The sequence below is a fragment of the Paenibacillus jepli genome (genome assembly GCF_047238105.1).
In the GTDB taxonomy this organism is placed as follows: domain Bacteria; phylum Bacillota; class Bacilli; order Paenibacillales; family Paenibacillaceae; genus Paenibacillus_D.
In genome coordinates this window covers 3,073,015-3,290,000 of record NZ_JBDFMD010000001.1, presented here as the reverse complement: position 1 = coordinate 3,290,000, position 216,986 = coordinate 3,073,015, and the positions used below count along the sequence as shown (strand labels likewise).

The window sequence follows — 216,986 nt, the reverse complement described above, 5'->3', positions numbered from 1 at the left end:
AGTGTGTGTTAAGTGGGAAAGGATGTGGAGTTGCCCAGACAACCAGGATGTTGGCTTAGAAGCAGCCACCATTTAAAGAGTGCGTAATAGCTCACTGGTCGAGTGACTCTGCGCCGAAAATGTAACGGGGCTAAACACACCACCGAAGCTATGGCATGTACCTTAGGGTACTTGGGTAGGGGAGCGTTGTGTATAGGTTGAAGTCAGACCGTAAGGACTGGTGGACGGTACACAAGTGAGAATGCCGGTATGAGTAACGAAAAGATCAGTGAGAATCTGATCCGCCGAAAGCCTAAGGGTTCCTGAGGAAGGCTCGTCCGCTCAGGGTAAGTCGGGACCTAACGCGAGGCCGAAAGGCGTAGTGGATGGACAACAGGTGGATATTCCTGTACCACCGTAGCCGTTATGAGCAATGGAGTGACGCAGAAGGGTAGTGACGCGGACTGATGGATGTCCGTCCAAGCAGTGAGGCTGATGAGTAGGCAAATCCGCTCATCGTAAGGCTGGGCTGTGATGGGGAGCGAAAATTACAGTAGCGAAGGTCATGAGCTCCAGCTGCCAAGAAAAGCTTCTAGCCAGGTGAAGGTGCCCGTACCGTAAACCGACACAGGTAGGCGAGCAGAGCATGCTAAGGCGCGCGGAAGAACTCTCGTTAAGGAACTCGGCAAAATGACCCCGTAACTTCGGGAGAAGGGGTGCCTCGGTAGGGTGAATAGCCCGAGGGGGCCGCAGTGAAAAGGCCCAAGCGACTGTTTAGCAAAAACACAGGTCTGTGCGAAGCCGTAAGGCGAAGTATACGGGCTGACGCCTGCCCGGTGCTGGAAGGTTAAGGGGAGCGGTTAGGGGTAACCCGAAGCTGTGAACCGAAGCCCCAGTAAACGGCGGCCGTAACTATAACGGTCCTAAGGTAGCGAAATTCCTTGTCAGGTAAATTCTGACCCGCACGAATGGCGTAACGACTTGGGCGCTGTCTCAACGAGAGATCCGGTGAAATTTTAATACCTGTGAAGATGCAGGTTACCCGCGACAAGACGGAAAGACCCCATGGAGCTTTACTGCAGCTTGATATTGGACTTTGGTACGATCTGTACAGGATAGGTGGGAGCCTTGGAAGCCGGAGCGCCAGCTTCGGTGGAGGCGCCGTTGGGATACCACCCTGATCGTATCGGAGTTCTAACCCGCTACCGTGAATCCGGTAGGGGGACCGTGTCAGGCGGGCAGTTTGACTGGGGCGGTCGCCTCCTAAAGTGTAACGGAGGCGCCCCAAGGTTCCCTCAGAATGGTTGGAAATCATTCGTAGAGTGCAAAGGCATAAGGGAGCTTGACTGCGAGACCTACAAGTCGAGCAGGGACGAAAGTCGGGCTTAGTGATCCGGTGGTACCGCATGGAAGGGCCATCGCTCAACGGATAAAAGCTACCCTGGGGATAACAGGCTTATCTCCCCCAAGAGTCCACATCGACGGGGAGGTTTGGCACCTCGATGTCGGCTCATCGCATCCTGGGGCTGAAGTAGGTCCCAAGGGTTGGGCTGTTCGCCCATTAAAGCGGTACGCGAGCTGGGTTCAGAACGTCGTGAGACAGTTCGGTCCCTATCTGTCGTGGGCGCAGGAAATTTGAGAGGAGCTGTCCTTAGTACGAGAGGACCGGGATGGACGTACCGCTGGTGTACCAGTTGTTCCGCCAGGAGCACCGCTGGGTAGCTATGTACGGACGGGATAAACGCTGAAAGCATCTAAGCGTGAAGCCCCCCTCAAGATGAGATTTCCCAGTATGTAAGACCCCTGGTAGACGACCAGGTTGATAGGTCCGGGGTGGAAGTGCAGCAATGCATGCAGCTGACGGATACTAATCGGTCGAGGGCTTATCCTAAATATCTCAGCTAAGACTTACCTTGCTTTGATTCGCATCCAGTTTTCAGTGTGCAACGACACACTGCGGCAGACGCACGCGTCGCAAGACGAGAGGCGCCGCCCACGTTTGGTGATAATGGCGAAGGGGAACCACGCGTACCCATCCCGAACACGGCCGTTAAGCCCTTCAGCGCCGATGGTACTTGGACCGCAGGGTCCTGGGAGAGTAGGACGTCGCCAAGCACAACGAACCCACGATACTCGGATCGTGGGTTTTTTGTTGTGCGCGGAAGGTAGGAGGGACGAGCTCCGGCATAAGTGCAAAAGTACCTCTAACCTGGCACGGAATAGAGAATTGAGTGAGCACAAATGCAATAGTACACTTAAAGCGCGTGAAAATGGTACAACCTGGATATTTTTGCTGCGATAGGTGCACTTTTGCTCTTATGAACGGAGATTTGAGCAAATTGAGGGAGAATAGATGTACTTTTCAGGCTGTTGAAAAATGGCCGGAGAGGCACGGAATCGAATCTGGAGAAGCGCAGCTTATGCTTACGAAGTCGCTTTCTTGCAGAAAGCGTGTGAGTCCCCGGATTTCACCGCTAAAAGGGGTAAAAATCAAAGAAATCTGGGGACAACAGCGATCGGAAGATCGATCCGTGACTGTAGGCTTTCTTTTGAGGGCAGCCTGACTTTTGCACTTAGCAGTGGGCAGAGACGCGTGAGACGAAAGGGTAAAGCGGTTGCCACACACCGGTAGAGAGGTTGAGCGGCGGACCCTGGCCCATCATGCGGCGGATGCAGCTGACCTCAAGTGGGTTGGGTTTTGGCGATAAGAGGCTGGGGAGTGGCCCCATTCGCTTGACTAAGGGAGGTCCTTCCGTTAGCGTGGGAAGCAGAGAAGACATTAGAGAAGGAGGCGGGGATCTTTGAGGCACTTTCTCCCGCTGCAGGCCCCGGTGGTTGAAGAGACGAACAGGAGGAAGGGATATCGGTACCGCGAGTTTTCGCCGCATCCCAAGCTCGCCGATTGCATCGCATGCTACTGGTCACTGGAAGTTAGTCGCCAAAGGAACCAGCCGATCCTGCACCGGATCCTGCCCGACGGTTGCGTGGATCTGATCTTCGATCTGACTCAGGCTCCCGTCAGCGCCGGGGCGTTCACGGCCGGTCTGATGGCCAGCTATCGTTCGATTCCGCTTAGCGAGCCGTCGCTGACGGTTGGCATTCGGATGTTTATCCCGGCTGTCCGGTTGGTAACCGGGGCTCCGGTGGCCGCATTCGGGGAGGCGCGTGTCCCAGTGGAAGCGCTATGGGGACGGGGGGCGACAGACGAGTTGCTGGAGAAGCTGGCGGATGTTCTCGCCGCCGCATCCCCGCGACCGGATCATTCCGTGCTGCAGGGGATACTTGCTGTCCTTGAGATGAAACTGATGAAGCTGTTTGCGCACCGTGAGCAGACGGTAAGACGTGCTGATGGCAGACAGAGCCTGCTGCTAAGCGGGCTGCAGCAGATGTACGTCAGCAGCGGGATGTTGCCCGTCAGTGAAGTGGCGGCACAGTTAGGCTATAGCGAGCGCTCGTTGCGCAGACTGTACCAGGATGAGCTGAGCATGGGACCCAAGGAGCTCTCCGGTATCATCCGATTCCAGAGTCTGCTGCGGCAGCTTCACCGCACGGCTGCGATGGCTGAAGCCGCTTACGACCACGGCTTTTATGACCAGCCGCATATGATTCGCCTTTTCAAGCGTTATTACGGACTCCCGCCAGGCCAGATCTTCCCTTCCACCAGTGTACCCGTACGTTCGTTGTCACACGGTAAGGATGACCGTTAAATACAAGACGGTACGAATCAGGGGATAGGATAATGGGACAAAGGAGCGATGACGAATGACGAACTTCGATAAGGCGCGCAGGATGATGGCAGAGCAGTATATGAGTGAGAAAGCAAGGCCGCTGGAGCGGACAATGTATAAGTTTGAATTTGAATGCGGTTCGTCAGACGCTGTCATAGCGGAGCTGTCGGCATTCCAGAACAGCGACGGCGGCTTCGGCCACGGGCTGGAACCGGATCTTCGTACCCCTGTCTCTTCGGCGTTGGCAACGACGCAGGCGCTGGCCATTCTGGAGCGGCTGCCTGACAATGAGACCAAACGACACATGGTGGAGCGGACCTTGGCCTACCTTGCGGATCATTACCTGGAAGATCGCGGAGGGTGGGAGATCATCCCCAGGGCAGCTGAGGACGCGCCCCGCGCTATCTGGTGGAGATATGGCGGGTTTGACGCGTATTGGGGCAATCCCAACGCAGACATCGCAGCCTATTTTATCGACTACAGCACGGTCTATCCGTACACCCGGCTGGAGGAACTGCAGGCACGCACGATCCGCTATCTGCTGCAGGAATGCGATCTGACTGAGATGCACGAGATGCTGTGCTACCTCCGGTTCTGCGAACGGCTGGATGCTGCTGCACAAGCCGAAGTGGACGAGCGGATGCAGCAGTTCCTGGACAACTGCATCATCACTGAAGCCAATGAAGGGTATGGGGCTCGGCCTCTTCAAGCGGCGGACTCCCCCGAGGCACGGTACTATGCCAAGTATGCCTCCCGGATCCCGGCTGAGCTTGATAGTCTGATCGCGGAGCAAGGCGAGGACGGCGCCTGGGCTCCGAATTGGAGCTGGCAGCAGTATGAGGAGGAGTGGCTGCGGGCCAAGGAAGAGTGGAAGGGCATCTTGACGCTGCAAGCGCTGCGGACGCTCCGCAATTACGACCGGTTATAAGCGCTTGTCAAACGTCCTAGCAGGCACCCTATACCCAGGGTATTCCTATCCTTCCAGACGCCTTTGTTACCCACTCCCACGATGGCATGAAAATGAAATGAAAGCTTGCCGGAGAATGCTTGACAGCCCCATACCCCTCTGCTAATATTGCAATAATATCGATCTGGGCGGGGGAGAAGGAAGCTCCATAATCGTTGCCCGGGCAGTGCTGTGCGGCAGATGAGCGACAAGCAGGAATGGCATGTCAGAGCTGCTTGCCTGCCCTTGGAAGGCCAGGCAAGCAGGGACCTCCTACAGCCAACAGCATAGAATAGACGGTTATACAATGGACAAGGAGGAAATTTACTCGTGTGGGAAACCAAGTTCGCCAAAGAAGGTTTGACGTTTGACGATGTGCTGCTCGTTCCTCGTAAATCTGAAGTGCTGCCTCGTGATGTAAGTCTGTCAACTAGCTTAAGTCCGACCGTGAAGCTCAACATGCCGCTGCTCAGTGCAGGCATGGATACGGTCACGGAGTCGGCTTTGGCGATTGCGATGGCCAGAGAAGGCGGGATCGGAATTATTCATAAGAATATGTCTGTGGCCGAGCAGGCCGAGGAGGTAGACCGGGTCAAGCGCTCGGAGAGCGGCGTCATCACCAATCCGTTCTCGCTGACGCCGGATCATCATGTCTATGATGCCGAGGAGCTCATGGGCAAGTATCGGATCTCCGGGGTGCCGATTGTGGACGATGCGGACAAATTGGTCGGTATCCTCACCAATCGCGATCTGCGGTTCGTACATGACTACTCGATGAAGATCAGCGAAGTGATGACGCATGACGCGCTTGTGACTGCGCCGGTCGGCACGACGCTGCAGGAAGCGGAAGGGCTGCTGCAGAAGCACAAGATTGAGAAGCTGCCGCTGGTCGACGAGAACAATGTACTCAAGGGCCTGATTACCATCAAGGATATCGAGAAGGCCATCCAGTTTCCCAACGCGGCCAAGGATCAGCAAGGCAGGCTGCTGTGCGGCGCGGCGGTAGGGATCTCCAAAGACACGTTTGAGCGCGCTGAGGCGCTTACCCAGGCAGGCGTTGATGTCCTGGTCGTGGACTCGGCGCACGGGCATCATATCAATATCATCGAGACGGTGCGCAAGCTGAGAGGCATCTACCCTGACTTGACGATCGTCGCGGGCAATGTAGCGACCGGCGAGGCGACCCGCGACCTGATCGAAGCCGGCGCCTCAGTCGTCAAGGTTGGTATCGGGCCGGGCTCGATCTGTACCACCCGGGTGATCGCTGGAATCGGCGTGCCGCAGATCACAGCTATCTACGATTGTGCTACGGTGGCACGCGAATACGGCATCCCGGTTATCGCGGACGGCGGCATCAAGTACTCCGGCGACATCACCAAAGCAATCGCCTCCGGAGCCAGCGCGATCATGGTCGGCAGCTTGTTTGCCGGCACCGAGGAAAGTCCGGGAGAGTCGGAGATCTATCAGGGACGCCGCTTCAAGGTCTACCGCGGCATGGGCTCGCTGGGCGCCATGAAAGAAGGCAGCAAGGACCGCTATTTCCAGGAGAATGAGAACAAGCTCGTGCCGGAAGGCATCGAGGGTCGGGTGCCTTACAAAGGGCCGCTGGCGGATACGGTGCATCAGCTGATGGGCGGCTTGCGCTCCGGTATGGGTTATTGCGGCACGAAGTCGATCGAAGAGCTCAAGAACGATACGCAGTTCGTCCGGATTACCGGGGCGGGCTTGCGCGAGAGCCATCCGCATGATGTGCAGATCACCAAAGAGGCACCAAATTACTCACTTTAAAAGGTATCGAATAGCCCGCTTTTGATCAAGGACGATCACTGTAAGAAACCGCTCGGATATAGTCAGACAGCAGACAGGGGGAGGGTGAATCAATCACCGGATATTCCTGTCTGTTTTCTTATTTCTATGTATAACGCTCCTACTCTTTCTTGTGGTACAATGATAGACGGATTAAGTTCAGGGAGAGGGAGAGGAGTGCTGTGGTAAACAGCCGAAAGGCGAAGCCCTGGAAGCAGGCATTGGCCGCTTTTATGGCCATCTGGATGACATTGCTGGCAACGGCAACCCATGTAAACGCAGAAGTGCAAACAGCCAATGAATTGGGATTGCAGGTGAATTCGGCTTTCCTGATGGATGTCGCTACCGGACAAGTCCTGGTGGATATCGATGCGGATGTCGCGTTGCCCCCTGCAAGTATGTCGAAGATGATGACAGAGTATATCGTATTGGAAGAGATTGCGAATGGTAACCTGCGTTGGGACGAGGTCATCACGGTCGGCGAGAATGCAGCGACCACGACCCGCCAAGGCTCCCATGTCTTCCTGGCGCAGGGTGACAAACATACAGTTGAAGAATTGTTTATCGCCATGGCGGTGGGCTCGGCCAACGATGCATCGATTGCGCTAGCCGAGCGGGTCTCCGGTACGGAAGAAGCTTTTGCGCAGCGGATGAATGAGACGGCCAAGCGACTCGGTCTGACGACCGCGCATTTTATTAATGCGACCGGCCTTGGACGGGATGACATGAGCGCCAAGTATCAACCGGCATCCATCAGCGGCGAGACAGTGATGTCAGCCCGGGATTCGGCGATGCTGGCCTATCATATCCTGAATGAGCATGATGAGTTCCTGAAGTACTCCAGTATGCCGTCTTATCAGTTCCGCGAGCGGGATCAGAACCCTCTGATCAACTACAATTGGATGCTCGAAGGCAACAAGGAGGTCCAGGCATTCCGCAGGTATGCTTATGACGGTCTGGATGGCATGAAGACGGGACATACCTCGGCGGCGGGATATTGCTTCACCGGTACGGCTGAACGCGACGGCATGCGGCTCATCGGTGTCGTCATGGGCGCGAACGGCCAGGGAGCACGCTTCCTGGAGACCGCCAAGCTGCTGGACTACGGCTTCAACAACTTCGAGATGAAGACGGCCGTACAGCCCAAGAGCGTCGTCGAGACCGCCGAGACCGTCAAGGTCAAGAAGGGCGTACAGACCAACGTCCCGGTCGTGACGCAGAGCGATGTCAGCTTCCTCGTGAAGCGCAACGTCGAACCGCAGATCGAGCTGGTGGCGACCGATTTCAAGGAGCCTGACGAGCTGGTGGCGCCGCTGGAGGCCTCAACGGTTGTCGGTACGGCGACCTACGAGTATACCGACCCTGAGGGCGACAAGATCCAGAAGACAGTCAATCTGGTAACGAATGAGGAAGTGAAAAAAGGCAGCTGGTGGCGTCTGATGTTCCGGGCCATCAAAGATTTTTTCGTTGATTTGTTCAACGGAATCGTCGGATTGTTCTGATATGCCGTCCCATTCATGGATTCATTTATCATAAAAGGTTAGATTAACAGATAGGTACTATATGATCTGGGAGGAAGAAAAGGAATGGAAACAGGTACTTCACGTGTAAAACGCGGTATGGCCGAGATGCAAAAAGGCGGCGTCATCATGGACGTCATGAATGCAGAGCAAGCAAAAATCGCTGAAGCGGCAGGCGCTACAGCCGTTATGGCGCTGGAGCGGGTGCCCTCCGATATCCGGGCAGCGGGCGGTGTAGCGCGTATGGCGGATCCTACAGTTACCGAGCAGGTGCTGCAGGCCGTCTCGATCCCTGTCATGGCCAAAGCCAGAATCGGTCACTTCGTCGAAGCGAAGGTGCTGGAGTCCATGGGCGTGGACTATATCGATGAGAGCGAAGTGCTGACGCCTGCGGACGAAGTGTTCCATATCGACAAGAGTGGCTTCACCGTTCCTTTCGTCTGCGGCGCCAAGGACCTGGGCGAAGCGCTGCGCCGGATCGGCGAGGGCGCATCGATGCTGCGGACCAAAGGCGAGCCGGGTACAGGCAACATCGTCGAGGCTGTGCGCCACCTGCGTCTGATCAACGGTCAGATCCGCAAGGTGCAGAATCTGTCCAAGGACGAGCTCTACCACGAGGCCAAGACATTGGGCGTGCCGTATGATCTGCTGCTCGCGGTACATGAGAGCGGCAAGCTGCCGGTCGTCAACTTTGCAGCAGGCGGCGTAGCTACGCCTTCGGATGCCGCATTGATGATGCATCTGGGCGCAGACGGCGTATTCGTCGGCTCCGGTATCTTCAAATCCGATAGCCCGGAGAAGTTTGCCCGTGCAATCGTAGAAGCGACTACTCATTACGAAGACTACAAGCTCATCGCTGAAGTGTCGAAGAACTTGGGCACGCCGATGAAAGGCATCGAGATCTCCAAACTGACCGGCGCAGACCGGATGCAGGACCGCAGCTTGTAATCGCTGATCCGATCAGCTGATCAAGGAAAGAAGGATTCGCATGAAGATAGGAGTACTGGCGCTGCAAGGCGCCGTTGCTGAACATATGAAGAGCATCACGCTGGCCGGCGGCGAGCCGGTAGCTGTCAAGCGGACAGAACAGCTGCAGGAGCTGGACGGCCTGATCATCCCCGGCGGTGAGAGTACCGTGATCGGCCGGCTGATGCGCAAGTACGAGTTTGTCGATGCGCTTCATGACTTCGCGGCACAGCGCAAGCCGATGTTTGGCACCTGTGCCGGCATGATCGTGCTTGCAGAGCGGATCGAAGGGCAGGAGGAAGCGCATCTGAAGCTGATGGATATGACGGTTGCCCGCAATGCATTTGGCCGGCAGCGGGAGAGCTTCGAGACCGATCTGAGCGTCCAGGGCATAGACGAGACCGTGCGTGCCGTATTTATCCGTGCGCCGCTGGTGACGGCAGTAGGCCCTGAGGTAGAGGTCTTATCGACCTACAAGGACGAGATCGTCACGGTGCGGCAAGAACATCTGCTGGCCTGTTCGTACCATCCCGAGCTGACCCATGACTACCGGATGCACAGCTACTTCCTGGACATGGCCCGAGAGGCGCGCGGGTAGCTTGCAGAAGAGCGCCCTAAGCAAGTATTGAATCAAAGGTTGCAGAGAGGATGACTTCCACTCGTGTTAGATATCAAACGACTCAGAGCGGACTTTGACGGGGTCAAGAAGATCCTGACCAAGCGGGGCGGCGCTGCCGCCGATATCTTGGCTGGATTCACTGACCTCGATACGAAGCGCCGTGATATGCTGCAAGAAACCGAACAGCTCAAAAGCCGCCGGAACACCGTCTCCCAGGAAGTGGCCCAGCTCAAAAAGTCCGGGGGCGACGCCGAATCACTGATCCTGGAGATGCGTCAGGTCGGCGATCGGATCAAGACGCTGGACGAAGAGATCCGTACGCTGGAGGCTCAGATTGACGAGCTGATGCTCTCGGTTCCCAATCTGCCTCACGAGAGTGTACCGGCAGGCAGCTCCGAGGAAGACAATGTCGAGATACGGCGGGTCGGCGAGCCGCCGACCTTTGATTTCGAGCCGCAAGCGCACTGGGATATCGCGCAAGGCCTCGGCATCCTCGACTTCGAGGCGGCTGGCAAAGTAACCGGCTCGCGATTCGTCTTCTACAAGGGGCTCGGCGCCCGTCTGGAGCGGGCGCTGATCAACTTTATGATGGATCTGCACAGCGACCGACATGGGTATGAGGAGCTGCTCCCGCCCCAGATCGTCAACCGCGACAGTCTGATCGGGACGGGTCAACTGCCCAAGTTTGAAGAGGATCTCTTCAAGCTGGCGGAGACCGAGTACTATATGATCCCGACCGCAGAGGTGCCGGTGACCAACATCCACCGGGACGAGATTCTCGCGGGAGAGGAGCTGCCGAAGCACTATGTCGCTTACTCCGCCTGCTTCCGTTCGGAAGCGGGATCGGCGGGCAGAGACACCCGCGGTCTGATCCGCCAGCATCAGTTCAACAAGGTCGAGTTGATCAAGGTCGTCAAGCCCGAGGAATCTTATCGCGAGCTGGAAGCGATGACGGCGGATGCCGAGCGGGTGCTGCAGCTGCTGGGCTTGCCCTACCGGGTGCTGACGCTTTGTACGGGAGACATGGGTTTCACAGCTGCCAAGACGTACGATCTCGAAGTCTGGCTGCCGGAGAGCGGCATGTACCGGGAGATCTCCTCCTGTTCGAACTGTGAGGACTTCCAGGCGCGGCGGGCGGCGATCCGTTATCGCTCGGAGCCCAAGGCCAAGCCGGAGTTTGTCCACACGCTCAACGGCTCCGGTCTTGCAGTTGGACGTACCGTGGCAGCCATCCTGGAGAACGGGCAACAGGCCGACGGCTCGGTGGTGATCCCGGAGGCGCTCAGACCTTACATGGGCAACCTGGAAGTTATCAGAGCCAGATAATTATACTTACAGCCGTCGTACGCACTTCGTACGACGGCTTTTCGTTGAATTCAGAATTTATAGGATCCCTGGGAGTCAGGCTGCAAAAATTGTTGCATAACGGCAGGAAGGGACGTTGCAGTACCTTGATTCGGCAAAAGTTGGGGCGACAGCTGAAGTTGAGCGGAATGTCATGGTTTGTTCATTGACAAAATCGCCTAGTCGGGATATATTTTTAGATGATTGTGATAATCATTATCACTATATATCTGAAAAAGATGAGGGGTTTATACTTATGAAGAAATGCATACTTAACACAGGGCTGCTCCTGCTGCTGATGGTGCTGACCGCTTGCGGCAGCAATGCCGTCAATGAGGAGCCGGCACCAGTGCCAACAGGGAACAACGCGCAAGAGTCGTCTGCCGCAACTGAGGAAGGGACGGCAACGAACGGCACGGTGACCTATCCATCCGAGACCGGTCCGATTGAGATTCCGGCGAACCCGCAGCGCATCGTAGCGTTGACCAATGGGCCGAATGTCCTGGCTCTGGATGGAAAGCTCGTGGGCGTGGATCAATGGACCCAGGCTAACCCGCTGTTCGCGGATCGGCTTGATGGCGTGCAGGTTGTATCCGAAGGCGATTTCGAAGAGATTCTGGAGCTTGATCCGGATCTGATCATCGCTGGCGCCCACATGGAGACCATCGGGGAGCTGCAGAAGATCGCACCCACCGTAGTCTACACATGGGGCAAGCTTGATTACCTGCAGCAGCAGCTGGAGATCGGCAAGCTGTTAAATAAAGAGCAGGAGGCGCAGGCGTGGATCGACGATTTCTCTTCTAGAGCGGCGGAGATCGGTAAGCAGGTAAAGGCTCGCTACGGCGATGACGTCAGCGTATCCGTGTTCGAGACGGACAGCAAGAACTTCTATGTCTTCGGCGACGCCTGGGCGCGCGGGACCGAGATCCTCTATCAGGCGATGGAGCTGAACATGCCGGAGCAAGCCAGAGCCGACACGCAAGCTGACGGTTACTACCCGATCTCGTTGGAAGTGATCCCGGATTATGCGGGTGACTTCGTCGTGCTCAGCCGGGCGGCGCTCGGAGAGACGGATTACATGGATACCGAAGTATGGAAGAGCATACCCGCTGTCCAAAACAACCAGGTCATTGTTATTGATCTGGAAGCCTCCACCTACAGTGATCCGATCTCGCTGGAGTCGATGCTGGAGATCTTTGAAGAGGGCTTGCTGGGCAGCAACTAACGTCTTACCGGAAGAGTTTGGGATCTCGACAAATAGCTTGTTTTGACGCGGGGCATATGGTAAAATACATTCTGTTATATGATTTTTGTGCAGTATCCAGGAGAGATACCGAAGCGGTCATAACGGGGCGGTCTTGAAAACCGTTAGGGTGCAAGCCCACGTGGGTTCGAATCCCACTCTCTCCGCCAACTTACAACCATTGCAGCTTATCGAACTGCCGAGTTATTCTCGGCGGTTTTTTTGACTTTGAATTTATATGTTTCCGGGGCCCCCCGCAAAGTACCTGAGTATGCTTCGAAGCCAAGCCGCACTTTGTGGGGGTTATTTTGTTGTGCCGCGATTCTATCGGCCGCATAAAATAAACAGTCTCGTGCCATAGTAAGCATGGAGGTGGGAAAGCCGATGAGCCAAAAGGATGAACTGCAGCTCGATCAGCAGCGTTTGGTACAAGCATGGGAAACTGCGCTGCCGGAGCGGATCAAGCACGGGGATCAAGCTGTTGTCAGAGCAGATGAAGCGGATGCCAAGTCGCTTCGCATTACGATACGGACGGCAGGTCACCAGGAGTATGAATTTGACTTCATCGTTACTTATGTGGACAGCCGAGAGGTCCACGTCAGCTTGGTCGATGTGGAGAAGGCAGGAGTGTCCGTCGATGAACGGACGGATATGATCCAGCAGCTGATCCAGGACTATAAAAGACATCTGCACGAATGCGCCCAAGCGCTGCATCATCTGACACACGCTTGATGCGCCCAAGGAGGATACGAGGATGACACTGGAATCTAATACAGACAAAAACCTGGAAAGCGTCGTGCAAGACCTGGCTCACCCGGCGGTGAATAGCCATCAGGCCCAGCAGCTGCAGCAGGACAAGAACGACCGTCGTCACCAGGATGCCTTGAATCATGATGAACCGACTGATCTGGAGCACCAGCGGAGCTAGCCCATATCCCAAGCAGGAGGCGACATACGCCATGAGCAAGCCGAAAAGCCAGCCCGTGCCGGAAGCCACGCCGCAGCGGCAGCAGAAGCGCCGTGAGGACGGTCTGCAGGAGCCGCATTCGGGATCCAAGGACACCAAGCAGGCCAACCATGTGGACCACAATAATCCGCAAGGGTAACCCAGGACATTTCGTAAATACTCCCTGATTTGAGACCGCTAGTCTCAAATTCTGGGAGTTTTTTAATGTTACATAGCTTTCCTCAAGGGTTAAGTTGTAATAGAATGGGTATGTTGTGCGACTGAAAACACAGATAGAGGAGGGAACCCATTTGTACAACAAGAAAACAGTCAAAATGCTGCTGGTCATGGTGGCGATGACACTGGCCTTGCTCGGTTGCAGCAACCAGGAGCCCAAAGAGGCCGTGCAAAATGCCTTTGCCAATTCGATGTTAATGAAATCCTACACCTTCAGCGGCTCCATGGCGCTGGATGAACTGACCGTACCGCCGGAAGCGATGGGATCGAACGGCCCGGAGGCCGCCGCAATCATTAATACGCTCAAAGGTGCACAGATCACAGTCGATGGTGCTTATCAGGAAAATCCGATGCGTATGGAGATGACCATGAAGCTGGCGCTGCAGGGCGATTTCTCCATGACGATCGAAGTGCCGATGATCATGACTGAGGACAAGATGTATATCCGCATCCCGACCATCCCGATGATTCCAATGGAGGGCCTGTCGGGCCGCTTTATCGAGATCGACATGAACCAGCTCGCTGAGGAAGAAGGCGGAGTCGCGTTCCAGGATATCAACATGGATACGGCACGCAAGATGATTCAGGATTTCTCTGCCATCCTGCTTAAGCATTATGAAGAAGGCGACTATTTTGCTGAAGTGAACGCTGATGAGTTGCGTGCGATGCCGGAAGGAGTGCCTGCCGACCAGATCGTCAAATTTGCCGTGACTCAGGACAATATCGATGATTTCGTGACCAAGCTTGTACAGCATGTGGTGCCGGAGATTCTCGACGTGATCGCTAACAACGAAGAATATAAGACAACCTTGCAGTTGACCGATGCGGAGATCGAAGAAGCCAGAACAGAACTCCAAGTGGACAACGAAGAGCTCCAGTCCGGTCTGAACGAGATGAAGGAGTCGCTCGTGATCAATGAGATCAATACCGTCGCTGCAATCGAGGACGAGTATATCCGTTATCAGGAAGTGAACTTCAACGTCGATATCATGAACGAAGGCCAGACGATGACGCTCGGTTTCTTTACAACCAGCCAATACAACAATATTAACGAAGAGATCGAGTTCCAGCTGGAGATTCCGACGGATGCGATTCCGCTGGAAGAGCTGGAAAACATGGGCCCTGCCATGCAAGGACTGTAAGGCGGGGAATCAATAGCGGACTGTAGCCAACGGGGCTGCCCGAGCGTTTCATCTTTGAGATGAGCGCGGGGCAGCCCCTTGATGCGGGAGGCTTAATCTAAAGATAGCTTAAAGAAACGACAAACTTTGCGACATCCTGGTTTACGTCACGTAGAAATAGGGTAAGAAGTTCTGGATTTACAGAAGAAACCAATTGAAGAATAAAGGGAGAGGGCATTAATGAACACAAAAACATCCATTCAGAAGCTGGCTGCAGTCGGGCTGGTTGCCAGCATGATCCTGGCAGGCTGCTCCAGCAACGACAACAACGGAGGCAATGATCTGCCGCCTCCGCCGGCCAATAATAACAACACGAATGCCGAGCAGGTTGTCGATAATAATGCGGGCAGCGACACACCGGTACTTGAGGGTACGGCGCTGCTCAGCGCCACAGAAGACATGCAGATCACGCTGCCGGACGGCTGGCGTGAAGACCAGGAGCTCAATCCCGTAGCGCGGCTGAGCGCCTCCGACCGTGCACAGGAGAAGTACGTCATGGTCATCGCTACTTCCAAGCAGGATCTGGCGGAAGAGGCATCGTTGGATGATTACATCAACATTTTCAAAGAAAACACCACTCCGTCTGTCGACAATTTCGAGGCGACGGCTGCCACGGATACGACAGTCGACGGGTCACCGGCCAAACAGATCGAAATCACCGGTGAAGTTCAGAAGATCAAGGTTCATTACCTGGCTACATTTGTGGAGAAAGACGATGCTTTCTATCAGGTGATTACCTGGTCGACGCAGAACCAATTCCCGGATCACAAAGAGGAGTTTGATGCTGTAAGCCACTCACTTCAGGTGCTGAAGCCGCTGGAGGCGACAACTACACCGGATGGCGGATCTGCTGATCTCGAAGTATATGAGGGGACTAGCGGCAACTTCCAGATCATGCTGCCAGGGGACTGGACTGAGGAGACGACGCTGACGCCGGGTGCGGACATCCAGGCTGCCCGGATGGCCCAGGAGGATTACTTGGCTGTCATCACGGAGCCCAAATCGACCTTCTCAGGCGATACCACCCTGGAAGACTACCTGGATCTGGTCCTGCAGAACGGGATGCTCGAGGCGATCGAAGGGGCGCAGATGTCCGATCCCGAGGCAGTAGATGTAGGCGGCAAGCCTGGCCTGCAGTTTATGCTTACCGGATCGGTAGAAAAAGGTGAAAGTGGGCTATCTGCTCACTGTTGTGGAGACGGAAGGCCACTTCTCCCAGGTTATCTTCTGGACACTGGAGCAGATGCTGGAGCAGAAGATTCCGCAATATAGCCAGTACCTGCAGACATTCGAAGAAACGTCTGGTGCAGGTTCGGCGCTTTAATCCCAAAGACCTTTAAAAGAAACACCCTTGAGAGGAGCAGCGGACGATCCGCTGTTCCTTTTTTTTTGATATAGGATCACAAAAAAAAGCTGCCCCGCAGAAGGGAGGCCACTGAAAAAGTCCTTACTGAATCAAATAAGGTACTGCAACCGAAATAATTAAAGGAGCAGTACCTTTTTTGTTGTAAAATAAGGCTAACGCAAAAAGATGGTGTATCCGCCAACGAAGGCGTGGTCGCTGCGGGAAGAGGGGGCTTCCGATCGCTGTTGTCCCCAGATTTCTTGTTCATACCGCTTCAGCGGATGAAATCCGGGGACAAAGGCGAGCGCTCCGCTTCTCCAGCCTCCCTCTTCCCTCCGCTCCTGTGCCGGTGGCTGCCCTTGCAAAAAATACATTTCTAATCGAGACCTCGAAAGGATGGAAGCCCATTGTTCCAGAACCAACCTTCGTTTTCATTCAGCCCGTACACGTCCTTGTATGACCTGATCGTTCCGAAAGACAACATGCTCCGCCAGTTGAACGAACAGGTGGATTTTTCGTTTGTGTACGAAGAGCTACGAGCGAACTACTGTCTGGACAATGGACGTCATGCCATTGACCCCGTGCGGATGTTTAAATATCTGCTCTTAAAAGCGATTTTTGACCTATCCGACGTGGACATTGTCGAGCGCTCACGCTACGACATGTCCTTTAAGTACTTCCTGCAGATGGCACCGGAGGAGCCGGTCATCGACCCGAGCTCGCTGACCAAGTTTCGCAAATTGCGGCTGAAAGATCTCAATCTGCTTGACATGCTGATCGGAAAATCGGTTGAACTTGCGATTCAAAAGGGCGTTCTGAAGAGCACGTCCATCATCGTCGATGCGACGCATACGAAGGCGCGGTACAACCACAAATCCCCGCGAGAGACCCTGCAAGATCGCTCCCGCAAATTGCGCAAAGCGATCTATGCCATCGACGAGTCACTCAAAGCAAAACTCCCAGCGAAGAATACCGTAGATACCTTGGAGGCTGAAATTGCGTACTGCCAGCAACTCATTGCAGTGACAGAGACCAAGCTGCCCATCGCTCATACGCCTAAGATTACGGAGCCTCTGAACGTGCTAAAAGAGTGCGTTGATGATGACGTAGAGCAGCTTCGTCTCTCGAGCAATCCGGATGCGCGAATCGGTCATAAGAGTGCCGACTCGTCGTTCTTTGGATTCAAAACCCATTACGCCATGAGCGAGGAACGGATCATTACCGCCGCGACCATAACGACGGGAGAGAAGAGTGATGGGAAACAACTGCAGCCACTCATTGAAAAAAGCATCGCGGCTGGTGTAACCGTAAAGACCGTGATTGGCGACACGGCGTATTCGGAGAAAGACAACCTGATCTATACCAAGAAGAATCATATGGAACTGGTCTCCCGGTTAAACCCGCAGATTACGCAAGGGGGACGCAAGAAAGAAGACGAGTTTGAGTTTAATAAAGATGCGGGCATGTATGTGTGCAAGGCAGGACACATGGCAATTCGCAAAGCGCGTCAAGGCAAGAAGGACACGGGCAAGAACCAAACCGACACCTACTACTTCGATGTAGAACAATGCAAGAGGTGTCCCTTGAAAGCGGGTTGTTACAAGGAGGGCGCCAAAAGCAAAACGTACTCCGTCACCATTAAATCCGGGGCGCACGCCGAACAAATGGCATTTCAGGAAAGTGAGGCTTTCAAAGAAAAAGCCAAAGAGCGCTACAAAATTGAAGCGAAGAACAGCGAGCTCAAGCACAGGCACGGGTATGATGTGGCCACATCCTCGGGTCTATCCGGCATGCATATGCAAGGAGCCATGGCTATATTCGTGGTGAATCTGAAACGAATCTTTACATTAGGAAGCTGAAAAGACCCCGAAAAAGGGCACTGGACTCGCTTTTGTTGCGAGTCCAGTGCCCCTTTTTTGTTTAGTAAATTCATTTGAGACTTAAATATGATAGTTCTTCAGTGGCCTCGCAGAAGGGCAGCTGTCATTGGTTATAGGATTCGGGTGGCGGCCCCGAGATGAATCGAACATCCGACACCACGTTTAGGAAACGTGTGCTCTATCCGCTGAGCTACGGGGCCACAGCAATAATTATTATATCACAATCTATAGGGAGCTGCCATCTGAACCGTGGGCGAACAGACCTGTCTGCAGATTGAGTCCATAGCATGGTGATTACGCCCCAAGTCCTATAATTATAATTAGGTAAATGGTAGGATGTGCAGAAAACTGGTATACTTGTCCATAGAGAGTCTAATGTGGGGAAGGTGCTGAGTCGCTGATGAATCAACATACGAGGAATATCCAGAAGCTTTCCCTCTACGGCAGCAAGGAGGGTAATGATGTAGGCGTCCTGGTAGACGCCAAGGTAGCAGTGGAGAAGCGAAACTTCGTTGCAACCGGTATAATCACTTATGTGCTGGGAGAGATCATTGAAGTCGAGTTGCCCCAATATGATACCTTCGTACTGGGCGAGCAGGTGAAGCTGATCATTTATTCCCGAAGCGGGATGTTCGTCTTTGAATCGTCAGTCATCGCCAAGCACAGGGGGGCTCTCATGGTCATCAATCCCCCGGAGAACAGACGGCGCTTCAATGACAAGCGGGAGTACCCGCGGGTAGAGGTTGATTGCTCGGGGACGCTGCATGCGATGAAGAATCCTTCCAGCCGGCAGGAGTGGGCGATGCCGTCACCGGTCGATTTCGTCATCGACAACATGAGCATGGGCGGCCTGGGGCTGAAATTGACCGTTGACCTGGGGATCAGCAGGACCTGGCTGCTCGAGGTCAGACTGGATCTCGGGTTTGATCTGCCTTGTGGATTGGAGATCATCCGTTCCGACCGGTCGGCAGACGGCTTCTATTATGGCGCCTCCTTTACCGGGCTGCCCCAAGATCATGCTGGTCGGCTCAGAAGCTTCATTTTGAGACGACAGATCGAGACGTACTATGAAGAGAAGCACCGGGTTGCAGACGTAGCGGAAGTCGAGCCTGTCCTCACAGGAGGACAGGAGAGTCCGGGAGCAACCAAAGGAGCGGGTATGCACATACACAAAGGCGACGCAGATTGACCCCGTGAAGCATGTAGATTTTTGTAGAATGATGTCGATTATTACGTAAAAAAGCCTTCGGGTTGTCGACAGGTTTTTACAAATTCCTTATCCTAGAGCGCGTATACTATACATACAGCTAGTAATGTCTAGGATAGGGGCGAGCTTCTTGGGGCGAGTATCCGATAAATCCAAACTTCTTGATCAGCTTCAACGGCTTCGCCTCCAACTGCATGAACTGGCCGAGGAGAGAGGAAGCCTGACAGATCCCGATGTTATAGCCATCAGTGAAGAAGCGGACCGTTTGATCGTCGTCCTGCAGCTGCTGCAGCGATCGGAGATGGAGGATAGTGCCGCCGCTCGCGAATGACGATCAGATCGGTCTGCCGCGCAGTCGGCGGAAGAACTGGGTAAGCAGTGCGGCGCACTCCTCCTGATGCACTCCGCTGATCAGCTCGGCGGTATGGTTGAACCGGACATCCTGCAGCAGATTCATTAATGTTCCGGCACACCCGGCCTTCGGGTCGGGTGTGCCATAGATGACTCGGGCAATCCGGGATTGGACGATGGCGCCTGCGCACATCGGGCAAGGCTCGAGCGTCACATACAACGAACAATCGAGCAGCCTCCAGGCGTCCAAGCGATGGCTGGCTTCACGGATGGCGATCATCTCGGCATGGGCTGTCGGATCGTGGCTGGTCTCCCGCAAGTTATATCCTCTCCCAATAATCTCACCGTCCTTGACGACGATTGCCCCGATCGGCACTTCCATGATAGCTTCAGCCTTTCGCGCCTCCGCGATGGCCTCTCGCATCCAGTATTCATCATTTGTTTGTTCATTCATCATCTAAGGTGCCTCCAGATCAGATTAATGTCGGTTACAGCTGTCGATAAAGCGCGAATTATGCCGCGAACAGGCATTCGTTGTTAACAGCGTGTGGATATAATTGTGGATAAACTTTTTGTTGTACACATTATTATACACAAATTATTCGATTTCACTGTGTGTAACTAGGATAACTTGTGTATAACTCTGTGAATTACGTAAAGTTAACTTACGTCTAGTACTTTTAACGCTAGAATTTTATGGGAGTTGTGATATCATCGGAAGTAAGCAAGCAACACTAGACAAAGGGTGTGTCAGCGGTTGTCGGTAAAAACCAAGCTCGCATTCATCCTATCCCTTATTGTGTTTATTCTGCTCAGTCTCAACGTTCTCCTGCATGACTACGTGACACGACTCGATCTGAGACAGCAGGCCGAGCAGGACGTGGCGATTGTCGCCAGACAATTTATGCATGCGATTGCAAGTTACCGCTACGGATCAGGGGTAGTCGATCAGGAGTGGGAAAAACGGCTGCAGCTTGCCACGATCATCGCAGCAGACAGACTCGGCTCAGTCAGGAAGGATATCACCACACGCCAATTGAATGAGACTGCGCTAAGTCTTGGACTGGATCGATTGGTCATCCTGGCTGAGGTACAGGGCGAACCGACGCCGGTCGCCTTCTCGGATGTCCAACAGACTGAACTGGAGAATGCTAGGTGGGAGACGAGGATGTCCTGGCTTACTGCGGCTATGGCGGGCAGCAGGGAGGGGTTCTGGTCGCCCCCGTATGAGATGGCAGCTTCGGGCGGGATCGAATCGGACAAATGGGGTTACTATACCCGGGAAGGGCTGGATTATATCCTGGCGGCATCCCTGGACAATAAAACGCTGCAGGAGGCTCTGAGTGTATTGGGCCCGCAGCCGATCTATAACAAGTCTATCCAATCGATCGAAGCGCTGCTGGAGATCATGATGTTCGATATGAGCCCGGAGGAGGAGAGCGATCAGGAGAAGACAGCCTTGAGGCAGCTGGATCACATGTGGTTTACCCGTTATGGGGAGCCGCATGTGTTTGGGACGAGCCGCTATGCCGAGCCAAGCTCGGACTATATGCGGGCACAGGCTGCCCTTGGCAGCGGTCTGCAATACGACGATGTTGTGTTGGATGACAAGCCGTTGATCAAAGTGTATGTGCCTTTTAACGACGGCAGCTCGTATGTGCTGGGGTTGGTCCTGGATAAGCAGATTGCCATCTTTGACAAGTTGAGCGCAGAAAGAAACCAGCGGCTGTTGATTTCGGGCATTGCCTGGCTGATCGTACTGATCATCAGTTACTGGATATCGGGTATCATCCTGCGCCCGATTCGGGCGATCCTCTGGAAAGTAAGCGAGGTGTCTTCCGGCCGCTTCGACGAAGCGCTTCAGGTGAGACGCAAGGACGAATTTGGCCAGTTGGCGATTCGTATTAATGCCATGTCCAAAAATCTGGCCATCTATACGGCGAAGCTCAAGCAGGCCTTTGAGGAGAACCGTTCCATGAAGGAATACCTGGAATCGTTCATCAATCACACGACAGATGCTATCCATGTGGTTGATCTGGATGGTCGCATCACCCAGGTCAACCGGGCCTTCGAGAAAATGTTCGGCTGGAGCGCCGAGGAAGCGGTCGGCAAGGTACTACCCCTCATCCCGGCTTCAGAGCAGAAGGAAGAGCATGCGGCGATGGAAGCGCTGCGGAGCGGCAGGCTGCTCGATACGCGTGAAGTGCTGAGGAGAACCAAGCAGGGCGAGGAGATCGCGGTCAGCGTGACGACCTCGCCGATCCGCGACCGCAACGGGGCGATCTGGGCCATCGCCAGCATCACGCGCGATATGACCAGCCGCAATAAGATGGAAGAGCTGCTGCGCCAGTCCGAGAAACTGACGACGGTGGGACAACTGGCGGCAGGCGTCGCCCATGAGATCCGCAATCCGTTGACGACGCTGCGGGGATTCCTGCAGCTGCAGCAGCAGACAGGAACGCTCAATATCCGGCACAACGATCTGATGCTCTCCGAGCTGGAGCGGATCAATCTGATCGTCAGCGAATTCCTGATCCTTGCCAAGCCTCAGGCCATCAAGTTCCATATCAAGGACGTCCGTTATGTGCTCGGAGACGTCATCTCGCTCCTGGACAGTCAGGCGCATCTGTTCAACGTTGTATTCCTGCAACAGTTTGCCGAGGAGGCGTGCGAGGTGTCCTGTGAGGAGAATCAGCTCAAGCAGGTGTTTATCAATCTGCTGAAGAACGCGATGGAATCGATGCCCAGCGGCGGGGAGATCGCCATCCGTGTGGCGCGGGAGCCCGCGCATTACATTACAATTGCCATCGAAGACCAGGGCACGGGCATCCCTGAGGAGATGATCCCGAAGCTGGGTGATCCTTTCTTCACCGGCAAAGAGACCGGTACTGGTCTGGGCATCATGGTCAGTCAGCGGATCATCCATGCCCATCACGGCACGATGCATATATCCAGTACCGTCGGTGAAGGCACTACGGTGCGGCTGATGCTGCCAGCCTGGGAGGGAAGGGCAGGCGAAGAGGAGGAAAATGAGGTACAATAATGGCATATATGCAAAGGGGAAGGCCGCTGCGCAAGTGCGTGCCGATCCCGGGTGCCGAGGCAGTGCGCGCGATGCGGGCTGCGGCCTAGGGGGGCAATCCGCCGGTACGCTGCCACAGCACCGGGGGCTGCCGGCGGTCCGCCGCTACGCGTCGGATGAGATCGCCGATCTGGCGCGCAGACATCAAGAGCAGGAGGAACAGCAATATGCGGATTAACAAATTTATCAGCGAGAGCGGGTACTGTTCGCGCCGGGAAGCGGATAAGCTGGTGGAAGGCGGCAGAGTGACAATCAATGGGAAGCTGGCGGAGCTGGGCAGTCAGGCGGAGAGCGGCGACGATGTTCGGATCGACGGCAATCCGCTGGGCGCCCACAAGCAGCATGTCTACCTGGCGCTGCACAAGCCGGTGGGCATCACTAGTACGACCGAGCAGCATGTCGCCGGCAATATCGTCGATTATGTCGGCCATCCGGAGCGGATCTTCCCGATCGGACGGCTCGACAAGGATTCGGAAGGCCTCATCCTGATGACCAATGACGGCGATATCGTCAACCGCATCCTGCGGGCCGAAGGAGAGCATGAGAAGGAGTATATCGTCACCGTCGACCGCCCGCTATCGCCGGCCTTCGTCAAGGGCATGAGTGAGGGCGTGCGGGTACTCGGCAGTATGACGCTGCCATGCCGGGTCGAGACAGTGTCCCAACGAACCTTCCGCATCACGCTGACCGAAGGCCGGAACCGCCAGATCCGGCGGATGTGTGCAGCCTTCGGTTATCAGGTGCGGCGGCTCCAACGGGTGCGGATCATGAATATCCGGCTGGGCGAGCTGCCGCGCGGAGAGTGGCGGGATCTGACCCGAGAGGAGCTCGGAGAGCTGTTCCGCACCCTGGATTACCAGCCGCAGTAATCCCCGCCCATTGGTCTGGGAGTGGTTGTTGTGCGTTAACGAGCTTGCTCCAGACCGACGAAGTACCAGCTCCCTTCCCGGATGACCGGATGCTTCTCCTTGACCCGGAAGCCGTGCTCGCCGGCAATGCGCTCAAGCTCGTCTTCCGTCGGGAAGCCGTACAAGTTGTCGTGAGAGGACATGAAGTTATTGAAGGCGGCAGAGAACGCTTTGCCGCTGTTGGTCATATACAGGGGCGTGATCATCGAGACAGACCCCTGCTGACTGAGCAGCTGCCGCGCCCGCTCCAGCAGCGTGCCGCGCTGCTCGGGGCTGAAGTAATGCAGGATGTTGTTCATCATGATCAGATCTACCGGCTCAGCAGGCCCCTCCCATTGACGGAAGTCGCCATGGACGAATTCGATGCGTGTCTGTGGATTGCTGCTCGTTTCTTTGCGGGCTTGCAGGACGACGTCTTCATTCTGCTCGATGCCGATCAGCTTTAGACCGTCGATCTTGGTTGCGAGCTTCAACAGATACCCGCCGTGACCGCAGCCGATATCGAGGATGGACTGGGCTTGGCTCGTTTTGACCCAATGCGAGACCTTGGGAAAGGCGAGCTTCTCCAGCAGCGACGATGTGGCCGCGACCGTCGAACCGAACCTCTCGTTCTCAAAGGACGGTTTCTGCTCCCCCTGGAGCAGCTCGGGGAAACGCAGCAGCGTCGGGATGTGCAGCTCCATCATCTCGTGGAGCAGGGCGCCGACTGACTGCGAACTGGATTTGGACACATACTGCAGCATCGACGGCGCCGGACGGATCCGCCCTTTATCTTGGGTGAGATGACCCAGCACAAGCCCCGTGTCCACCCAGTTTTGCAGCAGCTGCGGGTCCAAGCCGCGTTCGGCGGCGACCACCGCCGCCTCTTCTCCCTCCGCAAAGGCGTCGAACAAATCCGTTTCATACCCTACATAGGCATGCCACGCCGGAAGAAAGGAAGCGTTTTGTTTCATCCATTTGCGGGCCTGCAGCAGCCTTTTCCACTCTTTGATCGTCTCAAGCATCCTTTATTCCTCCATTCGTCTGTCCGGGCGCGGCAAGGCTGGCGGCCTTGGAGAGCCAGGGGTAGTCATCATCCTCCCGGAACCGGCGGGCGAGCCGTTCTGCTGCCGAGAGTGTCGTGCCTGCGGGCAGCAGTCCCAACTGCCGAAAGCGGTCGAAAAGCGTCTCCGGCCATTCACCCAAACCGGAGATGTTCAGCATATATTTGAAATGAAGATAATCCGATTGCTCGATGCGCTTCAGGACATGGCTGCGCGCCCGCTGGATGACCTGTTGGTCAAAAGAATACGCAAGCGCCGAGAGGTGACTGAGCTCAGAGATGAACTGGGCCCGTTCGCGCCGCACCCGCTCGTACCACGGCAGACAATCCTCGACCCGGTGCTGCTCGCGATAGCTCCAGCTCACCAGATGGCCGAGAATATCGGCATCCTGGATCGCCATATTCATCCCCTCGCCGGCCATCGGATGGACATTGTGCGCGGCGTCGCCCATGATGGCGATGTTGTCCTTGATATAGTGGTCGGCATTGTGACGGAACGGGATCATCAGCTGGATGTCCTTCCACCGCTGGATCTGGTCGACGTACCCTTCCAGATCCGGCCGCAGCTCCCGGTATTCCTGATAGAAGCGCTCCAGTCCTTCCCGGCGCATCGCCTTGAACTCCTCTGGCCGGATGAGGAAGACAGTCCGCACCTGACTGTCTGGAAGCGGGAACAGCCCGAGGAAGCGTGCGCCTTGAGAGATGATCGTCGCCTCGCCCAGCGTATCCGGACGACCGAAGGAGACGGTCAGGAAGTGATGATTGTAGTCCGTCCGCTCGGCGGTAGCCCCCATCTCTTCCCGCATCCGCGACACCCGTCCTTCAGCGCCGACGAAGAGATCGGCAGTGACGGTGATCGGACCGTCTGGCGTATCGACAGTGGCGGCGGTCGCACGTCCATCAGCATCCCGGCTGAGTCCGGTGAACGAACCGGGCTGGATCCAGTGGAAGGACGGCAGCGCCTGCGCTTCGTCCAGCAGCAGCTGCTTAAGCGACTCATGGGGATGCATCAGGGCGTAATCGTACGGTGAGGCAAGCTTGCCATAATCGAAGACGATGTCCCGATGCTTCTTGCCGCGAGCCCCGGTGCCTGGAGGAGGGTCGACAGGCTGCTCCTGCATCCGGATCGTCCGGACGATGAAGCTCTCCCGCCGCAGGTGTGCAAGCAGGCCCAGATTCTCCAGGATTTGCAGACTCTTGGGCTGCAAGAGCTCGCCTTTGTACATCAAGCCTGTACCTTGACTTCGCTCAGCGACTACGGTGTCGATGCCTTGACGGGCCAGGATCAGGCCCAGGGTCAAGCCGGCAATCCCGCCGCCGGATATGAACACTTGGCAGCGCATGTCATCTCCTCCTCTCCCGATTGCTCTGTTACGACATACATAACGCATTCCGGCCTGCTTGAAACCTGGACGTTGTAGAACAATATCAATCTCAAATCTACCTAGTGAAAATGTATTAGAGAAAGTAATGGATAGCTTCGTGAGGACGTTTTTGGAGGAAACCCGCAGCGGCAATTTCGGGGAATGTCCCGATTGCGGACAAAAAAAGCACCCCCGGCGCTATACTGCCAAGGCAGTACAGCGCCGGGGGTGCTTCGTCGCGAAATAGATTATTGTGTGGAGACTGTAGCAGGAATCTCCTGGATATTGTCGGTGTCGACATATTTGCGGATGATCGACACCTCGACCCGGCGGTTCTTGGCACGTCCTTCGACCGTCCCGTTGCTCGCAACCGGCTGGGTCTCGCCATGTCCGACGGCGCTGAACCGTTCCGGATCCAGTCCATCGACAGTCAGGATGACGCCGAGGAAGCGGCTCGCCCGGACCCCGCTGAGGTCCCAGTTGGACTCGAACTGATAAGTGGCGATCGGCTCGGTATCTGTGTGTCCGGAGACGACGACTTCATAATCGGGGTACTGGCTCAGCATCTTGCCGATGGCCAGGCCCAGTTCCCGGGACTCGCTCTTGACCGTGGCGCTGCCCGATGCGAACAGGGCGTTGTCGCTGATGACGAGCATCAGCTGCGCCAGATTGAGCTGGGTCTCGAGTTGGGTAGTCAGCCCGTGATCGCGGATGTACTCGTCGAGCTGCCGCTTGAGCTCCTCCAGATCTTGCTGTTCCTTCTGCATGAGCGCTTTGCGCTGCTCCTCGATGGTCCTGTCCAACGGCCCGTCCGAGGGGGCCTTCCCTACGGGGAGCTCCGTCTGCGGCCCCGTGCGGATAACGGCCGGCGAATCGAGTACGCCGCTGCCGGTATTGAAGGCCAGCGTGAACGCTTCGCTCATCTCTTCGAATTTCTTGGCGTCGACCGCGCTCATCGAATAAAGGACGATGAAGAGCGCCAGCAGCAGCGTCATCAAGTCGGCGTACGGGATCAGCCAGGATTCGTCGGCGTGCTCTTCGTGATCGTTATGCTTGTGCCGTTTGCTCACTTACCGCACCTTCTTTCTCACTCAGCTGCAGCCGCTCGGTCGGCGTGAGGAAGACGGAGAGCTTCTGGCTGATTGCGATCGTCGAGACGCCGGATTGAATCGACAGCAGGCCTTCGACCATCATCAACCGGATCTCCATCTCGCGCTTGGACAACCGCTTGAGCTTGTTGGCGATCGGATGCCAGAGCACATAGCCTGTGAAGATCCCGAGCAGCGTCGCGATAAAGGCGGCGGCGATCGCATTGGCCAGCTGGTTCATGTCGCTCATGTCGCCCAATGCGGCGATCAGACCGATAACGGCGCCGAGTACCCCGAGCGTCGGCGCGTACATGCCCGCCTGGGAGAAGATCAAGGCCCCGGCCTTGTGACGTTCCTCGGTGGCGGAGATATCCTCGAGCAGGACGTCGCGCACGAAGTCCTGGTCATTGCCGTCGATGATCATCCGCATGCCGTTGCGCAGGAACGGGTCCTGGATGTCGTCGACCTGGGTTTCCAGCGCCAGCAGACCTTCGCGGCGGGTGATCGTCGCCCAATCCATGAACAGCCGGATCAGCTCGCCGCGCGGCACCAACTGCTGTGCGCTGAACACCAGCTTGAGCAGCTGGGGGAATTTCTTCACCTCCGACATAGGGAAACCGACGAACAGGGAGGCCGCCGTGCCGACAAGAATGATGACGAATGCAGCAGGATTGTATAAGTTGGCCAGCGGCGCATGCTTCAAGAACATCCCGCCTACGACTGCCACGATTCCAAGTACGATACCGATAAGCGTTGATTTTTCCATAAGACACCCCGTCCAGAGAATATGTAGGAGAGCGAACAAACAGCCAAACCAGCCTGGTGATCATCGTATTCGAAAACTCTCTCTACCTATATATCGACAGAAACTGAAATGAGATTAGAGATAAACGTCTGTTTTGTGAGCGAAAGGTGCATAAATGAACTATAATGGCTGTATAGAGCTGTTATTGACGAAAGGTGGCGGAGCATGATGGGTGTAAAGCATGGCAGAGAATATGAAGAGATCCTTGCGGAGCTGACAGAAGCAGTCGGCGCAATCGACAATAGCTACGAGTTCTTCGAAATGTCGCAGGAGGACTGGGTGGCGCTGGGTGAGGGCGAGCGCAAGGAAGTGATGGAGGCGCTGGCCGACGATGTGTTCTACGGGCTCGGCGAGCAGGAAGTGATCCAGGTCGGATCGGGCGTCATCACACACCGGCCCAAGTTCCATGTCATCGAGGTGGCGGTAGACGGCACTGAGGTTCGAATCGTCCGATTGGTGTAAAGATAGGTAGGCGGACCTGTGGTCTGTCTACCTATTATTATGTAAGGAGGCGGCAGGACATATGGCACCAGAGAAGCTGAAGGAAGCAGAGATTGAGGCAGGACTGTCAGAACTCGGGGATTGGCGGCGCGCGGGGGAATGGATGGAGCGGACCTATGAACGGCCCTCCTTCCCGGAGGCGGTAGACAGCGCAGGCAGGGTTGCGGGCATCGCTGAAGAGCTGCAGCACCATCCGCAGATCATCATCGATCATAAACGTCTGACGCTGCGGCTGACCACCAAAGACGCAGGCGGGCTGACCGCGCTGGATCTGCAAGCGGCGGCGCGCTTCGATGCGGTGCTGGATTAGGAGTTTCTAGATTTGGCTTACAACCCTTTACAATATCGGCTGCCTCCCTTACAATCAAATCATAGTAAATGTCAAATTATATGACATGGAAGTGATCGAGGGAGAGCGCATGACCAACAACGACGACAATCAACCGATGCCTGTCACTCCATCCGTGCAGGAGGCTGTCGCTTGCTATCAGCCCGTGCTGGCTCTCGATACCCGGCGTATCATCGGCTATGAGGTACTGGGCCGATCCCGCAAGGGAGAGCGTCTGGAGACGCTAGGCCCGTTCTTCAGCGATCCTCGCGTAGCGACAGAAGACCAACTGCGGATCGACCGGCATATCCGCGAGCAAGCACTGGCCAGGCTGGGCGGAGCGGGGGATACCCCACTCCTGTTCCTCAACCTGAAGCCGACCTGGATGTACCAGTCTTACCAGGAGCATGGTGAACTGCTGACGCTCCGTCTGCTGGAACAGTACGGCGTCGATCCCTCGCGCATCGTCATCGAAGTGACGGAGGAGACGTTTGACGGCTCGGTCAGCACACTCGGCGAGATCATCGATATCTACCGGCAGGCCGGCTGCGGGATCGCGATCGATGATGTCGGCACTGGCTTCAACAACGCTGACCGGATCGCCCAGATCGGTCCCAGTCTGCTCAAGGTCGATATCCACGTCATGAAGCGCAGCGCCAGCCATAGCGGCTACTTTGGCGTGCTGCGCTCCTTCTCCACACTTGCAGAGCAGATCGGCGCCTCGCTGCTCATCGAGGGCGTGGAGACGCGCGAGGATCTCCAACGGGCGGTAGAGATCGGTGCCCGCTACGTCCAGGGCTATCTGTTCGCACCGGCCGAACCCGACTTCCGCCCGGCAGACTGCTTCTCGCCGCTCATCGAGGAAGGGCTTGAGGCCCATCGTCAGCGGCTGTACGCGGTAGAGCAATATTGGCAGGAGAAGAGCAGCCGCCTGGAGCGGCTGATCCGGCGCACACCCGAACTGGCCGATGGGGCTGCTGACGAAGACGCCGGTATCGAGCGATTACTGGACGGGCTCGATTCCGGCTGTATCCGGGTCTATATGTGCCGCGAGGACGGCTTGCAGCTCTCGTCCAACTACCAGCGCGAGTCTGCCGGCTGGATAAGGCAGGTCAATTACAAAGGCGCCAACTGGAGCTGGCGGCCGTACTTCTTTGCCAGTCTGCTGGCCCTCAAGCGGAGCGGTGAAGCGGGCGTCTCGCTGACGTACACCGATCTGGAGACCAAATCCCGGATCCGTTCGATCTCGTTGCAGCTCAGCGAGGAACGGGTGCTGTTCGCCGATATGCTGGACCCGACAGCCGTCCATGGCGGCTGAGCGTCGATTCCGACGATCCAGTCAGGTCAGTTGGGCCGGAGCCGAGACTGCGGATGAGCGGCTAGGGGCTCTTAGACGACACCCTGTGCGATCATCGCATCCGCTACGTGGAGGAAGGCCGCGATATTGGCGCCTGCCACAAGATTGCCCGAGCAGCCGTATTCCTCCGAGGCGACGACGGCGCGCTCGTAGATATTTTTCATAATCTGGTGCAGCTTGCCGTCGACTTCCTCGAAGGTCCAGGACTGACGCATGCTGTTCTGCGACATCTCCAGCGCCGATACGGCTACCCCGCCGGCATTGGCCGCTTTGGCCGGGCCGAACAATACGCCGTGCTCCAGGAAGATATCGATCGCCTCCAGCGTGGACGGCATATTGGCTCCTTCACCGACGGCCTTGACGCCGTTGCGCACCAGTGTGGCAGCGGCTTCGCCGTCGATCTCGTTCTGCGTGGCGCAAGGCAGCGCGATCTCGCAAGGAATCGTCCAGATGCCCTCCCAGCCGGCTGTGTAAGTCGCTTGCGGCCGAACGGTGACGTATTCGCTGATCCGCTTGCGGTCCTTCTCCTTGAGCTGCTTCAGCAGCGCCAGATCGATCCCTTCCGGATCGTAGATATATCCCGCCGAATCACTGCACGCGACGACGTGCGCACCGAGTTGCTGCGCCTTCTCGATCGCATAGATCGCGACATTGCCCGACCCAGAGACGACGACTCGGCTGCCTTCGAAGCTCAGACCGGCGAACTTCAGCATCTCCTGGACGAAATAGACGCAGCCGTAGCCTGTCGCTTCTGTGCGGCCAAGGCTTCCTCCGTAGCGGACGCCCTTGCCCGTCAGCACGCCCGATTCATTGCCTCCGCGGATCCGCTTGTACTGGCCGAACATATAGCCGATCTCCCGCGCACCTACACCGATATCCCCTGCAGGCACATCCGTGTCCTCTCCCAGGTACTTATACAGCTCCGTCATGAAGCTTTGCGTGAACCGCATAATTTCCATATCCGATTTGCCTTTGGGGTCAAAATCCGAACCGCCCTTGCCGCCGCCGATAGGCTGTCCGGTGAGCGCGTTTTTGTAGATCTGCTCGAAGCCGAGGAATTTCACAATATTGGCATTGACGGAGGGGTGGAAACGCAGACCGCCTTTATAGGGGCCAAGCGTACTGTTGAACTGAACGCGGAAGCCGCGATTGACCTGAATCTGGCCCTGGTCGTCTACCCAAGGCACACGGAACGTTACCAGCCGCTCAGGCTCTACCATGCGCTCGAGGACAGCTTGATCGATATAGTGAGGATGCTTGGCGAGAACGGGAAGCAGAGTATCCGTAAACTCCTTTACGGCCTGATGGAATTCAGGCTCATAGGGATTGCGCCGCACGACGCCCTCGTATACGGACCGGATATACTCCGCTGCCCGAGTTTCATGTTCGGTAATCACCGCTGTCATGTATTAAAACACTCCTTCAAGATGTGATTTGCATTATCTGACGTTTCTTTGCACTTAATCATGGATTCTATCGAACCTGACATGGAAATGCTAATAAAAATATTTTATCACCGGACAAAGAAAATTAAATGAATGCGCCAAAAAGCCCTATCATCAAGAGATGACAAGGCTTGTTAAATTTTGACTCGAGGGGATTAGAGCAGATCGCGACGCAGAATCTCTGGCGATTTGGGGGACAGATAGCCGAGTGGAATGTCGAATACTGTCCGGGCTCCCGTCTGTCCTTCGCGGTGGAGACGGTAAGCTGCCCGGGTATAAGCGACGAGCACGCTGGCAGTGAACTCGGGATTGCTGTCGAGCTTCAGACCGAACTCGATGATCTGACGGCTGTTCTCTCCCGTCACGCCGCTGCGGATGACGAAGCCGCCATGCGGCATGCCGCTGTGCTCAGCCTGGAGCTGGGCCTCTGAGATGAACTCGACGGTCGTGTCATAGTCGGCAAAGTAGTTCGGCATATTCACGATCGTCTCGCGGATCTGCGCCTGGTCTGCGCCTTCCTCGGCGACGACATAGCAGGCGCGCAGATGCTTGGCCCTAGTAGGCAGGTCAGGCGTCTCGCCGGAGCGGATCCGCTCGATGACTTCCTGCTGGGGAACCGTATACTGGACGCCCGCTTTGACGCCGGGTACGCGGCGGATCGCATCGGAGTGGCCTTGGCTGACGCCTTTGCCCCAGAAGGTGTACTCCTTGCCTTCAGGCAGGATCGACTCGGCCAGCAGGCGGTTCATGGAGAACAGGCCCGGGTCCCAGCCCGTGGAGATGACGCTGATCGTATCTGCCCGTTTGGCGACAGCGTCGACGCTGTCATAGAACTCGGGGATGTTGGCATGGGTATCGAAGCTGTCTACGGTGTTGAACATGGCCGCGATGGCCGGGGTCTGCTCGGGGAGATCCGTTGCCGAACCGCCGCACAGTATCATGACGTCGATCTGCCCTTTATACTGCTCGGCAGCCGCGATGGATTCGAATTTGATGGTGCTATCCTGGCCGACCTGTGAGGGTTCGCGGCGGGTGAAGACAGCCACAAGCTCCATATCGGGATTTTGCGCGATGGCTTTTTGGACACCTTTTCCGAGATTGCCGTAGCCTACGATACCGACTTTGATAGTGGTGTGCATGATCGTCCTCCTTGGGGGTGAGATAGGTACAAGCCCTCCCCTTAGTATAAGGATGTTACATGAAATGTAAACTATAAATCTCTCGCAGCGCTGTTAGAATCCACCATACAGTGGAATTCAGCGGGTCCCGAAGGGGTCTCGCGCACGTACGAATCCGTGATGCAAAACCCGGCTTTCTCATAGGCCCGGATGGCCCGGCGGTTCCAGGTGAGCACCTCGAGGTCGATCTCATCGCCAGGGGCGCGCCGGATCGCTTCGTCCGCGATCAGGCGGGTCAAAGCACTGCCCAAGCCGTTGCCGCAGAGCCGGGGATGGAGCCCGAGCCCGAGCCGGGTGACGCCGAGCAGCGGGAAGAACTGGGCGAAGCCGAGCAGAGATCCGGCCTCATCCACGACCGCGGTGAATTGCCTGCTGCGGATATCCGGATCGGCCGCTTCGGAGCTGCTGGCGAGCAATGCATCCCAGGCGGGCCAGTCGAATAGATCATAGGGCGGCGCATAACGCCAGCTGCAGATCTCTTCGGCATGCGCGGCGGTCATCGGAACGATCCGCATGGCTGCCGGAACCGGCGGATCGGCGTGCTGCGGATGGGCTTCGGCTCGTCCGGCTGCAGACGGTCGTTGATCTTTCATGAGTGGACCTCCTGTCGGTAGGGTCTTCGTAATCTGTTGTATTCAGTATACCAAATCCGATTCGACTCATGATATGATGGGGGACGGAACGATACACACCATGTGTTACAGCATGAGAAAGAGGCGTATAAATGCGTGCATTAATATGGTTGAGCTGCCTGTCCTATATGGTCATCGGCATGGCTCACGTCGTAGCTGGAGCGGTGCTGGAGCCGATGATGGCATCCTATGGTCTGAGCTATGGCGAAGGCGGACAATTCATTATGAACCAGTTCCTGGGCTTCTTGGGCGGCGTGTTGATCACGCCGTGGGTGACGAGGAGGATCGGCAAGCGGCAGGCGCTGCTGATCTCGTTCGGGATGCTTGCAGCGGTGCAGGGCGCCTATAGTATGCTGCTGCCCTGGGAGTGGATGCTGGCGATCGCGCCGCTGGCCGGGTTTGGCTTCGGGATGACGGAGACGGTGATCGGGGCGCTGGTCATCGATGCGATCCAGGAGAAAAAAGCGTCGGCGATGACGCGGATCGAAGCGTTTTTCGGCATCGGGGCTCTGGCGATGCCGGCGCTGGCGGCGCTGCTGATCACCAGGGGGCTGTGGCAATGGTCCTTTCCGATCGTGATGATCCTGTCCGCCGTGGCTGGGCTGCTCTGGCTGCTGCCGCTCGGCAAGGCGGATGCGCTGCTCACACGCAGACGGGAGAGGATGCAGGAGGCCGCCGCTCATCAGCCCGGCTACCGGAGGGCGATGCTGCCGTTTCTGCTGCTGGGCGTCGCCTACTTCCTGTTCTACGTCGGCATGGAGATGGGCTTCTCCAACTATCTGCCTTCAATCATGATCAATCAGACCGGCATGGATCAGGCGAACGCCGCGATGACGATGAGTCTCTTCTGGGGCCTCATGGTCGTCGGCCGCCTGTTCGTCGGCCGGTTCGCCGATGCGATCGGACATGGACGCTATCTGATCCTGGCTACTGCCGGAGGGGCGGTCGTCTTCGGCTTCCTGCTGTTCTCGACCAGTGTGGCCTGGAGTCTGCTGTTCATCGCGCTCAGCGGGCTGATCTGGTCGGGGGTGTTCGCTATCGGTCTGGTCTACGTCAACGGGCAGCTGCCGGGCATGACCGAGCGCACGACGAGCCTGCTCGTCGCGTGCGGCGGTCTGGGCGGCGCCCTGTTCCCGCGGTTCTCGGGCTATCTGATGGACACGTCGGGCCCCCGCTGGACGCTAGGGATGTATACGGCGATGTCGGCGCTCATGTTCATCCTGATCGCCGCCATGCTGGTCATGGCGAGTCGGCGCAGGGCGACGGCTTAGCGGGCCGGCGGCAATGGGCTGGCATGCTCCGGCCCAGTGGCGCGCCCCAAGTAACAATGTGCACCTTATCGGGCCGCATCCGGCCCGGTGGCGCGATTCAAGTAAAAATATCAGACTGTTGAAAAATAAAGCCTCAAGGTAACGGATCGTTCTTCCGATCGCTGTTGTTCCCAGATTTCTTGAATTTTGGACCCCTTTTAAGGGGGGAAATCCGGGAACAAAGGCGAACGCTGCGCTTCTCCAGAATCGATTCCGCACCCATCGGCGCTTTTTCAACAAGCTGAAATATGCACCATTATCGGGCCGCATCCGGCCCGGTGGTGCGATTCAAGTAACAAACTGCCCCTCGTCGGACCGAAACTGGCACAGTGAGCCAAGTAACGCATCCTGCCAGCCGCTAGCCCGCATTCTGCTCCGGCGGTGCCGTGGGGGCTTTGCTTCCAGTGATCCGGTAGCCGGTGCCGCCTGCCTGCTCGTGCCACATCCGGCGCTGGTGGTTGAACAGGCAGAGCATCACATGGATAAAGACAGCGATGGCCAGCCCCAGGCTAGCCAACGACAGGATCAGCCGGAAGGGCGGCGGGGGCTCGAGATAGGGCACCAGCACCGTGTTCAGTCCCAGGAATCCGTACAGCAGCGTCTGCCGGATGGTGATCTCGCGCAGCTGCAGGTGATCATGCGATCCTACGACGGCGATTCTTACGATGGCTCGGCCGACGGTCCGACCGTTGAACCAGTATGGGACCAGGATGTGATAAGCCAGCACCGCCAAGAAGCCGAGCAGCGGATTGAACAGGATGACAGCGATGATGTAGACTGGCAGCAACAGCAGGTTGTCGATGCCAAAGGCCAGTGCGCGCCGGGTATAGCTGACCCGCTTGGCTGTCAGGTCGAGCGTATCGTCGAGTCGATCCATCCGAGGCAGTCGCTTGGAGAGCCGCTCGGCAATCAGATAACCGACCATCCCGCCAAACGTATTGGTCAGCAGGTCGTCGACGTCGAAGAGCCGGTACGGATGATCGAAATACCCGTAGATGCCGGTCACCTGCGTCACCTCGAAGAAGAGCGAGAGCGCAAAGGCCGCGGCAAGACAACTGAACCAGCGCAAGCGGAAGTAGTAACGCATGAACATCCCAAAGGGGATGGTCAGCATCACGTTAAAGAGGTTCTGAAGAACAGCCCTCTCCCGCAGTAAGTTTATATACTCGAGTGGATTGCGCAGGTTCACATTGGTCTCGCGCAGGATATCGTCGATGAAGAGAAATGGAATCAGCTGCAAGATCTGACCGTCCGGCGGATCATTATGCCGCGTGGGAGGCATCGGAAGCAAGACCAGGTAGATGGCATTCATCAGATAGAGCAGGAACAAATAGAGCAAAAATCCACGCCATTTATTAACGTAGCCATGCCGCCGGTATTGAATGATCAAAAACGGCAACGTAAATAGGAGTGCAGCGACAGGGAACGTCAGAAACGCGTATCCTACCGGGGATAGATAAGGCTCAAGCATGAAGCGCCTCCTTCTGTATGTTATATTATGCAATTTACATAAGTGGGACGTGGCTCAGCTTCTTAGACATTCCGTAAGTGCAAAAGTACCTCTATTCAGATACAACTAGCGTTAAAGAGCTTGGGTAAGTGCAAAAATACACGTATCCACTAACTTATATCCATAATTATCCAATTCCGTGGTGAATAAAGGTACTTTTGCATTTAAACACGCGAGTTAGAGCCAGCAGGGCTAAAATAAGTGCACTTTTGCCTTTACGGTCAAGAGTGGCTGCTGGCGGCAATGATCGTATTTAGACCTGGCTGCGATTTACTGCCCATGTAACTCGGCTTCTGGCGTATCGCTGGTTATAACTCAGCTTACCCTACCTATTCAAGAATGAAAACACGTCGTACGGAGGGATGCACGGGTGGCAGCGGGAGTGGTCTAGATAACTCACTAGGCGATCTGCAGGCATACAAGAAGCTCATCGCAGACGTAGTATTGAAGTGTGTGGGACAAGGATAAATGGGGAGGGCGGCCCTGCGCGATTCCCGCTTTATACGCGGGCGTAAATTCCGTATAATAGGACGCATGAATGTAAGAGAGGCGGGGTACCCGAATGAATAACATTGTATCGTTGAAATGGCTGCTGGCCCGGATGTATGAGCCGGACATCGTCATCGTGGACTGCCGCTTCCTGATGGGCAAGCCGGATGCAGGACGCGAGTTATACGAGACGTCGCACATCCCCGGAGCCGTATATATGGACCTGGAGAAGGATCTGTCCGCACCCGTCGAGGCGGACGGACATGGCGGACGGCATCCATTGCCGGATATTTTTGACCTGACAGTGGCGCTGAGCCGGGTCGGCATCAGCAACGAATCGCGCGTCGTCGCTTACGACGATCAAGGCGGAGCGATGGCTTCGCGGCTCTGGTGGCTGTTGAAGCATCTCGGTCACGAGCAGGTGTACGTCCTTGATGAAGGCTACACGGCGTGGGTCAATGCCGGATTCCCGGTCTCCTCCGAGCAGAGGGTGCTGATCCCCGCGAGGTTCCTGGCAGAGGTCCGGCATACGATGCTGATGGAGATGCCAGAACTGCAGGAACGCCTGGGGGACGGATCGCTGATACTCATCGACTCCCGCGAAGCGCCGCGCTACCGGGGCGAGGTCGAGCCGCTCGACAAGGTAGCTGGCCATATCCCCGGCGCGATCAACCGCTTCTGGAAGGACGGTCTGTCGGAGGACGGCTCCTGGAAGGACGCCGCCGCGCAGACAGAGCGGTTCGCCGAACTGGATAGCGAGAGCGAAGTTGTCGTGTACTGCGGCTCCGGCGTCACCGCCACGCCGAACGTCATCGCGCTGCAGGAAGCGGGATTTACCAAGGTGCGGCTGTACGCCGGGAGCTGGAGTGATTGGATTAGTTATGAGGGGAATCCGATTGCGACAGGAGAAGAGTAAGTGCCGAGAATCCGCTCCTGACGCGGGTTTGGGGGCTGTGACAGGTTGCGAGCAAGCAACCTGTTGCAGCCCTCTTTGGGCTTTTCTGTCAACAGCTTGCAAACAAGAAGCCGAGGAAAGCAGTTGCAAGAACCCCCGGGCCAGTCACGGTGAGGCGGTCGAGTCAGGTGGCTGTTGAGTGAGTGGAAAGATTAAAAGCTTTATTCAGCCACAACCCCTATAAGGTCAAAAGCAAAGCGCTAAGCTTCAAGAGGATTAATTATTTATTATTATGTTTCTCTTGTTGTCACTTCACTGCCACCAGTTGCTACCTTCTGTCACTGTGGTGGCAGTTCCGCGCACTCCTTCTCTGCGGCTCCGAACTTTACTTTTGTCACGCTGTCACCTGTTGCCTCCTGTTCCGGGCTACAAGTTGTTGTGCTACCTTGTTCATCGGTTCGCATCGGTTCCTTCGGGTGACAATGTGACAGAACTTGCTCCGCTGCACCTTCTCTACGGCTCCCGCCCACTGCCACCGCTGTGACAGCAAGTGGCAGTCAACCGGGGCAACGGTACACACAAGTGACTGCCACGAATTTTGGTGGTGATCGGTTCATGGTGACAAATCGAATACTTCTAGAATAAGCAATCAGTCGTTGTCTTCGTCCGATTCAAATTCTTTTTCACCAGTTTCTTCACTTGCTTTTTGGGGGTTTCTATGAAGCCATACAAATTGCTGCGCTGTTTTAAGTTCCGAAGGAGTATCGTTAAATTCCGGATATTGCTCAACAAATATCAAATCACTATAAATTATTTCAAGGGCAACAATAATTGTATCTGGATTGACTACTTGTGTTACTGCCTTGTATTGATCATGTTCAAAGTCATCTTTATGAGACAAACCACTTTCCATTCCCCATGCAGTCGGCAAGTAGCATAATAGTAATTTAATTGCATTTTCTGGATTCTCTTCCAACCATTCTTGAAACCTTGCGTTAACATCCGCTTTATCTCCATATGCACTCCAAGTATAGAGAAGAGGAGTAACGTCTGAGTTGAACTCAGAAATTAATGCGGCTGGACCACCTTCATAACCACTAATCCGTCTAGCCAGGCATTTTCCAATTGTGTCCAGATCCTCTGAGCTAAATCCCCTCTCATTCGGACGGTCATCTTTATCTCGCTTAAACCATCTTAAACATTGGAATCCGAAAGTAACTGGTTCTGCTAATAGTACAAGTTCAGATGCGATTGCTAGACGTTCTTCTTTTGTTGGGATATTAGCAACAAGATCCCCCACGAGCATAGCAGAGCGTGAAAAAGGTGTTGAGAAGCTAAACAAAATATCTGGATTTGGAAATAGCCTTGCTGAGACAACCAAAGCATGTGCTAGTTTTTTAGAAACCTCCGCTGATATATTCGTCGCAAGTTGACGAAGCTTGGATATCACAACTTCAGCGTTTCTCTGATTTATTAATTGAGAGATGCCACGAGTGACTTCATCTATGTTCATCTCACTTATCTTTACAATAAAGTCTTCTAGTTGCTGATCTGAAATATCATCAGGTGGAACTGTATAAGAGAAGTACCGATTAGTATATGAACTCGAACATATTCTCTTTTCTTCTGCCCATGACTTATCCCAATCTGAACCATAATGCGTATTATCGTAAACTGACTGTAGTCGTGGAAATAAGTACGTAAGCACGTCGTGTGCCGATTTTATATTATCATTGGATAGACCCTCTAACGAGTTTGAAATAAGTTGTTTAACCCGTTCCTTCTGTTCGTCATTCCTATGGCCATAACTTTCACTACCGTTACCAAGAAAGAGCGTAGTATATCGACGAATAACATCGTACAGTGTAGGATAAAAAACTCTCACGCCTTCAATTATCATTAAATCTACATTGTTGACTTCACCTTTTAATATCGGTAGGGAGAATGTCAGAATGTTGCTGTACAATTTAGCCTGTCTTGGAGTACTTAATCTTGTCTCTAATCCATTTATAAAGTTACGCACAAACAGTTGGACATCTGCTTCTTTTAGAATAATGCCTGCTTGCGATAACGCTTCTTCAACACCAGAGAAACAATATTTTCGCAACGAAACTTTATCCACTGCTGGTAGCCGCAAGGGAACTTGTATTATCTTCTCTAAGAATGCTTTCCCAGCATGCTGTTGTCCAGACCCGTAGCGATCTTGCAGTGCTGCAGCCACCATTTCATGATCAAATGAGAGAACATATGCCGTATTCTTAAAGTCCGCAGTAAGTTTAACCAAACGGAATATTGCATGAATTTCACTTTTCTCAAGTCTGTCAATATCATCAACGAGGATTACTACTCGGCGATCTTGCTCATCCAATATCCTCTCAATTCTCTCGCGCAAATTTTCTAAGTCAGCGGAACTTAACATATTCCCCAAATTCTCGGCAGCTTCGCCTTGTCCAGCTAACGAAGCTAGTGGTTTTCCAAATCGCTTTATCAGGTCGCCGACTTTTTCAGCGGATGTTGATAATGATCGGTCAATACTGCTGGCTAAATCGAAAAAGAACCCTTTCAGCAGTTGTTCTTCGTCTCCAAATCGCCAAGGGTTAAACTTCATACACACAACATGGGAATGTTGACTTAGTTCATGTTGAATAAAATTTAATACAGATGTCTTCCCTTCACCCCATGCGCCATTAATACCAATGACAATACTGCTTTTGTCTCTTCGTGTAGCAATAACTTGTGCTACCCGCTGTGAGAACGGCCACCGTTTAAATTCATCATTAGCTGGATTTTTTATTGGAGCATCTGATGAATATACATCCACTAAATCGGGCATCTTACCCCCACCTTCAAATAGTTTTGTGAACAAAAACCTACACTAAATATAATAACGCATTTTTATGAAACAATTGGTATTACCACTGTTTCTTAGGGTTAGATAATAATTCGTCAAGCTTCTCCGCTGCTTCCTGCTGTAGGGTCGGGAACAGATGAGAATACCTGTCGAGCGTTATCATAATCGACGAGTGTCCTAGCCGCTCACTGACGGCTTTCGGATGTATCCCAGCTTTAAGCAACAGGCTGGCGTGCGTGTGCCGAAGATCGTGCAGCCTGATCTTTGACAAGCTGACTTTCGTAACAAATCCAGCCATCGAGATTCTACGAAGTACGGGCTGACCGGAAAGCCATTCCGTGTTTGCACAACCAATCGGTAGTCGTTGTGCTCTGTCACGTTCTTCTCTGCCTTCTTCCGGTCTTTTTCAAGAACCAAGCGATGCTTCTTGAGAGCATCCACCACCTGCTGCGGCAAAACAATCGTTCGAATACCAGCGGCAGTCTTCGGCTCTTGCATGATATGACCTACAACCCTGCGAGATCGTCGAACCGACCTCCTACCAGTCACTAGGTCGATATCCTCCCACTTCAAGCCGAGAACCTCGCCTCGCCGCATCCCGGTTGTAGCCGCCAGCAAAAAGATGATGTGAAATCGACTGTTCTTAGTGAACTCCAAAAATTGCATCAATTCCTCGTCCGTCCAAGTCTTCGTTTCACTCTTAGGTATCTGTGGTGGCTTCACCAGTCGAGCAACATTCTTGACTAATAGCTCCCATTTCACAGTTTCGAGCGCATTGTGCAAGACCTTATGGACATGGTTGATTGTTTGTGGAGACAATCGCTTTTCGCCGCTTGCAAGCCGCTCGCACATGCTGCCAAATGTTGCGGCGACAGGTTTACCATCTTGATCTGACCAAGCTGCGGAATGATATGATAGTTGACCAGCCACCGATACGTCTTATACGTTCCGGGACGAATATTCATCTGCTTCTGTGCCAACCACGACGTAAAGAATGTCGCTTTGTCATCCTTGGTCGGCTCGATATAGGTATCCGGGTTTAGCTCGTGGAGAACCTTTTGGAGCGCCTTCTCCGCATCTACTTTGGACTCATACCCTCCCTTGCTCTTTTGCCGACGCTTCCCTTCTCTGTTCTTGCCCATTTCTACCACCCACGACCATCTGTTGCCTCGCTTACTTACGCAACCACGCATCTTACTACCTCCTACGTATACTCAAATTTAGCCGCAAAAAAGAGCCTTCCGCTTCGTGAAAAGCGAGAAGACTCATATCATGTGTTGGACGTACTGGCGAACGTGGTCGGCGGTCAGTTCTTCCAGTTTGAGCGTCAGATATTGTTCGATCAGCCAGCGTTGTAGATAACGGAAGTGGCTTTCGTGATCGTTCAGCGTCCGAGGCTTCAAGCATTCCGTTTTCTTGGCTCGGAGAAACAGTGCAAAGTAATAATCAAGCGGATGGTGCAAGGTGATTGCAGCATAAGTTTACCGTTCGCGTGTTGCCGTTTCCGATGGCATATGAATCGCTCCTCTCAAAATGGGTGCAAAAAAGCCGCCAAAGCTCGGGCGGCGGTGATTGGTTCCTATACTATATGAAAATTATAAAATCATTGAATCCAAGCGGACAATAGATTTACAATTGGTTCGCTTGCAATTAGTCATGGTAGTTGGTATAGTTTATTCATAGAATTAAAGGGGAGTATATACTCATATCTAAATTCTATATGAAATACAAATTTCAAACAAAAGGATGGTTTTATGAAACAAAAATGGTTAGTTGAGTTTGAAGAACATCTGATTTCAAAGAGGGGGTTGAAGCAATCGTCAAAAGATAATTATATGAAGTATATCAAGCGGTTTTTGGATGTAGCGGATTCGGTGGGAGCACATATTGATGCACGCCATCTTTTTGAGGAATCGAACATAGCGACTTATTACGATGTTAAATCAGGTCCTATCGCAAGTGCTGTTCTAACAGCTTTTACAGAATACTTATTAAGCAAGAAAGAGATCAATAAGCAAGAACACCTAATTATTAAAGACAGAATAATTGAATTAAAAAAGCCTTCTGAAAATAAGAATGAAATAGATGTTTTATCCGAAAAAGAAATTGATTTTATTTTAGGGAATAAGGTGAATTACCGATTTATTAATAATCCTGATCGATCTGATCTAGAAATATCCATTGTGGGTCCAGCCATTTGTTCACTTGCGTTATTGGGGCTGGAGCAGAAGGAACTTATGGATTTATTAATTAGTGATTTGGATGTAACATATAACCATTTTCGGATTCGTAACCCTTACAAAGGTAATGATGAACTCTTAGCAGACTGGATAACGCTGGATGAGATCACAAAATCAAAGATTACACGTTACCTTGAATATAGATCAAAGTTAAATGTCGAATCCAATAGATTGCTTTTATTTAAGGGAAAGCCATTGGATACTGACTCTATAAATGAAACCTTTAGAATTTTTCAACGAATAGGGAACTGCGACATCTTTAAGAATGGTGGATATATCAGCGCTCAGTTGCTCGTTCGATCAAAGATTATTCATGCACTCTATAAAACAAATGGAACTTGTTTGATGGACATATTCAGGGTGTTTGGATTGAATAACGCTCAAGTGGCATTTTGTATACGATTGTATTTATCAAAAACAAAGTTAACTTAGAAATACTGCCAACAACCTGCAAACAACGGCTATCCGTCCATAACCCAAATCATCCATCCTTCCGGGTACTACCTTGCCTCAGTAAGGACACCATCGGCGTCACGCAATACCGGATCTATCAAATCGGGGTTCTGCTGGACACCGTCAGTGGCGGAATCACCACCTACGACACCGCACCGCTGGCAACAGGCAACACGTACCACTTCCAGGTGACTGCGCTGGATGCGGCAGGTAATGAAAGTTATTCCGCGCTGGGTGCGAAGACGGATGGCAATTAACGGACGGTTTGATGCCCCAAGCAGAAGCTCCGTATCGTCCGATCGAGGAGCTCGCTGCGAGGGGTATCATTCATGGCACAGCCGAGGATACGTTTACGCTACATGCTCTGGTCAAGAGAGCGGACTTTGTTCTGATGCTTATGCGTCTGCTGGAGCCTGCTGGCGAGGCAGGTGAGCCATTTATGGATGATCCTGACACTTGATAGGCCTCAATTACCGACAATGGCTCCGGCCAGGCCTCAGCATGCGTGGCGGTGTCGTTGTGCTCTATATGCTGTATACGCATTATCCAATCTCACAAAAGTTACACACTTAGCCCACCGTCTACAGGCAGCACGACCCCTGTAACGAAAGAAGCATAATCACTAAGCAACCATGCAGCTGCGTTAGCGATTTCGACAGGCTCAGCTGGCCTTCGGAGGGGTGTCTTTGAACTAATTTGTTCAATAATTTCTGGGTTGATAGAGACCCACTGCTGTATCATATCCGTCATCGTGGTTCCTGGAGCAATGGCATTGACGCGGATACCCGCTGGCCCATATTCGACTGCAGCCGTCTGAGTCAGGCTGTTGACCGCTCGTTTAGATGCCCCGTACGCTCCCAATCCCGGATTTCCCTTGAGGCTTCCCACGCTGCTTGTGTTAACAATCGATCCCGATCCGGCAGTCTCCAGCATTGTCTTAATTTGAGCTTTCATGCACAACCAGACGCCTTTATAGTTAACGGACTGAATTAAGTCGAAATCCTCTTCTCTCTCATCCGCAAGCGGGGATACCGTTACTCCGAGCCCTGCATTATTAAAAGCAGCATCAAGACGACCGAATCTTTCTACCGTAGCTTTAACAGCCTCTTCCGCACTGCTTGCGTACGACAGATCGGCTGTAACATAGGCTGCCTCACCGCCAGACATCGTAATTTCATCACTAACTTTGCTGAGCTCAGACTCTGTTCTTGCGACGAGCATCACTGAAGCTCCTTGTTCGGCAAACAGCCTTGCTGCCTCAGCCCCAATGCCTCGCCCCGCACCTGTAATCATCACGATCTTACCCGCCAACAGCTGTCCTGCCATCGTTGCCATATTCATTCTCCTTACCCTTGGAATTGTTGATCTCATCAACTGCCTTGAGTATACTTTGACTATGAAATGATTACGATAACCTGCTTTATGGTGGGATTGTGAGTGATAGGATAAGGGGGATTCAAAAGGTGAATGACAGTGAGCGCCGGGCAGCACTGGGTAATTTCTTGCGGGATCTGCGGTCCTCTCTTTCTCCCCTGGATGTCGGCCTTCTGCCCAGCAATCGTCGCCGCACACGAGGCCTGAGGCGGGAAGAAGTCGCCGGGATAGCCAACATTGGACTATCCTGGTATACAAGGCTGGAGCAAGGTCGCGATATTCGTCCGTCGGTAGGTGTATTGGAAAGCTTGGCTTCCGCGCTCAAACTGACTCCAAATGAGCGCCGACATCTCTTTGTGCTTGCTGGAGAATCGCCGCCTCCTTCATCGACGATTGTGGAAGAGAGGATCAGCTCTTCTATCCAGGACATGCTACATGCATTAGATCCGAATCCAGCCTATGTCATCGGAAAGAAATGGGACTTTCTAGCTTGGAACAAGGCGGCAGCGGCTGTTTTTACCATTCATAAGTTGTCGCCCCCGCACGATTATAATCTCATGTGGCGTCAATTTACCGATCCGGTGTGGAAAGAAGGCACAGAGGATTGGGAGCATGTCTCGCGGAGAATGTTGGCCGAGTTTCGAACAGCTAGAGCGCGTTATCTGAACGACGCTTCATTTGATATATTAATCGAGGATCTAAAGAGAACGAGTGCCGATTTTATGATGATGTGGCAGGATCACGAAGTGCCAAGCTCCCTTGACGGCTACAAGAAGCTTATTCACCCCGCTCTAGGAGCAATTGAATTTGAGCATATCACGCTGCAATTTCCGAATGAACCCGATCAGCGGATCATGGTTTATATGCCTCTTTCAGAAACAAAAGTTCGTTTAGAACGTTACCTTACGCATCCTCACACAGAAAAATAAAGTAAAATCGTGTATGCAGCCGTACACAGCCTGTTCGGAAAAAGAGCGGTACTCGACACAGTTCGCGGATCAGTGAGCGGTATGGTGGTTGACGCAAAACCGGATCATGCCGTGATTCAAGAAAGGGATTCTACCTTCTTCGTTCGTTTGCGCGAGGTCGTCTGGATGATGCCAGAAACCGGCAAATAAGATAAAGCGGCTGCACCGGATGGCGCTTTTGCCAGGACGGCAGCCGCTTTCTTCTTTTTTACATACGTATATAGTACACTAAGGAAAAATTGGAGATCGGAAAGAGGGTTGGCGCAATGATCCAATGGTTCCGTCGCAGACGCCGCCAGAAACAATTAAACAAGGTCAAACCCGGCGACGGGTCTGCGCTTAAACCGTTCCGCATATGGGAGTTATTGACGCGTTCTTTGTTTTACGCGAAATTGAAGGAAGAGGATGGCGAGGTTCATCTTTACGCGGTAAATGTGGACTTCCTCAGCGATAATTCCCCCGCCGAGCTGTATCGGGACGGCAAGCTAATCGCCATGTCGGGGCTCCCTGTCGCCTACCGCGTTCCCGGAGGCGTGATCGAAGTAGCGATAACGCTCTTCGGTCTTAAGAGGATGCACTATGTCATGGAGAATGAAGAGGAGCATGTGCTCTATCCGGATCGAAAAACGGCGGAAGGGTTGCGCCTCGCGTTAGACAAGCATTTTCCGCGTACGAGCAAAGGGATCGGTGTGGCGGCCGTCGTCATCTTGTTGCTTTTGCTTGTGCTGGGGCTCCCGCAGCTTGCGGCATCCATCTCGCAAATTCCCTTTGTTTCCGACAACATCGGTTCGTTTGAACTTCCTTTTGTTATGCCGGATTGGGTAAATGTTACGTTGACAACGGCTGGAGTATTGGCGGCCGTGGAGCGTGCGTTGATGCTCAAAAACCATTGGCTCGTCGATATGGACTCGAACTGGTGGGGAGCCTGAGGAGGTTTTGAAAGAACCATTGGCATAACCCGATCTACAGCTGAGCGACTGGATCAGTTACGAGGAGAGTCCAGTCTCGACGGGCGACGAGTAGAAGCGGAGCAAGGCTATACAGTAGCTCAAAGACGAATACACCGCCACACAAGCTGTCGCTTGGAGCGGTGTATTTTGCTATGCCGCCATTGACGCCTCCATCACCACATGATATATTGTGAATATACAACATACACAATTTTATGAGGAGGTTTGGCATGCTTGCATTAGACGTTCGGAATGTAACCAAATCCTATCCCAACTTTCAAATACAGAACGTTTCGTTCCAATTGGAGCAGGGGTACATTATGGGCTTCATCGGGGGCAATGGCGCAGGAAAAACTACGACGATAAAATCGATCTTGAAGATGATTGACATCGATAGCGGCGAAATCTTCGTCAGGGGAAAGAACATGGCCGACCACGAGATCGCCTTGAAGCAGGAGATTGGATGCGCCTTTGGCGATATTGACTTCTACACGCGCAGCAAGATCAAAACGCTGACCTCCATCACCAAGCGGTTCTATACCAACTGGGATGATGCCACTTACTACAAGTATCTAAAACGATTCAAATTGGATGAAAACAAAAAAATCGCCGAACTCTCTACCGGTATGAAAGTAAAGTACAGTTTGGCTCTGGCGTTGTCCCATGGCGCGAAGCTGCTCGTGCTGGATGAACCGACGAGCGGGCTCGACCCCGTCTCGCGGGACGATCTGCTTCATCTCTTCCAGGAGCTTATCGCGGGCGGCGAGTTAAGCATCCTGTTCTCCACGCATATTACCTCCGATCTGGAGAAATGCGCCGATTTTATCACCTTTATTGATAACGGACGTATCGTCGCCAGTTCGGAAAAACATGATTTTGTGGAATCTTACCGCCTGCTCAGCGGCAGTGTGGACCAATTGCATCAAGTAAAGGATCGGTTAATTGCCTGCAGAACCAATGCTTTCGGCTTTACCGGCTTGATTCATGCTAGAGATTTCGATCCGTCCTTCGATCTGAAGGCGGCCACGCCAAGTATGGAGGAGATCATGGTGTATTACGCAAAGAAGGAGGAGACCCATGTTTAATCTGGTCATAAAGGATATGAAGCTTGGCGTGAATCCCTGGTTTTTTGTTTTGCCTCTATTGACGGGCGCCTTAATGCTCGTTCCCGGCTGGGTCTATTTTTTCGTCCCGTTTTATTTTTGCTGCATCACGGTGCCGAATACGCTGGGCGGATTTAAAAGCCAGAACGATCTGATGTTTAGCTCGATGATGCCCGTGACCAAACAAGATATCGTGCGGGCACGGATCACAGTGATTGTCATTCTGGAGCTGATGCATCTTCTTGTGGCCATGCTATTCAGTGTATTTACGTTCCGTTTGTACCCGGACATATCGTATTTTTTCTTCTCGCCACACTTGGGGTTCTGGGGACTATGCTTCATGATGCTCGCCATCTTCAATCTGGTGCTGTTACCCATGTACTATAAGACAGCGTATAAATACGGGGCTGCCACGACAGCATCCAATGCGGCCGCTCTTCTATTTGCAGGCATAGCGCAATGGATCGGCATTCAGAGTTCGTGGGCCAATGACATGTTCTATGGTCCGGGGGTAGAGAATACAGCGCTGCAACTCTCGATCCTGATGGCAGGCGTGCTTATATTCGTCGCATTCACCCTGTTGGCTTACCGCATGTCGGTGAAGCGATTTTTAAAAGTGGAGCTCCTATGAACGTCACGATTTCGAATCGCTCCGAGAAACCGATCTACCAACAGCTCTATGAGCAGATCAGCGCCCAGATTCTGAAAGGCGAGCTCGAAAGCGGCTATGGCTTGCCCCCTATTCGTCAAGCGGCCCTGGAGCTCTCGGTCAGTGTCATCACCGTCAAGAAAGCCTGGGAAGAGCTCGAACGAAGCGGGTTAATCCACACTGTCACAGGCAAAGGCTGCTTTGTCGCCGATTTCACCCCCGAGGAAATGCTGCAAATACGCAATGAAACCGTCCGGAAGCAAATGGAAAACGACATCGCCTACTACAAGTCGTATGGTCTCACGCTGGATGAAGCCATGGCGATGATGAAAGCGATGTATTAACTTCTCCGGCTGGTGGTTGCAATCCTCGCAGCAAAGAATAGACGGAAGCACGAGCAATCCGGCATCCCCTCCATACACTGGAGTGAGGAGGCCTGGTCACTATGGGTTATCAGAGTACAACCATCAAGAGCAAATGGGTAAAAACAAAGTGGCTGCTGAAGAAAAAAGAGGTGGGGAACTATGTTCCGCATACCCTGCTTTTTAACCGCGGCAATCTGGACCGCATGCTGTCCAGGCATGCAACCGTCTACTTCAAACCTACCGGCGGCTCCGGCGGCTTCCATATTCATCGTATAAAAAAACGGGAGCATGGCTACCAAGTTCAACATAATGCAAAGCATAATCATTACTCGACTGTGAAGGGGCTCTACGGCTATCTCAATCAACGCCGCCGCGGCCGCTCCTACTTGCTGCAGAAGGGCATTCAACTGGCCACGGTGAACGGCAGACCTTTCGATATCCGGGTAATGGTGCAAAAATCTCGCGCGGGCGTGTGGAAGAGCACAGCGATGTTCACGAAGATCGGGAAGCCCGGCAAAGTCGCAACGAATTACAACCAAGGCGGGGCGATCGGGTATTTCGGAGAGACGCTGTCGAGAGCCAACTTCAGCAAGGAGATGATCCTGCGCAAAGAACGGGAACTCAAGAACCTCGGCAGATCGGTCGGACACATATTTGATAAACATAGCAGCGGATTCCGGGAGCTGGGCCTTGATGTGGCGCTGGACCGTACAGGGAGAGCCTGGATCCTCGAGGTAAACACGAGGCCGCAGTTCTACCCGCTCAAGCAAATGAAGGATAAAACCATGTATCGCCGTATTCTGGCACACGGGAAACATTACGGAAGGAAAAAGTAAATAAAAACAAAAAAACACCGCCATCCAGGCTCATGCCTGAGGCGGTGTAGTTGCTGTGCCTGGAGGGAGAACGGCGCATCAGCACTCAACTAGGCCGAACGATCCCATCAGATCGTACAGAACGCTTGCTGGTATGCCGGTCCTCATCACTCCCGCGATGAAGGAACCCACGGTCCATCGTTACAGAAGCTCAAACAGACGGTGAATCAGCACGGCGGCTTGCGCACGGCTAGTGGATTGCAGGGGCTGAAGCTGCCCGCTGCTGCCCTGCACAAGGCCGAGGCGCAGGAGCGCCGCCATGTCTTCCCTTGCGTACGAGGCTACACTGCCGCTGTCAGTAAATGCTGCCCATACTTCTCCATCTTCAGAGGTTCCGACGGCATCCCCGGATGATAGCAGACCCGCCTTCCGCAACGCTCTTGCCGTCATGGTCATCATGTCTTGCCTCGTAATCTCGTCGTGCGGACGGAAGCGGTTGTTGTCCCCTCCGTTCACAATGCCGTAAGCCCGGGCCTTGCCGACCGCCTCGTAGTAATAGCTGTCCGGGTCGATATCCAGGAACGGCTCGCCCGCTTCGCCATCAGGCTCCAGCAAACGCATCAGCATGAGGACAAAGTCTGCCCTTCGGACCGGAGCGTGCGGCGTAAACGTATCTTCAGATGTCCCCTTCACGATTCCCCTTGCAGCCAGTGCCTCGATCGGACGGTTGGCCCAATCCAGTCGTTCGGTATCGGCAAAGCGTTTCGCCTCGAAACCGATCGCGTATGTCCCGGCGTCTGCCGCTTTAAAGATGACCTTTTCGCTCGCAGCGTCATACCGTCCGTTGATCACTGCACGGCCGGAGTCCCCTTCTATTTTCCATATCGTAATATTGCCTGGCTTGGCCAGCTCCGCCTCGTACGGCTCGTACGGGATCCCTATCGTCAGCCGGTCATCGCCCCGCCGCCCGTCCAGAGGCGATCCGCCAGTGGACAAGCTTACTTCGAGCGCCGGTCTCGAACCGATACGCATCGTGTAGGACGGAGACCATCCGGCACGGTCTGCGGCGGCGATCGTTAACCGCACGGAGCCTGTGCCGCTGTCCGCTCCCGCGAGCAAGGCTGTGCATGGAACCTGGACATTGGCATGGGGCGTCTGCACCTCGAACAGCACACTTCCTCCGCCTGAGGTATGGCTCTCGCACACATTGCCCATCGGCCAGTCAATGGCATATCCGGATGCCTCGGCATCCGCCTCCAACGGGATGCGTATCATCTTCTCGCCGCGCTCATCGGATTGGGCCAGTTCGAGCGCCTCATCCAGCAATGTCTGCGTTAGAGCCGATACGGATAAGCCTGTGGCTGCCTCCCTTGCAGGCGTAACCCCTATTGAAACGGAACCATCCTGCTGCGCCTGCACATGCCGGGCTTCCTCAGGTGGTGCGGTGATGGCTCCCCATCCCCATCCCGAACCCGAGCCCGAACCCGAGCCCGAACCCGAGCCAGGCCCCGGACCCGGGCCGGGATCCGGATTGCCCGGCGTTACGACAGTCGCTTCTAGCGCGGTGTAGCTTTCATTGCCCGCTGCATCCAGCGCCGTCACCTGGAATCGATAGGTCGTGCCTGCTTGGAGCGTCGCGGTTTCGTAGGTCGTTATACCGCCACCCACAGTGTCCAGTTGAACCCCATTTTGATAGATCCGATATTGTGTCACGCCGACGATATCTGCAGCTGGATCCCAGCTCAACTCGGCTGTGTCGTTGGCACTCAGCTCGGCATGCATCTTGCTCCATGTCGGCCAATAAGGCGCTCTCTTATCCGTGAATGCTCCCGGAAGCTGCAGCAAACGTGACGTGCCTTGCCCGTAGAACTCATGCAGCTCTCGTACAACATCGGTGAAATGATTGCCTCGGGCGGTGTGGCCGTACAGACCGCTCATCATGACCAGGCCGTCAGCCATATGCTCAAGCCGGTTGTTCGCGATAATCACATTCAGATTGTCGCGATCCTCCAGTGTAAACACCGGATTGCTGTCACTGGAATGCGTAGCCGCCGAGGAAACGATGCCTGAGAACTTTTGGTGACGCGGCGTCGAGATCGGCTCCTGGCTGCCATATAAATAATTGTCGTTGATTTCAATGCCGTAAACGCCCGTCGCATAAAACCGCACTCCCAAGCCTCTGCGATTCGACACCGTAATAATGCCCGACGCATGTCCTGTTCCCGGCGTCCCGATTAATTGATTTCCCTTCACATTGACAAAAAACGTTGGCGTATACCGGCTATTTTGCACATTGCTAGATGAATAGATATAAATACCGTCCGTATTAACAAGCTTGTTATCCGCAACAACAACATCGATGGCATTGCCGTACAGCCAGATGCCGCGTTGTCCGTCTATCGCCTCATTGTTGTAAACCGTCATATTGTCATTCGGAGCGATTAATGCGAATTTACTTGTCCGGTCCGGAATCACATCCCACACTTCCATTAACGAATAGGTGGTTCCCGACATATATTGCACCTCGCGATATTGCCCCAATCCCGTACCGTCCACGATGACCACAGTTAATCTGCCTGTGCGCAAACTAATCGGTTCCGGTAACGGTTGCGATGGTGCCAACGAAATGGTGTCAGCAGTCGCCCCAAGCACTTCACCCACTGCGTAATAAGCGTTCGGCATCTCTGCGAAAATCGATTCTCCGTCGTTATTATACGTAGTCTTCAGATGGGCCCCGGTCGTGCGTACGAAATTGTTCTCCACATGGCTGTTCGACTTCATACCAATTCCGTGCACTTCGACATCCGCTTCTCCACGCATCACAAATTCATTATCGCGAATAAAGGTATAATCCGCAGTGATCGGCATTGCGCTAGAGCTGTACTCAGCGTAATTCCCAATGGAGTTCACATAGCGATTCATAAAAACACGATTGTATTGGGCCACCCAGCCAACCATGCGGTTATCTTTGATCATAAGTCTTTCGTCGCCTACGAGAACCATCCCTTGTCCGCGGCCGCCTCCCCTCGATCTGTCCACGGGATCAAGCACCGGGTATTCGATGCTGGTTTCGATGACGAATATCTCGCTGGCCGTTCGCAGCGTCAAATCTTCAACGGCAGCGCCCCAATCGTGGCCCAGCCAGATAAAGGCATCGGGGTACATCGTATCGTCCGTTGCGCGAATCCCGATTCGTGCAATCCCCATGCGCCCCTCCGTCTTGCCGTCGCCAATAGCCTGAATAAAGTTGTGATTGCCGCCGTTATGATAGAGGAATGTGCTTTCAGGCCCATCTCCCATCAATACGATACGGCTTGGCAATTGTACGACTGACGCATGGAAAGTACCAGCAGGCAAATAAACAACGCCCCCTCCGTCATTTTTGGCAGCCGCAACTGCCGCAGCGATCGCGGCCGTATCGTCGTCACCATCGTCCGCAATGGCGCCGTAATCGGTCACGTCAAACACATTGTCCCAATCAAAATGATCGGCCCACGCCACGCCCAGTCCCAGCGGATCTTCGCCCGGGGAAACAACAGTCAGCGTCTGATCGCTTTGCAGGCTCTTCCATGAGTGTCCGCCATCGTTGGAAACTTGAACATCGTATTCGCCAAGCGGCACGTTCTCCACCAGGAAACGCAATGAGTACGGTGTCAAGTCAGTAATCGCTACCTCATATGCGGCATCCGAGCCATTACGCAGCCTGACTTTCGTGTCCGTATTCGCATCGAATTCCCGAGCCAGAAAATTCCGTCCTGATATATCGATGGACAATCCGTCGAATGCTTCATACTCGGACATAAACAACGGACGCGGCGAATTCAATTCGATAGGCTCGCTCCAGCCTTGCTCATTGCTTACCCATAGCCGATAGGCCCCCGGCAAGTTGGAGGCAGGGAAGAGCATTTGCATAAATTGACCGCGCTGCTCATCTTTGTGCACGATGTCAAGCTCGACCGCTGATGCAGACGGCGTCATGCCGGAGGAAGCCAGAGGCTCGATCACTGCTTTGACGTCATCCCAATCGTCGGCCTGCATGGCGTGCCCGCTCACCTGAAATAACATGCCGGGTTTCACAGCGTCCGTTACGCGCATCAGCAGCGGCGGCAATTCCCACTGCGGCTGCTGGACGTCCAAAACGACGAACGCTTCGGATCCATCCAGCAGATCCTCATCATTTGGCCCGGTCCATGCCCGAACGTCAAATTGACCGGCATAAGGCGGCGTATAACTTACGGAAGCAACCCCATCGGCATCGGTCACCGCTGCGCCAATTTCCGAATCGATGTAGGTCCCTACATAATCCCCTTGCAGTTCAAAGGTCACGGTATACCCTTCAATCGGTTCATCGTCCTCATCGGTCAGCACCGCTGCCAGCTCCACTGGCAGTCCCGGTGCTTCGACGGAATAGGGGCTTTGTGAGAAGGCAAGGCTGGTTGCATCATAGCTCTCCGCCAGATAGGAGACCGGATCGGAGGGCAGCGGCGCCACATCGGGAGCGGGCGGATCATCCCGCCCCTCGGCTCGATTATAGCCATCGGACCCGTAAGCGCCAACCCAGTTGCCTGACGTAGTCGAATCCGTACTCACAACCTGTGCTTCCTCCGCAAGCGCCACTGCGGCAAGGCCGGGCAGCAAACCAACCGCCAGTGAAATAATTAGCAGCAGCAGCCCCGACTTCCTTAACAACTTCTGTTGTCTTGACATTTGTAACTTCCCTCTTTTCCTTAAGTAATGTTGGATCTATGTACGAAGTCTTTCGACTTAATACCGAACCAGTGAGGAGTAGGGGGGGGGATTAGTAAACGCTTTCATAATACTCGGCTCCAATATACCCATCCCAGCGTTCCCAATCTATTAACACTTTTTGCGCACGCAACGCAGGCGAGGATCGCGCTTGCAATAAATGTTCATCCATGTGGAATCGTCCGCAAATCTCGTGCGGGCGTGTGGAGCCAATGCGGATATCGAAATGTGGTAAATGGGGGGCGTGTAATGAAATGAAGTCACTAAGTCCAGGGGCATTAATCGCGGCCAAATGGCTATGAGGTTGAAGGGCCGCTACAGGAGCGTTGCGGCCCATCGTGGCAAACTCGCTTACATGATCGCTCCGATATCATGCTGGCCGACGATAAGCTTCAGCGGCTCGAGGTAAACCCGCGTGAGCGTCGGTCGCGCGACAAGATCGATTTCAATATCCGCGATTTTATAACGAGCGATTTTGCCCTCCCTTGTATCGTAAACGACATTGAATTCCTTCAATCCTACTTGTTGAATCAGAACGGAGGACCCGAGCGACAAGGCAGCCGTTTCGAACTCCCCATGATCGAACAACACTTCCGAAAGAATCTCTTCGTCCATATCCACAATCGTGACCTGTTGGCAAAACTGGTATTTCATTCACAGACATCTCCTTTAGGTGGGATTCATGCAGAATGAGAAGATTGGATGTCCCATACCGCTCTCCTTCCTTTATCGGATCAATCGGGCTGTCTCTGTAGCGATGACCGCGCAATCTTGCGAATCCAATAAGCCATGACAGTCCTTCTACAAATAAGCAATAAGAAAAGCAACCGTTAACCGAAAACTCTATCATTGATCGGAGCACTTACTCTCCGTTGTCTTCTTTGCAGATGTTGACATTAATCGAACGATCGTTTAATATATGCCGCATGAGACATAAAGATGAACATAAGAATCAAGCCATCTTCGATGCCACGATCCAATTGATCAATGAGGTTGGCTTCGCCGACGTCTCGATGTCGAAGATTGCCAAGCGAGCCGGACTATCATCAGCCACCATTTATGTTTATTACGAGAGCAAGGAGGACTTGCTGTTAAAGCTCTATCTGAATGTGAAGGAAAAGATGAGTAGGACGTTGGTTGCCACGATTCATGAAGGGATGGATTCCAAACAGGTTTGCTATACGTTCATGAAGAATGCGCTGGATTTTATGATTCAGAACAAGGACTGGTTCTTGTTTATTGAACAATTCTCCGCCTCGCCTTTCGTGCATAAATTATGCCTGGATGACACCAAGCCGATGTTTGAACCATTGCTCGCCTACTTTCAATCGGGTACGGAGAAGGGGGAGTTGAAACAGGCAAGGAGTGAGCTGTTGGCCTCCTATTGTTATCTGCCCCTGGTGCAAATAGCGAAAAGCTATTATGAAGATCCGTCTATGGCTTATGAAGAAGAGCGGAATACCGTGTTTTTGCTTAGCTGGGATGCCATTAGATCATAATGGCAGTTCTTTATCCAATATAATAAACGATCATTCGTTTAATTATAAATGTCATTATAAAAATGATGGGAGTGTTGAACATGTTGAATATGAACAAGCTTTACATTGGTGGAAGATGGGTGGAGCCTGCCTCGGCCGATACGATCGAAGTGCGCTCTCCCCACAATCAGACGCTTATAGGTGTAGCCCCCCAAGCATCGCCAGCCGATGTGGACCGCGCAGTTGCCGCAGCCAAGCAGGCTTTTGTCAGTGGACCTTGGTCCAAGATGATGCCGGAAGAACGTCAGGGAATCGTAAGCCGGTTTAATGAGCTGCATGCTGCCCGGGCTGATGAATTGGCTGCCTTGGTTACCTCGGAGAACGGATCGCCGATCTGGTTTACCCGTTCCTTGCAATCTGCGCTGTTCGAACAGACGAAAGCCTATCTGCGCGCGGCGGCAGATTTTTGTTGGGAGGAGCTGTTGCCCTCAGGCGAGGTCGTGCGAAGAGAACCTGCTGGCGTGGTAGCGGCGGTTATTCCGTGGAACGCCCCGCAGCAATCTGCCCTTGTGAAAGTGATCCCTGCCCTGCTGGCAGGCTGTACCGTGATCCTGAAAGCTTCACCGGAAACCGCCCTGGATGCTTTGCTGTTGGGAGACTTGTTTAGCGAGGCCGGGTTGCCTGAGGGGGTGTTGAGCATTCTTCCTGCCCATCGGGAGACGAGTGAATATCTGATCTCCCATCCTGACGTAGACAAAATTGCCTTCACAGGCTCAACCGCTGCCGGACAGACTATAGCCTCGATAGCAGGCAAGCAGCTCAAGCGGGTCAGTCTGGAGCTGGGTGGGAAGTCTGCGGTCATCCTCCTGGAAGATGCGGATCTAAAAGCGGCGGTTGGCGCTTTGAAATACAGTTCGTTTGCCAATAACGCCGAGGCATGTATCGCATATACCCGTGTGCTTGCTCCTCGAAGCCGCTATGAAGAGGTTGTCGCGGAAATGGCTAAGATGGTGCAGGAGATCACCGTCGGAGACCCCTCCGATCCAGCGAATTTCATGGGACCTATGGTCCGGGGAGACCAGCAGGAGCGGGTGAAAGCTTACATTGAGCTTGGCATTCAGGAGGGCGCGCGTTTGGTTGTTGGGGGTACCGAGGTGCCGGAGGGCCTGGAAGACGGCTATCATGTCCGGCCGACGCTGTTTGCTGATGTGGACAATAAGATGCGCATTGCGCAGGAGGAGATTTTTGGTCCGGTAATTGTGGTCATTCCTTATGATGAGGAGGCAGAGGCCATCGCCATCGCCAATGATTCACCATTCGGCTTGGCAGGCGGCGTCTGGGCAGGCGATCCCCAACATGGACTCGCAGTGGCTCGGCAGATCCGCACGGGCACGCTGTCAGTGAATGGTGCGCAAGGCGGATTCGATGCGCCATTCGGAGGCTTCAAGTCCAGTGGCATCGGCCGTGAGTTCGGCAGTGTGGGCTTGGGTCAATATACGGAATATAAATCGATCACGATCTAAGGAAGAGAGTCTGAAAATTCAAAAATATGGAACCCTATCTGAATCCTTTACGTCAAACCGGGGGATGAGAAGAACCGCTATTACGCTGTAAATGCGTGGGAGTTCGGCACCTACCTGGTTGATCGAGAGGAAGGGAAGGCGAATCGGATCGGCTCCGGAGCGTTGATCGGTTGGACGCCGCAGGGTCAGGTAGTGGTATGGCATTCGACAGAGGGCAAGTCTGTCCCTTATCTTGGTTTGGACTATTCCAACCGATGATCAGTCAGCAGCCAGCCTGGATTTCAAATAGTCCAGGCTGGCTTGTATGCTTTGGAGAGGATGCGGGCTCTCGTCCTGCTCGACGAAATAGTATCGGACGCCAGCCTCCCCGAAGCTTCCAAACAAAGAAGTCCAGTCCAGCGTACCTCGCCCGATCTCCGTGAATTGCCCATCCTGATCGATATCCTTCACGTGAATGAGGGGAGAGAGGCCCTTGTAAGACAACAAGGCGGAGCGCGGGTCGATGCCGGCCTTCTTCAGCCAATACGTATCCAGAGCGAGCTTCATCACGTCGGTGCCCACGCCCGCCAGCAGCCGGTCGATCGTGCGGCAGCCGTTCCGAATGTCGAACTCCTCCCCGTGGGGATGGTACAGCAGCTGCATGCCGCGGCGGCGAATGGCGAGGCCGAGCTTGCGCAGCATGGCAATGGAAGCTTGCAGAGCTTGCTCCTCCGCATAGCTTTCCTCGGTCAGCGATGTGACGATGTAATGGGCGCCGATCGTCTCGGCATAGGCGAGATGGCTCTCCAGGGTGTCCGGTGTGAGGGGATAGACGAAGGTCGATATCGCCCTCAGCCCCAGACGGCGAAGCTCCGCTTTCAGCTGTTCGGCAGGGATTTGTTCATAGCCCCAGCTGAAAGGCTCGACGAGCTTATAGCCCATATCCGCCACTTTCTCCAATGTTCCGAAGAAATCCTGCTCCAGCTCGTTGCGGAGCGTGAACAATTGAACGCCCGGAGGGATGACTGTCAGTTCCCTCATCATGTCGCCGCACCTGACAAATCTCATCACTCATCCCCCGATTCTCTCAAGATTGCAGTCTTCTGACGATCGCGTCAGCCGTGCGGAAAGCAAGCGCCACGGTGGTCAGCGTCGGGTTAGCCGTCCCGCTTGTCGGGATGACGCTGTTATCCGCTACGTACAGTCCGGCAATGCCGTGGACCTGGCCATAGGGGTCTGTCACCGACGTCTGCGGGTCGATACCCATCCGGCACGTTCCCATTTCGTGGATATCCGATCCCAATGGGAGCCGGCACAGAGCGGGACCCTCGGCAGAGGTCAAGGATACATCCATGGCCGCTGCGGCCTGTACGACGCCTTCTCCCATCTGCTGGATGACGTCTTCATCCCGGGTGCTGTAACGAAAATGAATGTTAAGCTCGGGCACGCCGTCCTCATCCCGTCTGATGGGATCAAGCGAGACGTAATTTTCATAACGTGCTTCCACCTTGCCGAGCGTGGCGAGGAGAATGTCCAGTTGCTCCTGCAGAGGCTGCACGGCATATTGGACCCAGGGGTAATCGCGAGGTCCGATGATCTGGATCTGGTACGGGCGGTCTATCCGCCCCGGCACCAGAATGCGAAGTGGGCCAAGCATCTCGGGAAAACGATGGCGTTCGAGGTGTGCTATGCCTAGCACTCTGGAATGGTTCGTCATGTAGTGCCCGATGGCGTTTCCTGGGATGCCGGAATTCAAGAGGATGTGGGCGCTTCCGAACGTGCTGGCGGACAGCACGACATTTTTGGCGGTCAGCTGGAAGGTTTGCTTTGTTGGCGTCATGACCTCGACGCCGGCGCAGCGGCTGCCGTCCGTCAGCACCTTTATCACTCTGGCATGGACGGCGAGGTCGTAAGGTCGGTTCAGAGCCTCCGCGAGGAATTGGATCGAGCTGAAGAAAGGATTCGAGTTCAAGACACCGAATTGGCTCGGCGGAGCGAGATTGACAGCAAGCGGCTCATCGGCGGCATCGGGAAACCCGTGACACTGCAACCGATGAAGCAGCTGCTGCGTGAGTGGAGCGTCCCTGGCAAAGCTGCGAGTGACGCTTAGCGCGTTCTCCGCCATCGCGTAATAATCCGCCATTTCGGCTAGCGGCACCGGCCACTGCAGCAGTTCGGAGTCCGTCATGCGTGGACTTGTCGTGCTCCAGAATAAGGTTCTGCCGCCCAGGGCATAGATTTGACCAGACAAGTAACCGTCGATATAATCAGCCTCTGTGGCATAATAATCGAATGCCCGTCTCGGTGTCATCGTATGAATATTTTGCGCATGCGTAGGAATGAGCAGGCCGCCCCGCTCGACAACCCCGATCCGCAGCTTGGCGCCGGGCATCTGCTGCATGACTCGCTTCAACACGGCGCTCCCGCCGGCTCCCGTCCCCACGATCAGCAGGTCGTATTCCGTCCTCTCCATCTCTTCGAGCGAGGTTAACGGCATCCACGACTCCCGTGCACTCGGGTTAATAAGCTGGAAGGTGCAGGCCGGGAGTGCACATACTCGCTCTTCTTCCGCCGGGGGAAGCTTGACCTGAAGGCCCGGAATAGGCAGGGATGGATCGTTGTACTGCGGGTTGAGAGCCATCAGCTTCCGGACGTCGGTCCCGCATTGCCTCGCGATGGTTTGCAGGCTATCGCTTTCTCCGGCGATGTAGAGCCTCATCGGTCGCCTCCTCCCCTTTTGTTTCTTACACAGTATATGCGGGGGGCAGCGTCAGAACGACAGCTTTCTAATCCGCTTGCGATCGTCGCATGCCGTTGAAAGGCATTGCGCGCTTCATGATGTCTTCTAATCTTTTTTGTCGTTTAAGGCTTTGACAAAAAAAGCCGCCGGCAGGAGCAAGCCCAGACTCGCTTGGATGACCGCAAAAAATCTTGTGCTCCCTACAGGAACCAAGTCGCCATACCCGATCGCCAGGATGGTCACGCCGCTAAAATAGAGATATGTCCAAAAGTCAGACTCGGCTTCTTCCCCCATGTGATCGGTAACTCTCAGTGTAACTTCATGAAATGACAAGAGATAATAAATGACAGCGAAACCAAACGTAATGCTGAGCAGTACAAAAAACAATTTGTAGAATAGATCCAGGTTAACATAGCTTTTCTTATATCCTTTGCTGGCCAGAAAGTAGATCAAGGTGCCAGTCATATACAAGCATGTCAAGACGATGAGCAATGTATTAATCATGACGATGAACTCCTCCCTCAATGGCAATGTTCATCTTGTTATGAATGCTCTATTCTTATATACCCACTTCCTATGCGGCGTAATACCAAGCGCCAGCAGCGTATGACACTGACTCTTCTCCTTGCGCGGCGGGCGCCTCTGGCTGCTGCTTGAAAAGGAAACGGCTTTGTGCTACATTTTAATAAACACCGTTCATTATATGGAGGCGACATGACAGAACCTACCAACGACAACAACCCATCTTCCAGACGATTCGGCCGCCGAAGGAGGGGGGAGGAGAAGGAACAACTGAAGGGACTCATCTTGAAAGTGGCCAGTGAACTGTTCATTGAGCATGGATACAGCGCTTTTTCAATGCGCAAGCTGGCTGCGACGCTTGGGTATTCGCCGGCTACGTTGTACCTGTATTATCACGATAAGGATCACTTGCTCTTCAGTGTCGTCGACGACGCGTTTACCCGCTTCCGCACAGAGCTGGCTCAGGCTGCAGGCAGCACCTCGGATCCGTGGGAGCGGCTGGACCGGATCGGCGAGGCATACGTTCAATTCGGGTTCACCTATTCCACGTATTATCAGTTGATGTTCATGTGGAGGGTCGACTATCTGTTCGAGGCCAGGCAGGGGGAAGAAGTGCCGCGGCTGGAGGCTTTTCAGGTGTTGTTCGATTCGGTCAAGTATGCCCAGGATCATCACGCTGTCAAACCGGGAGATACCTATGTGTACAGCGATATGCTGTGGGCTGCCCTGCACGGCGTCGTAGCGCTTGCTATGCAAATGCCGATGTTTACGCCGGAACGTACGGCCAACCTGGTGGATCAAACGAAGAAAATGCTTTATATGACCTTACGGTCATAATTTTTTTGGTTTTTAGTGAACACTGTTAATTAAAAATCGGGAGGAATGACGAGTGAGTCTGTTCTTGTTTATTCACATACTGGGGGTCATTTTTTTGTTGGGCAATGCGTTTACGGTGATCTGGAAGCTGCGGGCGGATTACAGCAAGGACGTGGCATTGAAGTTTCAAACGGCCCAAAACATCATGATTCTGGATTACCTATTCACGCTGCCTTCGATCGTCATGATCCTGGTCTCGGGCCATGTGTTGGCCCATCAAGCGGGGTATTCGGTATTCTCGTGGAATTGGCTTGGGATTTCCTATGGGCTGTTTGTCATGTCGGGGGTACTATGGATGGTCGCGCTGCTTCCTCTGCAGACGAAGATGATCAAGCAGGGCAAGCTCTCTTTTGAACAAAAGACGCTGACTCCTGAGTTCGTTAAGGCTTCCCGTCAGTGGAATCTATATGGGGTGCTGGCGACCGTAACGCCAATCGCGGCGATGATCTTGATGGTGTGGAAGCCTGGTGTGTAGAGCAATTATGGAAACCCTCACGTCACCTCGACGCTTATGTTAAGCTAGAGAAGAATCCATTAGATCGACATACGCAGTCGCAGAGGAGGTCCTCGTGTACGCGCAGATATTTCTAGGCGTTTGGATGCTAGCCATAGGGGTTGGTCATTTGTTTTCTGCCCCATTTATGATTCGCCAGTCCTATCGCGAACGGTTCAGCAAAGAGGAGCTGGCCTCTTATCAAAGAGGCTTGGTCCTACCCCAGTTCATTTTGGGCGTGACCTTTATCAGCATGGGCATTGTTGAATCAAAGGATCTGCTTTCACTGCCTGTATTTCTGGGTATCTATCTGCTGATTGTGTCCTTTGCATTGGGCATGATCTTGATCAACAACAAAAAGCATACCGGCTATTATTTCTGGTAACCGGTATGCCCGACCTTGGGCCTTGGACTTCGGGCAGCTTATTGCGGCAGCAAGGCTTCGCGGATCACTTCGAGGGACTTCAATTTGATATGCGGGTAGTCGCTGATGACCCACTGCGGAACCTCATAAAGGCGATCATGCTGCACCGCTTTGAGCCCCTGCCAGATCTGCAGATCCTGCAGATTTTTTAGGTTGTCCCGTGCTTCGTTATCACCTTCCGCCGCTGGCGCGCCGACCTCCATGAAGATGTAGTCTGCGTCGAAGTCAGGTAGCGACTCTGCCGAGATCGCTTCGATCCGCTGCACGTTCTCCAGACCTGCCACCGGCTGCAAGCCCAGCTCGCCGAATAACGTCTGCGCGAGCGCTTGGTCTGGGCCGTGCACCCGGATCTCCTTGGCCATCACACGCAAGTACAGAAATGTAGCGTCTGGCTCGATATGTTCATGGATCTCCTTGGCTAATTGAGTTGCTTGTTGATCAAAATCGGCGAGCCAGGCCTTCGCTTCAGCCTCCCGATCCAAATAAACTCCCATTTCCCGCAAGCCTTCCCGCCAGTCATCCGGTTTGGGAGCAATGATGGTCGAGGCAATCTTCTGCAGATCCTCCATCGAGTCGGTCGCGCGGCCGATGATCAGATCCGGATCGGACTCGATAAGCGCCTCCAGGTTGACCGTGTCGCCAAGCGGGATCACGTCGGCAAAAGGTTCCCCGTCGATATAGGGGAGATCGGTGCTCCCTCGATATGTTCCCATGGCATGCGGCATAATGCCAAGCGCCAGCAACGTATCCGACAACCGATAGTCGAGCACGGCAATGTTCTGCGGTTCTCCGACAATGGTTGTCATGCCGCCGGCGTGCTCAACCTCGCGCGTCACCGGTTCTTCTACGGGCGTGGCGGACGCCTCTGGCTGCTGCTCGAGCGTAGCGTCTTCATTAATCCGGTCATTCATGCCATCGTTGGTTCCGCCGACAGAAGAACAGGCCGCCGTCAGCGACACCATCCATAGCAGCAGAAGCAGGAATCCTCCTCTACGTATCTGCCTGAGCGTTAACCCCGTGGTGAATTTCATCTCTGCAACGTCCTTTCCATTAATAATGATAATCTTTCTCAATAAGTGCAATTGTATAGAAACCTTTGCAGAGAGTCAATGACACCTGCAAGATTTATGCTGGGGAAAGAATGGGGAGCGGCAGAAAGGGTCGCTGGAGGTGGCGATCCTTTCTGCCGCCGCCACTCCAGCGGCAGAAAGGGTTGCTGGAGGCGGCGATTCGGACGCCGCCGCCGCTCCAGCGGCAGAAAGGGTCGCTGGAGGTGGCGATCCGGACGACGCCGCCGCTCCAGCGGCAGAAAGGGTCGCTGGAGGTGGCGATCCGGACGCCGCCGCCGCTCCAGCGGCAAAAAGGGTCGCTGGAGGTGGCGATCCGGACGCCGCCGCCGCTCCAGCGGCAAAAAGGGTCGCTGGAGGTGGCGATCCGGACGCCGCCGCCACTCCAGCGGCAGAAAGGGTCGCTGGAGGTGGCGATCCGGACGCCGCCGCCGCTCCAGCGTCAGAAAGGGTTGCTGGAGGTGGCGATCCGGACGCCGCCGCCACTCCAGCGGCAGAAAGGGTTGCTGGAGGTGGCCATCCGCGCGAGGCCGCCGCTCCAGCGGCAGAAAGGGTCGCTGGAGGTGGCCATCCGCGCGAGGCCGCTGCGCTCACACTACCGCTCCGCCCCAACCAACGGCGAGCCATCCTTGCCGCACAGCAGCGCCAGCCGGTGCAGCGCTCTCGTGCAGGCCACGTAGAGCAGCTTGGCGTCCTCGGGGGTATCGGTGTACCGGGTGCTGTCGACGCCGCATACCACTACCGCATCGAACTCCAGCCCTTTGGCCAGATGCGCGGGAAGGATGGTGATGCCGCCGGCATAGCTGCGCTGCCCCTCGCTGACCAGATGCAGCTCCAAGGCCTCATCCCGGACGTGCAGCGCCTCGTAGAGCTGCCCGCAATCCTGCGGTGTCCGGCCGATCAGGGCGATCGTCTCCATCCCCGCTTCGCGGCACTCACGGATATAGGCGAGCAGCCAGTCCGCTTCCGCCCCTGCCTCCGGCACCTCGAGCCGCACCGGCTCGCCGCTGCGGAATACCGGCTCCGCCTCCTGCAGCCCGGTGGCCGTGTGCGGGATGAAGCGGTTGGCGAAGGCGATGATCTCCATCGTTGATCGGTAGCTGAGCCTTAGCTCGTGATAGGATTGGCGTTCCTGCGGGAAGACGGTATTCAGCTCATCCCAATGCTGCAGCCCGCGGTAAGCGTGGATGCCCTGCGCCAGATCGCCCAGGATCGTGAACGAAGACTCGGCCATGCAGTCGTTCAGCAGCGCGATCTGAAACGGGGAGACGTCCTGTGCCTCGTCGATGACGACATGGTCGAAGCGCGGGCCGACCCAGCCATGCAGCAGGATATGCAGCATCGCCAGCGGCGGCAGATCCTCGGGCGCGGCGAGCTTCTTCTTCAGCAGGCCCAGCGTCGCCCGCTGCAGCTCAGCCGGCATGGCGAACGCGCGGCGCTCGTCGTGCGCCCCAGCCGCTCGTTCTCCCGTCTGCCCCGTATCGCCATCCCCGCCTGGCCGCTGCCGCGGCGCAAGCTCGCCAGTCGACTCCGCACCGGCTATCACCGCCCGCTCCCCAGCCTGCCCCTTACTGCCATCCCCGCCAGCCCCTGATGTCACCGCCGCCCGCTCGACGATCCACCTGTACACCGTCAACGCGTCCGCGCCGGGCAGCTTCTTGGCATAGGCGCGGTGCCGGGCGCGGGCCGTCTTGGCGAGCGCCTTGCGGCGCTTGGGATCGGCCACCTCGTTCAGTGCCATCTCCAGCCACCGGTTCATCCGGGCCAGCAGCCGCTCGCGCCGGGGAGCCAGCGGATCGTAGCGGTATTCCACCTCGAACCACGCCTTGATCTCCCGATGCGGGAGCGACATGCCGTCCCACGCTTCGAAATTTCCCGCCGGCAAGAACGCCGCCTCATACACCTGCAGTTGCTCCGCCAGCCACGCCTTGAACGCCAGCGATCCTTTGAGGCGTCCGGGCGTGAAGTCGTTCATGGGCGGCCGCTGTCCCGCCAGCGCGAACCAGTCAGCCTTCCCGCCGCCGCTGCTGACCGCCAGCTGAACATCGCCATCCAGCAACCCCAGCGCCCAATCGGCAAATGTCGTCTGCTTGACATCGCCGACCCCGAGCTCAGGAAGCACGCCCGAGATATAATCCAGGAACATGGCATTGGGGGCAAATACGATCATCCGCTCGGCCCGGATCTGGCCCTGATAGCGGTAGAGCAGGAAGGCGAGCCGGTGCAGCGCTACCGTCGTCTTGCCGGAGCCGGCGGCCCCTTGGATGATCAGGGCGAGGTTCCGTTCGGCACGGATGATGCGATCCTGCTCGGACTGAATGGTCGAGACGATGTCCCGCAGCCGGTTGTCCTTGCGCTCGCCCAGCCGGTAGAGCAGGAACTCGTCGCTCAGGCCGAGGTTATCGCCGCCCCGCTCGTAGCTGTCGACGACCCGCTGCAGCTGCCTGCCGCGGATGGAGAGATTGCGCTTGCGGTGGACCTCGCCATGGATCTCGCCTTCCGGGGCTTCGTAGGAGACGGGCTGTTCGCCGCCGCTGAAGGAGTAGAAGAGACTGGCGACCGGTGCCCGCCAATCGATGACATACGGCTGCTGACTGCCGTCCTGCTCCATGCCCCGCTTGCCGATATACAGCACCGCCGCTTCGTCCGCGCCGTCCTCCAGGAAGTCTAGTCTTCCGAAATAAGGCTCCTGCTGGAGCCGCTCCAGCGTATCCCGCTGTTCGAGGCGGCGCGCATCCAGCACCTGCTCCAGGAAATCGTCGCCATAATACCGTCCTCCGATGCGCGCGAGCTGCCGTCCGATCTCATGCTGGGTTTCCTCCAGTCTCTCTGACTCTTCCCGATACGCCTGACTTTGTTCCATGTATAACAACCTCCTTATAGCTGCCATTTCCCTTAGATTGAATCTGATGCTCATATGGAAACCAGGACTTTATTTTGGCATATTCGGCGAAAAAAGAGTAGACTTATAATTTTGATTTTGTTATGATGTTGAGTACAGTCATACCTATTTTAAATGGAACGTTCGTTCGCATCCAGGCGAGTGGAATAAACATAATAAAGCACCGCTTCAAGCTGCCAGAGCTTGGGCGGTGCTTTTTCTTTTATATCCAACTTACATTTTTATCGAGCCGCTGGAGATCCCCTCCACAAAATTGCGCATCAGGAACGCGAACAGCAGCAATAGCGGGATGGAGGCAATGAGGTAGGCAGCCATCATGCCGCCGTAATCGCTGAGGCCGTAATTGCCGGTCGACGCCTCAAAGGACACGAGCGCCATCGTAACGGTCTGGTTGGAGCGGTTCAGCAGCAGCGAAGGCAGCAAGTAATCGTTCCACAGGCTCGTAATATTCATAATGGCCACCGTCGTACAGATCGGGATCGACAGCGGCAGCACGACATTGCCGAAGATCCGGAAGTTTCCGGCGCCGTCGATCCGGGCCGCTTCGAAGATCTCGCCCGGCAGCTGATCAAAAAACGTCTTCAGGACAAAGATGGTGAACGCTTGCCCTCCAGCGATGTAGGGCAGGATAATGGCCAGGTAATTGTCGGAGAAGCCCAATGACTTGATCTGCAGGTACAGGGGGATCAGCGTGAGAAACCCCGGGATCAACAGCAGGCCAAACACCGCGAGAAACAACGTGTTTTGCAGCGGGAAGCGCAGCTTGGAGAACGCGTAGGCGCTCATGGCGGAGAGCCCCACGATGGCGATGACGCTGACCCCGATAATAACCGTTGTATTGTACAGCGACAGATGGACTCTCTCCCAAGCCACAGCATAATTGCTCCATTGCAAGACTTGGGGGAAGGTGAGTGTGCTTGTAGCGAACTCGATCGGTGTTTTTAACGAGTTGGCTACAATGAAGTAGATCGGAAGCAGGTTGAACACCAGCAGCACCAGCAGAATGCCTTGCCCGATCCCTAACCGGCGTTTTTTTCGCATCTTGTAAACCCCCTTCATCAGGAATCGGACCGGACCAGCTTCATATTGAGAATCGTCAGGAACAGAATAGCGACGAACATGATGAGCGCGACCGCCATGCCATACCCGAACTCGCCGTTCGCGGTCGAGACATTGTACATGTAGAGAATCGGCACATAGGTGGAATAGCCCGGCCCGCCGTTCGTCATGATCAGCGGCGGGATGACATTCTGCAGGCTGCCGATCAGCGTCAGCACCAGGATAAGCCTGAGCTGCGGAAAGGATAACGGAATATCGATCAATCGCACCCGTTTCCAGCCCGTGGCGCCATCCAGTCGTCCCGCCTCGATGACTTCAGAGGGAATGCTCTGCAAGCCGGCATAGAAGATCAGCAGGTTGAATGCGCTGATCCACGGGAACCCCATGAAGATGATGGAATACAGCGCAATGTTCGGATCGCTCAGCCACATCTGCTGTAGGAAACCGAGCCCGATCAGCTCCAGCACTTGATTGATGGCGCCATCTCCCTGATAGAGAAACCGCCAGAGCAGGATGATGACGATGCCCGGGATGACGATGGGCAGCACAAACAACGTACGGTACACATACTGCGCGCGGGTGCGTTTCAGATGAAAAATAAGCTCAGCTACAAAATAAGGGGGCACTACCGCCAAGACAATGGCGAACGCCACCCAAATCAAGGCATTGATGGTGGATTGACGCAGCACTTCATCGCTGAACAAGCGAGTAAAGTTGTCGAAGCCGATGTACCGGGGCGCATTAAAGCCGTCCCAGTCCGTGAACGCTCCGATAAATGCCTGATAGACAGGATAGTACATGAACCAGGCTAAAAAGATAAAGGTGGGTAGAAGAAACACATAGCCAGTCAGCGCAGTACGCCATTTTGTTCTGCTGCTCATCGGGTGGATCATCCTTTCTGCGCAGGCTAGAATAGAAGAAGGGAGCGCCGCCAGCCGGCCGCTCCCTTCTCGAACTGCTGCATCGTGCAGCCAGCGCTAGTATTGCGTCCAATCGACATTATTTTTGGACTCGTAATCCTTCAAGGCAGCATCCAGTTCCTTCTGCATATCTGCTTTTGCGCGTTCCAGATCAATATTCCCGCTCAGGTAAAGGTTGAAAATCCGCTGAATGTTTTTGGTCAGGTTCGGCGAGGTGCCGCCTACGCCAATCGCTTGCAGCTTGTTAGAAGCCTGACTGGCCAGTTCAACCATACTTTCCGATGGCGTCGTATCGGGCCAAGTCGGAACGAAGCGGCCATGCTCATTGACAACGGTCTCTACATGGACAGGCGTACCGACAAATTGCAGCCAGTCGACTACCGCTTCCCGCTTGCCGGGCTCCTTCATCGTCGCGTTCGCTTCCGGTGTAGAGATGGCGAACTGGAAGGCGGCGTTCGGTCCGCCAACGGCGCCGGAGACATCGGTCCCGGTCGTATAAGGCGAGTCTTCCGGTGTCAGCACCGGGAAGTTGAACGAGCCGAGCTCAAAATCAATGTTGGCGTCGCTCGCCGTCTCCGGCAGCCAGCTGCCGTCATAAAAAATCGCGGTTCTGCCAGCCAGGAAGTCATTTCTGGCGCTTTCTCCTACCACTGCAGGGTCCAATGAAAGGTGATCGGCTTTCCAGTTGTCGGTCAGCGACTTGAACATCGGCCACCAGCCCATGAAGCGCTCGTCCTCTGTGCTGAGCATCCCCTTGGCAATCGCTACGCTCTGATCGAGCGAAGACACCCCGGGGTTCCCGTCGTAGCCGGCGATTTCTTCGAACTGCTCTGCGTAGAAGTCGGAGAGGAAATGGCGTTGGAACCAATCATAATCCGGCGATTGCGACATCGCGGTAATCCCGGCCGCGTTCAGCTGCTGCGTCACTTCGATCAACTCGCTCCAGCTTTGGGGCGGCTCGCTGATGCCGGCTTGCTCGAACAGACTTTGGTTGTAGAAAAATGCAGTGGCGACATAGTCTCCGTTGATGTTGTAGCTCTTGCCGTCCGCCGAGGTCGTCTCGCTGATGACGGTCTGATTCATCGCTTCGCGCCAAGTAGGCGCGCCCTCAATATATGGGTTAGGCTGGTCGAAATAGACGGTTAAATCTTCGGCGATGCCTTTAGGGAAAATGTTATTCAATTCCGCCCATTGTCCCCAGAACACGTCGAACATTTCGCCTGCAGCTGCTTTTACGCGTACGGTCTGCGTATAATCCTTGAATTCTTCATCGATGAATTCGATCTTGATGCCAGGATTGGCCGCTTCGTATGCGTCGGCAATGTCCTGCAGCCCCGTTAAAGCTTTCAAGCCGGCGATATTTTGGGCGTTGGGCGTGTACGATTGGGCGTACATGGTAATCGTGCCCTGCCAGCCGGAAGCCTCTCCAGGCTCCGTTTCAGATGGGGCAGGTGCGGATGGTTCGTTATTGCCGCCGTTACTGCTGCAGCCGCTTAGCACCAGACCCAGCGAGAGCAGGGCTGCAGCCGCAGGTTGGACATACTTTTTAGCCGTCATATAGAAATCCCCCTCAAGATTTATTGAAAGCGTATCCTCTATTTCATCTTAATGCAGCACGCGAAGCGCCGGCAGGGGGGTAGATTTTACATGGGGATGTTTTTTTTTACCGATCGGGCTATCGGTTATGCATTTTTTTGTAGTCGGATGGAGAATAGCCGGTATGCTCTTTGAATACGCGATAAAAATGCTTGCTGTCGGCGTATCCGACCTGCTGGCTGATCTCCTGGACGGTGAACCCTCCCTGCTCCATAAGCGTCTTGGCACGGGCAATCCGCATCTCGCGGAGGAAGACGACAAAGTTCTGTCCGGTTTCGAACTTGAACCAGCGGCTGAAATAGCTGGCATTCATGCCGAAACGGTCGGCGACTGATTGCAGACTGACGCCATCGGCCAAATATTCCATGACGTAAGGTTTGATCTTGTCAATCAAAGGTCTATCTATAGCGTCTCGCTCCCGCTTGACCTTAAGCGCAATCCTCTGCATCAGCGTTCGCATCCTGGTCATCATCGAAGAGCGGGTGAGAGCGGACTCCAGCTCGGCCAGCCAATCCTCCAGCGGCTTGCCGCTGATCTCGCGAACGTCCAGGTCCATCAATCGCAGCTGGGCGCCCAGTCTGAGCAGATAGTGGATGACGATCCGGTGCAGCTCCACGGGCATGATCTGATCCGCTTGGGTCAATTGATCGAGGATGACGAAGGCCTCCTGTTGGTTGCCCGCAAGCAATTGGTCCAGCGACCGCTCCAATTGCTCATAAATGGCAGCGGACATGGTTCTCTCCGACTGAAGCACGGGCAGCGTCACCACCTGGCCCTCGCCGTAGATCATTCTGTAGGTGACGGCCAGCGATGCATCCTGATAAGCCTGCGGTGCTTCGGTCAAGCGGCGAATGCCGCTGATGCCGATCGTCACGGTCCGTTGGAAGCAGCGGGCGATCTCTTCTTTCAAGCGGCGTGCCGATTCATGGATGCCGAGGGCGGTCACTTGCGCCTCCGAGGGATAGCTCATAATGACAATGACTTGTCCGATATGATCCTGGAGCACATAAGCATGCTTATCCTCGGCGTACCATTCCTGGACGAATTTGGTCAGCGCATAACAGAATAGCTCGACGTCAAAGGGGCTGAACTGCCCCTTCTCGATCCAGTCCGGGCTGATCGCCTGGATGACGAGGATGTCGTTGTCGCGGGTATGGGGGAGCGGATAACCGGCCTCGATAATGAACTGCTCCAGGTCGTGATAGTCTTGACCAAATATAAAATGCTGGTAATACAGCTTCTCTGCCATCGGTGCCGCTTGTTTGACAGCTTGCTGCAGAGACATCAGCTTGGCCTGCTGGCTGCGCTCTTGCTGCACAAGGTGCTCTACGCGCTGGAGGGTCTGCAGCAGCTCATGGCGATCCAGCGGCTTGGTGATGAATGCCGTGACCCCGTGGCGGATCGCCTGCTTCGCCAGCTCGAACTCCTGGTAGGCGGTGAGCAGGATGCGGTGGACGCGGGGCGCTTCGCTGGCGATACGCTCGCAGCATTCGATCCCGTTCAGCCCCGGCATGCGGAAGTCGAGTATGACGAGGTCCGGCTGCAGGCGCAGCACCTGGCGCAGCCCGGACTCGCCGTCCTCCGCTTCTCCGACCAGCTCCCAGTCGGGAGCGAAGCGTTGGATGATTTTGCGCAGGCCTTGCCGGATATAGGCTTCATCATCCACGATGATAACGCGATACATAACGATCAACCTCACTTTCACTGGTTATGCTGGGGAGCAGCAGCGTAATCTCCGTGCCGTCGCCGGGCCGGCTCTCGATCTGCATCGCATACGCGGGGCCAAAATACAGCTCGATGCGCGCCGACACATTGACCAGACCAATATTCTTGTCCTCATAGGACGGCTTAAGCGTCCCGCCTTCCAGCTTGGAGCGGATCTGCTGCAGCTGCTCCGGCGAGATGCCGAGTCCGTCATCGACAATGACAACCTTTACGGCATCGTCCTCTTTGCTTGCGGCGACCGACAGTCTGCCCTTGCCCTGCTTCATCTCCAGCCCGTGATAGAAAGCATTCTCCACCAGCGGTTGGATGAGCATCTTGGGGATATAGTGATCCATGAGCTCCTCATCTACCTGAATCGACATCTCAAAGCGCGAGCCGTAACGATTCTGTTGTATAGAAGTAGTTGAGCAGGTAAGCCTGCTCTTCCCGCAGCGTAATAAAGTCATTGCCTGGCTGCAAGGAGGCCTTGACCAGCTTGCCGAGGGCCGTAATCATATCCACGGTGGCGTCGGCTTCATCGATCTCCGCCTTCATCTTGATCGTCTCCAGCGTGTTGAACAGGAAGTGAGGATTGATCTGCGACTTGAGCGTACGCAATTCGCTGTCCTTGCGCACGATCTCCGCCTGATACAGATTGCGGATCGTCTCATCCAATCTGCCGCTCATACGAATGAAGCTGCGGATGAGCTGGCCGATCTCATTGCGCGGCGGGTTGTCGTATTGAATCTGGAAATCCTCGGTCTCCACGCGTTTGATCAACGCGATGAGCTTGTAGATCGGGATTGTCATCCGATGCGAGATGGTAATCGTAATGATGATAGCAAGCACGATACAGACGAGTCCGATCAGAATCATGGAATTGCGCACATTGGCAATGCCCGATACAATCTGCGAGACCGGCACATAGCCGACGACGATCCAGTCCATCTTGCCGACAGGGTGATGGACCAGAATCGTATTTTGCTGATGCAGCCTGACGATCTGCGGCGGGGAGGCGGGCTCCTGAAGCCCGACGGCATGTTCCAATATCCCTTCGTCGAGGGGCTGGCTGGCGAATACGACTCGCCGATCCTGATCGAGGAGGAAGAAGGAGCCGTTTTCCTCGTGATTGATCCGGTTCATAATACGACCGATGTCCTCGAGCGTGAAGTCGACTTGAAAATAGCCGGCCGTCTCCATCACCGTTGAGGAATAGTAGATCTTTCGGATCAAAGAAAAGACTTGAATCGGTTCCATCCGTTGGGCGTACCCCGAGCTGGCAAGCTGATGAAGACTGAGATGGGTCACGATCCGATCGGAGGATCCGAAAGCTCTCTCATCCCAACGCGCTTCCTCCACCTTGAGGCTGTCGTAGGGATACCCGGTGCTGTAGACACGCCGCTCGCCGGCGCCAGGCTTGCTGAAGTAGGTGATGTTCTCTACGCTTTCCCGTTGCGACTGCCAGAAGCTGAAGGTCTTCTCGATCTCTTCCTTCATCTCAATCGTCTGCAGTGGATCAGACGGCTGGCCATCGGTCAGCATGTCCTGAAATTCTTTATTGTAATAGGGCATGAGAGTAAACTGCTCCAGTTCACGGATGTACATCTCGATGTTGGAGGCTGTGCTGATGGCGACCTGTTGAACAAAGTCGCTGACCTTCTTCTCCATCGCGTCGCTGTATAGGCGATAGGCGCCCATGCCTAGCACGGACATCGGCAATACGATGAGCACGATGTAAGTCAGGACAAGCTTTTGTTTGAAGGTCAAGATCCTTTTCATCGCGGGCACCTCGTTTCGTATAGATATCGGTCAGTCATACAAAGTCTGTCGGGCCTCCGTACAGTGTACGGAGGCCCAGGGGCGCAGTCAACGGCGGCTTAAGGGGCTGTTCAAAAAGTCCGCTTTTGATCACGAAGTGACTCAGGATGCGAATTCGACATCGAATCTTGAACGCAGTCGAAACTTCCGGTGCTCACGTAGCTTCCAGCTACGCTCCGCTCCTCAGTTCCTTCCTGCCTTCAACCTTCTCGGTGCTGAAAATCGACCTTTTTGAACACGTATCTAAGGGGTCAAGAGATAAAGCTCGACGTCGCCCAGCAAACCATAATCAAGCAGATCGTAGTCGCTCGCCGGCGGCGGACCGGCGAGCGGCGAGCGCTTCCAGGCGCCTGGCCACGCCGTATTTCTCAGCTTCTCATGATCCAGATGAGGACCCATCAGGTTGCGCCAGGTGCCGCTGACGCGATAGTCCACCATGTGATGCACCCCAGGACGGATATGGGGTGTGATCTCTAATTCATGTCCATGATCGACCCCGATTAACCCCGCCTGCACGCCATCTACGGACACGGAGATGACAGCGCCTTGCCAGCTCGGGATCGAGACGACGATGCAAGCATCTGCATCCGGGGCCTGGAAGGTGTGACGATACCGCATCGCATCGGAGTAAAAGGGGTATCCGCACTCGCGCCAAGAGCCAAGGGCAGCTGCACGTTCCCTTGCAAGCTGCCAGCCTTGCTCGCCGGGGATGACCGAGAAAGCACCAAAGATGTAGATCGGCTCCAGCTCCATGAAGATCGAGAAGGGCCGGCCTTCCAGCCGGATGGTGTTGCGCCCGCTTTGCAGTGCGTCGCGGATATCCAGACTGCCCATATGGTGATCCAGCCGGGAGCCTTCGGCAGCCGCCGGACACGCGATGCCGTTCACCGAGATCCGGTACAGCTCGGGTCGCTCCAGCTCCAAGCGCACCGGTCCGACGCCTTCCAGTTCTGCGATCTCCAAATGATACTCCGCCACGATGCCGCTGCGCGCGTCCCAGGCGCGGTTGCGATCCAGGAGCCGGCTCTTGAATTGCACCGCATTGTCCCAGGGGTTCGTCTCGAAGCCGTGATGCTCAAAGGCATATCTGGAGGCATGGACGGTGAAGAGGCCCTCGTAACGCTTGGTGCCGGCGGTCAGATCGCAATGGAGCAGAGGCAGCACATTATCCCGCTCCGGCAGGATGGACCAGTCGGATGTAGCGAGCGGCTGGCGCATTAAGTCGGTTGCGGGAGGCAGGACGATCTCCTCCTGCGGCTCTATTGGCAGGCCGGTGCCAGCCTGCACGGCCGCAGGGGCGAGCGGCTCGGCATGCACCAGGACGCGCAGCAGTACAGAACCGGATCCTTCCAGCTTCATGTCAAGGCTGACTGTGCCACCCTCTCCTGGCCGCTGCTCAGGATAGGTGACTGTGCCGTCGAAAGGATGCCATTGCTCCACCTGCTCCCCGGCTATCGTCAGCGTTCCCGTCGATCGCCGTTTGCCGGAATTCACAACAAAGTAGAAGGCCGAGCCATCCCCGAGGTCCCGACGCAGATGAGCCATGCCGCCAGGCGCATCCCCTCGCGCCGCTGTCCAGACAAGGCGCGGCGTCCAGGTATCGGACAGACGGTCCAGCAGCTGCGCCGTATCGGATGCCTTGTGCCATCCGCTCTGCCGCTGGAGCCGGGCGGCTTCTCCGCTGCGGCAGCCTTCCACGAGCTCCGGCGGGTCGGCAGCCGCGAGGACGGTGCCCCCTGCGTCCAGGAAGCGGGAGAGCAGGTCGACTGTCGAGCGCTTCAGGTGGGTGACGGCAGCAGGGATGACCAGCACTTCGTACCGGGCTTGACCTACCCGCAGTGCAGCGTCCTCCACCGACCCGTGCCGCTCCATGATGAATTCATCGCATAGATCGAAGTCCCACTGGCCCTCGGAGAGTGCCTGTATCAGCTCCAGCGTGGCGTCAATGCCGGCCCGGTAGACGGGACAGCTCGCTACCGTCTCTGCGGTTACCAGGAAGCTGGAGGTGGTCGGGTTCAGTACCGCAATCCGGTTGATCGATCGCCCTTGCGACAGTGCATAGGACAGCCGGGCATAATAATGATTCAATTCAGTATACTCGTCCCACCAAGGCTGACGCCAGTCAAAGGACTGGGGATGATCGCGTTTGCGGGCGCCGGCGATCGTCCCGTAGGTCAGGTGCTGGTTCATAAAGTTGATGCCGTGCACGTAGAGCCAATCGCCGATCCGCTTGTAATCCTCAAAGGTCGAATCCCAGCCGCCGGCGCCGTAAGACTCGCACAGCACACGCTCGCGGCCGAACTGGTTGGCGGCGCTCTGCGCCTCGCGTACCGTCAGCATGGCGACAGGGTCATGGTTCAGTTGATCATAACTCGTCGGCTCAGGAGCTTCCGGGGAGGCGGGCTTCGGTCGCAGCAGCTTCGTCTCCAGGAAATCAATAGCCGGCCAATGCATATATTCGTACAACGACATGACCGCCGGCGAGGTACGGTGGAACGGATGCGGCCACTGATGCTCCAGGTAGTGTCCTGTGAAGGCAATACCCTGCTGCTCACACCATTCGGAGATCGGCCGGATCGAGTTGTTGACCCAGAGCGAGCGGATCGTGCAAAAATAATCGTAGCGGACCTTCTCCGGCTCCACCGGATAATCGGATGGCATCACCACGTCGTGGAACAAGCACGGCAGATAGTCGCGCAGGTCATAGCCATTCAGGCGCTCGAATTCGCCGGCGAACCAATACGTATACGGCAGCGGTGTGCCCGCCTCGAACAGGTTGCCGGGGGAGATCTCGGGCTCGTCGGTGAAGAGTGCGGGGATCTGCGAGCCGAACCGGTCGCCGAAGTGCCGGCGGTACTGCTCATGCGTCGTCTCCAGGAAGCGCTGGGTGACCTCGGGCCGTAGCAGATCGGCGTAGGCAAAACCGCCCAGCCAATTGTTGGTCTCCGGCGTGCCCAGCTCGAAGACCCAGAAGCGCTCACCATAGGAAGGCCATTCTGAAACGGGGAGCCGCGTCACCTCCTGGACGACCTCCCAGGGTGAATGGCCATCTTCGCCTGCGCGGACGGCAAACGCCTTGATCGGATGCCCGGGCCGGTTAAGCATGATCGACGAAGGCCCCCGCTTACGCTTCAGTTGCTCGACATCGTAATCGTGGAACAGGACAGAATTCGCCAGACAGTCCGGCAGCTCCGACGGCACATGCCCGCCGGCAAAGCCGGAAGGGTAAGAATTTTCATCATAGATGTAGAGCTTCAATCCGAGCCGCGACGCTTCTTCCAGCGCCTCTTCCCAGCGTGCGAACCACGCTTCGGACAAGTAAGGGGTAACCAGTCCGGGCCGCGGGTGAACGAAGGCACCGCCAAATCCGTGACTGGCCAGCTCCTGCAGCTGGAACCGGATCTGCTGCGGCTGCATATCGTCATTCCATACCCAGAGCGGTGCGGGACGGTAGATGGCGGAAGGATTCGCGAACGCGGCCAGGCGCTCGTTATATTCAATAGTGGACATCAGGCTCAGCCTCCTTTGATTGACTAGCCCAAGTCTAGCAGTCGGATGAGGCGGATGTCTTGGCACAGGCGGCAGAAGGCAGGTGCACTTTTGCAAGATGTTGCACTATAATACGCTTAGAGAGATGTGGGGAGGGGGCTGTGTAATGACGACACGGGACAGAACGAGGAGGATCGACATGCTGGCGGCGCAGCCGGTCGTTCATTTCGCCGAACGTGCCGTCTCCGAGCCGGATGATGTGTGGGGGCCGCGCATCAACCCGGATTGCCAGCTGCTCTATGTGCTCTCCGGACAGATCCAGCTGGAGCTTGGCGCCGAGAGCTATACGCTAACACGGGGAACCTGTGCTTTCTATGGCAGCGGCAGTCCGCACCGGATTGCGACGCTGCCCGGGGGGCCGGCTGTGCTGTACAGTGTCCATTTTGAATGGGAGGCCGCAAGCCCGGTGCCAGTCCATCCATCGCCGGGCATCCTGCCGTGCCGGCCCGGTGAGCAGCGGCTGCCGCCCCGCGAATATCAGATCGCCTGGGGGCCAAGCCACGCTAGCAGGATGTCGCATGTGCTGCACGCACCAGAGCTGGAAGTGTTGTTCCGGCCGATTGTGGAGGAATACATGGAGCAGGGCGAAGGGTACGAGACGGCTCTGCGCGGGCACATGACGACGCTCTTGATCGGATATCTCCGCAGCCAGAGACAGGAGCGGCCGGACCCTGCCCTGAAGAGAATCGCACCGGCACTGGATGCGATCGCGCTGGAGCCCGGCCGCGTCTGGTCGAGTAGGGAGCTGGCCGGGTTGTGCGGTTATCATCCGGTCTACTTTGCCGATCTCTTCAAGACGGCGACCGGCTTGAGCCCCAAGGCTTACACCGTGCAGAAACGGATCGCGCGGGCGAAGCGGCTGCTGCTGACCGGCGAGAGCATCACGGATATTGCCAAAGCGCTCGGCTACGACAGCGTCCACTACTTCTCCAGGAATTTCCGGGAGGTCACCGGGCTGACGCCGTCCGAATTCCGGCTGCGGCCGGAAGAGTGAGCCGACACGTTAACCGAGATCGCCGCGGACCCGATCCTTCCACAACGCTATGTTGGCTATGGCATGCTGCTCGCCGCCCAGGTAGATATCTTCGATCGTCATGGACCACTGTCTAAACTTGCGGACGCGATCCTGGTCAGGGATCGGGCTGGTGATTTTGCCGATCCGCCCGACCAGCTCCCGATTGCGCCTCAGAATGTAGGGCGTGTCCCACTTATGATCGTACGCGTCTTTGAACAGTTGGATCATATGGCGGTAGCCCTCTTCCGTATAGTACGATGGATGTTGAATCATATAACAGGACACCAGCCAAAAATGCAAAGCGTACAAGGCCGGATCCTCGTGCTCCCAAGCAAGCGGGTATCCGAATAAATCATAACAGGTCAGTCCGCCCGGTTCCTTGGCGCCACACTCGCTGCATCGCCTGGGCGCCGCCAGGGTATTGGTGTAGTCGACCATTCGACATCGCTCCTTTCTAGAAGTATACACGTATCGCCAATGTTCCACAGGAAGTGTCAATGTTCCACATGGAACATTTTAAAGGATGACGTAACGTTAATGTCAATATACGACTTAGGGAGGAATCATCATGCGTGAACCCGAGAACATGACTGGGGAATATGAACAGGTTCCCTATATACTCCGTACACAAAATGCCGAATACAGCAGTCCATCCATCTCCGGATCGCATATCTCGGATATCATCACCAATCTCGAGTTACATGAGTTTATCGTCATCGAGCCGGCGAAGCCTATTAAAGACAGCATTTATATGCAAGCCGCCATGTTTGGATCCTCCGAGGAAAGTGTCACGGTAGAGGTCCGATTGAGTTACGACGAAGAATCTTTTAAACATTACAGCTACGAGACAACGGACAAGCAGAAAGTGGTCCGATTGTTTCTGGATTATTGGGGCTTGCAGCAGATGCCGGACTTGGCGGAGTGGGCAGATATTAGCGACCAATTTTAATCGGCTTATTGCTTCCGTTACCCGGTCTGGCGGCCAAGCCGATTATCGACATTCTGTTCGGGATCGAAACCTGGTGGCGGCGTCGCCCCTCCCCCAAGTGATTGAAATCATAGGTCAGCCTGGTGCTTCTGGGGAAGCAGCGGGCTATGTGCCTTGAGTAGGATATCGAATGGTTATATTGACTTCTTACAAATCCGATTGGAAATGTCTATGGAGCGATTCGGGTAACGCTAATATACTTTTTGAAAGCGCTACAATATCAATCATGTTAAAGGAAGGGGTTATCTTATGGCGGCTCGTAAATGGTGGATGGTGGTGTGTATATTTGTCCTGGTATTCGTGACGGCTTGCAGCAGTGGAGAGGGTACATCGGGCAACCGGGTCGGCGATAACAATGAAGGAACGAACAGCGGAGTCAATGAACCGTCCGGTACCAATAACGGCGAAGAGACAGCGGCTGCAAATCCCAACGTGACGCCGGAGATGGACTTCGATCTGGGCGGACGCACCATCAAGCTGGTCTCCTGGTATGATGAGGCCATCCAAACGGACAGCCCGGACAGTATCCAGCGCAAGGAGAACCTGGATGCGTTGATGGAGAAGCACAACTTTAATGTGGAGTATGTCGTAGTCGATTATGGGGAATACCGCGACAAGATCGCGGCATCCCTGCTCGCGGGAGAGCCGCTCGGCGACATCATCCGTCTGGCCAGACCGTGGATGATGCCGGCACTGGTCAAGCAGGACTTGTTCTGGCCGCTGGATGATTACGTGATCAACGATAACGCGTTCGTCCTGCAGTATACGACCGACCACTCTCAGTTCGAAGGCAACGGTTATGGCTTCCGGATCGGCGTTACCGGTGCGGCGTCAGGTATCTTTTACAACCGCAGTCTGATGAATGAGTTCGGCATGAAGCCGCTCCAGGAGTACGTAGACGAGGATAACTGGAACTGGGATACGCTCATCCAGGTTGCCAAAGAAGCGAATAAGGATACCGACAATGACGGCAAGCTCGATCGCTGGGGCCTGGCGACGGCTTCCATGCTCATCCAGGCGTTGTCCTCGAATGAAACGGGACTGGTCGAAGGCAATAAACAGATACTGGATGACCCCAAAACGCAGGAATCCTTTAACTTCATCTCCCGCCTGGCTACGGAAAATGTAGCCCGCCCTACGGAGGGCGGAGACTGGACGGAGCCCAAACAGTTTTTCCTGCAGGGGAACACGCTGCTCTATCCGGGGATGGACTATGAAGCCAATGACTTCAAAGCCGATATGGCGGAATTCGACGTGGGCTTCCTGCCCTTCCCGAAAGGTCCCAGCGCAACCAACTATCATACGCATGTGACCATTCCGAACTACTATACCATCCCCAGAGCAGTCGAGAATCCGGAGCAGATCGTCTACCTGTGGGAGAAGATCTATGATATCGAATCCATCTACGATTATCCCAAACAAGCCGATCTGGAGAAGTTTTTCAGCAATGAAGACGATATCAACAATGCCAAAAACGCGGCAGAGAGTATCAAAGTCATCGAGCAGGGCGATTACTATCCGTCCATGCCGTATTACGAGCTGGTCGATGAACTGGTAGAGGGCATATCTGTGTCGACGGTCATCGAGAAGTATAAAGTGCCGTTCCAGGCTGCCATCGATGAAGTATGGGAAGCGGTGCCGGCCGAGTAACGAGTAGACAACCGTATAGCTTCACACCGGAGGGTATTGGGAAACCAATGCCTTTTTGGTGTCTTCCAGTATCTTCTTGGCCATGGATGGCGGATACCCCTTTATCTGCTTGAACAGGTTGCTGAAATAATAAATGTCCTGGAAGCCGCAGCGTGCAGCGGTCTCCGTCACATTGAAATCCCCGGCCAGCAGCATCATCTCGGCGCTGTTGATGCGGATGCGATTGAGATATTCTTTATACGATGACCCGGTGTGCTGCTTGAACAGCTTGCCCAGATACACCGGATGCAACTGCACCATATCGGCCATATCACTCAGCTGGAGCGGCTCGGCATAATGGTCCGTGATATAGTCGATCACTTTTTTGATGCGCGGGTCGGTGCGGCTAGCGCCTTGCATGTATAAGTTTGTCAGCAAACTATGCAGGATCAGCTCGAACAGCGCCCGCGCCCGCATCATATAGAAAGGTTGCTTGTCCATCCAGACCTGTTTGAATTCTCGAATGTAGGCGAGTACTTCTTTGGTAATCATCTTCTTGGTGACCACGCCGAACGGCAGCGCAATATGATTGTGCGGTCCGGCCCAGTGAAAGTTGAAGGGATAAGCATGCATGGGTGTCTTTTCAAAGGTATGCGCTTCCCTGGTGCTGCCGCCGGGGATGTACAACAGATCACCCGCTTCGACGAGATAGGCCTCGCCATTGACGAGGTAACGGGCCTTGCCGGCGATGACGAAGGTCAGATCATGAAAACTGATTGTCCGCTTCTCTATTGTCCAGTCAGGAAAGCACTTGCGGTCAACAAACAAAAATATATTCGGCACCAGATGATGGAATAAAGGGTTGTCGATGACCGATCACCTCCTACTTTGAAATATAACGACTTTCGTGTTAAATTACAAATGCTGGCCCAGCCTGAGATACCGACTGATTCTTTTGGGACTTCAGGGTTAAGATATAATCAGAGAAGTGAAGAGGCGAGGAGTTGGTCGGGTTGGAACATTATCGGCGCAGTACAGAAGAGACGCTGCAAGAAGTCGGGAGCTCCCGGCAGGGTCTTGCGGCGGCTGAGGTCGAGAAACGGCGGGAAGAGCACGGGTACAATGAGCTCAAAGCGAAAAAGGCGACCCCGGTGTGGAAGCTGCTGGTAGAGAATATCAAGGATCCGATGGTCATCGTGCTGCTCGTCGTGGTTGCCGTACAAGTCGTTCTCGGTCATCTGATCGAGTCGCTCATCATCTTCCTGGTCATCGTACTCAACGCGATCCTCAGTGTGGTCCAGACTAAGAAGGCCGAGAGCTCGCTCGATGCGCTGCGGCAGATGTCGGCGCCCACGGCCAAAGTGATCCGGGACGGCGCCAATATGGCGATCGCAGCCCGGGAGTTAGTGCCGGGCGATATCGTCATCCTGGAAGCTGGAGACTTCGTCCCCGCGGACGGCCGAATCCTCAGCTCGGAGAGTCTCAAGATCAATGAAGGTATGTTGACGGGGGAATCCGAGGCAGCCGAGAAGCATGCCGAGATCATCGAAGGTGAAGCGTCGATCGGCGACCGGCGCAATATGGCGTTCAGCGGCTCGCTGGTCGTGTATGGGCGGGGCCAATTCGTCGTGACCGGCACAGCGCTGAAGAGCGAGATCGGCAAGATCGCGGAGATGTTGGAGAGTGCCGAGACCAAGCATACGCCGCTGCAGCGCAAGCTTGAGGCGTTCAGCAAGAAGCTCGGCCTGTTCATCCTGGGCTTGTCGATCGTTATCTTCGGCATCGAGGCCGGACGCGTCTGGTTCACGGCAGGAGGCGAGGAGATCGGCCCTTCCCTGATCAATGCGCTGATGTTCGCCGTGGCGGTGGCCGTCGCCGCGATCCCGGAGGCGCTGTCGTCGATCGTCACGATCGTACTGTCGCTGGGGACCAACAAGATGGCGAAGCAGCATGCCATCATCCGGCGCTTGCCGGCAGTGGAGGCATTGGGCTCGGCAGGCGTCATCTGTACGGATAAGACCGGCACGCTGACGCAGAACAAGATGACTGTCGTCGATTATTACATCCCGCACGGCACGCGTGACGAATTCCCTGATGACCCGGAGGTCTGGAACGAGGAGGAGCGCCGGCTTCTGCATATCGCCGTGCTCTGCAACGATTCGCATATCAACGAAGAAGGTCAGGCGCTCGGTGATCCGACCGAGGTGGCGCTGATCGACTTTAGCAACCGCAAGAACAAGGACTACAACGAGATCCGCGACCGCTTCCCCCGGGAAGCGGAGCTGCCCTTCGATTCGGACCGCAAGCTGATGAGTACGGTGCACCAGTTCGAAGGCGGGTACGCGCTGCTCACCAAAGGCGGACCGGATGTGCTGATCAGCCGCTGCGACCGGGTGTTCATCCATGGCGAGGTGCAGCCGCTCACCGAAGCACACCGGGAGCAGTTCCGGGAGCAGATCGAAGCGTTCTCGGAGCGGGCGCTGCGGGTGCTGGCCTATGCCTACAAGCCGATCGAGGATCGCAGTCCCTTGGGGCATGAGGATGAGCATGAGCTGATCCTGGTCGGCCTGACCGCGATGATCGACCCGCCGCGCGAAGCGGTCTATGAAGCGATCGAGCAATCCAAGCGGGCGGGCATCCGGACGGTCATGATCACCGGCGACCACAAGACGACGGCGCAAGCGATCGGCCGCGACATCGGCCTGATGGGCGAGCAGGATATGGCGCTGACCGGCAGCGAACTCGACAAGCTCTCCGACGAGGAGCTGGACGAGAAGCTGGAGCGGATCAGCGTCTATGCCCGGGTCTCGCCGGAGAACAAGATCCGGATCGTCCGGGCTTGGCAGCGAAAGGGCAAGGTGTCGGCGATGACCGGGGATGGCGTCAATGACGCGCCGGCGCTCAAGCAGGCGGATATCGGCGTAGCGATGGGCAGCGGCACCGACGTAGCGAAGGATGCATCGGCGATGATCCTGACGGATGACAATTTCGTCTCGATCGTGAATGCGGTCAGTGTCGGGCGGATGGTGTTCGATAATATCAAGAAGGCGATCGCCTATCTGTTTGCAGGCAATCTGGGCGCCATCACGGCAATCCTGTTCGCACTCGTCGTGGGCTGGGTCAATCCGTTCACGGCGCTGCAGCTGCTCTTCATCAATCTGGTCAACGATTCGCTGCCGGCGATTGCCCTTGGCACGGAGAAGGCGGAGCCGGACGTCATGGACCGCAAGCCGCGGGATATCCGCGAGGGGATCTTCGCGGGCGGTACGCTGCAGGTCGTTATCCTGCGCGGCCTGTTGATCGGCGCGGCGGTTATCGTCTCGCAGTTCATCGGACTGGGCGAGTCGCCGGAGGTCAGCGTGGCGATGGCCTTCACCACGCTCATCCTGGCGCGGACGCTGCAGACGTTCCCGGCGCGCTCCAACTCCCAGACCACGCTGCAGGTCGGCTTCTTCACCAACAAGTATGTCCTGGGCGCCGTTGTGGTCTGCTTTTGCCTCTACGGCGTGACGCTGCTGCCTGGCGTTCGCGAGATCTTCGCGATCCCGGCGGCATTCGGCACCGACGATTTCCTGGTTGCCGCCGGCCTGGCTCTTGCGGCAGTGGTCCTGATGGATGTCATCAAGTGGCTGCGGATGATGGCCGGACCTTCGCGGGCATAACTTCATGTGACATCATAAACGCCTGCCGGTCCCCCAGAGGGAGCCGGCAGGCGTTGTATTGGGCGGGCTATAAGGCGAAGATTCCTCACAGCAGCTGGGGATCGGCTAGGAGAGCAGATTATTCAGAACCAGTGCCACGATAGCCAGCACCACCGCTACGCCGAGGAAGACGCTGCCGAGGATGACGAAGATCAGGCCGCTCTGGACCATCGAGTCGATCGAGGCCCGCTCGGGCTGGTACGGATCGTACTTCACGGTGACGGTGCTGCCTGGCCAGAATCCCGGCGTCTGCGAGATGGCAGACGTCTTGCGATATACCTCCCCGTTCACGACATACTCGAAGGTCGGATACTTGTCGGGAAGGTTAGGGAACAGGCTGCCCGCTTTGATGATGATGCCTCGCGTGACATCCCAGTCTCTCATGCGCTGTCTGAAGAACATGCCGATCGAGAAGAATACCGCGCCGAGCAGGAGTAAAACGCCGGCTGGAATGAGCACGCCGAGCATGTAAGGGGGGATTTCAGACATCGATAGCCACCTCTTTCGGTATGATGATTGCGCCACGTTGCTCCGAACGGGGGGTTCGGGCTTTTTCCGTAGTATACGTGACGGGAACGCTGTTGAACAGTCTTCCTGACATTCAGTTGTCAGGCTGCCCCGTTTATACTATAGTCAAATCAACGCCTGTCAACCTGGGATTCAGACGCATCATGCGGGTTGTGGCGTCAAAGGGGAGAGGCTGGATGAAGCTGGACCGCTTGCTCGCGATTACGATGGAGCTGATGATGCGCAGGAGGGTCAAAGCGACCGACCTGGCGGAGCGGTTTGAAGTATCGGTCCGCACCGTCTATCGGGATATCGACGTCATCAATCAGGCAGGCATCCCGGTCGCCTCCTTTACAGGCGCCGACGGCGGCTTCGAGCTGATGGAAGGATTCTTCCTTACCAAGCAGTACTTCTCGCTCGAGGATTTCACCATGATCTATCAGCTGCTGAGCCAGATGGACGATGCGGCAGGCGGCAGTCTGGTGGCCCTGCGGCACAAGCTGGGCACGCTTCATCCCGCTGTCGCGAAAGGGGATGTGCAGGAGCGGGTCGTCTTCGACCTGAGTACGCGCTCGGAGGACCAGGCCGCGATCCGGCCGCTCTACCAGGCGATCAAGCAGCGCAAGCGGGTCGCTTTTACGTATATGGACGCTCAAGGGGCCGGATCGGACCGCAAGGTGGAGCCGTTGCGGCTGTATTGGGAGCGGGGCAGCTGGTATATGGAGGCCTACTGTCTCACCAGACAGGCGCTCCGTCTGTTCCGGGTGTCCCGGCTGACGCAGGTACATCTGACGGAAGAGAGCTGCACGATGCGGGAGGGCTTGGTCGATCCGAGGTCCGACGAGCCGGAGGGTCTGCAGGTGCATCTGAGGTTCGGACTGGACGCGCAGCCGCGGGTCGGGGAGCAGTTCGGCGAGGCATGCAAGTATCAGGAGACACATATCGATGTGCACACCGTATTCTACAGCTACGAGTATGCGCTATCTGTCGTCCTGAGCTATGGCACCATGGTCCGCATCATGGAGCCGCCACAGCTCAAGGAAGATCTGCTGGGCATGCTCGGTAGGATCGGCGCGATGTATGACGAGGAATGCTAAGGGAGAGGGGATACGCTCAATGCCACACGAAGCCTACCTGATGCCGGACCAGTTGATCCGGCGATTGGAGCACCCGGGCCGGAAAGTTCGGATGATCCTGGATACGGATACGTATAATGAGATCGACGACCAGTTTGCCGTCATCTACGCCCTGCAGTCAGAAGACCACGTCCAGGTCGAGGCGATGTATGCCGCGCCGTTCTTCAACAGCCTCTCTGACGGCCCCAAGGATGGCATGGAGAAGAGCTACCGGGAGCTGCACAAGATCCGCAGCCTGATGAAGCGGGAGGAAGTCCCGTTGTACCGGGGGGCGGAAGCCTATCTGCCCGGACCGGAGCAGCCGGCGGACAGTGAAGCGGCCCGGGATCTGGTGCGCCGCGCGATGGCTTCAGATCCGGAGGATCCCTTGTACGTCGTGGCGATCGCCGCGATTACCAATATTGCCTCGGCGATCCTGATCGAGCCGCGCATCGTCGAGCGGATCGTCGTCGTCTGGCTTGGCGGACATGCGCTGCATTGGCCGGATACCAAGGAATTCAACCTGGCGCAGGATCTCTATGCATCCAGGCTGGTGCTGGATTGCGGCGTGCCGCTCATCCTGGCCCCCTGCATGGGGGTAGCGTCCCACCTGAAGACGACCTTGTCCGAGCTGGGGGAGCACATCCGGGAGCAAGGCGAAGCGGGAGCTTATCTGTACAAGACCTTCGAGGCATGCCACGACGATCATTATGGCTATTCCCGGGTCATCTGGGATATCGCCGTCATCGCCTGGCTGGTCGAGCCGGACTGGTGCCCGAGCTATCTCACGGCGAGTCCCCGCATATCGGACGATTACCGGTGGATCCCCGACCCGACCCGTCATCCGATCCGCTATATGTACCATATCCAACGCGATGCCGTGTTCCGGGACCTGTTCCGCAAGATTGGGTTTGAAGCCCGTACCGTGTAGCGTTTATAATAGAGCAAGGATCTTTAAATAAACGTTCAAAAGTTCGGTTGCGGACTTTTTGGACTACTTCTACTAGAAAAGGTGTCATGCATGAGTATATTGAACGTAGAACGGCTAAGTCACGGCTTTGGAGACCGCGCGATCTTCAATGACGTATCGTTTCGCTTGCTGAAGGGCGAGCATATCGGGCTGATCGGCGCCAACGGCGAGGGCAAGTCCACATTTATGAACATCATCACCGGCAAGCTGCAGCCGGACGACGGCAAGGTGGAGTGGTCCAAGCGGGTACGTGTCGGCTATCTCGACCAGCATGCTGTGCTGAGCAAGGGCAACAGCATCCGCGATATCCTCAAGGGCGCATTCCAGTATCTGCTGGACATGGAGCAAGAGATGAACGACATGTATGCCCGGATGGGGGATGTCACGCCGGAGGAGCTGGAGCAGCTGCTCGAGGAAGTCGGTACGCTCCAGGATACGCTGACGAACCAGGATTTCTACCTGATCGATGCCAAGGTCGAAGAGACCGCTCGCGGGTTGGGCCTCACCGATATCGGTCTGGACAAGGACGTCACCGATCTCAGTGGCGGGCAGCGCACCAAGGTGCTGCTGGCCAAGCTGCTGCTGGAGAAGCCGGATATCCTGCTCCTCGACGAGCCGACCAACTACCTCGACGAACAGCATATCGAGTGGCTGAAGCGGTACCTGCAGGAGTATGAGAACGCCTTTATCCTCATCTCCCATGATATCCCGTTCTTGAACAGTGTCATCAACCTGATCTACCATATGGAGAATCAACAGCTGACCCGTTATGTGGGCGACTATGACCATTTCCAGCAGGTATACGAGATGAAGAAGCAGCAGCTGGAGTCGGCATTCAAGCGCCAGCAGCAGGAGATCGCCGATCTCAAGGACTTCGTCGCCCGCAACAAGGCGAGCGTCGCGACGCGCAACATGGCGATGTCCCGCCAGAAGAAGCTCGACAAGATGGACGTCATCGAGCTGGCCAAGGAGAAGCCAAAGCCGCAGTTCAACTTCAAGGTTGGCCGGACCTCGGGCAAGCTGATCTTCGAGACCGGCGAGCTCGTCATCGGCTACGACAGCCCGCTGTCGCGGCCTCTCGACCTGCGGATGGAGCGGGGGCAGAAGATCGCGCTCGTCGGCGCCAACGGCATCGGCAAGACGACGCTTCTGCGCAGCATTCTCGGCGAGATCCCGGCGCTCTCGGGCACGGTGCAGCGCGGCGAGCATCTGCAGATCGGCTACTTCGAGCAGGAGTCCAAGGGCGACAATTATAAGACCTGCATCGAGGAGATCTGGAGCGAGTTCCCGTCGCTCTCCCAGTTCGAAGTGCGGGCGGCACTGGCCAAGTGCGGCCTGACGACCAAGCATATCGAGAGCAAGATCGCGGTGCTGAGCGGCGGCGAGAAGGCCAAGGTGCGGCTGTGCAAGCTGATCAACAACGAGACCAACCTGCTGGTGCTCGATGAGCCGACCAACCATCTCGACGTCGATGCCAAGGACGAGCTGAAGCGTGCGCTGCAGGCGTACAAGGGCAGCATCCTGTTGATCTCTCACGAGCCGGAGTTTTATCGCGACGTCGTCACCGAGACCTGGAACTGCGAGTCTTGGACGACGAAGGTGTTTTAATAGGGAGACAGAAGGCACGCATCCTGCGGAAACGTAGGCGGCGTGCCTTTTTTGCTGTTTAGGAGTTCAGGAAATGATGAAACACTTTAACATGTGGATCTGCAGGTCGACGGAGTATGAAAGAAGACCGCTGAGGGTAGTGCTCGCTCACGAACGGACACAGTAGCTCTTATTTCGAGCATGGGCGTGTTTTTAGAGCTGCTTGCGGACAGAGGATCCGTTATCGGTCTGTAAACGGGGGCTAACGGGCATAGAAACCAGCACTTAACGGATCGTGTGTCCGCAGGGCCTGTTCCTGGCGGGTTTTTGTGCAAAATAGACCCTATTGTGTCCGTATCGCAGTGCAACCTGCGTGAGCAGGTTTTGTTGCTGGATGAGACCTATGCTGTGGGAGAATGGCACGCGCTGCATCGTCAGCAAGGGCGGCGGAAGTCGTCAGCAGGGTTGCGTTTTGCGCGTACGCGAAGTGGTTGTCTCTATGTATATGAGATTTCGACCTTAAATATGAAAAATCGAGTTCATAGACAGGTTACCGAATGTTTGAGCTTCCTCTGAAGCTATGGATGCCGACATCCCCGACCGGAGTCCAGTTGACGGGGAAGAGTAATCCGACTAAACTGAAGTCACTACAAAAGATGACACAGTGTCATTTTTGGAGAGGTGATGACGATTCCCAAGGTTAGCGATGGATACGCCGAGCAGAAGCGGCATCAGATTCTGGACGCCGCCCTTGAGGTGAGCAAGAGTAAGCCGCTGCACAAGATTACGATGAAAGACATTGTCCGCGCGTCGGGCCTAAGTCAGGGCGGCGTGTATCTGTACTTTTCACAAATTGAAGAGGTGTGGCTGGCGCTGGCGACCCGGTTTGATACCGCGATCGATTTCCGGCAACGATTCGAAGAATTGCGCAGCAGCGAGCTTGGGCCGTCGGACGGGATGCGCGAGATCTTCCGCTTCACCGCGGAGGAGCTGGCACGGTCGCTGGAGAGCGGCTACAGCAAGCTGGCCTTTGAATTCAATGCTATCTACGCCAGCCAGGCCGCCTGGTTCATCGAGCAGATCGAGTCGCGCCAGGCGGTCCATCCGTCTTACGGGTACAACTATATGTTCGCCGAGATGCTGAGCATGTGGCAAGAGTGGGTGAAGGCAGGAGAGCTGCAGCCGCTGCGGCCGCTGGAGGAGATCCTGATGCTGGTCCAGGTGACGCTGGCGGGGATGATCCGCGAAGCGACGATGGAGCAATACCTTGCCGAGGCCGAGGTCGAGATCGCTCCCGAGCTGGAGATCAGCAGGCATATCGGTCCGTTGATGGAGGGCTTGCATCTCTCCGTCATGACGCTGCTTGGCCTGCCTGGCCAAGATCATAAACAAGGAGTGAGGGATGAACATGAGAGTTAAGCAAGCGGTACAGGCGTGGCTCATGCTGTTATCTGCATGTCCGAAAGGGATCGTGACCTTCGTTATCGCCGTGGCCGGCGTGAGCATCGGGGTCTCGCTGCTCGTGCTGTGGGTGGGTATCCCGATCCTGGTGGCCACCCTGTTAACCTGCCGGGCCTTGATGGAGCGGGAGCGGCAGCTGGGCGCGGCCTGGCTGGGACAGCAGGACGACTTCACCGGGCGGCTGCGCGCGGGTCTGGCACCGGCCGGTTATACCCCGGGCTATCCCCGGGGCGGCTGGCGGGAGCTAAAGGCGCTGCTGGGCGAACGCCGGACGTACACAGCATTGCTCTACTGTCTGGCCCAGCTGCCGGTCGGGATCGCGGGCTTCACGATTGCCCTGGCTGTGCCGCTCGCCGCGCTGGGCGCTGCGCTGGCGCCGTTCAGCTATCTGATGAATGGCTGGCTGCCGTTCGAGCTGAATAGCCTGGACTGGATCATGCTCCCCTGGCTATCGCCGCTGCAGCGCGCGCTGGCGGCGGGCGGAGCGGGACTGCTGCTCCTGGGGCTGCAGCCGCTGCTGTTCCGCAGCCTCGGACGTCTGTATGCGGGCTGGCTGTCCGCCTCTCTCGAGACGGCTCCGTTACGAGCATCAGCGGCGAAGCCTCTCTGATCACACCGGAGGAGAATCGGGGGCCGCAGACGGCGCAGAGGTCGCTGCTGGCTGCGCTCAGGATGAGCAGCGGCACGTCCGGAGCTCATTTCATAGTCACGCCCTTGATTGGTCCTCGTCTGAACCTCTTATTGACTGGAGGATCGTTGGAATAGTACTATTATGATGTTGTTATATATGAAACTTGGTTTAATATAAAGAACCATTCTTGCTTTTACCAGAAGAAAGCATAGGGAAAGCAAACCCCATGCCTACTAATCTAGCAAAAGGCGGGATAATCATGGCAGGAGATATCCAGGCAGGAGCCGACGCACTGGTCGTCGATGTCCGGGATCATGTGGCCACCGCGCTGCGGGACCTGACGGCTGCTGAAACCGCATCCATCCGGAGCGGCGAGGCATGGCTGCGCGTCACCGTTCGCGAGCCTATCGCTTTTGGACACAAGCTAGCGATTGCAGACATCGCGGCAGGCGATGAGGTGCGCAAGTACGGCGAGGTGATCGGCAGGGCGGTGACATCGATCCAAGCCGGAGAGCATGTCCATGTGCACAATATGGAAGGCATCCGCGGACGCGGAGATCAGGCTGTCAAGGAGGGACCGGGATGAATACGATCATGGGCTACCAACGACCCAACGGAGATATTGGCATCCGCAACCACCTGCTGATTATTCCTACGGTAATCTGCTCCAATCAGGTGTGCACCCGTATCATGCAGATGGTTCCGGATACAGTGGCGATCCCGCATCAGCATGGCTGCAGCCAGATCGGGGCGGACAAGGACCGCACCTTCGACGTGCTTGCGGGAACGGGCAAGAACCCCAACGTCGGAGCTGTGCTCATCATCAGTCTGGGCTGCGAGGTCGTCGATCCGGAGGCACTGGCCGCAGAGATCCGGAAGACCGGCAAGCCGGTCGAGTTCTTCGACATCCAGTCCGTCGGGGGATCGGTCAAAGCCATCCAGCATGGTCTGGAGCTGGCGAAGCGGATGAAGGCGCAGCTGGATCAAGAGCAGAGGGTGGCTGTACCGCTCAGCAAGTTAAAGGTAGGGGTCAAATGCGGCGGCTCGGATGCCACCTCCGGTCTGGCCTCCAATCCGGCCTTGGGTCAAGCGGCCGACCAGCTCATCGCAGCTGGCGGCGGCGTCGTCATCGGGGAGACCACGGAGATTATCGGCGCCGAGCATGTGCTGGCCGCGCGCTGCGCCACGGCGGACATCAAGGAGCGGCTGTACCATATCGTCGACCGGTTCGAGCAGGAAGTGGACCGGATGGGGGCAGATATGCGGGGCGGCAACCCGAGTCCGGGGAATATCGCGGGCGGACTGTCTACCATCGAGGAGAAATCGCTGGGCTGCATCAGCAAGTGCGGCACGGCGCCGATCCAGGGCGTGATCGAGTATGCCGAGACGGTGCCCGAAGGCGGCTTGACCTTTATGGACTCACCGGGCAACGATATCGAATGCGTCTCGGGCATGGCCGCTGGCGGCGTGCATATCGTATGCTTCACAACCGGCCGGGGTACGCCTACCGGCGCAGCCGTCGTTCCGGTGATCAAGATAACGGGCAACCAGAGCATGTATCAGAAGATGGAAGACAACATGGATGTGGACGTGAGCGGGGTACTAACCGGTGCGTTGACCATGCGGGAAGGAGGGGACCAGATCTGGCAGGAAATCCTGGAGGTGGCCGGAGGCAAGCTGACTAAGGCAGAGATTCTCGGCCACCAGGAGTTTAGCATCAACCGGATCGGTCCCAGCCTGTAAGCTCTTCCCCGTTCCAGCGACCAGTCCGGCCAAATCCTTGATTCAGCACTAACACCGAAGCGCATGCAGGAGCTTGGCGACCGGCTCCGCGCCACATTCCGGAACAAGAGCCCGCGCTATGGCAATTTGTGAATTGGTCACTTGGTTGATCTCTAGTTGTCCAGACTGACCGAAAATGGACCATTTTGCGTGATATCAATTAGGAATGAGTCGATTCCCCGCCATCCACATGCAGCACTTGCCCCGTTACGAAACGGGAATCATCGGATGCCAGATAGACGTAGGTCGGAGCAAGCTCGAAAGGATGGGCCACCCGCTCCATCGGATTGAAAGCGCCGTATACCGCAATTTGATCCGATGAGAAACTCGCCGCGATAAGCGGGGTCCATATTCGGCCCGGGGCTACGGCGTTTACCCGAATCCCCTGCTTCACTACATTTTTCGCCAGCGCCCGGGTAAAGCCAACATTCGCCCCCTTAGTCGCGGTATAGTCAATCATCTGTCTCTCCCCAACGTACGTTACGACAGAGGACGTGTTGATTATCGAGCTTCCCGGCTTCATATAAGGCAGCGCCGCTCTGGTCGTATAGAAATGAGAGTAAATGTTCACCTTGAAAGTATCGTCGAACTGTTCGTCTGTAATATCAAGCAAGCTCGGCTGTTGGAATTGGATGCCTACATGATTGCACAGCACATCGAGCCGCCCGAACATGCGCACCGTTTGATCGACGATGGCAGCACATTGCCTTTTGTCGCGCAGATCGCCAGGCATTAGAAGACAGCGCCGGCCAAGCTGCTCGATCCGCAGTTTCGTTCGGTTGGCGTCGTCATGCTCATCAAGATAGGCGATGGCAACGTCGGCACCCTCCTTCGCAAAAGCAATGGCGACAGCAGCCCCGATGCCGCTGTCCCCGCCTGTAATTAACGCGACCTTCCCCACCATTTTACCGCTGCCCTGGTAATTAGGATTTTCAATAATCGGTCTGGGAACCATTAGCCCTTCCACGCCGGGATGCCTAAGCTGCCGCTGCTCCGGCAGGTTGACAGGAATATCTTCGTACCGTGTAATTCTCCCGTAATTCGGGTACATTGGATAAGGCTTCGTCACCAGATTGGCATCAAAAAGCTGCTGCAACTGCCGGACTTGCTGCACATGGTTGTCAGGATGCGTAGATGGCATGGTTTGCACCAGTTGAGCTTGTTGATAATGTGTGTTATCGGTATTTTGTATCACAGGATTTCTCCTCCTAGGCGGATGATTTATACACCTTATTCCATATGGGCGAATATGGTGTAACGTAACACGATATAATTAAGGAGGATCCCAAATTGAGATATGACATAAGTGCGAAGATCAGGCTTTTGCTTGTGAATCAATCGGATGAAAAGGTACAGATGCTTTACAATTCAAACCCGTATACGTGGCCAATGCCCTTAATTGGACCCCGCCCGCCGTATTACAGCAACCCCCGGTATGTGTTGAATTACCCACTCATATGATTTTGAAAAAACCGTCGGGGATAATTTCCCTGGCGATTTTTAAGTTTTTGTGCACGTTTGATATAAGAAAAGAACAGAGTGAATGACAATGAATGCCCCCACCACCCTGTAATACGAAAAACTGAATCATGTATCCTGCTGAGGCTGGCCGTGATCGTCTTGCTGTTAGCAATCGTCGGAATACAGGCATCGGAGAAACGCCGGAGCCGCCTATCTATCGCAGAATTGTGCAAACAACTGAAGTCTGCAGGGCGCGAGGGCGTACCGGCACAGATCCTGGCGACTTCAGCCTCGTCTTAGCACTCATCGGCAGTCGTTCGACAATTGATGGATGCTACGCCCCGAACGCAAGCAGCGGCGCGGTTAGAATTAACCACTAGCTACTCCTATATTTGATGCCAATAACGGCGTCGAGTTCCGTAAGATCGATAAGGATTCGATTTTTCGTAAATAGCGCCTCCAGGTTCCGTTAGCACGGACCGTTCGTTTGAATGGCGGTAAAGAGTGAGGTCCATTAACCTAATCATGATGGGCAGCGTAGAGGAAACGGCTATAACCCAACTCGGAAGCATTCTTCATCAGCTCCAGATTGAGCCAGGCGGCGAGGTCGGCGAAAGAACGGTCTGCGAAGGGCCAGCGGGTGCGCCCGGGTTCCATCCACGCAGCATCCGGCAGCTCGGCTACCGCAGCATCCCAGCGGCTGCGAAGCGCGAGCAGCCGGTCTACGGCGGCCGCAGCGGACCCTTCAGCGGCAAGATCCTCCCGCTGCAGACTGGCCTGGCCAAAGGAATAATCGAAGACCATCGACCACCAAAAGGTCATGTGCCACAGCAGCCATGCTGTGCTTGGCGGTCCGATCTCGTAGCCTTCGGATGATGGCCAATCGGCACGCCATACTCCCGCCTGTTCGGCAATATGCAGCGAAGCGGGAGCTGGCCGCCAGTGGTACGCCTCTTCGCTTAAGTCCTTCAGATGGTAGTCCAGGAGCTGACAGGCGATGGCGTACTGAAACTGTAGGGTTTGTTGAAGTGGGGTGGGAGTGAACATGGCGATACCTCCATTTTCAAACTTTAAGTGTAATTGACTACTATATAAATAGATATAATATTAAAATGTTTGGTAATAGTCAATGCTCTCTGCCTGGTTTCGGCGAAAGTCACGATGGCGGCGGGTTTGAGGCGTGGCATGCTATGCATGCTGGAGTTCGTTCGGGACGGGCGCATGGCGTCCTTGCCAGAGACGGGCGGCTGTGTATAGTATGCGCTGTTCGCAATAGGTAGCCGACCGAACGGACACAGTAGGTCCTAATTTAACCAATAACGTGTTTTGGGCACACGTAAAGGACAGACGATCCGCTATCTTCCGCTGGAGAGCCGTTTTGGCCCACCATTGTGGCGAATAAGAGATCGTCTGTCCGTTGGCCTCCACAGAGCGGGAGACTTGTTCGAGATAGGCGCTACTGAGTCCGTAACATTAGGAATGAAAGCAGGTGATGCTGAGGAGGCTGGCGCTGGTGCGGGATATGGCGATTCTGGCCAGCTCCGCCTAACCCGGCTCACCCGCTCAGTCCCCCAACCAGGCAAGCCTCAAACCTCAAACCGCCACATCGGTGATGAAGGAAGGATGACCTCAGCAGTCGCGTGCCAGTGCAGCGGGTAGCTCTCGGGCTCCTGGTTCTGTTACAGGCGGATGCCGAAGCCATCCAGGAAAAGTCAGCCGATCACCGTCTGACTGGCCCACGCGGCCTCCAATTGAATACCATTGGGATCGAGGAAAATAAAGTTGCGCAAGCTGCCTTGATCATAGATTCCGGTCATCAGGACGTCGTGGCGCTGCAATTGGCTGCGCAGCGCCAGTCCTGCAGTCTCGGATGGCAGCGCAAAGGCTACGTGTTGGAGCGCCCCAGGGATAAACCTGTACAGATCGGGCCCTTGGGGGTTTGCTGCCAGACGTCTTAGCGCATCGTCACTCTGATGGATCAGCGCATCGGCACTTTCGAAGAAATGGATGCCCCAGGCGTCTGTGGTTCCCGGCTTGATGAAGCAATGTCTGCCGCGAGGCGGGGTTGCCGGATACACCGGCGACACCTCCATGCCGAGCACTTCCCGGTAGAAGCGGATCGTCTGATCGAGGTCGGCTGTGACCAGCGCCACATGATGAAAGCCCGACCAGCCAAAGGATGCAACCGGCTGAGCTGTAGAAGAGTTATTCATGGACAGTGGCCTCCTTTGTCTGTTTGCGCTGGTATCTTGAACGAATGACTGCTATGCAGACGAGTACGACCAGCCACTGACCCGCCAGCACAGCTTCAAAGCCGTGACCGTTGGCGAGCTCGACGGCTGTCGCTCCTGCCATTAGCGCGCTCAAGCCGATCGCGCCGTAGCGCGTCGTGCGGGGCACGGCGAGGATCAGTGCACCGCTGACCTCGGCAGCGCCGATAGCAATCCGGGCCCATCTCGGGTAGCCGAGCGACTGGAGCATCTCAACCATGGCCGCAGTACCGACGATCTTCTGGATCCCGTTCTGCATGAAGAACAACACGGTTAGTCCAACGGCGATCCACCCGGCGATGGTGAGCCACTTTTTCATTGTCATCTCTCCTTGAGATATAGTTAGAATTCTAACTAATAAGTCAGAGAGGCTCCTCCATTTGCAACCGGAACGAGCCTCGGCCAATCGTCATCGCCTCAATCGCGCTCGAAGAGACCGACCATCTTGACGAGCAGCGTCCGCAGCGTGTCCAGCTCGGCGGGCGTCAGCCCCTGTCTGACCCGGTCTTCGACGAGGGTGGCGAAATGCTCGGTTTCCTCAGCCGTCTGCCGGCCGCTTTCCGTCAGGAAAATCTGCTTGTACCGGGCGTCCTCCGGATGATCCTTGCGGAGGACGAGGCCTTTGCCGGCCAGGCCGTTGATCAGGCTCGTCACGCTGGGCCGCTCGATCATCAGGATTGGCTCCAGCTGCGAGGCGGTGATGCCAGGGAAGTGGCGGATGATGCCGAGAGCGCTCCACTGCGTATGGGTGAGGCCCAGCGGCTGCAGGAGCACTTCGACTTCTCTGCGGAGGGTGATATACCCGGTCTTGACGACACGGCCGATCGGGCCTTTGTCCCACTGCCATGTATCGGGATGATGGTCCTGCTGATGTGTCATGACTGCACCTCATTAGTTAGAACTCTAACTATAATATATCCTGGCCACGACAAAATGTAAAGGGGCTGTGGGCCAGTTCCATTCCTGTTCCTCTTGCCACAAGCGCGCCCACTCCGGTCGTTCCACGGCACATCGTTATGGTGTCATGCCGCCATCCGGCAAGGGCAGCCCCAGGCGGATATATTGCTCTACCGGGGCTTGCATCTCCCGCATCAGTCCCACCATCTTCGTTGTCATGCGTCGCTCCAATGCCGCATCGCTAATGGGCGACTGCTGTTCATAGTCTTCCCTGATGTCGAACAGCTGCGACTGCATGACCTCCCGGCTGCGATCATGCGTGATGCCGGGCCGGGTATGGGGGATACGGAACACCGGCCACGAGGTGAAAGGCAGGAAACGTCCGGTCTCGATCTGCTCCGGTGCTTCCCGGCCCATATAGGCGCGGAAGGTTGTAGGCACGGACGTGTAGCTGTAGCACGGATGATTGTCTGCGGCGGCCGGTGCGCGCATGTAGGTGTACCGCCCGTCGGTGAGGTTGACCGCCATGCCGTGATAACCGAATAATGCGGCCTCCCGCACACGATCCGTCCTGCCTTCGATGACCGGACGGAGTGACCGGCCTTGTACGGAATCAGGGATCGGCACATCCATGTAGTCGAGGATAGTCGGCATCAGATCGATATTCTGGGTTAACGCCGCGATGCGGCTTCCCGCGCCTGCGGCGCCTGGCAGACTTACCATCAGGGGCAGATGCGCCAGCTCATTGTATACATGCATGGTATTCTTGCCCATCTGCAGATGCTCGCCCAGCAGGAATCCGTGATCGGTGGTGAAGAGCACCAAGGTATCCTCCCACAGATTGTGCCGGTCCATCACCTGCAGCAGCTTGCCCAGCCAGTGGTCGATCATGGACAGATTGGCTGCGTATCGGTTGCGCAGATGCAACTGCGCGGCCTGCGGGACATCCGCCGTCCCGTAGTGAGGCCAGTCATAACGCGGCCCTTCATAATCATCTCCGTACATCGCCAGATAGGAATCGGGTGCGTCGAACGGCTCATGCGGATCAAAGGCTTCTACCATCAAGAAGAACCGGTCTTCGCTGGCGTTGCGCTCCAGCCAGTCGCAGGCGGAGGTCATCGTGCGGGGTCCCGGATAATCCGCCTCGCGCACCTGCAGCTGCTTGTTCAACTCGCGCTGCAGGGCGACGCGGCCATAATAGGCGTCTGGAGGCGGAGGCGGCGTGACGCGCGAATGCCACGGATCGTCCTCCTGCCCGCGATGGAAGTCCCACGTATCAAAAGCCTGACAGTAGTTCTCTCCGCCGGTGGCAAAGTAATGATAATGGTCAGTGGCAATATGGCTGAAGCATCCGGCCCCGCGCAGCGCCTCCGGCAGTGTGCGGTCATACGGCTCGATGGCGCCCCAGCCCTTCTCGAGGAATGCAGCCCTTCCCGTCAGGATATCTCTGCGGGCCGGCATGCAGGGCAGCGATCCGGACCAGTGCTGGTCAAACACGATGGAGCGCTCAGCCAGCCTGTCGATGTTGGGCGTGCGGGCGACCCCCTCGCTTCCGTACGCAGCCAGATGCCTCCGGTTCAGCGTATCCAGCAGGATGAGTATGGTCTTCATGCTTGTCGCCTCCTTCGCGGTATCACACGATTATTTTAAGCCTGTCGTAACGATCCCCTGAACAAAATAACGCTGTGCCGCCAGGAACAGCAGCACCAGAGGCAACACGACTAAGGTGGTTGCCGCCATCAGCAGATGCCAGTCGGTGCCCGTCTCGCCCCGGAACATCGTCAATCCTAACTGAACCGTGCGCATCTGGGAGGTGTTGGTCATGATCAGCGGCCACATATAATCATTCCAGGCCGAAGTCGTCTTGAATATCGCTAACGTAGCAAGGATCGGTTTGCTGAGCGGCAGATAGATCTGCAAGAAGACGCGGAACTTGCCCGCACCGTCGATAGCCGCCGCCTCATCGAGAGCCGAGGGGAAGCTCAGGAAGAACTGCCGGCACAGGAAGATGCCGAACGATCCGGCAATGAACGGCAGGATCAGACCGGTATAGCTGTTGATGAAGCCGATGCCGCCCGTACCGAACAGATCGTTGCCGCCAGCGAGCGGGAATTGCTTCATCATCAGGAATGTTGGGATCATCGTCACCTGGGGCGGCACCATGATACCGATCAGGACGGAGAAGAACAAGGTTGCCCGGCCCGGGAATCTCAGTCGGGCGAATGCATAGCCGGCCATGGAATTCAGGACGAGGCTGGCGATGACGGTGATGATCGTCACAACCAACGAATTATAAAAGTACAGCAGCCAATTGCCGCTCGACATCGCGGTCAGGTAGTTGTCGAAACGCCACTCCCTGGGGAAAAACGAGAATACAGGCGATTGAATCTCCCCCAGCGTCTTCAAGGACGTGCTGATCATCAGCGCGAACGGCGCCAGCATAATCAGCGACAAGATCAATAGTACAGCCGATGCGGCGGCAGTTTTCCAACGGGTGTTTATCATGTTCTCCGCCTCCTTAAAGTTTTCCGAAGGAAAACTCCCTTCGAAAGCACAAGCTAAAGTTTTCCGAAGGAAAACGCAAACTTATTTCGGAAGTGTAGGCTTTGTTATTCCATGCAGTTAGTCGGCATCCGCATCGGATGCCTTATTGCCGTATCTGAAGTTGGCCAGAGTAATAAGCAGCGTAATCACAAACAGAATCATTGCCATCGCCGAGGCGTAGCCCATCTGGAAGTCCTGGAAGCCGCGGAGATAGATCTGATGTACGATGGTTGTCGTCGAATTGAGCGGTCCACCGTTGGTCATGATGTTGACTTGCTCGAACACCATAAAGGAATTGATACATGACATGACCAGAATAAAAAAGGTCGTCGGCTTCAGCATGGGTACGGTAATGCTCCAAAATTGGCGCAGGGTGGATGCTCCATCCACCCGGGCAGCCTCATACAGGCTGGAAGGAATGGATTGCAGGCCGGCCAGATAGACAATCATCGAGTAGCCGACCGACTTCCAGATACTCATCACGATAATAGCCAACATGGCGGTGCTCGGGTCATATAACCATTGGACCGGCGAGAAGCCCGCCCAGGTCAGCAGCCGGTTCAGGATGCCGAGCGAAGGGTCGTATATCCAGAGCCACATCATGGACACGGCGACCATGGAGGTGACATTGGGGACATAGATGCTTGCTCTGGCAAATACCCTTCCTGCAATCTTGGCGTTAAGCAGGACGGCCAGCACCAGTCCGAGTGCCAGCTGCGGCAGGATGGTGCCTGCGGCATAGAGGAAGGTATTGAACACCGCCTTGGCAAACAGCGCGTCCTGCATAAGACGGGAATAATTCTGCAGACCGACAAAAGCGGGCTTGGAATAAAAATTATAATTGGTGAAGCTGTAATACAAGCTGATGAGCAGGGGTACAAAGATAAACGAGAAATAGACCAGATATCCCGGAGCAATCATGGTATATCCGGAATAGTCGATCCGGCGTGCCCGCCGTTTTTTTATGAGCGGGGGGGCCGCATCTCTCGTTGCCATCTCATTCTTCATCGTTCAGCACACCTCCGGCGTCGATCATACGGCGCGAAGGGCCCCCCCGTCGGAGGGGAGCCCTGGCCGGACTCAGTTGTTTCTTCAAGGCTAGTCGGCAATCAACGAGGGCAGCTCTTTGCGCAGCTCAGCCGCCGCGTCCAACATCGCCTGTTCTCCGCTCTTGACCCCATAGTAGGCCATCTCGAGCTGTTGACTGATGATTTCGTACATTTTGCCGGAGTAGGTCACCTTTGCAGCACCTTCGCCGTAGCTGACCGCATCGAAGACCGCCTGATTCATTTCCGGACTGTCTGCGATATAGTCGTCTTTTAACGACTCTCTGACAATTGGGGTGCCCAGCTCGGTATACCGTTTCCAGGTTTGCTCTTTGGACATGATATAGGTCATGAATTCAAAGGCCAGGTCCTTTTGTTTGCTTTGTGAGCTCATAAACAACAGACGCATGCCGGCAAACGTCGCTTTGGTTTCTTTTTCAATCGGACCGGCAATGCCGATCTTGCCTTCCAGTTCGGTGTTGTTCAACTGTGTGTTCAGATAAGCAGCCGGACTGTCATAGGCAATCGCGGCTTTGCCGTTGGGAAACAGATTCTCGTTCGATTTGGTGGAATCGTTGGGAATGGTGACGCCCTTGGCCACGAGATCGACCAAATATTCGGTTGCTTCGATCGACGCCGGCGAATCAAACAACGGCTCGTTGGTCTCGGTATCGATGATTCGGCCGCCATTTTGAAGGACAAAGGACTGCCAGAGCGTCCATCCCGTCGATGTCGGGATAGCGAAGCCTGCGGTGACTGTCGTTTCCCCTTGCTTCTGGGTCAGCAGTTCCGCGTACTCGGCCAGCTGCTCCCAGCTCTGAGGGGGCGTGTCCGGATCCAAGCCGGCCGCCTCGAACAGATCCTTGCGCCATACCAGCACGCGTGGATCGGGGATGAAGCCCAGTCCGTAGAGCTGTCCCTTATACGTGCCTGTCTCGACGACGCTGTCCAGCATGTCCGGCAGCTCTTCCCAGCCTTCGACGTATTCGGTCAACGGCTCATACTGGCCGATGTTGGCCCGCTGTGCGAGCGAAGCAAGCGTGTAGGACAGCACATCCGGCGCTGTACCGCTGGCGTAGGCCGCGTTCAGCTTGGTCTCCATGTCATTGCCGAAGGGAACCTCGCTATATTCGATAGTCACTCCCTCATGGAGGCTTTCGAACTCTTTCAGGACACTCTGCCAGTAAGCATTCTCGTTGGCATCGGTTCCGGCCCTCCAGAATGTAAGCGTCCGGTTGCCGTCGCTCCCCGTGTTGCTCTCATGCAATTGCTCGGTGCTGCCGCAGCCGGACAATGCCGTTACAGCCGCCATCACGATCGCCATCATGCTTGCCATTGATCGTCTGCGCATGTTCATGCCTCCTCAAGTCAATAAGTCATACGTTCAGTATAGATGGGCGCGGCTGCCGGCTGTGACGGGTTATTCGGCTCTTGAGCCGCTACGGCGCTTACAATTGTCGCATGCCAGCCCGCCAAAGCGGCCATGCCGCAAGATTAGGCTGCGATGACACAGAATTCGGATCGGCTGGACGATCGTGAAAAAAAACACCGCCGGATGCGGTGTTAACGGGGCCGGGTGCCGTGATGGGAGGCCATGTACTCCATTGGCGAGAAGCCCGTATGCTTTTTAAACAACTTGATAAAGTGGCTTGTATTTCCATATCCTACCCGTTCAGCGGCTTCTGATACCTTGAGGGGCTGTTCCTTGAGCAGCATCTTCGCCTTCTCCATGCGGACGCCCGTCACATATTCATTAAAAGTTACGCCCGTCTCTTTTTTGAACAGCTCGCTGAAGTACGTCCTGCTCAGATGCACGTGTTCGGCAATATGCTGCAGCAGAATTTCTTCGCCGAAATGCTGTTCGACGTATCCGCAAGCCTTCCGCACCGCTTCCCCATACTTGCGGCGGTGCTGAGCAATTTCGTCGAAAATCCGGGTGATGGCCTGTTCCGTCCACGGGATGAGCCGGTGATAATGTATCTGCTGAATATGCCAATGGGCGTCGCCGTAGACGCTGTCAAGCAGCTCCGGGGGAACGGACTGTTTGCGGGCCTCTGCGATCGTCTTGTAGATCAGATCGAGGATGACCGCCTTGGTCTGCTTCGGAGCCATCCGCCGTGCTTCGCCGATCACTTGCAGCAGCTGCAGCAGCTTGTCTTGCGCCTCCTGCAGCCGGCCCGCCTCCAACTGTTGGCAGAATTCGTCGCGCAGCCTGTAGACGGGCCCGGTCTCGGTATCGGAGCGGGGAGGGTAGACGTCTGTAGAAGGAATGACGATGCCGCTCTGACCGTAGAATAACCGGCTATCGAGCGCATCGCACGCTTCCTTCAACTGCTCTCCCAGATACTGCAGGCCGCTGTAGGTGGTGCTGATCGCGATGGCCGTCTCGACCTTGACGAAGCGCTGAAGATTTTCAGCAATCCGGGTGGCAGTGAGCAATAGCTTTTCTCGGCGCGACTTCATGCCGGAAGCCTCCGCATTGAGCAGGACGACATACACCTCGTCGCGATACAGCAGGGAGCAGCCGCTGGCCAGCTCGTTGTGTACCGTTTCGTTGATTATGTTGGTCACGGCTAACTCCAGCAAGCCGGGATCCGGGATGGCCGGCGGGCGGTGTTCGGCGGAGCCTTGGATCAGGCCGACCGCGATTAGAGTCAGATTGCGCTCGGTCAGGTTGGTCTTGAACAATCGTATTTTCTCTTGAAACTGCTCAGCCGAACCAGGCGTCCCCAATAGGAGATCACGGAAATAGGCGGTTCGCAGCGCCAGTTCGTGCTGATTAAGAAAAAAACGCAGCTTGTCCATTTCATTCAGCTTGCCTTGTTCCATATCCAGGTCCCGTTTAATTTTTTGCAGCATCTCGCCCAGTTCATGAAGCGTGATTTCCGCCTTGAGAACATATTCCCGCGCCCCCAGCTTCAAGGCCTGAGTGGCGAACTGGAATTCGTCATGCGAGCTGAAGATGACTACCCGCAGCTGGGGATAGCGTTCTTTGAGATGACGCAGCAGCTCTAGCCCGTCCATACCGGGCATCTTTACATCGGTCACCACCAGATCGACCTCATGCGCGGCGCAGAACTCTAGCGCCTCCTCGCCGTTGGCGGCTTCTCCGACAATCGTATACGGATCGCCGAGCCGTTCAACCGTCATGCCGAACCATTCCCGGATCATCGGCTCATCGTCCACTATCAAAAGCTTCACGTCTTGCTCCCTCCTCCCATTTATGCAGCGCAGGTACACGGAGCACGACTCGTGTTCCGGTCTCTTCGGCCGATGTGATGCTTAGACCGTAACGGGGGCCGAAGTACAGCCGGATGCGTTCCTGCACATTGCTATAACCGCCGCCATGCGTAAGCTCCGAGTGTTTATTATGTCCTTCGCGGAGCCGCTGAAGCGCTGTCTCGCTCATACCGACGCCATCATCGATCACCTCAAAGACGACGTCGCCTTCATCCATATACCCTTTGATGAGCAAAGTACCGGTTCCCCGTTTTCGCTCAAGTCCGTGGAAGATTGCGTTTTCAACCAAGGGCTGCATGACAAACCTGAGGGTGGAGTAGTGAAAGACTCGTTCGTCAACGTCGTATCGGACTTGCAGGCGATCTCCCTGACGGGTTTGTTGAATATACAGGTAATTGTGCAGGATCTGCCATTCTTCCTCGATGGGGATCAATTCATCCTGCCGCGATAAGGTCTGCTTCAACAGTCGGACGAGTGCGACGATAACCGAGTCGATCGCCTCCTTGTCCCGCTTGTACAGCATGAATCGGATCGATGCCAGCGTATTGTACAAAAAATGCGGATTGATCTGCGATTGGAGCGCTTGCATCTCGGCATGACGCTTGCGGCGCTGCTCGGTCTGATACTCTTTCATGAGCGAATCGAGGCGCTCCACCATCTGATTGAAGCGTCTGGAGAGCAGGCTGATCTCGTCATTCCCGCGCGGAACCGTCCGCACACTCATATCTCCTGTCTCCAGCCGGCCGAAGCTGTAGGCCAGCCGTTTGATTGGTATCGCGAGCCGCCGGGCGATAAAGTAGGAGGCAACGACGGAGATCACCATTGCTGCGAGCAGCATGGAGACGACGATCGCTTGGGCACGGTCCAGATGGCCTAGCACACTGCGCAGAGGCGTGTAGGAGACCAGCTTCCAGCCGGTGCGGTCGATGGTCTGGAAAGCTATAAGCTGGGCTTGGCCTGACTCGTCATCGATAAAATAACCCGAATCGTAATCCCGGATCTTGGCATAATAATCCCGGTTCCGGATGGGTGCTTGCCCGAAACGGCTGTCCATGGCGGAAATCGTGGATCCTTGGTCATCGACAATAATGATCTGCTGGTTCTCATCGACCGAGCCGGCGTACAGATCCATAATCATTCCTTCCTCGACCCCGATCATGACGACACCGGCGGGAGCGCCATTCTCAAACCGGGTGCTCACCCGCATCGCGTAAAAGGGACTGTCCGACGGGTGGGCGCGACTTAGCGCCGGTCCGCTGTCGGCGACCCAGAGGATGCGGCCATGCGCTGCGGCCGCGTCGCCGTACCATGACTCCTGACGCAGCAGAGCCATGTCTACTTTCCCGAGTTCCGTATCGGTGGACAGCTGCAGACCGTTGTGGCCGAGCAGCGTGACGTCGTATCGCAGATTGTGAAAGGAATAGATTGCATTGCGCAGCAGCTCCTCAAAAGTGGCGCGGAGCATCGCTTCATCATAGGTCCCGGGCGTGTAGGCTGTAGTCAGACCGTTGATCACCCTAGGGTTGAGGTAGAAGGTATTGGAGACCGATACAATATCGTCCAGGACCATATCGGTTTTCTCGGCAATCTGCCCGAGGATCTTCAGATGGGACTGACTTACCTGAGTCTGAATCACTTGCTTGGAAACCTGAAGCGCCATCACGCCGAAGATGCCCAAGGGTACAATGACGACAAATAGGGTAGCCATCAGGAACTTGGTCTGGATACTGCTGCCCCGTATGAAGTAACGCTTGAACATAATAACCTCCGCAACTCGCATGTAGTATGTGTACTATCATAGGCGAGAAACGGACAATCATCAATGAGCAAGTCCATAGAAGGGAGGGCAGGTGTCCCGTTTCCCTATGTCGTCCGACAGCATAGGAAGAGCCATCACCAGGCGGCAGGCTTGCCGGGTTGATGGCTCTTTTTAGCCCATATGCAACTTTGCAACGCGGGCACAGGATCGAAAGTCACTCCGCGTGCCCCTGTATGGATCCTTACTGGATGCGGATCTGCTTGCGCGAATCCGGGCCTTGCCGCTTTGGAATCTCCAGCTTCAAGACACCCTGATCCAGCTTGGCCTCGATGCCGTCCTCGTCGACACGGTCGACGTAGAAGCGGCGGACGAATTCGCCGGAACGGCGTTCGCGCCGGATCAGCCGGTTGTCGTCGTCTTTTTGTTCGGTATAATCATCGCGCTTGGCGCGAATGGTAAGGTAGCCGTTATCCACGTCGATGTGGATATTTTCTTTGGCGATGCCGGGCAGCTCCGCTTCTACCAGGTAGCGATCCTTCTCTTCCCGGATGTCGGTGCGGAAGGTGTGCCCCCCGAAAGGAGACATCCAGTGATCCTCGGTCAGATCATGGAAGGATTTCAGCATTTGTCCGAACACATCCTCTTGACGCTTGCGGAACGGAATCAGATCAAACATCAAAACCAACTCCTTTTAAATGTAGTTTTAGGTGATTACAGTTATAATTATAATCCCGTTTCTCCTAACGGCTCAACGTTCGAAAAACGCGAAAAAACGCCATATGACGGCGTTTCAGGCGGTTTTTCGAAATAAAAACAAATCGCGCATTTATTTTGACCTTTTTTGACCTACTGACCTTTTCTGATGAACTCAGACGCTCTCCGAACGCAGTTTGTCCAGCTGGTCGATCACATTGTCCGGTCCTGCGAATACAGATCCTCCTCTGCGCACAGTATTTTGAATCAAGCGTATCAGCTCTTCTTTGCCGACAGGGAGTCCTTCCAGCCACATGCGAGCGCTTGATGTCTCCGGCTCATAGGCGGCGCCCCAGGCAGAGAGCTCCAGCAGGATCGGGATCAGATCAAGTCCCGTCTCTGTCAGCTGATACAGGTCCTTGCGTTTGTCTAACGGGTGAGGCTGCTTGGATAAGACACCTATATGCTCCAGACGCAGTAGCCGGTTCGTCAGAATGTTGCGGGCGATTCCCTCATCGGAAGCGATGAATTCGCCAAAGGTATGCTTGCCGGCAAACACGATATCCCGGATGATCAGCAGTGACCAGGAATCGCCCAACAGATCGAGTGAAAACGAGATCGGACAATCCGAACGACGGCTTGGGATGAGATTTGGCATAGACTTATGCTCCTCTTGACTTCTGTTGATAAGACTGATTATACTTACTTTAGTTTCAAATTGCAACTTAAATAATCGGAAGGAAGTGACAAGCATGAAAACATTTATGATGATTTACCGGGGCGGCGAGGTGCCGGAAGCGGAGCGGGAGGATAATATTGCGGCCTTGTGGAGCTGGCTTGATGGCATCCGGGAAGGCGGACATGAGAAGGTCCGGTTCGCAGGAGAGGGACGGGTGACGGTCGCGCGGGATGAAGTACAGCCTTACAAAGGCGATGTCTTCGGCATGTCGCTGATCGAGGCAGATTCGCTGGAAGCAGCGATATCGTTGACCGCTGACTGGCCGGAGCTGCCGTACGGCGGCAAGATCGATATTCTTGAAGCTTTATAAGCCGGAAGGAGCCTGGTAACACGTGAACTGTTCTATGTGCTCCTAGCTCATGAGAGCACGCATCTGGATTTCTGCCACGCAGTGGGTAGAGGGGGCGAAGACCCGCATAACTTAGGTTGTCGATTGACAGAAGCTCCTTTGTGACGCATAATGGTACCAATAATACTATTACAGTACCAAAGTTACAAGGAGGCAGACATTCATGGACAACATCACGATTGTTAAAGGGCAAGCAGATTCGGTCGTCGGGGCCCAACTCAATATGATGGCGCTCGAAGAGGTGACGCATACGCTGATCGGCACGACGGATCCGGCACTGATCGAGCAGACCATGATCCAGATGTGGAGGCATCCTCATAACCGGTTCAGCCACAGCTACGTCTATGAGGCACGACTTGGGGAGAAGACGCTGGGGATCGTTACCTGCTATCCGGCGGCCATGCTCGACAAGCTGTCTTGGCCTACCCTGAAGGCACTTGTCCAGTTCCGCAGATGGCCGCTGCTCTCGCACACCGTTCAGCATCTGCGGACGATGTGGAATCTGGCCAATCTGCAAGAGGGACGGGAGGATGAGTTCCACATCGGGTCGCTCGCCGCGCTCCCGGAGAGCAGAGGCATGGGGGTCGGCACGAAGCTGATGGATCAGGCTGAGGAAGCGGCCAGGGAGCAGAGCTTCCGCAAGACCTCTTTGACGGTCAAGCAGACCAACACCTCGGCACGGCGTTTGTATGAGCGTCTGGGCTATACGGTAGTAGACAAGATAAACCGCAAGCCCTTTTTCTTGTATCGTATGGCGAAGCTGTTGTAACCTTGAAGCATCAACAGCGACAACGATCTGGGATTCACAGGAGGTTGCATGGCACAAGACATCGATAGAAATGTATACCTGAAGCTGTTGCGGCTGCTTAGTATGAAGGGCACGCATTTTACAACCGAGGACCTGGCTAGGGAGCTGGGCACGAGCAAGCGCACCTTATATGCTTATTTTTCCGGCAAGCATGACATGATCGACAAGACGATCGATTTTATATTTGCAGACATGGAGCGTTCGGACGCGGCGATTTTGGACAATGAGAGCTATTCGTTCAAGGAGAAGTTCGAGCTGTATTTCAGCAACGTCCCGGACAGCTATCACATCGGCGTGCTGCTGCGTTATGCGGATGACTTCCAGCGCCACTACCCCGAGCAGTGGGCCAAAGCCGAGCGTCACATCCATGCGATGTGGGACGACTTGATTGCGCTAGTGGAGCAGGGGATCGAGAATGGCGCACTGCGCAAGGTCGATACGACGATCCTCCGACTCATGCTGGACCAGACGCTGGTCAAGCTGCTGGATTATGAGTATACGGCAAGGCAGCAGGTCAGCTTTGAATCGGGCATGAGGGCGATGTGCGAGATTGTGCTGTATGGCTTGGTCGATCAGGACTAAAGGAGTGATGATACCGTATGATAACTAAAAGCAATACGCCAGCCGTCACCCTGCGTCCGATCGACCACACCAACTGGTATGCATGCACCCAGCTCACCGTGACGGAGCAGCAGCAGCAGCTCTTTCCTGTACCTGCGGTCTATTGGCTGGCAGAGTCGGCCTACTGCGGGTTCACGCCCTTGGCTCTGTATGCTGAGGAGCAACTAGTCGGGTATACCGTCTACGCCTGCGATCCCGATGACGGAAGCTACTGGATCATGGCGTATATGATCGATCAGCATTATCAGGGCAGCGGGTTCGGGCGTTCCGGCATGGAGGCGCTGGTGCGCCATATCCAGGACACGCATGCTTGCGATGGCATCGTACTGGGTCACCGGCCCGACAACGAGCAGGCCGCCCGGTTATATGCGTTCCTCGGATTCGAGGAAGTGGACCGGGATGAGCGGGAGATTATCCGCCGGTTGGCTTTTTAGGGATGTAGCGATTGTATCTGCATACAGCGTATAAAAGACAGGCGATGAGCCTGTCTTTTGTATTTTAAACATCGAAGCCCTCGAGCGAGTGTCTGCAAGCATTAGGAACGCTGTAATGTGAAGCTGCGGCCAGCTAGGGTCCGACCCTAGGCATACTATGGAGAAAAAAGTAAAAAGGGTTGAAATAAATATAACAGTGTTATAAAATAAAACAGTGTTATATTTCGTAGGAGGAGGTGCAATTTGTCTGACCGTCGTGAACGCGAACAGCTACTTCTGAGAGAAAAAGTACTGCAAGCAGCGCTGGGCTTAGCCCAAGAGGAAGGCTGGTCTGCGGTAAGCATTCGTCGCATTGCGACGCAGATCGAATACAGCACTACCAAGGTGTATGAGCTTTTTGACAACAAGGACCAACTTGTGCTTGCGTTATTGCGAAAGGGCTTTGACTTGTTGGCCAGGCAGCTTGAGGAGGCCGTCCAGGAGCAGCATGAAGCGCAAGCCAAGGCGGAGGCGCTGGCCACAGCATACTGCCGCTTTGCGTGGGAGAACAGCGCATATTATCGCATTATGTACGGAATGGATGGTGTACCCTTCGGTGTCCAGGATACATGGCAGGAAGGTATGTGCATAGGAGAGATTAGCCATCATGTCCTCGCTCAGTTGCTTCCGCATGTTGATCCGCAAGAGTTGATGCGTTTCGTATACGCCACATGGGGGACCTTGCATGGCATCTCCTCCCTTTACTTGGCGGGAAGACTGTATGGGGGACAGAAGGAAGCGGAGGCATTGGCATTGCAAGCTGTATTGAGCATGATTGAACCGTTGAGAGAGAGGGAGTAATCATGAAAACTATTGCTGTAAATGAGGTTCTTCCGGCTTGGGGACCAAGATCGTTGTCGTTTTGGTTGACTGTCCTCTGCGCACTTGGACTCATAGCTTTGGGTATCAACGGGTTTATCCAGCCGCAGGCAGCTTCCAAAGCCTTCGGGCTGGAAATTGTGAGTAGCCAGGATAGCGGCTTTGTGCGTGTGAAGGCAACACGCGATCTGGCTGTAGGCTTGGCCATTGTAGTGTTCTTGCTCTGCAGAATGCCCAAAGCGCTCCTTGCCTTTGCTTTCGTCTCTGCGACGATTCCTCTGCTGGATGGTATATGGGTGTTGACCCAGTATGGCGGGGAAGTAAAGGACAGCTGGCAGCACTTTATTACGGCGTTGTTCGTGTTGTGCGTTGCGTGGAGGCTATGGCATGAGCTCCGTCGATCGGGCTCGTTTGCCGAGTCGGAGCAGACCCAAGCGTTATGAATGCTTAACAACAGGCATGGTGGCACCTTAGCGCTCTTCTTGCCGTCAGCCAACAAACAGCGCTTCAGCCAGCTTGTTCTACTCAGCTGTTCTCGATTAACGCCTTGATCTTCCCCTGTATGTCCAGCAATTGACCTTGCGCATAACCAGCTTCTCGCGTAAGGGTATTGACGATGCCTTTGAGCTGGTACAGCTTGCGGAGCACCTCCTGCTGGGAAGAATGGATGCGTCCCTGGACGATCCAGTCGAAGGTCAGCCCGTCGAAGAAGAAGTCCGCGAAGGTGAGCGCGCCGCCGACCTCGATGCGGATCTGGATGTCCCGATTGACATCTTCCACTTCCTCCGCAAAGCGGCGCAGTCCGTCCTGGGCGGCGTGGATAGCCGTACGCGCCGAATCGATGTGGCCGTGCTTGGCGACGCCCGCCATCAGCCCGCCGCCCAGCATATCCCAGTTCCCGTAATTTTCTGCCGCATGGAGCGCCTGAGAAGCCCGTTCCAGATCATAGATAACTCCTTGGCCGATCCGCAGCGCATCCTCCAGCTCCTTGCAATCTGCCAACCGTGTATTCTCTTGATCGGTGAGCTGCTCCAACTGCCCGGCCAGGTCAGGAAAGTGCGCGAGGATCAGCTGACGTTTCTGGAGCAGCAGCTCCTCGTAACGGCGATCCGCCTGGCCGATATCGGCCAGCTTGGCGATCAGCTCGGCGCGCTCGCGCTCGAGAAAGGCGAGCGTGTCCTCGGCCTCTTCGAGCTGCAGCTTCATCCGCAGTGCCTCCGCTTGACGCTTGCTCAGACGGCGTCTGCCGCCGCTCAGCAGAGACAGCACCATCCTGCCGAAGCTTTGCTGCGCGGACTGTGTCCCATCTGCCGCTTCCTCTTCGAGCCTTCTCCGCAGAGAACGGATCTCTTGCCGGTAAGGCTCCATCTCCTTCACGATCCGCTCTAGCCTCTCCTTCCAGTTCTGCTGGTGCCGCACCATCAGACGCAGATCGGCGAGCTGTTCATTGATCGGCTTCAGCATGCTACACATCCACCCGGTAAGGGAGCGTCAGCTCATCACCGGCAGTGCCGCGGATACCCCAGTTCGCTTTAGGCGTTTCCGTGATCGTAATCTCCACATCCTGTGGAGCGATGTTCAGCTTCTCGTGGATCATTTGGAAGAGGAACGCATAGAACTGTTTTTTGGCGGCTGCGGTCCGTCCCTCGAACATGCTGATCTCGATGATGAGATAGGCTTCCGAACGGTCGGCGGGATAGATGAAATCACCCGGCTCCATCGGGAAGAAGCGGTGAAATCGCTTCTCCGGAGGCAGATGGAAGGCGGTCACTGCCGCCGCGTGAATCAGATTGGACAGCTGGGCCTTGATGGGGTTCAGACTATCTTTGAGACCGTAGATTTTGACCTGGGCCATTAGGATGCCCCTTTCTATGTGCTAGGTTGCCGATTGCAGCTTGACTGTGTCTGATGTCATTTTCTCACAAAACAGACAGCCCGTCGATGCGGCTTTGTACACAAAATACGCAAAAACCCCGCTTCACAAAGGAAGCGGGGCGGGGTTTCGCAGCCTACTCTTTGACCGAACCAAGCGTAATCCCGTGAATGAAGAAACGCTGCAGGAACGGATAGACGATGAGGACAGGCAGCATCGCGATAAAGATCTTAGCGGCGTCGAGCGTCCGGTTGGACAGCTCGGCCAAGCGGCGGTACTGATCCTCGGACATCGTCGAAGGGTCGACCGAGACGACGAGCTGTTGGATGTACGTCTGCAGCGGGTAGAACTGCTCCCGGGTCATGAAGACGAGCCCGTACAGGAATTCGTTCCAGTGGTAGACGATACTGAACAGCGAGACGGTCGCCAGCACCGGCACGGCCAGCGGGATGTAGATCTTGAAGAGCGTATACCACGGTCCCGCACCATCGACGAGGGCGGCTTCGTCCAGCTCCTTGGGCAGATTGCGGAAGAAGTTCATCGTCAGGATGATGTTGAACACGAGCGTCTGTGCGCCGCCGACCAGGACGAGCGCCCAGATGCTGTTCAGCAGGTCGAGCTCTTTGACGGTCAGATACAGCGGGATCAGCCCGCCGTTGAACAGCATGGTGAAGATCAGGATCCACATGAATACATTGCGGCCCTTGAATTGCGCAGCCGTCCGCGAGAGCGGGTACGACATGAGCGCAACGATGATGAAATTAAGCGAGACCCCCAGCAGGACGCGCTGGGTCGAGATCCAAAAGGACCGGAAAAACTGACTGTCATTGAGAATCTGGGTGTACGCGTTGAGGTTGAAATCCACCGGCCACAGCCAGACCTGCCCGGCCGCAGCGGCAGAGTTGGAGCTTAGCGACAGCGAGAGCGTATACCAGATCGGCAGGACGCATGACAAGGTAATGCCCACCAGGATGACAATCAGCACAATATCGGTCACGCGGTTGCCTAGCGTCCGATCTCTGACCAAGGTCAGCACCTCCTGCTCTAGTTGGAATAAGTTGTATCACGTAGAAAAAGGTGATCAAAAGCAGATGGTTTGAACAACCTTTAGAATATGCGATAGTTAACGAACCGGTAGGCTAGATAGTACGAAACCGAGATCAACAGGAAGCCGATAACCGATTTTAACAGGCCGACGACGGTTGCCAGCTCATATTGCAGGTTAAGCAAGCCTGTTCGATAGACCCAGGTGTCGATGATATCGCCTGTCGAGTAGACGAGCGGGTTGTACAGGTTGAAGATCTGGTCAAAGCCCGCATTGAGCACATTGCCCAGACTGAGTACCGCGAGCAATACCGCTGTCGTACGGATCCCGGGCAAGGTGATATGCCAGAGACTTCTCCAGCGCCCCGCGCCATCGATGTTGGCAGCCTCATACAGAGCAGGATTGATGCCGGTGAGAGCAGCCAGATAGATAATGGTGCCGAAGCCGAACTCCTTCCAGACGTCGGTGGTGACGACCAGGAACGGGAACAGCTGCGCATCTGCAAAAAACAGCTTCGGCTGAATGCCGAACAACGCAGTCAATTGGTTGACAGGTCCGTTGTAGGAGAACAAGTCAAGGACGATGCCTCCCAGGATAACCCAGGATAAGAAGTGAGGCAGGTAGACTATCGTCTGAATCCAGCGTCTGAGGATCATCAGGCGCAGCTCGTTGAGCATCAGGGCAAACAACAGCGGCGCGATCAGATTGGCGATAATCTTCATGGACGCGATTACGAGCGTATTGATGAACACTTCCTGTGTATCTCTTAGCAATAACATATACCGGAAGTGCTCCAGTCCGGCCCAGTCCGAACCAAAGATCCCTCTGCCGGGATTAAAATATTGGAATGCAATGACGATGCCGAACATCGGGACGATGCTGAAGACAAACAGCCACAGGAATCCCGGCACCAGCATCAGATAATAATGTTTGGCAAAACCCTTCATTCGCATGACGGCACTCCTTTCCCCGCATCCTACGGCGCATGTTCCAGAGCCCCGGCTCGGCGCCGGGGCCTCTGGTAATGGATTTGCGTGATGCGCCTCAGATTACTCTGCCAGCGCGTCTGCTACTTCCTGTGTAATCTGGTCGCCGCCTTGACGCTTCCAGTCTTCGACGAAGGTGTCGAAGGTTTCAAGCGGCGCAGCTCCCATGATGATGCGCAGGAACGTCTCGTCTTCGATCTTCCGCAGGTTGACCCAGCGGTTTTCCATCATCGGCGTCTGCTCATAGATCAGACTTGGCACTTCATTGATGTTGGTATCGACGAGCGGACTGCCGCCGACCATGATGGAGTACGAACGGGTCCACGCTCCCCAGTTGGCCTCAGGGTTCCAAGTTTCGATATCCAGGACATCGTAAGGCTCGTTTTTAATGCTTTTGATACTGGCCAGATCGGATTGAAGAAGCTTGTAGGTTTTGGCGTCCTGATAGTCTTCTGCCGTCTTATTGCCAGCCAGCAATTCACGGGTGGCTTCCACTGTAAATTCAATTTCGTCGGATGGGGCATGAACGACACGCAGTGGATAGTAGCCCGGACCGCCCTTACTTGGGTCAAACGTGTTCTCCTGTTCCTGTTTCAACAGGTTATTCGACAGCTTCATGGCGACTTCCGGATGCTCATACCCTTTGCGTACGACTACGAAATCTGTGGAAGGCGTGGCGATATGGGCATTGAACACACCTTCATCATCCAACGGAAGCGCGTATGCCTGCCAGTTGGCTTCCTGATTATTCTTCACGGCATTGGTCAGCGGGCCGTAGCCCATCCACCATGGCGCGAAGAAAATGCCGGATTTTCCTGCGATGATCGGTTCATCCGCTTTATTGCGGACGGCCATCTCCGGATCGATCAAGCCTTTCGAATACAGATCTCTCAAGCTGGCAAGCGCTTCTCTGGTTTCCGGCAGGATCGAGCCATATACCGGGTTGCCATCCTCGCCTTCTACCCAGTAGCCAGGGTACGAATGATGGGCAGAGAAGATGGGATCAAAGCCGTACAGATTATTTTTGGACTCCAGGAAGTTGGCGTACAGCTTGCCGCCGCTCTCCGGACCGGTGATGCCGATCGTGTCGCGCTGACCGTTGCCATCCGGATCGTCTTCGACGAAAGCGCGGGCGACGGTTTCCAACTCAGCCATTGTCGTTGGCGGCTCCAGATTCAGTTTGTCCAGCCAGTCTTTGCGCAGCCACATGAGATGGTAGCCGTCTGCATTGGCCTGGACACCAGGGATGCCCATGATCTTCCCGTCGAATGTGACTGCATTAAGCGCAGCACCATTGGTGCTCTCGATAATCTCTCTGATCTCAGGCGATGCATATCTCTCATAAACTTCGGTCAGGTCTGCCAGCTGGTCGGCTTCTACCATCTGACGCAGCTCGACGGCATTGACAACCATTGCGTCGGGCAGGTCATTACTGGCAATCGCCAAGCTGATTCTTTGACGATAGTTTTGGCCCGAAGCAGCGAAGTGATGATTAACCTCAACATTGAGTGCTTCTTTGATTTGACGTGTGTATTGATTGTCCATCGGCGTGTCTCCAGCCGGCAGCTCGTTATCCGTCGGATCCACGTCGATGCCAACATTGATGGTGACAGGCTCTTCATAGCGGCCGAACGGATCGGCAGGCTCCATGTTAGCGGACGTATTATTGTCCGGCGTATCGGTTTGATTCGGCGGTGTGTTGTTTCCCGCGTTGCTGCAAGCTCCGATGACAACAGAGCACGCCAGCACAAGTGCGAGCAGGCTAGATTTTTTCTTCATCGTGCACCCCTTCTTTCTGTTCGAGTGTATTGCGGTCCCTCTTAAGCACATCCTAACTGTAACATAATGAAACCGCCTTCCAGGATAGAAAGCGGTTTCGTGTTCAGGGGGTCGTTTGTCGGCTGATTCCAAGGGGGAGTACAGGGGCATCGGACATTTCACCCCCTGTACGTTAGACATTAGTCTACCCCGTCACATGGATGGCAATTCCTCGCGGGACAGATGTCGGTGGGCAACCCCGATACAGGCTAGCACCAGCACAGCAGCGCTTAACGCCGTCAGTCCGGCTGCCGAAGGCAAGGTTCCGGTCGTCAATAGCTGCACGGCATGGCTGCTGAGCGAAGCCGGATTGATCGTGTGCCAGAATCCGCCAGCAAGCGTGGCGATCTTTAGAGTCACTACGACGACAATACCTATAATGGCAACGCCTGCGGTCCGAGTGAGCAGCGCGCCCAGCATGAGCGTGAAGCTCAGGACAAGCGCCCCCCATAGCAGATAGAGTACAAAAGTGAGCAGCAGAGCAGATAGCGCTACCGTATTGTATAGCAATGCTGTGTACACCCAGGCCATGAACAGGCCTGCTGCAAGGGACATGGCAAGCAAGACCATGTTGGCGATCCACTTGCTGGCCAGATACTCTGACAATGTAGTGGACCGGGTGAGCATAAACGTAAGCATGCCGCTGCTCTTATCGGCGACTACCATATTCATCAAGCTGATGACCAGGATCATCATACCGAGCTGGTCGAATTGGTCGCTCAGCGCGGACGCCAGTACTTCTTCTCCGCTCAGCTCGGGGATCATCAGCTCCATGCCTTCCGGCAGCCCGCCCGCCATCCGCAGAATATCAGGCAAATAATAAGAACTGAGAGGCTGGAGGATCCCAAGGATCATAAAGGCCACGGGCAGCCAGATGAGCTTGTAGCTGCGCGACGCTTCCAGCCATTCTTTCTTGAGTAATACAGTTAGACGGCTCATGTCTCGTTCACCAGCCTCATGAAGATATCTTCCAGACTTTCCTGTTGGAGCTCGAACCTCTGGACAGGCAGTCCCAGCTCATGCATCCGCTGCAGCAGCCAGCGGCGTCCGCGATCAATGTCAGCTACATGTACCTGGACGAGCGGACCGTGCTGCTCGATGCTTGTGACCAGCTCTTGGTGTGCCAGCTCGGCGACCCAGCGGTTGCTATCCGGCGCCTGGATCTCAAACACCGGCTGCTGATGCATGGCGAGCAGATCGGTAATCGAGCCGTTGGATACCAGAGAGCCGCGGTGAAGGATGCAGATCCGGTCGCACAGCTCTTGTGCATCATGGAGGATGTGGGTGGAGAAGAGAATCGTCGTCCGCTGCCGGATCGACTTGAGCAGCTCCAGCATATCTCTGCGTCCGAGCGGATCGAGCGCTGAGACAGGCTCATCCATGATCAGCAGCTTGGGTTCATGGATGATCGCCTGCGCGATGCCCAGCCGCTGCTTCATGCCGCCGGAGTAAGTGCCGATGCGTTTGCGAGCCGCTTGCTCCAGTCCGACTGTCGCCAGCAGCTCTCGGATCCGCCGCTCCAGCACATTCTTCTCGATGCCGGACAACCCGCCCATGAACCGCAGCAATTCCTCGCCGGTCATCCACGGATAGAACGTGGGGTGCTGCGGGAGGTAGCCGATCTTCTCGCGCATCGCCTCATCACGTTTGCCCAGAAAACGAATCTCGCCGCTGCTTGGCCGGGTGATGCCGGTCAGCATCTTGATGGTCGTCGTCTTCCCGGCCCCGTTAGGCCCGAGTAGGGCCGCACATTCACCAGGCTGGACTGTGAAATCGATCCCCCGGACGACCTCTTGGTCGCGGTAAGACTTGCGCAGATTGGTTACTTGCAGTAAGGACATCTCAATACCCCTTTCGGCCGGCGACCAGATACGCGATCGGTCCGAGCAGCGTCACACAGCAGATGACGATGCCCCACAGCCACTTCTGTTCTTTGGGGCGCGTGCTCGGGATGAGGTCGCGCAAGGCGATGGCGATCAGGATGAGCTGGAGCAGGACGAGAGGAATCAGCAAAGGCAGCCAATTCATGAGTTCTTCGTAGGATACCGTATTGATCTTCATGTCTGATCTGCACCTCCTTCGACAGGTTTGGGGATCATAATCGTATTCAACATCCGGGTGCGTCGGCCATGCGACGGCGGGAGTGCTGCTGCTTCTCGCAACAGCGCCTGCAGCTTGACGGTGAAGGCATGGAACTCTTCGTCCGTCATGTGCATCGGCGTCTGCCAATAACCGAATCCGTCCTCAGCGAAATGCTTGGGCGAGCGGCTGCTCATATAAGCCTCGGCCAGCTGCAGCAATTGCGCGGTGAAGGTAGTGAAGTAGGCTAGATGCTCCGTGCTGGTTGAGTTTTCCATCTCACTCTGGGGAAGTGCGAGGTTTTCTTTGATGACGGCAAATACGCGCTCCTGCGTCCCTTGAACCCGATTGGTATCCACGACTTGGATGAACTCCGCATCGAGCAGCTGGCGGACATGTCGATAGACGGTAGCCTGTGGCACAGTCTTGAGCCGCTTGACGAGCTCGGTTGTCGTGAGCGGCGTGCCTTCAACCAGCTCCTGGATGATGCGCATCCGCAGCGGGTGGAGCAGGATGTCTGCTTTTTTGGGCATGGGCAAGGCTCCTTTTGTGGTTAGTTGTTATCATTATTGATAATGATAATATCAGATTGCTAGAGTGTTGGCAAGGGGAGATTAGGGGAGCGGCCGCATGTGGTCGTCCGACCGCCGTCATGCCGCCGGCCCCCGCGCGCTGGGAGCGGCGCGCGCAAAGATGGCGTAGCCCGCGTCGGGCTGTGGGGCTTATGAAATGCCGCCAGCACGGGATGGAGCATCACGCAAGGAGCTGGGTGACGCAGGAAGCAGCGTCTCACAACAGATAACGTTCCTCCAGAGCTATGTAAGGAAGCAGCTCCAGGCGGAGGCAGGGCTTCAGGGCTCTATTGGGCTAATCCGTTGCAAACCCTCAACTTGGTGCGATGAACTCGAAAATTCATATTCATTTTGGCGATTGGCTGTAAAATCGACAAATGAACACGATATTTCGTGCTTATTTCACGTTTTCGGGGGAAATCAGCCAAACGAGTATGAAATTTCATATTGAATGGGTCTCAGCCCGGACGAGCATATGAGGAGATGCGGCATAGTCGGTAGTGGGGAAGAATAGCCAGCGTAGGAGTCGGGTAGGACGAAACGTCCGGTTAAAGGGGGGATGCAAGTGAGAAAAACTTGCAATGAGGAGAATTACCCATGAGCGAGACATGGACGGCATCGATGGGAGGCTGTCCCTGAAGCGCGGATAAGATGGAGCTGTCAGTGACACAACTCAATCTAGCTAGCAGTCCTTCACCTGCCGCTTCCCAAGGCCGAGCAGCTGTGCGACTGTTCGCGGATGACCCGGCTCAGGCAGGCGGAGGCAGGAGGCTCTCCCCTCTTGATTATCATCTTGGGAGGGAGTCCATAGTCGCAAGACCTTTGTCCCCTATCATGCCAGGTTCTGTCGAAATTTCTCGTGCTGTTTACCATAATAAGCCTTATAATGGGAGCGGGGGGAGATCGACGTGAGAAGCATGCTGGTACGCATGGTGTTGTTTTTTAGTATTCTAATGATAGGGACGGGGGTTATCGTCAGTTACGTGATCACTCGTTCGGCCGAGGAGCTGGTCGTCAGCTCGCTGGGCGAGCAGGCCAGAAGCATCGCAGAGACGGCTGTCTCGCGGATCGATCTGCAGCGGTACCGGGAGATTACTCCGGAGGCGGGACCGGATGCCTATTACCATGAGCTGCGCAGCCAATTCAATGAACTCCGGGAGACCAATGGACTCAAATACTTGTATACGATGGCGATGCGGGACACCCCGCAGGGCTCTGAATATTATTATGTGGTGGACGGTATGCCTGAAGGAACGGATGCCGATGATTTCTCCGAGCTGGGAGAGGTGGAGACGGAGATCGCCGATATGATCCCGGTCTTCGAGAACGCGCAGACCTATGTGGGCTCGCTGACCAAGGACGACACCTACGATGCGACTATCACGACCTATGTTCCGATTATGGATGGAGAGACGCTGGTTGGCGTGCTGGGAGCAGACTTCGATGCGGAGAATGTGTATGAGCTGCTCCAGCAGAACCGCAGCCGGATCATCCTGATCACCGGGATCGTGCTCCTGGCCGCGCTGGCCATCATCACACTGCTGGCAAGGCTGATCATCCAGCCGATCAAACGGCTGACCGCTGCCATGCAGCTGGTGCAGAGCGGAGATCTGACAGCGGCGGTATCGGTCAAGGGCCGGGACGAGGTGGCTCTGGTGGCCGGCGGCTTCAACCAGATGGTCGGCGACCTGCGGGGGATGATCGGCAGTATCCAATCGAGCGCGGCGCTGATGCGGGAATCCTCGGAGCTGCTGACGGAGCGGACGGCGACGGCGACGGCAGTCGGCGGCAGGATCGTCGGGCGCACCGAGGAGATGAGCCGCGATGCGGATCTTCAACGGGTCGCCGCGTCGGAGGCGGCGCGCGCGATGGAGGAGGTCGGCGCCGGTATCCACCGGGTCGCCGAATCGTCCTCCGTCGTCGCCGATGCCTCGCAGTCGGCCAGAGATGCCGCCTTGATGGGCCAGACGGCGATCACGCAGGCGGTGCATCAGGTAGAAGTGATTCATGCCACTTCACGTACGGTGGATGAGGAAGTGAGCGCGCTGGCGCGGGGCTCGGAGGAGGTCGGCCAGATCATCGGCACGATCCGCGGAATCGCCAAGCAGACGCATATCCTGGCGCTCAACGCAGCGATCGAGGCCTCACGCGCAGGGGAGCATGGCAGAGGCTTCAGCGTAGTAGCGGAGGAGATCCGCAAGCTGGCCGGCGAGGCCGGCGAGTCGGCGGAGCGCATCGATCTGCTGATCACGCAGATGCAGGAGGGCACCCACAAAGTGAGCGAGACGGTAGCGGCAGAGCAGCAGGAAGTCGAGCAGGGAATCCGGGAGATCCGGGCGGCTCAGGAGACGTTTGGCCGGATCATGACCGAGGTTGACCGGGTCGCGGAGCAGATGCATGGCGTCTCGGCCTCGGCCCAGCAGATGGCTGCGGCTGCCGAGGAGGCGACGGCGGCATCCGATGAGATCGCGCGGATGACCAACCGTACGGCGGAGCAGAGCCTGGCCATCGCAGCGGACTCTCAGGAGCAGAGCGGCGCCATCGCCGGCACCCGCCAGTCGGCGGATGCGATGCAGCAGACGTCGCGCCGGCTCGATGAGCTGGTCGAGCGGTTCCGGACGTAAGCGCGGGGATCATCTATAGGGCAGGCCCGTGTCATCGGAGGCAGACGCCTCAAGTGATGCGGGCCTGATTGGTATGTGAGCAGGCTAGACTGCAACCGGGCAGTGGAGGCGGGCTGCAGCAGGGATTGAACAGGGTAATAGAACAAATCTGTGTATACACAGCCGGCCTATGCAACATAACTTCGCAATTGACGGCGCCGGGCCGAAGAGCGGGCAAGGGATGATATAATGAAGGAGCTTCGATAAGAAGCGCTCATCATCGATGCTCAAGGAGCTGTTGAAGCATGCTGGAAAAGCTGCGTCTGCTATTTCCTCAAAAATTAAAATATCGGCTGTTTACGGCGTTTCTGGTGCTGATCCTGCTGCCGTTCAGCATTCTGAATCTCTACAATTATCAACGGGTCGAAGCGGTGATGCAGCAGAAGCTCAGCGAGAAAAGCTACGATCAGCTGCAGCAGATCATCGGCGCACTGGACGATCTGATGAACATGGCCTTCAAGACGTGGATTATGCTGGAGCAGGATGCGGCGGTCCGGGAGGTGCTGCTCCATCCGGAGAATGGCACGATCCTCGACAACAAGCACGCGATGGAGGCCAAATTTATCGGCATCAACAACAGCCTGTTTCTGCTCAATCCAGTCGTGTACTACACGCTGCTGGATCTTCAGGGCAATACCTATACGTCGTACCAGCCCCGCCGGGCGCTCGATTACGAGCAGTTGATCAAGGGCAGGTATTTTCAGGAAGCGCTTACCAATAATCAGAACACGGCCTGGGTGACCGACGAAGAGAACTATGTCGCCAGCGACTTGTCCGCCAGTCAACGGCTGCTGTCCATGTACACCGTTTTCAAGGATCCGAACCGCAGCTACCGCCCCTACGGGGTCGCCCGGATCAGCATCGATTACAGCTATTGGTTCAAGTCTGTGCTGCACGGGCAATCGCCGGACCAGGAATATTTCCTGCTGACCGCTGATGGCGAGCATGTCGCCCAGTCCCGGGCAGAGGGTCTCCTCACGGACGAGGCGGTCCGGCAGATTGCCCAGACGCAGGGGAACGGCTATTTTATCGACCGGGCTTCGGCGATGGTGGTTAATTACAGCTATATTGCTACCCTGGATTGGTATATGGTGAACCGGACGCCGCTCGGCGTCTTGTTCAATGAGATTGATGCGCTGAAGCGGCAGTTTTTTGCCACGTCAATCGCCTTTATGGTGCTGTTTATCGTCATGACCTTCATGATCGCCTCCACCATCACCAGACCGCTGTCCCATCTGCAGAACAAGATGAAGGATGTGGTCCGCAAGAGCCTGAGGCTCCGCCTGCCCCAGGACAAGTACCGGGGCGAGATCCTGGATCTGACCCGGACCTTCAACTCGATGCTGGATGATATGAACGGCTTGATCCAACGGCTCAAGGAGGAGGAGCGGCAGAAGGAGGCGGTGCATTTCCAGATGCTGCTGGCGCAGATCAATCCGCACTTCCTGCTCAACACGCTGAACACGATGAAATGGATCGCGATCCGCCAGCGCAATGAAGACATCGAAGAGATCTGCGTCTCGCTCGGCAAGCTGCTGGAGATGAGTCTGAACTCGGAGCTGGATATGATCCATCTGAAGGATGAGCTGGAGCTGGTGCAGGCCTATGTCCATATCCAGCAGAAGCGGTTCAACTACAAGCTCGATGTCGCGTACCGCTATGAGCCGGATACGGCGTACGCCCTGGTGCCCAAGCTGAGTATCCAGCCGCTGGTGGAGAATGCGATCCAGCACGGCATCGCTCATATCGAGGGGGAGGGCAGGATCGATATCGTCATCGAGCGGGAGCAGCAGCGGCTGATGATCCGGGTCCGTGACAACGGCGCCGGACTGGCAGCTTCCCGGGATCGCCCGTCGGCGCGCAGGAGCAGCGGGATCGGCATCCGCAATCTGCAGGAGCGGCTGGCGCTGCTGTTCAAGGGCCAGGGCGGCTTTGAGCTGCGCGCACTGGAGCAGGGCACGGAAGCGCTGATCACGATTCCGCTGCTGGTCTCCGTGCCTTATGGCGGCCCAGAGGCTGCAGGTCCGACTGTGCCGAGGCACCAGCTATCTTAGATCAGGGGGGATGCACATGTGGAAAGTGTTATTGGTCGAAGATGAAGTGTTCGTCCGGGAGTCGGTGCGGGAGATCATCGATTGGGAGAGTATGGGCTTCACCGTCATCGGCGAGGCAGGCAACGGCGTGGAGGCGCTGCGGCTGATCCGCCGGGAGCCGCCTGATCTGGTGCTGGCTGACATCATCATGCCGGAGATGGATGGCATCGAGCTGCTCCGGCAGACGAGGGAAGCGGGCGTCCGGGCCAAGTTCGTCATGCTGACCTGTATGAGCGAGTTCGAGTATATCCGCCAGGCGATGGAATACGGCGCCTCCAACTATATCCTGAAGCTGTCGATGAATGTAAAGGATCTGCGGGAGACGCTCGGCAAGATCGGCGCGGAGCTGGAGCGGGAGCGCGAGCAGCAGCGGGAGCCGGCTCGCATAGACGAGGCGGCACGGGGGGTGCCCGCTGAGGGGCAGCAGGCGGGTGGAATGGCAGAGCATCCAGCGCCCGGGAGACAGCCAGCGGGTGACGCCGGGCAAGGCGGTACAGGGTACGGGATGCCGACCAGCCACCCTGAGCTTAGCAAGATTATCGCCTATATCCATGACCACTATGACCAGGATCTGTCTGTGAAGTTCCTGTCGCATTATGTGATGATGGGCGAGAACTACGTAAGCGCGCTATTCAAGAAAAAGACCGGTTGCACGCTCATCCATTATCTGCACCAGGTGCGGATCGACAAGGCGATCTGGTATCTGCGTCATACCGGCCTGCCGGTCTCGGAGATTGGTCATAAGGTGGGCTTTGCCAACGACAACTATTTTATCAAAATCTTCAAGCGGCATACGAAGCAGACGCCGAGCCTGTATCGTAAGGAAGAGGGCTGGCGGACCGGGGAGGGAAGGAACACATGGGCAAACGAGGCTGGGCAAGCCGGCTGCGGCTCGGACTGATGTGGCTCGTCCTGACGGCCCTGGCGGGCGGATGTGCGGACGCCTTCTCCGAGCCGCAGGCGATCACGGGCGCCGGTCAGACAGGAGACGACCGGACCCGGCTCACCCTCTGGGGCGGCGTGCCGCCCGAGGCTGGCCCCGAGGCGGTCGTGGCTGCCTGGAATGCCGCGCATCCGGATATCGTGCTGGAGTACGTGCGGTATGTCAACGACGACGACGGCAATCTGAAGCTGGATACGGCGCTGATGGCGGGCCAGCAAGTCGATCTGTATTTTAATTACTCGCGCTCCCAGCTGGAGCGCCGCATCGAGGCCGGAGTTGCGCTTGATCTGGGCGGCTTCGATGACTACGACCCCGGCGAGAAGATGGGCGCCGATGCGGAGGCTTGGAAGATCGACGGGTGTTACTACGGATTGCCGACCAAGCAAAATTATTACTTCGTGGCGCTGAACAAGGAGGCGCTGGAGGCGGCAGGACTGCCGATCCCTGTGTCCTGGACCTGGGACGACATGCGGACGTACGCCAGCAAGCTGTCCGAATCGTATGCTTACGGATGGCTGCAGCACTTGGAACCGTTCGATGATCCGGTGGACGCGCTGCTCTCCCATGAGGGCTATACAGGGACGGACGGACAATCCCAGCTCGACCATCCGCTGGTAGCACACTGGCTGGAGACCCTCAAGGCGATGATGACCGAGGATGGCTCGACACCGGAGTACGGCGTGCAGCTAACCTCCAAGATGCCGGTCGAGCAGATGTTTCTGAGCGGTGAGGCGGCCATGCTCAATATCGGCGAGTGGCTGTTCCGCAGCGCCAATCAAGCGGCTGGCGATGGCCAGTCATTTACGATTGCCTTTGCCCCGGTGCCCCGCCTGACGGAGCATGAGGCCGATTATATCCCCCGCGGCGGGCTCGGGGATGTACTGTCGATCCATCCGGGCTCGCCCAACATCGACGCTGCGTGGGCTTTTGCCAAGTGGTATGCCGACGGCGGGATGGTGCCGATGGCTCAGGGCGGCCGGCTGCCGGCCTCGCAGGACGCCGATCTGGAGGCGGCGATGGACTACTTCCTGGGCGGCCACCGGGACCGTTACGATATGCCATCGCTGGAGCACGTCTTCTACGGCAGCCCGCAGCGGACCTTCGTCCGTAGCCTCTCGCAGCCGGTGCTGGATCTGCGGACCGAGGAGTACGAGAAGTATTTCCTCGGCGTGCAGACGCTGGAGCAGACGCTCGCCAATATGAAACAGCGGCATACTGCCTATCTGCAATCGGGCAGCCTGCCGGACGAATAGATCGAATCTGTGCGTCCAGGGCTATCCGCCCTGGATTGCGTCGATCTGTTCTATGAACTGCGAAGATCTGTTTATCCCCCGCAGGCTGCGCTTGCCGTATACTTTGCATTGGAATTAAAGCGCTTACTAAATAGCGCTATACCATTGCAGGGGAGAGGACAGCGATGCAAGGACAACACTATCCAAGGGTCATCGCCTGGCTGATCATCGCGGTGCTGCTGGGAGGGCTGGCGCTGCCGGCCGGGCCAGCAGCAGCGTCGGATACGATCGCAGCGGGCGTGCAGGTGAATCAGACGACAGAGGAAGTGGTCGTCGGCACGGCATTATACAACATTCGCATCGAGAAAGCGGGCTTCCGCTACAGCTTCGAGGACGCTGGAGGCGGCGAGATCGCGCCGGCTCATCCGGTGTCGGGCATCCGCTTCGGGTCAGCGGCAGGGGCGACGCTGTACGATGCGGAGACGACGGAGCTGCTCGGTTATGATGAGGAGAGCATCCGCTTCCGTGTGGTGAACACGAACGGCGACGAGGCGCTTGTCCGCATCCTCCCTTATGAGCGCTATGCACGGTTCCAGATCGAGCCGGAGCCATTCGAGGAGCGTTCGCAGGCGCTTCAGGGCGAGGCCCCCGAGCGGGTGGAAGCTCTGATCTGGCGGGGCGATACGACGTGGGACGACTATACGCTGGAGCTGGAGATGAAGCAGAGCAAGCGGGACGCCAGCAGCACCTCGGGCGTGCTTGTCCGGTATCAGGATTACGACAACTTCTATCATCTCCGGTATCATCTGGCGACGAACAAGCTGCAGCTGCTCAAGAAGCAGACCGGCAGCGCGCTTAGCGTCATCCATGAGGTTAACGTATCCGGCGCATTTGACTCGGCCCGGCTGTACCCGGTAAAGGTCGAAGCTGAAGGCAACCGGATCCGGGCGTACTGGAACAATAGTCTCCTGCTGGATTATACGGATGAGCAGTCCCCTCTCCTAACCGGCGCGGTGGGCATGCGGATCTACAGCGATGTGACCAAGTACGCCAATGTGTCTGTGACGGCGGGGGATACCGTCCTCATGGACGAGTCGGACTGGCAGGGCACGGAGGACTGGCATGTGCACAACGGTCAGTGGCGCATGACGGGCGAGGTGACGCGGACGGCGGTTATCGATGCCCGGACGGGCTCGCTTAGCCCCGGCTACGGACTGGGCGATTACGCCCACAATCAGCAGAGCACCAATGTATTTGGCATCTCTAATCACGACCTCACCAACAAAGGCGCGGATCAGCGGTTTGTATCGACCTTTACGGTGTTCCCGGCCCATGGCTTCGCGCAGGTGCTGTTTGAGACCGGCAAGAAACGCGTGGCAGTCAACAGCGCGGAGAACAAGCTGGGGGCGGACAATGTCGCCAGCGTGGACGGCCTGTACTATTTTATGGGGACGATGGAGCAGATCTATGCCGATTACCAGGAGGTAAGAGTGGCCGAAGGGTATCCGGTCTACAAGCCCAAGTACGACTTCTTCGAGGTCGGCTACGAGGCGTTCGGCTCCCTCGGGTGGAACACCTACCAGACCTCGGTCATGCAGGATCTGCAGACGTATCTGGACAAAGGCTACAAGCTGAAGTGGGGCGTCGTCGGCTCGGGGTTCTGGAAGGGCGACCGCAACGCGCCGACGCAGGGGGCGACAACCAGCTTCGGTCTGTGGGATGATGTGGAGGGGCCGCCGAGGGCCGACGGGCTGCCGAATCCGAGATATCCCGACGTGGATGGACTCAAAGCTTTTTTCCGCGACAACGATATGAATCTGCTGCTCGGCCTGCGGACGAACTTCAAGGCGCTGCCGACCAACGGGGGCAACTATACGCCGGCGCATGACGGACCATTTACGGAGCAGGGGCTCGAGCGGGGATATTTTCTCAAGGATGAGAACGGCACGCCGCTTAAGTATACGGTTAGCTTCCCCAACGGCAGCGTCCATCTGCTGGATACGTACAATGAGGAGGCGCTGGACTGGTATGAACAGGGCGCTGACCTGTGGGGCGTCGACGGCTTCAAGGAAGATACGATGATGATGACCAAGCCGTATGAGGACGGCCTGTGGAACCGGTCGAACGGCAGGCTGATGGAGCAGGGCTATCAGGTGATGGTGCGCAATGCGGCCTACTCCGTGCCCGGGGATATCCTGCGGCTGGAGGATACGCAGCATGCCTACAACCAGGACCGTCCGATCATCAATGCGCTCAACTATGCGGCCAGCGGTGCGCCCAATGTCTACTCCGACATCGTGGCGGGCAAGTATCTGACGCTGCCGCTGACGCAGGATCAGAAGCTTTATTTTGTCCGCAATGCGATGTGGGCGGCGATGACGCCAGCCATGTCGCTGGGGCTCGGACCTTGGCATATGGAGAACGAGACGTATGAAGCAGCGGTCAAAAAAGCCGTCGACTTCCACTCGATGTACGCGCCTTATATCTACAGTGCGGTGGTCGACAGCTATCATACCGGCTTCCCGCATACGATGACGCCGTTGCCGATCGCTTATCCGGACGATCCGCAGACGTATCAGCTGGCCAACCGGACGACGCGCCAATACGAGTGGATGCTCGGTCCCTCGATGCTGGCGGTGCCTGCTTACGGCCATGACTATGCCAGCGTGACGGCGCGGGATGTCTATCTGCCGGCGGGCACTTGGATCGATTATGAATCGGGCGAACGTTACCAGGGACCGATGACGCTCGAGCGATACAGTCTGCCCATCGACAAGATCCCCGTCTTCATCGGCGGCAAGGGCGTCGTGGTAAGGCAGGAGCTGAACAATGGCCGTCTGCTCGCCGAGGTCTATCCGGTGGCGGATCAAGGCTCGACCTACACCTATACCTACCCTGACGGCGAGGCGACCAGCACGATCGTGAACGGCAACGACGGCTGGAACCCGGCCACGCTTCATCTAGTGGACACGACCGCGGATCAAGAGATCGCCTATGACTATGACGAGCGTACAGGCGCCTTCGCGTTCGAACTGACACCAGGCCATGACTATGAGCTGACGGGCGGCACCTTCGAGGGCACGCTGGCCGAGCTGCTGCTGCCGGAAGACCAGCCTGCCGAGCTGATCGCGGGCGAGCGGCTGCAGCTGCAGGTGGAAGCCCGGGCAGACAGCGGCGAGCCTGTAGAGCTGAGCGAGCTGGCGCTGGCCTACGAGACGGAGGATGCGGGTATCGTAGCGGTCAGCGAGGCTGGCTTGGTGACTCCGCTGCAGACCGGGACGACCCGGGTGCGCGTCTCGGCTGACGGTCCGGGCGGCAGGCTGTTCTCGCCATGGTTGACCTTGACGGTGGTGGAGGCGGCGCTGGCTATCGAAGCACCAGCCCATCTGGCGGTATGGACGGATGAGTCTGTCGTCGTCTCGGGTACCAGCCGGGGGCTGGCGCAGCTGGAGCTCCGATACCAGGGCGACGTAAGAGAGATTGCGCAGCAGGCAGATGGCGCTTGGGAGACGACCCTGGGCAGACTCGCGAACGGCCCGCACAGTCTGCAGGTCGTCGGCCGAGACAAGGACGGCCGGATCCGGCTGGCGCAGCAGATCCGGATCGAGCTGGACACCGAGGACACGCTGCTGGTGAGCGATTTCACGGACACGAGCGAGCCTTGGCAGATCGTCAATGGCAACTGGAGCTTGTCCGAGACGGACGGACGTGACGTATACCGGGCGACGGGCCGGGGCTTGACCCATGCCGGCCCGGCAGACTGGCGCGATTACCGGGTGGAGGCCGACCTCATGATGGCGGCTTCCGCATCGGGCGGCTCGGCCGGACTTGTCTTCCGGTACAGCGACCCCGCCAACTTCTATCATGTGCGGCTGGATGACAACCGCTCGAGTGAACCTGGCGTACGGACCATCCAGCTGTACAAATGGGTGGACGGCGCAGCCAGCAAAGTCGCCGAAGCGCCGTTCGCCTACGAATACGGCCAGTGGTATACGATGGCTGTCGAGGTGGAGGGTGACCGTATCCAGGCATTTGTGGACGGGGAACGCTACCTGGACGTCACCGATGCGTCGCTCGTCTCGGGTGCCGTCGGGCTGCGCACGTACGACCGCCATACGTCGGTCGATGCTGTCCGCGTGACACGTCTCGCCCCGGAAGAGCGGAGCGGCTATGCCGTCTGGCAGGATGGTGCGGCCGAGGTGCGGGAAGCAGAGGGAGCATCGCTCACGCTGGCATGGAGCGGCCAAGTGCAGGGCGTGGAGGACGCGCAGTATCGCGTCTGGGTAAACAACGAGCCGATGGCGGAGACGACCACGGAGCAGGAGCTTGTCATCGACGGCTTGGCGAGGGGAGAGCTGTACTCGTTTAAAGTGGAGGCTGGTGCAGGAGAACGCTGGAGTACCGATGGACCTGTAGTCGTCCACATCGTGCCTGACGGTGAAGGACCGGGGGAGCCTGGAGAGCCTGGAGAGCCGGGGAATCCAGGAAACCCTAGCAACCCTGGTGTTCCTTACAACCCGTATTATCCCGGGGGCTGGTACTGGGGGGAGAGTGGTGGCGACGACGGAAGTGAAGGGACCGGATCTGAACAGCCGGAGCCAGGACCAGATGTCCTTACCGTCACCGATGAAGAGCTGGCGCGTAGTGATCGGGGCCGGGCTGAGATCATCCTAAGTGCTGCGCAGCAGACCGTAAGATTGCCGATCGGTGCGGCACAGCTCGATTATCCGATCGCCGTTCGCACGGCTGCCGGAGACACCGTTATTATCGATCCCCTTGCATTGGCAGCGATGCTTGCGGATGTGTCTACGGGAGCAGCCGATTTCTTCCGCCTTGAGCTTACCGCGTCGGATATAACGGCCGGACAACGCGGACAGTTGGGGAGCGAGCTCCGTCTTATGGGTAGCGGGACAGTACAGCTGGACCTTGCTTTATCTTTGACTAGCGGCGAGCTCGTGCATTCACCTCTCTCGGGTGATGTACGGCTGGAGCTGGCCTACGATACCACGCAGGCAGATGCCGCACTACTGGGCTTATACCGATATGATACAGGTACTGGAGCATGGGTGTATGCGGGCGGCCATGCCGAGGCGTCCACGGTAACAGGAGCGGCTGCACAGCCGGGGCTCTATGCTGTCCTGCAGCGCGAGATCAGCTTTGCCGACGTGCCGCAGACGCATTGGGCACACCGTACCTTGCAGGTACTGGCGGCGCGCCATATCGTGAGCGGCATGAGCGAGACGCAGTTTGTACCGTCCGGTTTGACAACCCGTGCCGAGTTCACTGCGCTGCTAGTCCGGGCGCTTGGGCTGGAAGGCGATGCGAGCGCATCGGCTCTGGCATTCAGCGATGTTGCCCAGGGTGCCTGGTATGCTGCTGAGGTAGCGGCGGCATATGAGGCGGGCCTGGTCCAGGGTGTGTCTGCAGGCCGGTTTGACCCGCAAGCACAGATCACACGCGAGCAGATGGCGGTCATGATCGTCCGCGCCTTCGAGCTGGCGGGCGGCCAGACTCCGGATGCGCCGGGCGGCTTGGAGCAATATAGTGACCGCACCGAGCTATCGTCCTGGGCGGCTGATGCAGCGGCACAAGCGGTCGCGGCGGGACTGATGCAAGGAACCGCTACTGATACATTCGACCCGCTCGCCCAAGCAACACGGGCGCAGACGGCGCAGGCGATTTATAATCTGTTGGCGCAAGTGGATTAAATATGATGAGAAACTGATTGCGGTTGGGGAAGAATAAGTATATAGAGTAGGAGATCAATACAGAGCACGGCGATAGGGATGCCGTTGCTCTGTATTTTTTAGAGGGAGGCAGTTAACAATTGGTTGCAGAAAATACTAATATGACAATCTAATACGGTTTTAGACGTTTGGCGTTTCTACAACAAGCGCTGCTGCATGGAAAACTACATCAAGGAAGGCAAGAAAGGTTTTGCCATCCGTGTTATTCCGACGAGAGATCTTTCGCTCTGCTGGCACCCTTGTGCGCCATGCGCGTCAGATGACGTTGAATTGTGTTTCCCAATGTAGATATGAAAACGATATTTTTTAATTCTTGATTAAACCAAAAGACTTTCCTTGGTATTCGCTTTCATGGTAATATATATTAAAAATTACAATTTGGGAGGGTGATTTTATGTTTCGAGGTTTTCTTATCAACAAAAGAAGAGTATTACTTTTATTTCTCTTTATATTCCTTTTTCAGAATGTTCATTTACTTGAGACTTCGGCAAATGATGATCTTAAGGTCACTTTAGAACAAGCTCATCGAGCAGCTATATTTTTTGCCCAAAATCAAAGCGAGGAGCTAAAGTACTGGAATGAAGCAAACCTGGAATATAAATTTGATTTATACGATATTGACGATAGTCCAATAGCATATTACTTTGAAACGATCATAGACTCAAAAAGTGTGGGTTATATCATTGTTGGGGCTCGTTTTGATCTAAATCCAATCTTTGAGGTATCTGAATCCCCTCGTTATGAATTCTTTAATGAAATTGACAAAGGGAATAAAGTTTATTACCTGGGTGCTGAAAAATATTTATATGCGAAAAATGAAAAAAATCTGAAAGAAATCGTTGCAAATAAAATAAGGCTAAAACTGATCCAACTTTCTGAGAATCAAAAGACACAGAGCGATAGTTCAATTTCAAAACAAATTAGTGAATTACAAAATTATAGACTTGAAGGTTTAAAAGGTAATGTTGAAAGTAAAATCGTCTGGGAAAATTATTTAAGTTCTAATGCTGTCCAAGCTCTAAACTATCCAAATAGTTATTTGTTATATCAAATGAATAGAATATCTCAAAGAACTTCAGGAATAACAGGACAAGACTCGGCTTGCGGACCAACAAGTGCGGCTATGATAGTAAACTATCTTAGAGACACTGCAAACTTAAATGTTAGAGGGTCTGCATACTATAATGGGAATGTAAATTTAGTAAATCACCTCAGAGATGATATGAACACATCTTTTATTGGAACCACTGCGGAAAAATGGAGAAATGGATTCATCAAACATCTAAATAGGGATATGAGCGGATGGTCCGGTAACTTAATTTTTCCAGGGCAAAGTGACCAATTTGCAAAAGAAAGTTTTATGGATAGAATTGTGAGTTCTAGACCGCCAGGTGTTATGTGGGAATCTTTTCCTTGGAGTGATTACGGAACTGTACAATGGCATTGGGTTGCAGGGCAAGGTTACAACCAAAACAATGGAGATTTTCTGTTTGGAGCATTAGACCCAGATGGCAATAATGCCTCAACTAAATGGTATAATTGGAATAACAACAAGGAAGCTTTAGTCTTGATTATTTATAAACAGAATTAGCTTCTTGCGATAGGCGATTTCACACAGTAGATAGGAGAGGGATGTTATGGATGTTTTAATTACAGTATTAATTGTTTCTGTAATACTAATAACTCTACCCCTCATTCTTATTTATCGGAAGAAAGTGATATATAAATTTATTGGCTTAACACTGCTTTTAATTTTTATGGGTTTTGGTTTTTACTTAATGAATAGAATATCACTCTCACCGACAGAGGTATCTAGAGGAAACGTAGGTGTATTATTCCTGCCGGTGGCAGTGATTCCTTTGATAGTAACTGGATTTATACTTATAACAAAGTCTTATTTCTTTTTTGGGAATTTAAATTCTAAAATGCTTTTTCTATTATTATCTCCATTGCTTCTGTTAGGTTTTTTGTTAATAAACCCAGTATTAAACAGGTTCCAAAACTATGCAAATAATTTTGGGAGTCCGAATGATAAAGAAGGGTCAGCATTTTTTAATAAATTATGGCTTAATGAATACACTTATAATATTGTATTTAATAGTACCACTTTTATTTTTGTAATTGTTATTTTTCTAACTATTGGTTGTTTGATATCATTTGTTCGGAGATAAGTTATCGGCTACCTCTTTAAGAAGGGAGGGATGCCCATGGAGGTAAAGACGCTTTGACGTTGATGATCGGTTTCGGTGCGCTAATTGTAGCGCTGCTGACGCTAGTCGTCCATCGTCGCAGTGATTAACCAAAAGAAATAGACCGCCCCCCAGCAAGGTCGCGGTCTATTTCCTGATCGTGTAACCGAAGCCGACCGCCTTTGAAGCGGTCTACTGTGCTACTGGAGTCGTGTTGTCGCACGGCTCCTTCTTTAGTTTTATTATAACCAGCTTAGTTTATACTTGCAACATACAGAGCATTTCACGCCACTCCTGCACACATGGAAGTCGTATGGCCCCCTCGGGCTCATACGGCTTTTTTCTGCTGTTTCCCAATAGAACAAATCTACACATCCGCCCACACCGATCCACCCTGAAAAATTGCGAATTTTTGTTCCATCAGGTGAACAGTTTTGTTTATTACCGCGCCGGAGCGTGCCTGATAAGCTGAAGGTGTCGGTGGGAGCAACGCACGGACAGAGATGAGATCACAGGAGGTCAACGAAGTGAACAACAAAAAGTGGGTACCAACGCTGCTAGCAGGCGTGATGACGCTGGGACTGCTCTCGGGTTGTGCAGGAGGCAGCAATACAACGTCAGGCGGCAACGGAGCAAACACACCGAGTAACCGTGGTGCGGCTACGAATACGCCTTCGGCATCCGAGCCGATCAAGCTGACGATGTGGGGCGGCGTACCGCCGGAGTCGGGACCGCAGGCGGTCGTAGACGCCTGGAATGCTGAGAATCCCGAGGTTCAGGTCGAGTATGTGCGCTTCGTCAACGACGATGACGGCAATCTGAAGCTGGATACGGCGATGCTGACCGATCAGGGCGTCGACATCTACGTCAACTATACGCTCTCGCAAACGGAGAAACGGGTAGAAGCGGGTGTGGCGCTCGACCTGAGCGAGTTCAGCGACTATGACATCGATGACAAAATGGGCCCGGACGCGGCACTTTGGAAGATCGACGACAAATATTACGGTGTACCAACCAAGAAAAATGCGTTCTTCGTCGCCCTGAACAAAGACATGCTGGACGAGGCGGGGCTGGAAGTGCCGAAAAGCTGGACGTGGGATGAGGCGCGCGACTATGCGAAGCAGCTGACGGCGGACGGCCGGTACGGTCTGATCCAGCATCTCGAGCCATTCTATGATCCGATGGACTCGGTGCTGGAGAAGGATGGCTACGCCAAAGCAGACGGCAGCTCCAACCTGGACCATCCGCTGATCCAGCAGTGGCTGGAGACGCTGAACGCGATGATGACCGAGGATGCCTCGACGCCGCCGCTGGGCGAGCAGATGTCGACGCAGCTGCCGGTAGATACGAGCTTCCTGGGTGGTCAGGCCGCCATGCTGAACATCGGCGAGTGGCTGATCCGCAGCTCCAACAACCTGACTGATTTCCCGCGCGACTTCAAGATTGCTTTTGCACCTGTGCCGCGCTTGGCTGACGCCGAAGCTGACTTCATCACCCGCGGCGGTCTAGGCGACCTTGTCTCCATCAATGCCAAGTCGCCGCACAAGGAAGCAGCGTGGGAGTTCGTTAAATGGTACGCCGACGGCGGCATGGCGCCGATGGCGGCGGGCGGCAGACTGCCAGCCTCCAAGGATGTCGACAAACAAGTCGCGCTCGACAGCTTGCTGGGCGACCAGGCAGACACGTACGATCTGGAATCGCTGGAATACGTGCTGTATGAGGATACCACACCGACCTATGTACGCAGTGCCTCGCAGCAAGTGATCGACCTGCGGACGCAGGAGTACGAGAAATATTTCCTGGGCGGCCAGACGGTCGAGAAAACGATCGAGAACATGGTGGCCCGCCACAACGAATTATTGAAATAAATATACCAGGAGGAGAAGGCAGACTGCTCTCAAAGGTGCAGAAGAGGTGCGGAATCGATTCTGATCAACGCGATCGGAAGAACGATCCGCTCCACCTAGGCCCTTTTTGAGAAAGTGTGCGCCTTCTCCTCCGTCATGACAGGAGTGGAGCACCATGAAGGGCAACTGGATGAAGAAGCAGCAGCTGCTGGGATACGTGTTTATCGCGCCCAATATGATTGGCGTGCTGCTGTTTTTTATTATCCCCGCCATGTTTTCCTTTGTCCTGATGTTTACGGACTATCGCTTTATGAACCCTAACGTCTCGTTCGTGGGACTGGATAACTTTACCCGGCTGTTCAAGGATGAAGTCTTCTATGTATCGCTGGGCAATACGCTGATCTTCCTGCTCTCCGTCCCGATCTCGATCATGCTCGCTTTCGTGGTGGCGGTAGCGCTGAACAAGTCCGTGTATATGAAAAAAATGCTCCGGGCGCTCTACTTCATGCCCTACATTACCAGCGGCGTCGCGATCGCTTTCGTATGGATGCTGCTGTTCCAGCCCAAGATGGGACCGATCAACGGCTTCCTGCGGGCCATTGGCATCGACAATCCGCCGGGCTGGCTGTCGACGATGGAGACGTCGATGATCGCCATCGACATCATCTGGATCTGGTTCATGCTCGGCTACAATATGATCATCTATCTGGCAGCGTTGCAGGAGATCTCCTCGGAGCTGCTGGAGGCGTCCAAGATCGACGGCGCCAAGTGGTGGCAGACGATCCGCAGCATCATCTGGCCGCTGGTCAGCCCTACCACCTTCCTGCTGCTCATCACGGGCCTGATCATGACGATCAAGACCTTCGGCATCATCCAGGCGATCACCCAGGGCGGGCCGGGCAACAGCACGACGATTTTATCCCTTTTTGTGTACAAAAATGCGTTCCGCTATTACGAGATGGGCTACGCTTCGGCCATATCCTGGGTGCTGTTCTTCATCATCCTGGTCATCACGATGATCCAATGGGCCGGCCAGAAGCGCTGGGTTCACTATTGACGGGAGGAAGATAACCATGCAAGCAACGAAAACCGCACCTGCGGCCTCCCCCAAGGTCCCGGCACCAAGCAAGACGCCCGGCTGGCTGCAGCTGCTGGAATGGAACAAACTGCTGCTCACCGTGGTGATGACGTTTTTCGGCATCTTGATGATCGTACCGTTCATCTGGATGATCAGCACCTCATTCAAGACGCCGGCCGACGTGTTCGTCTACCCGGTCAAATGGCTCCCCAACCCCTGGAACTGGGAGCATCATATCAAGGTGTGGACGGGCGACAAAAGCTTTGTCACGTACTATGTCAACTCGCTTAAGGTTTCGATCATCAGCACAGTTGGCGCGACGTTCTTGTCAGCATTTGCCGCTTACGGCTTCTCGCGCGTGGAGTTCAAGGGCCGCAATGCGCTCTTCCTCGTCTACCTGTCGATGATGATGGTACCGCCGCAAGTGCTGTTCGTGCCGAAGTTCATCATGTTCGAGTGGGCGGGGATCTACAACACGCATTACGCGCTGATCCTGCCCGGGATGTTTACGATATTTGGCGTGTTCATGATGCGCCAGTTCTTCCTGTCGATCCCGTATGAGATCTCGGAGTCGGCGTTTATCGACGGGGCGGGCCACTTCCGCATCTTCTTCCGGCTCATCCTGCCGCTGGCCAAGCCCGCGCTGGCGACGCTGGCGATCATCGACTTCAGCTGGCACTGGAACGATTACGAGAACGCGCTGGTGTTCCTGATCGATGAAGGCCTGTACACGGTGCCGCTGGGATTGCAGAATTTTATTCTCGAAAATACCATCGACTACAACGGGATGATGGCCGCGGCGACGGCCGGCATCGTGCCGATGATCGTGGTGTTCCTGATCGGCCAGCGTTTCATCATCCAGGGTATCTCCAATTCGGCGGTAAAAGGCTGATGTCGCGGGAGGACAACATGAGAGGAGCGTATGCACAGTGAGAAAAGAGACAGTACAAACCGACATTACGGTCGTCGGCGGCGGTCTTGCCGGTGTCTGTGCAGCGGTGGCGGCGGCCCGGCTGGGTCAGACGGTAGCGCTGGTACAGAACCGGCCGGTCCTGGGAGGCAACTCCAGCAGCGAGGTCAGGGTATGGGTGTGCGGCGCGACGAGCCATGGCGTCAACCGCTATGCCCGGGAGACCGGCATCATGGGCGAGCTGTTCGTGGAAAATCAGTTCCGCAACCCCGACGGCAATCCCTATCTATGGGATCTGATCGTACTGGAGACCGTGCGGGCCGAGGCCAATATACGACTGTTCCTTAATACGGATGTGCATGAGGTCGAAGTTGCAGACGCGGGAGAAGGCGGCAAAATCGCTGCAGTGACCGGTTGGATGATGGGCTCGGAGCGCCGCATCCGCTTCGAGAGCGAGATATTCCTGGACTGTACGGGAGACGGACTGGTGGGCTTCATGGCACAGGCGGACTTCCGGCTGGGGCGTGAAGCGCAGAGCGAATACGGCGAGGCTTGGGCACCGGAGGTTCCTGACGACATCACGCTGGGCAGCACGATCCTGTTCTATACCAAGGATGCCGGGCATCCGGTCAAGTACGTGCCGCCGAGCTTTGCCAAGAACATCGAGGAGACGTCGATCCCGGTGCGTCGCGTCATCCGCAGCGGCGACTCCGGCTGCCATTACTGGTGGATCGAATGGGGCGGCGAGCTGGATACGGTGCACGACAACGAGCGGATCCGCGACGAGCTGTGGTCGGTCATCTACGGCATCTGGGATTATATCAAAAATTCGGGTCAGTTCGAGGCGGACAACATGACGTTGGAGTGGGTCGGCTCGCTGCCCGGCAAGCGCGAATACCGCCGCTTCGTCGGCGATTATGTACTGAACCAGAACGATATTATCGCGCAGGAGCCCTTCGCGGATCGTGTGGCGTTTGGCGGCTGGTCGATCGATCTGCATCCGCCGCTGGGGATGTACGCTGAGGAGAGCGGCTCCAAGCATTATCATGCGGACGGCATCTATCACATCCCGTTCCGCTCGCTGTACTCCCGCAACGTCGGCAATCTGATGTTTGCCGGACGCAACATCAGCGCCACCCACGTCGCCTTCGGGACGACCCGGGTGATGGCGACGTGCGCCGTCATCGGGGAGGCGGCAGGCACAGGTGCGGCACTCAGTACGCGCCGGGGCGTATCGCCGCGTGAACTGTACGAGCGGCATCTGGCGGAACTGCAACAGACGCTGCTGCGCCAGGATGCCTCGGTGATCGGACTGCGGAGCGAGGATGCGGATGACCTGGCGCGGCGTGCAGTGGTGTCGGCTTCGAGTGCACAGACGGAGGTGGCCGTCACCGAGCCGGCGGCACCGCATGCGCTGACGCATCCGGCAGGCGTGCTGTTCCCTGTCACGGAACGGCTGGACAGCGTGGCGCTGCTGCTGGATGCGGCGTTCGACACCGAGCTCACGGTGGAGTTGTATGAGACTGGCCGGGGCGAGAATTATATTCCGGCTCGCCCAGTCCAGAGCCGGACCACGCAGATCAGCCAGGGAGCGGGCCAATGGATGGAAGTGCCATTCGATTACCGGCCGGAGGAGGCGGGCAATGTCTTCGTCGTCATCGGAGCGAACGAAGCGCTGACGCTGTACACGAGCAACGAGCCGTTGTTCGGCGTGCTTTGCTTCGAGAACCGCGTGGAGAGCTCGGCCGATTTTGCCAGCTATGATGAATCGCAGCTGACGATGGCTTGGTCGATGAAGGGGCTGCACCGCACACCGCTGTGTCTGAAGGTGTCGCCGGAAACCTCGGCCTATGGCGCACAGTCAGTCACTGACGGCTACGTCAGACCGTATGCAGGCCCGCATATCTGGATGTCGGAGGCGATGACGCCGGGTGACGAGGCGTGGCTGGAGCTGTCCTGGCCCGAGGCGCAGACGGTGGCGGAGGTGCAGATCACGTTTAACGACGATGTCAATGAGGACCTGATCAACCTGCATCACCATCGTACGCCGTTCGAGGTCATCCCGGAGCTGGTCAAGGTTTACCGGCTCGAAGTGTATGAGGACGGGGAGTGGCGGACGGTGCACCGCGAGACGGATAACCGCCGCCGCAAACGCGTGCACCGCTTGGAGCAGCCGCTTCCGACCGACCGTCTGCGGTTGGTCGTCGAAGCTACGAATGGCTCGCGCCATGCGCAGGTGGTGGAGGTCCGCGTGTACGCTTAGCTCTGCACGGGAACATGATCTAGCGGTAAATGGGAGGAGGATGGAAAGGTCGGTGAGCCTGTCGACGCCCTGCAACGGTCGTGGATGGAGAACGTAAGACGGTGCGGATGTTTCAAGAAGGGAACGAGTTATCCGTCGGCTCCTGCCGCAGTATGCCCTGCCTGTCATCGTCAGGTGTTCACCCGGGGCATTTATGATTTCTGTTTAGTACTTTAAGAGGAAACACGCCGTAGCCATTCTGGACTGCGGCGTGTTTTTTTGTCGATCTGGTCAGATTTTGTAGAGGTGTCTGTACTACATTGAGACGGGAGGTTTGTACGGAGCTTTGACTAATCAAGGATGTCTTTGGAAGTCAGGGTTTCCGGAAAGGGGGGATGATTGCAGAATTGATGTGATTTCTTTATTTCTAACTTAATGGAGGATGAGTAAACTTGAAGAAGATGTATTCTATTGCATGGAGACGGCCGCTCAGCGTGCTGCTGGCGGGCGCTCTGGTAACCGGGGGACTCCCCCTCGCATGGGCGCCGCAGACGGCGTCGGCGGACGGTGCGGCGATTGTTACGACATCGGGAGTAGTCATATATGATATTTCCGGTACCGAGGCCCGAATTATTGATACAGGCGTGACGCTGGATGAGCAAATATTGAACAGTGTCGACTATCAAATGCTGGATGGCGCGACCGTCCTAATCGATGGATTTGTGAGCGGCGATGTGCTGGCCCTGGAGCTGCCGGATGATTTTGGAGCTCCGATCACTGGAAGCTATAATCCCAATAACGGCATTCTGACGTTGAGCGGCATGGCTTCCGTGGAGGCTTACGAGGAAGCACTGCAGCATGTCGTATTTTCCACCACATCGACAGACGCATCGGACCGGACAGTCCGGTTCACGTTGGGCAAAGCTTTGCCATTTGGTGAGAATGGACATTATTATGAGTACATCAATACCGGCAGTCCGATTAGCTGGTATGAAGCCAGAGCTGCAGCAGAGACGGATGAAATGATGCACTTCGGCCAAAGAGGATATCTGGCGACCATTACATCCGCAGCCGAGAATAGCTTTGTTCAAGAAAAAACCGAAGGTATTGGCTGGTTGGGCGCCATGGATATCCAGCGGGATGGAGGACTGTCAATAGGCACAGGTGACTGGCGCTGGGTCACCGGTCCGGAAGGTCAGGATGGCGATGGGCTTGCGTTCTACACCGGTTACTTCACATTGCCGATCCACGGTCCGGTGGACGACGAGTACAACAACTGGGCAAATCAAGAGCCCAACAATTATGATGGAGTCGAGTATGTAGCCCACATCTATAGTACGGGCGTTAATGCCGGCAAATGGAACGATTTTTCCCCAACAAATAATACTGTACGGGGTTACATCGTCGAGTATGGCGGCATGCAAGACGACCAGCCAATCGTCATCACCGCTGACAAAACGATCGCTATCGTCAACAAAGCGGACCTGAACACTGGAGTCGAGGACGCAGGTGGGCTGGATGAAGAGAACTACGTACCGAGCACCTGGGAAGCTTTTGAGAACGCGCTAGCAGCGGCACAAGAGGTACTGGATGACTCCGAGGCCACGCAAGAGGAGATCGACGCGGCATTGGCCGATCTGACGGACGCGCGCGCGGCGCTCGTGCATGTGGATGTTGAGCTCCACATCACGGAACCTGCCGGTGATACCGTCAAGGTGTCCAAGCCTGAGCTGACAGGTACCGTGGGCAGCAGTGAAGCGCAGGTGACCGTGGTGCTCAAAGACGCCGATGGCGTCATCATCGAGACTCGGCCCGTCGACGTCGACGAGGACGGCAACTGGAGCTTCGAGCCGGAGGAGGACCTAGCGGCGGGCGATTATACATTTGAAGTGACGGCGGAAAAAGATGGCGAGAGCCACACGGAGATCAAAGAGCTTGCTGTTGATCTGTCTTCCCTGAGCGGTCTGGTGGTCAATGACCCGTCCGGCAACCCAGTTAGTCTATCCCCGGCTTTTGCGGGCGGCACGACTGATTATACGTCTGCGGTGAGCAACTCGACCGGTCATGTGACGCTTGATCTGGAAGCGCTGGACCAAGGGGGTACCATCGAGTTCGCTGTGAACGGCGGAGTTTGGCAGGACGCGGATTCCGGAGAAGCGACCGGGCAGCTGCCTCTGAATGTAGGCGAGAATACAATCGTCGTCAGAGTGACCGATGCAGCAGGCAACGTAACGGAGTATACGCTGACCATTACCCGAGCTGCACCGAGCAGCCCGGGCTGGACCTACTATCCTCCGTATACGCCGGAACAGCCGGGTAACGAACCTCAGCCTGAGCCGGAGACAGGGGAGCTGGTAACCCGTGTGAACGGCGATAGCGATAGCTTCGCTACAGGTACGACCAGCGAGGGACAGACTAACGCACAAGTAGATCTGGACAAGCTGGGTGAGGCGTTGGCTACAGGCACAGGACAAAAGCTGGACATCTACTCACCGGCTGCAGGCGACCTGCAGGTGGAAGGCTTAACCGCAGCAACGCTTCAGGAGCTGGCTAACAAGGGTGCGCAGCTTGAGATCGGCAACCCGCTGGCCATCTACCCTGTGCCCGCTGGACAGCTGGATCTGTCTGCGGTCTCCCGTCAACTGAATCAGGCTGCACCAGAAGACATCGACGTGCATATCGAGATCGCTCGCTCCTCGGACGAGCTGATCGCCAGCAGCCGTGCCAAGGCTGCAGCAGCAGGCTATGAGCTGCTGGTAGATCCCGTCGACCTGGATATGACCTTCGTCCATAACGGTCAAACTGTCCGCTCGGAGCTGCTCAGCGGCTATGCGGCCAAGTACATCGCCCTGCCTGAGGGTATCGATCCGAACCGGATCACCACAGGCGTCGTGGTCTATCCGGACGGCAGTGCTTACCATGTACCGACAGTGGTCACCCGGATTGACAATCGTTACTATGCGATGATCAACGACTTGAGAAGCTATGGCTCCTATTCGGTGATCTGGAACCCGCAGGATTTTGACGATGTCCGCACGCACTGGGGCCAAACGGATGTGAACAATATCGCGGCTCGTCTGGATCTGCAAGGCAACGGCGATAACACGTTCTCACCGAACCGACTGGTCACGCGCGCCGAATTCGCGGAGATCATCGTCACGGGACTGGGCTTGATGAACCCGCATGCGCCGCTTCATCTGTTCCCGGATGTGGCAGCATCGGCCTGGTACGGACAGCCTGTATCGATCGCGCAGGAGTTCGATATCATCCGCGGCTATGACGACGGCAACTTCTACGGTCAACGCCAGTTGACCCGGGAGCAGGGCTTTGCCATCGTGGCCCGGGCCCACCGACTGATTGATCCGCAAGCCTCGGTATCGAGTGCAGCCATCGAGACGCAGTTGGCCGGCTTCGCCGACAGGACGTCGGTTGCTGCCTGGGCTCGCGCAGACGTCGCACAGCTGATCCAGGCCGGGATCATCAACGGGCAAGGCGACAGCCTGCTGGATCCCAAAGCAGGGATGTCCCGCGCGGAAGTGACGGCGCTGATCGCAAGATTGCTCCAAACGACCGAATTGATTAACCGTTAATCACTTCGAATAAAACAACCCTGACCGCGTTAGCCACGCAGTCAGGGTTGTTTGCTGTCTAAGGGCTCACCCGCCAGATCGGATTGACATAATGCTTTCAAATGTATATAAAATTTGGTAATCTGTTTAGACATATAACTATGGAAGGAGAGGGAACAATATTAAGACTAAGATACTCATTTTAGCTCTCCTTGCCACATTGAGTTTAGTCTCTTGTTCGAATACAAAAATAGTTTTGAACTTAGATAAAATCAATACTTTTCACATAACTTATCTAGGAGATAATAATGAACTAGTAAATGATTTATCCGATTCAGGCATAGCGATCTCACAACAGAACCCTGAATCAGAGTACGCAGGGGACATCCTCATTATTGATAATGACCTTGTATCTCAAATTAACGTCGAGGAAATAAAAAGCTATTTGCTCGATGGAAACTATGTATTCTTTGATCGTGCCAATAATACACAACAAATTGAACAAAAATTCATGGATCAAAAGTCGTATGAGTATACTAAGGATGAAGACCGTAATGTTCTGCTACAGCTTCAATTCAATGGAGAACAATTCGTAATACGGACTTCAAACTATGAAAATGATGAATTAAAATATGAGCGACTCATCCAAACGTTGTTCGTTCTTCTGGAATTAGAATAATCAATTGTAAAAACAGGCTTGGCCGTGACGGCACAGCCTGTATTTGGGTTGTGCGTTGATCCGAATCCACTTGTCTTAATCCGTTCAGCTCGAAGGTCATATGATGCGGGTTGGACGTGCCGCGAAAATGGGCATCGAGCTCCAGCGGATCCTTACCCGATTGCCATGCCTCGGTTACCCACTGCAGTCCGCGTTCGGGATCCCGGTCCGCCCAGGCGGAGGCATACTTCTGAGCAGCCTGCAGAGCAAACAGATAGTCCTTCGTTGTGGCGACAATCGTCAACAGTTTGTCGGCATTCCATTCGCCGTTAGCCTGCAAGACTACGTGTGACATGCCCCGTTGTAGATACCAGGCGCCTGGCTCTTGCTCATCTGTGAACCATTCTGCCCGGCCGCCCGGCAGGAAGAGCGTCTCGTCCGGCGCTCGGTCGCCTTGCAGCGGTCTGAGGTCCCCAGCGGACTGAGTCACAGTGTACTCGGGGTAGACGAAGCGGAGCTGCCGGGCTGCCTGATCAGCCGTGATCTCGGCTGATGAGAATGCGCCTTTGCCCGGATTCACGAGCAAGGGGGCGTACACGCCTACTGTGTCCGCAAGGTCCTGAACATGACGGATCTGTTCATGGGTGTAAGGCTGCTCCCCTGTGCGCTCGGCCTCGTATTGCTTCTGAGAGAGCGTATCGATCTCGACCCAGCCTCCGGGCGAGATATAAATTCTGGGCTTGACGGGAGTTGGTGGCAATGATAGACTCGACTTAATCCAAGTTTGTGTATCGGATTAATAATATAAGTGACTGTACCGGTCCACCGGAGGTCTCCTAGATTGCAGCCGCGAGCTGCTGTTCAGGAGGCCTTTTGTCATTACCATCACGGTGTTGGTCACGAAAGAGGGGGATAGCGATGAAGATAACGCAGCTTGGCGGAGGGCGAGTATTCACGGCAGCGATCTTGTCAGCCTTATTGTTGGTAACGGCGGCATGCGGCAATTCGGGCGGAGGGACCGGTTCCCCTACTAATACCACCGGGAACAGCCCCGGAGGGGGCGAGAAGCCAACGGCAGCGGCAGCCGAGGGAGATTCCCGCGACCTGACGATCCGCATCGGCTATCAGAAGTACGGGACGATCAATATCCTGAAGGCGGACGGCGGACTTGATGAACGGCTCGCAAAGGAGCGCAACATCAAGATCGACTGGATCGAGTTCCCCGGCGGCCCGCAGCTGCTGGAAGCACTCAATGTCGGCAGTCTGGACATCGGCCACACCGGCGAGGCGCCGCCGATCTTCGCACAGGCCGCCGGAGCGCCGCTCGTCTATCTGGCGCATGAGCCGGAGAGCCCGCGCAGTGAAGGCATCATCGTCCCGGAGGGCTCACCGATCCAGACGGTAGCGGATCTGGAGGGCAAGACAGTCGTGCTGAATAAGGGCTCCAACGTTCACTATCTGCTGGTCAAGCAGCTGGAGAAAGCCGGCGTGGCTTACAAGGATGTGGATGTGAAGTTCCTGCCGCCGGCCGATGCCCGGGCTGCCTTTGAACGCGGCAACGTCGATGCGTGGGTGATATGGGATCCGTTCCTGGCCGCGGCGGAGACCGCCACCGGAGGGCGCGTCATTGCAGACGGCACCGGGGTTGTGGCCAATCACGGATTTTATCTGGCGACCCGTTCCTTCGCCGAGCAGCATCCGGATCTGGTCGATATCCTGCTGGAGGAAGCGGACCGCATCGATACCTGGTCCAAAGAAAATACGCAGGAGCTGGCAGAGCTGTTGTCGCCGCAGCTCGGCATCGATGTTGAATCGCTGGTGCTGGCGGGCGAGCGGCGGGCATACGGCGTCACCCAGATCAGCGAAGAGCTGATCGAGGCGCAGCAGGCGATCGCCGATACGTTCCATGACCTGGAGCTGATCCCGAAGGCGATCGATATCCGCGAGGCGATCCTGAAGTAGGTGCGAATCAAATATACGACTATACATGAGGGTTTGAACAACCTCTAAAAAGTGAGGGTGAGTAGCATGAATGTATTCTGGTTTATCCCAACCCATGGAGACGGACGCTATCTCGGCACGAGCCAAGGCGCTCGGGCTGTGGATGCCGAGTACATGCAGCAGATCGCCGCAGCCGCGGACCGGCTCGGTTATGAGGGCGTGCTGATCCCGACGGGAACTTCCTGCGAAGACCCGTGGGTCGTCGCTTCCTCCCTGGTGCCTGTGACCAAACGGCTCAAATTTCTGGTGGCGGTGCGCCCCGGGCTGATGTCGCCGACGCTCGCGGCCCGGATGTCCGCGACGCTGGACCGGATCTCCGGCGGACGTCTGCTCATCAATGTGGTGGCCGGCGGCGATCCCGTCGAGCTGGCCGGCGACGGTCTCTTCCTGGACCACACCGAGCGCTATCACCTGACGAGCGAGTTCTTGTCGGTATGGCGCCGTGAGCTCTCAGGTGAGCGGGTCGACTTCGAGGGCGATCATCTGCGCATCGAGGGCGGTCATGTGCTCTATCCGCCGCTCCAGCAGCCTTACCCGCCGCTCTGGTTCGGCGGGTCCTCGCCGGTAGCTCAGCAGGTGGCAGCCGAGCATGTCGACGTCTACCTGACCTGGGGCGAGCCCCCAGCCGCCCTCGCCGAGAAGATCGCCGTGATGCGGCAACAGGCAGCGGCGCAGGGCCGTCAGTTGCGCTTCGGTATTCGTCTGCATGTCATCGTGCGGGAGACGGAGGAGGAGGCATGGCGGGCCGCTGCCAAGCTAATCGAGCATGTCGACGAAGAGACGATCGCCGAGGCGCAGCGCATCTTCGCCCGTTTCGACTCGGTGGGACAGCAGCGGATGGCGCAGCTGCATCAGGGCAGCCGGGATCAGCTGGAGATCAGCCCTAACCTGTGGGCCGGCATCGGACTGGTGCGGGGCGGCGCGGGCACTGCGCTGGTCGGCAGTCCGGAGATCGTCGCCGAGCGGATGCGGGAGTACGAGGCATTGGGCATCGACACGTTCATCTTCTCCGGCTATCCGCATCTGGAGGAGGCTTACCGGGTGGCGGAGCTGCTGTTTCCGCTGTTGTCGCTGGAGCGCGGCGGTCTGCCCGGACCATCGTCGATCAGCCCGTTCGGGGAGATTATCGCTAATAACGTCAAGCCGGCCCCACGGGCCTCGGCGCATTGAGGGGAGGACGGAGCATCATGGGCAAATCCACCAACTGGTACGGGGCGGCGCTGCCTTTCGTGATCCCGCTGTTCATCCTGGCCGCTTGGCAGCTCTTGACCACCACTGGCATGATCTCGACCCGAACCTTGCCGTCGCTGGATGAAGTGGTTGTTGCAGGCTTCAGGCTGGCAGCCGACGGCACGCTGTTTGAGGCGATTGCCGTTAGCACGATGCGTGCGGGGCTGGGCATGTTGATCGGGGGAGCGATCGGCTTTTTCTTCGGCTTGCTGAATGGGGTGCTCGGCGTGGCGGACCGGCTGACGGACTCGACGCTGCAGATGCTGCGCAATATCCCGCATCTGGCGATGATCCCGCTCGTCATCATCTGGTTCGGCATCGGGGAGACGGCCAAGATCTTCCTCGTCGCGCTGGGCGTCATGTTCCCGATCTACCTGAATACGCTGCACGGCATCCGTTCGGTCGATCCCGGACTGATCGAGATGGGCCGCGTATACGGCCTAAGCCGCTGGCAGCTGTACCGCAAGGTGATCCTGCCTGGCGCGATGCCGTCGATCCTCGTAGGACTGCGCTTTGCGCTCGGCATCATGTGGCTGACGCTGATCGTCTCGGAGACGATCGCCGCCGACTCCGGGATCGGATATATGGCGATGAACGCACGTGAGTTTTTCCAGCTGGATGTCGTCGTCTTTTCCATCCTCTTGTATGCACTGCTCGGCAAGCTGTCTGATGTGATGGCCAAATGGCTCGAGAGGAGGTGGCTCAGATGGCATCCGCATTTCGCAAAAGCGGCGCCGCCGCCGAAAGCGTGACCCCCGAATACCGTGTTGCCGCGGAGCGGGCGGTACTAGAGGACGGGCTGATCGAGGAGAAGCGCGCGAACCCTGGCAGGAACCGACCCAAGCCGGCTGCCCCCAGGGAGGGTGGCGGGGTGGCGCTCCATCTGGACGGAGTGTCCAAGCATTTTGACGACAAGCAGGTGCTCAGCGAGCTGTCGCTGGCTATCGAACCGGGCTCCTTCGTCGCCATCGTCGGTCGCAGCGGCTGCGGCAAGAGTACGCTGCTGCGGCTGCTCGCAGGTCTTGACGGCGCAAGCAGCGGAGTCGTGACCCGGCAGGGGGAACAAGTGGCAGGGATTGATGCGGACACGCGCTTCATGTTCCAGGATGCCCGCCTGCTGCCGTGGCAGAGCGTCATCGACAATGTGAAGCTCGGCCTGTCCTCCATCGATGCAGCACAAGCGCAGCGCCGGGCCCAGGCCGCCCTCGAGCTGGTCGGCCTGGGCGACCGCAGCGGCGAGTGGCCCTCGGTGCTCTCCGGCGGCCAGCGGCAGCGGGTCGCCCTTGCCCGGGCGCTCGTCGGGCATCCGCATCTGCTGCTCTTCGACGAGCCGCTGGGCGCGCTGGATGCGCTGACGCGTATCGAGATGCAGCAGCTGATCGAGTCGCTCTGGACGTCGCGCGGCTTCACGGCGGTGCTGGTCACCCACGATGTCAGCGAAGCGGTGGCGCTGGCTGACCGCGTCATCCTGATCGAGGCGGGGCGCATCGCGCTCGATATCCCGATCACGCTGGCGCGGCCGCGGCTCAAGGACAGCGGTTTCGCCCATTTCGAGCAGTTGATTCTCAGCCGTGTGCTGCAGAGCGACCAGACGGCCCGGGGCCGCCGGGAGAGCTCGGATTTTGATATCTGATTTGTGATACACTGAACCGTATCACAAATAGTGGTAAAGCGTAAAGTCGAGTTGAAGGTTTACCCGTCGATGTTACTGATACGAGACCTTTATTAGGAATAGTTCTCCATCATTTGAGATAAATAATTTCGAAAGTCATCAACAAAGGATTTGGGCTCCACAACTTTTAGATGCGTGCCGAAGCTTGCTAATAATTGAAATCCCCTACAGTTTTGAGGGACATATATGGTTGCTAATAAAGATCCAGAATGATGGTCTTCAATACTCTTTCGGCTATACCTTTCGATGATTTGATCTTTTATGCTAGGTGATATCCATGCCTTAATCGTGACGAGTTGCGGTAGATAACTTGCTTCTTGTCCTTGCTCTGACCAATCGACTCTAGGATGAAACGTGCGGTCCTCCATAGCAATATGATCGGTCCGAGATACCTTAAATGTTCGATACTCCAGTCGATGTAAACAGAATCCTTTCAAGTACCAACTCGATTCGCTAAAATGCAGCTCATAAGGCTCGACCATTCTATTCGTTGCAGCCCCGTCTTTATCTGTATAATCAAACGAAACCAGCCTTTTCTTTAAAATGGATGCTTGACATGTCTTTAAGGTTTCAAGCATCTCGGACCGACCTTCCCAATCATAAAACGACAGTTGAATAGAACGATTCAGAGACAATGGACTAACCATTGCCTCTATTTTTTTTATCGTTCTTTCAACTTCTTCAGTAAGGAGTAATTGTTCCAATCCGCCGAGCGCAGTTAATATATTTTGTAAATCAGAACTGCTTAAAAGGCGTTTATCAACCTTGTATTCATTCATAATGCCGTAGCCGCCTTTGACCCCAATGACAGAATAGATCGGGATGTTCGATAGGCTCAATGTTTCCATATCGCGAACGATCGTTCTTTTGGAGACATTGAATAGTTGTGAGAACTCCGTTGCAGATACAACCTCTTTTTTCAGCAGTATCATGATAATCGAAATGAGTCTCTCCACTTTGTCCATAATTGCCCTCTTTATCTGCGTGATTTCAGAACGATGACACTAATTTGTCATCGTTCATCCTTTATACTACCTGTATCACAAGCTAAGGAGGAAATGCAATGTATAATCCAACTGATTTTCCCACGCCCACACTTATTTCAGTCAACGGTGTAAAACTCGAAGTCTTTGAGGCAGGTCGACAAAATACCGGAAAGCCTATTGTCCTCTGTCACGGCTGGCCAGAACATGCCTTTTCTTGGCGCTATCAGATGGCGGCCCTTGCCGAAGCGGGCTACCATGTACTCGTCCCAAACCAGCGGGGTTACGGCAATTCATCCTGTCCGACCGAAGTAACAGACTATGACATTGCACATTTGTCGGGTGATCTCATCGCACTTCTCGATCACTACGGATACGAAGATGCCGCCTTTGTTGGTCATGATTGGGGTGCGATGGTTGTTTGGGGACTTACGTTGCTGCATCCAAGCCGTGTAAACAAAGTAATAAATTTGAGTCTACCTTATCAAGAGCGCGGAGAAATACCCTGGATCGAGTTCTTGGAACAAGTTCTTGGCGAGGACTATTATTTTGTCCACTTCAATCGGCAACCCGGTGTTGCGGACACCGTATTGGATATGAATACGTTTCGGTTTCTTCAAAACCTGTACCGCAAGAACGAGCCTCTCAGAGCACCTGAGCCAGGCATGGCGATGATCAATCTTGCTAACTCGGAAACACCGCTTGGGGAGCCTTTGATGAGCGACAGCGAGCTGGCCATTTTCGTCTCATCCTTCGAAAAATCGGGGTTCACGGGCAGCATTAATTGGTACAGAAACCTTGACCGCAACTGGCATCTGCTGGCAGAAGCAAACCCGGTCATCCAACAGCCGACCCTCATGATCTATGGCGACCGTGATATAATCCCGAAGTTTGAAAGACTACCAGAGTTTGTTCCCAATGTAGACGTGATCAATCTGGACTGCGGTCATTGGATCCAGCAAGAAAAGCCGGAAGAAACAAACCAGGCAATTTTGAGATGGCTGAAACAGCAGGATGCCACCTAGTCCCAGAGACTTTTAAAGGTTGAGTCTACCCCTCGGCTAGCAGACCGACAGGACGTTCGATGAGATATAAAGGGCACCCAAACAGGGTGTCTCTTGATTTGTTGCTATCGAAAATTTAGTAAAGGAAGCAACTAATAATTTCGCCTTAGCGTTGATACGCTGAACCGTTCATAAGTGAAGCGAGATTTTCGAGGCAGCTGTGAGGCTCTCTTTTCACCTGTAAAAAACCTGGTCACAGTATAGACAGACGAATATAGCGCTGCTATAATAGGGGCATGAATACACATGACAAAATATTGGCGGCGGCCCTTACGGTTCTCGAAGTGGAAGGCGGGGCCCAGTTTTCGACACGCGCCGTTTGTGCGATCGCGCAGGTTACGGCCCCTACGCTTTACCATCATTTCGGCAATGCCGATGGACTGCTGAGTGCTGCCATAGCAGAAGCGTTCCGTCAGTTTCTCGAAAGCAAGAATGCCTCGGTTGTATCCACTGTCCCAGAGACGGCCCTTCGGCAAGGATGGGATGACTATGTCCGCTTCGCGGCAACCCGTCCTCGGCTTTATGTTGCGATGATGGGGCGGTTGCTTGAAGGCGCTCAGATCGACGCCGCAGATCAGGCATACCAAAAACTGATGCAAAATATACAAGAGATCGCAGCCAAAGGCCAACTTGCAGTGTCAGCAGAGGAAGCGGCAGATATGGTCTGGGCCTCCGCCAATGCCGCCTCTTTGCTGCATGTGACTGCCCAAAATCGCAAAACATCTCCTCCACAGCCATCTGTCATTGAACGCATTCGCGAAGGATCTATGCAGATCATTCTGAAATGATGCATAATAATGACACAAGCGAGATCGCCTAGCCAACCTGTTACTACAGGAGGCTGGCGATCTTTTTCTCGTTCCGGCGATGCTTCTTACAGATCGAAGAAGGGAAATAATCAGCGTGGGTTTGTGCGTCAAAAATATATAGCACTGCTATAGATATTTTCGTATATCGGTGCTATAATGATTGTATAGCGGTGTTATACTGCAAGACCGCTTATGATCAATGAAGGAGGGTTACTATGTCAACCAAACCTCAGGAGCTGGTCGTCGTTACCGGTACGTCCAGCGGAATCGGTCAGGCTACCGCGAAACGGCTCGCGGCTGACGGTTTTTACGTTCTCGCAGGTGTTCGGCGTCCGGAAGACGCCGCCAAGATGAACAGCAAAAATATCGAGGCGGTGATCGTAGATATCACTAATGTCGACACATTGAAGGCACTGGCCGAACGGGTGGAGAAAGATTCGCTTGGTCGCCGATTACGAGCGGTGGTCAACAATGCCGGTATCGCCGTCAATGCACCTCTCGAAATGGTCCCGCTCGATGAACTGCGACGCCAGTTGGAGGTCAGCGTAATTGGCCAGGTTGCAGTGATTCAGGCGCTAACACCGGCATTACTGACCAGTGGCGGCCGCGTGGTCAATATTGGTTCACTCGGCGGCAAAGTCTCTATGCCCGGGTTCGGGATCTACTCAGCGGCAAAGTTTGCAATGGAGGCGATCAATGACAGTCTCCGCAGAGAAATGGCTTCGTTCGGCCTCAAGGTCATTATGATCACCCCCGGTGGTGTCAGCACCCGCATGTCTGAGCAAGGCATTAAGACAGCGGAACGACTAGCGAGGTTGATGACACCAGACCAGCACCGGCGCCATGATCGTCTCTTTGTCGCCGTGAAGGCTCTAGCGGAAACGTGGGCAAAAGACGGTGTCCGCCCTGAGAAAGCGGCGACAGTAATTTCACGCGCAATCCACGACCGCAAACCCCGTACCCGCTACACGGTTGGCCGTGATGCAGCATTGCTGACCCGACTTGTCCGCTTCCTCCCAGACAGACTACTCGATCGGATGCTCCGCAGCCAGATGAAGCTGCAATAAAGGGCACTTACCTTCGAAACTGCCAAGATTGCTAAGCAACTGATTCTGAAGCGTGTGCTGCAGGGCGATATGGCTAACCTGCACATTATCGACGATATTACAGCCGCCCTGCTACCGTAGCATTCTTCTGGGATAACGGAAAGTTATGATACACTGATCCTATACTTATGCGGCACTGCAGATGTTGCAGTCATGTTGCACAGAAACGGAGGGATCAGAATGGTCTATGTAGCCTTGCTAAGAGGAATCATTGTCGGCGGCAACAACAAGATCGATATGAAGACCTTGAAACGCGTCTTCGAAGAGGCCGGCATGGAGCAGGTCGTGACCTATATCAACTCAGGCAATATCGTCTTCATCGACCGGCAGCATGGCCGAGAGGAGCTGCCTCCTCTGCTGGAGGAGGCGATCCAGGCAGGATTTGGACTGAATATCCGCGTACTTATCCGCAGCCTCGACGAGTTCCACGCGCTGCTGCGCGAGCTTCCGGAGGACTGGACCAATGACCAGGAGATGAAAAGCGACGTCTTGTTCCTCTGGGACGAGATCAACGACGCGGCCACGTTGGAGCAGCTTGTGTGGAAGCCGGAGATCGAGGATGTACGGTATGTCGCCGGGGCGATCCTCTATTCCGTGAGCAAAGAGCATGTAACGCGGGGTTCGCTGGGCAAGCTGATCGGCACGAAGATCTACAGCCAGATGACGATCCGCAACGTCAACACCACTCGCAAAATCTATGAGCTGATGAAAACGGCAGCTTCAATTGAAGAGTAGAATGTAAAATAAGAAATACTTAGTATTACTTAGAGTTACCCGGTAACACATCTTCTAAAAACCCCGCCACGACTGGCTTCGTGCCTATCCGGCCTATCCGGAAGTTCGGCTCCATGGTGATTCTAGCCAGTCCGGCTCGCTCTCGATGATCGCCATTGCTTCTTCGTGATCGCCCGACTGGAAGGCATCGATCAGCTCGCTCAGATCGTCCCGGTCCAGCAGCTTGACTCCATTGACCCCAGCCAGGATGGCACAAGAGGCGGTGTATGGCGCTGAGGCGAGCACGATCGCCCGGTCAGCCTCGTAATAGCGCATCGATGCATAAATTTCCTGAACGGCTGTAAGGCCCACCCGGGAGCGCGGCTGATAGCGCTTGGCCTGCAGGACGTGACGGTAGCCCTCACGGCAGGTGAACACCAGATCGGCTCCGAAGTCCTTGCTCTCCTGGGTCCGGATAACATCTTCATAGCCCAGCTCCGACAAGAACCGGTAGAGGTACCGCTCGAAGTCCGCCCCCTCCATCTCGTCGATATCCCGGAGCGTAATCTTATAAGGGTCGAGGCTCTCTCTGCGCCGCCGGGTCAGCGCACCGCGCAGCAGCCGCACCGCCACCCACAGGAACAGCAGGCCCAAGAGAGCCGCCAACGCGTAAGTGACTAGGGGATGGACGGGCAGCCCTTCGATAATCTGCTTCATTAGATGAATCCCTCTTTCTATATCGACCAAACTTATGTTCTCTTTACTATAGCATACTTCCGCATGCGGAGGCAGCCATCCCTCCGCAAGAGGATAACGGCCAGGCTCGGTCGGTGATCGTGTAAGGCGTGGATGATCAAGAAGCCCGTCCGGCTAGCGAACGGGCTTCTTGATCATCTTAGTCATGCTTAAGGTGTGGCTGCCACCGTCTCCTCCGCGAGCAGCTCCGTCAGGATATCCAACTGCCGCTCCATGGCGACAGGATCCTCATTATAGAGCAGGTCAAAGTCGACTTCGTACACCTTGCCGTTTTGCACGGCCTCGAGCCCCTGCCAGATGCCGCTCTCTTTGAGCTCGGCGGTCAGCTCATCCCCGTCGAAGGTGGTCAGGATGATATGATCACCGGCAAAGGACGGCAGCTCCTCCATGGAGATCGCGGTGCCGGCATTGACGGCATTGCCCTCAATTATATCGCTGAGGACCCGTTCCTGCGGATGCAGTCCGAGGGCTTTGTAAAGGATATATCCGCCCATATTGATATCACCGTAGACACGCAACTCCTTGCGCCAGACGGTAAATATTGTGAACGTCTCATCGGTGCCGATCCGGTCAGCCAATCGGGACTTGGCGGCCTCGGTTTTCTCTTCGAAGCGGGAGATCCAATCTTCGGCCTCCTGCTCCCGGCCCAGCAGATCGCCGAATACCCGCATCGCGTTCAGCGGATCAGGATACAGCTCCAGACCGACGGTTGGCGCAATTTTGTCGAACTGCTCGTAGTTCTCATTCGTGCCATAGAGAAGGATCAGATCGGGCTGCAGTTCGAGCACCTTCTCCAGATTTGGCGTCGCGCCGATGTCTTCGGTTCCTTCCGGTTCGATGAACGGATGGTTGTTCAGGACGTAGCTGGTAAGACCGATCGGCTTGACGCCAAGAGCGACCAGTTCGCCATAATACCAGTCCGAGACGATCCGCTCCGGCCGGGCAGGGATCTCGCTTTCTCCCGAGACGTGAGTATAGGTGCGGGTTGCTCCTTCTTGCGAATCGATCTCTGTACTTGCAGGCTCAGCATGAGTTGTGTCTGTCGAAGAGGCCGCCCCCTGCTCCGTCTGATTCGCGTCATCTGCGATGTCTGCACCGTCGTTTGTACCGCCGCATGCGCTTAGCAGCAGCAGGAGCAGCAGGCAACCGGTACCTAACCAGTGATTGTAAGTTGTACGCAACGTGCTGTCATCCTTCCCTCATAATATTGATAATGATTATCATAATCATCAATATAACAACGAGGGAACACCTTGTCCATGTCAAAAATGGTCAATTGCGTTTGTTTTTTTGTAAATACTAGAAAGTATATGATTCTCCTATCTACTTGGCTTGTATTTCTCCGGAATGAAACTAACTGCGCCGCCAGAGGACGGCGACAGCCGTTTCACCTTGGCTTATAGTTATATATTTCCGGGTGGGGTTATTTTCCCGGTCGGCTCCGGCGGATCAGTCCCATCAATTCCTCCAGTTGGGCTTCGATCGCAGCAGGACCGTAGCCGTACCATTTCGTCATGTCGACCGTGTAGGCCCGGCCCAGTCGGACCGACGAGAGGGTCGACCAGAGTGATTGGGCCATCGTCTGGCTGGCGAGTGCATATGCTGCCGGGCTGTCCTCGATCGCTACGATCAGATCGTCAGGATCGGTTGCCGCAAGCAGGGGCAGTGTGACTTCCATCCACTCACCGGCTTCTTCCTCTGGTCTCCCGGGCCACACCGGCGGCGTCAGTCCCAGAGTCCGATAGATGAGATCGGCGCCCATATAGCCTGCTCTGTAGAGGATAAGATGTCCGGCACGAATGTTCAGAATACCTATCGTACTGCCAGGCTGCAGCAGCTCCGACAGCTCTTCCCTGACTGCTGCCGTCCGCTCGTCAAAGCGAGCCAGCCAAGCTTCCGCTCTTGGCAATTGTCCGGCCAGCTCGGATACGATGCGGAAGTGTTCCCTCCAGGACACACCTTGCCAAGGGATTTGCACGACGGGCGAGATTCGCCGAAGGCGCTCCAGATCGTCGCCTTCCTGCTCGGCATACACGATTACGTCTGGCGCGGCTTGTTCGAGCAGGGCAAAACGGGCCGGTCGCGACCAGCTCCAGTTAATGGTGTGGCATCCATTCGATTTCAGCAAGTGCGGATAGCGATGCTCCAGCCAGACGTCTGCCATCGCGACTCGGGGCGCTACGTCGAGCGCGATGAAATCGAGCGTGTAGGCATGGTCCAGCGAAGCAAAGCTTTTGGCTCGCTTGATATAGACGCTGGGCGGGACACCGGTGGTTTGTTTGAATTTTTTGCTGAGGTAGAACTCATCCTTGTAACCGACCGCCTGCGCGACATCGCTTAGCCTGCCGCCGGGCGACAGGAGCAGCTCCTGAGCGCGGCGGATGCGCAGCTCATTGGTGTACTCACTGATGCTCCGGCCGAAGCTCTGCCGGAAGAGCGACGGCAGCGTCTTGCGGCTGCGGCCGGCAACGGCAGCGAGCCGTCCCTTGTCGATCGAGTGCATATAGTGCCGCTCAATATGCGATCTTACCCGCTCTGCGGCATCCGTCTGCCGGGCTGCCTCATGCTGCTGTCGGCAATCTGCCAACCGATGCAGCAGCTCGTAGAGCAGACGGGTGCCGGCGAGCGGCTCGTGCAGCCGCCCCAGCGTCTTGAGTCGGCCCATCTCCCGGACCAGCGGCAGGACGGCTTCTGTGCCGGGTACGACAAGGATATCCGCCTGCTCGTCCGCTGGGCGCTCCGGGGATGCTGTTTGCAGAGAGATGGCGCGGTAGCAGATGAGCCACAAATGCAATTCTTGGCCTTGCGTGCAAGTCAGCTGCAACGAGCGGCCGGGACCGTAAAGGGCCGCCATCGCCGGACCGATCTGACAGACCGTATCGTCCCGCTCAAGCTTCCCGCCTCCAGAGACGACGATTACGATCCCATGATCCTCCTTCGACATCTGCAGAGGCTGAAGCGGCTGCACGCGACAGCTCCGTATATCCATCAGGGCATAGAGAACGGGCGGCAGGTCTGCAGCTGTTGATAATGTACGCTGTTCGATACCGGATCCCTCCCGGATTGATTGATAGCATCATTATACCAGCAAATGTCCAGTGCCGCCGCCTTCATGATGGGACGTGGCAAGACGGGTTATTGGCTGCCTCTGAACCGTCTGTACGACGTGTTGTACTCCTCGACAATCTGCTGGCCGCCGCTTTGTTTCCAGCGCTGGATCTCGTTCTCAAATCCTTGTTCATCCAGGTTGCCCAGAATGTAGTTGTAGGTCGCATCGGTGATGATGCCGGCAAGCTCCAAGCCGATCTCATCGTCCTTGGGCGACTCCAGGTTGAGGGTGGCGTCGCGGACGATAAATCGGGTGTTGTCCTTGATCAGCGACTCCGAAAGCTCTGTCAGCGGCCGATACTGGGCGATCGGGAGCAGGTTGGGATTGGTTCGCTCGCCGATCATGAGCGCATGCAGCGCATTGACCTCATTGATGCGCAGGCTCTCGGTCTCCGCCGACAGATTGACCTTGCCGCCCTGGCGGGTATGATGCCGGCCCTCGAAGCCGTAGCGCATCAGATTGCTGACATCGGCATCCATGCTGCGGTCGAAGAAGGCGAGGATCTCGAGCAGCTCTTCCTTGGTCTGGACCGCGCTCTTGGAGAACAAGAACATCCCGCCGTAGCCCGGCATCGCCCAGACCCGATAGCCAGCCGGACCGCGCACCCGGTTGACGAGGGTGAACTCGGCATCGGGATTGATCTCCTGCGTGCTGTCGGCGAGCCGTTGGGCGTCCGCCATACTGCCGACATAGACACCAGCCCTGCCGCTCACGAGCATGTTGCGTTGATTCTGCTTGCTGGTGACGCTGAAGTCGCGGTTCATCAGGCCTTCGTCATAGAGTCGCCTCATGAAGTTCATCGTAGCCATATAGGCTTCGGTCTCGAATTCCGGGACGATCTGTCCCTGGATGAGCCCCCAGTTATTCGGCGTGCCGAAGTAAGAGCCTAATGTTTTGAATGCACCGTAGATCAGATCGTTGCGGTCCGTCAGACCAGTCGTGTCGTCCTGGTTGTTGCCGTCGGGATCGTCATGGGTAAAGGCATGCAGTACTTCATAGAGCTCTTCCAGTGTGCCCGGCGGTTCCAGGCCGAGCCGGTCCAGCCAATCCTGGCGGATCATGATGCCCTGCCTCGATTCGGGACGTTCCGCATAGAGACCATAGATTTTGTCATCAACGGCAGATTCCTCGAACACATGGGAACTGAGCTTGCGCAGGTTGGGGAAGTCCCACAGATAGGGTCCGATCTCCCAGAACATGCCCAGACGAATGGCATTTTTCATATATTGGTACTCCAGGGAATTGACAAAGGTGGCTTTCATAAAGGAGGCGCTCGTCACTGCAAGGCTCAGCTTGTCGGCGTAGATCTCGTTGGGTACCCAATGCAGATCAAGCTTGGTGTCGGTCAGCCGTTCGAGCTCGCCGACCAGCTCCTGGCTTGGCGGCTGAATCAGATGCAGCGGCAGCATTATGCTCAGGGGCGTCTGGGACGATGCCGGCGTCTCCTGAGGCGCGGGCGATGCGGAGCAGGCAGCGAGCGCAAGCACAAGCAGCCAACCCAGCCAACGCAGTGGGGACAGCTTGTTTTGTAAGCGGTTTAGCAACTGGCGATGCTTAGACTTACGCATGCGGCTGACCCCCTTAATCTTTACAACGCAGCAAGAACGTGTATGATTAGTGTAACATCAAGCCAGACAGTTCTTCAATTGCAATTACCGGATAACTGGCAATATATCCCTGGGGGTGAGCGGTCCATGCGGCATTTAAGCTTCCTGGCCCGATTGACGCTGTTTGGCTTTTTGCTGAGCGCGCTGCCGGTGCTGTTCATCGGTGTAACCTCGTATGTGACCTCGACACATGAGATCGAGAAGCATGTGACCCGCTCCAAGATGCAGCTGCTTCGCCAAACCAACGCCAACGTGGAGCAGATCCTCTCGACGGTCAACCATACATTGAATCAGCTGGTCAGCTCGACGATAGTAAGGAAAGCGATTACAGACCCGCTGGACGCTCAGTCGTTCGTTACCTACAATGAACTGCGCAATGAGCTGGGCAATGTTCAGGCTTTTGATACCAAGGTGCAGGATGTCATCGTGGTCAATCAGGACATGAATTGGATGGTCAAAAACTCCGGGCTCTACCCGCTTGATGACTATCCTTATCACCAGGAACTGATGAGCATGCTGCGGATTCCCGACAGCACCTCCTGGGTGCTTAACCCGAGTGACTGGTTCCATGGCGAAGGGCTGTCCGTACGCCCGGTATGCCCGTACCAGATCTCGCTGGTGAAGAAGCTGCCGCCGAACTCGCTGGAGAAGGCAGGCTTCGTCGCCGCCAATATCCCGGCATGCGCGCTCCAGGAGATGATCCAGTACGATATCGCCGAGGAGGGCTCGCATCTGATGATCGTCGACGACCAGATGCGCATCCTGCTGCATCCGGATCTCGCGCTCATCGGCCGTTCGGTGTCCGAGAGCGGTTACGTCTCGGAGGCGCTGCTCGAGGGGCCGTCTGCCGATCAACTGAGCACCGAGATCGATGGCGAGTCCTACACCGTCAGCTATTACCGCTCAGGGCTCAACGGCTGGTACTACGTCTCGGTCGTATCGATCGACAGCATCACCCGGGAAGCGGGCAAGATCGGCCGGTACACGCTCTACATCTGTGTCGGACTGCTGCTGCTCTCGATGGCGATCGCCTGGATCGGCTCGCGCAGGATGTACTCGCCGATCGGCAAGCTGCTGTCGCAGATCGCCCCGGGGGGCCGCCAGCGGGGCGGCGACGAGCTGCAATATATCAGCGAGCATGTCCGGGACCTGTTCCGCTCCAAGACGATGCTCGAGCAGGAGGTGCGCCAGCAGCTCTCCCAGGTCCGCACGCTCTACCTGATCAAGGCATACCAGGGCCAGGTCAAGCGCGCCTCGCTGGAGGGCCGGCTGCGGCAGTACGGCTATGGCAGTCGGATCGATACGTGGCAGGCGATGGCAGTCATCACGCTGCAGATCGATTCGCTGGATCAGACCCGGTACGGCAAGGAGGATATGGAGCTGCTCCTGTACGCGATGGACAATATTATGGGCGAGAGTGTGCCGGCCGAGCATCTGGCCGCCCCCGTCGTCATCGATATGACCGCAGTTGCTTTGATCGGTCATCCGGACCGGGAGCAGGCGGCGTTTACGACGTTCATCTACAGCATCACTGAACGGCTGCAGCAGCGCATCCAGTCCTATCTGGGCCTGCAGGTGAGTATCGGCATCAGCCTGCCGTTCACCGGTCTTGGCCAGCTGCACAGCGCCTATCGGGAAGGGCTGGATGCCCTCCGCCACCGGATCAAGCTGGGCGAGGGCGTCATCATCCAGTACGGTGACGTCAACTCCGGGAAGCGGCATCTGCAGCTCGATTACCCGCGTCAGAAGGAAGGGGAGCTGCTGGACGCCATCAAGCTGGCGGAGCCGGAGCGCGCCCAGGAGATGCTCGGCCTGCTGCTTGGCTCGATCTTCCATGTCGAGATGACGCCGCAGGAGTACGAGGTGCCGCTGAACCGCCTGCTGGGCAATCTGATCACGATGATGCAGGAGTCAGGCGTAGCCATGCATCAGCTGCAGGTACCCGGATCGCTCTATGCAGAGCTGCGGAGCCGGCAGACGGCAGGAGAGATCGAGGAGTGGTTCTGGGAGACGATCGTGCTGCCGCTGCTGACGATCTTCCGCGACCGCCAGGAGCAGCAGTATCACAACATCTCGGAGCAGATCATCACGATCATCCACGAGCAGTACGATGCCGATCTGACGCTGGAGCAATGCGCGGCGCAGCTGCATTACAACGCCAACTATCTGAGCAGCGTCTTCCGCAAGGAGACGGGCGTCTCGTTCAGCGACTATCTGAGCACCTACCGCTTCAACATCGCCAAGAAGTGGCTGCTGGAGACGGATCTGCCGATCAAGGATATCGCCGCCCGCTTGCGCTACACCAATTCGCAGAACTTCATCCGCTCCTTCCGCAAGCAGGAGGGGATGACCCCGGGCCAATACCGCGAGAGCGGCCAGCGTCATTGACGCCTGGCCGTTTTTTAGTATTGTTTTCTCGGAGGCTATATTGTCTTCATCACAGACAACAAGGACTTTTTTGATCCCGAGCTCTTTAGTCTTTTCCAAGCTCATGGAAAGTAATTTTGTAGCATATCCTTTTTGTCTCGCGCTAGGACGTATTCCGTATCCAATATGCCCACCACAATTCAACAAATTTTCCGTTAAGCCGTGCCTGATATTTACTGCTCCTATTACTCGCTTGTCTTTGGTTACTAACCAGTATGTAGAACTTGGCACCCAGCCATCAGGTATATGCTCTCCCTCTTCATTCTCCAGCAGGTATTGAAGCATACTTTCAAAATCGGAAGGGTCTCTGCTTACTACCCAGGGAACAAAGGATTCTCGGCTAGACTTCCATTCCTCATAAAAAGAAAGATATTCGTCTTTATACGCTTTACTCGGCTTTACCAAATAAACTTCCCCCATCATCCTGTCCCCCCATTCGTTATCTTCCCGTAATGATTGTCTTCATATTACGCTAACTTAGACCATCCCGCCAAACCGCCAGTTGCCCCGTAACACCGATAATCATCTGCTCAGGTTGGAGGCACAAGAGGCTGCAAACCCTTGCCCTGCCTGCGGTTATGAGCAGATGATTATAGCGGTAACCGTGCCGTCGGGATATGCTGAAAACGCAACCAAACAAAAATCGCAAGGAGGTCGTCACACCGATGAATCCTACACAAAGACGTATACCTATCCTGTCCCTCTGCATCGCCGTCATTATGACAGTGAGTCTGCTGGCAGCTTGCTCCAGCGGCAACAACGGCGGAGGCAGCGGCACAAACGCACCAGAGGGGGGCGCGAGCGCGGAGGGCACACCGCCAACCGACGATAAGCCGTTCGAGATGACCATGATGGTGACCCAGCACTCGGCGGAGGTGCCGAGCAATGTCATCCCGCAATTGATTGAAGAGAAGACGAACACCAAGATCAAGTTTCAATGGGTGCCTGACGGCAGCTATGATGAAAAGCTAAATGCTGCTTTTGCTACCGGCTCGCTGCCAATGGTCGTCTCGGCCAAGAATACGGACTTCGCCAAGGACGCGATCCGCGCCGATCAATTCTGGGAAATCGGCCCGCTGCTCACGCAATATGAAAATCTGAACAAGTTGAACCCGGACGTCCTCAAAAATACGGCGGTGGACGGCAAGATCTACACGTTGTATATGGAACGTCCACTCTCCCGTCAAGGCGTCATCTACCGCAAAGACTGGGCCGATCGGCTGGGGCTCGAGCCGCCGAAGACGACCGGCGATCTCTATGAGATGATCCGCGCCTTCACCGAAGACGATCCCGACGGCAACGGCCAGGACGACACGATCGGTCTGTCCGATCGCAGCGATCTCATCTACGGCGCCTTCAAGACGGTAAGCTCCTATTTCGGCACGCCGAACTATTGGTCGGTGGACGACAGCGGCAATTTCCAGCCGGAATTTATGCATGAGGCGTATATGGACACACTGAATTTCTTCCGCGACATTCATAGCAAAGGTTATATGAACCAGGACTTCCCGGTTACGAGCAAGACGGACCAGATCGACCTGCTCGTCAACGGCAAGGCTGGCGTCTACATCGGTTCCATGCCGGATGTTCTGACGCTCTCCAATCAACTGGCCGACATGAATCCTGAAGGTGAGCTGACGGTACAGAACGGTATTGAAGGGCCGCGCGGCAAAGGCATCTGGGCGATTCCGGGCTACGGTTCAGTCGTCCTCTTCCCGAAATCGGCGGTCAAGTCGGAGGATGACCTGCACAGAATCCTGGCCTTCTACAACGAATTGATGAGCGCCGAGAGCGCCAATCTGCTCACTTGGGGTATCGAGGGCGAGCACTACGAGATCAAGGACGGGCTGGCGAATAAGACTGTTGATCAAGTGACGGACAACACGCATGTCAAACCGCATAATGCCTGGGCCATCGGCGGCCCGGCGACAATCGACGGGATGCTGAAAGGGTACTTCGAGCTGCCAGCGCGGGCACTGGCCGAGGAGCTGGTAGAGGCGAACGACGAGATGCTGATCCACGATCCATCCGCACCGCTGGATTCACCGACCTACATCGAGCGCGGCGGTGCCCTGCAGCAGATCATCACTGACGCTACTTACCAGTATGTGCTTGGGGATATTGACGCAGCAGGATTCCAAAAGGCGGTCGACCGCTGGCGCGCCGAGGGCGGCGACCAGATGATCCAGGAATACACCGAGGCTTATCAAGCGATTCAATAGCTCCAATCTTCCGGGTTGCAACGGACAGGAGAGAGGCCTCTGGTTCCTCTCCTGCAACCGGCCCGGCTTGGCCCCGCATCCCGCGTTTGGCCAGCAGCTATTGAGCTCACCACCGGAATGACCCGGAGCACGCGGAGCCTGCGAAAGATCCACCGCATGATTCCTGGATCGGGTCCATCCGCGAGCGCCGCTCGACCATTACGATTCCTCCGCTGCGGCGGGCATAGAAAGGAAGACAGGCCATGCATCAACCCGCATCCGCCACCCGTACCGGCAAACAGAACTCCGATACCCGCACCGGGGCGCCCGGCTCCGTCATCTCGCACAAAGGCGAGCGGTTAAGACGGATCATCAAAAACCGTTATTTGTACGTGATGATTTTGCCGGGCGCACTCTTCTTCTTGTTGTTCAAATATCTGCCGATGTGGGGGCTGGTCATCTCTTTCCAGGACTATCAGCCGTATCTCGGCGTATCCGGCAGCAACTGGGTTGGCTTCAAGCACTTCGAGCGCTTATTTAATGAACCGACCTTCTGGATGATCTTCCGCAATACGATCGTTTTGTTCGCATACAACTTGTTTTTCTTTTTCCCGATTCCGATAATGCTCGCCCTGATGTTGAATGAAGTGCGTCTGCTGATGTTCAAGCGCATCGTCCAGACGATTGTATATATTCCGCATTTCATGTCGTGGGTCATCATCGTCTCCATCTCTTTCGTCATGCTGACGCTGGACGGCGGCATCATCAATGAACTGCTGGTGTTCTTCGGCTTTAACAAGATCAACTTCCTGCTCAGCAGCGACTGGTTCCGGCCGATGTACATCCTCCAGGTCATCTGGCGCGAGGCCGGATGGGGGACGATCGTCTACCTGGCGGCGATCGCCGCCGTCGATCCGCAGCAGTACGAAGCCGCGCGCATGGACGGCGCAAGCCGGTTCCGGCAGATCTGGCATGTCACCCTGCCTGCGATCCGCAGCGTCATCATCATCCTGCTCATCCTGAAGATCGGCGACGTGCTGGAGCTCGGCTTCGAGCATGTGTACCTGCTGCTTAACGCGATGAACCGCGAGGTTGCGGAGATCTTCGACACCTACGTCTATACCGCAGGACTGCGGAACGGCCAGTTCAGCTACAGTACCGCCGTCGGCTTCTTCAAATCGTTCGTCGGCCTGATCATGATCGTCTTTGCCAACTGGCTGGCCAAAAAATTCGGCGAGGAGGGCATCTACTGATGCCCTGCTCCACACGTGCAAAGGAGGCGTATCCTTATGGTTGAAGACAGATCTTGGGGCAACCGGCTATTTGGCGGCATCAATATCCTGCTGCTCACCCTCATCGCGCTAGTCACGCTGCTCCCGTTCATCCACGTGCTGGCGGGCTCGCTGACGACGGCGGCGGAGATGTCGGCCAAACGGTTCATCCTGTTCCCGACGACGATTAGTTTTGACGCGTATGCTTATATTTTCTCGACCAATACGATTCTGCGGGCGATGATGATCTCCATCGGCGTCACGGTGGGCGGTACGTTCATCAGTATGTTCCTCTCCTCGCTGATGGCGTACGGGCTGTCCCGGCGCGACCTGGATGGCAGGAGACTGATCATGTTCATGGTTGTGTTCACGATGCTGTTTAATGGCGGTATGATCCCTACCTTCCTCGTCGTGAAGGAGCTGGGGCTGATCGACAACTACTTGGCGCTTATCCTGCCTGTCGCGATCAACGCCTTCAACCTGATCATCCTGCGCAGCTTCTTCCAGAACCTTCCTGATGGGCTGGAGGAATCGGCGAAGATCGACGGGTGCAACGATTTCGGTATTCTCTTCCGGATCGTGCTGCCGCTCTCGATGCCGGCGCTGGCCACGATCTCGCTGTTCTACGCGGTGACGTATTGGAATACCTACATCCATGCGATCCTGTATCTGAATGACTCGACCATGTATCCGATGCAGGTCGTGCTGCGGCAGATCGTCATCCTGGCCACGGGCATGAGCAACGAGTCCGGCGCCTTCGACGCCGACTACATCGCCCCGCCGGAGCAGACGATCAAGATGGCCGTTATCGTCGTAGCGACGGTGCCGATCCTGCTGGTCTACCCCTTCCTGCAAAAGTATTTTGCCAAAGGCGCACTGCTTGGTTCGATTAAGGGATAAGCCACTGTATAGTTCATCATTGGCACACTAGCCGAGACAGGTCATCCTACCTGTTCGGCTTTTTTGTGGTTTAGGAAATGATGCAACACTTTAAAAAGTGGATAAGCAGGTCGACGGCGTATGGAAGAAGACCGCTGAGGGAAGTGCTCGCTCACGAACGGACACAATAGGTCCTATTTCGAGCATGGGCGTGTTTTTAGAGCTGCTTGCGGACAGAGGATCCGTTATCGGTCTGTAAACGAGGGATAACGGGCATAAAACCAGCAAATAACGGATCGTGTGTCCACAGGGCCTGTTCCTGGCGGGTTTTGTGCAAAACAGCGCCTATTGTGTCCGTATCGCAGTGCCAACCTGCGTGAGCAGGTTTTGTTCCTAGATATCGGGATTTCATGGGGCTTTTTTCCTGGTTTTGGGAGCGGGCTAGTATTACCAGGAGACGCTTCATTCTCTGAGCCTATTGCCTTCATGAAGGTAAGCACGTATGATATTTACGACCAAATTTCGGAAAAACGCAGGAGAGAGGGGAAATGTCCTTATGTCGGAAGATAATGCTACTATGCCCTGGTTCAAAACCGGCTGCAGCGCAATTATCCTGTTCCTGCTGCTTATCGTGCCTTCGGCAGTAGCGGCAGAGGAGAAGATCAATGTGTATGTCGATCGGGAACCGGTCGCCTTTGCGGTACAACCCAAGATTCAGAATGGAGCGACGATCGTCCAACTGCGCCCTCTGTTCGAGGCGCTCGGCATCGAGCTCGATTGGCAAGCAGCCAGCAAGACGGTGCGCGGCAAGAAGGGGGACAGCAGCTTCTCGCTGGTCATCGACAGCAGCAAGGCTACCGTCAATGGGCAGAGCGTGACCCTGGACAGCCCCGGCCGGATCTCAGGCAGCCATACCCTGGTGCCGCTGCGTTTCGTAGGGGAAGCGACGGGAGCCGCAGTCGGCTGGAATCCGCAGCAGCGGACGATCAGCATCTATAGCTCCGAATACCAGAGCGCCCGGGGACTGACGAAGGAAGAGGCTCAGCGGGAGGTGGCTCAAGGGGTAGCGTCTGCAACCGATACCCTACCGCCGTCCACGACGGGGCTTAGCGGGCTGTATGCGCATCATTCGCTTGATCTGCTGGGCAGTCGGAGCTGCGGCGGCGTATGCTGGGACATCTTCTACTTCGTCGACGATCGTCATGTCGTGGAGGAGCTGCCTGAGACAGGCGTGGACCGGCTGGATTGCAGCAAGGACAGTTGTCTGACTTATGAAGTAAAGGGCGGCAAGCTCGTATTGAGCAACGGAAAGTCTTACACGCTTGTGATCAAGGCTGGCGGCGATGCGGTCATCGACGGCGATACGTATACCCGTCATGCGCCGCTAAAGGGGACGGTACTCAATGGCAAATATGAAGCGAGCGGCTACACGAGCGCGCCTGGCGGAACCGGGTTGGCCAAGGTAAGTACGTACGTGTTCCGGCCGGACGGTACGTTCACCGACAGCAGCTGGACCGGTGTCACGGCCGATGGCTCCGAGGACGGCGGCTCCGGCACAGGCGTGTCGTCGACGATGACATCAGGCTCGGCGGCATCAGGCACTTACTCGATCCAGGGCTATACGATCACCTTCAAGTACAATGACGGTACGACCGAAGCGCGGATGTTCTTCATGCCGGACCAAGATGATGGGATGGTGCGGATCGGCCGCGGCGACTATCTATTGAAGGAAGGCATCCCCCCGTATCAGAATAAGCTGGTCACAGAGGGCTTTGCAGACAAGGAAGTGCTGAAGGAGAGAACCCCCGATTTCACGGAGGAACATGGCGGCATCGAGATCAATCTGATCGGCTATCAGTGGGCCAAGGTCGATGTCAAGCCGGCTCATCAACAGAGCTTTACCGGCTTCGGCGACCAGGGGATCATCGAGCTGACCGCCAAGTATGTCGTGACCAACAACTCGGGGCAGTCGATCAACGTCAATACGATCGAAAGCGCAGTGCGCTCCGAAGCGTTGTCGGCAAACGTGTTGGAGACAACCGACCTGCGGTCTCCCATGCCGGATGAGTTGAAGCCCGGTGCCAGCATCGAGCGACTGGCGGTATTCCTCATCCCGGCCGACCGCTTCGGCCAGTTCACCAGCATGAAGCTGACCTTCGGGAATGTGATGACGACTGGCGGTAAAGACCTGTTTGAGAACCAAGTGCTCGCTTTCAGTATTTATGAATAATCCGGGTCTTCCCGCCGCCCGATCTTCCCAAAACCCGACCCGAGACCAGGTTGCCGATAGCCTCCGGTCGGTGGCGCCGCAGCCTGCGTATGGGATACAATGAAACGTATAAACGGCGTTTGACGCGATGGGAAGAAAGGATCGGATGAGATGAAACGTAAGCGTACGGCGAGTGTGGTCATCGCAGCGACAGTGCTGGCAACGGCACTGACCGGCTGCGGCTTGTTGGAGCGGATGCCGGAGCAACTGGAGCTGTCGGTGATCGGTGAGGGCTCAGGCTCGGGAGAGCTGGTCAGTCACGGCAGCGGCACCTATGCGGCGGATGAAGTGGACAGCATCGAGGTCAAAGGCGAAGCGCTGGCTATCTTCATCACCCGCAGTTCCGGCAATGAAGCCGAGGTGGAGCTGCTGATGGACAGCAATATCGACAACAAAGTGACGTTTAAGTCTGAAGTGAAGTCCGGTACACTGAAGCTTGACGTGCGTGAGAATAGCCGCAAGATCGCAGGGGATCAGCGCGGCGAGCGCAAGCTCCTGATCTCGCTGCCGGAGAAGACGTATGACAAGCTGTCGGTGACCAACGCGTTTGGCCGGATCGATATCCAGGACGTAGCAGCAGAGCAGATCACGGCCAAGATCGAGGCCGGGCAGATCACCATGCATCAGGTGCAGGGCAAGCTGGATGTACAGACGGAAGCTGGCGAGATCGCGCTGAGCGGCATCGTATTGACCGATGACCTGACCGCCAAGTCCAGTGTCGGTACCGTAAGTGTGGGACTGGCAGAGCTGCCGGCGGCGGCTGAGGTGCAGTTGAGCAGCGAGCTCGGCACGGTTACTTCGGAGCTGGAGGGCCTGGAGATCAAGGAGCAAACCGGGCGCAAGGTAACGGGCTCGATCGGCAGCGGCGGCCCGAAGGTGACGCTGGCGTCCGAGGTGGGCACGGTGGAGCTGAAGGTTCAGCGCTAAATGTAGAAGCAGGCAACTCGGGGATTCCGGGTTCAAGAGTGGTGGCCAGGGACAATCCCGGCCACCACTCTTTGCTCTGGTCCTGAAAGCCCTGTCTTCCCCAGTCTATCCTGATATATAATAGTAAATGGAGACTGCATGACGAGACATATGCAGGCATCACGCACCGACAGAAGGAGTCTATGTATGAAAGCCATCCTGATCGACGACGAGCGTCTGGCTCTGGAATACTTGACGAAACAACTGGCGGGTATCCCTGAAGTAAGCATTGAAGTGGTCGGCAGCTATATAGATCCCTTGGAGGGCAAGGCAGCGATCGCACAGGAGAAGCCGGACATCGGTTTCCTGGATATCCACTTGCCCGGCATCAGCGGCCTGGAGCTGGCCGAACAGCTGCTGGAGCTCCACCCGCAGATGCATATCGTGTTTGTGACGGCTTTTGATGAATACGCGGTCAAGGCGTTCGAGCTTAATGCGATCGATTATGTCCTGAAGCCGTTCAGCCGGGATCGTCTGGCCAAGACGCTGTTGCGGATCCGTCAGCTGAGCTCGGAGCGTGGTTCGGCCGTGGCGCTTTCCGATCGGCCGCTGGGCGTGCGGCTGTTCAAGCAGCTGCTGATCGAATCTGCAAGCGGCGAAGTGTTCTCCATGAACTGGCGGACCTCGCGGGCCCAGGAGCTGTTCCTGTATCTGATACATCACCGGGGGCGGTTAGTCCGCAAGGACGAGCTTGCCCGGCTGCTGTGGCCCGACTTTGATCTCAAGCGCGCTTATCCGCAGCTGTATACGACGGTGTATCATATCCGGAAGGCGCTGGAACCGTATGGCGACCGCTTCAAGCTGGGCAGCGCTGCCGACGGTTATCGGCTGGAGCTGAATCGTGTGGATCTCGACGTGGAGCGGTGGGAGCGTCAGCTGCGGGAGCTGCCCGGGTTGGGTGACGGAACTGCCGCGCGCTATGCTTCGCTGCTGGAGGCGTACGAGGGAGATTATCTCGAGGATCATGATTATTGGTGGGCGGAGGGGGAGCGTCATCGCCTCAGCATGCGCTGGATGGAGACGGGCCTGGGGCTTGCCAGATGGTACGCCTCCCACGGCTTCCCGGACAAAGCGCTGACGCTCTATCACCAGCTGAGCGAGCGCCAACCCCAGGAAGAAGAGATCCACCTGGGGCTGATGCAGCTCTACGCGGCTGCAGGCAATCGCGCGGCTGTCGACCGGCAGTACCGGCTGTTGCAACAACTGTTAAAGGAAGAGCTAGGTGAAGATCCGGGACCCGTTACGAAGGCTTGGTATGCCCAGTGGTTGGCGCAATAGCGGGCAAGCCGGCCTGGCACGGTGTTGTGGAGATTTTGTATAGCTGCCCGATGTATAATGGTGTCTTCCATGTTAGATGAGTTAGAGGAGGCGCCTTAGAACATGAGAGTGATGCTGGTAGACGACGAACGGTTGGCGTTGCAAGGGCTGGAGAACCGGCTTCGGAAGGCAGACGATCTGGAGATCGTGGGCATGTATCAGGACCCTGTAGAGGCCTATCAGGAGGTGCTGAGGCTCCGGCCGGATCTGTTGTTTCTTGATATCGATATGCCAGAGCTGAATGGACTGGCGTTTGCCGAGCGCCTGAACCAGTTGCTCCCGCACATTCAGATTATTTTCGTCACGGCGCACAGCCGGCATGCCATTGCCGCATTCGAGCAGGAGACGCTGGACTATCTGCTCAAGCCCTTGCAAGCCGAACGGCTGGCGCTCTCGCTGCAGCGGGCCCGGGCCCGGCTGCAGTCAGCCGTCTCATTCCAGGAAGAGACGGTACATATCCGCATGCTGGGCGGGCTGGAGCTGGAGACGGGCTTGCGCGACAAGGTACTGCCTGTATGGCGGACCCAGAAGACCAAGGAACTGTATGCGTACCTTCTCCATGTCGATGGCAGACTCGTACGCAAAGAGATACTGGCCCGTATGCTATGGGATGATTTTGAGGAAACCCGTGCCTATGCGAGATTATATACTGCCGCCTACCAACTGCGGAAAGCGCTGGCCGGACTGGGCGCGAGCGGGCTGCAGCTGCTGAGTGCCGACGAAGGCTATTGCATCCCCAGGGAAGGACTGGAGACCGACGTCGAGCGCTGGGAGCGCGGAGTGGCCAGAGCCCCGGAGCTGACGCGTCAGACGATGCATCAGCATATCGAGCTGATCGGCCTGTACAGGGGTGACTACCTGGAGGGACTCGATTACCCGTGGGCAGAGTCGCGCCGTCAGCAGCTGCGTCTCATCTGGTACTATCATACGATGCGGGTGGCGCGGTTCCTCAAGGACGAGCAGATGCTCATAGAGGCGAAAGCGCTGTGCGAGCAGATCCGGCAGCGGTATCCCGAGGAGGCCGAATATCTCGGATTGCTGGCGGAGCTGGAGCTGCTCCAGATTGGTTAGGCGAGACTAACGCCAGTAGTTTTGTTATGGATTTAGCTCTCCCTTCTCCCTTAGGGCCTCTTGCTCCCGATAGGCGGAGGGGGACAATCCGAACCTTTTCTTAAACAAGGTTGAAAAGTATGTCGTATTGTAAATGCCTACCGATTCGCTGATTTTCGCGGCAGTCACATGGGTCGATGCCAATAGCTCCCGGGCTTTCTCCAGGCGGATGCCATTCAGGTATTCACTGAAGGAGGATCCGGTAGCCCCCTTGAACAACTTCCCAAGATAACTCGGAGACAGTCCGGCAATATTGGAGACAAGCTCCAGGGACAGATTCGGTTCGTCATAATGCTCCTGCATATAGTTCTGTACTTTCTCAATAACAATATTATGCTTTTGCGCGTTCATCCAATGATTTCTTTCCTCGATCAAGCTGCACATCTTGGCGCAATACCGGTTGAAGAGGCTTCGGATCTCGTCCAGGTATTCGGCAGCCTCGATCTCGGTCACCGCGTCCAGATATGCTGCGAAGTTGGCATCGGGAAGATCCCGCAAATAATCAAAATGCTTGAGCAGGGACAGCATGAATTGGATGCTGTAGGTAATCGCCTGGTTGACCGAGCCAGTCGAGATATGCTGAATAAAGCGCTCGATTGCTTCCTGGATCGCTTCGGACTTGCCCGATTGGACAGCCTCGATCAACCCCTTCTCGTATTCGGCGGGATAGCTGATAGTGGTCATAATATGCGGCCGGGTTTTTTGGGCATCGAGTAACGACTCTTTTCCGTAGATCAATCGATATTTTACATACTGTAGAGCCGAGGTATAGGAAAGCGAGATGTTTTTCCGGCCATAGCTGAGGTCCCCTACTCCGATCGAGACGGTCAGCTTGAAGTAACGCTTCAGGAAGCTCTGTACATTGCGCAATGCAGGCTCCAGCTCCTCGGGCCGCTCGTTTTTCGCATATTGGCAGAGCGCTGCCGCCTCATTTTCCCCCGTAATCAGATAATCGCATCTCCCGAAAGGCTCCAGCATCTCCATCGCAATATTGCCTAGGGCAAAGCGCAGCAGCTGCTTATGCCCGACTTCTGCTGAACCGGCTGCCGTTACCGGATCATCGATTTTAAACACAATCACGCAGAAATACGAGCCGGAAAGCTCCTCCTCGATATCCGCAATCAGTTCCCCAGGCACGGTGTTATCGTGCGTCTGGCTTCTGAGCAGCGAATGCAGATAATGCTCCCGTATCGTGCGGGACGAACGGTTAATGACGAATTGCATCGATTTTTCCCGTTCCTCCAGTGAAGTGAATGTCTCAGCCATCACCTGATATTCATCGATAAACGATGTCGGTGTTTTGAGCGGCTCCGACCGCTGCATGATCTTCTCGAACAGGGCCGAGAACGGACGATAAATGCTTTTGCTTAAAAAAATCGATGCCAGCAGGCCTAGTAGGACGAGGCCCCCCGTAACAAGCAGGGTCACCTTGCGAAGATGAGTGATGTTGGAGATCAGACTGGCGTAAGGGGTAACGCTTACAAAATACCAGTCCAATTCCTCAGACTTGACATAAGCAATCAGATGCTTCTGGTTGTCAATGGTGGCGGTGAAGCTGTTCTCCGTACCATCCTGACTCAGGATCTGCTGAACATACCCTGTGCCGGACATCTCGTTCAGGAACAGATTCGTATCTGTGTGGGACAGCACCTTGCCTTCCTTGTTCATCACGAACACATTATTGTTGGTCTCCGCTTTGCTGATATTGCGGATCGTCGTCAGGATGGACTGCTCCTCTACATTAATATAGATCAGCGCATTGCTCGTCGTCTGCAGCGAGTAATCCGGATACAGCAAAAAAGTGAGAAAACGCAGCGGCTCATTGCTGTTCCGGTTCGGAACGGTCAGCTTGCGCGGATAAAACTCCATGTATTGCTCCGCACTGATCGCGTAAAGCGAAGGGTCGAACGGCAGCCCTGCCGTATCGACGTTCGTGTTGGTAGACGGCCGGTAGATGCCGAGGCTGTAGATGTGCAAGTAGGCGCTCTGAATCTGGGACAGCTGGCGGAAGATATGGTAATTTTGCGTTTTGTCCTCCGCCGTATCATTCAGAAAAGCGGCGATCTCCGGCTGGGCCAGCAAGGCATTGCCGATGGTCATCGCCTGGTTATAGACCACGTCGGAAGCGTAGCTGATCTGGGAGAGCATCGCTTTGGAATTGCGATCAATCTCTTCGATGGCACTTCTGGAGAAAAAATAAAACAGATAGGTCGAGAGCAGACTGACCGTAAGAAGGATGAGTAAGAAATAGGAAATCGTGAGCTTCTGGAATGCCTTATATCGGACAAGCCGACCCATGGTGCTGCGCATGAACAATTCCCCCGTTGCATTGAAATAACCTCTTCAATATAAGGCAAAGCCGCCCAAAAAGATACGTCATTCGTTAAAAATGGAAGCCAAATCGGATTTTTGAAAGCCCATCATCGAAATGTGGAAGCCATAGCGGATATTTTAAATTGGCACCGCTTCCCGGCTGGGATAGAGTAAAGAGCAAGCAACGGCATCCCAACACGAAGCAAGTAACTTTTAGGAGGATACGAACTTGGAAAAGAGACGGCGGCAGGCATTCGGCCTATTCTCGGATATCCGCAGGAACGGCACATCATATCTGCTGGTCCTTCCGGCGATGGCGTATACGTTTATCTTCGGCTATATGACCTACCCGTACATGATTATTGCTTTCCAACGATTCAACTATACGAAAGGCATTTTTAACAGCGAATGGGTGGGTTTGCAAAACTTTGAGTTTTTTTTCCGCTCCTACAAGGCGGTCAGTGTAACGTTTAATACGTTGTTTCTCAATTTGCTCTTTATTGTATTTGGCACCTTGACCGCGCTCGCGATCTCGCTTTTGTTGAACGAGCTGCGCAAGAAGCTGTTCGTCAAGCTGAGCCAGTCGGTGATGCTGTTTCCGCATTTCATCTCCTGGATCGTAGTCAGTTATGTGCTGTATGCTTTCTTCTCCATGGATATGGGCATCATCAACCAGGCGCTCAATGCACTCGGCATCGCCTCCATCAACTGGTATACGGAGCCGGAGGTATGGCCCGCCATCCTCACCGCGATGAATGTCTGGAAGGGGGCGGGGATGAGCGCCGTCATCTATCTGGCCACGATCACCGGCATTGATGAAACGTTGTATGAAGCGGCCGAGATCGATGGGGCTAACCGCTGGCAGATGTGCATGCGCGTCACGCTTCCGCTGATGATGCCGACGGTCATCATTCTGACTTTGCTGTCGATGGGCAAGATTATGTACGGAGACTTCGGCATGATCTACGCCCTGGTCGGCGACAACGGCACCTTGTATTCGACGACGGACATCATCGATACGTATGTCTTCCGGTCCCTGCGTCAGATCGGCGACCCGTCCGAAGCGATGGCTGTCGGGCTGTTCCAATCCCTGGTCGGGTTCGTCCTCGTCTTCGGTACCAATGCGATTACCCGCAAATATTTCAGAGACGGCGCATTATACTAGCATTACGGTTTCAGGAGGAGTAGGGATGAGAAAATTTTCAATAAGCAGTGCAATCATGTATACCCTGATTACGATGTATTCGGCCATCTGTCTTCTGCCGATGCTGCTGGTGCTGATGATTTCGGTGACGGACGAAAATGCGATATTAAAAAACGGCTACAGCTTTTTCCCGGAGGAATTCTCCCTGTATGCCTATAAACTGATCTTCACGGGCGGCTCCCAGGTGATGCAGAGCTATATGATATCGATCTTCGTCACCGTTGTCGGTACGCTGCTTGCCGTTCTGGTGACCGCGATGGCCGGCTACACGCTAGCCAACAAGCATGTGAAATACCGTCACTGGCTGGCGCTTTATTTCTTCATCACGATGATTTTCTCCGCCGGGATCGTGCCCTGGTATCTGATGAACCGGACGCTGGGTCTGACCGATAATATTCTGGCTTTGATTATTCCGTCGCTGCTGTTCAGCCCGTTCAATCTTTTCCTGGTGCGCAACTTCATGAACGGGGTCCCCGATTCGCTAAGAGAGTCGGCGACGATCGACGGGGCCAACGATATTACGATCGCTTTCCGGATCTATCTTCCGCTGTGTACACCCGTACTGGCGACGATTGCGCTCTTCTATGGACTGGATTACTGGAACAACTGGTGGAATGCGATCATGCTGATCGACAGCAAGGACTTGTACCCGCTGCAATTTATGCTGCTGCAGCTGCAATCCGAGATCAGTATGCTGAATGAGATGACGATGCTGGCGGGGACAAGCGACATGACGCTTCCGGCCGAATCAGTCAAGATGGCGACAGCGATCGTCACGATCGGGCCGATTGTGTTTCTCTACCCTTATTTACAGAAGTACTTTGTCAAAGGCCTGGTCATCGGCTCGGTCAAAGGCTGATCGATCCCCTTCGGGGTTGATATAGATAACACACACCTATCAAGGAGGTCTATTTTCATGAAAAAGCAGCTTGCCATCACGTTGTCTGCGGTGCTTGCCCTCACGGCGCTGGCCGGATGCGGCAACGATACGGATTCGGGCAACAACAATCCTGCAGCGCCGCAGTCTGAGACTGGTGAACAGCCAGCCGAGACCGTCAAGATCAAATATGCGGTCCCGGGCACGGAGCCGAAGGACTATCAGGAAGTGTACCAAAAGGTCAATGAGAAGCTGGCGGCGGACGGGGTCGGCGTGGAAGTGGAGAAGCTCTATATTCCATGGGATGCGTGGGATCAGAAGCTGAACCTGATGCTCTCCACCGGCGAAGAGTTTGATCTGTTCCATGTGATGCAGGACCGTACGCCATTCTCCAGCTACTACAACCGGGGGGCGCTGGCGGATATCTCCGAGGAGATTGAAGCGCATGGCGAGCATTTGAAAGCGGCGATTCCCGAGGATATTTTCGACGGAGCCAAGATCAACGGCAAGCATTATATCGTCCCTACCTACTGGGTGGAGATGGCGAGTGAAGGCCAATTCAATATCCGGCGCGACATCCTCCGCGAGAACAATCTCGAAGAGCCGACGACGCCGGCTGAGCTGATCAGCGCCTGGGAGACGGTCATGCAGAACTGGAAGGGCAGCAGCAAGCCTTACCTGGGTACGCGGGCAGACTTCGATCCGATCTCTCTGCACACGTCGGTGCTGCACCGTACGTACGATACGTTCCCCTTCACCGTCAAGGATAAGTTTTTCTATGTCAATCAGAACGGCGACATCCGATCCTGGTTCGAAACCGAGGAATTCAAGCAGGACGCTGCCTTTATGCGCGAGCTCTACACCAAAGGACTGACCAACCCCGATATCCTCGTCATGAAGCAGGAGCAGGTCGATGCCCAGCTCGACAGCGGCGAATGGTTCGTGCGTCTGGGAACGGGCGGCAGTCTGGCCGGGCTCCAGAAGTACAACCCGGAGGCCACGGTTGACGATATCGGTGTGGTCTGGTTTAACCCGGAGAAGGAATATCTGCGTCCGCTCGCCTTCAAAAACGGCAATGCCGTGCCAGTCAACAGCAAGCACCCGGAAGCGGCCGTCAAGTTCATGAACTGGATGCTGGCCAGCCAGGAGAACTACGATCTGGTCCAGTATGGCATTGAGGGGATGCACTACGAGAAGGACGGAGACAAGGGCTTCAAGCCGATCCGCGACCCGCAGAACAATAACAATTCGCGCTACCGTGGCTCCGATTCGCAGAACGGCAACGTGAACTTCATGCGCTTTGACCTGGAGAGCAGCATTCCCGAGAACAATCAGGTGTTGTTCGAGCCCAACCCCGATGCCATCAACAGCATCGCGGCAAACTTTGTCTTCGATCCGACGAATGTGAGAACCGAATACACCAACATCATGTCCGAGGCTGCGGCCAGCATCACGCCGATCTACATGGGGGTCCAGGAATACGACAAGGCTTTCCCGGCGGCGCTGGACAAGATGAAGAGGGCCGGGCTGGATAAAGTGGTGGCGGAATATCAAAAGCAGTTTGAAGCGTACCTGGCGGAACAATGATCAAGCGAAAGAAGGAAGGCGTTACAGACGTGACAGGCGTGACTCTAAAGCAGCAAAGAATCGCATTTGAAGCGGCCAAACAAATCTATGATCGTGCAACACTGGTATTTCATGGCGTGGATGGCTACGATGTCTACAATGTGTCGATCCCGTTTGTACGGGACGGCAAGCGGTATCTGTTCGGGCGGATCGAGCGCCGCGAGGAATGGGCCCGCTCCTGGGTCCGCCTCTTCGAGGAAACGGGCGCGGATGAATGGACGGTGGTGGAGGGCAGCATGATCTACACGCTGGAGGATCCCTATATCAGCGAGATCGGCGGCGAGCTGATCCTGGGCGGTACGCATGTACAATACCAAAGCGGCAAATACAGCACCTTTTTCGGCTATTTCTACCGGGGTACCGACCTGCATGATCTATACTACTTCACTACCGGCCCCAACAAAATGAAAGACATCCGCCTCGTGCCGCTGGCGGATGGCCGGATCGGCGTCTTCTCCAGGCCCCGCAGCGCGGAGATGCGCAGCATCTACGGCAGCGAATCGATGATCGGCTTCACGACCATCGACTCACTGGACGAGTTGACCGCTGATGTGATCGAGAACGCCCCTTACATCCACGGCATTTTCGGGGAAGGCGACTGGGGTGGCGTCAACCAGGCTTATCTGCTGGAGAGCGGCAAGCTCGGCATCATCGGCCACATCTGCTACCGGGACCGGGACGAGACCGGCGTGGAGCAGCGGGTCTACCTGAACATGGCCTTTGTCTTCGATCCGGTTACCCGGGAGTCGATGGACCTGCGTCTGATCGGCAGCCGTTCCTGCTACCCGCCGGGACCGGCCAAGAAGCCGTATTTGCTGGACTGCGTCTTTGCTTCAGGCATTGTGATGCGTCCGGACGGCAAGGCTGACCTGTACAGCGGCCTTGGCGACTGCCAGACCGGACGGATTACGATTGACTATCCGTTTGAGGGTCATGGGGGTCTGGTAGCTCGCTCCTGAAATAACGTACCGATCTGCGTTACGAGGAGAGGGGGCTTCCGATCGCCGTTGTCCCCAGATTTCTTTATTTCTAACCGCTGTAGCGGTTGAAATCCGGGGACAAAGGCGCACGCTTCGCTTCTCCAGCCTCCCTCTCCTCTCCACGCTTCATCGTTCGTTTATTTCGGGTTCGCTCTACTAGCCTAAGTATTAAGCAGTTACAAAAGGATTGGAGGAAAGTTAAATGCCAAACACGAAATTGCCCCTGATCGGGGCATTAACGTCGAGCCCGCTAATCCGCCGTCATCCCGCCAATCCCGTCCTGGATGCGGCCCGGGTGCCTTATCCGACCGCACTGGTCTTCAATGCGGGCGTCGCGAAGTTTAACGGCCGCTATGTGATGGTCTTCCGCAATGACTACGGCTCGCTGGAGAAGCAGACCATCGAACCGTCTCATACGACTGATCTCGGCATCGCCTTCAGTGACGACGGCGTGCATTGGACGGCGGGACCGAAGCCCGTCTTCAAGCTGCGCGACGAAGAGATCGTCCGTGCCTACGATCCGCGCCTAACGGTGATCGACGGCCGCTGCTACATGTGCTTCGCCGTCGATACGCGGCACGGCATCCGGGGCGGCGTCGCGGTGACGGATGATTTTGAATCGTTTGAGATCTTGAGCTTGTCGACGCCGGATCTCAGGAATATGGTCCTGTTCCCGGAGCGGATCGGCGGCAGCTATGTCCGGCTCGAACGGCCATTCACCGTGTACAGCCGCGGCGGTGCAGACCGGTTCGACACCTGGATCTCGGAGTCGCCGGATCTGGTGTACTGGGGCCGCTCCGAGCTGCTGCTGGCGGTGGAGCAGGTGCCGTTTGCCAATGACAAGATTGGCCCGGCCGCACCGCCGGTGAAGACGAGCAAGGGCTGGCTGACCACCTTTCATGCGGTCGATGTCGATCCGGCCAGAGGCAAGAACGGCTGGGAAGCTTCCTGGCGGAAGCGGTATACCGCCGGCATCATGCTGCTTGATCTCGATAATCCGGGGAAGGTCCTCGGCATCAGCTCCTCGCCGCTGCTTGCGCCCGAAGCGCCCTACGAGACGGACGGCGGCTTCCGCAATGACGTCATTTTTCCCGGCGGCATGATTCTGGAAGAGGACGGAGAAGTGAAGATCTATTACGGCGCAGCCGACACGGTGGAATGTCTGGCCACCGCCCATGTAGACGATCTGATCCGGCTTTGCCTGGAAGGATGAGTCATAGCGGACCTTTTTCGGTCATTCACAATTGAACCAAGAGCTTAAGGCTGTCGAAGCGATTCGACAGCCTTTTGCTTTTGGCGGGGCGGTTGCGGGTGGTTGCGGTGGACGATGCGTATGAAATATCGTGTTTATTTCGGCAATATCGTCAAAATTAGCTGAATAAGCATGATATTTCGTGTTCATTGCGCCATTTACTCGCCGCATACCCCCCTCCGCCCACGGGCACGGAAATTTCAGAAACTGTAGAGGTCCACGTCTTACCATGGTGGATGACCCAATACAGTCAGAATCGTTTCATCATCCTATGCAAAGAAAGGTTGAAGAAAACACCGTGCGAAAATATGCAAAAATCTTATTTATGTGTGTACTCGTTGTTGCCTTGCAGGTCAGTTCCATTTCAAACGTATTATTTACATACGCCTCAGGTACTGGCAATGACGTAACAAGTGAAGTAGCTTCACAATTCATAACAGGTGTAGACATTAGAGAAAAGGCAGGCTCAATGCCAGGAAATACACTTGTTGGCACACCTGATTTGGAGAAAGATACGGACTTCATGCTATTCTACGAGTTTGAAGTGCCCAATGTGCACACGATAGTTGAGGGTGACTACATTATTTTGGATGTTCCTCCGGCTATTAAACTACCAGAACTTGGGCCTGGTCAAGAAGTGTATTTGACCAATCTAGATATCGAAGATGTTGGCACGACTGTTGCTTCAGCTTATTTGATGGCTGGCAACCAAATCAAGCTTGTTTTTTCGGATAGCGTTGAAACGCTATCTAACGTAGGCGGCGCGTTTTTCTTAGCTGGTAATTTTGACGAAGCACACATTAATGAAGATGGTACAGCTACGGATATTTCGTTTGGCATACCCAACCAAACGCTATCTTTATCCTTTAAAGCTGCTCCAGTACCTGACCCGGACCCCGTGACTGTACAAAAGGATGGGGCCCTAGTTAACGGAACAGACATTGCGTGGACAATTACGGTCAACAAAGAGAATGTCGCTGTTGCCAATGCCGTGCTCGTAGATCCGATTCCAGGCAGTCAGGTTCTGGATCCATCATCGATTGAAGTGAATGGAGCTGCTGTATCGCCAGATGCTATAGTACTTGGTGAAGACAGTCTATCTATTGTATTGGGTGATATTACCACGCAACAGGAAGTTACTTTTAGAACGTCACTAAAGGAAGCAGCCCTGCTGGCGGCGCTGGAAGCAGGAGAGACGTCCATTGCTGTAACCAATACCGCTTACCTTGAGCATGACGATGACAAGACAACGAATGTGGATAGTCCGAAAACGGTCACTATTCCACTCAATATTTTGAGCAAGTCAGGACACTATGACTCTACCACGACAGCGAATAATACTAAAAATATTTTGTGGACAATTGTTGTCAATCAAGATGAGCTAGCGTTCACCAATGCCCTCATCCAGGATACACTTCCAGCCGGACTAACCTATATTCCCGGAACAGCCACAATAGACGGTGCTAGTGTTACTCCAGGTGAGAACGGCTCTGAGCTGACTTTCAATCTCGGCAACATAAGTGAAGAGGTTACGATTACCTACGAAACGCAAATTGACCCCGCTCGTTTTCAAGCAAACGGCTCCTATACTTTCAGAAACGAAGCGGTCCTTACCTGGGAAGGTTTGACTGGAGCAGGAGTCATGAAAGAGGGTTCAGTAGGCGTTGGCAGTAACTTATTCACCAAGTCAGGTGCGGGGTACAACCGGGCAAATGGTGTCATTTCGTGGTCCATTACGATTAATAGTGACCATATCAATTTGGAGGCACCAACGATAACGGATGTGATTCCAAGCACGCAACAGTATATTGAAGGGTCTGCCAGAATTGTGGACCATCAAAATAATGCATATGCTGGCGGAACATTTACCTACGATGCCGGAACTTCAACGCTTAGTTATGTTTTTGATGCTGCTATAAATTCAAGATACACCATTACGTTTGACACAAAGCCATCTTCGACAGAAGACATCACGGCTAATGCTAGCGGCAGCTTCTCGAACACAGCCACGTTTTCGAGTGGTACCATTAACCGCAGTAGTACAGGTACGCAGAGCTATACAAGCAATGTGTTGAAAAAGGATGCCCAAGGCTATGATCTGGACGTAGCTAACCGTACGATTACATGGCGATTGACCGTCAATGAAAACGGGGCAACTACCGCGAGTGCAGCGAAAGCAGGAACGGATGCCAGTTTGTACAATGCAATTGCACTTCCCAATGTAAGCATTGTCGACGCTATTCCTGATGGACTAACCTTCCTGCCTGACACCGTCAGCGTGCGTGATCTTGGCGGTAATCCAGTTGCCAATCTGGTAACCGTCAGTGGAACAGATGTCGTCACCTTCGAATTTAATTCAAGTATTACGGAGCAATACACGATCGAATTCAAAACCGCGATTACGGATCTGTCCAAGTTTATTTCACAAAATAACACGTTGAATAACGGTAATTTCAACGTGACGAATGAAGCAACATTAACCCATGATCATACGACAAGATCCAATACCGATCCTGCAACGCAAACCATTAGGAACCATATTGTAAGTAAAAAGGGCATTCCGACTGCTTTCGGCAACAAGTATGTGGATTGGGTTGTCTATCTGAACTCCAACGCCGTTGATCTTAATCAGCTGCTGGATGTCGATAGCTTCTGGTTGATCGATAACCTGCAAGCAGGCCTTGAGCTAGACACAACCAGTGTGGAGCTAATTGAATACAGTGGAGCCATTATTGTACCTGACAATATTCCAGCGAACGGAAATGACGGGTTAGGTGCAGGTACATCCATACCTCTGGATGGCTCACATATTGTCTATGATGCGACGACGAGAGAATTCAGATTCAACTTCCCGACGGATACGATTGAGACAGCGTATAAGCTTTCGTTCCGTACGTATGTTACGGAGACGGTCACCTCCGGTACCAGTTTTACAAACAGCATCAATCTGTTCGGTTCAAAAGAGGGTGTCGCCGTTCCGATTGAGGGGGCTTATCAGTCCAGTGATGGGCGTACAGTCACCTTCCTGCAAGCTGGAAGCATAGGATACGGCAATCTCGGTCAATTCATCGTTCATAAGGTAGATTCAGACGATCCCAGTGTTTCATTATCGGGTGCAACCTTTGCCTTGTATGATCAGTACGGCAACAAGGTTCAAGAAAAAGCAACCGTAGATGGAGAACTGGAATTCAATCGCATCAAGTTCGATCTGCCTTATTATATTAAAGAGGTAGAGGCGCCAACAGGGTATCTGCTGAGTGGAAATGTAAGTGTGGACGGCACGCCAGCAACGCCTACGCCAACAGGAGCTGTTGTAGAAGATGCCATCCCATTAACACTGACGGCTTCACATACGCCCAAATATTTGGAACTGGTTTTTGCCAACGAACAGATTCGTGCAGATATTCAGTTTATCAAGCAAACTGAAGCCGGCAACCCGTTAGCAGGTGCACAGTTCGGGTTGTTCCCTCGCGGAGCAGATGCTGCTGCCACACCGCTTGCTACAGCTGGAAGTAACAGCTTGGGTGTCGTAGCATTTGCAGATGTTGCGTATGGGGAATACGATATTCGTGAAATGCAAGCACCAGACGGCTATCGAACGTTAACCGGCGTTGTTCGTGCCGTTGAGGTTACCGCAGCAGATCACGATACAACCTTGACGCTAGATCCGGTTTCGAATAGCTTGATTCGTGCGAACCTTTCATTGGTTAAGCGGGATGATTCCGGTTCTGCGCTGGCTGGGGCAGAATTCACGTTATATAATAGCTCGGATGAAGCTATAGCAACGGAAACATCGGATGCACTTGGCGCTGTGCTGTTCGAAAATGTGTTGGCCGGAAATTACAATATTCGTGAAACGGGTACTCCGTTTGGTTATATTCCGATTACAGGCAATATAAACAGCACACCGATTGCCATTACAGAAGCTGTACATGGTACAACGATATCGCTTGGTAACGTAACAAACGAGCTGATTCAAGCCGATATTTCGTTTGTGAAGCAGGACGAGAATGGTCAAGCGCTGGCGGAGGCTGTCTTTGGTCTATACGACAGTCAAGATACGCTCGTGCAATCTCAAACGAGCTTGGCTAATGGCACAGTAACCTTTACGAATATTGGTGAAGGCAGCTACACCATTAGAGAAACCTCTGCACCACATGGCTACGTTCCGTTGACCGGAGACGTACACACGGTTACAGTTGCAGCTAGCAACCATAATACTATGATTACATTGGATCCTGTTGCCAATACCCTTGTTGAAGCCGATATCGAGTTTGTGAAAGTGAACGATAAGGGCGAGGAGCTGCCGGGCGCGGAATTCGAGCTGGTGGATCATAACGGCAATGTTGTCGATACGGTAATAAGTGATGCGGAGGGTAAGGTTACCTTTGTTGATGTACGAGTAGGCGATTACACGATTCGCGAGAAAACGCCGCCTGTCGGCTACAATCCAATCGATGGAGATGTCGCAACAGTACAAATTACTGCTGCAGAGCACGGGACTACGGTAACGCATCTAACATCGTCCACCCTGCCACAGTATGTAACCAACAATATTATCAAGGGTCATATTGAATTTGTGAAAATCGCTAAAACCAGCGGCACCTTGTTGCAACATGCAAGATTTGCTCTATATGATGCTAACGACACTGCATTTACCAATGAATTGGCTGTCGCCATATCAGATGGGAATGGCGTGGTCCGTTTTGAGGATGTAGAATACGGCGACTACATCATTAGAGAAATTGTCGCACCTGGCGGCTACAACCGGTCAAATGAAACGTTAACAGTATCGGTAACACAAGAAGGCGAAACGTATGATCTGGGTACCTTTGAGAATACAGCGATGCCAGTTAACATTATTTTAGGAACGATCGAAGTGAAAAAGGTGAATGAGTTTGGGGATTCACTTGCCGGAGCGAAGTTCGGACTGTACAATGCATGGGGTCACTTCATAGGTGAAGCGGTAACGAATCATTCAGGTATGGCCCGCTTTTACTCATTAACTGAAGGCACGTATACGATTAAAGAGCTAGAAGCACCTGCTAACTACGTGAAAACCGACCAAGAGAAACAAGTGATCATTTCCAGGACTTCGAATGTGGAGTCTGTAACGATTGTTAACGAGCGTAGCAGTGATACACCTTGGTCCAGTGTAACGGTACAAAAGGTAGATGATGCAGGTGTGAAGCTTGCTGGCGTGACCTTCGGTTTGTACCAAGCGACCGATATTGGCTTTACCACTCCGTTTGCCAGCAGCACGACGAACGCTGAGGGCAAGGCAACCTTTGCTAATCTACCTGTAGGTCAATACGTTGTGAAGGAGATTGAAGCGCTGGAAGGGTATATCCTTTCCAATGCTACGCTGCCTGTAACCGTAGCAGAGGATGGTAAAACATATCATGCTGGAACCATAGAAAACAAAGCTATTCGCGGGGATATTGTCATTACTAAAGTCAATGAGCGGAATGAAACCCTTCAAGGGGCACAGTTTGGCTTATACGACAGCAACGGTAAGCTAGTGGGTACTGCGACAAGTAATAGTGCGGGTATGGCAAGCTTCGAAGCGATCCCGTATGGTTCTTATGAGTTGAAGGAGCTGGCTGCACCAGCGTCCTACACCAAATCTGATGCCGTGATCCCCGTGAACATTACAAGAGATGGATCGGTTCACACCTTTACCGTTGTCAATATAAAAGGTGATGACGTATCGGGTGATACGGATGCAGGCAACGGCACAGGTGGAGAATCACCTACGGGCACTGGTGCCGGAACTGACACGGGCTCGAATACTGGTGCGGGTGGAGATTCGGGCGAGTCGGATATCGACACAGATGTTAAAAGTGGCAACATGGGTATGGGGGGTAACACTTCTGTACCGGATGGCACGCTCACAGGGAACAACGGTGCTGCAGTAGGCGGGGTCAATCACCGCAATGAATTGCCGAAAACAGGCGATGCGATTACTGTAATGATGTGGCTGTTCGCCGGTAGTGGACTGCTCATTCTCATCTTACTCGTCACAGGCAGAAGAAAAGCTCAAAAACAATAAAGTTCAGACGTAAACCATGCGTACGTTCCATCAGGAATGTACGCATTCCTTTTTTGAACTATAATAGGGGTTAAGTATAGAACTAAGTCGAGGGATAGCATGAAAATAAACGCAAGAAAAGCGATGCTTTTGATTCTGGCTGTCATCTTTTTATATAGCGGCTATCAATTAGCGTTGTACCTCTACGATGGTTACACCAGCCATCAGCTCAATGATCGTATAAGGCAGCAGTTTGAGAACGTCCAGCACCCACCATTCGAGAACAGCGGGGAAGAGCAAGCCGAGCTTACAGCTGAACAGTTAAAGCAGCACTACCAAGCACGCTTTCGTACACTGCATGAGATGAATCCGGATATTGTCGGCTGGCTCAGAATTGAAAATACTCCCATAGATTACCCTGTCCTTCAATCAGAGGATAACGACTATTATCTGAATCACAACGTAGACAAGCAAGCCTCAAGACGAGGCTCGATCTTTATGGACTACCGCAATACGAGTATAAGAGATGATACCCATACGGTTATCTATGGTCATCATATGAAGGATGGCAGTATGTTTGGGGAGCTGGCCAAGTACAAGGACGCAGCGTATTACCGTGATCATCCCACGATTACGTTTGAAGGGATCGAGGAAGCAACGGCGTGGGACATTTTTTCTGTCTATATTTACACGCCTGACGATCCGTTTTTTGAATATGAGTTTGCAGATCAACAGCACTACGAAGCGTACCTGCAAAAAATAATCGAAAAATCGCACTACGCTACAGGTGTGAGTGTCACTTCAGACGATCAATTGCTTACCTTAGTCACATGCACTTATGAGGTGACAGATGCAAGATTTATCATTCATGCGAAACGAGTGCTGTAAAAACAAATCCATCATCAGCGGCCACGCCGGCTGTACCATCGGGCCTCTAGCCCTTGCCCGGGAAAGCGACGGCTTGGCCGCTGTCCGCCGACGTTCGCGCCAGCAGACAGGCCTCGGTGACGGCAAAGCTGTCCGCCGCGCTGATCCGGCACGGCTCGCCTGTCTGAAGCTGCCGCACAAAATCTTCGAAGATTCCCGGCTGCGGCGCAGTTTCCAACCGCTGGACACCTTGCTGTCCCGGGCCGATCAGCAGTGCCTCGCCGCCCCGCACTTCGATGACGCCGTCCGTACCGGCGATCCGGATCCGGTCGTCGGCATGCGTCGGCGCGGTGGCCGGACGCAGGTAGTCCAGGCTGACGGAGGCATGGATGCCCTCCTCCATCTGGAACTGGCATAGCGCAGTCATCTCCAGGTCGCCGTGTCCGGCGTTGTCGCGGGTAGAGTGGGCGGCGTACACGGAACGGAAGCCGGTCCCTGCGAACCAGAGCAGCCAGTCCACCGCATGACTGCCTACCCACGGGATGGTGCCGCCGTAAGCGGCTCTGCTCCGGTAGATGGCAGGGCGTTCGCCGAGCCGGTACGATTTCTGCGCATGCATGAGCCGGATCCGGCCGACGGCACCGCTCTGGACGGCTGCCCAGGCGGCATGGAAGGCGGCATCGTAGCGCAGGCCGTGCATCGCCGCGAGCTGGGCGTCTGAGGCGGCGAAGACCGCCCGCAGCTCCTCCAGCCCGGCGAGCTCCGTCGCCAGCGGCTTCTCCAGGAACAGATGGATGCCGCGCCGCAGCGTCTCTGCCCCGATCGCGGCATGGCGGGCAAAATGGCTGTCCACTGCCACAACATCCGGCTGCAGTGCGTCCAGCATCTCCCGCCAGTCTTCCAAGTAAACAGGCACGGTCAAGCCGGACGCCGCCGCCAGTGAAGCTGTTTTGGCGAGCGTCTCCTCCCGTTCCTCCCCTGCACCCGGGGCATAGCCCACCCACTCGACGCCGGGCAGACGCGGCAGATCCCGCAGCACATAAGCGAGGTGGCCGGAAGCGCCGATCGTGCACAGCTTTAACTTCATTACGATTCCTCCCCCAGTAATTAGAGTTCCCCTATACTGTATATAAAGCTTGGCAGGAGCGCAACGGCTTGCACGGAGAGAAAACCGCAATCAAGGCAGCAGCAGCGATTTCAGCGGCACCATGTCCTCCTCTGGCACATAATATTTGAATTTGTTGTCGCTGATCTGCCCCAGCAGCTGGCGGCGGATCGGACTGGCATCCTGGAGCTGCTCCGCCGTAGCCGAGTGGTAGTCGATCGGCCGCATCCAGATCGGACTGTAGCCCATGAAGAGCTGCCTTCTCGTGAACGAGGAGCGGTTGGGCGAGCCGGCATGCCACAGGTTCTGCGCGAAGAGGAACACATCGCCCGGCTTGCCGCAGATCTGGAGCTCGCCGTCGAGCGTCTCCCGGACATTCCGGCTGTTCGGATTGTAGGGCTTGTTGTGGCTGCCGGGGATGATCTTGGTGTTGCCGCGGTCTGGCTCCGACATATCGCTGAGGATATAGCATGCTTTGATATAATAGGTTGGTGTGACACCGCCGATGGACGGGAACTGCGGATGCGGTCCGTCCTGATGCCAGTCGATGAAGCTCTGGGAGGTCGTCTTCTGATCGGCGGGGTTGGGATGGCGTACAGTCAGGTGTGAGATATGCAGTTGAATATTGTAGCCCAGCAGGTTAACGATCAGCGGCAGGATCGACGGTTCGTCGATGAGGGAAGCGAATTCGGCATGTCTGGCAACGCTGTTATAGACATTGTAGGCGAGCGAGGGCGCTTCGCCCGCGATCACTTCGTCAATTGCCTGATTAAGCAGGGCGACCTTGGATTCCGGGAGCACCGAGGGCAGCAGCAGATAGCCGTCGGATTGGAATTGCTTGACGTACGATGGGATGGCGTCTTGCAAAGCAGCGGTTTGGGTCATGATGGAACAGCCTCCAATTTGTATTTTTAAGTTATTATAGACCCTCCAGTTTCGTGATAAAATGTAAGCAGGGATCAGATTTCTTGTATATAATTTCATTATGGGAGCTGAAGCTGTTGTTGCTGCTGACGCCGGAATTGAACTATCATGTCTACGTGAAAGGGGCGCCCCATTTTCAGAAAACGCACGACGTCTATGATCACTGGGCGTTGTTCGTCGCCGAGGAAGGCCGTTTTTATTATCGCATGGACGAAGGAGCAGAGGAGCGGGCCGTCGCGGGGGATATGGTGCTGTGTCCGCCCGGCGTGACGTTTTACCGTCGCACAGAGGGACTGTCGTTTCACCTGCTGGGCTTCCAGTGGCAGGGCCCCGAAGCGGCGGGGCAGGCCAGGGAAGAAGCGCTGCACGGCATCGGCAAGCTGAGGCTGCTCAACCAGCCCCGTCTGCAATCGACGCTGGCGCTGCTGCGGGAGACGCTGCATGCTCCGGCGGCGGAGACGATGCCCTTCAAGCGGCATCTGCTGAGAGATCTGCTGTATGCCTGGCAGATGGAGAAGCAGGCACTCTATGCAGCCCCGCTGCATACGGATCATCCGGTTGTCAGAGGAGCCGTCGAGCTGATGCACCGGCACGCAGATACAGGTCTGCCGCTCAAGTCGATCGCCCGGCAGCTCGGGATCAGCCAAGTGCAGCTGACCCGGCTTTTCCAGCAGCAATTCCAGCTGTCGCCCAGTGTATATGCGGCTCGTCTGCGAGTGGACAAGGTCAAGCAGCTGCTAGTGCGAACCACGCTGCCGCTGTCCCGCATTGCCGAGCAATGCGGATATACCGATGAGCATCACCTGAGCAAGAGCTTCAAGAAATTGCAAGGCATGAACCCCTCGGTCTATCGACGGGCGCATCAGATCTGACCGGACCTGGGGAGAATGTTTGACAATTTGGAGACAAACGGAGCCGAGGGGTTCTTCTCGTGCAACGGACAGTTAGGATCCTGCGTAGTATAGAGGATAGTCAAAAGGCAGCGGGGCAGAGGGAGACGCGAGGCTCCGCAGGCCGGGAAGCGGGTGGAGCGATGAGACTGATTCTGTTCATGTTCCTTGTGTTATTGGTCGGCCTGATGGTGTATCTCCGGCAGGGACGAAGCCGTCTGCGCGAGCTGCATGATGTGCTGGAGCGCCATCTGGTCGAGCTGACGTCTCAGGCGGACGATCTGCAGACCTTCATCGGCTTGGTCCAAGGAGCGACCAGGAAACGGGCCCAGGGGGCCGAGGACCGGCTCTTGGAGGTGACGGCCGCCGTAACAGAGCTGATGAACCATATCCAGACCCGGCAATTGGGGCTGGGGCAAGTATTCCGGCAGGGGAGAGAGATCGGGCAGTGCGAGCGGCAGGCAGCCGAGCTGCAGCGCGCCGGCCGCGAGCTGACGGTCGAGATCGCCCAGCTGCGCAAGCTGGAGAGCCGGGTCAGGCTGCGGCACGAGGAACTCTTGCAGGAGCTCTACCTGCTGAAGACGAGAGCGGGCAGCGCCGAGCGCTACCGAGAGGCCCGGCTGCCTCGGCTGGCGGGTCAGCTCGAGAGCCTGGACAATGACCTGCAGGCAGCCGGAGAGCTAGCATTCTTCGATCCGTTAGGAGCGGATGAGCGAATGACGGACCTGGAGGATAATATGGCGGCGGTGCAGCGGCAGATCCGCAAGGAACAGTCGGATTAAGGACGCCCCTACAGCGCGAGGCTAGCGCTGGGCTGCTGACCGCCGCAGCCTGCGCAGCATGGGCGCCTTGTATCGTCTAAGAAGCCAGCGTACGAGCGCATAGCTGACTAGACAGACTACCGCGCTGTTGAAGATCGAACCGAGCAGGAAATCCAGACCGAGGTCGCCGAGCGCGCTGAGGTTCCAGACCGTCTCGTGATAGTCGCTGTCCGGGATAGGTTTGTCCATCACGAGGTCCAGATCGAATGGCGAGCTCCAGAGGAGCACATGGAAGAAGTGACCGACTTTGTAATTGATATAGAACAAAACCGGCCACAGGAAGGTCCCGAATGAGCCGGCTACGATGGCCGAGGGTATATTGCCGCGGAACAGGCGTGCCAGTGCGATCGATAGCGCCATTCCGATCCCGAAGGTGGGAAACCAGCAGGGGAAGAAGCCGATCGTCAAGCCCAGCGCGACCTGATGGTCGCCCTTTTTGCTGCCCAGAATACGAAGGGCGTAGTATTTCATCCGTCTTAGGAGTTTTGTCTTCATGGTGGATGTTCCTTTGCAGGAGAATGATTATTCCCTCATCTTAACAGATTTCGGAATGAAATCCGAATTCCATAGTGCTGATACCTTATCATCGGCCGTGGAGGACGGTTTGTTGAGTAGATTGTTCGCGTGATGCCAGTCAACCTTTCAGCCGGGAAGGACGTCTTATTTAGAGATGACGACTAAGGATTTGCCATTCGAGGAGGCTTGTCATGACAGGAAAGAAAGTGTTGGTCGGAACTGTGCTCATGCTGCTGATTGCGATGCTCCCCTGGGCGGTGGCAGCCCTCTCTCCCCCGAACGAGGAGCCTCGTCTGTACAAGACGCTGCCGGGCACGCAGGAGGATGAGCGGGAGCTGGCGCTGCACACGCATCGGGAGGCGATCGAGCTGATCGCCGCGCACTATGAGGAGGAGCATGGCGAGCGTCTGGTGACGGATCTGGACGACAAGGCATATCAAGGGTATGTGAAAGCGATGGGCACCGTGTTTGACCTGTTCCCTGAGGAAGAGACGGCCAAAGTGGTCGAGTTTGTGAAGTTCATGGATCTGTACGAGAACTACGGGAAGAATAAGGAACGGCCGATGCCCATCCCGGAAAACGCGCCATCCACGGCCGAGTATTAGGCTGCGGGTGACGCGTTTTTCGAATCCTAAAAAACGACATCCCTCTCCGATAAAATGATGATGGTTGGGTGCCGGAGAGAAGCGTAAAATGAAAGCGTAAACATGAAGGAGGGATTCATGTGAAGCTTTGGTATGACAAGCCTGCTGCGAATTGGCGTGAAGCGCTGCCCATAGGCAACGGCCGCCTGGGGGCGATGTTGTCCGGAGGGCTGGCGGCAGACAGATGGCAGCTGAACGAAGAGACGTTGTGGTCGGGCGGTCCCCATCATTATGAGCGTCCTAACGCGCACCGGCATCTGGAGGACGTCCGGCAAGCGATCTTCCAAGGGCGTAACGAGCAGGCGGAAGAATTATTTCAGCGCCATATGAGAGGCGAGCCTGCTCCGCTGCAGACGTATCTGCCTTTTTGCGACGTTGGATTTGACTATCCGGGACACAGCCATGCAGAGCATTACCGCCGCGAGCTCGATCTGGAGCGGTCTGTATCTACGGTTAGCTATAGCGTAGACGGCGTCGATTACCAGCGGGAGGTCTTCTGCTCCTATCCCGATCAGGCGATTGTGATGCGGGTGACTGCGAGTCGCTCAGCGACGTTAAACGTGAGCGTATCCCTGCATTCTCTTTACGAACAGTCGACGGTTGCGGCAGAAGGCGGCGATACCCTGGTGCTTCGCGGCAGCGTAGGCCCCCGGCCGGGGGCCAGGAGAAAATGGGTGGCCGGCTGGGAAGGCGCAGGACTCCGCTATGAGGCGCGCTTGCGGGTCGAATCCGAGAATGGCTCCGTGCGTGTCACGGAGGATGGCGTATTGGATATCCGGGATGCGGATGCACTCACCGTGTATTTTACCGGGGCAACCAGCTTCGTCGATTACCGCGATGATGGAGGCGATCCGGCCTCGGGCAACCGAGCTCATGAAGCATGCCTGCAGCCGTTCATATCAGGAGCTGCTGCAACGGCATATCGAGGACTATACGTCCCTTTACAAGCGGGTAGAGCTTGTTCTGGATCACGACCCCGATGAGGAGCAGAAGCCTACCGATGAGCGGATCGCGGCGATTGAGCAGCTGCAGGATCCGGGGCTGAGTGCGCTGTATTTTCAGTACGGACGCTATCTGTTGATCAGCTCCTCCAGGCCCGGGGGACAGCCCGCCAATCTGCAGGGCATCTGGAACGAAGAGAAGGAACCGCTGTGGGGGTCCAAATGGACGACCAATATCAATGTTCAAATGAACTACTGGCCTGCAGAAAGCACTAATCTTGCGGAATGTCATCTGCCGTTGTTCGACCTGATCGAGGATCTGCGGGAGAGCGGCGCCAGAGCCGCCAAGGCGCATTATAATGCGGAAGGGTTCGTCGTTCACCATAATACCGATCTGTGGCGGGCAGCCGCTCCGGCCGATGCCGATGCAGGCGTATGGCCGATGGGAGCCGCATGGCTCGTCCAGCATCTCTGGGATCATTACGAGTATGCTCCGGACCGGACATTTCTGGAGACGAAGGTATATCCGGCGATGCTGGACGCGGCCCGGTTTATACTGGACTACCTGACGGAAGCGCCGGCGGACACGGCCGAAGCGGGCAAATGGGTCACCTGTCCCTCCTATTCTCCTGAGAACGCCTACATCACAGAGGATGGCCGTTCCGGCTATCTAACCTACGCAGCTACGCTTGATCTGCAATTAATAGCCGACCTGTTCGAGCGATGTATCCTCGCAGCGGAGATCCTGAATGGGGAAGCGTCCTTGCAGGCACGGATGAGGGAGGCGCTGTCTCGGATGCCGGAGATGCGGATCGGCCGTTATGGCCAATTGCAGGAATGGATCGGCGATTGGGACCGTCCCGATGACGCCAACAGTCACGTGTCGCATCTCTACGGCTTGTATCCCGGCAATCAAATCTCGCTTGAGCGCACGCCTGCCTGGGCGGAGGCAGTGCGGACAAGCCTGCAGATGCGCGGAGAAGGGAGAGGGGGCTGGGGAGCCGCGTGGCGCATCGCGCTGCATGCCCACCTGCGGGATGCCGCAGCCGCCCACAATCAGCTTATCCAATTAATCTCAAGATCGGCCACCCCCAACCTGCTCAACATGCGGCCGCCGTTGCCGATGCAGATCGACGGCAACCTGGGCGGCACGGCAGGGATCGCAGAGATGCTGCTGCAAAGCCGGGTGCACTACAGCGGACAGGTACCGGAATATGAGATCGAGCTGCTCCCAGCGCTGCCGTCGCAGTGGCCGAGCGGCTCCTGCAAAGGGCTGAGAGCCCGCGGCGGCTTCGAGCTTGCAGCCGCGTGGCGGGATGGACGGCTGTCCAAGGCTGAGCTCAGCGCAAAGCGAAACGGCATCTGTACCGTCCGCTACCAGGATCGCACCATGCGAATGGAAGTGGAAGCAAATCATACGTACGAGCTGGTGGAATTGTATGGGTGACCGATGTCTGCCGTCCTCTGCTCCGTGGAGGGCGGGTTTCTTTTTGTTACAATGAAAGCGCTATCAATTATTATAAAAAATGCACATCCCATTCTAAATTATGATTACTGTCGGAAGCCGTCCGGTGCCATCTATAATGAGAAGTAGAAAGGGGACGTTGCAGATGAAGACGGCAGCTGAGCCATCCAACAGAAAGCTGACTTCCGGGTCTTCCGCATGGAAGCGCTTCAAGAAGCAGCAGGGCATGCATTATTTCGTCTGGTTGGGTTTAGCCTTTTTGTTTGTATTTTCTTATACCCCGATGTTCGGGATTTTGATGGCATTTAAGGACTATTCGATTGTAAGCGGAATCAAGGGAATTTTTACAAGCGAGTGGGTTGGACTCAAATATTTTAGGGAGTTTTATAATGATTATCAGTTTTATGAAATTGTCCGCAATACGCTTGTTCTAAGCTTCCTGAAAGTCATCTTTACCTTCCCGGTACCGATCCTGTTTGCCGTGATGCTCAATGAGGTCAAGAACATGGCGTTCAAACGCGTCGTGCAAACGGCCAGCTATTTGCCCCATTTCATTTCCTGGGTCGTCGTGTTGGGCGTTGCCTTCACCTTCCTCTCGGGCGACATCGGCATGGTGAATAATATCCTGATGTCCTGGGGCTGGATCGAACAGCCGATTCCCTTCCTGACCAGCGGCTCTTACTTCTGGGGGATGGCGATCGGGACGGCGATCTGGAAGGAAGCGGGATGGTGGGCGATCATCTTCCTGGCGTCCATTGCAGGGATCAATCCTGCGCTGTACGAGGCCGCACAGATCGATGGGGCAGGGCGCCTGGCCCGGATCTGGCATATTACGCTTCCCGGCATCAAGGGCACCGTGGTCGTCGTCCTCATCTTGACGATCGGCAGTATTCTGGGCGGCGGACTGATCGGCTCGAACTTTGATCAGGCTTACTTGTTCGGCAACGCCAGCAACAACAGCACCTCTGAGATTGTCCAGACCTACGCCTTCAAAGCCGGCCTGGCACAGGGGAGATTCTCCTACGCGGCTGCCATCGATCTGTTTCAATCCGTTATTTCAGTCGTGCTGATCTTCTCAAGCAACTATATAGCCAAGCGCGTGTCAGGCAACGGGTTGTTCTAGGCCTTGGCGGAGAGGGGGAACTCATGTTCAGAAGAAAAACGACCGAAGACGTTGTGTTGGATAGTACCATCTATATTTTGTTGACCGTGGTCTTTATAGCTACCGTGTTTCCATTCTATTATCTGGTCATTACCTCCTTCAACTCGGGCTCGAACGCGCTGCTGGGCGGCTCCTATTTCTGGCCGGGCAGCTTCACGCTTGACAATTATGCGATGTTCTTCAGCCGTCCGGAGTGGATGAATGCCTTGTTCATGAGTATAGCCAGGACAGCTGTCGGAGCCGCGACCGGGGTTCTGTTTACCAGTATGGTGGCTTATGGTTTGTCGCAGCGCGATCTGGCGTTCCGCAATGTGTATTTCGTTATTGTCATCTTTGCCATGTATTTTTCCGGCGGGCTCATTCCCTATTATGTCGTGCTGCGTTCGCTCGGCTTGCTTAATTCCTTTGGGGTATATATTATTCCGTCGCTGCTGAACACCTTCTTCCTCTTGATCGCGATTTCGTTCTTCCGGGAGATCCCCAAGGAGCTGAAGGAGAGCGCTCACATCGACGGCGCCAATGAGCTGAAGATTTTCTTCCGCATCATTCTGCCCGTATCCAAGCCGCTGCTGGCGACGATGTCGCTGTTTCTCGGGGTGGGCCAGTGGAACTCATGGCTGGATTCCGCGTACTTTGTCCGGGACGATCATTTGCGAACCCTGACCTACCGCATGATCGAGATTATCAATCGCAGTCAGGTGCCGCAGGAGTCGCTTGCAGCGGCTGCCGGCTCCGGCGTGACCAGCTACTCCTTGCAGGTGACGGCCATGGTGGTGTCCGTGGTGCCGATTATGCTGGTGTATCCCTTCCTGCAAAAACATTTTGTGTCGGGCATTATGCTTGGCTCTGTAAAAGAGTAATGGTCCCCACGGTATTAAAGCACTTGCTTTGATATACACTAGACTTACAAAAAATGGAGGGTTCGACATGAACAAAATAACTTCTTCGTTATTGAGTCTCGTGCTGTTGGCGTCGCTGCTCACGGCTTGCGCAGGAAACAACGCGCCGAACAATGCGCCAAACAACGGGCCGCAAACGCCGCCAGCCGGCTCAGAGAGCGCAGGTAGCGACGAGATCGTCGAATTGGACTTGTTTATCCATCATTCCTGGTATCCGGTTCAGTCCTGGCAGGGAACCATCGCTGAGGAACTGACCAAGCGTACCGGCGTCAAGCTGAACGTTACCGTAGCCTCCGACGACCAGCAGCTGCCGCTGATGATCGCTTCCGGCGATCTTCCGGATCTGATCTTCACCAACCGGGAGACGAGACTCGAGAATAGCGATCTGGCCTACCCCTGGAATGAACTGATCGAGCAATATGCCCCGGATTTCGAGATCGATGAGACGCGTCTGGCGGTCAACACCGCGCAGGACGGCAACGTATACTCCGTGATGAATTCCTATGCTACCCCGGAAGAGTGGGAGAGCAATCCGTTTGCCTTGGGCAACGACGGCAATCCGGGTATCGCGGTCAGAGAAGATATCCTGGAGGAGCTGGGCAATCCGGCGATCGAATCGCTGGCTGACTTCGAGGCTGTCCTGGACCAGGTCAAAGCGCAATATCCGGATATGGTGCCGCTGACGATCGACATCAACTGGGTCTACCATTACTTCCAGATGCAATTCGGCATGCCGCCGCACAGCAACTGGTATGAGGAAGACGGAGAGCTGCGGCATAAGCTGAAGCATCCGGGCATGCTGGAATACTACAAATTCATGAACAACCTGTACCGCAAAGGTCACATCCTGGCTGAGAACTTCACATACGGCAACGATCAGATCGACGATGAGTATGCTCATAGCGGCAGAGCATTCGCGCATATGCACACCGTCAGCGTGGCCGAGCGGAACAATGCTGCGCTGGCAGCGCAAGGAGCGGACTACCGGTTCAAGATGATCCCGTCGATCCTGACGGATGATGCCATCAACATCAGCTCGTCCACCGGCTTCTCCGGCATCTACATCACGCGCAACAACGCCAACCCCGAGAAGTCGATCCAGTTCCTCCAATACCTGGCCAGCGACGAAGGCAAGGAGCTCGTCATGTTCGGGATCGAGGGAGAGCAATGGGAATGGCATGAAGAAGGCTATCCGGTCTTCCATTACGATATCAACGATGAAGACTATATCAACAAAGAGGGACTGAAGTGGTGGTATCTCTACTCTGACGCCATCGTCGAGGGCCTGCGCGCCTACGTGCCGGGACTGCAGTCTACGCAAGCGCTTGAAGAGATCAAGGCGGTCACTGAATTCAGTCCGGCCATCGGCATGGTCCGTCTTCGCAGCGGCACGGATGAGCGGGTCATCTACGACCGGATCGAAGAGATGAAGAAAAATGAAGAGGTCAAGATCTACCTGGCGACCAGCGAAGAGGCGGCAGTGCAGGCCTATCAGAATATGGTGCAGCTGGCGGAGGGCATCGGCATCGAACGCCTGGAAGCCTACGCGGATGAGCAATACCAGGCCAATCTGGAGCAGATTGATTAGATAAGCAACAGGGGGCCTTTGGACAAGGGCCCCTTCTTGCACTTCATGTATATGTTTTCGGGGGCCCCCCGCAAAGTACCTGAGTACGCTTCGAAGCCATGCCACACGTTGTGGGGATTTCTTGCAACTGTCGGAGCGGTTAAGTACACTTAAACCAAAAAAGAAGTGAACAGGATGAAAGCATGGGCGGCCAAGTTGCTGCAGAAGGCGCGGTTCAACAGCATCGGTATAGTCAAAAAGATGACCATCGGCTATTTTGTGATCATCTTTGTCCCGGTTATCGCGTTTGGCCTTTATTACTACAATCAGTTGAACAGCAGTCTGATGGAAGAGTATGCCTTCGGCAAACAACAGCTGCTGACGCAAGCGCATGCCAGCCTGCAGATGGATGTGCTGCAGATCGAATCCAATTACGGACTGTTCCAATACAATTCCAATCTTGTCCGGTACCTGAATGGCGACTTCCAAAGCGAAGGCGAGTATGCATACAATTACTTGCGCCATATTCGCCCCATCGTTTCTTACGTCCATACGGGCAATTCCAATATCGGGGATATCAAGATCTACAAGAAAGAGGACTCCGTATTCAGAGTCCCGCAAAAAATCATCCCGTTGGCCAGCCTGGATCCGAAGCTGCGGCAGGACATTGGGCAGCTCAAGCCCGGGCAGGGCGGTTGGTTCACCACGCCTTCTGAAGACGGTCACGTCTCCCTCACTTATTATCAGAATATGTACGCGGATCAATTCACCAAGCATATCGGGGTGCTCGCCATTGAACTCAATGACGAGATGCTGCAGCGGTTTGAAGCCGCGATAGGCAATGAAGGCCGCTCCTCGGTCCATTTGCTGCCTGAGCGGGCGGGGATCCTTGACTTGCCGGAGCTGCCCGAATTGACGGAAGACGTCATGGCACGAATCGTCTCTTCGCCGGAAGGATACGTTCATCTGGAGAATAAAGGGACGATCATAAACAGCTTGATCGTGGACAAATTGGATTTGCGCGTGATGGTCGTCAGCCAGTCCAATGAGGTGTTTCGGAATATGCAATCCCGCATTGTAGTCATGGCTCTTACGATCGCGGGGCTTCTTTTCCTGCTGTCGGCGATCTATTATTGGGTGGCCTCGTCGGTGACCCGACGGATCCTGACGCTGGCCAGGCACATGCGCAAAGTAGGGGCAGACAATTTCCGCATGCTGGAGCATCGGCAGGATCAGGACGAGATCGGGTATTTGACGTTCTCCTACAACCGCATGCTCGGACGAATCGATGAGTTGGTGAACACGGTACAGCGTTCGGAGCTGTTGCGCAAAGAAGCGGCATACAAGGTGCTGCAGGCACAGATCAAACCGCATTTTCTGTACAATACACTGGAAACGATTCGCATGCTGGCCGAGCAAAACGATGATCAGGAAGTCGCCGAGATTACGTTTTCCTTTGGCCAGCTGATGCGTTACAGTCTCTCTCATGAACGGGAGGATACCAGGCTTGGAGATGAACTGAAAAATGTCGACCATTATTTGAATATCCACAAGACCCGGCTTGGTCCGCGTCTGTCGTTCGACCTCTTTATCCAGGAGGAGACCAAGCGGGTCCCCTGTCCGCGTTTTATCCTCCAGCCGCTTGTAGAGAATAGTATCGTACACGGCATCTCCCCGGCTTCCAGAGGCGGCCGGATCGAGCTAGCGATCATCGAGGATGAAGAGGTGGTCACGATCACGATCAGTGATAATGGCGTCGGTATGGCGCCGGAGAGACTGGAGACGATCCGGCAGGTCTTGGAGGGGCAAGTTGACATCGGGCAACTGGCGTCAAGCGACGGCGGCCATGGTCTATACAATGTCAGCGAGCGGATCAAGGCGTTCTATGGCGACGGTTCCCGGCTCTCCATTGCCAGCAGCGAGGGCGAGGGGACGGTTATTCGACTATATCTGAGCAAAAAGGGATGCTGAAGGATGTTGAAATTGTTGATTGTTGATGATGAGATGGTTATCCTTCACGGTATAGTAAAGCTCGTACGAGAAGGCAAAACGCCCTTCACGCATATTGAGAGCGCTCTGGACGCCAAGGAGGCGCTTGCGATGATGGAGCGCTTCCGGCCGGATCTGATCATCACGGATATCAATATGCCGGAGATGAACGGCCTTGCTTTCATCGAGGCGGTGAAGGAACAAAAGCTGTGCCAGCGGTTCGTTATTTTGACGGGCCACGATGATTTTGCCTACGCCAAGCAAGCCATTCGTATTCAAGTGATCGAGTACCTGCTGAAGCCGATCAACAAGCTCGAACTGCTGGATCTTCTAAAGAATAGCCCAGGACATTATCGACGAAGGGGATGCGGGCGTGAACGCGGAGGATGCGCCTTCTGCAGGTCACAGCTGTCATGTGTCCAAGATGCTCGGTTGCATCGCAAGCCAATACCAGCAGGACCTGTCACTGGAGACGATGGCCGATATTACGGGACTGCATCCGAATTATATCAGCCAGTTGTTTAAAAGAGAGACAGGCGTCAGCTTCATCCACTACCTGCAGGAGTACCGGGTCGAGAAAGCCAAGGAGATTCTCGTTCAGCATCCCTCCCTGTCTGTACAAGTCGTCGGCAATCAGGTCGGGTATGAGAATCCGCAGCATTTCATGAAGGTGTTCAAAAAGCTGACGGGGATGACGCCGGGCACGTACCGGGGGCAGAAGGAGTAAAGGCACATGAACGAACGCGGGTATAGCCACCTTAGTTTTGTGCAAATACGTATTAGCTTTCCCTATGGCCTGAGGCTGGCCTGCCTTCTATACTGTGGTGGGAACGAAGTTATAGAAGAGCCGAGGAGGAATAGGGATGTTGAATGTACAGCAGCCTGTATTGCTGACTGATGAACAAATGAGGCAATTTATCGTCGACGGGTATTTGATCCTGGGTACCGATTTTAGCGATGCTTTCCATGCCGGGCTGGTGGAGCAGCTGGATGAGGTCTACGCGAGTGAAGGCAATCCGGGCAACAACCTGCTGCCGCGGATCCGTGATCTGCAGCGTGTGTTCGACCATCCTGTCGTCACAGGTGCGCTCACGAGCGTCTTGGGACCGGGTTATATGATGCATGCCCACCGATACGGACATTGCAACGCCTCCGACAAGCCGGGTAAGTGGCACAAAGACAGCTATTGGGGCTACGAGCGCATGCGCAACCATCATCCTTGGTGGGCAATGGTCATGTACTTCCCCCAAGACACGCCGGTAGAGCTCGGTCCGACGGGGATCCTGCCAGGTACGCATAATCACGAGAGCCGCACCTTTACGGAAGATGATCATCCGGGAGAAGCAGTGGCCAGCGGCAAAGCAGGCACCTTTGCTCTGATCCATTATGACATCTGGCACCGGTCGACCGCCAATCTGCTGGGGCAGGAGCGGTATATGCTGAAGTTTGAATTCATGCGGACTGCGGCGCCTGCAGGACCGACCTGGGATAACCGGGAGCGGAATTGGCGTCTGCCTGCTCAGCTGCAAGCGCCTGTTGCCCGGCACGACCGGATGTGGGAAGAGACGTGGGAGTGGCTGTTCGGGCGTATCGGTTCACAAGCCGGCACGGTGGCGGCTCCTGAGAGAGACGGCTTGCTGCGGACGGATGAGCTCGAAGACCGGTTTGAGCCGAGAGCGCTTAATACGGCATATGCCCTGGCAGGCTGCGGCACGGCCGGGGTTGAGAGACTGCTCGCGGGATTGCAGCATGATCGGGTGGAGGTCTCGCGCAGCTCCGCCTATGGACTGTCTGTAGCCGGGTCTGAAGCTGTTCCGGGTCTGACTGCGCTATTAGTGCAGGAGCGGGAAGAAACGCTGGTCCACGCGTTGTTTGCCCTGGGAGAACTGCGCGGCTTGGCAAGGGAGGCCGTCCCTGCGATCGTCAGCTTGCTGGCACATGCTTCGGTGATGGTGCGTCAGACGGCAGCGGAAGCGCTGGGAATGATCGGCTCGCCGGCACCGGTGTGCACGGCCGCGCTGAGCCGTTGTCTCGGCGATGAGGCGGCCCAGGTGCGCTTCACGGCCGGATTATCCATCGCCAGGATGGGGGCTGATGCTGCAGAGGCCGTTCCGCAGCTGGCAGTGGCGCTGGAGGATGACAACCGCTATGTTCGTGCTCATGCAGCGGAAGCACTGCACTATATCAACACCGAGCAGGCCAAGGATGTGCTGATTCGATACTTGCTGGACTCGCGCTGGTGTCCGACGACAACCAGGGACAATGCGTTTTATCCCTGATCAAGCTCAAACTTGGTATTCAAGAGGGCCCCGAGGAGCAATGTCATCAAGTTTCCTGTCTTAATGACATTGCCCCGAGGAGGGCCCTTTTGCTTTATAGCCTTATAGGTTTCCGGGGCCCCCCGCAAAGTACATGAGTACGCTTCGAAGCGAAGCCGCACTTTGTGGGGGTTTCTTACTGACCGATGACCCAGTCCCGGTAACCTCGCGGAGAGAACCCGGTATACTCCTTGAACATCCTGGAGAAATAAGCAGGCTCCATCCCGGAGGCTTCAGCGACCGCAGTGATCGAGTACTCTGTGAGCGTGAGCAGATCCTTGGCTTTCTCAAGCCGCTGCCGATTGATATACTGGATCGGCGAGAGACCTGTAAAATGCTTGAATACCCGGATGAAGTAATTGGGGTGGAAGTGGGCAATCTGGGCCAGCTCTTCCACCGTCATATTATCCGTCAGGTGGGCGTCGATGTAACGCAGCACCTGGCTCATCTTGTCATAGGACGGGGTGGCGGACAGGTTGAGTCGTACAGGTCCCGCTTGCTCGACATATCCGGCGATCAGGCTGAGAAGCACGGATCGGACATGCAGTCCGGCTGTGAGCCCGTCGCTTTTGGCATACCGGATCAACTGGCGAAATTGTTCGCTTGTTGCCTCATGCTGCTCCGGACGTATGCAGACGGGCACGCGGAGGAAGCGGAACAGGGGCAGATCGCCGACCATAGCTCTGAAATGGCACCAGTATTTGCCGAAGGTATCGCCGCTTATCGTGCCATACGACTGCAGTTCGCCGGCAGGCAGCAGATAGAGCTCTCCGGGCCGGGGGTAGTAGATATGCTCACCGACCTTAAGGTAGCCCTCGCCTTCGAGGATGTAATAAAACTTGTTGAAATCCGGCACAAAATCGTGTTCCTGCCAGCTCTCGTCCACTTTGGAATAAGCGGCGATCGAGAGCTCGATCTGAGTCTTGCCGATATAATGCTGCCAAAAGTTGTTGTCTGCGGCTGTCATGGCCAGTTCTCTCCCATCAAATCCGGCCGGTCAGGGCCAGGTCTCGATGCCTTCAAGTATAACGCAAGCGAGCGCGACTGTGTTATAATAGCCATACAATAAAGCGGTTACTTGACCGTGCCGGGGACATCTCGGCCCGAGACCGTGAACGGGAAGAGGACAATCAGGATGAAGCCTACGATCTATGACATAGCCAAGCTTGCCGGCGTCTCGACGGCAACGGTATCCAAAGTGTTCAACCGGACCGGCAATATCAGCGAAGCGACCCGGTCGAAGGTGGTGCGGATCAGCCGGGAGCTGAACTACCAGCCCAGCATGGTCGCTTCGGCGCTGGCGGGTAAGAATACATTTTCACTGGGACTGCTGATCCCCGACCTGGTCAATCCCTTCTTCGCCGAGCTGGCCCGGCATGTAGAGGACCGGGCCCATGAGCTCGGCTACAACCTGATCATCTGCAATACGGATAATGACATCGACAAGGAGATCCGGTACATCCAGCTGCTGCGCCAAAAAAGCGTCGATGGCATCATCGTGGCCACCGGTGTGCGCGATGACGATGCGCTCAAGGAGCTCATCGACCAGCAGGTGCCGGTCGCCCTCGTCGCCCGGGAGATGTCGGTGCTGTCCGCAAGCACACTGATGGTAGATGATTTTGCTGGAGGCTACAGCGCGGCTTCCTACCTGCTCGAGCTCGGACATCGCCGCATCGGCCTGGTGGCTGAGAGCTTGACCGTCTCCAGCAGCAAGGAACGCATCAGAGGCTACCGGCTCGCGCTGGAAGAGGCGGGCTTGCCCTATGAGAAGGCTTTGCTCGCGGTGAGCGACTTCTCGGTGGAGGGCGGCAAGGCCGCGGCGATCAAGCTGCTGAGCCAGTCTTCGCCCACGGCCATATTTGCCTGCAACGATGTACTGGCGATTGGCGTGATGCAGGCAGCCAAGGAAACAGGTCTGAAGGTCCCCAAGGATCTCTCTATCGTCGGATTTGACAACACGATCCTTGCGACCATTACGGACCCTCCGATGACGACAATTGCTCAGCCGATCCGGGCCATGGGCCATCAGGTTGTTGATCTAATCATACAAGAGATTCAAGATGAACGGGCTGTTAAACAACGAGTCGTATTGCTGCCGGAGTTGATCAAGCGAGGCTCCACCAGTCCCAGAGAGGACTAAGGAGTCTCTTTTTCGTTTTATGAAAGCGCTTAATTCCTGTGAGTTCCGTCTGCTGTCTATGCTGATCCCTAGCCTGGAAATCCGCTACAATTCCACCTATCAGGTTGTTGAAAAATCTTCTTCCATTAGCGAGAGTGCAGGCCTTACCAAGGGCGAATCAGCGTGCGACGAGGGGTTGTAAGCCCCATTTTGGTGCTTAGAGCGCCTTCTTCTTTACCGCCAGGACGTGTTTTGATGGCAGCCTGACCTTTGTACTTGTTTAGGAAATTATGATTTTCGTCACTTGTGGATAAGTTGTGCTCCCAGCTGGATTGGATGCCGCGGTCCACAACCAGGGGTAAAATGTTACTCCGTTCCAATGGTTGGTCCGATCAGTTATCGGGGGTTGACCCGATTGCGGCATTGGGTCCTCACTCCTCGCCAATCTGCGTTAGCAGGTTTTGTTCAATTCTAAGAATTTATATGTTGCACACATATATCAGCTTAGAATTCTCCGGAATGAAACGCGCTGTGCCGCCAAGGACGGCGACAGCCGTTTCACCTTGAACAGATAAGTATAAAATTGTGGGGGCCACGAAGTGGCTCCCTGACTGCATTTTCTTACGAGCGGACACCGTAGCCCTTATTTCGGGCATGGGCGTGTTTTTATAGCTGCTTGCGGACAGAGGATCCGTTATCGGTCTAAAAAAGCCGCTTTATGAGCTCAAAATCAGCACATAACGGATCGTGTGTCCGTAGGACCTGCTCCGAGTGGTAGCGTCAAGAAGTTTGTGTAGTAAGATTATCCATCGGGACGATGGGTGGTATATAGGTTGTCGTTCTGGTGGCGAGTGTAGCCCAAGCGAAGGCGCGGGAGGCTAGTGCTTGTCGCTCGATCCTCTGGCATACCGCTCACGGTACATGGTATCAAACGCGGCTTTCGTGTCGGAATCAACGAAGCCTCGTATGGCTCTACCGCACCATTTTTCATTGTAATCCGTCGCCTGCAAGTAAATAATCTTTTCGGCTGCTTCAATGTTGGTCAAGCTATTCATTGGCTTAAGGCGTTTGCGGAGTTCTTTGTTCATTCGCTCAATCGGGTTGGTCGTGTAGATGGCAGGCCAGGTGAGCGCGGGATACTTGTAAAAGGTCAGAAGTGTTGACAGCTGTTCCTCCCAAGACTTCACCTCTTTTGGGTATTGCTTGCGCCACTTCTCCTTGAATCCTTCAAAGACCGCGCGTGCCACATCGCCATCAATGGCCGAGTACACTTGCTTGAGGTCAGCGAGAAATTCGGTTTTGTCTGCGACACGGATTTTGGGGAACGTCGCCCGCACTTTGTGGACGATACAGTGCTGGACGTCAGCCATCGGATAGATTTCCTGAAAGGCTTCCTCCAGGCCGGGTAAGCCGTCAAACACACCGAGCAGCACTTCGGTCGCACCACGCTTCTGAAGGTCTTTCAGGACCTCACGCCAGCCGTTTGAGCTTTCGTGACCGCCGACGTAGAAACCAAGAATTTCACGAATGCCTCTCTCGTCGATCCCCATGGCCAAGTACACGGCTTCACTGCTGACCGAGTTGCGTTTGAGTTTGACGTAAAGTCCATCGAGATAGATGACGGAGTACCGCTTCTCCAGAGGGCGATTCTGCCATGCCTCAATGTCTTCCATGACCGTCTGCGTGATGTTGCTGATCGTGGTGGGCGAGTAGTGGGTACCGAACATAGACTCAATGAACTTGGCGACCTCCCGCGTGCTCATGCCGCCTTTGTACATGTGAATGATGGTTTCCTCCAACCACCCCTCACGCCGCTGGTACGGCTCAAACAAACGAGTATGGAACGTACCCTTTCGATCGCGTGGAACCCGTAAGGCTCGAATTGTTCCGTGCTGGGTCTGGAAGCTTCGTTTGTAGTGTCCGTTCCGGCTATTGCGTACATGCGGTTGTTCGACGCTCAGGTGGTTTTTAATTTCTTCTCGCAAGAGAAGTTCCAGCTTCTCTTGCAGCAGCTGGGTAACAGAATTTTCAAGTAGATTGCTGTACATGGTTTCGGGTATAGTATTCATCGAGTAGGGTTCCTCCTTGGTGATCTTAGCAATCCCGAGGATACCCTACTTTTTTATGTTTTGGATAGACTCCAAATCATGGTACACAAACTATTGTACTTCACCCTCCGAGTAGGGATTTGATCGAAATAGGCGCTACCCGTGTCCGTATCGGCAGTGCCTACCCGCGTCAGCAGGTTTTGTTCATTTATAAGAGTTTATAGGTTTCACACATATATCAGCTTATAAAGGTTCGACGCTACAAGCGTTGTAATTACTTGCAGCGTCGAACCAATCTCCGGAATGAAACTAGCGACGCCGCCAGAGGACGGCGTAGCCGTTTCACCTTGAAATATAAGAAAGTATATGTTTTACACATCTACTTGGCTTATATTTCTCCGGAATGAAACTAGCGACGCCGCCAGAGGACGGCGTCGCCGTTTCACCTTGAGTCAATCGATAGCCTCTTTTATTCCCTTTAAGCGCCGAAGTTGGCAGTCCTTCAGGAGCGGGGAAGCCTACTCACCTTGCCTCTAAGAAGTAACCGATTAACCCATAAGTCGAGTGTTGATTTGACGATTTTGCAAGTCTTTCAAAACAAATATTAAGGAATTGTAAACAAAGTATTGACTCCAAGCACGGTTTATTCTATCCTTTTAGGAAAGCGGTTACTCTAAATTTCTCAGTTGTATACGTTTACTTTGTCTATCAAGCCTTTGAATAACCTCTATAAATCCATTTAAGCGAGGGGTAGCAATGACACAGCCAATACAGACAGCCATTCCGGAAAAAAAGAAACCGCTTGCAATCAGGATGTGGAAGGAACGCTGGCTCTATCTGTTCCTGACGCCGGGCCTCATCTACTTCATCATCTTCAAGTACATGCCGATGTGGGGCGTGCTGATGTCCTTCCAGAACTATCAGCCCCATCAGGGCTTGCTCGGCAGCCAGTGGGTGGGCTTGCGTCATTTCGAACGCTTCTTCAACGAGCCGGAGTTCTGGATGCTGTTCCGCAACACGCTCTACATTGCCTTTATGGACCTGGGCATCTTCTTCCCGCTCACGATCATCCTGGCGCTGATGCTCAATGAGATCGGCCGGGAGCTCTTCAAGCGGACGTTCCAGACGCTGATCTATATCCCGCACTTCCTGTCGTGGGTCGTCGTCGTCGGCATCTGTTACCTGCTCCTGACGACGGAGGGCGGGACGATCAACGAGCTGCTCGCCGCCTTGGGCTTGGAGAAGATCAACTTCCTGATGAGCGAGTCGTGGTTCCGGCCGCTCATCATCATGCAGATGATCTGGAAGGATGCCGGCTGGGGGACGATTATCTTCCTCGCTGCACTGGCCGGCGTCAGTCCCCACCTGTATGAGGCGGCCCGCATCGACGGCGCCAGCCGGATGCGGATGATGTGGCATGTGACGCTGCCGTCGATCCGCAGTGTCATCGTCATCCTGCTCATCCTCCGCCTGGGCAACTTCATCGATCTGGGCTTCGAGCAGATCTTCCTGATGGTCAATGCCTTGAACCGGGAGGTCGGCGAGGTGTTCGATACGTATGTCTACCGGGTCGGGATGCAGCAGGGGCAGTTCAGCTACAGTGCCGCCGTCGGCTTGTTCAAATCCTCCGTCGGTCTGGTATTGATCGTGGCCGCCAACTGGCTGGCCAAAAAATTCGGTGAGGAAGGGGTGTACTAAGCCATGGTCAAAGACAAAAGCATCGGCGGCCGCCTGTTCGATCTATTCAACTATGTCTTTCTCGGCGCCTTCGCCCTGATCACCTTCCTGCCGTTTCTGTATGTGGTGACGTCCTCCTTCTCGCTGACGCCGACACTGTTCCCGCGGGAATTCAACCTGGACGCTTACCTCTACATTTTCTCGGCGCCGACCTTTACCCGCAGCCTGATGGTGTCCATCTACATCACGCTGCTGGGCACCGCCATCCAGCTGCTGCTGACGGTGCTGATGGGCTATTCGCTCTCGTACAAGCATCTGCCCGGGCGGCGGCTGATCCTGCTGGGCGTGCTGTTCACGATGGTATTCAGCGGCGGCATGATCCCGACCTACTTCGTCGTCAAGTCGGTGGGCATCATGAACACGCTGTGGGCGCTGATGCTGCCGGGCGCGATCAGCGCATTTTATCTGATCATCCTGAAGAACTTCTTCCAGGCGATCCCGGATGAGCTGAAGGAAGCGGCCAAGATCGACGGCAGCCACGAGGTCGGCATCCTGTTCCGGATCATCCTCCCGCTCTCGCTGCCGGCTCTGGCGGCATTCGGCCTGTTCTATTCGGTCGGGATCTGGAACCAGTACTTCAGCGCGATTCTGTACATCACGGATTCGAGCAAATATCCGGTGCAGGTGCTGCTGCGGCAGGTCATCATCCTCAGTCAGGGCTCGATCGGCGACTCGACGGAGATCGAGACCGTCCCGGCCTACGCCAAATCGATCAAGATGGCGGTCATTGTGATCGCGACGCTGCCGATTATGATCGTCTATCCGTTCTTGCAGAAGCATTTTGCTAAAGGGGTACTTATAGGCTCGGTTAAAGGATGATCTCTCGAGAGGATGTTCAAAAAGTCCGCTTTTGATCACGAAGTATTTCGAGAAGCAGATTCGACATCGAATCTTGAACGCAGTCGGATGAGAGTTTCCGAAGGAAACTGGCTTCGTAAGCTTCCGCTCAGGTGCTCACGTAGCCATGCTTCCGAAGTCGTTTTCTACGAAAACGTGGACCGCTCCTCATTTCCTCCTGCCTACAACCTTCTCGGTGCTGAAAACCAAACTTTTTGAACTCTTATTTGTAGGGGGCCTCATCATTTAATAGCATGACAAAAATCATGAAAAGCGAGGGGTACGAATGAACAAGGGACAGAGAAAGATGAAGCAGTTCATGGTAGGTTCGATTGCGCTGGCGATGCTGGTGACAGGTTGTTCTTCAGGCAATGATGGACCTGCAACAGGTACGAATGGCACGAATGGTACGAATGCCGGCAATGCCAGCAATGGCGGGAACGACGGAAGCAGCGAAGCACCATTTGAAATGCATCTGATGTATAACTTTGACGGTGTGGAATTCCCGCCGGCCGGCAACGAGGTGCATCGGCGCATCGAAGAATTGACGAATACGACGCTGCGCATCGAACAGCTGCCGGGTTCGGCATTCGAAGAGCGGCTGCCGGTCATGCTGGCTTCGGGGGATCTGCCAAGCGCGGTACCGATACCAAGACGTCACCAAAAGCTGCCTTATGTCGTCAATGCGGTGAACTCGGGTCTGTTCTGGGAGATCGGTCCTTATCTGGATCAATTCCCGAATCTGATGGAGATTAACCCTGCCATCTATGAGAACATCATGTACGACGGCAAGACGTATGGACTGCCGCGCGTCCGTCCGCTGGCGCGCCGGGCATTCCACTACCGGGCCGACTGGACGGAGAACCTCGGTCTGGAAGAGCCTAAGACGATCGAGGAATTCTACAACATGCTGGTCGCCTTCAAGAATGACGATCCCGACGGCAACGGCCAGGACGACACGAACGGCATGGTGATGATGCAAAATCAAATCGGCCGCTACTTCACGCCGTTCTTCGGCGCCCCGAACCAATGGGAAGAACGGGACGGGGAGTTCATCCGCGATGCGATGACGGACGAGTTCCTGGAAGCGCTCAAGTTCGAGAAGCGACTCTATGATGAGAACCTGTTGAACCGGGACTTCGCCATCATGGACCGTCCGGAGTGGACAGCTGCCATCGAGACGGGACGAGCCGGTGCGCGCAATGACGTGACAGGTTCGGCGATTGTCATCCAGGAGGGTCTCCAGCAGAATAACCCGGATGGCAGGATCGGCATGTTCAGCGTGCTGGAAGGCGATCATGGCAAGCGCGTATTCGCGGAAGGCGGTCACAACGGCTTCTATCTGTTCCCGATCTCGTCGCTCCCGACCGAGGACGATCTGCTGAAGGCGCTGCGCTTCTTCGATACGCTGGCCGGTGAGGAAGGGGCGAACCTGCTGACTTGGGGTATCGAAGGCACGCATTATGAGATGGTTGACGGCAAGCCGAAATATATCGAGGAAGGCAACTACGGGGAGATGGTCGGATCGCCGTACTCCGCCCCGCTGTCCACGCTGCCCGGAGCTGTCAAGGCCATGGAAGGGGACAAAGAGGAGCTGGAGATCCGGGCTGCGGAGGTCGAGCTGGAGAATGAGGAATATATGATCTCGGATCCGACGATGCCGCTCATCTCCGAAACGTTCCTGGAGAGCGGAGCTCAGATCGAGACGATTCTGGAAGATGCGCATGTGAAGTTCGTTATGGGCGAGATCAATGAGGAGCAGTGGCGCGCCCAGGTCGAGCTGTGGCGCACGCGGGGCGGCGACAAAATCGCGGCCGAGTATGCCGAGGCGTTCGCCCAAGCCAATAACGGCTAATCAAGTGGATAAATCGTTACAGGAAGCAGAGCAGGCGGTCCGCCTGGCTCTGCTTCTCCGCAAGAAGCGTACAGGAGGATAATATTATGACCCAACGTTTGAAGGTCGGCATCATCGGTGCCGGCGGCATCGCCCGGGGTGCGCACATCCCCGGTTATCTCAAGCTGGCGGATCAAGTGGAGCTCGTGGCCGTAGCGGATGTCGCGCGGCAGCATGCGGAGTATTGCCGTGAGAAATTCGGCATCCCGGCTGTCTATGACAACTATGAGGACATGCTGGCTGCAGGCGGTCTCGACGCCGTCAGCATCTGCACGCCCAACAAGTTCCACGCGGCAGCGGCCATCGCGGCCCTGGAAGCCGGCTGCCACGTGCTGTGCGAGAAGCCCCCGGGCATAACGCCGGAGGAGGCGCAAGCGATGGCGGCGGCCGCGCAGCGTCATCAGCGGCTGCTGACCTACGGCTTTCACTACCGCTACTCGGTTGAGGTGGAGACGCTGAAGCGGTTCATCCGCGCCGGCGAGCTCGGCGAGATCTACATGGCCCGGGTTACGGCAGTCAGACGGCGGGGCATCCCGAGCTGGGGCGTCTTCACCAACAAAGAGCTGCAGGGCGGCGGCGCCCTGATCGATATCGGGGTCCATATGCTGGACGCGGCGTTGTATCTGATGGACTACCCTGAGCCGGAGCAGGTACTGGCACGGACGTATCAGAAGCTGGGCAGCCGTCCTGGCGTTGGTCTGGGCGGAGCCTGGGACTGGGAGAATTTCTCCGTCGAGGATACGGCGGTCGGCATGATCACCTTCAAGAACGGCGCCAGTCTGCTGCTGGAGACGGCGTTTGCCGCCAATGTGGAGCAGGACAAGGAGATGCAAGTGTCGCTGCTGGGAGATCAGGGCGGGGCTGACGTGTTTCCTCTCCGGGTCTATCAGGAGAAGCATGACACGCTGGTCGATGTGACTCCCGTCTATCTAAGGGCAGGCAAGCCGCGGGAGGCGGAGATCGCCGCATTCGTCCGCGGCTGCCTGGGCGGCGATGCGCCTGCCAGCAACCCGCGCGAAGGCATCCTGCTGCAACAGATCGTGGATGCACTCTACCGCTCGGCAGATACAGGCGAAGCGGTGCGGCTATAAGTTCGGGTTCAAAAAGGTGAACAGCGGACTTTTTGAACTTCATGAAAGGTTAGAATGAGGAGGAGACGCGTGGTATGATAGGTGTAGCTATGTTAAGCCGGTGGCATGTCCATGCCGATGATTATGCCTTGCAGGCCGCTGCCCACCCGGGGCTGGAGATCCGTGCCGTCTGGGACGAGGAGCTGGAGCGCGGCCGGGCGTGGGCAAAGGAGATGGGCGTGCCTTTCGTGACGGAGTTGGCTGAGGTGCTGGCGGATCCTGCCATCGATGGCGTGATCGTGGCCGCTCCTACCACACGCCACAAGGACATCATGTTGCAGGCCGCGCGAAGCGGCAAGCATATCTTCAGCGAGAAGGTGCTGGCGCCTGCCCGGCAGGACTGCGCAGCCGTGTTGGCGGAAGTACGGGAGCATGGCGTGCACCTGATGCTCTCGCTCAAGCGATTGACGGACGATTATTACGTGTATGCCCAAGCCGCGCTCGATCAGGGCTTGCTGGGCCGACTGGTCCAGGTGCGTTGCCGTCTGGCGCACAACGGCGCGCTGCCGAGGGACGGCAAGCCGTACGGCATCCTGCCGGAGACATTCTTTGATCCGGCCGTGAGCGGCGGCGGCGCCTTGATCGACCTGGGCGCGCATCCCGTATACTTGACCAACCGGCTCGCCGGGAAGGTCAAGCATCTCTATGCCCGGATGGACTACTCGTTGGGTCACGCGGTCGAAGACAGCGCCGTCATCGTCGCCGAGTATGCGTCCGGGGCTCTTGGCATCATCGAAGCCTCGCTCGCAGCCAGCGGGACATTCCTGCTGGAGCTGCACGGGACAGAGGGGACGCTGATCGTCGAGAAGGGGCGGCCGCTGCGCATCCGCAGCAGTCTGCTCGGAGACGGTTCCTGGCAGACGCCGCCGTTGCCGCCGCCGCTGCCCTCGGCGATGGAGCAGTGGGTCTCGCAGATCAACGAGGGTACACCGCCAGCGATCACGCATGACGATTTCTTGGAGCTTACAGCCGTGATCGAAGCTGCCGCCCGCTCCTTTGAGGCGGGAGGCACAGTGAGCCTGAGCTAGCCCAGTCCATCCGCAGCCATGAACCAGGAAGGTGACATCCGCATGATACCCAGCAAATATTCTGTTCATTTCTACGTAGCCTTCTTCTATATGACACATGCGACCTTCAGTCCATTCCTGGGGTATTGGTTCTCGGAGCAGGGGCTATCCAGTCAGCAGATCGGTCTGCTCTTCTCACTCGGACCACTGGTCGGATTGCTCGCGCAGCCGATGTGGGGGATGCTATGCGACCGGTTCGGCGCCGAGAAGCGGGTGCTGGCGATCAGTCTGGTTGCTGCTCCCCTGCTTGCTTTTGGCTACTTGCTGGCTGGAGGCGTGTTCGCTGTTTTTATCCTGACTGCGATGGCCTATGCGGTGTTTTATTCCTCGCTCATGCCGATCTCGGATGCGATCACCGTCAGTCACGCGCGCAAGTATGGGCAGAGCTATGGGGGGATCCGGTTTCTGGGCTCGCTCAGCTTTGCTCTTGTCATTACGCCCTTTGGTCTTCTGTACGAGGGCATCGGCATTCAGACGATGTTCGTCATGCAGCTGATTATGATGCTGATCGCGCTGCTTGTCCTGCTGCAAGTGGAGAAGCCGACAGTCCAGATGCGCCGTCCCGGCAACCTGCTGCAAGGATTGGGACAGCTGCTCCGTCAGCCCTATTTCGGATTGTTTCTTGGGTTCGTCTTTTTGGTTTCCATCGGAAATCATTTCTATAATGTCTTTTTTTCCGTATTCGTCGGCCGGATGGGCGGGCAGGTATCCGAGCAGATCGGCTGGCTAAATTCGGTGTCGGCACTTAGCGAGCTGCCTTTTTTCATCTTGTCCAGCCTCTTGATACGGCGTTGGGGATATTTTCCGATGCTCTGCGTGACCGCCCTGGCCGGAGCGCTCCGTTGGGGAGTGCTGTCGATGGAGCCGTCGTTCGAGGTGCTGATGGCCAGCCAGCTGCTGCATGGTCTGACCTTTGCCCTGTTTATGGCGGCGGGCGTCAATTTTGCCTTTGAGCGGAGCCCGGAAGGGATGAAAAATACGGGACAGACCGTGTTCGCCCTGGTATATATGAATCTTGCTAACATTACCGCCAGCAACGGCGGCGGTTGGCTGCTGGATCAATACGGATTCGGCGTGTTGTTCCGCACAGGCTCAGTGCTGTGTCTGATCGGCGCGGCCGGTTTTATCCTGCTGTCTGTGCGGATGAGACGCGAGCAGCGGCTGGCATGATGAAGGAAGGTACCTAGACATGAAACGGAGGTTCACCTATGATCAACAAACAAGCGTATTCCTTCTCGACGATGTGGAACCTGCGCAAGCATACGCGCGGCCATGAGATGATTGAGGAAATCCTGAGCCTGGGCTTTCACAATGTCGAGTTGAACTATAACGTAACGACAGAATTGTTGGAAACGATCGAACCGATGATTGAGAAAGGACAGGTCAACATCTCCAGCGTGCACAATGTCTTCCCGTTCATCGATGACAAGGACTACGATACGGACTCGGTGATGCTGGGCTTTGACGACCTGGACAAACGGCAGCGCTCGGTGGAACTGCTGATCCAGTCCATCGATTATGCGCACCGGTATGGGGCCAAGGGCGTGGTCGTGCACCCGGGCGAAGTGCCGTTCGACCATAACATCGATGCCAAGCTGAAGAAGCTGTGGGTGGAGGAAGGCAAAGATTCTCGGGCGTACCGCGGGCTGTGGGCTGAAATGATGGAGACCCGCGACCGGCTGGCGCCGATCCATGTCCAGCGGATTCAGGACAGTCTGGAGATTGTATGCGACTATATAGCCCGCAAGGGACTGGATATCAAGATCGGCATCGAGACCCGTTCGCGCTGCTACCAGATTCCGACGTTGCAGGAAGCCGATCAGATCATCACGGGGCTGAATGGCGCGCCGGTCTACATCTGGTATGATATCGGCCACGGCATGATGATGGAACGGATGGGATTGTACGACAATGCTGCTGAGATCCAGCAGCTGAAGGACAAGGTGCTCGGCGTCCATATTCATGAGACAGTGGGGCTGGTGGATCATTGGTGTCCGTATGTGCACAGTGAGGATAACGAGACATTCGACGCCTTTCTGGAAGTGATCGACAGCGCGCCGATCAAGGTGTACGAGCTGCGGGCACCCTGCACGGAGGAGCAGATCGAGCAGAGCTACCGCATCATGACAGACAAGATCGCGGCGATGAAGAAGAGCGTGTGACGTGAGCTACCTGGATGAACTCCTGATCGGCTGGCTGGGCGACTTTGAGCTGCTGGTCCGCATCCTGGTCAGCGCGCTCTGCGGCTTCCTGATCGGTCTGGACCGCACCCACAAGCACAAGCCGGCCGGTGTGAAGACCTATACCTTTGTCACAGCGGCCTCCACCCTGATCACGATCGTCTCGATCCACAGTGTCGAGGTCTACAGCGGCATGCAGGAGCATACGATGATGGATCCGATGCGGCTGGCGGCCCAGATCGTAACGGGGCTTGGCTTCATCGGTGCAGGCATCATCCTCAAGAATGGCGAGCGGGTGGTCGGCTTGACCTCCGCTGCGATGATCCTGTTTGCCGGCGGAGTCGGGATCGGCTTCGGCGCAGGCTTTTACAGCATCGTGCTGTGTACCATCGTCATCACCTTTGCCTTCGTCCGTCTCGGCACTTGGGCGGATCGTCGGGAACGGCGCAGACACCAAGAGAAACGTCGTGCCGAATCAGCCAACAGCCCTCCGATGTAACGGGGGCTGTTGGCTTTGACCTGTTTCTGGAGGTGCCCGCAAAAGTTGCGAAACGTTTCGACAATCCCCATAATAAATAAGGAAGGGTGGATGCTGCTCAGGCGTGGGCGCAGGTTGAATGACAGAATGGGGGTTTTGACTTACTTATGTTTGCACTGATTGGCATTGCGATTTTTCTGGTTTACGGATTTTTGGTCTTTTATATCGGCTGGAGCGGTTGGAGCTGGATGAAGCCCGTCGTATCCAAACGGTTCAAAATGCTGTATATCGTCCTTCTGGTATTCCTTTCTACCTCTTTTATCCTGGGGCGGCTCGTCGGCAGCTTCTCGGTGCTGAGCATCATCGGCAATTACTGGCTGGCTGTCTTCTCGCTGCTGCTCATCATGCTGCCAGTCGTACATGTCATCCTGTGGCTGACCCGGTTGACCCGGCTGCCCCGGCACCATACTCAGAAATGGGCGGGTTGGCTTACGCTGACCGCCTTGATCGCGCTTATCGGCTACGGTTCGTTTAACGCTTACAGCCCTGTAGTGCGCGAGTATAACGTGGAGATCAACAAGTCTGCTGAGGGCATGGAGGAACTGAAGATCATCATGGCCGCAGACATGCACTTCGGCTTGCTGTCCGGGGCGGCCCATGCACGGCGGATGGTGGAGGAGATCAATGCCCTCCAGCCGGACCTCGTGTTGTATCCGGGAGATATCATCGACGACGATCTGGAAGCGTACGTGAACCGCGGGATCCCCGAGATCATCGGGAATATCGCAGCGCCATACGGCGTCTATGCCTCTCTGGGCAACCATGACAAGCTCGATGGCCCGATCGAGGATCTGATCGATGCGCTGGAGCGGAGCAACATGCAGGTGCTCTATGACGAGGTTATCACCGTAACGGACAAGCTGACGCTGATCGGCCGTAAGGACCGGACAGAGCGGGACCGGGCCGAGCTGTCGGCGCTGGTGTCTGGTGTAGAGATGGACAAGCCGGTCATCCTGATCGACCACCAGCCATATGAGCTGGATGAGGCACAGGTGCATGGCGTCGATCTGATGGTCTCAGGTCATACGCATCGGGGTCAGGTTGCTCCCGCTCACCTGATCACAAGAGCGATGTATGAGAACGATTGGGGTCATCTTCAGAAGGGGGAGTTTCACTCCGTGGTGACCTCAGGCTACGGTTTCTGGGGACCGCCGATCCGGATCGGCAGCCGGTCCGAGATCGTCCAGATCAATGTCCGCTTCACCGGGTGACGGGTGCGGCAGCGCCTGTCACCCGTCATACTACCTCCTTCTGCCCCGGTTCTGAAATCGCCGCTTCGCTCATACAATGGTTCCATATGCCGGGAGAGCGAAGAGGGTGGGTGAGATGGAGCAGATCACGTCCGTCCAGCAGTTCATCACATGGTTCGGTCTGCCGATAGCGATGAGTCTGATCGGCGGCCTGATCGGACATTTCGTGAAAAATGGGATTATCGAACTGCCAAAGTTTGTCATAGAATATACAGAAGACCCTCAGAGCTGGCCCGCGAGCCGGCTGCTCCGCTCGCTATATCGGACCGGAAGCTTCCTGCTGTTCTTGATTGGATACAGGAACCGGGCCAATGCAACCGACAAAGTATTCTTCGACCTGGGCTTTCTGGGCGATCTGCTGATTGCCGTTGGCACGGGAATCCTGGCCAAGACGGCGCTGGCGCTGGCCAATACGGACAGTCCGTATGCCGTCATCAGCAGCTCGCTGCTGGCAGGATACGCCGGCCTGTCGTACTTGAAGTCCAAGCAGCACAAAGAGATCGCAGACACGGTTATCGAGACGCTGGAGGAGCCTGAAGAACCCGGGGAACAGGGGGCATCGACACGGACAGCGGGGTCTAACCAGTCAAACGGATAAGAGGTGAGGAGCATGCAGCGGTTAACCGTCAAGGTCACTCCAGGTGAAATGCAGGAGCTGAAAAAGCTGGCGAGCATTATCAAAAACGTGCGTCTCCCGCTCTCTCAGCGGCGCATTGCCAAATCGCAATACGATACGATCATCAAATGCGCCAAACAAAGCGACCGACTGATTATGTAACGCACGACTCCTATTACCGCCGGCGCCAGACGCCGCGCCGCCTCCCAGGCGGTGCGGCGTCTTTGCTGCGCCTGCAGGCGTGTTTAGAAAAGCTGGCGATACGGTTACAATAACAAGACGGGCTCTGCCCAGCTTCATACATAACTGGAGATCCAGCCGCACAAGGACTGGATTGTCATTTCAATAAGACTGCCGAGGAGGCCATGCATGAAGAAACAACGGGAAAACGGTGCCGTATTTTACCTCTCGGTAATAGTTGTCCTGACCTGCGTCGTCTGGGGGTTTTTATTCCCGGATAACCTGGCAGAGGTGGCTGAGGAGGCATACGCTTATGTCACCAGCAATTTTGGCTGGTTCTATCTGACCTCGACGTTCCTGTTCCTGATCTTCGCGATCTTCCTCATCTTCAGTCCGGCCAGCCGCATCCGGCTGGGCAAGGACAACGATGAGCCGCAGTATCCCTTTTTCACGTGGCTGGCGA

The 216,986-nt window shown here is 55.5% G+C and carries 181 protein-coding genes, 2 tRNA genes, 2 rRNA genes and 3 pseudogenes (2 of these 188 only partly in view); 121 read left to right on the top strand and 67 right to left on the bottom strand.

Translation table 11 applies throughout. From position 1 onward, the window contains the following. The 17 genes from ABC336_RS14465 to ABC336_RS14385 form a co-directional block, all read left to right on the top strand. Positions 1 to 1,870, top strand: a 23S ribosomal RNA gene (locus tag ABC336_RS14465); it begins 1,055 nt to the left of the window's first position. A 107-nt stretch (positions 1,871 to 1,977) separates the two neighbouring features. Continuing rightward, positions 1,978 to 2,094 (top strand): 5S ribosomal RNA (gene rrf / locus ABC336_RS14460). A 686-nt stretch (positions 2,095 to 2,780) separates the two neighbouring features. Then, the gene (locus ABC336_RS14455) at positions 2,781 to 3,686 is read left to right on the top strand and encodes a DUF6597 domain-containing transcriptional factor (RefSeq protein ID WP_413239310.1); all 906 of its coding nucleotides are present in this window, start codon (positions 2,781 to 2,783) and stop codon (positions 3,684 to 3,686) included. A gap of 55 nt (positions 3,687 to 3,741) precedes the next feature. Then, positions 3,742 to 4,635, top strand: a complete 894-nt coding sequence (locus tag ABC336_RS14450; RefSeq protein ID WP_413239309.1) for a hypothetical protein — start codon at positions 3,742 to 3,744, stop codon at positions 4,633 to 4,635. A gap of 348 nt (positions 4,636 to 4,983) precedes the next feature. Continuing rightward, a complete protein-coding gene (gene guaB / locus ABC336_RS14445; protein ID WP_413239308.1) occupies positions 4,984 to 6,441 on the top strand; it encodes an IMP dehydrogenase in 1,458 nt (485 codons plus the stop codon). A gap of 251 nt (positions 6,442 to 6,692) precedes the next feature. Continuing rightward, positions 6,693 to 7,961 carry a D-alanyl-D-alanine carboxypeptidase family protein gene (locus ABC336_RS14440; RefSeq protein ID WP_413242518.1) on the top strand — a complete coding sequence of 423 codons (1,269 nt, stop codon included), beginning with the start codon at positions 6,693 to 6,695 and terminating at the stop codon, positions 7,959 to 7,961. An 84-nt stretch (positions 7,962 to 8,045) separates the two neighbouring features. Next, on the top strand, positions 8,046 to 8,927 hold the full coding sequence (gene pdxS, locus ABC336_RS14435) for a pyridoxal 5'-phosphate synthase lyase subunit PdxS (RefSeq protein ID WP_413239307.1): 882 nt from the start codon (positions 8,046 to 8,048) through the stop codon (positions 8,925 to 8,927). A 40-nt stretch (positions 8,928 to 8,967) separates the two neighbouring features. After that, positions 8,968 to 9,543, top strand: coding sequence for a pyridoxal 5'-phosphate synthase glutaminase subunit PdxT (pdxT, locus tag ABC336_RS14430; RefSeq protein ID WP_413239306.1), 576 nt, complete (start codon positions 8,968 to 8,970; stop codon positions 9,541 to 9,543). Positions 9,544 to 9,606: 63 nt separating this feature from the next. After that, the gene (serS, locus tag ABC336_RS14425) at positions 9,607 to 10,890 is read left to right on the top strand and encodes a serine--tRNA ligase (protein ID WP_413239305.1); all 1,284 of its coding nucleotides are present in this window, start codon (positions 9,607 to 9,609) and stop codon (positions 10,888 to 10,890) included. Between the two features lie 274 nt (positions 10,891 to 11,164). After that, positions 11,165 to 12,133 (top strand): iron-hydroxamate ABC transporter substrate-binding protein, encoded by a 969-nt coding sequence (locus ABC336_RS14420; RefSeq protein WP_413239304.1) that lies wholly within the window; start codon positions 11,165 to 11,167, stop codon positions 12,131 to 12,133. A 99-nt stretch (positions 12,134 to 12,232) separates the two neighbouring features. Beyond that, positions 12,233 to 12,321 (top strand) — tRNA-Ser (locus tag ABC336_RS14415). A gap of 214 nt (positions 12,322 to 12,535) precedes the next feature. After that, positions 12,536 to 12,883 (top strand): hypothetical protein, encoded by a 348-nt coding sequence (locus ABC336_RS14410; protein WP_413239303.1) that lies wholly within the window; start codon positions 12,536 to 12,538, stop codon positions 12,881 to 12,883. Between the two features lie 22 nt (positions 12,884 to 12,905). Further along, positions 12,906 to 13,079: a hypothetical protein gene (locus ABC336_RS14405; RefSeq protein WP_413239302.1), complete on the top strand. Its 174-nt coding sequence runs from the start codon at positions 12,906 to 12,908 to the stop codon at positions 13,077 to 13,079. A gap of 31 nt (positions 13,080 to 13,110) precedes the next feature. Beyond that, entirely contained in the window at positions 13,111 to 13,257 is a 147-nt protein-coding gene (locus ABC336_RS14400) for a small acid-soluble spore protein P (protein WP_413239301.1), read from the top strand. A 151-nt stretch (positions 13,258 to 13,408) separates the two neighbouring features. Continuing rightward, complete coding sequence (locus ABC336_RS14395) at positions 13,409 to 14,476, top strand: hypothetical protein (protein WP_413239300.1); 1,068 nt, start codon at positions 13,409 to 13,411, stop codon at positions 14,474 to 14,476. A 219-nt stretch (positions 14,477 to 14,695) separates the two neighbouring features. Next, positions 14,696 to 15,787, top strand: a complete 1,092-nt coding sequence (locus tag ABC336_RS14390; RefSeq protein ID WP_413239299.1) for a PsbP-related protein — start codon at positions 14,696 to 14,698, stop codon at positions 15,785 to 15,787. 480 nt (positions 15,788 to 16,267) lie between these two features. Beyond that, a complete protein-coding gene (locus ABC336_RS14385) occupies positions 16,268 to 17,719 on the top strand; it encodes an IS1182 family transposase (protein ID WP_413239298.1) in 1,452 nt (483 codons plus the stop codon). 145 nt (positions 17,720 to 17,864) lie between these two features. Here ABC336_RS14385 and ABC336_RS14380 read toward each other — a convergent pair. Continuing rightward, a tRNA-Arg gene (locus tag ABC336_RS14380) sits at positions 17,865 to 17,940 on the bottom strand. A gap of 200 nt (positions 17,941 to 18,140) precedes the next feature. Here ABC336_RS14380 and ABC336_RS14375 point away from each other — a divergent pair. Then, a complete protein-coding gene (locus tag ABC336_RS14375) occupies positions 18,141 to 18,929 on the top strand; it encodes a PilZ domain-containing protein (protein ID WP_413239297.1) in 789 nt (262 codons plus the stop codon). A gap of 148 nt (positions 18,930 to 19,077) precedes the next feature. After that, on the top strand, positions 19,078 to 19,278 hold the full coding sequence (locus ABC336_RS14370; protein WP_413239296.1) for a Spo0E family sporulation regulatory protein-aspartic acid phosphatase: 201 nt from the start codon (positions 19,078 to 19,080) through the stop codon (positions 19,276 to 19,278). Between the two features lie 3 nt (positions 19,279 to 19,281). Here the strand turns inward: ABC336_RS14370 and tadA are convergent, their stop codons facing one another. After that, positions 19,282 to 19,752, bottom strand: a complete 471-nt coding sequence (tadA, locus tag ABC336_RS14365; protein ID WP_413242517.1) for a tRNA adenosine(34) deaminase TadA — start codon at positions 19,750 to 19,752, stop codon at positions 19,282 to 19,284. Positions 19,753 to 20,055: 303 nt separating this feature from the next. Here tadA and ABC336_RS14360 point away from each other — a divergent pair, with 303 nt between their 5' ends. Genes ABC336_RS14360 through rluF form a run of 3 tightly spaced genes read left to right on the top strand, consistent with a single transcriptional unit; the run spans position 20,056 to position 23,249 of the window. Next, on the top strand, positions 20,056 to 22,341 hold the full coding sequence (locus ABC336_RS14360; RefSeq protein WP_413239295.1) for a PAS domain S-box protein: 2,286 nt from the start codon (positions 20,056 to 20,058) through the stop codon (positions 22,339 to 22,341). Continuing rightward, positions 22,328 to 22,558 carry a hypothetical protein gene (locus ABC336_RS14355; protein WP_413239294.1) on the top strand — a complete coding sequence of 77 codons (231 nt, stop codon included), beginning with the start codon at positions 22,328 to 22,330 and terminating at the stop codon, positions 22,556 to 22,558. The genes ABC336_RS14360 and ABC336_RS14355 overlap by 14 nt, the downstream gene beginning before the upstream one ends. Continuing rightward, positions 22,548 to 23,249, top strand: a complete 702-nt coding sequence (rluF, locus tag ABC336_RS14350) for a 23S rRNA pseudouridine(2604) synthase RluF (protein WP_413239293.1) — start codon at positions 22,548 to 22,550, stop codon at positions 23,247 to 23,249. The genes ABC336_RS14355 and rluF overlap by 11 nt, the downstream gene beginning before the upstream one ends. A 35-nt stretch (positions 23,250 to 23,284) precedes the next feature. On the opposite strand, the gene ABC336_RS14345 is transcribed toward rluF, so the two are convergent. From ABC336_RS14345 to motA, 4 genes are all read right to left on the bottom strand, one after another. Next, entirely contained in the window at positions 23,285 to 24,292 is a 1,008-nt protein-coding gene (locus ABC336_RS14345) for a class I SAM-dependent methyltransferase (protein WP_413239292.1), read from the bottom strand. Continuing rightward, positions 24,285 to 25,673 carry an FAD-dependent oxidoreductase gene (locus ABC336_RS14340; protein ID WP_413239291.1) on the bottom strand — a complete coding sequence of 463 codons (1,389 nt, stop codon included), beginning with the start codon at positions 25,671 to 25,673 and terminating at the stop codon, positions 24,285 to 24,287. The genes ABC336_RS14345 and ABC336_RS14340 overlap by 8 nt, the downstream gene beginning before the upstream one ends. A 269-nt stretch (positions 25,674 to 25,942) precedes the next feature. Next, positions 25,943 to 26,764: a flagellar motor protein MotB gene (locus ABC336_RS14335; protein WP_413239290.1), complete on the bottom strand. Its 822-nt coding sequence runs from the start codon at positions 26,762 to 26,764 to the stop codon at positions 25,943 to 25,945. Next, a complete protein-coding gene (gene motA, locus ABC336_RS14330) occupies positions 26,742 to 27,548 on the bottom strand; it encodes a flagellar motor stator protein MotA (protein WP_413239289.1) in 807 nt (268 codons plus the stop codon). The genes ABC336_RS14335 and motA overlap by 23 nt, the downstream gene beginning before the upstream one ends. 207 nt (positions 27,549 to 27,755) lie before the next feature. On the opposite strand from motA, the gene ABC336_RS14325 reads away from it, so the two are divergent. The 3 genes from ABC336_RS14325 to ABC336_RS14315 all read left to right on the top strand — a co-directional run bounded on the left by ABC336_RS14325 (position 27,756) and on the right by ABC336_RS14315 (position 29,734). After that, a complete protein-coding gene (locus tag ABC336_RS14325; protein WP_413242516.1) occupies positions 27,756 to 28,049 on the top strand; it encodes a hypothetical protein in 294 nt (97 codons plus the stop codon). A 61-nt stretch (positions 28,050 to 28,110) separates the two neighbouring features. Continuing rightward, positions 28,111 to 28,398 (top strand): 4a-hydroxytetrahydrobiopterin dehydratase, encoded by a 288-nt coding sequence (locus ABC336_RS14320; RefSeq protein WP_413239288.1) that lies wholly within the window; start codon positions 28,111 to 28,113, stop codon positions 28,396 to 28,398. A 109-nt stretch (positions 28,399 to 28,507) separates the two neighbouring features. Then, positions 28,508 to 29,734, top strand: coding sequence for an EAL domain-containing protein (locus tag ABC336_RS14315; protein ID WP_413239287.1), 1,227 nt, complete (start codon positions 28,508 to 28,510; stop codon positions 29,732 to 29,734). Between the two features lie 71 nt (positions 29,735 to 29,805). On the opposite strand, the gene gdhA is transcribed toward ABC336_RS14315, so the two are convergent. The 3 genes from gdhA to ABC336_RS14300 form a co-directional block, all read right to left on the bottom strand. After that, positions 29,806 to 31,179: an NADP-specific glutamate dehydrogenase gene (gdhA, locus tag ABC336_RS14310; protein ID WP_413239286.1), complete on the bottom strand. Its 1,374-nt coding sequence runs from the start codon at positions 31,177 to 31,179 to the stop codon at positions 29,806 to 29,808. Between the two features lie 194 nt (positions 31,180 to 31,373). Next, on the bottom strand, positions 31,374 to 32,357 hold the full coding sequence (locus ABC336_RS14305; protein ID WP_413239285.1) for a diaminopimelate dehydrogenase: 984 nt from the start codon (positions 32,355 to 32,357) through the stop codon (positions 31,374 to 31,376). Positions 32,358 to 32,428: 71 nt separating this feature from the next. Beyond that, positions 32,429 to 32,911 (bottom strand): GNAT family N-acetyltransferase, encoded by a 483-nt coding sequence (locus tag ABC336_RS14300; RefSeq protein ID WP_413242515.1) that lies wholly within the window; start codon positions 32,909 to 32,911, stop codon positions 32,429 to 32,431. 209 nt (positions 32,912 to 33,120) lie between these two features. Between ABC336_RS14300 and ABC336_RS14295 the strand changes: the two genes are divergently transcribed. Further along, positions 33,121 to 34,299 (top strand): MFS transporter, encoded by a 1,179-nt coding sequence (locus tag ABC336_RS14295; protein ID WP_413239284.1) that lies wholly within the window; start codon positions 33,121 to 33,123, stop codon positions 34,297 to 34,299. 397 nt (positions 34,300 to 34,696) lie between these two features. Here ABC336_RS14295 and ABC336_RS14290 read toward each other — a convergent pair whose 3' ends face one another. Further along, positions 34,697 to 35,809, bottom strand: a complete 1,113-nt coding sequence (locus tag ABC336_RS14290; protein ID WP_413239283.1) for a VanZ family protein — start codon at positions 35,807 to 35,809, stop codon at positions 34,697 to 34,699. A 601-nt stretch (positions 35,810 to 36,410) separates the two neighbouring features. On the opposite strand from ABC336_RS14290, the gene ABC336_RS14285 reads away from it, so the two are divergent. Further along, on the top strand, positions 36,411 to 37,253 hold the full coding sequence (locus ABC336_RS14285) for a sulfurtransferase (protein WP_413239282.1): 843 nt from the start codon (positions 36,411 to 36,413) through the stop codon (positions 37,251 to 37,253). Positions 37,254 to 37,881: 628 nt separating this feature from the next. Here the strand turns inward: ABC336_RS14285 and ABC336_RS14280 are convergent. The 4 genes from ABC336_RS14280 to ABC336_RS14265 all read right to left on the bottom strand — a co-directional run bounded on the left by ABC336_RS14280 (position 37,882) and on the right by ABC336_RS14265 (position 41,225). Then, positions 37,882 to 40,065: a KAP family P-loop NTPase fold protein gene (locus tag ABC336_RS14280; protein ID WP_413239281.1), complete on the bottom strand. Its 2,184-nt coding sequence runs from the start codon at positions 40,063 to 40,065 to the stop codon at positions 37,882 to 37,884. A gap of 79 nt (positions 40,066 to 40,144) precedes the next feature. Beyond that, positions 40,145 to 40,354, bottom strand: a complete 210-nt coding sequence (locus ABC336_RS14275; protein ID WP_413239280.1) for a tyrosine-type recombinase/integrase — start codon at positions 40,352 to 40,354, stop codon at positions 40,145 to 40,147. Beyond that, positions 40,261 to 40,749: a site-specific integrase gene (locus ABC336_RS14270; RefSeq protein WP_413239279.1), complete on the bottom strand. Its 489-nt coding sequence runs from the start codon at positions 40,747 to 40,749 to the stop codon at positions 40,261 to 40,263. Before ABC336_RS14270 ends, ABC336_RS14275 begins: the two co-directional genes overlap by 94 nt. 92 nt (positions 40,750 to 40,841) lie before the next feature. After that, a complete protein-coding gene (locus tag ABC336_RS14265; RefSeq protein ID WP_413239278.1) occupies positions 40,842 to 41,225 on the bottom strand; it encodes a tyrosine-type recombinase/integrase in 384 nt (127 codons plus the stop codon). A gap of 612 nt (positions 41,226 to 41,837) precedes the next feature. On the opposite strand from ABC336_RS14265, the gene ABC336_RS14260 reads away from it, so the two are divergent. Genes ABC336_RS14260 through ABC336_RS14250 form a run of 3 tightly spaced genes read left to right on the top strand, consistent with a single transcriptional unit; the run spans position 41,838 to position 43,236 of the window. Continuing rightward, positions 41,838 to 42,755: a hypothetical protein gene (locus ABC336_RS14260; RefSeq protein ID WP_413239277.1), complete on the top strand. Its 918-nt coding sequence runs from the start codon at positions 41,838 to 41,840 to the stop codon at positions 42,753 to 42,755. Beyond that, on the top strand, positions 42,716 to 43,033 hold the full coding sequence (locus ABC336_RS14255) for a hypothetical protein (protein ID WP_413239276.1): 318 nt from the start codon (positions 42,716 to 42,718) through the stop codon (positions 43,031 to 43,033). The genes ABC336_RS14260 and ABC336_RS14255 overlap by 40 nt, the downstream gene beginning before the upstream one ends. A gap of 11 nt (positions 43,034 to 43,044) precedes the next feature. Then, positions 43,045 to 43,236 carry an S-layer homology domain-containing protein gene (locus ABC336_RS14250; protein ID WP_413239275.1) on the top strand — a complete coding sequence of 64 codons (192 nt, stop codon included), beginning with the start codon at positions 43,045 to 43,047 and terminating at the stop codon, positions 43,234 to 43,236. Positions 43,237 to 43,337: 101 nt separating this feature from the next. Here ABC336_RS14250 and ABC336_RS14245 read toward each other — a convergent pair whose 3' ends face one another. Continuing rightward, complete coding sequence (locus ABC336_RS14245) at positions 43,338 to 44,111, bottom strand: SDR family NAD(P)-dependent oxidoreductase (RefSeq protein ID WP_413239274.1); 774 nt, start codon at positions 44,109 to 44,111, stop codon at positions 43,338 to 43,340. A gap of 128 nt (positions 44,112 to 44,239) precedes the next feature. On the opposite strand from ABC336_RS14245, the gene ABC336_RS14240 reads away from it, so the two are divergent. The 7 genes from ABC336_RS14240 to ABC336_RS14210 all read left to right on the top strand — a co-directional run bounded on the left by ABC336_RS14240 (position 44,240) and on the right by ABC336_RS14210 (position 49,021). Next, entirely contained in the window at positions 44,240 to 45,079 is an 840-nt protein-coding gene (locus ABC336_RS14240; protein ID WP_413239273.1) for a helix-turn-helix transcriptional regulator, read from the top strand. A 9-nt stretch (positions 45,080 to 45,088) separates the two neighbouring features. Further along, complete coding sequence (locus tag ABC336_RS14235; protein WP_413239272.1) at positions 45,089 to 45,268, top strand: DUF2642 domain-containing protein; 180 nt, start codon at positions 45,089 to 45,091, stop codon at positions 45,266 to 45,268. Positions 45,269 to 45,384: 116 nt separating this feature from the next. After that, on the top strand, positions 45,385 to 46,047 hold the full coding sequence (locus tag ABC336_RS14230) for a hypothetical protein (protein WP_413239271.1): 663 nt from the start codon (positions 45,385 to 45,387) through the stop codon (positions 46,045 to 46,047). A gap of 251 nt (positions 46,048 to 46,298) precedes the next feature. Then, positions 46,299 to 47,153 carry an ABC transporter ATP-binding protein gene (locus ABC336_RS14225; protein WP_413239270.1) on the top strand — a complete coding sequence of 285 codons (855 nt, stop codon included), beginning with the start codon at positions 46,299 to 46,301 and terminating at the stop codon, positions 47,151 to 47,153. Next, complete coding sequence (locus tag ABC336_RS14220) at positions 47,146 to 47,802, top strand: ABC-2 transporter permease (RefSeq protein WP_413239269.1); 657 nt, start codon at positions 47,146 to 47,148, stop codon at positions 47,800 to 47,802. The genes ABC336_RS14225 and ABC336_RS14220 overlap by 8 nt, the downstream gene beginning before the upstream one ends. After that, positions 47,799 to 48,164, top strand: coding sequence for a GntR family transcriptional regulator (locus ABC336_RS14215; protein WP_413239268.1), 366 nt, complete (start codon positions 47,799 to 47,801; stop codon positions 48,162 to 48,164). Before ABC336_RS14220 ends, ABC336_RS14215 begins: the two co-directional genes overlap by 4 nt. Positions 48,165 to 48,265: 101 nt before the next feature. Next, on the top strand, positions 48,266 to 49,021 hold the full coding sequence (locus ABC336_RS14210; RefSeq protein ID WP_413239267.1) for a YheC/YheD family protein: 756 nt from the start codon (positions 48,266 to 48,268) through the stop codon (positions 49,019 to 49,021). Positions 49,022 to 49,201: 180 nt separating this feature from the next. On the opposite strand, the gene ABC336_RS14205 is transcribed toward ABC336_RS14210, so the two are convergent. Together ABC336_RS14205 and ABC336_RS14200 are read right to left on the bottom strand one after the other, a co-directional pair. Then, positions 49,202 to 53,707, bottom strand: a complete 4,506-nt coding sequence (locus ABC336_RS14205; RefSeq protein ID WP_413239266.1) for an S-layer homology domain-containing protein — start codon at positions 53,705 to 53,707, stop codon at positions 49,202 to 49,204. 390 nt (positions 53,708 to 54,097) lie between these two features. Next, the gene (locus ABC336_RS14200) at positions 54,098 to 54,400 is read right to left on the bottom strand and encodes a hypothetical protein (RefSeq protein ID WP_413239265.1); all 303 of its coding nucleotides are present in this window, start codon (positions 54,398 to 54,400) and stop codon (positions 54,098 to 54,100) included. 218 nt (positions 54,401 to 54,618) lie between these two features. Between ABC336_RS14200 and ABC336_RS14195 the strand changes: the two genes are divergently transcribed. Next, on the top strand, positions 54,619 to 55,245 hold the full coding sequence (locus ABC336_RS14195) for a TetR/AcrR family transcriptional regulator (RefSeq protein ID WP_413239264.1): 627 nt from the start codon (positions 54,619 to 54,621) through the stop codon (positions 55,243 to 55,245). An 80-nt stretch (positions 55,246 to 55,325) separates the two neighbouring features. Continuing rightward, on the top strand, positions 55,326 to 56,747 hold the full coding sequence (locus ABC336_RS14190) for an aldehyde dehydrogenase (protein WP_413239263.1): 1,422 nt from the start codon (positions 55,326 to 55,328) through the stop codon (positions 56,745 to 56,747). Positions 56,748 to 57,005: 258 nt separating this feature from the next. Here the strand turns inward: ABC336_RS14190 and ABC336_RS14185 are convergent, their stop codons facing one another. The 3 genes from ABC336_RS14185 to ABC336_RS14175 all read right to left on the bottom strand — a co-directional run bounded on the left by ABC336_RS14185 (position 57,006) and on the right by ABC336_RS14175 (position 59,970). Next, positions 57,006 to 57,794, bottom strand: coding sequence for a sugar phosphate isomerase/epimerase family protein (locus tag ABC336_RS14185; protein WP_413239262.1), 789 nt, complete (start codon positions 57,792 to 57,794; stop codon positions 57,006 to 57,008). A 19-nt stretch (positions 57,795 to 57,813) separates the two neighbouring features. Further along, the gene (locus ABC336_RS14180; protein ID WP_413239261.1) at positions 57,814 to 59,445 is read right to left on the bottom strand and encodes a GMC oxidoreductase; all 1,632 of its coding nucleotides are present in this window, start codon (positions 59,443 to 59,445) and stop codon (positions 57,814 to 57,816) included. Positions 59,446 to 59,571: 126 nt separating this feature from the next. After that, positions 59,572 to 59,970 (bottom strand): ion channel, encoded by a 399-nt coding sequence (locus ABC336_RS14175; protein WP_413239260.1) that lies wholly within the window; start codon positions 59,968 to 59,970, stop codon positions 59,572 to 59,574. A 210-nt stretch (positions 59,971 to 60,180) separates the two neighbouring features. Between ABC336_RS14175 and ABC336_RS14170 the strand changes: the two genes are divergently transcribed. The 3 genes from ABC336_RS14170 to ABC336_RS14160 all read left to right on the top strand — a co-directional run bounded on the left by ABC336_RS14170 (position 60,181) and on the right by ABC336_RS14160 (position 61,742). Next, positions 60,181 to 60,825: a TetR/AcrR family transcriptional regulator gene (locus ABC336_RS14170; protein WP_413239259.1), complete on the top strand. Its 645-nt coding sequence runs from the start codon at positions 60,181 to 60,183 to the stop codon at positions 60,823 to 60,825. 52 nt (positions 60,826 to 60,877) lie between these two features. Further along, the gene (locus tag ABC336_RS14165; protein ID WP_413239258.1) at positions 60,878 to 61,339 is read left to right on the top strand and encodes a DUF2269 family protein; all 462 of its coding nucleotides are present in this window, start codon (positions 60,878 to 60,880) and stop codon (positions 61,337 to 61,339) included. A gap of 94 nt (positions 61,340 to 61,433) precedes the next feature. Continuing rightward, the gene (locus ABC336_RS14160) at positions 61,434 to 61,742 is read left to right on the top strand and encodes a hypothetical protein (RefSeq protein WP_413239257.1); all 309 of its coding nucleotides are present in this window, start codon (positions 61,434 to 61,436) and stop codon (positions 61,740 to 61,742) included. A gap of 38 nt (positions 61,743 to 61,780) precedes the next feature. On the opposite strand, the gene ABC336_RS14155 is transcribed toward ABC336_RS14160, so the two are convergent. Further along, a complete protein-coding gene (locus ABC336_RS14155) occupies positions 61,781 to 62,812 on the bottom strand; it encodes an ABC transporter substrate-binding protein (RefSeq protein WP_413239256.1) in 1,032 nt (343 codons plus the stop codon). Positions 62,813 to 62,922: 110 nt separating this feature from the next. On the opposite strand from ABC336_RS14155, the gene ABC336_RS14150 reads away from it, so the two are divergent. Continuing rightward, positions 62,923 to 63,528: a hypothetical protein gene (locus ABC336_RS14150; RefSeq protein ID WP_413239255.1), complete on the top strand. Its 606-nt coding sequence runs from the start codon at positions 62,923 to 62,925 to the stop codon at positions 63,526 to 63,528. Here the strand turns inward: ABC336_RS14150 and ABC336_RS14145 are convergent. The 8 genes from ABC336_RS14145 to ABC336_RS14110 form a co-directional block, all read right to left on the bottom strand. After that, positions 63,444 to 65,711 (bottom strand): HelD family protein, encoded by a 2,268-nt coding sequence (locus ABC336_RS14145; protein WP_413239254.1) that lies wholly within the window; start codon positions 65,709 to 65,711, stop codon positions 63,444 to 63,446. The genes ABC336_RS14150 and ABC336_RS14145 overlap by 85 nt on opposite strands. A 252-nt stretch (positions 65,712 to 65,963) precedes the next feature. Next, positions 65,964 to 66,791 (bottom strand): carbohydrate ABC transporter permease, encoded by an 828-nt coding sequence (locus ABC336_RS14140; RefSeq protein WP_413239253.1) that lies wholly within the window; start codon positions 66,789 to 66,791, stop codon positions 65,964 to 65,966. A gap of 17 nt (positions 66,792 to 66,808) precedes the next feature. Beyond that, a complete protein-coding gene (locus ABC336_RS14135; protein ID WP_413239252.1) occupies positions 66,809 to 67,690 on the bottom strand; it encodes a carbohydrate ABC transporter permease in 882 nt (293 codons plus the stop codon). Positions 67,691 to 67,786: 96 nt separating this feature from the next. Then, positions 67,787 to 69,286 (bottom strand): ABC transporter substrate-binding protein, encoded by a 1,500-nt coding sequence (locus ABC336_RS14130; protein ID WP_413239251.1) that lies wholly within the window; start codon positions 69,284 to 69,286, stop codon positions 67,787 to 67,789. 118 nt (positions 69,287 to 69,404) lie between these two features. Beyond that, a complete protein-coding gene (locus ABC336_RS14125; protein ID WP_413239250.1) occupies positions 69,405 to 71,009 on the bottom strand; it encodes a response regulator in 1,605 nt (534 codons plus the stop codon). Then, entirely contained in the window at positions 70,984 to 71,385 is a 402-nt protein-coding gene (locus ABC336_RS14120) for a sensor histidine kinase (RefSeq protein ID WP_413239249.1), read from the bottom strand. Before ABC336_RS14120 ends, ABC336_RS14125 begins: the two co-directional genes overlap by 26 nt. A gap of 28 nt (positions 71,386 to 71,413) precedes the next feature. Beyond that, positions 71,414 to 72,808 (bottom strand): cache domain-containing sensor histidine kinase, encoded by a 1,395-nt coding sequence (locus tag ABC336_RS14115; RefSeq protein ID WP_413239248.1) that lies wholly within the window; start codon positions 72,806 to 72,808, stop codon positions 71,414 to 71,416. A 282-nt stretch (positions 72,809 to 73,090) separates the two neighbouring features. After that, entirely contained in the window at positions 73,091 to 76,357 is a 3,267-nt protein-coding gene (locus ABC336_RS14110) for a glycosyl hydrolase (RefSeq protein WP_413239247.1), read from the bottom strand. Positions 76,358 to 76,502: 145 nt separating this feature from the next. Between ABC336_RS14110 and ABC336_RS14105 the strand changes: the two genes are divergently transcribed. Next, a complete protein-coding gene (locus tag ABC336_RS14105) occupies positions 76,503 to 77,390 on the top strand; it encodes a helix-turn-helix transcriptional regulator (protein ID WP_413239246.1) in 888 nt (295 codons plus the stop codon). 9 nt (positions 77,391 to 77,399) lie between these two features. On the opposite strand, the gene ABC336_RS14100 is transcribed toward ABC336_RS14105, so the two are convergent. Next, positions 77,400 to 77,849, bottom strand: coding sequence for a DUF5946 family protein (locus ABC336_RS14100; protein ID WP_413239245.1), 450 nt, complete (start codon positions 77,847 to 77,849; stop codon positions 77,400 to 77,402). Between the two features lie 130 nt (positions 77,850 to 77,979). Here ABC336_RS14100 and ABC336_RS14095 point away from each other — a divergent pair, with 130 nt between their 5' ends. Both ABC336_RS14095 and ABC336_RS14090 read left to right on the top strand, forming a co-directional pair. Next, entirely contained in the window at positions 77,980 to 78,360 is a 381-nt protein-coding gene (locus tag ABC336_RS14095) for a hypothetical protein (protein WP_413239244.1), read from the top strand. 288 nt (positions 78,361 to 78,648) lie between these two features. Next, positions 78,649 to 80,049 (top strand): ABC transporter substrate-binding protein, encoded by a 1,401-nt coding sequence (locus ABC336_RS14090; protein WP_413239243.1) that lies wholly within the window; start codon positions 78,649 to 78,651, stop codon positions 80,047 to 80,049. Positions 80,050 to 80,070: 21 nt separating this feature from the next. Here ABC336_RS14090 and ABC336_RS14085 read toward each other — a convergent pair whose 3' ends face one another. After that, positions 80,071 to 80,856 carry a helix-turn-helix transcriptional regulator gene (locus tag ABC336_RS14085; protein WP_413239242.1) on the bottom strand — a complete coding sequence of 262 codons (786 nt, stop codon included), beginning with the start codon at positions 80,854 to 80,856 and terminating at the stop codon, positions 80,071 to 80,073. Between the two features lie 185 nt (positions 80,857 to 81,041). Here ABC336_RS14085 and ABC336_RS14080 point away from each other — a divergent pair, with 185 nt between their 5' ends. After that, positions 81,042 to 83,690, top strand: coding sequence for a cation-translocating P-type ATPase (locus ABC336_RS14080; RefSeq protein WP_413239241.1), 2,649 nt, complete (start codon positions 81,042 to 81,044; stop codon positions 83,688 to 83,690). Between the two features lie 105 nt (positions 83,691 to 83,795). Here the strand turns inward: ABC336_RS14080 and ABC336_RS14075 are convergent, their stop codons facing one another. Next, positions 83,796 to 84,218 (bottom strand): DUF3592 domain-containing protein, encoded by a 423-nt coding sequence (locus ABC336_RS14075; protein WP_413239240.1) that lies wholly within the window; start codon positions 84,216 to 84,218, stop codon positions 83,796 to 83,798. Between the two features lie 215 nt (positions 84,219 to 84,433). Here ABC336_RS14075 and ABC336_RS14070 point away from each other — a divergent pair, with 215 nt between their 5' ends. From ABC336_RS14070 to ABC336_RS14040, 7 genes are all read left to right on the top strand, one after another. Then, positions 84,434 to 85,333 carry a helix-turn-helix transcriptional regulator gene (locus ABC336_RS14070; RefSeq protein ID WP_413239239.1) on the top strand — a complete coding sequence of 300 codons (900 nt, stop codon included), beginning with the start codon at positions 84,434 to 84,436 and terminating at the stop codon, positions 85,331 to 85,333. A gap of 19 nt (positions 85,334 to 85,352) precedes the next feature. Then, positions 85,353 to 86,282, top strand: coding sequence for a nucleoside hydrolase (locus tag ABC336_RS14065; RefSeq protein WP_413239238.1), 930 nt, complete (start codon positions 85,353 to 85,355; stop codon positions 86,280 to 86,282). Between the two features lie 90 nt (positions 86,283 to 86,372). Continuing rightward, on the top strand, positions 86,373 to 87,929 hold the full coding sequence (locus ABC336_RS14060) for an ABC-F family ATP-binding cassette domain-containing protein (RefSeq protein ID WP_413239237.1): 1,557 nt from the start codon (positions 86,373 to 86,375) through the stop codon (positions 87,927 to 87,929). Positions 87,930 to 88,592: 663 nt separating this feature from the next. Next, entirely contained in the window at positions 88,593 to 89,327 is a 735-nt protein-coding gene (locus ABC336_RS14055; protein WP_413239236.1) for a TetR/AcrR family transcriptional regulator, read from the top strand. Next, positions 89,317 to 89,979 carry a sensor domain-containing protein gene (locus ABC336_RS14050; RefSeq protein WP_413239235.1) on the top strand — a complete coding sequence of 221 codons (663 nt, stop codon included), beginning with the start codon at positions 89,317 to 89,319 and terminating at the stop codon, positions 89,977 to 89,979. Before ABC336_RS14055 ends, ABC336_RS14050 begins: the two co-directional genes overlap by 11 nt. Before the next feature lie 280 nt (positions 89,980 to 90,259). Continuing rightward, positions 90,260 to 90,586 carry a UxaA family hydrolase gene (locus tag ABC336_RS14045; protein ID WP_413239234.1) on the top strand — a complete coding sequence of 109 codons (327 nt, stop codon included), beginning with the start codon at positions 90,260 to 90,262 and terminating at the stop codon, positions 90,584 to 90,586. Next, the gene (locus ABC336_RS14040; RefSeq protein ID WP_413239233.1) at positions 90,583 to 91,743 is read left to right on the top strand and encodes a UxaA family hydrolase; all 1,161 of its coding nucleotides are present in this window, start codon (positions 90,583 to 90,585) and stop codon (positions 91,741 to 91,743) included. Before ABC336_RS14045 ends, ABC336_RS14040 begins: the two co-directional genes overlap by 4 nt. Positions 91,744 to 91,942: 199 nt before the next feature. Here the strand turns inward: ABC336_RS14040 and ABC336_RS14035 are convergent, their stop codons facing one another. From ABC336_RS14035 to ABC336_RS13975, 13 genes are all read right to left on the bottom strand, one after another. Beyond that, positions 91,943 to 92,923 carry an SDR family oxidoreductase gene (locus tag ABC336_RS14035; protein WP_413242514.1) on the bottom strand — a complete coding sequence of 327 codons (981 nt, stop codon included), beginning with the start codon at positions 92,921 to 92,923 and terminating at the stop codon, positions 91,943 to 91,945. Positions 92,924 to 93,762: 839 nt separating this feature from the next. Continuing rightward, positions 93,763 to 94,290: a DinB family protein gene (locus ABC336_RS14030; protein ID WP_413239232.1), complete on the bottom strand. Its 528-nt coding sequence runs from the start codon at positions 94,288 to 94,290 to the stop codon at positions 93,763 to 93,765. 665 nt (positions 94,291 to 94,955) lie between these two features. Beyond that, the gene (locus ABC336_RS14025) at positions 94,956 to 95,456 is read right to left on the bottom strand and encodes a VOC family protein (RefSeq protein ID WP_413239231.1); all 501 of its coding nucleotides are present in this window, start codon (positions 95,454 to 95,456) and stop codon (positions 94,956 to 94,958) included. Then, positions 95,449 to 95,832 (bottom strand): DoxX family protein, encoded by a 384-nt coding sequence (locus ABC336_RS14020; protein WP_413239230.1) that lies wholly within the window; start codon positions 95,830 to 95,832, stop codon positions 95,449 to 95,451. Before ABC336_RS14020 ends, ABC336_RS14025 begins: the two co-directional genes overlap by 8 nt. Before the next feature lie 98 nt (positions 95,833 to 95,930). Further along, positions 95,931 to 96,392, bottom strand: coding sequence for a MarR family winged helix-turn-helix transcriptional regulator (locus tag ABC336_RS14015; RefSeq protein WP_413239229.1), 462 nt, complete (start codon positions 96,390 to 96,392; stop codon positions 95,931 to 95,933). Between the two features lie 135 nt (positions 96,393 to 96,527). After that, on the bottom strand, positions 96,528 to 98,021 hold the full coding sequence (locus tag ABC336_RS14010; RefSeq protein WP_413239228.1) for a sulfatase: 1,494 nt from the start codon (positions 98,019 to 98,021) through the stop codon (positions 96,528 to 96,530). Between the two features lie 30 nt (positions 98,022 to 98,051). Further along, the gene (locus ABC336_RS14005; protein WP_413239227.1) at positions 98,052 to 98,915 is read right to left on the bottom strand and encodes a carbohydrate ABC transporter permease; all 864 of its coding nucleotides are present in this window, start codon (positions 98,913 to 98,915) and stop codon (positions 98,052 to 98,054) included. 117 nt (positions 98,916 to 99,032) lie between these two features. Next, the gene (locus tag ABC336_RS14000; protein WP_413239226.1) at positions 99,033 to 99,962 is read right to left on the bottom strand and encodes a carbohydrate ABC transporter permease; all 930 of its coding nucleotides are present in this window, start codon (positions 99,960 to 99,962) and stop codon (positions 99,033 to 99,035) included. Positions 99,963 to 100,052: 90 nt separating this feature from the next. Then, complete coding sequence (locus ABC336_RS13995) at positions 100,053 to 101,351, bottom strand: ABC transporter substrate-binding protein (RefSeq protein WP_413239225.1); 1,299 nt, start codon at positions 101,349 to 101,351, stop codon at positions 100,053 to 100,055. Between the two features lie 212 nt (positions 101,352 to 101,563). Then, positions 101,564 to 103,201 carry a response regulator transcription factor gene (locus ABC336_RS13990; RefSeq protein ID WP_413239224.1) on the bottom strand — a complete coding sequence of 546 codons (1,638 nt, stop codon included), beginning with the start codon at positions 103,199 to 103,201 and terminating at the stop codon, positions 101,564 to 101,566. After that, positions 103,176 to 104,999 (bottom strand): cache domain-containing sensor histidine kinase, encoded by a 1,824-nt coding sequence (locus ABC336_RS13985; protein WP_413239223.1) that lies wholly within the window; start codon positions 104,997 to 104,999, stop codon positions 103,176 to 103,178. Before ABC336_RS13985 ends, ABC336_RS13990 begins: the two co-directional genes overlap by 26 nt. 241 nt (positions 105,000 to 105,240) lie before the next feature. Next, complete coding sequence (locus ABC336_RS13980; RefSeq protein WP_413239222.1) at positions 105,241 to 105,675, bottom strand: Hsp20/alpha crystallin family protein; 435 nt, start codon at positions 105,673 to 105,675, stop codon at positions 105,241 to 105,243. Between the two features lie 192 nt (positions 105,676 to 105,867). Next, a complete protein-coding gene (locus ABC336_RS13975; RefSeq protein ID WP_413239221.1) occupies positions 105,868 to 106,350 on the bottom strand; it encodes a winged helix-turn-helix transcriptional regulator in 483 nt (160 codons plus the stop codon). Positions 106,351 to 106,444: 94 nt separating this feature from the next. Between ABC336_RS13975 and ABC336_RS13970 the strand changes: the two genes are divergently transcribed. The 6 genes from ABC336_RS13970 (at position 106,445) to ABC336_RS13945 (ending at position 109,944) form a co-directional block, all read left to right on the top strand. Continuing rightward, a complete protein-coding gene (locus tag ABC336_RS13970) occupies positions 106,445 to 106,741 on the top strand; it encodes a YciI family protein (protein ID WP_413239220.1) in 297 nt (98 codons plus the stop codon). 202 nt (positions 106,742 to 106,943) lie between these two features. Further along, on the top strand, positions 106,944 to 107,549 hold the full coding sequence (locus ABC336_RS13965; RefSeq protein WP_413239219.1) for a GNAT family N-acetyltransferase: 606 nt from the start codon (positions 106,944 to 106,946) through the stop codon (positions 107,547 to 107,549). A gap of 48 nt (positions 107,550 to 107,597) precedes the next feature. Further along, positions 107,598 to 108,170, top strand: a complete 573-nt coding sequence (locus tag ABC336_RS13960; protein ID WP_413239218.1) for a TetR/AcrR family transcriptional regulator — start codon at positions 107,598 to 107,600, stop codon at positions 108,168 to 108,170. A gap of 17 nt (positions 108,171 to 108,187) precedes the next feature. After that, entirely contained in the window at positions 108,188 to 108,643 is a 456-nt protein-coding gene (locus ABC336_RS13955) for a GNAT family N-acetyltransferase (RefSeq protein WP_413239217.1), read from the top strand. A 243-nt stretch (positions 108,644 to 108,886) separates the two neighbouring features. Next, on the top strand, positions 108,887 to 109,483 hold the full coding sequence (locus ABC336_RS13950; protein ID WP_413239216.1) for a TetR/AcrR family transcriptional regulator: 597 nt from the start codon (positions 108,887 to 108,889) through the stop codon (positions 109,481 to 109,483). A 2-nt stretch (positions 109,484 to 109,485) separates the two neighbouring features. Further along, entirely contained in the window at positions 109,486 to 109,944 is a 459-nt protein-coding gene (locus tag ABC336_RS13945) for a DUF4267 domain-containing protein (protein WP_413239215.1), read from the top strand. An 82-nt stretch (positions 109,945 to 110,026) separates the two neighbouring features. On the opposite strand, the gene ABC336_RS13940 is transcribed toward ABC336_RS13945, so the two are convergent. The 9 genes from ABC336_RS13940 to ABC336_RS13900 form a co-directional block, all read right to left on the bottom strand. Next, positions 110,027 to 110,965, bottom strand: a complete 939-nt coding sequence (locus ABC336_RS13940) for a hypothetical protein (protein WP_413239214.1) — start codon at positions 110,963 to 110,965, stop codon at positions 110,027 to 110,029. 1 nt (position 110,966) lies between these two features. Continuing rightward, the gene (locus tag ABC336_RS13935) at positions 110,967 to 111,356 is read right to left on the bottom strand and encodes a tautomerase family protein (protein ID WP_413239213.1); all 390 of its coding nucleotides are present in this window, start codon (positions 111,354 to 111,356) and stop codon (positions 110,967 to 110,969) included. A 154-nt stretch (positions 111,357 to 111,510) separates the two neighbouring features. Next, the gene (locus tag ABC336_RS13930; RefSeq protein WP_413239212.1) at positions 111,511 to 112,401 is read right to left on the bottom strand and encodes a carbohydrate ABC transporter permease; all 891 of its coding nucleotides are present in this window, start codon (positions 112,399 to 112,401) and stop codon (positions 111,511 to 111,513) included. Positions 112,402 to 112,481: 80 nt separating this feature from the next. Beyond that, a complete protein-coding gene (locus ABC336_RS13925; protein WP_413239211.1) occupies positions 112,482 to 113,372 on the bottom strand; it encodes an ABC transporter permease in 891 nt (296 codons plus the stop codon). A 96-nt stretch (positions 113,373 to 113,468) separates the two neighbouring features. Then, positions 113,469 to 115,184, bottom strand: coding sequence for an extracellular solute-binding protein (locus tag ABC336_RS13920; RefSeq protein WP_413239210.1), 1,716 nt, complete (start codon positions 115,182 to 115,184; stop codon positions 113,469 to 113,471). A gap of 192 nt (positions 115,185 to 115,376) precedes the next feature. After that, the gene (locus tag ABC336_RS13915) at positions 115,377 to 116,162 is read right to left on the bottom strand and encodes an ABC transporter permease subunit (protein WP_413239209.1); all 786 of its coding nucleotides are present in this window, start codon (positions 116,160 to 116,162) and stop codon (positions 115,377 to 115,379) included. Beyond that, a complete protein-coding gene (locus ABC336_RS13910; RefSeq protein ID WP_413239208.1) occupies positions 116,159 to 117,064 on the bottom strand; it encodes an ABC transporter ATP-binding protein in 906 nt (301 codons plus the stop codon). The genes ABC336_RS13915 and ABC336_RS13910 overlap by 4 nt, the downstream gene beginning before the upstream one ends. Position 117,065: 1 nt before the next feature. Then, positions 117,066 to 117,284 (bottom strand): PLD nuclease N-terminal domain-containing protein, encoded by a 219-nt coding sequence (locus ABC336_RS13905; protein WP_413239207.1) that lies wholly within the window; start codon positions 117,282 to 117,284, stop codon positions 117,066 to 117,068. Next, positions 117,281 to 117,835: a helix-turn-helix domain-containing protein gene (locus tag ABC336_RS13900; protein ID WP_413239206.1), complete on the bottom strand. Its 555-nt coding sequence runs from the start codon at positions 117,833 to 117,835 to the stop codon at positions 117,281 to 117,283. The genes ABC336_RS13905 and ABC336_RS13900 overlap by 4 nt, the downstream gene beginning before the upstream one ends. A 956-nt stretch (positions 117,836 to 118,791) precedes the next feature. On the opposite strand from ABC336_RS13900, the gene ABC336_RS13895 reads away from it, so the two are divergent. The 13 genes and pseudogenes from ABC336_RS13895 to ABC336_RS13835 all read left to right on the top strand — a co-directional run bounded on the left by ABC336_RS13895 (position 118,792) and on the right by ABC336_RS13835 (position 142,408). Beyond that, positions 118,792 to 120,498, top strand: coding sequence for a methyl-accepting chemotaxis protein (locus tag ABC336_RS13895; protein WP_413242513.1), 1,707 nt, complete (start codon positions 118,792 to 118,794; stop codon positions 120,496 to 120,498). Between the two features lie 284 nt (positions 120,499 to 120,782). Further along, the gene (locus ABC336_RS13890; RefSeq protein WP_413239205.1) at positions 120,783 to 122,591 is read left to right on the top strand and encodes a cache domain-containing sensor histidine kinase; all 1,809 of its coding nucleotides are present in this window, start codon (positions 120,783 to 120,785) and stop codon (positions 122,589 to 122,591) included. A gap of 16 nt (positions 122,592 to 122,607) precedes the next feature. Then, entirely contained in the window at positions 122,608 to 123,531 is a 924-nt protein-coding gene (locus ABC336_RS13885) for a response regulator transcription factor (RefSeq protein ID WP_413239204.1), read from the top strand. Continuing rightward, the gene (locus ABC336_RS13880; protein WP_413239203.1) at positions 123,489 to 124,826 is read left to right on the top strand and encodes an ABC transporter substrate-binding protein; all 1,338 of its coding nucleotides are present in this window, start codon (positions 123,489 to 123,491) and stop codon (positions 124,824 to 124,826) included. Before ABC336_RS13885 ends, ABC336_RS13880 begins: the two co-directional genes overlap by 43 nt. A 164-nt stretch (positions 124,827 to 124,990) precedes the next feature. Next, positions 124,991 to 130,513, top strand: coding sequence for an S-layer homology domain-containing protein (locus ABC336_RS13875; RefSeq protein ID WP_413239202.1), 5,523 nt, complete (start codon positions 124,991 to 124,993; stop codon positions 130,511 to 130,513). A 433-nt stretch (positions 130,514 to 130,946) separates the two neighbouring features. Further along, positions 130,947 to 132,143 (top strand): C39 family peptidase, encoded by a 1,197-nt coding sequence (locus tag ABC336_RS13870; protein ID WP_413239201.1) that lies wholly within the window; start codon positions 130,947 to 130,949, stop codon positions 132,141 to 132,143. A gap of 46 nt (positions 132,144 to 132,189) precedes the next feature. Beyond that, positions 132,190 to 132,723, top strand: coding sequence for a hypothetical protein (locus ABC336_RS13865; RefSeq protein ID WP_413239200.1), 534 nt, complete (start codon positions 132,190 to 132,192; stop codon positions 132,721 to 132,723). A 50-nt stretch (positions 132,724 to 132,773) separates the two neighbouring features. Next, a pseudogene (locus ABC336_RS13860) lies at positions 132,774 to 132,851 on the top strand (putative holin-like toxin); the annotation flags it as partial. A gap of 417 nt (positions 132,852 to 133,268) precedes the next feature. Further along, positions 133,269 to 134,609: an ABC transporter substrate-binding protein gene (locus ABC336_RS13855; protein WP_413239199.1), complete on the top strand. Its 1,341-nt coding sequence runs from the start codon at positions 133,269 to 133,271 to the stop codon at positions 134,607 to 134,609. 154 nt (positions 134,610 to 134,763) lie between these two features. Continuing rightward, positions 134,764 to 135,645 (top strand): carbohydrate ABC transporter permease, encoded by an 882-nt coding sequence (locus ABC336_RS13850; RefSeq protein WP_413239198.1) that lies wholly within the window; start codon positions 134,764 to 134,766, stop codon positions 135,643 to 135,645. 16 nt (positions 135,646 to 135,661) lie between these two features. Continuing rightward, the gene (locus tag ABC336_RS13845; RefSeq protein ID WP_413239197.1) at positions 135,662 to 136,558 is read left to right on the top strand and encodes a carbohydrate ABC transporter permease; all 897 of its coding nucleotides are present in this window, start codon (positions 135,662 to 135,664) and stop codon (positions 136,556 to 136,558) included. Between the two features lie 37 nt (positions 136,559 to 136,595). After that, positions 136,596 to 138,839: an FAD-dependent oxidoreductase gene (locus tag ABC336_RS13840; RefSeq protein WP_413239196.1), complete on the top strand. Its 2,244-nt coding sequence runs from the start codon at positions 136,596 to 136,598 to the stop codon at positions 138,837 to 138,839. 440 nt (positions 138,840 to 139,279) lie between these two features. Continuing rightward, complete coding sequence (locus ABC336_RS13835) at positions 139,280 to 142,408, top strand: S-layer homology domain-containing protein (protein ID WP_413242512.1); 3,129 nt, start codon at positions 139,280 to 139,282, stop codon at positions 142,406 to 142,408. 620 nt (positions 142,409 to 143,028) lie between these two features. On the opposite strand, the gene ABC336_RS13830 is transcribed toward ABC336_RS13835, so the two are convergent. After that, a complete protein-coding gene (locus tag ABC336_RS13830; protein ID WP_413239195.1) occupies positions 143,029 to 143,805 on the bottom strand; it encodes a hypothetical protein in 777 nt (258 codons plus the stop codon). Between the two features lie 158 nt (positions 143,806 to 143,963). Here ABC336_RS13830 and ABC336_RS13825 point away from each other — a divergent pair, with 158 nt between their 5' ends. From ABC336_RS13825 to ABC336_RS13810, 4 genes are all read left to right on the top strand, one after another. Continuing rightward, a complete protein-coding gene (locus ABC336_RS13825; RefSeq protein ID WP_413239194.1) occupies positions 143,964 to 145,007 on the top strand; it encodes a sulfonate ABC transporter substrate-binding protein in 1,044 nt (347 codons plus the stop codon). 66 nt (positions 145,008 to 145,073) lie between these two features. After that, entirely contained in the window at positions 145,074 to 146,216 is a 1,143-nt protein-coding gene (ssuD, locus tag ABC336_RS13820) for an FMNH2-dependent alkanesulfonate monooxygenase (RefSeq protein WP_413239193.1), read from the top strand. A gap of 17 nt (positions 146,217 to 146,233) precedes the next feature. Continuing rightward, the gene (locus tag ABC336_RS13815; protein WP_413239192.1) at positions 146,234 to 147,028 is read left to right on the top strand and encodes an ABC transporter permease subunit; all 795 of its coding nucleotides are present in this window, start codon (positions 146,234 to 146,236) and stop codon (positions 147,026 to 147,028) included. Then, a complete protein-coding gene (locus ABC336_RS13810) occupies positions 146,983 to 147,909 on the top strand; it encodes an ATP-binding cassette domain-containing protein (RefSeq protein WP_413239191.1) in 927 nt (308 codons plus the stop codon). The genes ABC336_RS13815 and ABC336_RS13810 overlap by 46 nt, the downstream gene beginning before the upstream one ends. Positions 147,910 to 148,001: 92 nt before the next feature. Here the strand turns inward: ABC336_RS13810 and ABC336_RS13805 are convergent, their stop codons facing one another. Next, entirely contained in the window at positions 148,002 to 148,913 is a 912-nt protein-coding gene (locus ABC336_RS13805) for a helix-turn-helix transcriptional regulator (protein ID WP_413239190.1), read from the bottom strand. A gap of 98 nt (positions 148,914 to 149,011) precedes the next feature. Between ABC336_RS13805 and ABC336_RS13800 the strand changes: the two genes are divergently transcribed. The 4 genes from ABC336_RS13800 (at position 149,012) to ABC336_RS13785 (ending at position 152,645) form a co-directional block, all read left to right on the top strand. Next, a complete protein-coding gene (locus ABC336_RS13800) occupies positions 149,012 to 149,956 on the top strand; it encodes an alpha/beta fold hydrolase (protein ID WP_413239189.1) in 945 nt (314 codons plus the stop codon). A gap of 275 nt (positions 149,957 to 150,231) precedes the next feature. Next, positions 150,232 to 150,783 carry a TetR/AcrR family transcriptional regulator gene (locus ABC336_RS13795; RefSeq protein ID WP_413239188.1) on the top strand — a complete coding sequence of 184 codons (552 nt, stop codon included), beginning with the start codon at positions 150,232 to 150,234 and terminating at the stop codon, positions 150,781 to 150,783. Between the two features lie 236 nt (positions 150,784 to 151,019). Further along, positions 151,020 to 151,871 carry an SDR family NAD(P)-dependent oxidoreductase gene (locus ABC336_RS13790; protein WP_413239187.1) on the top strand — a complete coding sequence of 284 codons (852 nt, stop codon included), beginning with the start codon at positions 151,020 to 151,022 and terminating at the stop codon, positions 151,869 to 151,871. Positions 151,872 to 152,090: 219 nt separating this feature from the next. Continuing rightward, complete coding sequence (locus tag ABC336_RS13785; RefSeq protein WP_413239186.1) at positions 152,091 to 152,645, top strand: DUF1697 domain-containing protein; 555 nt, start codon at positions 152,091 to 152,093, stop codon at positions 152,643 to 152,645. 93 nt (positions 152,646 to 152,738) lie between these two features. Here ABC336_RS13785 and ABC336_RS13780 read toward each other — a convergent pair whose 3' ends face one another. The 4 genes from ABC336_RS13780 to ABC336_RS13765 form a co-directional block, all read right to left on the bottom strand. Next, entirely contained in the window at positions 152,739 to 153,341 is a 603-nt protein-coding gene (locus tag ABC336_RS13780; RefSeq protein WP_413239185.1) for a restriction endonuclease, read from the bottom strand. Between the two features lie 188 nt (positions 153,342 to 153,529). Further along, complete coding sequence (locus tag ABC336_RS13775; protein WP_413239184.1) at positions 153,530 to 154,561, bottom strand: ABC transporter substrate-binding protein; 1,032 nt, start codon at positions 154,559 to 154,561, stop codon at positions 153,530 to 153,532. A gap of 242 nt (positions 154,562 to 154,803) precedes the next feature. Continuing rightward, positions 154,804 to 156,348 carry an AraC family transcriptional regulator gene (locus tag ABC336_RS13770; protein WP_413239183.1) on the bottom strand — a complete coding sequence of 515 codons (1,545 nt, stop codon included), beginning with the start codon at positions 156,346 to 156,348 and terminating at the stop codon, positions 154,804 to 154,806. Between the two features lie 167 nt (positions 156,349 to 156,515). Next, the gene (locus tag ABC336_RS13765; RefSeq protein WP_413239182.1) at positions 156,516 to 158,057 is read right to left on the bottom strand and encodes an extracellular solute-binding protein; all 1,542 of its coding nucleotides are present in this window, start codon (positions 158,055 to 158,057) and stop codon (positions 156,516 to 156,518) included. A 126-nt stretch (positions 158,058 to 158,183) separates the two neighbouring features. On the opposite strand from ABC336_RS13765, the gene ABC336_RS13760 reads away from it, so the two are divergent. Continuing rightward, the gene (locus ABC336_RS13760) at positions 158,184 to 160,484 is read left to right on the top strand and encodes a helix-turn-helix domain-containing protein (protein WP_413239181.1); all 2,301 of its coding nucleotides are present in this window, start codon (positions 158,184 to 158,186) and stop codon (positions 160,482 to 160,484) included. Between the two features lie 6 nt (positions 160,485 to 160,490). On the opposite strand, the pseudogene ABC336_RS13755 reads toward ABC336_RS13760, so the two are convergent. Continuing rightward, a pseudogene (locus ABC336_RS13755) lies at positions 160,491 to 160,943 on the bottom strand (GNAT family N-acetyltransferase); the annotation flags it as partial. Positions 160,944 to 161,188: 245 nt separating this feature from the next. Between ABC336_RS13755 and ABC336_RS13750 the strand changes: the two are divergent. From ABC336_RS13750 to ABC336_RS13720, 7 genes are all read left to right on the top strand, one after another. After that, entirely contained in the window at positions 161,189 to 162,745 is a 1,557-nt protein-coding gene (locus tag ABC336_RS13750; protein WP_413239180.1) for an extracellular solute-binding protein, read from the top strand. A gap of 242 nt (positions 162,746 to 162,987) precedes the next feature. Next, positions 162,988 to 163,977: an ABC transporter permease gene (locus ABC336_RS13745; protein WP_413239179.1), complete on the top strand. Its 990-nt coding sequence runs from the start codon at positions 162,988 to 162,990 to the stop codon at positions 163,975 to 163,977. A 36-nt stretch (positions 163,978 to 164,013) separates the two neighbouring features. Then, positions 164,014 to 164,895 (top strand): carbohydrate ABC transporter permease, encoded by an 882-nt coding sequence (locus tag ABC336_RS13740; protein WP_413239178.1) that lies wholly within the window; start codon positions 164,014 to 164,016, stop codon positions 164,893 to 164,895. Between the two features lie 535 nt (positions 164,896 to 165,430). Then, a complete protein-coding gene (locus ABC336_RS13735; protein ID WP_413239177.1) occupies positions 165,431 to 167,104 on the top strand; it encodes a copper amine oxidase N-terminal domain-containing protein in 1,674 nt (557 codons plus the stop codon). A gap of 150 nt (positions 167,105 to 167,254) precedes the next feature. After that, positions 167,255 to 168,070, top strand: coding sequence for a DUF4097 family beta strand repeat-containing protein (locus ABC336_RS13730; protein WP_413239176.1), 816 nt, complete (start codon positions 167,255 to 167,257; stop codon positions 168,068 to 168,070). A gap of 186 nt (positions 168,071 to 168,256) precedes the next feature. After that, positions 168,257 to 169,387 (top strand): response regulator, encoded by a 1,131-nt coding sequence (locus ABC336_RS13725; protein WP_413239175.1) that lies wholly within the window; start codon positions 168,257 to 168,259, stop codon positions 169,385 to 169,387. Positions 169,388 to 169,489: 102 nt separating this feature from the next. Next, positions 169,490 to 170,497, top strand: a complete 1,008-nt coding sequence (locus tag ABC336_RS13720) for a response regulator (RefSeq protein ID WP_413239174.1) — start codon at positions 169,490 to 169,492, stop codon at positions 170,495 to 170,497. A 24-nt stretch (positions 170,498 to 170,521) separates the two neighbouring features. Here ABC336_RS13720 and ABC336_RS13715 read toward each other — a convergent pair whose 3' ends face one another. Further along, on the bottom strand, positions 170,522 to 172,846 hold the full coding sequence (locus ABC336_RS13715; protein WP_413239173.1) for a helix-turn-helix domain-containing protein: 2,325 nt from the start codon (positions 172,844 to 172,846) through the stop codon (positions 170,522 to 170,524). Between the two features lie 232 nt (positions 172,847 to 173,078). On the opposite strand from ABC336_RS13715, the gene ABC336_RS13710 reads away from it, so the two are divergent. From ABC336_RS13710 to srtB, 7 genes are all read left to right on the top strand, one after another. Then, positions 173,079 to 174,014 carry an ABC transporter permease gene (locus ABC336_RS13710; RefSeq protein ID WP_413239172.1) on the top strand — a complete coding sequence of 312 codons (936 nt, stop codon included), beginning with the start codon at positions 173,079 to 173,081 and terminating at the stop codon, positions 174,012 to 174,014. 25 nt (positions 174,015 to 174,039) lie between these two features. Next, positions 174,040 to 174,912: a carbohydrate ABC transporter permease gene (locus ABC336_RS13705; RefSeq protein ID WP_413239171.1), complete on the top strand. Its 873-nt coding sequence runs from the start codon at positions 174,040 to 174,042 to the stop codon at positions 174,910 to 174,912. 57 nt (positions 174,913 to 174,969) lie between these two features. Beyond that, entirely contained in the window at positions 174,970 to 176,517 is a 1,548-nt protein-coding gene (locus ABC336_RS13700) for an extracellular solute-binding protein (protein ID WP_413239170.1), read from the top strand. Beyond that, positions 176,514 to 177,515 carry a DUF1861 family protein gene (locus tag ABC336_RS13695; protein WP_413239169.1) on the top strand — a complete coding sequence of 334 codons (1,002 nt, stop codon included), beginning with the start codon at positions 176,514 to 176,516 and terminating at the stop codon, positions 177,513 to 177,515. The genes ABC336_RS13700 and ABC336_RS13695 overlap by 4 nt, the downstream gene beginning before the upstream one ends. A gap of 223 nt (positions 177,516 to 177,738) precedes the next feature. After that, complete coding sequence (locus tag ABC336_RS13690; RefSeq protein ID WP_413239168.1) at positions 177,739 to 178,749, top strand: glycoside hydrolase family 130 protein; 1,011 nt, start codon at positions 177,739 to 177,741, stop codon at positions 178,747 to 178,749. A gap of 268 nt (positions 178,750 to 179,017) precedes the next feature. Further along, positions 179,018 to 184,840 carry a SpaA isopeptide-forming pilin-related protein gene (locus ABC336_RS13685; protein ID WP_413239167.1) on the top strand — a complete coding sequence of 1,941 codons (5,823 nt, stop codon included), beginning with the start codon at positions 179,018 to 179,020 and terminating at the stop codon, positions 184,838 to 184,840. Between the two features lie 99 nt (positions 184,841 to 184,939). Further along, positions 184,940 to 185,707 (top strand): class B sortase, encoded by a 768-nt coding sequence (gene srtB, locus ABC336_RS13680; RefSeq protein WP_413239166.1) that lies wholly within the window; start codon positions 184,940 to 184,942, stop codon positions 185,705 to 185,707. 46 nt (positions 185,708 to 185,753) lie between these two features. Here srtB and ABC336_RS13675 read toward each other — a convergent pair whose 3' ends face one another. Together ABC336_RS13675 and ABC336_RS13670 are read right to left on the bottom strand one after the other, a co-directional pair. Further along, the gene (locus ABC336_RS13675; protein WP_413239165.1) at positions 185,754 to 186,773 is read right to left on the bottom strand and encodes a Gfo/Idh/MocA family protein; all 1,020 of its coding nucleotides are present in this window, start codon (positions 186,771 to 186,773) and stop codon (positions 185,754 to 185,756) included. Between the two features lie 90 nt (positions 186,774 to 186,863). Then, positions 186,864 to 187,676, bottom strand: coding sequence for a phytanoyl-CoA dioxygenase family protein (locus ABC336_RS13670; RefSeq protein ID WP_413239164.1), 813 nt, complete (start codon positions 187,674 to 187,676; stop codon positions 186,864 to 186,866). Positions 187,677 to 187,759: 83 nt separating this feature from the next. Between ABC336_RS13670 and ABC336_RS13665 the strand changes: the two genes are divergently transcribed. Further along, complete coding sequence (locus ABC336_RS13665) at positions 187,760 to 188,587, top strand: helix-turn-helix domain-containing protein (protein ID WP_413239163.1); 828 nt, start codon at positions 187,760 to 187,762, stop codon at positions 188,585 to 188,587. A gap of 161 nt (positions 188,588 to 188,748) precedes the next feature. Then, entirely contained in the window at positions 188,749 to 189,387 is a 639-nt protein-coding gene (locus tag ABC336_RS13660; protein WP_413239162.1) for a hypothetical protein, read from the top strand. A 21-nt stretch (positions 189,388 to 189,408) separates the two neighbouring features. On the opposite strand, the gene ABC336_RS13655 is transcribed toward ABC336_RS13660, so the two are convergent. Then, a complete protein-coding gene (locus tag ABC336_RS13655; RefSeq protein ID WP_413239161.1) occupies positions 189,409 to 189,921 on the bottom strand; it encodes a DUF2062 domain-containing protein in 513 nt (170 codons plus the stop codon). 212 nt (positions 189,922 to 190,133) lie between these two features. Between ABC336_RS13655 and ABC336_RS13650 the strand changes: the two genes are divergently transcribed. The 10 genes and pseudogenes from ABC336_RS13650 (at position 190,134) to ABC336_RS13605 (ending at position 200,888) form a co-directional block, all read left to right on the top strand. Further along, complete coding sequence (locus ABC336_RS13650) at positions 190,134 to 190,547, top strand: hypothetical protein (RefSeq protein ID WP_413239160.1); 414 nt, start codon at positions 190,134 to 190,136, stop codon at positions 190,545 to 190,547. A 119-nt stretch (positions 190,548 to 190,666) separates the two neighbouring features. Further along, positions 190,667 to 191,569, top strand: coding sequence for a glycoside hydrolase family 95 protein (locus tag ABC336_RS13645; protein ID WP_413239159.1), 903 nt, complete (start codon positions 190,667 to 190,669; stop codon positions 191,567 to 191,569). Then, positions 191,460 to 192,974 carry a glycosyl hydrolase family 95 catalytic domain-containing protein gene (locus tag ABC336_RS13640; protein ID WP_413239158.1) on the top strand — a complete coding sequence of 505 codons (1,515 nt, stop codon included), beginning with the start codon at positions 191,460 to 191,462 and terminating at the stop codon, positions 192,972 to 192,974. Before ABC336_RS13645 ends, ABC336_RS13640 begins: the two co-directional genes overlap by 110 nt. 163 nt (positions 192,975 to 193,137) lie before the next feature. After that, the gene (locus tag ABC336_RS13635; RefSeq protein ID WP_413239157.1) at positions 193,138 to 194,115 is read left to right on the top strand and encodes an ABC transporter permease; all 978 of its coding nucleotides are present in this window, start codon (positions 193,138 to 193,140) and stop codon (positions 194,113 to 194,115) included. Positions 194,116 to 194,138: 23 nt separating this feature from the next. Next, entirely contained in the window at positions 194,139 to 195,014 is an 876-nt protein-coding gene (locus tag ABC336_RS13630; RefSeq protein WP_413239156.1) for a carbohydrate ABC transporter permease, read from the top strand. 67 nt (positions 195,015 to 195,081) lie between these two features. Beyond that, on the top strand, positions 195,082 to 196,641 hold the full coding sequence (locus tag ABC336_RS13625; protein ID WP_413239155.1) for an extracellular solute-binding protein: 1,560 nt from the start codon (positions 195,082 to 195,084) through the stop codon (positions 196,639 to 196,641). A gap of 174 nt (positions 196,642 to 196,815) precedes the next feature. Further along, a complete protein-coding gene (locus ABC336_RS13620; protein ID WP_413239154.1) occupies positions 196,816 to 198,591 on the top strand; it encodes a sensor histidine kinase in 1,776 nt (591 codons plus the stop codon). 3 nt (positions 198,592 to 198,594) lie between these two features. Beyond that, positions 198,595 to 198,882 (top strand): annotated as a pseudogene (locus tag ABC336_RS13615) (response regulator); the annotation flags it as partial. Positions 198,883 to 198,982: 100 nt separating this feature from the next. Beyond that, complete coding sequence (locus ABC336_RS13610; protein ID WP_413239153.1) at positions 198,983 to 199,336, top strand: helix-turn-helix domain-containing protein; 354 nt, start codon at positions 198,983 to 198,985, stop codon at positions 199,334 to 199,336. A gap of 136 nt (positions 199,337 to 199,472) precedes the next feature. Beyond that, positions 199,473 to 200,888 carry a HEAT repeat domain-containing protein gene (locus ABC336_RS13605; protein WP_413239152.1) on the top strand — a complete coding sequence of 472 codons (1,416 nt, stop codon included), beginning with the start codon at positions 199,473 to 199,475 and terminating at the stop codon, positions 200,886 to 200,888. A gap of 175 nt (positions 200,889 to 201,063) precedes the next feature. Here ABC336_RS13605 and ABC336_RS13600 read toward each other — a convergent pair whose 3' ends face one another. After that, entirely contained in the window at positions 201,064 to 201,894 is an 831-nt protein-coding gene (locus tag ABC336_RS13600) for a helix-turn-helix domain-containing protein (protein WP_413239151.1), read from the bottom strand. A 168-nt stretch (positions 201,895 to 202,062) separates the two neighbouring features. Between ABC336_RS13600 and ABC336_RS13595 the strand changes: the two genes are divergently transcribed. Continuing rightward, positions 202,063 to 203,067 carry a LacI family DNA-binding transcriptional regulator gene (locus ABC336_RS13595; protein WP_413239150.1) on the top strand — a complete coding sequence of 335 codons (1,005 nt, stop codon included), beginning with the start codon at positions 202,063 to 202,065 and terminating at the stop codon, positions 203,065 to 203,067. A gap of 857 nt (positions 203,068 to 203,924) precedes the next feature. Here the strand turns inward: ABC336_RS13595 and ABC336_RS13590 are convergent. Beyond that, complete coding sequence (locus ABC336_RS13590) at positions 203,925 to 205,115, bottom strand: IS256 family transposase (RefSeq protein ID WP_413237562.1); 1,191 nt, start codon at positions 205,113 to 205,115, stop codon at positions 203,925 to 203,927. A 735-nt stretch (positions 205,116 to 205,850) separates the two neighbouring features. Here ABC336_RS13590 and ABC336_RS13585 point away from each other — a divergent pair. From ABC336_RS13585 to ABC336_RS13530, 12 genes are all read left to right on the top strand, one after another. Further along, positions 205,851 to 206,792, top strand: coding sequence for an ABC transporter permease (locus tag ABC336_RS13585; RefSeq protein ID WP_413239149.1), 942 nt, complete (start codon positions 205,851 to 205,853; stop codon positions 206,790 to 206,792). A 3-nt stretch (positions 206,793 to 206,795) separates the two neighbouring features. Then, positions 206,796 to 207,650: a carbohydrate ABC transporter permease gene (locus ABC336_RS13580; RefSeq protein ID WP_413239148.1), complete on the top strand. Its 855-nt coding sequence runs from the start codon at positions 206,796 to 206,798 to the stop codon at positions 207,648 to 207,650. Between the two features lie 304 nt (positions 207,651 to 207,954). Beyond that, a complete protein-coding gene (locus tag ABC336_RS13575; RefSeq protein ID WP_413239147.1) occupies positions 207,955 to 209,523 on the top strand; it encodes an extracellular solute-binding protein in 1,569 nt (522 codons plus the stop codon). Between the two features lie 86 nt (positions 209,524 to 209,609). Beyond that, entirely contained in the window at positions 209,610 to 210,653 is a 1,044-nt protein-coding gene (locus ABC336_RS13570) for a Gfo/Idh/MocA family protein (RefSeq protein ID WP_413239146.1), read from the top strand. A gap of 74 nt (positions 210,654 to 210,727) precedes the next feature. Then, positions 210,728 to 211,720, top strand: a complete 993-nt coding sequence (locus ABC336_RS13565; protein ID WP_413239145.1) for a Gfo/Idh/MocA family protein — start codon at positions 210,728 to 210,730, stop codon at positions 211,718 to 211,720. Between the two features lie 42 nt (positions 211,721 to 211,762). Next, positions 211,763 to 212,929, top strand: coding sequence for an MFS transporter (locus ABC336_RS13560; protein ID WP_413239144.1), 1,167 nt, complete (start codon positions 211,763 to 211,765; stop codon positions 212,927 to 212,929). A gap of 38 nt (positions 212,930 to 212,967) precedes the next feature. Next, positions 212,968 to 213,921: a sugar phosphate isomerase/epimerase family protein gene (locus ABC336_RS13555; protein ID WP_413239143.1), complete on the top strand. Its 954-nt coding sequence runs from the start codon at positions 212,968 to 212,970 to the stop codon at positions 213,919 to 213,921. A 1-nt stretch (position 213,922) separates the two neighbouring features. Then, positions 213,923 to 214,438, top strand: a complete 516-nt coding sequence (locus ABC336_RS13550) for an MgtC/SapB family protein (protein WP_413239142.1) — start codon at positions 213,923 to 213,925, stop codon at positions 214,436 to 214,438. A 146-nt stretch (positions 214,439 to 214,584) separates the two neighbouring features. After that, the gene (locus ABC336_RS13545; protein ID WP_413239141.1) at positions 214,585 to 215,688 is read left to right on the top strand and encodes a metallophosphoesterase; all 1,104 of its coding nucleotides are present in this window, start codon (positions 214,585 to 214,587) and stop codon (positions 215,686 to 215,688) included. Positions 215,689 to 215,803: 115 nt separating this feature from the next. After that, complete coding sequence (locus ABC336_RS13540) at positions 215,804 to 216,325, top strand: hypothetical protein (protein WP_413239140.1); 522 nt, start codon at positions 215,804 to 215,806, stop codon at positions 216,323 to 216,325. Positions 216,326 to 216,337: 12 nt separating this feature from the next. Further along, the gene (locus ABC336_RS13535; protein ID WP_413239139.1) at positions 216,338 to 216,505 is read left to right on the top strand and encodes a hypothetical protein; all 168 of its coding nucleotides are present in this window, start codon (positions 216,338 to 216,340) and stop codon (positions 216,503 to 216,505) included. Positions 216,506 to 216,712: 207 nt separating this feature from the next. Further along, positions 216,713 to 216,986 carry the start of a glycine betaine uptake BCCT transporter gene (locus ABC336_RS13530; protein WP_413239138.1) on the top strand. 1,283 nt of this gene lie beyond the right edge of the window, so 274 of the gene's 1,557 nt are visible here — the first part of the coding sequence; the start codon lies at positions 216,713 to 216,715; its stop codon lies off the right edge, out of view.

Coding starts and splice junctions, on each gene's coding strand:
- ABC336_RS13670 (WP_413239164.1), bottom strand. CDS start 187,676: ATGACCCAAACCGCTGCTTTGCAAGACGCCATCCCATCGTACGTCAAG.
- ABC336_RS14205 (WP_413239266.1), bottom strand. CDS start 53,707: ATGTCAAGACAACAGAAGTTGTTAAGGAAGTCGGGGCTGCTGCTGCTA.
- ABC336_RS13815 (WP_413239192.1), top strand. CDS start 146,234: ATGGGCAAATCCACCAACTGGTACGGGGCGGCGCTGCCTTTCGTGATC.
- ABC336_RS13790 (WP_413239187.1), top strand. CDS start 151,020: ATGTCAACCAAACCTCAGGAGCTGGTCGTCGTTACCGGTACGTCCAGC.
- ABC336_RS13730 (WP_413239176.1), top strand. CDS start 167,255: ATGAAACGTAAGCGTACGGCGAGTGTGGTCATCGCAGCGACAGTGCTG.
- ABC336_RS13620 (WP_413239154.1), top strand. CDS start 196,816: ATGAAAGCATGGGCGGCCAAGTTGCTGCAGAAGGCGCGGTTCAACAGC.
- ABC336_RS14225 (WP_413239270.1), top strand. CDS start 46,299: ATGCTTGCATTAGACGTTCGGAATGTAACCAAATCCTATCCCAACTTT.
- ABC336_RS14410 (WP_413239303.1), top strand. CDS start 12,536: ATGAGCCAAAAGGATGAACTGCAGCTCGATCAGCAGCGTTTGGTACAA.
- ABC336_RS13535 (WP_413239139.1), top strand. CDS start 216,338: ATGCAGCGGTTAACCGTCAAGGTCACTCCAGGTGAAATGCAGGAGCTG.
- ABC336_RS14145 (WP_413239254.1), bottom strand. CDS start 65,711: ATGGAACAAAGTCAGGCGTATCGGGAAGAGTCAGAGAGACTGGAGGAA.
- ABC336_RS14320 (WP_413239288.1), top strand. CDS start 28,111: ATGGCACCAGAGAAGCTGAAGGAAGCAGAGATTGAGGCAGGACTGTCA.
- motA (WP_413239289.1), bottom strand. CDS start 27,548: ATGGAAAAATCAACGCTTATCGGTATCGTACTTGGAATCGTGGCAGTC.
- ABC336_RS13555 (WP_413239143.1), top strand. CDS start 212,968: ATGATCAACAAACAAGCGTATTCCTTCTCGACGATGTGGAACCTGCGC.
- ABC336_RS14035 (WP_413242514.1), bottom strand. CDS start 92,923: ATGCCATCTACGCATCCTGACAACCATGTGCAGCAAGTCCGGCAGTTG.
- ABC336_RS13800 (WP_413239189.1), top strand. CDS start 149,012: ATGTATAATCCAACTGATTTTCCCACGCCCACACTTATTTCAGTCAAC.
- ABC336_RS13685 (WP_413239167.1), top strand. CDS start 179,018: ATGGTGGATGACCCAATACAGTCAGAATCGTTTCATCATCCTATGCAA.
- ABC336_RS14170 (WP_413239259.1), top strand. CDS start 60,181: ATGACAGAACCTACCAACGACAACAACCCATCTTCCAGACGATTCGGC.
- ABC336_RS13700 (WP_413239170.1), top strand. CDS start 174,970: ATGAAAAAGCAGCTTGCCATCACGTTGTCTGCGGTGCTTGCCCTCACG.
- ABC336_RS13795 (WP_413239188.1), top strand. CDS start 150,232: ATGAATACACATGACAAAATATTGGCGGCGGCCCTTACGGTTCTCGAA.
- ABC336_RS14045 (WP_413239234.1), top strand. CDS start 90,260: ATGGCAGGAGATATCCAGGCAGGAGCCGACGCACTGGTCGTCGATGTC.
- ABC336_RS13715 (WP_413239173.1), bottom strand. CDS start 172,846: ATGCGCAGCACCATGGGTCGGCTTGTCCGATATAAGGCATTCCAGAAG.
- ABC336_RS14300 (WP_413242515.1), bottom strand. CDS start 32,911: ATGCGGATCGTTCCGATGACCGCCGCGCATGCCGAAGAGATCTGCAGC.
- ABC336_RS14440 (WP_413242518.1), top strand. CDS start 6,693: ATGGCCATCTGGATGACATTGCTGGCAACGGCAACCCATGTAAACGCA.
- ABC336_RS14130 (WP_413239251.1), bottom strand. CDS start 69,286: ATGACGGCTAAAAAGTATGTCCAACCTGCGGCTGCAGCCCTGCTCTCG.
- pdxT (WP_413239306.1), top strand. CDS start 8,968: ATGAAGATAGGAGTACTGGCGCTGCAAGGCGCCGTTGCTGAACATATG.
- ABC336_RS14140 (WP_413239253.1), bottom strand. CDS start 66,791: ATGCGAAAAAAACGCCGGTTAGGGATCGGGCAAGGCATTCTGCTGGTG.
- ABC336_RS14105 (WP_413239246.1), top strand. CDS start 76,503: ATGACGACACGGGACAGAACGAGGAGGATCGACATGCTGGCGGCGCAG.
- ABC336_RS14100 (WP_413239245.1), bottom strand. CDS start 77,849: ATGGTCGACTACACCAATACCCTGGCGGCGCCCAGGCGATGCAGCGAG.
- ABC336_RS14060 (WP_413239237.1), top strand. CDS start 86,373: ATGAGTATATTGAACGTAGAACGGCTAAGTCACGGCTTTGGAGACCGC.
- ABC336_RS14030 (WP_413239232.1), bottom strand. CDS start 94,290: ATGTTCACTCCCACCCCACTTCAACAAACCCTACAGTTTCAGTACGCC.
- ABC336_RS14375 (WP_413239297.1), top strand. CDS start 18,141: ATGAATCAACATACGAGGAATATCCAGAAGCTTTCCCTCTACGGCAGC.
- ABC336_RS14015 (WP_413239229.1), bottom strand. CDS start 96,392: ATGACACATCAGCAGGACCATCATCCCGATACATGGCAGTGGGACAAA.
- ABC336_RS14135 (WP_413239252.1), bottom strand. CDS start 67,690: ATGAGCAGCAGAACAAAATGGCGTACTGCGCTGACTGGCTATGTGTTT.
- ABC336_RS13785 (WP_413239186.1), top strand. CDS start 152,091: ATGGTCTATGTAGCCTTGCTAAGAGGAATCATTGTCGGCGGCAACAAC.
- ABC336_RS14315 (WP_413239287.1), top strand. CDS start 28,508: ATGACCAACAACGACGACAATCAACCGATGCCTGTCACTCCATCCGTG.
- ABC336_RS14040 (WP_413239233.1), top strand. CDS start 90,583: ATGAATACGATCATGGGCTACCAACGACCCAACGGAGATATTGGCATC.
- ABC336_RS13920 (WP_413239210.1), bottom strand. CDS start 115,184: ATGAAGAAAAAATCTAGCCTGCTCGCACTTGTGCTGGCGTGCTCTGTT.
- ABC336_RS14250 (WP_413239275.1), top strand. CDS start 43,045: ATGCCCCAAGCAGAAGCTCCGTATCGTCCGATCGAGGAGCTCGCTGCG.
- ABC336_RS13895 (WP_413242513.1), top strand. CDS start 118,792: ATGCTGGTACGCATGGTGTTGTTTTTTAGTATTCTAATGATAGGGACG.
- ABC336_RS13985 (WP_413239223.1), bottom strand. CDS start 104,999: ATGTTCAAGCGTTACTTCATACGGGGCAGCAGTATCCAGACCAAGTTC.
- rluF (WP_413239293.1), top strand. CDS start 22,548: ATGCGGATTAACAAATTTATCAGCGAGAGCGGGTACTGTTCGCGCCGG.
- ABC336_RS13570 (WP_413239146.1), top strand. CDS start 209,610: ATGACCCAACGTTTGAAGGTCGGCATCATCGGTGCCGGCGGCATCGCC.
- ABC336_RS13915 (WP_413239209.1), bottom strand. CDS start 116,162: ATGAGCCGTCTAACTGTATTACTCAAGAAAGAATGGCTGGAAGCGTCG.
- ABC336_RS13805 (WP_413239190.1), bottom strand. CDS start 148,913: ATGGACAAAGTGGAGAGACTCATTTCGATTATCATGATACTGCTGAAA.
- ABC336_RS13995 (WP_413239225.1), bottom strand. CDS start 101,351: ATGCGCAGACGATCAATGGCAAGCATGATGGCGATCGTGATGGCGGCT.
- ABC336_RS14280 (WP_413239281.1), bottom strand. CDS start 40,065: ATGCCCGATTTAGTGGATGTATATTCATCAGATGCTCCAATAAAAAAT.
- ABC336_RS13810 (WP_413239191.1), top strand. CDS start 146,983: ATGGCATCCGCATTTCGCAAAAGCGGCGCCGCCGCCGAAAGCGTGACC.
- ABC336_RS13980 (WP_413239222.1), bottom strand. CDS start 105,675: ATGTTTGATCTGATTCCGTTCCGCAAGCGTCAAGAGGATGTGTTCGGA.
- ABC336_RS14405 (WP_413239302.1), top strand. CDS start 12,906: ATGACACTGGAATCTAATACAGACAAAAACCTGGAAAGCGTCGTGCAA.
- ABC336_RS13720 (WP_413239174.1), top strand. CDS start 169,490: ATGAGAGTGATGCTGGTAGACGACGAACGGTTGGCGTTGCAAGGGCTG.
- ABC336_RS13965 (WP_413239219.1), top strand. CDS start 106,944: ATGGACAACATCACGATTGTTAAAGGGCAAGCAGATTCGGTCGTCGGG.
- ABC336_RS13690 (WP_413239168.1), top strand. CDS start 177,739: ATGCCAAACACGAAATTGCCCCTGATCGGGGCATTAACGTCGAGCCCG.
- ABC336_RS14400 (WP_413239301.1), top strand. CDS start 13,111: ATGAGCAAGCCGAAAAGCCAGCCCGTGCCGGAAGCCACGCCGCAGCGG.
- ABC336_RS14175 (WP_413239260.1), bottom strand. CDS start 59,970: ATGATTAATACATTGCTCATCGTCTTGACATGCTTGTATATGACTGGC.
- ABC336_RS13925 (WP_413239211.1), bottom strand. CDS start 113,372: ATGCGAATGAAGGGTTTTGCCAAACATTATTATCTGATGCTGGTGCCG.
- ABC336_RS14070 (WP_413239239.1), top strand. CDS start 84,434: ATGAAGCTGGACCGCTTGCTCGCGATTACGATGGAGCTGATGATGCGC.
- ABC336_RS13945 (WP_413239215.1), top strand. CDS start 109,486: ATGAAAACTATTGCTGTAAATGAGGTTCTTCCGGCTTGGGGACCAAGA.
- ABC336_RS14185 (WP_413239262.1), bottom strand. CDS start 57,794: ATGAGATTTGTCAGGTGCGGCGACATGATGAGGGAACTGACAGTCATC.
- ABC336_RS14115 (WP_413239248.1), bottom strand. CDS start 72,808: ATGAAAAGGATCTTGACCTTCAAACAAAAGCTTGTCCTGACTTACATC.
- ABC336_RS14420 (WP_413239304.1), top strand. CDS start 11,165: ATGAAGAAATGCATACTTAACACAGGGCTGCTCCTGCTGCTGATGGTG.
- ABC336_RS13940 (WP_413239214.1), bottom strand. CDS start 110,965: ATGCTGAAGCCGATCAATGAACAGCTCGCCGATCTGCGTCTGATGGTG.
- ABC336_RS13835 (WP_413242512.1), top strand. CDS start 139,280: ATGTATTCTATTGCATGGAGACGGCCGCTCAGCGTGCTGCTGGCGGGC.
- ABC336_RS13735 (WP_413239177.1), top strand. CDS start 165,431: ATGTCGGAAGATAATGCTACTATGCCCTGGTTCAAAACCGGCTGCAGC.
- ABC336_RS13635 (WP_413239157.1), top strand. CDS start 193,138: ATGAAGACGGCAGCTGAGCCATCCAACAGAAAGCTGACTTCCGGGTCT.
- ABC336_RS13725 (WP_413239175.1), top strand. CDS start 168,257: ATGAAAGCCATCCTGATCGACGACGAGCGTCTGGCTCTGGAATACTTG.
- ABC336_RS14260 (WP_413239277.1), top strand. CDS start 41,838: ATGAAACAAAAATGGTTAGTTGAGTTTGAAGAACATCTGATTTCAAAG.
- ABC336_RS14125 (WP_413239250.1), bottom strand. CDS start 71,009: ATGTATCGCGTTATCATCGTGGATGATGAAGCCTATATCCGGCAAGGC.
- ABC336_RS13865 (WP_413239200.1), top strand. CDS start 132,190: ATGGATGTTTTAATTACAGTATTAATTGTTTCTGTAATACTAATAACT.
- ABC336_RS14190 (WP_413239263.1), top strand. CDS start 55,326: ATGTTGAATATGAACAAGCTTTACATTGGTGGAAGATGGGTGGAGCCT.
- ABC336_RS14210 (WP_413239267.1), top strand. CDS start 48,266: ATGGGTTATCAGAGTACAACCATCAAGAGCAAATGGGTAAAAACAAAG.
- ABC336_RS13890 (WP_413239205.1), top strand. CDS start 120,783: ATGCTGGAAAAGCTGCGTCTGCTATTTCCTCAAAAATTAAAATATCGG.
- ABC336_RS13695 (WP_413239169.1), top strand. CDS start 176,514: ATGATCAAGCGAAAGAAGGAAGGCGTTACAGACGTGACAGGCGTGACT.
- ABC336_RS13970 (WP_413239220.1), top strand. CDS start 106,445: ATGAAAACATTTATGATGATTTACCGGGGCGGCGAGGTGCCGGAAGCG.
- ABC336_RS13935 (WP_413239213.1), bottom strand. CDS start 111,356: ATGGCCCAGGTCAAAATCTACGGTCTCAAAGATAGTCTGAACCCCATC.
- ABC336_RS14215 (WP_413239268.1), top strand. CDS start 47,799: ATGAACGTCACGATTTCGAATCGCTCCGAGAAACCGATCTACCAACAG.
- ABC336_RS14005 (WP_413239227.1), bottom strand. CDS start 98,915: ATGATAAACACCCGTTGGAAAACTGCCGCCGCATCGGCTGTACTATTG.
- ABC336_RS13625 (WP_413239155.1), top strand. CDS start 195,082: ATGAACAAAATAACTTCTTCGTTATTGAGTCTCGTGCTGTTGGCGTCG.
- ABC336_RS13580 (WP_413239148.1), top strand. CDS start 206,796: ATGGTCAAAGACAAAAGCATCGGCGGCCGCCTGTTCGATCTATTCAAC.
- ABC336_RS13850 (WP_413239198.1), top strand. CDS start 134,764: ATGAAGGGCAACTGGATGAAGAAGCAGCAGCTGCTGGGATACGTGTTT.
- ABC336_RS13825 (WP_413239194.1), top strand. CDS start 143,964: ATGAAGATAACGCAGCTTGGCGGAGGGCGAGTATTCACGGCAGCGATC.
- ABC336_RS14150 (WP_413239255.1), top strand. CDS start 62,923: ATGGGGAGCGGCAGAAAGGGTCGCTGGAGGTGGCGATCCTTTCTGCCG.
- ABC336_RS14050 (WP_413239235.1), top strand. CDS start 89,317: ATGAGAGTTAAGCAAGCGGTACAGGCGTGGCTCATGCTGTTATCTGCA.
- ABC336_RS14180 (WP_413239261.1), bottom strand. CDS start 59,445: ATGAGGCTCTACATCGCCGGAGAAAGCGATAGCCTGCAAACCATCGCG.
- ABC336_RS13765 (WP_413239182.1), bottom strand. CDS start 158,057: ATGCGTAAGTCTAAGCATCGCCAGTTGCTAAACCGCTTACAAAACAAG.
- ABC336_RS13590 (WP_413237562.1), bottom strand. CDS start 205,115: ATGAATACTATACCCGAAACCATGTACAGCAATCTACTTGAAAATTCT.
- ABC336_RS13955 (WP_413239217.1), top strand. CDS start 108,188: ATGATAACTAAAAGCAATACGCCAGCCGTCACCCTGCGTCCGATCGAC.
- ABC336_RS14290 (WP_413239283.1), bottom strand. CDS start 35,809: ATGCTTGAGCCTTATCTATCCCCGGTAGGATACGCGTTTCTGACGTTC.
- ABC336_RS13605 (WP_413239152.1), top strand. CDS start 199,473: ATGTTGAATGTACAGCAGCCTGTATTGCTGACTGATGAACAAATGAGG.
- ABC336_RS13600 (WP_413239151.1), bottom strand. CDS start 201,894: ATGACAGCCGCAGACAACAACTTTTGGCAGCATTATATCGGCAAGACT.
- ABC336_RS14265 (WP_413239278.1), bottom strand. CDS start 41,225: ATGGGCAAGAACAGAGAAGGGAAGCGTCGGCAAAAGAGCAAGGGAGGG.
- ABC336_RS14285 (WP_413239282.1), top strand. CDS start 36,411: ATGAATAACATTGTATCGTTGAAATGGCTGCTGGCCCGGATGTATGAG.
- ABC336_RS13910 (WP_413239208.1), bottom strand. CDS start 117,064: ATGTCCTTACTGCAAGTAACCAATCTGCGCAAGTCTTACCGCGACCAA.
- ABC336_RS13655 (WP_413239161.1), bottom strand. CDS start 189,921: ATGAAGACAAAACTCCTAAGACGGATGAAATACTACGCCCTTCGTATT.
- ABC336_RS14325 (WP_413242516.1), top strand. CDS start 27,756: ATGGGTGTAAAGCATGGCAGAGAATATGAAGAGATCCTTGCGGAGCTG.
- ABC336_RS14000 (WP_413239226.1), bottom strand. CDS start 99,962: ATGAAGAATGAGATGGCAACGAGAGATGCGGCCCCCCCGCTCATAAAA.
- pdxS (WP_413239307.1), top strand. CDS start 8,046: ATGGAAACAGGTACTTCACGTGTAAAACGCGGTATGGCCGAGATGCAA.
- srtB (WP_413239166.1), top strand. CDS start 184,940: ATGAAAATAAACGCAAGAAAAGCGATGCTTTTGATTCTGGCTGTCATC.
- ABC336_RS14010 (WP_413239228.1), bottom strand. CDS start 98,021: ATGAAGACCATACTCATCCTGCTGGATACGCTGAACCGGAGGCATCTG.
- ABC336_RS14220 (WP_413239269.1), top strand. CDS start 47,146: ATGTTTAATCTGGTCATAAAGGATATGAAGCTTGGCGTGAATCCCTGG.
- tadA (WP_413242517.1), bottom strand. CDS start 19,752: ATGAATGAACAAACAAATGATGAATACTGGATGCGAGAGGCCATCGCG.
- ABC336_RS14155 (WP_413239256.1), bottom strand. CDS start 62,812: ATGAAATTCACCACGGGGTTAACGCTCAGGCAGATACGTAGAGGAGGA.
- ABC336_RS13960 (WP_413239218.1), top strand. CDS start 107,598: ATGGCACAAGACATCGATAGAAATGTATACCTGAAGCTGTTGCGGCTG.
- ABC336_RS14340 (WP_413239291.1), bottom strand. CDS start 25,673: ATGCGCTGCCAAGTGTTCATATCCGGCGGCGGGATTGCCGGCTTGACC.
- ABC336_RS13880 (WP_413239203.1), top strand. CDS start 123,489: ATGGGCAAACGAGGCTGGGCAAGCCGGCTGCGGCTCGGACTGATGTGG.
- ABC336_RS14450 (WP_413239309.1), top strand. CDS start 3,742: ATGACGAACTTCGATAAGGCGCGCAGGATGATGGCAGAGCAGTATATG.
- ABC336_RS13630 (WP_413239156.1), top strand. CDS start 194,139: ATGTTCAGAAGAAAAACGACCGAAGACGTTGTGTTGGATAGTACCATC.
- ABC336_RS14020 (WP_413239230.1), bottom strand. CDS start 95,832: ATGAAAAAGTGGCTCACCATCGCCGGGTGGATCGCCGTTGGACTAACC.
- ABC336_RS14055 (WP_413239236.1), top strand. CDS start 88,593: ATGACGATTCCCAAGGTTAGCGATGGATACGCCGAGCAGAAGCGGCAT.
- ABC336_RS13845 (WP_413239197.1), top strand. CDS start 135,662: ATGCAAGCAACGAAAACCGCACCTGCGGCCTCCCCCAAGGTCCCGGCA.
- ABC336_RS13875 (WP_413239202.1), top strand. CDS start 124,991: ATGCAAGGACAACACTATCCAAGGGTCATCGCCTGGCTGATCATCGCG.
- ABC336_RS13560 (WP_413239144.1), top strand. CDS start 211,763: ATGATACCCAGCAAATATTCTGTTCATTTCTACGTAGCCTTCTTCTAT.
- ABC336_RS14245 (WP_413239274.1), bottom strand. CDS start 44,111: ATGGCAACGATGGCAGGACAGCTGTTGGCGGGTAAGATCGTGATGATT.
- ABC336_RS14230 (WP_413239271.1), top strand. CDS start 45,385: ATGATCCAATGGTTCCGTCGCAGACGCCGCCAGAAACAATTAAACAAG.
- ABC336_RS13640 (WP_413239158.1), top strand. CDS start 191,460: ATGAAGCATGCCTGCAGCCGTTCATATCAGGAGCTGCTGCAACGGCAT.
- ABC336_RS14305 (WP_413239285.1), bottom strand. CDS start 32,357: ATGCACACCACTATCAAAGTCGGTATCGTAGGCTACGGCAATCTCGGA.
- ABC336_RS13705 (WP_413239171.1), top strand. CDS start 174,040: ATGAGAAAATTTTCAATAAGCAGTGCAATCATGTATACCCTGATTACG.
- ABC336_RS13745 (WP_413239179.1), top strand. CDS start 162,988: ATGCATCAACCCGCATCCGCCACCCGTACCGGCAAACAGAACTCCGAT.
- ABC336_RS13595 (WP_413239150.1), top strand. CDS start 202,063: ATGAAGCCTACGATCTATGACATAGCCAAGCTTGCCGGCGTCTCGACG.
- ABC336_RS13660 (WP_413239162.1), top strand. CDS start 188,749: ATGAGACTGATTCTGTTCATGTTCCTTGTGTTATTGGTCGGCCTGATG.
- ABC336_RS14355 (WP_413239294.1), top strand. CDS start 22,328: ATGAGGTACAATAATGGCATATATGCAAAGGGGAAGGCCGCTGCGCAA.
- ABC336_RS13650 (WP_413239160.1), top strand. CDS start 190,134: ATGACAGGAAAGAAAGTGTTGGTCGGAACTGTGCTCATGCTGCTGATT.
- ABC336_RS13575 (WP_413239147.1), top strand. CDS start 207,955: ATGAACAAGGGACAGAGAAAGATGAAGCAGTTCATGGTAGGTTCGATT.
- ABC336_RS14390 (WP_413239299.1), top strand. CDS start 14,696: ATGAACACAAAAACATCCATTCAGAAGCTGGCTGCAGTCGGGCTGGTT.
- ABC336_RS13585 (WP_413239149.1), top strand. CDS start 205,851: ATGACACAGCCAATACAGACAGCCATTCCGGAAAAAAAGAAACCGCTT.
- ABC336_RS13760 (WP_413239181.1), top strand. CDS start 158,184: ATGCGGCATTTAAGCTTCCTGGCCCGATTGACGCTGTTTGGCTTTTTG.
- ABC336_RS14025 (WP_413239231.1), bottom strand. CDS start 95,456: ATGAATAACTCTTCTACAGCTCAGCCGGTTGCATCCTTTGGCTGGTCG.
- ABC336_RS14065 (WP_413239238.1), top strand. CDS start 85,353: ATGCCACACGAAGCCTACCTGATGCCGGACCAGTTGATCCGGCGATTG.
- ABC336_RS14345 (WP_413239292.1), bottom strand. CDS start 24,292: ATGCTTGAGACGATCAAAGAGTGGAAAAGGCTGCTGCAGGCCCGCAAA.
- ABC336_RS13905 (WP_413239207.1), bottom strand. CDS start 117,284: ATGAAGATCAATACGGTATCCTACGAAGAACTCATGAATTGGCTGCCT.
- ABC336_RS14270 (WP_413239279.1), bottom strand. CDS start 40,749: ATGCAATTTTTGGAGTTCACTAAGAACAGTCGATTTCACATCATCTTT.
- ABC336_RS13780 (WP_413239185.1), bottom strand. CDS start 153,341: ATGAAGCAGATTATCGAAGGGCTGCCCGTCCATCCCCTAGTCACTTAC.
- ABC336_RS13900 (WP_413239206.1), bottom strand. CDS start 117,835: ATGCCCAAAAAAGCAGACATCCTGCTCCACCCGCTGCGGATGCGCATC.
- ABC336_RS13870 (WP_413239201.1), top strand. CDS start 130,947: ATGTTTCGAGGTTTTCTTATCAACAAAAGAAGAGTATTACTTTTATTT.
- ABC336_RS14075 (WP_413239240.1), bottom strand. CDS start 84,218: ATGTCTGAAATCCCCCCTTACATGCTCGGCGTGCTCATTCCAGCCGGC.
- ABC336_RS14295 (WP_413239284.1), top strand. CDS start 33,121: ATGCGTGCATTAATATGGTTGAGCTGCCTGTCCTATATGGTCATCGGC.
- ABC336_RS13750 (WP_413239180.1), top strand. CDS start 161,189: ATGAATCCTACACAAAGACGTATACCTATCCTGTCCCTCTGCATCGCC.
- gdhA (WP_413239286.1), bottom strand. CDS start 31,179: ATGACAGCGGTGATTACCGAACATGAAACTCGGGCAGCGGAGTATATC.
- ABC336_RS13540 (WP_413239140.1), top strand. CDS start 215,804: ATGGAGCAGATCACGTCCGTCCAGCAGTTCATCACATGGTTCGGTCTG.
- ABC336_RS14090 (WP_413239243.1), top strand. CDS start 78,649: ATGGCGGCTCGTAAATGGTGGATGGTGGTGTGTATATTTGTCCTGGTA.
- ABC336_RS14095 (WP_413239244.1), top strand. CDS start 77,980: ATGCGTGAACCCGAGAACATGACTGGGGAATATGAACAGGTTCCCTAT.
- ABC336_RS14110 (WP_413239247.1), bottom strand. CDS start 76,357: ATGTCCACTATTGAATATAACGAGCGCCTGGCCGCGTTCGCGAATCCT.
- ABC336_RS13675 (WP_413239165.1), bottom strand. CDS start 186,773: ATGAAGTTAAAGCTGTGCACGATCGGCGCTTCCGGCCACCTCGCTTAT.
- ABC336_RS13885 (WP_413239204.1), top strand. CDS start 122,608: ATGTGGAAAGTGTTATTGGTCGAAGATGAAGTGTTCGTCCGGGAGTCG.
- ABC336_RS14120 (WP_413239249.1), bottom strand. CDS start 71,385: ATGGATCACTATATCCCCAAGATGCTCATCCAACCGCTGGTGGAGAAT.
- ABC336_RS14200 (WP_413239265.1), bottom strand. CDS start 54,400: ATGAAATACCAGTTTTGCCAACAGGTCACGATTGTGGATATGGACGAA.
- ABC336_RS13545 (WP_413239141.1), top strand. CDS start 214,585: ATGTTTGCACTGATTGGCATTGCGATTTTTCTGGTTTACGGATTTTTG.
- ssuD (WP_413239193.1), top strand. CDS start 145,074: ATGAATGTATTCTGGTTTATCCCAACCCATGGAGACGGACGCTATCTC.
- ABC336_RS13565 (WP_413239145.1), top strand. CDS start 210,728: ATGATAGGTGTAGCTATGTTAAGCCGGTGGCATGTCCATGCCGATGAT.
- ABC336_RS13975 (WP_413239221.1), bottom strand. CDS start 106,350: ATGCCAAATCTCATCCCAAGCCGTCGTTCGGATTGTCCGATCTCGTTT.
- ABC336_RS13740 (WP_413239178.1), top strand. CDS start 164,014: ATGGTTGAAGACAGATCTTGGGGCAACCGGCTATTTGGCGGCATCAAT.